Source organism: Streptomyces sp. NBC_01306 (assembly GCF_026340465.1).
Classification (GTDB): Bacteria; Actinomycetota; Actinomycetes; order Streptomycetales; family Streptomycetaceae; genus Streptomyces.
Window position 1 is genome coordinate 2,515,220 of record NZ_JAPEPC010000001.1, and the last position, 230,686, is coordinate 2,745,905.

Genomic DNA, 230,686 nt, shown 5'->3' on the forward strand with positions numbered 1-230,686 from the left:
TCATTCCCTTGAGCTTCACCTTGAAGAGGCCGCCCTTCTCCAGCTGCGTCTTCAGCGTCCGGGCCTCGTCGTCGGTGACGTTCGTGCTGGAGTACGCGTAGGTGAAGGTCACCGGGGTCTGCACACCGGCCTGCTGGAGCAGCTGCCTGGCCGCCGCCACATCGACCTTCGGGTAGGCGTCGAAGAACGCGGTGTTGTGACCGGTGAACCCCTGCGGGATCAGCGAGTAGAGCGGTTCGACCGTGCCGTTGTAGACCTTCTCGGACAGCTGGGCGCGGTCGACCAGATCGGCCGCGGCCCGCCGCACCCTGGTGTCCGCGAGCGCGGAGTTCTTGCGGACGTTGAAGACCAGGTTGCGGACCTCGCTGCCGGTCGACTCGGTGACCTGCGCGTCCGGGTCACTGGGCGAGAGCGTCGCCAGCGTCGCGGGGGTCATCACCCGGTGCGCGACGTCGATGTCCTTGCGCTTCCAGGCGGCGTCGAGCTGGGCGGGCTGCTTGAAGTAGCGGATCTCGATCGGTACGCCGGTCTTCTTGATGACGCCCTTGTACTTCGGGTTCGGTTCCAGGAGGGCGCTGACGCCGCTCCTGTAGGACTTCAGCACGTACGGCCCGGAGCCCACGACCGTACTGCCCTTGCGCCCCTTGTTCGCCGGGTACGCGGTGTGGTCGACGATGGCGCCGCCGCCCGTCGCGATCTTCGAGGCGAAGGTGGCGTCGCGGGACTTGAGGTGGAAGACGACCTTGTTGCCCGACGCGTCGACGTTCTTGAGCGTGGGGTACAGCGGCGCGGGGCCGTTCCCCTTCATGCGCAGGACACGGTTGAAGGAGAACGCCGCGTCCTCCGCCGTGACCTTGTGGCCGTTCGAGAACGTCAGGTCGTCACGCATGGTGCAGCTGAAGGTACGCAGCGCGTCATCGGTGAATTCGCAGCTGCTCGCCGCGTCGGGGACCGGGGTGGAGGAACCGACGTTGAACGACATCAGCGACTGGTAGAGCGAGCTGTAGAGGGCCCACGAACCGGCGTCGTACGCCTGGGCCGGGTCCAGGGAGGAGACGACGTCGGTGGTTCCGATGACGATCGGCTTCTTCTTCCCGCCGTCGTCGGACAGCAGCTGCCAGGCACCGACACCGGCACACACCAGAACGACGCATATGACCAGAATCCGCATGCGGATCGAACGCATTGTGCTGTTCCCCTCAACCCACCCTGTGGACGCGCGGACCGGCGCGCGTCAGACCCAAGTCGGCGCCAACCCAACCACACGACATTCACAAGTGGAAGAGAAAATCTTCACGCGGGCCAAGTTGTTAGGCAACCTTCATAAGAGGCCGCCGCACGCCTCCGGCCTGCATGTCCGCGCTCCGGAAGGGCTCAGGGAAGGGCTCAGGGAAGGCCCGGAAAAGGGCTCCGGAAGGGCTCGGGGAAAGCCCGGGAAAGGGCTCCGGAAAGGGTTACGTGCCGCGGAGCGCACCCCCCTCGGCAGGCCGCACAGCAGGGGTCACATACTGGCAGGAACGCCCCCCACCGGCTTCGAAGGACGACGACCCATGAAACTCAACCGCACCGCCTCCTGGTTCCTGACAGCGTTCGGCGTGTGGTCGTGGGTGGTCTGGGTCACCTTCGCGAAGAACCTCTTCAAGGACGCGAGCGGCCTCGCGTTCGACGGCGGCAAGCCCACGGCCTATCTGTGGATCCACCTGACGCTGGCCATCGTCTCGTTCATCCTGGGCACGGTCATCGGCGCGATCGGCCTCCGGGGCGTCCGCGCCCACCGCCGCGCCGCCCAGTAGGGACGGCCCAGCAGCGACCCAGCAGCGACCCAGCAGGGGCGACTGCGCCCGGGGCCACAGCCGCGGCCCGGCGGCAGCCCGGCGGCAGCCCGGCACCCCGCACTGTCGGTCCACCGTGGCCTGCCTGTACTTTCACCACCGTGCCTGCCGTTGAGAAGACCGCGAAAAGGACCGTACTGACGGTCATAGCCGCCGCGTTGCTGCCCGCCCTCTGCGCCGTGCCCGCGTCGGCCGCGACCGCGACGGGCCCGAAACCCTCCGCCACCGAGTCCGCGAATACCGCCAAGCCGCCGGAGAGCTCCGAAACTTCGAAGACCTCCGAGCACTCGAAGAGCCCGGGGAAGACCCCTGGGCCCTCGAAGCCCGCACGGTCGCAGATCGGCGGTGCACGTCTCGGCCGTACCGGCACCCAGGTGCAACTCGGCCCCGGCGCACCCGTGTTGCCGAAGGACCTCTCCGGGGAGTCCTGGATCGTCGCCGACGCCGAGTCCGGTGATGTCCTCGCCTCGCACGACGCGCACCGGAGACTGGCCCCAGCGTCCACGCTCAAGATGCTGCTCGCGGACACGCTCCTGCCGAAGTTCCCGGCGACCGAGACCCACAAGGTGCTGCCGTCCGACCTCGCGGGCATGGGCGAGGGAAGCAGCCTGGTCGGCATCAAGGAGAACCTCACCTACACGGTCCACGACCTGTGGCTCGGGGTGTTCCTGCGCTCCGGGAACGACGCGGTGCATGTGCTGTCCGCGATGAACGACGGCGTGCCGAAGACCGTCCGCGACATGCAGGCACACGCCGACGACCTCCAGGCGCTCGACACCCATGTGGTGTCGCCCGACGGGTACGACGAGCCGGGCCAGGTCTCCAGCGCGTACGACCTGACGCTCTTCGCCCGCAGCGGCCTGCAGAAGAAGGACTTCCGCACCTACTGCTCGACTGCGACCGCGCAGTTCCCCGGCATGAAGAAGAAGGGCAAGAAGCGCGAGACCTTCGGGATCCAGAACACCAACCGCCTGCTGACCGGCGCCGACGGCGTCACCCAGTACAAGGGCATCGCGGGGGTGAAGAACGGCAACACCACGCACGCCGGCGCCACCTACACGGCGGTGGCCGAGCGCGACGGCCATGTGCTCCTCGTCACCGTGATGAAGCCCAGCTCGACCGAGAGCCAGGCGGTCTACAAGGAGGCGGCGCGGCTGCTCGACTGGGGCTTCGCGTCGGAGGGCAAGGTCACGCCGGTCGGTGAGCTGGTCGCTCCGGCCAGTTCCGCGGCCGGGTCCGGCGGGAAGGCGAAGAGCGGCGGAGCCACGCAGGACGGCAAGGGCGGCGCCGGTGCCACCGGGAAGGACAAGGCCTCCGCGCCGGCCGCCGCGTCGCAGAAGGGCGGCTCCAGCGGGGTGGGCACGGCCCTGGCGATCAGTGCAGGGGCGTTGCTCCTGTTGGCGGCCGCGGTGTTCCTGGTGAACCGGCGCTGGCCGCTGCCGGGTCTGGTACGACGTTCTCCACGTCGCTGATCTCTTCCTCGTCGGCGTGCCCGGTCGCGGTCCAGGCCGCGCAGTAGAGCAGCAGCTTCACGGTGAAGCTGATCCACAGCAGCAGCGCGACGGGCACGCCGAAGGCGCCGTACATGCTCTTCGAAGCGACGCCCCGCATATAGCCGCTGAGCAGCAGCTTGAGCAGTTCGAAGCCGAGGGCGCCGATCAGCCCCGCCGTGATCAGCCTGCGGCGGGGAGGCTCGACGCCGGGCAGCAGCGTCAGTACGTACAGGAGCACCAGGAAGTCCGCGAGGACGGCCAGCGCCAACGCCACGCCCTGGAGGAGCGCGCCGCCCCAGCCGGTGTCCTCGATGCCGAGCTGCCCGGCCGTCCAGCTGACCGCGCTCGAACCGACGGCTGACGCGCCGGCCGAGACGAGCACGGCGCCGCCCGTCCCGAACAGGATCACGCCGTCCTTGAGCTTGCGCACGACGGCGTTGCCCTGGTCCGCGTTGTCGAGTTCCCACACCGCGCGCAGGCAGTCCCGCATCGAGCCGATCCAGCCGATCCCGGTGAAGAGCAGCAGCGCCCCGGCGACGACGCCGACCGTGCCCGCGTTCTGTACCAGCGTGTTGAGGTCCAGCTGATCGGAGATGCCGGGCACCTGGCGGGTGAGCGCGTCCTGCATGGCGTGCAGTTGGGACGGGCTGAGCAGGGCGGCGCCGATCGCGGCGGCGACGGTGATCAGCGGGAAGAGTGCCAGGAAACTGACGAAGGTGATCGCGGCCGCGAGCCTGCTCCAGTGCACCCGGCCGAGGGTCTCGTACGCGCGCCAGGCATGCGTACGCATCAGCCGGGCCACCCAGGGCCCGATAACGGGGAGCTTCGTCAGCCAGTCCATGGCGTACGCCTACCCTCGGAGCGGAATACCAGCCTCCGTGTCCCCCAGAAGCGCAGGCAGGTGCCGAGTGCCATGCCGACGACCGCCCCGGAGACGGTGTCAGCGCGCGCGGACGTCAGCCCGAGGAGGTAGTGCGACACGGCCAGGCAGAGCAGTTGGACGGCCGCACCCGCGACGTTCACCCCGAAGAAGACGGTGTACCCGCGCCAGCCGACCCGCCGCCCCCGGTACGTGCCGAAGGCGTTGCCGAGATAGGCGACCGTGCAGCCGGCCAGGAAGGACACCGACTTGGAGCTGATCGGGCCCCAGCCGGCGCCGCCGCGCAGCCAGACGAAGAGACCGAGGTCGGCGGCGTACGCGCAGATCCCGGCGAGCGCGAAACCCGCGATCTCACGGCGGCTGATGGCCACGGCCGGCCCTCCCGTATCGCCTCTCATCCGTCACTGGTCACCCTTCGCCCGCCGCCGCCCTCACAGTTGGGCGACCGCGAGGCCGTACATGGCGATCCAGACGACGCCGATCACGGCGAGCGCGCGGTCGCCCAGGATGACGTCCTCCGGGGCGCCGGCGGTGCCGCGGTCGGCGAAGACCGCGTACCGGAGGATGGACAGGATGAACGGGACCATCGACAGCTGCCGCCAGGGCAGCAGTCCGGCGCCGGGCGGGCCACTGCTCTCCATGGCCCAGAGGCAGTAGGCGAGCACGGCGACACCGGCCGCCAGCTGCCAGACGAAACGCAGATATCCGGTGGTGTACTCGGAGAGCAGCGCGCGGGTCCGTCCGTCGCCCTCCATCTGGACGGCTTCGGAGTAGCGCTTGGCGCCGACCATGAACAGCGCGCCGAACCCGGCGGTGATCAGGAACCAGCGCGAGAGCGGGATACCGAGCGCCACCCCGCCGATCATCGCGCGCATCAGGAATCCGGTGGTCACCACGGTCAGGTCGATGACCAGGACATGCTTCAGACTGATGCAGTAGGCGAGTTGCATGGCGATGTACGCGGAGAGCAGCGCGGCCGTCATGTCGTTGCAGAGGACGACAGCGGTGGCGGTGGTCGCCACGGCGAGCAGCGCTCCCGCGGCGTACGCGACGGGGACGGGCACCTGCCCCGCCGCCACCGGGCGCCGGCACTTGACCGGGTGGGCCCGGTCGGCCTCGGCGTCCCGGGCGTCGTTGACCAGGTACACGGCGGACGACGCGGCCGTGAACAGCACGAATATGAGCCCCAGTTGGGCGACCGCGCCCCGGGAGAGCGGTTCACCGGCGGCGGCGGGCGCGGCGGCGACCAGGACGTTCTTGACCCATTGACGGGGGCGGGCGGTCCTGAGCAGCCCCAGCGGCAGCGCGAGCACCCCGTGACCACCGCTGTACCCGTCGCCGCGCTCGTCGCCGGGAACAGCGAGCGGCGGGGGTCTCGGCGGCCCCTGGGGGGCGGCACCGCGCTCGGGCAGCGGGGGGAGCTGGGTGATCCGGGAAACGTCGGAGAGAGGGGAAACGTCAGAGAGATCGGACATGGGTGCCTCGCATCCATTTCGCGCCGAGCCCGGCGGTGACCCCGCCGAGCAGGGCGCCGGCGGCGACATCGGTCGGGTAGTGGACGCCTGCGACCAGCCGGGACACACACATCGCGGCGGCGAGGGGCGTGACGAGGAGGCGGCCGGCCGGGCGCAGCGCGCCGAAGGCGACCGCTGCGGCCACCGCCGACGCGGCGTGCGAGCTGGGGAAGGAGTGCCGGCCCGCGGTGCGTACGAGGGGGAGCCGGGCGGCGAGCCGGGGGCGGGGGCGGCGCACCACCCGTTTGATGCCCATGCTCGCGAGATGGGCCGTGCCGATCAGCGCGGTGGCCCGCAGCCAGGCGGCGCGCCGCTCGTGGTCGGCGACCGCGCCGGTGATCCCGGCGGCGAGCCAGAGCGCACCGTGTTCACCGCTGAGGGAGAGGACGCGCGCGGCGCCGCCCACCCGTCGATCCGTACCGAAGTCGCGCATCGCCGACAGAAGCCGGCGATCGGTTCCTATGGACCGCGCTGCCGCTATGGACCGCGCTGTTCCCACGGGCCGCGCCGCATCTATGGACCGCACTGCTTCTATGGACCGCACTGATCCTGTGGATCGCACTCCCTCACTCCTCTCCGCTGCTCTGTGCACGGCTCTGCTGGTCTGTGCTGCTCCGCGCCGCTCTGTGCACGGCCCTCGCCACGGACGGGAAGGCTCTTATATGACATTGCCCGATAATCACGGCCATACTGGTTGACACTCCCTCAATCACCCATTTCCCCGCGTATTCGGGCGATACGGTCTACTCCATGTCTGCCGAAACCACCGCGTCACTGCGCGGCACCACGCCCGTGAGCACGGCGGGCCCCGTGATTCCGGTGCGCTCCGCGAGTCCGGTGCGTTCCCTGCGTGCCATGAGTTCCGTGGGCTCGGTGACGGGCTGGGGCCGCACCGCCCCGTCGACGTCGCTGCTGGTCCGCCCGCGTACGTACGAGGAGGCGGTGGCAGCGGTGCTCGGATGCGGGGCGCGCGGCTCGATCCCCCGCGGCCTGGGCCGGGCGTACGGCGACGCCGCGCAGAACGCGGGCGGCGCGGTGCTCGACATGACCGGCCTCGACCGGATCCGCTCCATCGACGCGGACGCCGGGGTCGTGGTCTGCGACGCGGGGGTGAGCCTGCACCGGCTGATGCAGGTGCTGCTGCCGCTGGGCTGGTTCGTGCCGGTGACCCCGGGCACCAGATACGTCACGGTGGGCGGCGCGATCGGTGCCGACATCCACGGCAAGAACCACCATGTGTCGGGCTCCTTCTCCCGCCATGTGCGCTCGCTGGAGCTGCTGACGGCGGACGGCACGGTGCACACGACCGTCCCCGGCACCGCGCTCTTCGACGCGACGGCCGGCGGGATGGGGCTGACCGGCGCCATCCTCAGCGCCACGGTCCAGCTCCTGCCGGTGCGGACGTCCTTGATGTCGGTGGACACCGAGCGGGCCACGGACCTCGACGACCTGATGGCCCGTCTCACGGCCACCGACCACCGCTACCGCTACTCGGTGGCCTGGATCGACCTGCTGGCACGGGGCGCAGTCACCGGGCGCTCGGTCCTGACCCGGGGCGACCACGCGCCGCTGGACGCGCTCCCCGCACGCCTGCGGCGCGCACCGCTGGCCTTCCGCCCCGCCACACTCCCCGCGCCCCCGCCCTTCATCCCGGAGGGACTGCTGGGCCGCACCTCCGTCTCGCTCTTCAACGAACTCTGGTACCGCAAGGCGCCACGGCTGCGGACCGGGCAGATCCAGCGGCTCGCCACCTTCTTCCACCCGCTCGACGGGGTCCCGCACTGGAACCGGATCTACGGGCGCGGCGGCTTCGTCCAGTACCAGTTCGCCGTCGGGTACGGGCAGGAGGAGACCCTTCGCCGGATCGTCCGGCGCATCTCCCGGCGCGGCTGCCCCTCGTTCCTGGCGGTGCTGAAGCGCTTCGGCGAGGCCGACCCGGGCTGGCTCTCGTTCCCGGTGCCGGGGTGGACGCTCGCTCTGGACATCCCGGCGAACCTCGGCGGACTCGGGGCGTTCCTCGACACCCTGGACGAGGAGGTGGCGGAGGCGGGCGGCCGTGTCTACCTGGCGAAGGACTCCCGGCTCCGCCCGGATCTGCTGGCCGCGATGTACCCCCGGCTTGCGGACTTCCGGGCGCTGCGCGCCGAACTGGACCCGGGCGCGGTCTTCACTTCGGACCTCGCCCGCCGCCTCGGCCTCTGACGCGACGCGCCCGGCCGGGAGGAGACCGCTCCTGGCCAGCACCCCCGCTCCCCACCCCCGTCCCCCTGCCCATCCCCGCCCCCTCCTCCTTCTCCACCCCCTTCTCCATCCCCATTCCCGAACCCCCGACCCCGAGGAAGCAGCCATGAAAGACGCTTTCGGTGCCCCCCAGTCCCTGCTGATCCTCGGAGGTACGTCCGAGATCGCGCTCGCCACGGCCCGCCGCCTGGTGACCCGCCGCACCCGGACGGTCTGGCTGGCCGGACGCCCCTCCCCCGCGCTCGAAGCGGCCGCCGCCCACGTCCGCTCCCTGGGCGCGGAGGTCCGTACGGCCGCCTTCGACGCCCTGGACCCGGACTCCCACGAGGAGACACTGGGCAAGGTGTTCGCGGAGGGCGACATCGACATGGTGCTGCTGGCCTTCGGCCTGCTGGGCGATCAGGCCCGCGACGAGAGCGCCCCGCTGTCGGCGGTCCGGGTCGCGCAGACCAACTACACCGGGGCGGTCTCCGCGGGCCTGATCTGCGCCAAGGCGCTCCAGGGACAGGGCCACGGTTCGCTGGTGGTGCTCTCGTCGGTGGCCGGCGAGCGCGCCCGCAGGGCCAACTTCATCTACGGGTCGAGCAAGGCGGGCCTCGACGCCTTCGCCCAGGGGCTCGGCGACGCGCTGCACGGGACCGGCGTCCATGTGATGGTGGTGCGCCCCGGCTTCGTACGCTCGAAGATGACGGCCGGGCTGGAGGAGGCTCCCCTGGCCACCACGCCGGAGGCGGTGGCACTGGCCATCGAGACGGGGCTGCGCCGCCGGTCGGAGACCGTCTGGGTGCCGGGCACCCTGCGGGTGGTGATGTCGGCCCTCCGGCACGTCCCGCGGCCACTGTTCAGGCGGCTCCCGGTCTGAGCCGGAGGCCCCGTCTGATCCGGGGGCTCCCGGTCCGATCCGGTCCAACCCAATCCGGTCTAATCCAACCCAATCCGGTCCGGTCGAGAGGGTCTAGGGCAGGGACGGCGCCGTGGGTGCTTCGCGGGACACGCTCGGTCCGGGGACGACGCCGCCCCCGCCGCCGAACGCGTACTCGCGCAGCTTCCGCCACACGCCGTCCGCCCCCTGCTCGTACAGCGCGAAGGAGCCGCAGGTCCACGTCGCCTCGAAAGCGGCGAGCGCCTCGTACGCCCGGTCCATCTCCTCGTCGGAGATGGCGTGCGCGACCGTCACATGCGGGTGGTACGGGAACTGGAGCTCGCGCACCAGCGGCCCCGAAGGGTCCCTGATCTGCTGTTGGAGCCAGGAACAGGCCGAACCGCCCGTCACGACCTGGACGAAGACGACCGGCGAGAGCGGCCGGAACGTTCCCGTCCCGAACAGCCGCATGGGGAAGGCCCGGTTCGCTGCCGCGACCGAGGCGAGATGGGCCTCGATCGCCGGCAGGGACGCGGAGTCGGCCTCCGTGGGCGGGACAAGAGTGACGTGGGTCGGGATGCCGTGCGCGGCCGAGTCCCCGAAGCCCGCGCGCTGCTCCTGGAGCAGGCTGCCGTACGGCTCCGGGACCGCGATCGAAACGCCGAGCGTTACGGTCCCCACGTCGTTCTCCTCCGCTGTCGGATGCTTACGGATGCCTGCCCGACCATTATGCGAGCAGTGTGGCGGCCCCCCGTCCGCCTGGCCAGAGTCCAAGGTCACAGACCCCGGGTCAGTGCTTGGCGGGCAGGAACCCCAACCGCTCGTACGCCTGGGCCAGGGTCTCGGCGGCGACCGTACGGGCCTTCTCCGCACCCTTGGCGAGGAGGGAGTCCAGCGTCTCCGGGTCGTCCAGATACTCCTGGGTGCGGGTCCTGAACGGTGTGACGAAGTCGGCGACGATCTCGGCGAGGTCGGTCTTGAGCGCGCCGTACATCTTGCCCTCGTACTGCTGTTCCAGGTCGGCGATGCTCGTGCCGGTGAGCGTCGAGTTGATGGTCAGCAGGTTCGACACACCGGGCTTCGCCACCGGGTCGTAGCGGATCACCGTGTCGGTGTCGGTCACCGCGCTCTTGACCTTCTTCACCGAGACCTTCGGCTCGTCGAGCAGGCTGATCAGGCCCTTGGGCGAGGCGGCCGACTTGCTCATCTTGGCCGAGGGGTCCTGGAGGTCGTAGATCTTTGCCGTCTCCTTGAGGATGTACGGCTCCGGAACCGTGAAGGTCGTACCGAACCGGCTGTTGAACCGGTCGGCGAGGTCGCGGGTCAGCTCGACGTGCTGGCGCTGGTCCTCACCGACGGGTACCTGGTTGGCCTGGTAGAGCAGGATGTCGGCGACCTGGAGGATCGGATACGTGAAGAGGCCGACGGTCGCACGGTCGGCGCCCTGCTTGGCCGACTTGTCCTTGAACTGGGTCATCCGGCTGGCCTCGCCGAACCCGGCCAGGCAGTTCATGACCCAGCCGAGCTGGGCGTGCTCGGGCACATGGCTCTGCACGAAGAGCGTGCAGCGCTCGGGGTCGAGGCCGGACGCGAGGAGCTGAGCGGCCGCGAGCCGGGTGTTGGCCCGCAACTCGGCGGGGTCCTGCGGGACGGTGATCGCGTGCAGGTCAACGACCATGTAGTACGCGTCGTGCGACTCCTGCAGGGCTACCCACTGGCGCACGGCGCCGAGATAGTTGCCGAGGTGGAACGAGCCTGACGTGGGCTGGATCCCGGAGAGCACCCGGGGACGGTCTGAGGCCATGTACAGCATTCTCTCAGGTGCGGAACCGATCTCCGTCGCGCGGTGTATGAAAGATGTGAGAACGCGGGAGGGGAGCCACGTCGCGGTTGCCGACGGGGCCACAGACGGAGACACGACGACAGCCACAGCTACGGCTACGGCTACGGCTACGGCTACGGGGACAGCCTCGGCGAGAGCCACGGGGGCAGCCCCACACACGGACACGGCCATAGCCCCAGGCGGAGCCACGGGCTCGGCGGCGGGTGAGGCCGGCGTGATCGCGCGTGTGCGGGCGGGAGACGCCCAGGCGTACGCCGTGCTGGTGCGTGCGTACACAGGAATCGCACTGCGCGCGGCGGCTGCCTTCGGGGCCGGTCCGGACGCAGAGGACGTGGTGCAGTCGGCCTTCTTCAAGGCTTACCGGGCACTGGACCACTTCAAGCCGGGCGCGTCGTTCCGCCCCTGGCTGCTGCGGATCGTCATGAACGAGACACGGAACACCCTGCGCTCGGCGGTCCGGCAACGGTCCGCGGCAGGACGTGAGGCCGCGCTGGCGGAGGCTGAGCCGCTGATACCGGAGTCGGCGGATCCTGCGGTGGCCGCGCTGCGGAAGGAGCGCAGGGGGCTGTTGCTGGCGGCGCTGGACCGGCTGAGCACCGAGCAGCGGCTGGCTGTGACGTACCGCTATCTGCTGGAGATGGACGAGGCGGAGACAGCGGAGGCGCTGGGCTGGCCACGCGGCACGGTGAAGTCACGGCTGAACCGCGCCTTGAAGAAGCTGAGCAAACTGCTTCCGCCGCCGGACGGCAGCCAGTCGCCGGAGTCGGACGAGGGCGGGACCACGAGGGCTACGAGGGCTACGAGTGCCACGAGTGCCACGAGTGCCACGAGCAGCGTGAAGGGTGAGGCAGGACATGCACGGTAAGGGCGAGTGGGGTAGGCGCGAGCACGCCCGGCGTGATCCGGATCCACGGCTCCCTGCAGAGCTGCGGGCCCTGGGCCGCGCGCTCGACGGCGAGGGCTGGAGCGGAGAGCGGGGCGGGCCGGCCGGGCTGGTCGAGCCGGCTGGGCCGCCAGTCTCGGAGCCGTGGCCGACGTCGGGGTGGCCCGCGTCGGAGTGGGGGCCGGGATCAGGGTCAGGGCCAGAGTCCGGGTCCGGGTCAGGGCCTGGGCCTGGGTCAGGGCCAGAGTCCGGGTCCGGGTCCGGGTCCGGGCAGTCGATGGCCGAACGGGTGCTGGCGCGGATCCTGGCCGAGGGGGTGTCGGCTCCTACCGAGGACCCGGCACGGTCTCCGGAGCCGGGCCGGTTCGAACGGGCCCGCGCCTGGGCGCGCAGCCGGCTCGACTGGTTCGAGGGATGTGGCGGGGCGGACACCGACGGAATCGACGTGCGGTACACCCCTGCGCCGCATGCCCACCCGGCACGCCGGTCCACAAGGTTTCTTCCTGCCCGCCGTGGCCGACGATAGGAATGAGCACACGATGACCCGAACACCGTAGGACCCGCGCCCGTATGGCCCGTACGCCGTAAAAGCCGTACGCCCTAAGAACGGAGAACCCGTGTCAGTTACGGAAACATCGATCTCCTCCGCCGAAGCGCACAGCGCGCACAACTACCATCCGCTGCCCGTTGTAGTCGCATCTGCGGACGGCGCATGGATGACCGATGTCGAGGGGCGCCGCTACCTCGACATGCTCGCCGGTTACTCGGCGCTCAACTTCGGTCATGGGAACCGCCGGTTGATCGACGCCGCCAAGGCCCAGCTGGAGCGGGTCACGCTCACCTCCCGGGCCTTCCACCACGACCGGTTCGCCGACTTCTCCACTCAGCTCGCCGAACTGTGCGGCATGGAGATGGTGCTGCCGATGAACACCGGGGCCGAGGCGGTCGAGACCGCGGTGAAGACCGCCCGCAAGTGGGGATACAAGGTCAAGGGCGTACCGGACGGACAGGCGAAGATCGTCGTCGCGGAGAACAACTTCCACGGCCGGACGACCACGATCGTCAGCTTCTCGACGGACGCCGAGGCCAGAGCGGACTTCGGCCCGTACACCCCCGGTTTCGAGATCGTGCCGTACGGGGATCTGGCCGCCCTGGAAGCAGCGGTCGACGCCAACACCGTGGCCGTGCTGCTCGAACCGATCCAGGGCGAGGCGGGGGTGCTGGTGCCACCGGCCGGCTATCTGCCGGGCGTACGGGAACTGACGCGCGCCAGGAACGTGCTGTTCATCGCCGACGAGATCCAGTCCGGGCTCGGCAGGACCGGGAAGACCTTCGCCTGTGAGCACGAGGGTGTCGTGCCGGACATGTACGTCCTGGGCAAGGCGCTCGGCGGCGGGGTGGTGCCGGTGTCGGCGGTCGTCTCGTCGGCGGAGGTGCTGGGTGTCTTCCGGCCCGGCGAGCACGGATCCACCTTCGGTGGAAACCCGCTGGCGTGCGCCGTCGCCCTGGAGGTCATCGCGATGCTGCGGACCGGCGACTTCCAGCAGCGGGCGACCGAGCTGGGTGATCATCTCCACCGTGAACTGGGGCTGTTGGTGGGGAGCGGGGCGGTGGATGCCGTGCGCGGACGGGGGCTGTGGGCCGGGGTGGACATCGCCCCGGCGCTCGGCACCGGCCGGGAGATCTCGGAGAAGCTGATGGATCTCGGAGTGCTGGTGAAGGACACCCATGGATCCACCATCCGGATCGCCCCGCCGCTGGTGATCAGTAAGGAGGATCTGGACTGGGGGCTCACCCAGCTCCGGAGCGTGCTGAACATCTGAGGCGGCGGCCCGGCTGCTACAGGATGATGTGGGGCAGGAAGCGGGCGTACTCGTCCGTCACCGGCCCCGCTGACTCCCGGATACCGAGCCCCGCCGCTTCGTCCTCGACGACCCAGGCGCCGAGCACCACCCGGTTGCCGTCGAAGTCGGGCAGCGGGGCCAACTCCTGGTAGCAGCAAGCCTCGTCGGCCCGAACGCCGACGGCACCACTGACCCCGGAACCGCCAGCAGCCGCAGAACCACCACGGGCACCACCACCCCCAGCATCGGCACCATGGCCCGGGCCCGGGCCCGGGCCCGCGCTCGGCTCGTGGAGCAGGACCCCCGCGCCCTCGCGGCCGAGCAGGGGCTTGGAGACGTACCCCTTCGACAGGGCGAGTTCGCGCGGTCCGTCCAGGTAGGCGGGCAGCAGATTCGGGTGCCCGGGGTACAGCTCCCAGACCACGGCGAGCAGTGCCTTGTTGGAGAGGAGCATCTTCCAGGCGGGCTCTATCCAGCAGGTGGAGCCGGTGGAACCGCCGTTGTCGAGCGTGTCCAGGACGTGCGGACCGAAACTGTCCGTCGTCAGCCATTCCCAGGGGTAGAGCTTGAAACAACTGCGAATAAAGCGCATCCGCTCGTCGACGAACCGCCCGGACAGCGGGTCCCAGCCGATCCGTTCCACCGAGAGGGCCTCGGTGTCGATCCCTGCCTGCTGGGCGGTCTCCCGCAGATAGGCGGCCGTCATCAGATCCTCGCCGAGTTGGTCGGCTTCGGAGTGCACGAAGTGCAGGGGGCCCGGCGGCAGCAGCGGGGCCTGCCGTTTCCAGGCGGCGACGAGCCGTTCGTGCAGGGAGTTCCACTGGTCGGCGCCCGGGAAGCGGTCCTCCATCCAGAACCACTGGGGGCTGGCGGCCTCCACCAGGGAGGTGGGGGTGTCGGCGTTGTACTCCAGCATTTTCGCCGGACCGCTGCCGTCGTACCGGAGGTCGAATCGTGCGTAGACGGACGGCAGTTCGTCCCGTCGGTGCCAGGATTCGCCGACCAGCCGGGCCAGCCGGGGATCGGTGATGCCGAGCTCCGCGAAGCGGTCGTGGTCGACGATGTGGGCGGCCGCTGCCAGACACATCGTGTGCAGTTCTTCGACCACCTCCTCCAGCGCCTCGACCTCGGAAAGGGAGAACGAGTAGTACGCGCTCTCGTCCCAGTAAGGGCGCAGGGAATCGTCGGGATAGCGGGTCAGTGGATAGACCAGTCCCTGCTCCTCGACGATCTGCTGCCAGCCGGGGCGCGGTTCTGTGGTGTGCCGCTGCATGATGTCCGCCTGTTCCCGTTCCCGTACGTTCCGCGGTTCCGGCGCGTACCCGGCTCAGCCGCCGCTGGAGTGGAATCCGCCGCCGGAGTGGGAGCCACCGCCCGAGTGGGACCCGCCGCCGAAGCCGCCGCGGTGCACCGAGGGCTTGCTGAAGCTGCCGCCCGAGATCTTGCCGTGCTTGGACGAGCCGCCGTAGTAGTACGTTCCGTGGCCGGTGCCGTTGGTGCACTCGTACTTCGGCAACTGCTTGTGCGTAGCCGGATCGACGCACCGCTTGTCCACATCGGAGCCGCAGGCGGTGAGTGTCGCGGCCAGCATCCCCATTCCCCCGAGCACCACAGCACCCGACCTCATCTTGCGCATACGTTGACCTCCCCGTCAGTACAGCCCTGTGCAGCACAGCCCTGTGCAGCCCCGTACAGCCCTCCAGTGGCGCCTGTCGGTGTACAGACTAGATGTCATACCTGCGGGTGGCCGGTGTGGGCCCTTCTCCGCCCAAGTCTCCGGCCGGCCCCCGGCCGACTCACCGCCCAACTCTCTGCCCAACTAGAGTCCTTTCGTGCTCCTTGGAATGATCTGCGCCCTCGGTTCAGCGGTCTGCTTCGGTACGGCCTCCGTGCTCCAGGCCGCCGCGGCCCGGGCCTCCGCACCGGGAACCGGCTCCGGTGTGGACGCCGCGCTGCTCCTGCGCGCCCTGCGCCAGTGGCGCTACATCGCGGGGCTCGGCCTCGACGGGCTCGGCTTCGTACTCCAGATCATCGCCCTGCGCACGCTCCCCATCTACGCGGTCGGCGCCGCACTCGCCGCGAGTCTCGCGGTCACCGCCGTGGTGGCATCCCGCATCCTCGGCGTCCGGCTCTCCGGTACCGAATGGGGCGCGGTGGCCGTCGTCTGTGCGGGCCTCGGGATGCTCGGCCTCGCCTCCGGGGCCGAAGGCCACACGGGCGGGTCGTCGGCGCTGCGCTGGTCGTTGCTCGGGGTCGCGCTCGCGGTCCTCCTGGTCGGCACGCTGGCCGGCCGCCTCAAGGGCAAGGCGCGGGCGCTGGTGCTCGGTCTCGGTTCCGGAGTGGGCTTCGGGGTGGTCGAAGTCGCGGTGCGCCTCATCGACTCCGTCGACTTCACCAACCCGGCGCTGTACGCACTGCTCGTCGGAGGCGGTTCGGCCTTCCTGCTGCTCACCTCGGCGCTGCAGCGCGGTTCGGTGACCACAGCCACAGCGGGCATGGTCATCGGCGAGACGATCGGCCCTGCCCTTGTCGGCGTGGTCTGGCTCGGAGACCGTACGAGGGAAGGTCTGGCCCCGCTGGCGGTGGCAGGCTTCGCGGTGGCCGTCGCGGGCGCGCTCGCACTGGCGCGGTTCGGAGAGGCCCCGGCCACACCGGCCCCGGCCGAGACCTGTGACCCGGGGCCGACCGCCCGGGGCTGACGGGCGCACCCCCACTGCAACACCCACGGCAGCGCCCCCACTGCAACACCCCTACGGCAGCACCCGGCACAGCGCCTCCAGCGCCCCCGCCCACGCGCTGTCCGACGGCGTTGCGTACCCGACGACCAGCATGTCGCGCCCGTCCCGGACGTCCGCGTGCCGGAACTGGGAGCCCCCGTACAGCGCGAGGCCCTGCCAGGCCGCCGCCTGCACGACCGACTGCTCGGTGCCCGGGGGCAGTTCCAGTACGGCGTGCAGCCCGGCCGCGATCCCGGACACCCTGATGCCGGGGGCCCGTTCGGCCAGGGCCTGCACCAACTGGTCGCGCCGCCGCCGGTAGCGCAGCCGCATCGAGCGGACATGCCGGTCGTACGCACCCGAAGCGATGAACTCGGCCAGCGTCAGCTGCTCCAGCGAGCTGGACATCCAGTCGGAGTTCCCCTTCGCCTCCACCACCTCTGCCACCATCGAACCGGGCAGCACCAGCCAGCCGAGCCGCAGCCCGGGAGCGATGGACTTGCTGGCCGTTCCGCAGTAGACGACCCGCTCGGGATCCAGCCCCTGGAGCGCCCCGACGGGCTGCCGGTCGTAGCGGAACTCCCCGTCGTAGTCGTCCTCCAGAATCACCCCGCCCGTGCTTCTGGCCCAGTCGACGGCAGCCGTGCGCCGGTCCGGGTGGAGCGGGACGCCCATCGGGAACTGATGCGCCGGTGTCATCAGCACCGCGCCCTCCCGCCGCAGCTCGTTCGTACGTGAACCGAACCCGTCCAGCGGCAGGGCCCGCGTGCGCAGCCCGGCGTCGACGAGCAGGTTCCAGTGCAGATCGAGCCCGTACGACTCGACGGCCACGTCCCGTACCCGCCTCCCCCGCAGCACCTTCCCCATCAGCATCATCGCGTGGGCGAACCCGGCACAGACCACGATGCGGTCCGGGTCGGCGTGGACACCGCGCGCCCGTGCCAGATAGTCGGCCAGCACGGTGCGCAGCTCGGAACGGCCCCGCGGGTCGCCGTAGCCGAACGCCTCGTGGGGCGCCGCGGTCAGCGCCTTCCGCGCCGCCCTGAGCCACTCCGCACGCGGGAACGACGCGAGGTCGGGCAACCCGGGTCGGAGGTTGTACTCGGGCGCGCTCCGCCGCGACCGCCGGACAGCGGCCGGCTTCGGCTCCCCGCGCGGTACGGTCCGCGGGGCCACCCGCGTCCCCGACCCCTGCCGGGCGGTCAGCCAGCCCTCGGCCACCAGTTCGGCGTAGGCGTCGGCGACCGTGTTACGGGCCACACCCAGATCGACGGCGAGCGTACGCGAGGAGGGCAGCCGGGTCCCCGGCGCCAGCCGCCCCGTGCGAACGGCTTGGCGCAGCGCGTCCGTGAGGCCGACCCGCAGCCCGGGCCCGGTGAGTTCCAGATGCAGGTCTACGCCGAAAGTGGCCCAGGAATCCGTCACAGAAATGGACCATACCTCTGCGCCATGTCCCACGTAGCGTCGTAGTCACACACCGGACAAGGGCATGAAGGGCAGAGAAGACATGACGGACACAGCAGCTTCGGCAGACAGCGCGTACCTCCCCGAGCACACCCCCCGCCTCCATATGGCGAAGCTCGCCCCCGAGGTCTACAAGGCCATGATCAATCTGGATGCGGCGGCCCGGCAGGGAGTCGACCCGGTCCTGCTCGAACTGGTGAAGATCCGGGCCTCCCAGATCAACCACTGCGCGTTCTGCATGGACATGCACTCCAAGGACGCTCTCGCAGCGGGCGAGTCGGTCGAGCGAATCGTGCAGCTGAGCGGCTGGGAGGAGTCGAAGCACTTCTACACCGCGAAGGAGATCGCGGCGATCGAGCTGACCGAGGCCATCACGCTGCTCACCGACGGATTCGTACCGGACGAGGTCTACGCACAGGCCGCCGAGCACTTCGACGAGACCGAGCTGGCCCAGCTGATCGCGTCGATCACCGTGATCAACTCCTGGAACCGCATCTCCGTCACCGCCCGCATGGTGCCGGGCCACTACACACCGGGCTCCGTCGCCCACCGCCACTGACCGACCCGGCGCGACTGACCCGACCCGGCGTCACTGACCGACCCGGCGCGACTGACCCGACCCGGCCCAATCCGCCGCCCGATCCGCCACTGAAGGGCTCCGCCATGACGGACTTCCGCAGTCTCCACCTGGGCCGGTCCCCCGGCGATCCACTGGTGCTCCCCGGCCCGTGGGACGCGGCCAGCGCACGCGTCTTCGCGGAAGCCGGGTTCCCGGCGCTCGCCACCCCGAGTGCCGGAGTATCGGCCGCACTCGGTTACGCGGACGGGGACGCCCCTGCCGACGAGATGTTCGCCGCGATCAGCCGGATCGTCCGGGCGGTCGAGGGCTTCGGCGTGGCCGTTTCGGCGGACATCGAGGCCGGGTACGGCCTGCCTCCGGACGAACTCGCCGGGCGGCTGCTCGACACCGGCGCCGTCGGCTGCAATCTGGAGGACTCCTCCGGCGGAGTCCTCAACGACGCGCAGCAGAACGCGGACCGGCTCGCGGCATTCCGCGCGGCGGCGGGAGACGGCCTGTTCATCAACGCCCGCGTCGATACGTACATCCGGGGCGCACACGATCCGGCGCAGACCATCGACCGCGGCCTCCGCTACCTGGCGGCCGGCGCCGACTGCGTCTACCCGATCACGGCGCCGCCGGACCACCTGCCGGGCCTGGCGTCCGGGATCGGGGCGCCGCTCAACGCGCTCTTCCGGCCGAACGGTCCGTCGCCACAGGAACTGGGCAAACTGGGCGCCACCCGCATCACGTTCGGCGGCGGCCAGCACCGGCAGTCGATGGAACGGCTGCGCCAGGACGCGAACGCCCTGAAGGGCTGAGGAGTTGACGCGCTGACGCGCTGACGGCCGACCGAACCGGCACGCCGCAGCACCAGCCGCACCCGCCGCACCCGCCGCACCCGCCGCACCCGCCCGACGACACAGAACGCCCCCGGCGACCACATGGTCACCGGGGGCGTTCCTGCAAGCAACAGGCCTGCAAGCAGCAGAGCGGCAGCTCCGCAGAGCCACAGAGCGGACAAACGGGGTCCGGCTCAGATCAGGCCGAGCTCGCGGACCGCGTCGCGCTCCTCGGAGAGCTCCTTCACCGACGCGTCGATGCGGGCGCGCGAGAAGTCGTTGATCTCCAGGCCCTGGACGATCTCGTACTTGCCGCCCTTCGTGGTGACCGGGAAGGACGAGATGAGGCCCTCGGGGACACCGTAGGAGCCGTCCGACGGGATACCCATCGAGGTCCAGTCGCCGTCCGCCGTGCCGTTGACCCAGGTGTGGACGTGGTCGATGGCGGCGTTCGCGGCCGAGGCGGCCGAGGACGCCCCGCGCGCCTCGATGATCGCCGCGCCGCGCTTGGCGACGGTCGGGATGAAGGTGTCGGCCAGCCACTTCTCGTCGTTGACGGTCTCGGCGGCGTTCTTGCCCGCGACCTCGGCGTGGAAGATGTCCGGGTACTGCGTGGCGGAGTGGTTGCCCCAGATCGTGAGACGGCGGATCTCGGAGACCGGAACGCCGGTCTTCTGCGAGAGCTGCGAGATCGCGCGGTTGTGGTCGAGGCGGGTCATCGCGGTGAAGCGGTCGGCCGGTACGTCCGGGGCCGAGGCCTGCGCGATGAGCGCGTTGGTGTTGGCCGGGTTGCCGACGACCAGGACCTTGATGTCGTCCGCGGCGTTGTCGTTGATGGCCTTGCCCTGCGGGCCGAAGATGCCGCCGTTGGCCGCGAGCAGGTCACCGCGCTCCATGCCCTTGGTACGCGGGCGGGCGCCGACCAGGAGCGCGACATTGGCACCGGCGAAGGCGACGTTCGGGTCGTCCGTGATCTCGATGCCCTGAAGCAGCGGGAAGGCGCAGTCGTCGAGCTCCATCGCAGTGCCCTCGGCGGCCTTGAGCCCCTGCGGGATCTCCAGGAGACGCAGCTTGACCGGCACATCCGAGCCGAGCAGGTGGCCCGAGGCGATGCGGAAGAGCAGCGCGTAGCCGATCTGGCCGGCCGCGCCGGTGACGGTGACATTCACAGGAGTGCGGGTCATGGCGTTCTCCGTAAGACAGCTGGCGGTGGGGGTCCCTGCCCCTGGTGCGGGAAATCTCGGAGGCTCACACCATGAACTGAATCTTGATGTGAAGAGACTTCCGACGTCAGGCTATCCGACCCCGCACGCCACCAACCCCCGCCCCCGTGTGGCACGCCGCACACCGGCTCCGTACACCCCGTACAGGAGCGCGCGTTGACCCTGGGGACCACCCCTCATTCACGGGCGGAACAGCGCGGCGTACGGGGACCGACGGGCCCGCAAACCTGCAGCGGCGGTGGCCGCCGGCGTCAGGGGGGGGGAGACGCGGGCAGCCACCGCCGGGTGCAAGCACCCGTGGGGGGATAGCCATCGCCTGCCCCGGGAATCACGGGCCACTCCCCCGATTCTTTTTTTATTTTCCGGTGGCCGCACACGGGCGGTCAGCGGCCCGCCGCCGCAACGGAGTTCCGCGTCACCGCACGGTGAACCGCATCAGCCCTTCGAGGAACGGCACCTGCAGCCACGGTTGGGGCTGCACCATCAGCGCGAGCAGGGTGATCAGGAATCCCAGCACGCCGTACGTCAGCATGTCAGTGAAGCGCGAGCGCACCGCGAGCATCCCGACGGACCGCACGCACCAGCGCATCACGGCGCCGCCGAGCAGAGCGAGCCCCACCAGCAGCAGCCCCACCCGTGTCACGTCGAAGGCGACGAGCAGCAGTCCGACGCCGATCGTGACGAGCACCGTGAGCAGCGGCCACTGTCTGGCGGGCGCGGGCGCGTCACCGGGAGCCGCCCGGCCACCGCCCTCGGGACGCGCGGTGTCCCGCGTCACGGAGGGGAAGCGCCGGGTCGTCCGGACCGGCTCACCGTCCGGGCCCGGCGCACTGACGGCGTCCTCCCCATCGGGCGCGCCAGGCTCCTCGGCCTCGGCAGGCGACTCCGGCTCCGGCTCCGGCTCCGGCTCCGGCTGAGACTGGTCCTGGGCCTGGGCCGGGGCCTGCGAATCTGACTCCGCGCCCTCGACCTCCGCCGGCTCCTCCGGTCCGGAAGCCCCCGTCGGCTCCTCGGGTCCGGAACCCGCCGCAGCACGCGCAGCCCGCGCGGACCGTCCGGTCCCCGCGCCCTTGCTCCGCGCTCCGGGCCTTCCCGGCTCCCCGGGCCCCGTCCGTGCGGCCGCGTCAGCCGACACTGCGCTCCGCCGCCTCCACGACGTTCACCAGCAGCTGCGCGCGGGTCATCGGGCCCACACCGCCCGGGTTCGGAGAGACCCAGCCGGCCACCTCCGCGACGCCGGGGTGCACATCTCCGGCGATCTTGCCGTTCTCGTCCCGGCTGACGCCGACATCGAGGACAGCGGCGCCCGGCTTGACGTCCTCGGGGTTGATGATGTGCCGGACACCGGCAGCGGAGACGATGATGTCCGCCTGCTTGAGCATCGCGGGAAGGTCACGGGTGCCGGTGTGGCACTGCGTGACGGTCGCGTTCTCGGACTTACGGGTCAGCAGCAGCGGGATCGAGCGGCCGACGGTGATACCGCGGCCGACGACCACGACATGCGCCCCGTTGATCTCCACACCGTGGTGACGGAGCAGCTGGATGATGCCGTACGGGGTGCAGGGCAGCGGCCCCTCCTCGTTCAGCACCAGCTTGCCGAGGCTCGTCGGGTGCAGCCCGTCGGCGTCCTTGGCCGGGTCCATCAGCCCCAGGACGCGGTTGGTGTCGATGCCCTTGGGGAGCGGCAACTGCACGATGTATCCGGTGCATTCGGGGTTCTCGTTGAGCTCCCGGACGACCGCCTCGATGTCCTCCTGCGTTGCGGTGTCGGGGAGTTCGCGCTGGATGGACCCGATACCGACCTCGGCGCAGTCGCGGTGCTTGCCGTTGACGTACCACCGGCTGCCCGGGTCGTCACCGACGAGCAGGGTGCCGAGACCGGGGGCCACCCCCTTCTCCTTGAGGGCCGCCACGCGGACGGTCAGATCGGACTTGATCGCGGCCGCGGTGGCCTTGCCATCGAGAATCTGGGCTGTCATACGAGCCATTCTTCCAGGGGGCGTCATGATCGCCCAAGTTGCACTTGCACAACACATAGGGACTGCGACTGGACAAACTTACGCGCCATTTAGAAGCATGTGGTCCGCAGTGCCGCGGGCCGGTGTCGGGGGGCAGACCGCTCTGACGTTTCTTTCACCAATCCTCCGCTCGAACCGCGACGTCCCCGCATGAACCAACGGAGGAATTCAGCCATGAGCTTCGGCGACCCGAACCCGAACAACCCCTACGGCCCGCCGCCGGGGCAGCCGCAGGGCCAGCCCCAGCAGCCGCCGCAGCCGGGTTACGGATACCCGCAGCAGGCGCCGCAGGGCGTGCCGCAGCAGCCGGGCTACGGCTACCCGCAGGCCCCGCCGGTCCAGCAGCCCTACGGTGGCGGCTACCCGCAGCAGCCCGGTTACGGCGGCGGCCGGCCCCCGTACGCGGGCTGGTGGAGCCGGTTCGCCGCCCTCCTGATCGACGCGATATGCATCTCCATCCCGTACGGCATCCTCATCGGCATCGGTGGCGCCGTGGGCGGCGGCGTGGGCTCGACCGTCGCGGTGCTCGGCATCCTCGTCGGCATCGGGCTCGGCCTCTTCAAGATCTACAAGGAGGGCACCACGGGCCAGTTCCTCGGCAAGAAGGCCCTCGGTATCAGCCTGCTGCGCGAGGCCGACGGCCAGACCCTGGGCTTCGGCATGGCGTTCGTCCGCTACCTCGCCCACTTCGTGGACAGCATCGCCTGCTACCTGGGCTGGCTGTGGCCGGCGTGGGACTCCAAGAAGCAGACGTTCGCGGACAAGATCTGCTCGACCGTGGTCGTCAAGGTCGGCTGACCCGCACCCTGCTGGACCCGGGGGCCGTAACCCGGCGCGTATCGCGCCGAGTTACGGCCCCCGGCCGTATCCCGTACGGCCGGCCCCGCACGGAGCGCCCCACATGGAGAGCCCCGTACGGACAGCCCTGTACCGGCAGCCCTGTACCGGCGGCTCAGTGGAAGAAGTGCCGCGTACCCGTGAAGTACATCGTCACGCCCGCCTTCTTGGCAGCCTCCACGACCAGCTCGTCACGGACCGAGCCGCCCGGCTGCACCACAGCACTGACCCCCGCGTTCGCCAGGATCTCGAAGCCGTCGGGGAACGGGAAGAAGGCGTCCGAGGCCGCGTACGCCCCCCGCGCCCGCTCCTCGCCCGCGCGCTCGACGGCGAGCTTCGCGGAGTCGACCCGGTTGACCTGCCCCATCCCGACGCCGACGGACGCGCCGTCCTTGGCGAGCAGAATCGCGTTGGACTTCACCGCGCGGCACGCCTTCCAGGCGAACGACAGCTCGGCCAGCCCGGCCGCGTCGAGCGCATCGCCGGACGCGAGCGTCCAGTTGGCGGGGTCGTCACCGTCGGCCTGGAGCCGGTCGGCGACCTGGAGCAGCGCGCCGCCGTCGATCTGCTTGACCTCGGCCGCGGCCGAGGGGGCATCGGGACAGCGCAGCACCCGGATGTTCTTCTTGCGTGCCAGCACGTCGACCGCGCCGTCCTCGTACGCCGGAGCGACGACGACCTCGGTGAAGATGGGGGCGATCTGCTCGGCGAGCGCCACGGTGACCGGGCGGTTGACGGCGATCACACCGCCGTACGCGGACACCGGGTCACAGGCGTGCGCCTTGCGGTGGGCCTCCGCGAGGTCGGCGCCGATCGCGATGCCGCACGGATTGGCGTGCTTGATGATCGCCACGCAGGGCTCGGTGTGGTCGTACGCGGCCCGGCGCGCGGCGTCGGTGTCCGTGTAGTTGTTGTACGACATCTCCTTGCCGTGCAGCTGCTCGGCCTGGGCGAGGCCGCCCGTACCGGAGACGTACAGCGCGGCGCCCTGGTGCGGGTTCTCGCCGTAGCGCAGGACGTTTCCGCGCTCGTACGTGGCGCCGAGGAACTCGGGGAAGCCGCTGTCGTCGGCGGCCGCGTAGTCATCGGCGAACCAGCCGGCGACCGCCACGTCGTACGCGGCGGTGTGCCGGAACGCCTCGGCGGCGAGCCGCTTGCGGGCGGTCAGGTCGAAGCCGCCGCCGCGGACGGCGGTGAGGACGTCCGTGTACCGCTCCGGGCTGGTGACGACGGCCACCGACGGGTGGTTCTTGGCCGCGGCCCGGACCATCGAGGGGCCGCCGATGTCGATCTGCTCGACGCACTCGTCGGGCGTGGCACCGGACGCGACGGTCTCGGTGAAGGGGTAGAGGTTCACCACGACCAGGTCGAAGGGCTCCACCTCCAGCTCGGCGAGCTGCCTGCGGTGGTCCGCCAGGCGCAGATCGGCGAGGATCCCGGCGTGCACACGGGGGTGCAGCGTCTTGACCCGGCCGTCGAGGCACTCCGGGAAACCGGTGAGCTCCTCGACCTTGGTGACCGGCACACCGGCGGCGGCGATCTTCGCCGCGGTGGATCCGGTGGAGACGAGCGTGACGCCCGCCTCGTGCAGCCCGAGGGCCAGCTCCTCCAGACCCGACTTGTCGTAGACGCTGACGAGCGCGCGCCGGATGGGCTTAACGGTGTCCGTGTTCTCGGTGTGCACCGACCTGAACCTTTCGTCCCTCAATGCGGTAGCCGTTACGGGCCAGACGCCCCACGACATCGACGAGCAGCTTCCGCTCGACTTCCTTGATCCGCTCGTGAAGAGCGCTTTCGTCGTCCTGCTCCCGGATCTCGACCACACCTTGCGCGATGATCGGTCCGGTGTCGACGCCGTCGTCGACGAAGTGGACGGTGCAGCCGGTGACCCTGGCCCCGTACGCGAGCGCGTCGCGCACTCCGTGGGCGCCGGGGAAGGCGGGCAGCAGCGCCGGATGCGTATTGACGATCCGGCCGCCGAAGGCCGCGAGGAACTGCTTCCCCACGATCTTCATGAACCCGGCCGACACGACCAGGTCGGGTGCGTAAGCGGCGGTGGCCTCGGTCAGCGCCGCGTCCCACGCGTCGCGGTCCGCGTACTCCTTCACCTTGCAGACGAAGGTCGGCAGCCCCGCGTCGCGTGCGCGGTCGAGTCCGGCGATGCCGTCGCGGTCAGCGCCGACCGCGACGATTTCGGCTCCGTAAGCGGCCGGATCGCCGGCGATTGCGTCGAGCAGGGCCTGCAGATTGGTTCCGGAACCGGAAATCAGCACGACCAGGCGGGCGGGAGAAGGCGGGGAGGCCACAGCGGGGCCCTTTCTGGATACGACTTGTGCGGTCGTACGAATAGATCGCATCCCCCGATACGGGGAACTCTACGAACGCGCCGACCGTCGGCAACGATACCGGCACACCGAACGGCCCCCACGGGACGGGGGCACGGCCGAGAGGTAGCGTCTGGGGACAGGACCTGTCTCCCGGGCAGGAACCGAATGAGGGGAAGACGTTCACCAGATGCAGGACCGACGCCACCGCGCGACTCTCCGCACCCAGCCGTACGGGCAGGGTTCACTTCTGCTGCGGGAACGCCGGCCCTCTTCGACGGAGCCGGACGACGACAACCCGTTCGCACCGCCGCCCGCGGACCGGCCGGAACAGCCCTGGCGGCCCCGGCAGCCGCAGCACCCGGCGGGCAGCGACGGCAACGGTGACGGGAGCGGCGACGGGGACGACTCGTCCTCGTCGCCGTCGTCCCCCGGGGGCAGCCAGTGGAGCCCGGTCCAGCCGGGCCGGCACGACGGCGGGTTCGGTGGTGGTCCCCAGCGGCCGGCGGGCGGCCCCGACGACCCGGGAAGCAGGCGGAACGGCGGCCAGGGCGGCCCCGGTCCGAGCCTGCGCTGGGATCCGAAGGACCCGGCACAGCGCCGGGCGCGCTACGCGCTGCTCGCCGGAATGTGGGCCTTCTTCTTCTCCCTCTTCAACCTGCCGGAGATCGGCCTGCTCCTCGGCGCGCTCGCGCTGTACTGGGGCATCAGCGCCCTGCGCGCGAAGCCGCAGCCGGAGGCCGGCGGCGGCAAGGGCGCCGCGGCCCGGACGGCGCCGCAGCAGCCGGCCGCCCCGACCGACGGGCCGCCGCCGGGCCCGGGTGTTCCCCCGGCACCGACGGCGCCGCCCGCCCCCGGCCCGTACGCGCGTCCGTACGCCGGTGCTTCGGCCTCCGCATCGAAGCAGCAGATCACCGCTGCGGTGAGCGGCCTGGTGACCGCGGGGCTCGCGCTGCTGATCGTGATCCTCACGTTCTCGGCACAGCTGGTGTACCGGGACTACTACACCTGCGTGAACGACGCACTGACGAAGCAGGGCCAGATCGCCTGCAACAAGAAGCTGCCGCACTCGCTGGTTCCGGTTCTCGGCACGCAGAAGTAGAGCTGAAGCAACCACGGGGTGGGCGGGCGGCCTCAGTCCTCGTCGGCGTAGGGCATGGGCGGCCAGATGTCCGGCCCGGCACCGGCCGGCTGCGACGGAAGGCCGCTCTTGCTGTCGGCGGGATCGTGATGGTCAGGGCTGCCGGCGTCCTGGTCCGGCGCCGTATCCACGGCGGGATCCGCGGCGGGCGCGGCAGCCTCGACGGGCACGGCGGGCGCAGCAGGCACGGCAGCCTCGGCGGGCGCAGTGGGAACTGCGGGCGCCGGAAGGTCTCCCTTCTGTTCGGGGCGTTCGGGGTGTACGGGGTGTTCGGCGTGAACGAGGTGTTCGGGGTGTGCGGCGGCGGCGCTCTCAGCAGTCCCAGTGCCCTCCCCGGACGGGAGCGATGACGCGGGAGCCGCCGGATCCGCGGGAGACGCTTGAGCCACGGGAGACGCCGGAGACTCGGTCAGCACGGGGGACGAGCCCCTGTCCTGCTCATCCGTGAGGGGGAACTTCGCCAACAGCCTCCTGGAATAGGCCCGCAGCGCGGCCCACCGCCCCACCTGCGCTGCACTGTCTGCTCCGTCGTCGTCCCCGCTGTCCTCCCTGCTGTCTTCCCTGCTGTCTTCCCTGCGGTCGTCTCCGCTGTTGTCCCCGCTGTCGTGCGTCTCCGGTTCCGCCACGGCCGGAGCTTTCGCCGGTGCCGGAGCTTTCACCGAGGCCGCAGCCGAAGCCTTCACCGGGGCCAGGACCTCCACCGGCACCGCGGCGTCCACGGCGGGCGCCACCGGGTCGGGCCTGCTGCTCCGCAGCGCCCGCCAGCGACGGACCAGTGCCACCAGAAGTCCCGTTCCCACGGTCCAGGCGAGTGTGGCCACGCTCGTCTGCCACCACACCGGGCCGAAGGACGTCAGCCTCCCGGTGCCGAGCGGGCCGCCGGACAGTGCAGCCAGAACGGCCATCGCCGCCGCACAGACGACCGCCCCCGACACCGCCATGAGCGCGGTCACGCCGAGGGTCTCGGCCCGGTCCTCCTCCCGTACCCGCGTCACGAACCAGCCGACGACGGCACCCGCGGCCAGCGGCACACCCGCGACCGCCCAGTTCAGCGGCGAACCGCCCCCCGGCCCCGGCAGAGCGGCCAACAGCGGGAAGTAGGGCAGCGCGGCATTGCCGGTGACCATGAGCGGCGTCACCACCGAACCGGTACCGAGGGTGAAGCCGGGACCGAGCGCGTACGAAGCACCCCACAACGCCGCGTTCGGTACGAGTGCGGCGGCCAGCAGCAGGACCGTGAACCGCCCCGACCAGGCACCGGTCAGCCGCAGGAACGACTCCTGCGCGGCGCCCCCGTGCCACACCAGCGAACCGCCGACCAGCAGCGCACCCCCACCGACCAGCACGGCAGCTCCGGCGGCACCGGCCCTGAGCGCGGTCGGCACCCGGGGGTGGGCGAAGGCACGCCGTACGCCGGCGGGAAGCGCCCTGCCACCGGGAAATCGCATGCGCCCCCAGCCGCTGTGCGGCTCGCGCGGGAAGGCGCGCGCCCGCCACACGCCCACCGCGGCCGCGGCACCGGCGACGAGCGGCAGATGCCACAGCGCGCTCAGCGGTACGACGGACAGCGGCCCGCCCGAGGCGTACGCCGTGACGGCGGCGGCGACCAGCAGATAGCCGCCGGTGACCGCGCACAGAGCACCCGGCACCGATGGTCCCGGGCGGCCGTTCGCGGGGTCGAACGCTTCACGCGCGGCCCGCTGGACCAGCCAGATGGGCAGGACGACCAGCAGCATCGGCACCATGCCCAGCGGGGCGGGCACGCCGGAAGCGGTGTCCTGCCTGGTCAGCTCCGTGCCGTGGGCCAGCAGCCACAGCGCGGCGGCGACATGCAGCGCGCCGCCCGGACCGCTGTCGGGATAGGGCGAGCTGATCCACAGCAGCATCACCAGCACGGTGAGCAAGCCGAGTCCGAGCGCCGCCGCGAGCCCGCCTCGCAGCACGCAGTCGGCCAGCACGGCGGATCGGCTCCGTACGGGGGCGAGCGACGGGCGGCGATCGGTCATCAGGGTCACGCGGGCCATGCTGCCAACGACACGCGCTTTCGCCGCGTAACAGGCGAAGAGCGGTCGGGTCACTCAATATACGTTTTATGTACTTTTCGGACTGGCGTCCCGCGGTGAGCAGCGCTACGACAGCCCCTGGGGGCACCTCATGACGGAACTGCGCTCGCCGAAGAAGCGGCGCCGAGTACGCGAGGCGAAGTCGCCGAGCGCCGGGCAGGCAGCGGAGGACCAGTGCGAAGCGACAGCACCGGCAGAAACGGCACCCGCACCGGACCCGCAGGAAGCACCCGCGGAACAGATCACACAAGAAGTGCGGGAAGTGCGGGAAGTACAGGGCGCGGAGGGCGCGCAGGGGTCTGGAGCCCCGCAGGCTTCACCCGACGCCTCGCCCGACCCCGAACAGCCACCGGGTGTCACCCCCGCCGAGGCCTTCGACACGCTCTACGCGCGAGCCGCGTCCGGTCTCGCCCACCAGACGTATCTGCTCACCGGCCGCCACCGGCTCGCCGGGGAGTCGGTCGAGCGCGCGTTCCACCTGGCGTGGCAGACATGGCCGGAGGTCGCGACGGACCGCGACCCGGAGGGTTGGGTACGCGCGGCGGCGTACGAGTACGCGATGTCGCCCTGGCACCGGCCGAGCCGCAGGCGCAGGCGTCGCGACCGCCGGGGCGTCGATCCGGCACAGCTGCCGCTGCGGGACGCCGTACTCCGTCTGCCGCCCGCCTACCGGCGCACCCTGCTGCTCTACGACGGGCTCGGTCTCGACCTCCCCGAGACCGCGGCCGAGACGGAAGCGAGCACACCGGCGGCTGCGAACAGGCTGCTGTACGCGCGGGCTGCCGTGGCCCGCGCCCTGCCCGATCTGGAGGAACCCGGGCTGCTCCAGGAGCATCTGGGCGCCCTCGCCCTGGCCGGTGCCGAAGCCACCCTCCCGGAGCCCCGCGCCGTCCGGACGAGGAGCGAGCGGCGTACCCGTTTCTGGACCCGGCTCACCATCAGCTGCGCCGTCCTGCTCACGGCCGCGACGACGTTCACCCTGGTCACCGCTCCGACCCACTACGCACGGCCGACCGGCCCGCCACATCACGTGCAGGGCGTCCCGCCGCGCGGGGGCCCGCAGCGGCTGACCGCCGAGGACAAGAAGCTGCACCGGAAACTCCAGGCCATCCCGGCCAACGGCCCGGAACGCCTGGTACCGCAACTGCGCTGACCCCGATCCGATCCGGCCGACCCAGTCCGATCCGGCCCGGCCCGGTCCTGTCTGGAGCGCCCTGCCGCGTAACACGTGAGCGGGCCCGCACCCCCTGAAACCAGGAGGAACGGGCCCGCTCCGCACTGCTCGATCCACCGGCGCTCGGCGCACCGGCGCTCGGAGTACCAGTGCCGGGACTGCCGGAAGAACCGGTCCGCTACGCGCCGACGAGGATCGCCCGGGCCAGCTTGGCCGTCTCGGTCGGCGTCTTGCCGACCTTGACGCCCGCAGCCTCAAGCGCTTCCTTCTTCGCCTGGGCGGTGCCGGAGGAGCCGGAGACGATGGCGCCGGCGTGGCCCATGGTCTTGCCCTCGGGCGCCGTGAAGCCCGCGACGTAGCCGACGACCGGCTTCGTCACGTTCTTCGCGATGTAGTCGGCCGCACGCTCCTCGGCGTCGCCACCGATCTCACCGATCATCACGATGAGGTCGGTCTCGGGGTCCGCCTCGAACGCCGCGAGGGCGTCGATGTGCGTCGTACCGATGACCGGGTCGCCACCGATGCCGACGGCCGACGAGAAGCCGATGTCGCGCAGCTCGTACATCATCTGGTAGGTCAGCGTGCCCGACTTGGAGACGAGACCGATACGGCCGGGCTTGGTGATGTCGCCCGGGATGATGCCGGCGTTGGACTGGCCGGGGGTGATCAGGCCGGGGCAGTTCGGGCCGATGATCCGGGTCTTGTCGCCCTTGGACTTGGCGTACGCGTAGAACGCGGCCGAGTCGTGGACGGCGATGCCCTCGGTGATGACGACGGCGAGCGGGATCTCGGCGTCGATCGCCTCGACGACGGCGGCCTTCGAGAAGGCCGGCGGCACGAAGAGGACCGAGACGTCAGCGCCGGTCTTCTCGATGGCCTCGGCGACCGTGCCGAACACGGGAACGTCGGTGCCGTCGAAGTCGACGGACGTGCCGGCCTTGCGGGGGTTGACGCCGCCGACGATGTTGGTGCCGTCAGCGAGCATGAGCTTGGTGTGCTTCATGCCGGTGGCGCCGGTCATCCCCTGGACGATGACCTTGCTTTCCTTGGTCAGGAAAATAGCCATGGTGTTGGTGACCTGTTCCCTTACTTCGCAGCCGCGAGCTCGGCGGCCTTGTCGGCCGCGCCGTCCATGGTGTCCACACGCTGCACGAGCGGGTGGTTGGCGTCCGACAGGATCTTGCGACCCAGCTCCGCGTTGTTGCCGTCGAGGCGGACGACCAGCGGCTTGGTGACCGCTTCGCCCTTCGACTTGAGGAGCTCAAGCGCCTGGACGATGCCGTTGGCGACCTCGTCGCACGCGGTGATGCCGCCGAAGACGTTGACGAAAACGGACTTGACGTCCGGGTCGCCGAGGATGATCTCCAGGCCGTTCGCCATGACCTCGGCGGAGGCGCCGCCACCGATGTCGAGGAAGTTGGCAGGCTTCACGTTGCTGTGCTTCTCACCGGCGTACGCGACGACGTCGAGGGTGCTCATGACGAGCCCCGCACCGTTGCCGATGATGCCGACCTCGCCGTCGAGCTTGACGTAGTTGAGGTTCTTGGCCTTGGCAGCAGCCTCGAGCGGGTTGGCTGCTGCCTTGTCCTCAAGAGCCTCGTGGTCGGGCTGACGGAAGTCGGCGTTCTCGTCGAGCGAGACCTTGCCGTCCAGGGCCAGGATCCGGCCGTCCTTGGTCTTCACCAGCGGGTTGACCTCGACGAGGAGGGCGTCCTCGGCGACGAAGGTGTCCCACAGGGTCACCATGGCCTCGGCGACACCCTCGGCCACGTCGGCCGGGAACTTCGCCTGGGCCACGATCTCGCGGGCCTTGACGATGTCCACGCCGTCGACGGCGTTGACCGGGACCTTCGCGAGAGCCTCGGGGGTCTTCTCCGCGACCTCCTCGATCTCCATGCCGCCCTGCACCGAGGCCATGGCCAGGAAGGTGCGGTTGGTGCGGTCGAGGAGGTACGAGACGTAGTACTCCGCCTCGATCTCCGGCGACAGCTCGGCGATCATCACCTTGTGGACCGTGTGGCCCTTGATGTCCATGCCGAGGATGTCCGTCGCGCGAGCGACCGCCTCGTCCGGGGTCGCGGCCAGCTTCACGCCGCCGGCCTTGCCACGGCCGCCGACCTTCACCTGAGCCTTGACGACGGACTTGCCGCCCATGCTCTCAGTGGCCTTGCGCGCCGCCTCAGGCGTGTCGATGACTTCACCGGCCAGCACCGGTACACCGTGCTTGGCGAAGAGGTCCCTCGCCTGGTACTCGAACAGGTCCACGCGCGTCCGTCTCCCTTTGCTTTAAATCGTCGTCGCAGTAGTGATCGCGGTTACTTGTCTGCGTGGGCGTGCCGCGAAGGGCAACGTGACTGCGCTGTCACTAGGGAGGCGTAGACGGTGTCCGAGTACGCGGCATGTCCGTCTCGCAGGTTATCCCCGTGGGCGCCGGGTCCCTAAATCGCGGATCACACCTGCGCGGTGATTACGGTCACAAGACCCCTGTACGGGCCGGGCGGCTCCCCTGCACCGGGGAAACGCCCGGTGAGCTGCGCCGACGCGCTCGGAGCGCGGCCAGGAGAGCGGCTGAACGCCGGTGGCCTGCGTGTCCGCCACGTCGCCCGGGGTGACCGATTCCACAACGGCCCAGGCACCGGAAACAGCGTGTCCGACGGCGGGATGCGCGGCGCCGGGCCCCGACGGTGCCGAGGCTCTTGGCCGAGCTCCCGGCCGAGCTCCGGGCCACGCGGTGGGCCATGTACAGGGCCATGTACTGGGCCAGGCTTTGGGCCAAGGGCTTCACCTGCACGTGCGCGGTTGCCACGGGCGGCGGAACGCTGTTTGCACGAGCATCGGGGGGCGGTCAGTCGGGCAAGGCCCCTGGTACTGGCGCACCGCTTACTGGCGCACTGCTTACTGGCGCACCGCCATGTCCGGTATGGGCAGGGGCCTTCTCTCGATCGCCGCCGCCATGACGTCCGGGAAGAGGTCGGGCGTACAGGCGAATGCGGGAGCTCCCAGCGCGGCCAGGGCCTCCGCGTGGGCGTGGTCGTACGCGGGTGCGCCCTCGTCGGACAGGGCGAGCAACGTGACGAACTGGGTGCCCGACGCCTTCATCGCCGCGACGCGCTTCAGCATTTCGTCCCGTATCCCTCCCTCGTAGAGGTCGCTGATCAGGACTACGACCGTGTCGGTCGGCCGGGTGATCTGCGACTGGCAGTACGCCAGTGCCCGGTTGATGTCGGTGCCACCGCCGAGTTGGGTGCCGAAGAGAACATCGACCGGATCATCGAGTTGTTCCGTCAGATCGACAACGGCAGTGTCGAAGACGACAAGACGGGTGGAGATGGACCGCATCGAGGCGAGAACCGCGCCGAACACCGACGCATAGACCACCGAGGCCGCCATCGAGCCCGACTGGTCGACGCAGAGTATGACGTCCTTCTTCACCGACTGCGCGGCGTGACCGTAGCCGATGAGGCGCTCCGGAACGACCGTGCCGTACTCGGGCAGATAGTTCTTCAGGTTGGCGCGGATGGTGCGGTCCCAGTCGATGTCCCGGTGGCGCGGTCTGCTGATCCTCGCGGAACGGTCCAGTGCTCCCGTAACACTGGCCCGTGTCCTCGTCGAGAGCCGTTTCTCCAGCTCCTCGACCACCTTTCGGACCACGGCGCGAGCTGTCTCCCGGGTCGTTTCGGGCATCGCCTTGTTGAGCGAGAGCAACGTCCCGACCAGGTGCACGTCCGCCTCGACGGCTTCCAGCATCTCCGGCTCCAGCAACAGCGCGGACAGACCGATCCGTTCGATGGCATCGCGCTGCATCACCTGGACGACGGAGCTCGGAAAGTACGTACGGATGTCGCCCAGCCAGCGCGCGACGGACGGCGCGGACGCCCCGAGACCCGCCGACCGGTCGCCGCTGCGTCCGCCTCCCTTCTCTCCCTTGCCGTACAGCGCACCGAGCGCCCCGTCCATCGCTGCGTCCCGGCCTCCGAGTGAGACCCCGGTGGTCTCTGCCGCATCGCCCCCGAGGACGAGCCGCCAGCGCCGCAGCCGTTCATCCATCGCGTTCATCCGTCCGCCCCCATCAGATCGTTGACGCCCGGCCTCCCGATGAGCAGCCGCAGCACCGGCAGGACCGCGTCGGCACGCTCCACGTCGAGCCCGGCCCCGAACCCGGGCACCGACTCCTCAACCCTTCCTGGCCCCCCACCAGCCCCAGGAACACCACGAATCCCAGAAGTCCCGCCCACCCCATAGGCCTTGCCGGCCCCGCCGGCCCCAACTCCGCGCCTGACGAGCTCGCCGAGCGTGCGGCGTATCCCCGGCTCGTACGCCGAGAACGTACGGCGCAGCAACGGCAGTACCTCGGTGAACGCCTCCGGCGCCACGCCCGCCAGCCATGCGTCGACCAGCCCGAGCAGCCGCTCGTCGTGCACCAGGAGCGTCCCCGCCCCGGACGCCCCGCCGATGAAGCCTTCGATCCAGGCGGCCGCGTCGGCGGGCAGCGCGCCCGGCGACAGGGCGAGGCCCATGAGCCGTGCTGTCTCCTCCTCCGCAAGCTGTCCGTCGTCGAGCAGGAGCCGGACGGCCCGCCCGCGTATCAGCCCGGCGACGGAGTCCCGTCCGGACAGTCTGCGCAGCACCTCGCTCCACCGCTCACGCAGTCCTGCGGCATTCGGCAGCAGTCCGATCGCGGTGTGGACCCCGTCCACATGGCCCCGCATCTCGTTCGCACCGTCCGCGTCCAGTCCCGTACAGGCCGGCGGCAGGCCGACGCAGATCCGCTCGGCCAGGCCCGCGGCAACCTCGCCGAGCGCCGCCGTACCGGTGGATCGCACATCTCCGTACCGCAGCGAACGGGCCAGCGCGGGCAGCGCACCGGCGAGATGGCCGACGTCGGTGTCGAGCGCGGCGCGGTCGGCCAGGGCCCGCATCACCACGGGGAGCGCATCGGGCAGTTCAGCCAGCAGGCACTGCTCGGCGAGCGCGGTGACGGAGGCGAGCGCGGTCGCGGACACGGCCTGCGACTCGGCTCTGGCGGTGGCGGCGGAGAGCACGGTCGTCCCCCACATCCCGGCCTCCGCGACCCGCAGGGACAGCTCCGGCTCCCAGCGGAGCCGCCAGCCCTCCCGGAAGGTGCCCGTACTCGCCCGGCCGCGGCCCGGCTCACCCCAGCCGACCCCGAGAAGCCGCAACCGGTGCAGCAGCCGGGACCGCGCGGAGTCGGTCTCCTTGCGCAGATCGAGGTCCAGGTCCCGGTCCACTGCTTCCGGCCTGAGCCGCAGCGTGCGCTGAGCCCGGGTCAGATCGCGCTGGAGCGGCACGGCGGGGGCGGCGTCCGGGACCTCGCCGAGCACCTCGCCCACGACAAGCCGGTCGTGGACGAGCATGAGCGGTACGTCGGAGCCTTCGCACATCACCGCTTTCACGGCATCGGTCGTCTCCGTCAGCCCGGGCAGCGGGCGCCCGCGCAGAGCGGCGAGTGTCCCCGCGAGCCGCACCGCTTCGATGACATGGACGGAGGAGACCATCCGGTCCTCATCCCGCAGCAGCCGTGCGACCTTGGTCATCCAGCGCTCGACCGGGCGGTCGTCAGCGCTGAACAGATGCCGGTACCAGCCGGGCGACTCGATACCGGCTCCGTACCCGCTGTGCCGGGCGAGCCTCCGGTGTGTCCAGGGCACCCAGGTCATCTCCGCCTTCACCTTGGGCAGCGCCTTGAGCAGGGCGCGGTCGGCCGCGACGGTGGTCTTCACAGCCAGGGCAGGGACGTGCCAGGCGCCGCAGACCACTGCCACCGGGCCACTGAATTCCTTCCGGGCAGCACGCAGTTGGATCCTCATGAAGGCCTCGCGCACCCGGTCCCGGGGAAACCCCGCGTCACCGTAGGTCTCGCGGAGGGCCGCCATGGCTTCGGCGAGTGCGGCGAACAGCGCGAGCGGGTCCTTTCCCGAGCCGGGAGCGCCGGGGCCACGGTGCTCGACGACGTCCTCCCACCAGCGCTCGGCGTCGTCGTACCCAGCGGTTTCGGCCAGCACGCCGATCGGGTCGATCCGTACCGCAGCCGACGCCCCCGGGGGCTCGCTGTCACCAGGCACACCCGTGCCGGAGCCACTGCCGTCCGGTTCGCTCCCACCGGGCGGCCCGCTGTCTCCGAGGCGTTCAGGCCCGTCCTCCGCCCCCTCCCGCTCCCCGGACTCCTCCGCAAGCAGCTCCGCGGGGTCCTCCTCGGCCATCGCGAGGGAGTGCGCCGCAGGCAGATCGATGAACCGGACCGGCACGCCGTGGCGCTGCGCCCAGCGGATCGCCACCCACTCCGGAGAGAACTCCGCCAGTGGCCAGAAAGCGGCCCGGCCCGGATCGCCCACCACATGGGCAAGCAGTGCGACCGGTGGCGTCATCTCCGCGGCCGCGGCGAGCGGCAGCAAGGCGTCACCCTCGGGTGGCCCCTCGATCAGCACGGCATCGGGCGCTGCTGCGTCCAGCGCGGCCAGCACCGCACGGGCCGAGCCGGGACCGTGGTGCCGCACGCCGAGCAGCAGAGGGTCAGCTGCCGCAGGGCGGGTGGCGGGCGCGGACGGTGTGGCTCGGGACGAAGGAAGGCCCTGGTCGGCGGTAACGGGCTGTCCAGGAGCGGGCTGCCCGGCGGGAGCGGGCTCCCGCACCGAGGGCACATCGGATACGGGACAAGCCGTGGATCCGGTCATACCGAGACCTCCCGGCAGGCCCGGTAGAAGTCCTTCCAGCCGTCCCGTTCCCGCACCACGGTCTCCAGATACTCCTGCCAGACCACCCGGTCGGCCGCTGGATCGCGTACGACCGCGCCCAGCAGGCCGGCGGCGACATCGGCCGACCGGAGCACCCCGTCGCCGAAGTGCGCCGCGAGAGCAAGCCCGTTGGTGACGACGGAGATCGCCTCGGCTGTGGAGAGGGTGCCCGACGGGGACTTGACCTTCGTCCGCCCGTCAGCGGTGACCCCGCCGCGCAACTCACGGAAGACGGTCACCACCCGGCGGATCTCGTCCATCCCTTCGGGCGCGGCGGGAAGATCGAGCGAACGGCCGATCTGATCGACGCGCCGGGAGACGATGTCGACCTCGGCATCGGCGGTGGACGGCAGCGGCAGAACCACCGTATTGAACCGCCGACGCAGCGCGCTGGACAGCTCATTGACCCCGCGGTCGCGGTCGTTGGCCGTGGCGATCAGATTGAATCCGCGGACTGCCTGCGTCTCCTGGCCCAGCTCCGGGATGGGCAGCGTCTTCTCGGACAGGATCGTGATCAGAGTGTCCTGCACATCGGCGGGGATCCGGGTCAGTTCCTCGACGCGTGCCGTCATGCCGTCCGCCATGGCCCGCATGACGGGGCTGGGCACCAGGGCGTCACGGCTGGGTCCATGGGCCAGCAGCTGCGCGTAGTTCCAGCCGTATCTGATCGCTTCCTCGGGCGTCCCGGCCGTGCCCTGGACGAGCAGGGTGGAGTCACCGCTCACGGCCGCAGCGAGGTGCTCGGAGACCCAGGTCTTGGCGGTGCCGGGAACACCGAGCAGCAGCAGTGCACGGTCGGTCGCGAGCGTGGTTACGGCGACTTCGACGATACGGCGCGGTCCGACGTATTTCGGTGTGATCACCGTGCCGTCGGGCAGCGTGCCGCCCTGGAGGTAGGTGGCCACGGCCCACGGCGAGAGCTTCCAGCGCTCGGGGCGCGGCCGGTCGTCCGCAGCGGCAAGTGCCGTGAGCTCGTGGGCGAATGCGTCCTCGGCGTGCGGCCTCAGAACCTCTGCACCGGTGTTTTCGGACGTGGTCATGGATCCCCCTCCAGATCGTTCGACCGGATGTGGTTCCCACCGTGCACCATGGCACTGACAATCGACCGTTTCCGCAGCTCAGGGCCGATTGTCAGTGGTGGCACGTACCTTCGGAGCCATGAATCAGCAGGGGGTTCGGCAGGAGGGTCGGCAGGGCGGTCGGCAGTGGGCACGCTGGTCTGCGGACCAGGTGCTGGCACTGGCTCCTGACGTGGCGTCACGCAAGGCGGGGAGCAGGCTCGGCGGATCGTCCGGGTCGTGGTCGGAAGCGGGGTGCGCGGGCGGCTCGGGCGCCGTGTGGGGGCGGTGCAGCGGAAGCGGTGGCAAGCCGTACCGGACTGTCGTCGATACAACAGGGGTGGCGTACAGGTGCAGTTGTCCCAGCCGGAAGTTTCCGTGCAAGCACGCGCTGGGCCTGCTGCTGCTCTGGGCGGCTGCGGACGAGGCGGTGAAAGACACACCGACGCCGCCGGAGTGGGTCGCCGAGTGGCTCCAAGGACGCAGGGCGGCCCGGTCCGAGGGGAGTTCGGCGGGTGTCCCTGGTTCCGGTTCTGGGAAGGCGGCGGATCCGGAAGCGGCCAGGCGGCGGGCGGAGCGCCGGGCCGAGCGGGTCACCGCCGGCGCCACGGAGCTGGAGCAGCGCCTCGACGACCTGCTGCGTGCCGGTCTGGCCGGGGCGGAGCAGTCGGGGTACGCGCTGTGGGAGGAGACCGCAGCCCGCATGGTCGACGCACAGGCCCCAGGACTCGCTGCCAGGGTGCGGGAGTTGGGCGCCATCCCGTCGTCCGGCCAGGGCTGGCCGGTGCGGCTGCTGGAGGAGTGCGCGATGCTGCATCTGCTGGACAGGGCCTGGCTCGGACGTGAGCTGTTGCCGGACGCACTGGCCACGACGGTCCGTACCCGCGTCGGCCTGCCCGTATCAGCCGAGGGTCCACCCGTCCGCGACCGGTGGCTGGTTCTCTCGCAGCAGGACACCACCGACGGGAAACTCACCACTCGTCGCATCTGGTTGCACGGAAGCCGGTCGGGGCGCACCGCACAGCTGCTGGACTTCGGCGCGGCGGGCAGAGCACCGGGGGTAGCTCTGCCCGTGGGCCTGACCCTGGATGCGGACCTGATGCCGTATCCGGGTTCCGGGCAGCTACGAGCCGCGCTGGGCGAGCGGTTCGGCCCGCCGGAACGGTCGGACGGCCCGCCCGAGGGGATATCCACCGGCGCCGCCCTCAGCGCGTACGGACAGGCCCTGCGCGACGACCCCTGGCTCGGTTCCTGGCCGGCGACCCTGTCTTCCGTCATACCGGTGCCCGGTGCCGGTGGAAGCAGCGGCTGGCAACTGGCCGACGCCGAGGGAGGGTCCGCTCTGCCCATCACCCCGGACGCGTCGGCCAGGACAGGACTGTGGAAGCTCACCGCGCTGTCCGGTGGGAGCCCGGTCACCGTATTCGGCGAGTGCGGCCACCGGGGATTCACCCCGCTGACGGCCTGGACACCAGGCACGGCCGAAGCCGTGCCGCTGACCTGAACTGGCCTGACGTGGCCTGGGTCCTCCGGCCGATCTTCGTGGGCCCGGACCTAGCCGAGGTCTCGCCTGCCCGGTCCGCCCTGGCCTGATATGGCTCGGCCTGGTCCGGTCTGGCCGACACCGTGGCTGACCGCCCGCCCGACCAGGGAATCCACTGCGCTCACGCTCAGTCAGCTTTACGTTCACGTCTGCACGCTCACGGAGGGAACCGATGACCAGCACCCGCACCACCGCCTGGCAAGAGCTCGTCACCTCGGCTCTGCTCGGTACCGACCGCAGGCCGGCGCCGACCGAGGGCGTTCCCCTGCTGGACGCGGCCGCTCTGCACACCGTACGGCGCAGGGCAGGGCTGCTTCCCGCTGCCGCAGCCGCGCTGCCCTCCCCCGCTCCGGACGATCCCCGGCCCGAGCCGCCCGAGCCGGCCGGACGAAGACTGGCTCAACTGCTGGCCGGCCGATCCGGGTCCCCCGGATCGGGCGGACGGCGCGGTGCGGCGCCCGATCTCACCGAGTTGCTGCCCCAGTGGCTCGCGGCAGCTCTCCGGCACGGGTACCGCGCGCCGGCCTCGCAGTTGGACGCGCTGCTCGACGCGGCGCGGGCACGTACGGATCTGCGGCCGCAGGCACTCGCCTTCGCCGGAGCACGTGGATTGTGGCTCGCCCGGATCAACCCTGAGTGGAAATTCGCGCTGCGCAGCACGTCGGGCGCCGCGGCGCTGCCCGCACCCAGCGACACGGAAGCCGTTCAAAGCCTCTGGGAGGAAGGTCTGTTCGCCGAGCGCATGGCACTCCTCACCACCGTACGGACGGAGGCACCGGCAGCCGGGATCGACCTGCTCGCCACGACGTGGTCCACGGAACGGGCCGAGGACCGCCTGCTGTTCCTCGACTCGTTGCGCACCGGACTCACGGATGGGGACGAGCCCTTCCTGGAACGGGCCCTGGCCGACCGGAGCCGTAATGTCCGCTCCACCGCGGCAGAACTGCTCTCCGCACTGCCCACGTCCGCGCTGGCCGGGCGGATGGCCGACCGCGCAATGACGTGCGTCAGCCTGGACCTGTCCGAGGACCAGGTCCGGGTATCGGTCGAAGCACCGCACGAGTGCGATGCGGCGATGCAGCGCGACGGCGTGTCCGCGGTGCCACCGGCGGGACGGGGCGAGCGGTCCTGGTGGCTGGGCCAACTGGTGGAGGCGACCCCGCTCAGCGTCTGGACCACCAGGTTGCGGGACCGCACACCAGACGCAATCGTCACCCTGCCGGTGGCGGACGGCTGGGGCGAGGAACTGCACGCCGCATGGTGCCGGGCCGCAGTGCGGCAGCGGGACACCGAATGGTCACGAGCGCTGCTCGCAGGCCCCGGCACGACGTCCCTCGCCGAGCGCGCGAAACTGCTGGCCGCGCTACCGGACGACGAACGGGCATGCTGGGTAGCCGAGTTCATCGCGGGACACGGGTTGTCGGAAGCGTTCCAACTGCTGGCCGTCTGCGACGTCCCCTGGGCGGGACCGCTGGGCCGGGCCGTGGTGGACGCACTGGAAATCGCGAGGGATGCGGGCAGTTATCCCTGGAGCTTCAGCGGCGTCATGGGACTGGCCGAACGGTGCCTGGACCCCACCGAAGCACCACACCTCGAACTCCTCACCGCGATACCGGACGAAGAAGAGGGGGCGTCGCCGGGGGCAGGCGGGTACTGGTCGGAGGCATTCCAGCGGCTGGTGTCGACGTTGAAGCTGCGGGCTGCGATGGCCGCCGAACTGGCAGGGGAACCGACAGGGGAGGCGCGCTCGGCAGAAGTGATGGAACCGCGGGCGTGATGGCGCGTGGCCGGCTCACACAGCAAGGCTCCGCACGACCCGCCACGAACCCGGACGTGCTACCGCGTTACGCGCTCCCCGAAGCACGCAACGGCGAGGCACGCAACCGCAAAGTTGCGGCCCTGGGCGGTGGGAGTTGGGAGGCGGGAGGTGGTCGCGGCTGCCGACTGCGGGCCGCCGCCAGGCCAGTCGGAGGCAGGCGGGTCCGGCCCCTGGTGCCCGGACCGCCCTGCCTCCTGCTGCCGGGCGGTCCAGGTGGTCCAGACGTCCAGGTGGCCCAGGCGTCCGGGTGTCGGGACCCAGGAATCAGGCCGTCATGAGGGCGGCCGGCCAGAAGATCGGCCAGGCACCGGACCAGGCGTCATGCGGCCAGGCCGTCCCGGGGTCGACCAGGCCGTCATGAGGGCGGCCGACCAGAAGGTGTCACCAGTGAGGAGGTGTCCCCCGCCAGGAGGTGCGGCAACAGCCAGGAGGTGCGGCAACCAAGATGCAGGGCAGCCCGGAGGTGGGTCGGCCGGGGAATCGATCGGTCAGGCGCCCGCGGGCTGGCGTACGTTCGCGTGGACCCAGTCCACGATGGATGTCGTGGTCGCGCCCGGGGTGAAGATCTCGGCGACACCCAGTTGCTTCAGCGGTGCGATGTCCGCTTCCGGGATGATCCCGCCGCCGAAGACCTTGATGTCCTCCGCGTCGCGCTCCTTCAGCAGCTCAAGCACCTTCGCGAAGAGCGTGTTGTGGGCGCCGGACAGGATGGAGAGCCCGATCGCGTCGGCGTCCTCCTGAATGGCGGTGCCCACGATCTGCTCGGGCGTCTGGTGGAGGCCGGTGTAGATGACCTCCATACCGGCGTCCCGCAGCGCACGCGCGATGACCTTCGCCCCTCGATCGTGCCCGTCGAGACCCGGCTTCGCGACCACTACGCGGATCGGACCGACCACACCCATCACTGCCTCCATGCACGATGCGAACGAACGTGAACGAACGTTATCCACAGCATCCCGCAACCAGCCGTTTCACGGTGGTCAGGGAGGGGGAAATCACACATGGGACACATTCACTACGCGTCACACCCCGCGCCGGGCCGGAAATCCGGATGCCAGCTCCGCGCCAGGCATACGGGGGTGCCGCGCGACGGGAGCCGCAGGCGAGAGCGCCGCATCACCCGTACCATCGACTACACGGTGGATGGCACGGATACCGACATGCCAGTTATGTCGGCCAGGGACTCTTCCGTGGCACCCATGAGTGCGTGTGGGGACAAGGTCGCCCCCATACGCCGTTCGGGAGGTCGCCCCATGAAGGTGCTGCCGGATTTCCTCTCCCCCCAATGGCTGCTGCACCAGCTCCAGATTTCCTCCGTGCCACTGCGCGCCACAGCCCTCGACCTCGCGATCCTGGCCGGGCATGTGCTGCTCTACCCGTCCGGCATCGCGGATGAGCGTCGGATCGATCTGCCACTGAGCGCACCGCCCGGCGGACCCGCGGGTGTGCGAAGCGACGACGGACCCACGTCGACCGGACAGCCGACCGAACACACGTCGACCAAACGCTCAGGACCGACTGTCGGCGAAACTCCCGACACCCCCCTCCGTAACCCGCACGGGCGGTCGCTCGGGCACCCACGTGCCGGGGAGTCCACGGTCGAGCACCTCCCCCCTCCCGGCCAGGGGCACCGGCCCGTCGTACTGCTCCACGGTTTCGTGGACAACCGCTCCGTCTTCGTGCTGCTGCGCCGTTCCCTCCTGCGGCACGGGTGGCAGCACCCGGAGTCGCTCAATTACTCGCTGCTGACCTGCGACATCCGTGCAGCGGCCGAACTGCTGGGGCAACACATCGAGGAGATCTGCGCCCGCACGGGACATCAGGACGTCGACATCGTCGGACACAGCCTCGGCGGCCTGATCGGCCGGTACTACGTACAGCGACTCGGTGGCGACAGGCGGGTGCACACCCTCGTCACACTCGGCACGCCGCACGAAGGAACCCAGATCGCTCAATTGATGAGCGCCCATCCACTCGTCCGGCAGATGCTCCCCCACTCGGACGTGATCGAGGAATTGCGCAGGCCCGCACCCGGCTGCCGCACCCGGTTCGTGAGTTTCTGGAGCGAACTCGACCATCTGATGATCCCGGTCGAGGCGGGCTGTATCGACCACCCCGACCTGATCACGACGAATGTGCGGGTCAGCGGCATCGGGCACCTCGCCCTGCCGGTGCACCCGGTCGTCGCCGCCGCCATCAGGGAGGCACTCGACGCATCCGACGAGACGGCCGCCGGCTCCGTGGAAAGCGTCATCTCGGTCGCCTGACGAGTGGCCGGAAAACGCGGGAATGAACGACTGAAAGAAAGGGAAGCGAGAACGGTCAAAGGCATTGATACGTCGAACGCTTCCCGAACGCCGGGCCAAGGCTGCGCCCATAACCCCTCGAAAGACAGCCGAATGCCCGTTTCCCACGCGTCCGATACCTGCCGAAGATTGTCGCCGCCACGTACTGCCGGGTACAGTCGCGCCACTGCTTCCACCGGGGGTGCCCCCGACGCAGGGCCCTGCTGCCGAGGCGAGAGAGACGTTGGTGAACGACCAGCAAACCCACGCCGGGTATGTCGGAAACGACGATTACTCCGCCGGCAGCCCCACCGGTACTTTTGCCGTCGACCCGCTTTTCGGCGATATGCCGGGCGGATACACGACCCAGCCGCACGAAGCCCACCAAGCAGGACACAGCGGAGAGTGCAACGCCACTCAGTGGGACGCGGGCTCCCCGGACACCGGTTCCCACGGAACTCTCGGATACGGCACGCCGTACCAGCCGACCGGCCAGTGGCCAGTCCAGCCACAGGGACAGGCACAGGCACCGGCACCGGCACCGGCACCGGCACCGAGTTACGGCTATGCGACGCAGGTCGTCGACGGTCATGACACGGCCGGGTACGACACCACGGGCCAGTGGGACGCCCGTGCCTGGAACTCCAACGCCGGGAAAATCACCGGCCAGTTCGAGAATGCCGACGCCACCCAGCAGTGGCTCGCACAGCCCGATGGCGCCGCCCCGTACGACACCGGTACGTACGACACACACCTCTACAACACCGGCACATACAGCACCGGCGCGTACGGCACCGACACCGGCGCCCATGACGCCACCGCCTGGAACTCCGCCGGTGAGGCGACTCCCCACGCCACCCAGCAGTTCGCCGCCGTCGATCTCCCGGATGTCACCCAGCCGGAACACACCGCTGAATTCCCGGTGTTCGCCGACCGCGACGGACTGGCCGAGTTCAGTGAGCCCGAGCTGCTGCCGGACGGGTCCGACTACCCAGACGAAACACACGGCACAGGCGACACAGACAACACAGCTGGTTCCTCCTCGGACGGCACCGCTCCCACCGCGTCGCACCCGGCCCCCCACCCGGGATCCCACCCCGCCGCGCGCCGTGCCTCGGGTGGCCGGGGCGGGCGTCGCCGTACACCTGCCAAGCGTTCCGCGCTGCTGACCATTGCCGTCCCCTCCGTCTGTGTGATGGGGGTGGCCGGAGTTGCCGCTGCGAGCGTCGGAGGGATCGGGGAGAGCGGCAAGGACAGCGACACGGCCACGCAGGCCGCCGCCGATCCGTCGTCCGTCAAGCCGGTGGCCGCCAACAGCAAGCTGGACAGCCAGCTCGCCGATCTCAGCCACGAGGCCGACGACTTCGCCGACCGCGCCAGCCGTACGCAGGAGCGCATCGACCTGAAGCAGCGGCAGGCCACAGCGAAGAAGAAGGCCGAGGAGGAAGCCGCGCGCAAGGAAGCGGCCCGGCCGAAGTTCGTCCTGCCGGTGAAACAGAAGGGGCTCAGCGCCTACTTCGGCCAGGCCGGGGCCAACTGGATGTCCGTCCACACCGGTATCGACTTCCCCGTCTCCTACGGAACGCCCGTCATGGCCGCCACCGACGGAACCGTCCGTACGCAGTGGAACAGCGCCTACGGCAACATGGCCATGGTGACGTCGCCCGACGGCACCGAGACCTGGTACTGCCACCTCAGCAGCACCAAGATCCGCTCGGGCTCCGTCAAGGCGGGCCAGGTCATCGCGTACTCCGGGGACTCCGGGAACTCGACCGGGCCGCACATGCACTTCGAAGTACGGCCCCACAGCGGCGCGGCCATCGACCCGCTGCCGTGGCTCCGCAGCCACGGCCTCGACCCGACGTAGACGACGTAACCGACGTAACCGACCGACAGGCGTAGCCGGCGTGAACCGGCGTGAACCGGCGTGAACCGGCGTGAACCGGCGTGAACCGGCGTAGCCGATGTGAACCGGCCGGGGCGCCTACAGCTTCTCGACCGGTGCGTAGCGCAGCAGCAGCTTCTTCGGGCGTTCGTCGCCAAAGTCCACCGTGACCTGGGCATCCGCGCCCGACCCCGTCACCTGCATTACCGTTCCCAGGCCGAACTGGTCGTGCGTGACGCGGTCCCCCACGTTCAGCGTGATCACCGGCTTGTCGCCGGCCCGCCGCGTCGCGAATCCCGAAGCTCCGCCGGAGCCCGCACGTGAACGCGAAGAGGACAGCGAGGACGACAGCGACGAGGTGATCCCCGACGTCGGGCCCGCCGGGGCCGCCATCGCGCCCAGGCGCTTCCACTCCAGGTGCTGGGCGGGAATCTCCTCAAGGAAGCGTGAGGCGGGGTTGTACGAAGGCTGGCCCCATGCGCTGCGCAGCGTCGAGCGCGTCAGATACAGCCGCTCGCGGGCGCGCGTGATCCCCACGTACGCCAGCCGCCGCTCCTCCTCCAGCTCCTTGACCTGCCCGAGCGCACGCATGTGCGGGAAGACGCCGTCCTCCATGCCGGTCAGGAACACCACGGGGAATTCGAGCCCCTTGGCCGTATGGAGCGTCATCAGGGTGATGACACCGGAGCCGTCCTCGTCCTCGTCGGGGATCTGGTCCGAGTCGGCGACCAGGGCGACCTTCTCCAGGAATTCGGCGAGCGTGCCCGTACCCTCCTCGTCGCCGCGCTCCTGCTCGAACTCCAGGGCGACAGCGGCGAGTTCCTGAAGGTTCTCGATACGCGTCTCGTCCTGCGGGTCGGTGGATGCCTGCAACTCCGCCAGATAGCCGGTCCGTTCGAAGACGGCCTCCAGCACCACGGCGGGCCCCGCGCCCGACTCGACGATGGTGCGCAACTCCTCCATCAGGACGTTGAACCGCTTCACCGCGTTGGCCGAGCGGGCCGCCATGCCGTACGCCTCGTCGACCCGGCGCAGCGCCTGCGGGAAACTGACCTTCTCCCGTTGCGCGAGTGCGTCGATCATCGCCTCCGCACGGTCGCCGATACCGCGCTTGGGCACGTTGAGGATCCGGCGGAGCGGGACGGTGTCCTCGGGATTGGCCAGGACCCGCAGATAAGCCAGCACATCGCGGACCTCCTTGCGCTCGTAGAACCGCACCCCGCCGACGACCTTGTACGGCAGGCCGACCCGGATGAAGATCTCCTCGAAGACACGGGACTGGGCGTTCGTCCGGTAGAAGACGGCGACATCGCCGGCCTTCGCGTCGCCCGCGTCGGTCAGCCGGTCGATCTCGTCGGCGACGAACTGCGCCTCGTCGTGCTCGGTGTCCGCGACATAGCCAATGATCTTCGCGCCCTCGCCGGCCTCGGTCCAGAGGTTCTTGGCGCGGCGGTTCTCGTTGCGCTCGATCACCGCGTTGGCGGCGGAGAGGATCGTCTGGGTGGAGCGGTAGTTCTGCTCCAGGAGGATCGTCGTCGCGTCCGGGTAGTCCTCCTCGAACTGGAGGATGTTACGGATCGTGGCCCCGCGGAACGCGTAGATGGACTGGTCCGCGTCACCGACGACGCATAGTTCGCCCGGCGCCCTGCCCTCGCCCGACGGGCCGACCAGTTCGCGTACCAGCGTGTACTGGGCGTGGTTGGTGTCCTGGTACTCGTCGACCAGGACGTGCCGGAAGCGCATCCGGTAGTGCTCCGCGACGTCCGGGAACGCCTGGAGCAGATGGACCGTCGTCATGATGATGTCGTCGAAGTCCAGCGCGTTGGCCTCGCGCAGCCGCGCCTGGTAGAGCGCGTATGCCTCAGCGAGGGTCTTCTCAAAGCCTCCCCCAGACTCCGTCTGGGAGGTGCCCCCAGCCGCCTGCCCGGCGAAGGTCTCCTCGTCGATCAGCTCGTTCTTCAGGTTCGAGATCTTGGCGCTGAAGGACTTCGGCGGGAACTTCTTCGGGTCGAGGTCCAGATCGCGGCAGACCAGCGCCATCAGACGCTTGGAGTCGGCGGCGTCGTAGATCGAGAACGACGAGGTGAAGCCGAGCTTCTTCGACTCGCGGCGCAGGATCCGCACGCACGCGCTGTGGAAGGTCATGACCCACATCGCCTGGGCGCGCGGGCCTACCAGCTCCTCGACGCGCTCCTTCATCTCACCCGCGGCCTTGTTGGTGAAGGTGATCGCGAGGATCTGGCCGGGGTGCACCCCGCGCGAGCCGAGCAGATGCCCGATCCGGTGGGTCAGCACCCGGGTCTTGCCGGACCCGGCACCGGCCACGATGAGCAGCGGGGAACCGGCGTGCACGACGGCGGCGCGCTGCTCGGCGTTCAGCCCTTCGAGCAGCGCCGCGGGGTCCACGGCGGGGCGCGGGGCGCCGTCGCGGTAGTACCCGTCACGCCGGGGCGGCTCCCCTTCCGTGGCGGGCCACGCACCGGCGAAGAGGTCGTGCGGAACCTCCTCCGGGGGGTGGCTCCCTCCGGCGTGGCCGCCGGCGGAGTCCTCGGCGGGCGGCGGGGGCTCTTCCTCCGGGGGCTGGAGGTTCGCCAGGAAGCTGTCATCAAAGAGGCTGCTCATCGTTCACCGAGTCTAGGCCGAGCCAGTGACAGTCCGGGGCCGTACGTCCGACCGCCCTGGTCACCACGTGAGCGACCGGTCGGCCTGTGCATCCGCCCGGCCCCGTGCACCCGCCTGGCCCCGTGCGACCGGCTGCCCACCCGCTGCCCGTCCCGGGTCCGGGTCCGGGTCCGGGTCCGGGTCCGGGTCCGGGTCCGGGTCCGGGTCCGCGACAAGGTCACGAAAATGTATCGGGCATATCGAACATCAGTCTTCCCACCCGTCACAGGAGTTGGCTATCTTGCTCGCTCAGGACCGCACGTACCCCCCTCGGCGAACCGCGCCGGAGCGAGCGGTCCGCGCCGAGTCCGCTCTGCCGTACGACGTGCGATGCGATGCGATGTGTGACGTACGACGCGTGGCAGATGGAGCCGGGACCCACCAAGCACCACCGGGGTGAATCGGTCCGCACCACCCAGCATCCCCCCCATCCACAGACACGGACCGTAGGGCGGCCTTCCGGACGAGCCCGAACCCTCCCCCAGGGCCTGAACTGCCTGGGAGGGGCCCCCACCGCCAACCCGGTAGGCGGTCCACGGAAGGAATTGCCTGTCTTGGCAACGCACAGAAAACCGCGTTCCCGCGTGCGCAATACCGCTCCCGCCGTCGGTATCACCACTGCGGCCCTCGCTTCTGTCTCGCTGTTCGCCCAGGGCGCCGGTGCCGCACCGGCGCCCACCGCGAAGGCGAAGCCGAGCATCGCAGAGGTGCAGAAGAAGGTCGACGGGCTCTACCGCCAGGCCGGCACCGCCACCCAGCAGTACAACCAGGCCCAAGAGGCCACGGCCACCCAGCGCAAGACGGTCGACACCCTCCTCGACCAGGTCGCGGAGCGCACCGCGAAGCTGAACGACTCCCGCCGCACCCTCGGCAACTACGCCGCGGCCCAGTACCGCGAGGGCACCCTCTCCACCACCGCCACCCTGCTCCTCGCCGACAACCCCCAGTCGTACTTCGACCAGGACGAGCTGATGAAGCGGCTCGGCGACCGCCAGGAGAAGGCCGTCTCGGACTACCGGGCTCAGCAGCGGTCGGCGGCCAGGAAGCGCGGCGAGGCGGCGCGCAGCCTGGAGGGTCTGACCGCGTCACAGGCGGCGCTGAAGACGAGCAAGGAGTCCGTCCAGTCGAAACTCGCCGAGGCGCGCGGGCTGCTCTCCGAGCTGACGTCCGAGGAGAAGGCGCGGCTCGCGGCGCTGGAGAAGAAGAAGGAAGCCGAGGCCAAGCGCAAGGCCGAGAAGCTGGCGCAGGAGCAGGCCGCGGCGGAGAAGAAGCGCGAGGCGGCGGAGAAGACGAAGGGCAGCGGGAGCGGGAGCGGCACCGGTACGAGCACCGGCTCCGGCTCCGGCTCCGGCTCCGGCTCCGGTACGTCGTCGAGCAAGGCCGCCGCAGCCCTGGCGTTCGCCCGCGCGCAGATCGGCAAGCCGTACGTCTGGGGCGCCACCGGGCCCAGCTCCTATGACTGCTCGGGTCTCACCCAGGCCGCCTGGAAGGCCGCGGGCGTCAATCTCCCGCGGACCACCTGGGACCAGGTGAAGACCGGCACCCGGGTCGCGACGAAGGATCTGCGCCCCGGTGATCTGGTGTTCTTCTACGACGACATCAGCCACGTCGGGATGTACATAGGCAACGGGATGATGATCCACGCCCCGCACCCCGGCGCGTACGTGCGCGAGGAGTCGATCTACTACATGCCGATCTACGGCAGTGTGCGGCCCGGATAACAACAGGTCTCGGCAGGTCTCAGCACGCCTCAGCAGGTCTCAGCAGGTCAGCGGGGGCGGAGCGGATCAGGTCCGCTCCGTTCCCTGGACCGGACCGCGGCGGACCGCCCGCACGAGCCGCCGCTCAGGTCCGCAGCACCCACGCTCAGATCCAGAGACACCGCGCTCAGCTCCCCAGCACCCGCACTCAGGTCCAGAGCACCGCGATGAAGATATTGACGACCGTCAGGCCGCCGACCGCCCCGAAGAGGCCCTTCTCGATCCGCTCGTCGTCACGCTTCACATAGACGAGGCCCAGGATCACCACCAGGACCGCCAGCTTGATCCCGATCTTGACGGTGTTGATGGTGTTCCCCTGGGCCTGGTTCAGGCCGACCAGCGCCACACCGGTCACCAGCATCGTCAGCGCGCCGTGCAGCATCGCGGGCCCGAACCGGGCGTCGCCGGTGCGCATCGCCTTCATCTGTGTCAGGAAGCCGCCGAGCAGTGCGGCGATACCGATGATGTGCAGACCGACGAAGGCATTGATGAGTACGTCCATGGGATTCGACCTTAGCCACCGCCTCCCGGGCCCCTCCCACCGGTGGTCCCCACCGGCTCCCGCAGCGCACCCCCTCCTTTCCCGCAGCCCACCCCCGCTGCGCGAACCTGGAATCGGGCCCGCGCACCCCAAGAACCAGTCCCATACGGTCATCGGCGGCCACATAGAGCGGACACAAAGCAACGCAGCAGCCAGATTCGACCACTATGTCCCATGAGGTCTCGGTCCCATAACCCCAGGTTTAGCGTTCTTGCTCAGGTGACCGGCTCCCCACCGCCTCCCGTAACCGGGCGGCCGTCGGTCATCACCGCCGAGAGATCCGGCGGCGGCCCGCTCCCCCTGTGCGGGCCGCCGCCGGACACGTATCCGCTCCGCTCCCTCCCCGAATACGGAAAGGGCCTGCGGATACGGCACGGCGGACACGGCCAGTACGTACGGAAGGACGTGAACGCCCTCGTGGCCGCTCACCGAAAGCCCAGGCAGCGCCCGCTCACCGGCCCCGCGGCCCGGACCGCCGCGACGCTCACCCTCGCCGGAGCCGCCTCCGCCACCGCCTTCCAGGGCGTCGGCCACGCGGCACCGCGCCTCACACCCGCACAGGTCAAGACCCAGGTCGACAAGCTGTACCAGGAGGCGGAGACCGCCACCGAGAACTACGACGGGGCCAAGGAGAAGGCCGCGGCGTCGGAGAAGTCACTGCGCTCCCTGCGCGACCAGGCCGCCCGCCGGACGGAGCAGCTCAACACGGCGCGCTCCGCGCTCGGTTCGACGGCTTCGGCCCAGTACCGCGACGGCTCCATCGACCCGTCGCTACAGGTGTTCCTCTCCTCAAGCCCGGCACAGTACCTGGACCGGGCCGCTTACGTGGAGCGCGTCGGCGACCAGCAGGCCGCCGAGGTCACCGGGGTGCGCCGGCAGATCGGGCAACTCTCCCAGCTGCGCTCCGAGGCGGACACCACCCTCAGCGGGCTACGGACCCAGCAGGCGGTCCTGAAGAAGCAGAAGACCACCGTGCAGAGCAAGATCCGCGCGGCCGAGGCACTGCTCTCCCGGCTGTCGGCGCCCGAGCGCTCGCAGTACGAGTCCCAGGGCGCCGGCAGGTCCGCCACCCCGCAGGCCGCCGACCGGTCGGCCGTGCGCGGCCCGGTCACCGCCCCCGATCCCCGGGCGGCGCGGGCGGTCGCCTTCGCCTACAGCGCGCTCGGCAAGCCCTACGTCTGGGGGGCCACGGGACCCTCGTCCTTCGACTGTTCGGGCCTGACCCAGGCCGCGTACCGCTCGGCGGGGGTTTCACTCCCGCGCACCACGTACACCCAGATCAACTCCGGACAACGGGTGAACCGCTCCGAACTGGCCCCCGGCGACCTGGTGTTCTTCTTCTCCGGGATCAGCCACGTCGGCATCTACGTGGGCAACGGCATGATGATCCACGCCCCGCACCCCGGCGCCCCGGTCAGGCTCGCGCCGATCGGTCAGATGCCCTTCGCCGGTGCGACGCGGCCGGTGGCGGGCACCTGACCGATCGGCGCACCTGAGCGGACCCCCGGTCTGAACTGAGCACTCAGCCAGGTGAAGACGTCAGGCACCTGCTTGCTCCAGACCGCCAGACTGTGTCCGCCCGTCACTGGGATGACCTGCACCGATGTCGGCGGCTTGGCGGCGGCGCGCAGGGCCAGACCGTCCCGGTAACCGTCGTGCGGCGCACCGGAGATGAAGAGCGAGACGCGCGGCGGGGTCTTGGCATGGCGCAGGATCCACAGCGGGTTGTTCGTACGCCGCAGCATGGGGTCCTTGGCGGTGATGGAGGCGCGCTCGGCCGCCGGATCGTTGTACCCGGAGAGCCCGGCCGCCGCGCGGTACCGGTCGGGGTGCGCCAGCGCGAGCTTCACCGCGCAGTGCGCCCCCGCCGAGTAGCCCGCGACCGCCCACCCGGCAGCTCCGTGCTTCGCCCGGAAGGTGTCGGTCACCATGCGCGGCACGTCAACGCTCAGCCAGGTGTCCGCGTTGATCACCCCGGTCACATTGGCGCAGCCGGTGTCCTGGCTGCCCAGGAGTGAGGTGCGCGGCGACACCAGGATGAACGGTGCGACCTCACCCCGCTTCATCATCGGCGCCAGCTGCTTCTCGGCACCGAGACTGGAGAACCAGGCCTTCGCCGTGCCGGGGAACCCGGAGAGCAGCTCGACCACCGGGAAGGAGTGGTGGCGGTAGGCGGGTTCGTTGTACTGGGGCGGCAGCCAGACGTACACCTCGCCGCGTACCCCCGACACCTGCCCGGTCAGCACCGTGCTGCGCACGCCGTGCCCCATGCGCGGGTCGGCCACCGGCTTGAACACGGCCCGCTGATGCGGTTCGGAGGCCAACTGCCGCCCGCCCAGGCCGTCGGCGCCGAGATCGGGCGCGGCGACCACGTGATTGCCGGTGCCGAGCAGGTCGGCCCAGTTGTCGTACAGGCCGTTGCTGTTGTTCACCGCCACGAAGACGACCAGCACCGCGGTCGCCTGCGCGAACAGCACCATCACCAGCCGGGCCGCACCGCGTACGGCCGCGGGGCCGGCGACGCGCCCCCACAGCAGCAGGGGCAGCAGCACCGCGACACCCATCATGGCGATCGCGGTGAGGAAGAACGGGGTTCCCGTCAGGCTCATCACGTGGGGAAAGATGCCCTATTGGCGCCGGGGGTTACCTGTTTTGCACCCTTTTTACGTCGTCACGTACGGCAATGGCTCAACACGTACGGTATACGGTCATTCTCTGCCTGGCGCTGGCCGACTCTGCCCGTACCTGCCCATACCCGTACGCACCCACCGCGCCGGTCGACGCGGGCGCGAGAAGGGGCGGGTGGCGTGATTGCCCGCCCTCCGGTGCCGTGCTTAAATTAGATATCACTTTGATTAACCGTAGACATCAGAGTTGAACAGGGGCCAACCCGCCCACGAGGGAGAACGCCATGACTGGAACACCCGGACAGGACCCCGCGCCCACCGGCAGGCCTGCGACAGGCAACGCCATGACCACAGCGGCCGGGCTGGAGGCGGACGCCCCTGACATGCCGGCCCCGCATGTGCACGAGACCCAGGCGCACGGCATCGCGGGCGGTGCCGCGCTGCTGCTGACCCTGTTCGGCGCGGTGGTGGGGCTGGCACTGCTCGTCGGCGGGGGTATTGCCGTCGACGGCCTGGGCGTCACCCTGGTCGTGGTGGGCATCGTCGTACTGCTCGGCTCCCTGTTCTGCATGACCGGCGTGAAGATGGTCGCTCCGGGCGAGGCCCGGGTCATCCAGCTGTTCGGCCGGTACGTGGGCACGATCCGCCAGGACGGGCTGCGCTGGGTGAATCCGCTGACCAGCGCCCGGAAGATCTCCACCCGGGTGCGGAACAACGAGACGCCGGTCATGAAGGTCAACGACGCCTACGGCAACCCGATCGAGCTCGCGGCGGTCGTGGTGTGGAAGGTCGAGGACACCGCGCAGGCGCTGTTCGAGGTGGACGACTACCGCAAGTTCGTCGCGACCCAGACCGAGTCGGCGGTCCGGCACATCGCCATCGAGTACCCGTACGACGCACACGACGACGACGCGCTGTCCCTGCGGGGCAACGCGGACGAGATCACCGAGAAGCTCTCGCTGGAGCTGACCGCACGGGTCCGGGCCGCCGGGGTCCGGATCATCGAGTCCCGGTTCAGCCACCTCGCGTACGCACCGGAGATCGCCTCGGCGATGCTCCAGCGCCAGCAGGCCGGGGCGGTCGTGGCGGCCCGTCAGCAGATCGTCGAGGGGGCGGTCGGTATGGTCGAGCAGGCCCTGGTCCGGATCAGCGAACAGGGCATCGTGGAACTGGACGAGGAGCGGAAGGCCACCATGGTCAGCAACTTGATGGTGGTGCTGTGCGGTGACCGCGCCGTCCAGCCGGTCCTGAACACCGGTTCGCTCTACCAGTGAGCGCGAAGGGGCCCGTGAATGCAGAGGGGCCCTTGAGTGCGAGAGGGCCCGTGAACGCGGAAAGGCCCGTGAGTGAGAGGAGGGGCGGCCGGTGAGCGAGGAGAGCGCCGGCGCCCCTGATCCTTCCGGCCCGGCACCGCGGCGGGCGGCCAGGGCTCGCAAGCAGGTGCTGCTGCGGCTGGACCCGTCCGTGCACGACGCGCTGGCTCGCTGGGCGGCGGACGAACTCCGCAGTACCAACGCCCAGATCGAGTTCCTGCTCCGAAAGGCCCTCTCCGACGCCGGACGGCTGCCGCGCGACGCGGGCGCACTCCCCCGCCGCGGCAGGCCCCCGAATCCGGACCGCGGCGACGGGGCGGGCTGAACCGGTCGAACCGTCAGACAGAGCTGCCGGACCGGGCTGCTGGACAGAGCTGCCGGACCGAGCTGCTGGACACAACCGTTCTGACAGAACCGTCAGACCAGCCGGCGCGCCGTCGCCCACCGGGTCAGTTCATGGCGGTTCGACAGCTGGAGCTTGCGCAGCACCGCCGAGACGTGCGACTCGACCGTCTTCACCGAGATGAAGAGCTGTTTGGCGATCTCCTTGTACGCGTATCCGCGTGCGATGAGGCGCAGCACCTCCCGCTCGCGCTGCGTCAGCCGGTCCATGTCCTCGTCCACGGGCGGTGCGTCCGTGGAGGCGAAGGCGTCGAGGACGAACCCCGCGAGACGGGGCGAGAAGACCGCGTCGCCGTCCTGCACCCGGAAGATCGAGTCGACCAGGTCGGTGCCGGTGATCGTCTTGGTGACGTAACCGCGGGCGCCGCCCCTGATGACACCGATCACGTCCTCCGCGGCATCCGACACGGACAGGGCGAGGAAGCGGACCGGGTTCTCCGTGTCGGACATCAGCGCGGCCGAGCGGCGCAGCACTTCGACGCCGCCGCCGCCCGGCAGATGGACGTCGAGGAGGACGACCTCGGGGCGGGTGGCCTTGATGACGGTGACCGCCTGATCGACGTCGGCCGCTTCGCCGACGACCTCGACACCCGTCGACTCGGTGCGGCCGATCTCCGCCTGCACCCCCGTACGGAACATCCGGTGGTCGTCCACGAGGACGACCCGGACCCTGCGGTCGGTGGGCGCGGTTCGGTCGGTGGGCGCGGTGCGCTCGGTTCGGTCAGTGGGCGCGGTTCGGTCGGTGGGCGCGGTGCGCTCGGTTCGGTCGGTGGGCTCGGTCATGCTCGCTCCATCTCCAGTTCCACTACGGTGCCGCCGTCGGGAGCGGAACGCAGGCTTGCCGTACCGCCGTTGCGCTGCATACGGCCGATGATCGATTCTCTGACGCCCATCCGGTCCCCGGGCACCGCGTCCAGATCGAACCCGGGCCCCCGGTCCCGTACCGACACGAAGACCGTACGGCCTTCGACTTCCGCGTACACCTGTACGGCCCCGCCCTCGCCACCGTACTTGGCCGCGTTGACCATGGCCTCGCGTGCCGCTTGCATCTGCGCCGCCAGCTTCTCGTCCAGCGGGCAGTCCCCGACGACCACCACTTCGAGCGGCACCCCGTGCTGGTCCTCGACCTCGGCTGCGGACTGCTTGACGGCTTCGGCGAGGGTCTCGGGTTCGTCGTCCTTGTCCTTGCCCGTGCCCTCGGGCCGGTAGAGCCAGGCGCGCAGTTCGCGCTCCTGGGCGCGGGCCAGCCTGCGGACCTCGCCCGGTTCTTCGGCGTTGCGCTGAATCAGGGTGAGCGTGTGCAGCACCGAGTCGTGAACGTGGGCCGCGACCTCCGCGCGCTCCTGGGCGCGGATGCGCATCAGCCGCTCCTGGGAGAGGTCCTGGGTCATCCGGATGAGCCAGGGGCCCACCAGCAGGGCGATTCCGGCGACCACGGCGAGTGCGGCGGTCAGGACGTTGCCGAGCTGCGCCGACGAGCCGCGGATCACGATGAACGCGGCGAGCCCGGCGCCGACCAGCACGACACCCGCCAGCGCACGGCCCAGCGGGAGCAGCCTGCTGCTGCGGCCGACCTCCGCCCAGTGCGCGCGCCGTGTGTTGTCCGCCTGGCGCCAGACGAGGACGACACCGGCGCCGATGAGCAGGACGGGCCAGATGTACGGGCTGGCGTCGCCGCCGATGTCCACGTTCCCGATGAAGGCCGCCACGCCGATGATCAGCGCGATGAGGGCGACGATCTGGCCCCGGTCGGGCTTGCGCAGTCTGCGGCGGCCGTCCGGGGACTCCTCGAACGGCGACTGCACGCCGTGCTGCTCGACCCCGCCCGCGCCGAGCGGCACGACGAACCAGAACGCCGCGTACAGCAGTGCCCCCAGTCCCTCCAGGGCGAAGAGCGCGATGAACGCGGCCCGCACCCAGGAGACGGGCACCCCGAGGTGTCCGGCGAGCCCGCGCGCGACGCCGCCCAGCATCCGCCCTTCGGCGCTGCGGTACAGCTTGCGCGGCGCGGGCTCGTCCGGGGTTTCGGATGCGGCACCTGCGGCGCGGGGCGGGGCGACTGGCATGGATCGATCGTCACATGGACGGACCGCCGCGGGCATCAGGGAAAACCCCCTGGTTCCGGGGGCCGAAATCAGGGATCGGCCAGGGTCGTCGCGGTCCCCGGCCGCGGGGGACGACCGTCACCATGGGGGTATGACAACCCCGCCGCCGCAGAACGAGCCGCGACCGCACCTGCGGCGCCACCGGAGCAACAGGTTGGTCGCCGGGGTCTGCGGAGGTCTCGGCAGGCACTTCGACCTGGATCCGGTGATCTTCCGCGTCGTTCTCGGTGTCCTGGCGGTGACCGGTGGTATCGGGCTGATCTTCTACGGGTTCGCCTGGCTGCTGATCCCGCTGGAGGGCGAGGACGAGAACGAGGCGCGCAGACTGCTGACCGGCCGGGTCGAGGGCGCGTCCATGGCCGCGGTGCTCTTCGCGCTGGGCGGCTGCGGGCTGTTCCTGTCGATGCTGCACTACCTGTCGGTGCTGGTCTTCTCCGCGCTGCTCTCGCTGGCCACCGCGGGCTCCGCGGTCTGGTCGGAGCGGCGCCGGCTCGCCACCCCCGAGCCGCCGGAGCCCGCTGCCGGGCAGCGGCAGCCCGCGCAGAAGCCCGCCGGGCAGAAAGTGGCGGACGCGCCACCGGAGACGAAGGCCCCGCCGGCGCCGGGCGGCCCGTCCTGGTGGCGGGACCCGATCATCAAGGACGGCACCACCGGACCGGTCGGCTCCGGCTATCTCTGGGGCCCGTCGGACACCACACCGGATCCGCCGCCGTCCCGCAGGTCGGCACGGTCCGCCCCGGCCGCGAGCCGGGGGCCGCGCGGGATCGGCGGCCGGCTGTTCCTGCTCGCCCTGGTCGCTGCCGCACTCGGTACGGGGCTCTCCCGGCACAGCCAGCCGGTCGCCACGAGCCTGCAGATCGGACTGGCCTGCGCGCTCGCCGTCTTCGGGCTCGGCATCCTGCTCAGCTCGTTCGCCGGGCGTACGGGATCCGGCACGATCTTCCTGGTGGTGCTCACGACGGCACTGCTGGTGGGCGCGAGCGCCCTGCCGAAGACCGTCACCACGCACTGGGTGCGTACGGGGTGGCAGCCCGCTTCGGTGTCGGCGGTGCACCCCCGGTACGAAGTGGGTACGGGGGTCGGCACGCTGAACCTCCGGCGTCTGAGCGTTCCGCCGGGCACGTCCGTCCGTACCCATGTGGAGGTCGGCGCGGGCCGGGTGTCGGTCGTCGTACCGAAGAACGTGACGGTGCGGCTCCATGCCGAGGTGGGGCTCGGCGACATCCAGCTGCCCGGTGAGAACCAGAAGGACATCGATATTTCGCCGGCCCGGGAGAGAACGGTGACGCTCGCCCCGCAGAGCGGCGGCAAGGCCGGAGGCACGGTCGACCTCCACCTGGAGGTCGGCCTGGGACAGGCGGAGGTGACCCGTGCACGGTGACGGAGCAGGGACGGGCGGAACCGGTCCCTGGGAATCACGATGGGACGGGGCACCGGCGGGCGGGGCGCAGCCTGACGGAGCGCGGCCCGATGGACTGTGGCCCGGCGGGGCGCGGCCCGACGGACCGCAGCCCGATGGGGCGCATCCGGCCGGCCCGTCGCGCGGTCGGACGCACCACGCGTTCCTGCACGAGTTCCGGCCGGGAAAGGCGGTCGCGGGTCTGGTGCTGCTGGGCATCGCAGCCGTCTACCTCGGCGACGCGGGTGGCCTCTGGCGGACACCGCCACCGGCCGCGCTGCCGATGCTCGCCGCCGGGCTCGTACTGGCGGGGATCGCCAGCACCATCGGTTACGGCATTCGGCGGCGGTCGGCCCGGAGGGCGTCCACCGAGAGCAGCGGCGACCCGGCGAGCAGGAGCGGCAGCCAGGCCATGAGGTAGGCGAGGTCGTTGCCGTAGTAGTACGGGGTGGACTGCCAGCTCATGGTCAGCCACAGGCTCAGCGAGATCAGGGCGCCGCCGAGCGCCGCGACCCGGCCGTACAGCCCCAGCAAGGTGCCGATACCGACGGCTAGTTCACCGATGGCGATCGCGTAGCCGAAGCCGGCCGGGCTCTTCAGGGCCAGGTCCACGAGCGCCGGGAAAGCGGCGGAGCCGCGTACGGAGTGCATGAGCTCGCCGATGGAACCGGTGCCGGTCGCGTGCAGGAAGGCGGAGTCGGTGAGCTTGTCGATACCGGCGTAGAGGAAGGTGCCGCCGAGGAAGATCCGCAGCGGCAGCAGCGAGTACCGACGGGCGGTGTCCTTCCAGCCACCGTTCCGGCTCCGCACACTGCCGCCGAGTCCGATGGGTGTGCCCGTCCGGTATCCCTGAACCATGGCCTGGTCCTGCCTCTCCGATTGCCCCGTGGCGCGTGCCGGTGTGGCGGACGCAGTCACGATTTTGCGTCCTGCGGCGACGCGCCCTGCGGACGGGGTGCCCCTGCCGGGGGTGCCTCTGCCGGGGGCTCACGTCGCGCGGGCCGGTTCGCGGGGCGGGCAGGGCTCACGTCTCACACGTCAGGTTCGCCGGGCGCAGGACGCGAGGCGGTCGGCGAGCGCCGTGACGAGGTCGCGAAGTTCGTCGGGGCGCTCGATGACGAACGGCCGGTCGAGCGAGGCCAGTACCGGTGGCAACCAGTCCAGCCGCTCCACCCGCAGCTCGACACGCAGCCACCCCTCGGCCGCCGGCCCCGCTCCAGCGCCCGCACCGGGCTCGCCCGCGCCGGACCCGGCCCTGGACGCGGACTCGGCCGCGGACCCGGACGCGGACTCGGCCCCAGCCCCAGCCCCAGCCCCAGCCCCAGCCCCAGGATCAGGATCAGGATCAGGACCGAACTCAGCCTCCGTCACGCTCGCGACGGAGGCGGGAAGGCGGGCGCGGATCTGGTCGACGGTCCCGTGGATCCGCAGGACCACCTCGTACCGGTAATCGGCCGTGGCGAACCCCGACAGCACGCGCTGTGCCGGATCAGGTCCGGCGGGCTCGTCGAACGAACCGGGCAGGGTCCTCGCGTCCGCGATGCGGTCGAGCCGGAAGGTCCGCTCCTCGCCGATCACGGGGTCCGCGCCCGTGACGTACCACCGGCCCGAGTGGGCGACGATCCCGTAGGGATGCAGCGGCCGCTCGCTGCGCCGGCCGTCACGGTCGGTGTACCTGATCGAGACCGGCCGCCGGTGGCGCACCGCATCGGCGACGGTGAGCAGGACATCGGCGTCCGGGGTGGCGAACTCGCCGGGCGACGTCGTGAACGCGAGGGATTCCAGGACCGTGTCGAGCCTGCGGGCCAGGGGCGCGGGAAGCACTCTGCGGATCTTGGCCGCTGCCGTCTCGCTCGCCGTGTCCGCCGTCGTCGTCAGCCCCGCCCGGCGGCCGGCGACCAGGCCGAGCAGCACGGCGAGCGCCTCGTCGTCGCTGAGCATGAGGGGAGGCAGCCGGTACCCGGAGGCGAGACGGTACCCGCCGTACCGGCCTCGTACCGCCTCCACGGGCAGGTCGAGGTCGACCAGCTGGTCCACGTACCGCCGCACGGTGCGCCCGTCGACGCCGAGCCGGTCGGCGAGTTCGGCCACCGTCCGGAGGCCGCCCGACTGCAGCAGTTCCAGGAGCGTCAGCACCCGCGCGGTAGGTCGAGACATGGTGCGGAGCCTAGCCCGCATACCGGACCGATTCTGTCCTCTATTGGTCCTAGCCTTCGGAGCAAGCACACCACCACAGCTCGTCAACCAGGGAGAACACCATGGACTTCGTCTCGGTCCGCATCATCACCGGCGACGTGGCGCGCCTCGTCGAGTTCTACGAGAAGGCCACCGGGTTGCAGGCGGCCTGGGCCACCGAGGACTTCGCCGAGCTGCGCACCGCCCACGCCACCCTTGCGATCGCGAGCACGCGCACCGTTCCGCTGTTCGCCCCGGGTTCGGCCCGCCCGGCGGACAACCACAGCGTGATCACCGAGTTCCTCGTCGACGACGTGGACCGCGTGCACCGGAACCTCGGCGGCCTGGTGGCCGACTTCGTCACCGAGCCCACCACGATGCCCTGGGGCAACCGGTCACTGCTCTTCCGCGACCCCGACGGCAACCTGGTCAACTTCTTCACCCCGGTGACCCCGGCCGCCATCGAGAAGTTCGCCCGCTGACGCGGACACAGCCACACCGGGCCGACCCGGCCAGGCACCAAGCGCTGAGCGCCCTTGGTCCATCAGTCCGTCACGTCGATCTCGCACGCCGCCGTCTCCACTCCGGCCGCCGTCACCACGCGTACCTCCACCCGGCCCGGCTCGACCTCCACCGGTACGGGCACCGTGAGCACCGTGTCCGACGGGTTGGCGAAACCGCCCGGCACCGGGACCAGCGGCACATGGACGTGCACCGTGCCGATCCGCACCACCATCCGGGCCAGCCGGTCCGGGGTCCCCGCCCCCGGCGGTACGAAGCCCGCACCCCGGATCTCGATGTCGTCGCCGGTACGGACCGGGGCATCCAGGTCCCCGGCCTCCCGCGACCGGACCACCGAGAGCACCACCGGCCTGCCGCCCTCCGCGTACTTGCCTGCGAAGTACGTCGCCGCCGAGACCACCACCAGGAGCGCCAGCCCCCACGGGAGGTCGGGCAGCTGGTCGGGGCGGCGGGCCAGACGTACGGCGGCGAACAGCGCCGCGGCCGAGCTGACCAGGACGTACTGCACGTCCGCGAAGCTGCCGCGCCCCGAGTCGTCGGTGAGCAGATCGGCGGCGCGGGGGCGGTCGGCGCGCACCTTCTGGAGCTTCTGCGCCAGGACCCGCAGCGCGACCACGCGCCGCACCACCACCGCCACGGCGCAGACCAGCGCGAGCACGGTCACCACGCCCGCGCCCCGGGCCAGGCCGAGTCCGGCGATCAGGGCGTCGCGCTTGCCGTGGCCGGACGCCCCGGCCAGCTGGAGCGAGAGCACCAGGACGGAGAAGACGACCAGCAGCACCCACGTCCCGGCGACCGCGCGGGAGGTGGAGAGCCGGTTGTCCTCGCCGATCACGGGGGCCAGCAGTCCGCCGCGCGCCCGGTGGGTGCGGGCGGCTCCGGTCAGCAGTGCGGCGGTGAGCACCGCAGCGATCAGCCCGGCGGTACGGGCCGTGCTCCAGCCCGCACCGATCGCGGTCACCGCCTCGACGAGCAGGAGGACCACCGCGCTCCCCCACACCACCAGCAGTGTCCGCACCCACACCTGCTGGAACCAGGCTTCACCGGCCTCCCGGCCGCGTTCGGCCACCGCACGTGCCGACTCCGTCAGTTCGTCGGAGACCCACTGCCGCGACGCACCTGCCGAGTGGGCGACGCCGGCGGGCAGTCCCTCACCGGCCGCCAGCCCGTCCCGCTGGGCGAGGAACGCGGCAACGGCACGCCGGTGCCCCTCACGTGCGCCGTGCGGGCAGTCCTGGCAGGTGCACCCGCCGCCGTGCGCTCCGGCGTGCGGACCGTCGCCCTGTCTTGCTTCCTGTACCGCCACGCAGAACGCCGCCCTTTTCCCGCCCCGTTGACTTCCCTGCACACCCTTGAACTTCCTTGCAGTTCAAGGGGATTGTGTCGCACTCGCGGAGCGGCACGGGCAGCAGGTCAGGTCAGGCAGGGTGATTGACAGCACGTCAGGTTGACGGACGTCGACAGAAGGCACGGGGAAGCGCTCGTACGGGTGCCGTTCACGCCTCCGCGCCGGGTCCGGTTCCGCTGATCTGCCGCCACAGCGGCTGGTAGTTGATCCAGGCCACCAGGTCGCTGCCCAGCTGCTCCCGGGTGGCGACCGCGTTCCTGTGGTCGATCAGTACGGGCTTCCCGGCGGCCCGCGCGGCGAGCTGGACCTGACAGGAGCGCTCCAGGGTGATGAACCACCAGGCCGCCGCGTCGACCGAGTCGCCCACGGTGAGCAGCCCGTGGTTGCGGAGGATGACCGCCTTGCGGTCGCCGAGCGCGGCGGCGATCCTGCGGCCCTCCTCCTCGTCCACGACGACGCCGGTGTAGGAGTCGTAGAGCGCGAGGTCCTCGTAGAAGGCGCAGGCCTCCTGCGTGATGGGGTCCAGGAGTTCGCCCAGCGTGGACAGCGCCCGCCCGTGCAGCGAGTGGCTGTGCGCGACCGCGACGACGGCGGGCCTGGCCCGGTGCACCTGGGCGTGTACGGCGAAGGCGGCCTGGTTGACGTGGTGGCGGCCCTGGACGACCTGCCCGTCGCCGTTGACCAGGATCAGATCGTCCGCCGCCAGTTCCGCCAGCGGCGCCCCGAAGGGGTTCACCCAGTAGCAGTCGGGATATCCGGGGTCGCGGGCGGTGATGTGGCCCGAGACGCCGTCCTCGTACCCGTACCGCGCGAAGAGCCGCAGCGCCCCCGCGAGCCGCGCCTTGCGGTACTGCCGCTCCTCCGCCAGGGTCTCGTGGACCGGCGGCATCGCGAACCGGAGCTGATCGACCGGTACGGGCTCGGGCGCGGCGGCCGGTCCGGCGACGGGAGCGGAGTCGGCGTAGGGAGCAGACATGGGAACAGAGGTGGGAAAAGGGGTGGGAACAGAGCCGGGGGCAGAGGCCGGTATCGGGGCTGGCATCTCAGTCATGGCCGGAAGCTACCGCGCGTTACCGCAGGTGAACAGAGTCATGCGGTGAACGAATCATGCCCGCCGGATGAGTGCCTCCGGCAGGGCTCCCACGACGCTCCGACAGCGGTGCTACAGCGAAGCGCCGCTGCACCGGATGTCCGGTACAGCGGCGCTCGTTCAGCTGCGGAGACGGAGCCGGGGCCCGGCGGCGGCCGGGCCTACTCCCACTCGCCTACTCCCACTCGATGGTGCCCGGGGGCTTGCTCGTCACATCGAGCACCACACGGTTCACATCGGCGACCTCGTTGGTGATGCGGGTCGAGATCTTCCCCAGCACCTCGTACGGCAGACGAGTCCAGTCCGCCGTCATGGCGTCCTCGGACGAGACGGGCCGCAGCACGATCGGGTGGCCGTAGGTGCGGCCGTCGCCCTGGACGCCGACCGACCGGACGTCCGCGAGCAGCACCACGGGGCACTGCCAGATTTCGCGGTCCAGACCGGCCGCCGTGAGTTCCTCACGCGCGATGGCGTCGGCCTCGCGCAGCAGGTCGAGCCGCTCCTTGGTGACCTCTCCGACGATACGGATACCGAGGCCCGGGCCGGGGAAGGGCTGGCGCTGGACGATCTCGTCCGGCAGGCCGAGCTCCTGGCCCACCATCCGGACCTCGTCCTTGAAGAGCTGGCGCAACGGCTCGACCAGCTTGAACTCGATGTCGTCGGGGAGTCCGCCCACATTGTGGTGGGACTTGATGTTGGCGGTGCCGGTGCCGCCGCCGGACTCGACGACGTCCGGGTACAGCGTGCCCTGCACCAGGAACGCGACGTCCTCGCCCGCGTCGGCGATGATCTCGGCCTGGGCCTGCTCGAAGACCCGGATGAACTCACGCCCGATGATCTTCCGCTTCTCCTCGGGGTCGGAGACGCCCTTGAGCGCGGTCAGGAAGCGGTCCTCGGCGTCGACCACCTTGAGCTGGACACCCGTGGCGGCGACGAAGTCCTTCTCGACCTGCTCCGTCTCACCCTTGCGCATCAGCCCGTGGTCGACGTACACGCAGGTCAGCTGGGAGCCGATGGCCTTCTGCACCAGGGCGGCCGCGACGGCGGAGTCGACGCCGCCGGAGAGCCCGCAGATCGCGCGCTTGGTGCCGACCTGCTCGCGGATCAGGGCGACCTGCTCGTCCACGACATTCGTCGTGGTCCAGGACGGTTCGATGCCCGCGCCCCGGTAGAGGAAGTGCTCAAGGACCTGCTGGCCGTACGTGGAGTGCAGCACCTCGGGGTGGTACTGGACGCCGTACAGCTTCTTCTCGTCGTTCTCGAAGGCCGCGACCGGTACGACGTCGGTGGACGCGGTGACCGTGAACCCCTCGGGGGCGGCCGAGCAGGCGTCGCCGTGCGACATCCACACGGACTGCTCGGCCGGGGTGCCCTCGAAGAGCGTGGAAGCCGGCTTGGAGACGCTGAGCGCGGTCCTGCCGTACTCCCGGGCGCCGTTGTCGTCGACCGTGCCGCCGAGGGTGGTCGCCATGAGCTGGAATCCGTAGCACATGCCGAAGACGGGGACCCCGGCCTCGAAGAGCGCCCGGTCGAGGATGGGCGCGCCCGGCGCGTACACGGACGACGGGCCGCCCGAGAGGATGATCGCCTTCGGGTTCTTCGCCAGCATCTCGGCCACCGGCATGGTGGACGGCACGATCTCGCTGTAGACCCGCGCCTCACGGACGCGACGGGCGATGAGCTGGGCGTACTGCGCGCCGAAGTCGACTACGAGGACGACCTCGGGGGCGGCGGGGGGTGCTGCTGGCACGGGGCGGCCTTCCGGCGGGAAAGGAGGGGTCTTGTATGTCGATTCTAACGGGGCTGGGGGAACCGGCTTGTCTCTCCCTCCGAAGGCCGTCCATACTGGCCCCATGCATCAGCAGCTGACCTTCGTCTTTACCTATGGCACCGGCCCGTCCGGCTGCCATGGTCGTGCTGCTTGATCATCCACTGATCAGTACTTCCCCAGGCGCCCCGGACCGGCAAGGTCCGGGGCGCCTGTGCATTCCGGACCGTGCCGCGCCGGGGGACCGCCCCCCCTTCAGGTACAGGAGTTCCGGACACATGAGCACCGACATCAGCACCGAGACACACAGCACCAGCACGCACAGCACCGGTCTGCCCACCACCGGTCTGCCTACCACCGGGACACACAGCACGGGGACACACAGCACCGACCTGCGCATCACCGGCGCGCACAGCAGTGAGGCGGCGGGCGTGATCACGGGCGCGCGTGAGCGCATCGACAGCCTCGACGACCGGATCATCGGCCTGATCCAGGAGCGGATGGCGGTGTCCGCCGTCATCCAGGACGCCCGGATGACATCCGGCGGGCGCCGGGTGAACCTCTCCCGCGAGATGGAGGTCCTCGGCCACTACAGCGAGGCGCTCGGCAAGCCAGGCACGGGTCTCGCGATGACCGTGCTCGAACTGTGCCGGGGGCGCATCTGAGACCGCCGGGGACAGCCCGTATCTGAGTTCGGGCCCGCTCTCACCCGTACGGCGCGTGACCGGTCCCGGCAGCTCTTCGTTGGTCCAGGCGTCCGTGTCAGCCAGGGGCGGCCTGTTGGAAAGAGAAAACCACGCGTGGCTTCGCTGGGGCGTGTGACGTACTGCAGGTGCGTCGTGGGACCACATCTCAGCGCGTGTGACCGGGCGGCAGGGGACAGCGGCCCGGTCACCCACGGCCGTCGGTTCCGGGGACGCCCGGAGCCGGCAGCCCGGAGCCGACAGCCCAGTCCCGAACACCCTTCGCGAGCCGGGCGGCCACCCGGCTCCACCCTCTTCGCGGCGCACACCCCCCGGCGCCGCCGCCCGGCACCGGTGCTGCCCTGACGCCGGTGCCGAAGCCAGGGGCCCGTGGAATCACTTCCACGGGCCCCTGGCTTCGTACTGCGCCCGTGACGCAGGTCACATGAGGAATCCGTGGGTCCGGAAGCAACCATTCAGCGGGCCGGTCGGTCATCCATGCGTACCCACCAGTGGCCCCACACGTGTGCACGAACAACACAGCAGGGCCGGTCGGCACGGACTCGGGAGGGCTGCACTCGGAGGGGGGTGCAGCCCTTCCGCCGCGTGCGAGGACCGGGGTGAGGGGAACAGAGGACCCGGGCAAGGGGAAAAGGGGAAGGGTCCAGAGGGGGCAGGCTATTTCCGCGGTTCCGCCGGTTCCGCCGGTTCCGCGCCGCCCGTCCGCTTCGGCGGGACCTCGGGTATCCCCAGGAACGGCAGCCTGAGCGCACCGAAGGCCGCCGCCGGTACGGCCGGCGCGGTCGGTTCGACGGCGGCGAGACGCTCGTACGCCTGCCCCTGCTCGGGCCGCGGGTCCGCGTCCCCCTTGTTGGGCCAGTACGACATGGCGCGCTCCGCCTGAGCGGTGATGGTCAGCGACGGGTTGACGCCGAGGTTCGCCGACACTGCCGAGCCGTCGACCACCGAGATGCCCGGGTGTCCGTACAGCCGGTGGTACGGGTCGATCACCCCCTCCTCGGCGGACGCGCCGATCGGGCAGCCGCCCAGGAAGTGGGCGGTCAGCGGAGTCCCCATCAGCTCGCCGACGTTCGAGCCGGCGAAGCCGTTGATCTCCTCGGCGATCAGCGTCGCGGCCCGGGTGCCCTCGGCGATCTGCTTCGGGTTGGGCGCGCCGTGGCCCTGCCTGGCCGTGAGCAGACCCCGGCCGATCCCGCCCGGTTTCCGGTACGTGGTCAGGGAGTTGTCCAGCGACTGCATCACCAGACCGATGATGGTCCGCTCGGACCAGCGCCGGTTGGAGAGCGAACGGGCTGTCAGCCAGGGGTGCTTGGCAACATTGCCGAGCCAGCCGAGGACCCGCCGCGAGCCGAACGGCACCTGGATGATGGACATGGCGCCCATCGCGTTCGACCCCTTGCCGTACCGCACGGGCTCGATATGGGTGTCCGCGTCCGGGTGGATCGACGAGGTGATCGCGACGCCCTGGGTGAAGTCGGCCTTCGGCGTGCCGTGTTTCCTGCGGTAACGGCGGTCCGTGGTCTGCGAGCCCACCAGTGCCTCGGAGTTGGTACGGGTCAGCTCCCCGAGCTTCGGTGAGATACGCGGCAGCAGCCCCTGGTCCTTCATGGTGTGCAGCAGGGTCTGCGTCCCGTACGTCCCCGCGGCGACCACCACCTGCCGGGCACGCAGCACACGCGGACCCTTCTTGCGGGCGTCGGTCGCGACCGTGGTGACCCGGTATCCGCCCTCGCCGTGCTCCGCTATCGCGGTCACCGAGGTCAGGGGGTGAATGACCGCGCCCGCCTTCTCCGCGAGGTAGAGGTAGTTCTCGGTGAGGGTGTTCTTCGCGCCGTGGCGGCAGCCCGTCATGCACTCGCCGCACTCGGTGCACGCCTTGCGGGACGGCCCCGCCCCGCCGAAGTAGGGGTCGTCGACGGCCTTGCCGCGCTCCGCCCTCACCGTGCCGTCCGAGTCCTCCCCGTCGCCGAAGAACACCCCGACGGGCGCCATGTGGAAGGAGTCCCCCACGCCCATCGCCTCGGCCGACGCCTTCAGATGGACGTCCGACGGTGTCATCGTCGGGTTGAGCCGCACGCCGAGCATCCGCCGCGCCTGGTCGTAGTACGGCGCCAACTCGGCCTGCCAGTCGGTGATGGACGCCCACTGCCGGTCCTGGAAGAACGGCGCCGGAGGGACGTACAGCGTGTTGGCGTAGTTGAGGGAGCCGCCGCCGACTCCCGCGCCCGCCAGCACCATCACATTGCCGAGGAGGTGGACACGCTGGATCCCGTAGAGGCCGAGCGCCGGGGCCCACAGGTAGTTCTTGATGTCCCAGGAGTTCTTGGGGAGGGTGCCCGGGGTGAAACGGCGGCCCGCCTCCAGGACTCCGACCCGGTACCCCTTCTCGGTGAGCCGCAGCGCGGTGACCGACCCGCCGAAGCCGGACCCGACCACCAGGACGTCGTAGTCGTACGGTGCGTCGGCTCCGTCGGCCTCACTGCGGACAGAGTTCTCCTGTGACATGGACTCTCCTCAGAGAAGGAAGGGGCGGAGGCGGAGGCGCAGGGAATCGGAGGGACGGGGCGGCGGGGGTCAGGCAGGGAGGCGGGGCGGCGGGGGTCAGCGCAGGCGCAGGACCTTCATCGCCTTGAGACTGCGGCTCATGAACGCGGCGTACTTCTCGTCATCCATCCCGAAGGACGGCGCCATCGGCATGACCCGCTGGTGCGCGACGGTCTGCGCCTCCGTGTACTTGAGGATGCCTTCCGAGCCGTGCCTGCGGCCGAGCCCCGAGTCCTTCATGCCGCCCATCGGGGACTGCACGCTGCCGTACGCGGGCGCGTACCCCTCGTTGATGTTGACCGTGCCGGTCCGCAGCCGGGCGGCGACGGCGTGGCCGCGGCTGCCACTCCTGGTCCAGACGCTCGAATTGAGGCCGTAGGGCGTGGCGTTGGCGGTCGCGACGGCCTCGTCCTCGTCCTTGAAGCGGTAGACCGAGACCACCGGGCCGAATGTCTCCTCGGTGCAGACGGCCATCGGGGCCTCGACGCCGTCCAGGATGGTCGGCTCGTAGAAGAGCGGGCCGATGTCCGTACGGTGCACACCGCCCGCGACCAGGGTGGCGCCCTTGGAGACGGCCTCCTCCACGTGTCGCCGTACGGCCTCCAGCTGCCGTTCGCCGGCCAGGGAGCCCATGTCGGCGCCGTATGCGAGGGAGCTGCCGAGGCGCATCGCCTTGGTGCGCGCGGCGAAGCGTTCCAGGAACGCGTCGGCTATCGACTCGTGGACGTACAGCCGCTCGATGGAGATGCAGAGCTGGCCCGCCGACGAGAAGCAGGCACGGACGGCGCCCGCGGCCGCCTTCTCGATGTCCGCGTCCTCCAGGACCAGCATGGCGTTCTTGCCGCCGAGTTCGAGCGAGACGCCGACCAGCCGGTCGGCCGCGCCCCGGGCGACCTCGCGGCCGGTGCGGGTCGAGCCGGTGAAGGAGACGAAGTCAGCGTGCTTGACCAGCTCGGGGCCGATGACCGGGCCCTCCCCCAGGACCACCTGGAAGACCTCGGCGGGCAGTCCGGCCTCGATGATCAGGTCGCGGGCCCACAGCGCGGTCAGGGCGGTCTCGGTGTCGGGCTTCATCACGAGGGCGTTGCCGGAGACCAGGGCGGGCAGCGCGTCGCCGATGGACAGCTCGAAGGGGTAGTTCCAGGGGGCGATCTGACCCACCACACCGCGCGGCTGGCGCAACTCGGTGACCTTGGTGAACGTGGGGATCGCGCCCGTGTGGCCCTTGGGCTTGAGGTACGAGGGCGCCTTGCGGCCGTAGTGGCGCGCGGCGACGGCGACGGCCTGGACCTCTTCGTGGGCGTGCAGCCTGGCCTTGCCGGTCTCCAGCTGGATGAGGTCGAGGACCTCGGCCTGCCGGGAGAGCACCAGGTCGTGGAAGCGCAGCAGGACGGCGGCCCGGGTCCGGGCGGGGGTCGCGGCCCACGCCGCCTGGGCCCTGCGGGCCCGCTCGAAGGCGGTCGCGACGTCCTCGGGGCTCGACTCGGGCAGATCGGCCAGCTTCCCGCCGGTGAAGGGGGTGTGGTTGGCCGTATGTCCGGAACCCACCACGCCGCGTGTCAGGTGAGCGACCACTTCGGGGGTGACCACGTCGGCCGCGGTCCGCACACCGGAGGGAGTGGGCGCTATCGGGTTCGTGCCGTGGGGGGCCGTGGCGGTGGGAGCCTGCGAGTCCGTCATGAGGGGAGGCTATGCCCCGGCGGAGAGTTTCGGTACCCATGAGTAATGCCTTTTCACCGTCCCTACATATACCGCCAGTGATCGCTGGCGACACAACCCCTGATCAGGCGGGTTGGCCGCCCCGGATCCCGCCGGCCCCGCTGTTCCCCCGCCGTTCCCCGCCGTCCGGGTCGTTCCCGCTGTACCGGTCAGCGGTGGTCTCCGGTGCCGCCCGCGGACGGCACTGCCGCAGCCCCCGAGGCCGGCCCCGGCGCTGACCCCGACGCCGACGCCGAGAAGGTGCCGATGGCCGTGGCGAAGTGCCGTTGCGCGGCGTCGAGGCCGCCGACCGGCGCCGACACCCAGACGTCGTAGAGACGCCCGTCCTGCTCCCAGCAGAGGTCGTACGTATGACGGGCGCCCTCGCCCTTGGAGTAGCCGTTCCAGGTGAACTCCCAGAGCGCCGCGTCATGTCCGTCGTGCGTGGTCGCGGTGACCACTCCGTCCCGGTAGCCGGGATTGGTGCGGGGACCTGCCGAATCCGATGCGCGCTGTGTCGCCATCGGGCCGCCGCCGGGGCTGCTGTGGATCCGGACGCCGATACGGAAGACCTGGCCCGGGGTCATGTAGTAGACGCGTTTGTCGTCGGTGGAACGGGTGGCATCGGCCGGGACGGCGAGGGAGAAGCCCCCGGGGTCGTCGACGACCCGGTACCCGGACGGTGCCGGTGACGCCTGATGGGTCAGCGTCACGGTGGGGTTGACGTCCGGGCCGGGTGCAGCAGCGCGGTGGGGCTTCTGCTGCGGTCCGCGGTCCGGGGTGGCCGTGGATGCCGCGGTCGGCGCGGAGGTCATGCTCGCGGACGGCGCGGCGTTGTCCGTACGGCCCGCTCCCGCACCGCCAACCGCGTACAGGACGATCCCCGCACCTGCGGCCGCGGCGGCCAGCACCCCCGCGACGAGGGAGGCCCGCCGCAGCACGGGACGCGGGGACCGGGGCGGGGAATCGGCTGGCGGCGAATCGGCGGGCGAAGTGGCTCCGGCAGGCGGTGCGACCCCGGCGGGGACAGTGGCTGCGACGAGCGGTGTGGCCCCGGCAGGCGGAGTGGCTGCGACGAGCGGTACGGCCCCGGCGAGCGGAGTGGCTCCAGCCGTTGGTGCGGCTCCGGCGGTGGGGACGGGCGGGTGGTCCGGTACCGATACGGAGGCGGGGACACCAGCACCGGCGCCTTCTGCCCCGCTCCCGCGCTCCCCACCGCCACCCCCCGTGGCGCACGCAGCCAGATACGCGCCCAGCAGCCGCTCCGCCTCATCCACCCCCATCCTGCGCACCGCATCCCGTTCGAGCAGGCCCAGGACGACGGGCAGCAGCGGTTCGGCCTCGGCCGGCGGGCGGATCTCGTCGGCGACCACCGCGTGCAGCACCCCGCCCAGCGAATCCCGGTGGAAGGGCGACTCCCCGCTCACCGCGGCACACAGCAGCGCGCCGAGCGACCACAGATCGGACGCGGGCCCGGCCTCTTCGCCCTGCATCCGCTCCGGCGAGGTGTACTCGGGCGAACCGACGAACGCCCCGGTCTCACTGATCGTGGTCGCCCCGGCGAGCCGCGCGATCCCGAAGTCGGTGAGGACCACCCGGCTGTCGTCCTCCAGCAGGACGTTCGCGGGCTTGATGTCCCGGTGCAGTACGCCCCTGGCATGCGCAGCCCGGAGCGCTCCCAGCAGCGCCAACCCGATCCGGGCGGCTTCCCGGCCGTCCACGGGGCCGCGCTCGGAAAGGCGGGCCGCCAGGGAACCGCCGACCACCAGCTCCATGACGATGTAGGGCCGTTCGTCGTCCTCGACGACCACGTCGTGGACGACGATCACCTGCGGATGCTTGATCTGGGCGACCGCGCGCGCCTCACGCAGCGCCGACGCCGTGGCGGCGCCGGTCTCCGGGTTCAGCTCCTTGACGGCGACCTCCCGCCCGAGCAACTGGTCGGTGGCCCGCCAGACCGTACCCATGCCGCCCCGGCCGATCCGGTCTCCGAGCAGATAACGTCCGGCGATCAGACGGCTGTTACGCGGATCCTGTGCCACTGGCGCTCCCCCTGCGTCCCCCTGGGCCCATCATGCCGCACGGCGACCGCAGCCGGAGCGTGTACCGGACGTACGCTGCGTCAGCCGATGGACCGCTACCGCAGTTCCACACGGCAGCCAGGTCCAGACCGAAGTCAGTTCCGGATCGCAGTCAATCCCAGATCGCAGTCAGTTCCCGACGGCAGACGGCGGCTCAGTGCGCGGTCGAGTTCGGCGGCTGCCAGTAGCGCAGGACCGTGTCGAACCGGCTGCGGTCCCAGTCCTTGGCCGGGCCGCCCATGTAGATCGCGTACTCGGCCTGCCCGTGATCCACGTTGTACATCTGGTCTATGGCACGGCGCCGCCCCGGCTGCCCCTTGGTCTCGGTCCAGGTGAACTCCCAGAGCGCGGCGTCCTGGTCCCGGAAGTTGTTCACGTGCAGCGTGATCCGCCGGTAGTCGGGGAGCCGCTTGAGCTGCGGTTCGAGAGCCAGTTCATGCAGATACGGGGTCGCGTAGTCCGGGTCGTTGTCGATACTTATCCGAATGAAGTGGACACCGTCGTCCGGCGTGTAGTCGATTTCGTTGGAACCGTCCATCTGGCGCTTCCAGCCGTTGGGCAGAACCAGGCTGTAACCCTCGGGCTCGTTGACGCGGTGCCAGCCCTTCGGCACGCCGTCGCGCTGCTTGTTGCCGCCGCCACCGCCACCGCTACTGCCCGGTCCGCCGGGACCTGACGCCGAGCCACCACCGGAACCCGTCTGCCGGTTCTCGTACTTCATGACGCCGAAACCGACTCCAGCACCGACGATCACGGCCAGAGCCAGAACCAGTGCGCCGGTCCGCTTACGGCCACGTTTCCGTCCGGCGGGAGCGACGGCGGGCGCCCCGTCCCCGGAAGCCGGTACAGGAGCCGGCACCTGTGCCGGTGCCTGCGCCTGGGCCGGTACGGGAGCCGGTGCCTGCGCCTGGGCCGGTACCTGTGCCTGCGCCTGGGCCGCTACCTGTGCCTGCGCCTGGGCCGCTACCTGTGCCTGCTGCTCGGGTATCTGTTCCGGTCCGGGCGGGGCCGTCGCTGATGTCACGGGCGCACCGGAGGAGCTGATCCGGCTCGTCGGCGTCGCGTCCTGGAGCATCCCCTCGGACACCAGCTGCGTCGGGACGTACGCCTCTGCCTGCCGGGGCTTGCGCCCCTCCATCGCGTCGAGCAGCATGCGCTCCACCTCGGCGGGCCCCGGCCGTTCGGCGGGGTCCTTGCGCAGCAGTCCGGTGATGACCGGAGTGAGCGGCCCCGCCCTGGTGAGCTTCGGCGGCTCGTCGTTCACGACGGCCTGGAGCGTGGAGATCGGCGATGTGCGGCGGAACGGCGAGCGCTCCTCGACGGCGGTGAAGAGCGTGGCGCCCAGCGACCAGAGGTCGGAGGCGGGGCCGGGAGCCTCGCCGTAGACCCGCTCCGGCGCGAGGTAGTCGATGGATCCGACGATCTCGCCGGTCCGGGTGATCTCCGAGTCGCCCTCGATGGCGGCGATACCGAAGTCGGTGATGAGGACGCGGCCGTCGTGGGCGAGCAGGACATTGCCCGGCTTCACATCCCGGTGGAGCACCCCCGCCGCGTGCGCGGCGCGCAGAGCTCCCAGAACGTGCAGTCCCACCCGGGCGGCCTCACGAGGGTCGAGCGCCCCCGATTCCTTGACCGCGTCGGCAAGTGAGGGACCGTCGATGTATTCCATGACGATCCACGGCCGGTCGTCGAACTCGATGACGTCATGAACCGTCACGACCCCGGGATGGTTGATGCGCGCCGCGGCGCGCGCCTCCTTCTGCGTTCTCGCGTGCAGTACGGCCCGGTCGGCCTCCGACACATACAGACCGGCCGTCAGTTCCTTGACGGCGACGGTCCGGTGCAGCACCTCGTCGTGAGCCCGCCAGACCTTGCCCATGCCGCCGCGACCGATGAGTTCGCCCAGCCGATAACGACCGGCGAGCACCAAGTCCGCGCTGTGAGTGTGTTCCACGTGCCCCTGTCCGTTCCCTCGACTGCCAGATTACGGACGGACATTCAGTCGTGGAACCTCGGGGCGCGCCGTGATACCGCACTGTGACGGGAATCGCCCAGTCCGCTCACGTCACCGTTCGGTAGGTGGCAACGGCCTGTTCATAGATTTCGGTGACCTTGTCCCGCTGCGCTTCGGGGCCGATGACCTGCACGATGTGGTAGCGCCCTGCGATAATCATGGCCACATTGCGGACGTACACCTCGCGTCCGCTGCCGTCCTGCCAGGTGAACTGCCCCTCGGCCATGGCCTGCTTGCCGACGTCGATGCGGCGCAGCCCAGAAGCGGACGACCACGTGGAGTCACGGAACGGTTTGAGTTCCCGCTCCTTGTCGCGCTGGTACGCCATGGGATCGGCGCCTTCGTCCTTGACGCTGTCGCGGCCGGGAACGACGACGAGCTCGAAGTCGCCGCCGAGAAAGCGCACCTGGTCGGCGTCATTGACGGGACGGCGCTCCCAGTCCTTGGCCACCGCCACCTGAAACCCCTCGGGATCCTTGCGGATGGCGTAACCGGCCGCCGGTCCACCGCTGTCGGGCTCCGTACCCTGCGGCGACTGGGGCGTCCCGGCCGACCCGGACTGCTGGGACTGTCCGGACCCGCCGGACACCGGCGAGTTCCGCTGCCCGGACGCGGAGGCGGTCGGCACCGAAGCGGGCGCACCGGTGTTGCCGTGCCCGGAGTCGTCGGCCTTCGGCATGAACTTCAGCGCGTACACGAGGGCGGCGACCAGGACGACCAGGATGACGACGAGCAGGGTCCGGCCCAGGGAGCGCGGCTTCGCGTCCGGCCCGGGACGGCGGCCCGCCGGTTCGGACCAGTCGGGCGGTCCCGCCGCCACGGAATGCACCGGCTGCACCGACTGCGCGGACTGCACCGGTCGCGCGGATCCGGCCGGGCCCTGCTCTCTTCGGCGGCCGCCCTTCCGCTGCTGGCGGTGACGGCCGTGGACGCCGTCCCCGCCGGAGGCGCGACGGCGCCGCCGGACGAGCTCGCCCCTGCGCCGTACGATCGGCAGCCGCGTGGCGTCGACCGGCGGGACGGGGACGATCCCCTGCCCGGCGTCGGGCTCCGGCGCCGACCGCACCAGCGAGCGCAGCCAGCCGCGCAGTTCCTCTATGTCCGGCCGCTCTGTGGGGTCCTGACGCAGCAGCGACTCGACCACGGGCCGCAGCGGGCCACACTCCTCCGCGAACGCGGGAGGTTCGGCGCAGACCAGCTGGACGAGTTCGGCGGCGCTCTCCTCCGGGTACGGGGCGTGGCCCTGGACGGCCCGGAAGAGCAGCGCCCCCAGCGCCCACAGATCGGTGGCGGGCCCGACCGGGGCGGCCAGCTGCCAGTTGCCGTGGACGGGGCCCGCCTGCTCGGGCGCCCACCGTTCGGTGACGGCGCCCACGACGGTGATACGCGCCTGCCGGGCCCGCTCGGCGGCGAGCGCCGTCCCGGGCCCCCGGCGTGCGGGCGCCGCGGACCCCGCCGAGTCCTGATCCCACCCGTCCGGCACGGCAACGGCCGCACGGGGGCCGGGGGTGCCGGGGGCGTGGGCGGTCCGGTCGTGGGGCTGCTGGTGAGCGGCCCGGTCGTGGGGGCTGTGCTGGTTGGTGCTCTGCCCGTGAGCGCTCTGCCCGTGGGCACCGTGCTCATGGACACCGTGCTCGGGGGCACTGTGCTCGGGGGCACCGGGCAGGCCGTCGGCCTCCCGGTCCTGGGCGCTCCGGCTCCGTGCTGCCCGTTCCTGAGCCTCCCGTTCCTGAGCCTCCCGGTCGTGGGCACCGCGCAGGTCGTCGGCGCGCATGCCCTCCCCGGCGCCGGAACGCGGCTGTGCTCCGTGCCGGAACCCGGCCGGTTCCTGCCGCCCTGGCTGCGAAGACCCGGACGCCGGTCGCTGGACCGGGAAGGCCCCGGCGTCGGTCCCCTGCTCGTTCCCGCTGACGCGTGCCGCAGCCCGTGCACCCGCACGGTAGGCGGCGATGGCACCGGCCCGGGCGGCACGGACGTCACCCGCCGAAACCCCGCCACCGCTGCTGGCGGCGGGCAGTCCGGACTCCGGACCTGCGGCACCGGGCGCGTCCTGCAGCTGGTCGTACATCTGCCCGCCCGGCTGCCCGCGCCGCTCGTCCTGGGTGTAGCCGGGCGGCAGCGCAGGCCCGGCCGGAAGCGCCTGCTCGTCGTCCGGCCGCAAGTCTCCACTGACCCGGCCCAACTCCCCGCCGGCCGGCCCATCCACAGCCCCCGGCGCATCCACCCCGTACGGCCCCGCAGTCCCGTACGCGTACGCCCCGCCCGCCCCGTGCGAATCCCCCGCCCCGTGCGAATCCCCCGCCCCGTGCGAATCCTCCGCCCCGTACGGCTCCTCTGCCTCGTACGCCCCACCCGCCCCGTACGGCTCCTCCGCTCCATCCACTTCTGGCGCGGCCGGAGAATCGAACCCGAGGTCCCCGCCCGCTTCGACGCCTGGCTGCGATAACTCCGCGGCCGGCACCGGGTCGTAACCGCACAGTGCCTCCTCCGCCGCTCCTGCCGCCAGCCCGGTCAGGACCACCCGGCCGTCGTCGCAGACCAGCACGGTCCGGGCGGTGATGTTGCGGTGGGTCCACCCATGGGCGTGCAGCACGCGCAGAGCGGTGAGCACGTCGGAGGCGATCTCCGCCGCGCGGTACGGGTTCAGGGGGCGCTCGGCGAGCATCGCGGCCAGCGGGGTGGCTTCGACGAGTTCGCTCACCACCCAGAGCGATCCGCCCTCCGCGAAGACATCGAAGACCTGGTCCAGCCGGGGGTGGTCGGGAATCTGCGCCGCGGACTGCGCCGCCTCCATGGCCCGCCGCACAGCGGGCTCGACAGGCCTGCGAGTGGTACGGGCCGACGCGCGCCGCGCCTGGGAAACCCCGGCGCCCGGCCCGCCGTCCGATCCCCCGTGCAATCCCCCGGCCGGCCCGCCGCCGAAGCCCGTCCCCGCGCCGCTCTCATCGAGCATCTCCGCGTCCACGACCTCAGGCAGCGGCACCTGCCGGACGAGGACTTCCTGCCCGCTGTAGGTGTCGAAGGCGCGGATCTCCGCAGGCTCGAACTCGTCGCCGGGCAGCAGCGGAAGGCGGTAGCGGTCGGCAAGGACCCTTCCCGCGTACTCGTCCACGACGCCTCCCCGGAGCGCGCTGTTCCCTGGTCTCAGGGACCACATCAAGCCGTATCGATCAACATCGACCCGTATTAATCCGTGTTAATCCGCATCAATCCGTCAAATACGGTCGATTACAGGCCTATTGCGGCTGCGTACGGTCCGCGTCCTCTCACAATACGTGTCCTGGGTCACTTCTTGGGAGCGAACGTCTTGAACGCCGTATTACGCAGAGTGGTGCACTCGTCGCCGTTCCAGTCGCTCGCCTTGCAGGTGATCATGATGGAGTAGCCGCGCTGGGCGTCCACCTTGAATCCCCGGTTCAGCACCCGGACCCGCTGGCCGTTCTGGTCACGCTCGAACGACCAGTCGGCGACAGTCGGATAGCCGTTGTACTCGACCTTGTGTATGCCGAGGTGCTTGTAACCGCCGACGCTGGCCGACAGCCCACCGACCGCTGCCTGCCAGGCGGCGGCCGCGTCGTCCTTGGGCGAGTCGTTGAAGTCGATCTGGACGCGCGGGAAGCCACCCCTGGACTTGTTGTAGATCCCACCCGAGCTCACACCCGCTATGGCTGTGCGGTGGAACCCGGCGGGCATGGCCATCGTGAAGCGGAACCTACCGTCCGTCACCTTCTTGTACCCGCTGGGCAGTGCGTCGGCGGCAGGCTGTGTGGACGCCTTGCCGTCGGGCGATGGCGACGCGTTCTCGCCGCCCTTCCCCTTGCCCTGATCGCCGTTCTTGCCCTGGTCGCCCGTCTTCCCCTTGTCCGTTCCCTTGCCGTCGTTCTTGCTGTCGCCCCCGGCCGTCGCACCACTCGAAGCGCTCTTGTCACCCTTGGACTTGCTCTGATTGCCCTTGTCCCCGGGCCCGTTGAGAGCGAAGGCAAGGACCGTTCCGAGCACCGCGAGTGCGACAACGGCCGCGATTATCACCAGGGTGCGGCGCGGTACGACATCGGTGAGCGGTGCCCTGACCCGGGCGGGCGGCCCGCCCGGTGCGGTGGCCGGCTTGGCCGGAGCGGACTCGGACCTGGCGTTCCGTACGGAGTTCAGCGCGCTGCGCACCCGGTCGGCCGCAGCGGTGTCCCTGACCTTCTGAGGCCTGGGCGTCTTGGCGGGCCTGGGCTCCTTGGCCGGCTTGGGCGCCCTGGCGGGCTTCGCGGGTCTGGACTCCGGGGCGTCCTCGGGCTCGTCGGGAACCGGCGGCAGCGGCACGACCCGCGTCGCGTCGGCCGCGACCGGCTCGGCAGCGGCTTCCGGCTCCGGAGCGTGGATCACGTCGTTCAGCAGGCGGCGGGCGCCCGCGTCGTCGAGGCGCTGGTCCGGGTCCTTGGCGAGCAGACCGTAGATGACCTCCGACAGGGCTCCCGCGTTCTTCGGCGGGTCCACCGGTTCGGTCATCACCGCGGTCAGAGTCGCGATGGCCGACCCCTTGTCGTACGGCGGCACGCCCTCGGTGCTCGCGTACAGCAGCCCGCCCAGCGACCACAGGTCGGCCGGCGGGCCGGGCTTGTGGCCGCGGGCCCGCTCGGGCGAGATGTACGAGGGCGCGCCGACCAGCATCCCGGTCGAGGTCACCGACGGGTCGCCCTCGACCTGGGCGATCCCGAAGTCCGTCAGCACGACCCGGCCGTCCTCGGCGATCAGCACATTGGACGGCTTCACATCGCGGTGCAGGATGCCCTCACGGTGCGCGAGGCGCAGCACATCGAGAATGGCGAGGCCCACCTCGGCCGCGCGTACCGGCGTGAGGACGCCTTTCTCCCGTACCAACTCGGCCAGCGAGCAGCCCTCGACGAGCTCCATGACGATCCACGGCCGGTCGTCCTCGTCGACCACGTCGTAGACAGTGACCGCTCCGTTGTTACGGATCCGGGCAATCGCCTTGGCCTCGCGCAGCGTACGCGTCACGAGTCTGCGCTTCTCGTCCTCGTCGATGGCCGAGGGGAAACGCAGCTCCTTCACCGCGACGGTGCGGCCGAGCGTCTCGTCCACAGCCCGCCAGACGGTGCCCATGCCACCCTTGCCGAGCACCCCCCCGAGCCGGTACCGCCCAGCCAGGAGGCGCCCCTCGGTGTCCTTCGCCTGCTCCGCCTCCGACATGCGTCCCCTCTGCATTCAACCCGCCCTGGCAGAGCGTCCATTGTCTCTCACTCCGGCACCGATGATGGTGCCGGGTCCGTGGGCGACCATCATGGGCCATACGGGAGGCGTTTCCTGCCACGCCGGTGTCGCACCTGCCGCTCGCCACCGCGGCCGATCCCGGTACCGCTTGCCGGCACCACCCAGTCCCTGCCCGGAGAACCCGAGGTCAAGCAGGCATACGGCGCCCTCCCGCCCCGTACACACCACTGCCCCCGGCCCCCGCCCTGCTCGGTCCAACTCGTCCCGGCTCGGCCTCCTACCTCGAAACGGCCGTCCCCAATGAGCAGTTCCACCTGCGCCGGCCGGGACCTGCTTCGGCCGGGACCCTGCCGAAGCAGGTCCCGACCGGCTGGGCCCCGCATCCCGGCGGCCGACCGCACACCGGCGGCCGACCGCACAACCGTCCCGGCGGGACCACCGTCCCAACCGGACCACCACCCAGGCCGGCCATCCACTGCCGGAGCCCACCCCGGCCCCGACCCCACCCGCTCACCCGCTCACTCCCCCACCTACCGGCTCACCGACTCCCCCACCCACCCCAGTTGCTCATTCCAGCGGCACGATGTCCGGCGCCCCCAGCCGCGCCGCGTCCGCCGTCAGGTCGTCCGGCTGGCGCTGGGACTCCCGTTCTGCCTCGACCCGCTTCTCGTAGTGCTCGATCTCCGCCTCGACGCGGTTCTTGTCCCAGCCCAGCACCTTGGCCATCAGCTCGGCGGCCTCCCGTGCGCTGCGCGTGCCCCGGTCGAACGTCTCGATCGAGATGCGCGTGCGCCGGGTGAGTACATCGTCCAGGTGCCTGGCCCCTTCGTGCGAAGCCGCGTAGACGACCTCCGCCCGCAGGTAGTCGTCGGCGCCCCCGAGCGGTTCACCCAGCGACGGGTCCTCGGTGATGAGGTCGAGGACCTCCTGGGTCATCGCACCGAAGCGGTTCAGCAGGTGTTCCACCCGGGCCACATGCAGACCCGTCCGCTTGGCGATGCGCGCCCGCGCGTTCCACAGGGCGTTGTACCCCTCGGCGCCGATCAGCGGCACATTCTCCGTGACGCACTCGGCAACCCGCTGGTCCAGCCCGTGCACCGCCTCGTCCACCGCGTCCTTCGCCATCACACGGTAGGTCGTGTACTTGCCGCCCGCGACGACCACGAGCCCCGGCACCGGATGCGCCACCGTGTGCTCCCGCGAGAGCTTGCTGGTCGCGTCGGACTCCCCGGCCAGCAGGGGCCGCAGGCCGGCGTACACACCCTGCACGTCGTCGCGCGTCAGCGGCACGGCGAGCACCGAGTTGACGTGTTCGAGCAGGTAGTCGATGTCGGCGCTGGACGCGGCCGGATGCGCCTTGTCGAGGTCCCAGTCGGTGTCCGTGGTTCCCACGATCCAGTGGCGCCCCCACGGGATCACGAACAGCACCGACTTCTCGGTCCGCAGGATGAGCCCGGTCGTCGAGTGGATCCGGTCCTTCGGTACGACCAGATGGATCCCCTTCGACGCCCGCACATGGAACTGCCCGCGCTCGGCGATCAGCCCCTGGGTGTCGTCGGTCCACACCCCTGTGGCGTTGACGACCTGCTTGGCGCGGATCTCGTACTCGCCACCGCCCTCGACGTCCTGCACCCGCGCGCCGACGACCCGCTCGCCCTCCCGGAGGAAGCCGGTCACCTTCGCCCGGTTCGCCACCAGTGCCCCGTAGCTCGCGGCCGTCCGCGCCAGCGTCGCCACATAACGCGCGTCGTCCATCTGCGCGTCGTAGTACTGCAGGGCGCCGACCAGCGCGTCCTTCTTCAGCGCCGGCGCGACCCGCAGCGCGTGCTTACGTGTCAGATGCCGGTGCATCGGGAGCCCGCGGCCGTGCCCCGAGGAGACCGACATGGCGTCGTACAGCGCGACACCGGAGCCCGCGTACCAACGCTCCCAGCCCTTGTGCTGCAGGGGATAGAGGAAAGGCACCGGCTTCACCAAGTGGGGTGCCAGCCGCTCAAGAAGCAGCCCGCGCTCCTTCAGCGCCTCCCGTACGAGTGCGAAGTCGAGCATCTCCAGATAGCGCAGGCCGCCATGGATGAGCTTGCTCGACCGGCTCGACGTGCCCGATGCCCAGTCCCTCGCTTCGACCAGGCCCGTCACCAGCCCGCGCGTCGCGGCATCCAGCGCCGTCCCCGCGCCGACCACACCGCCCCCCACGACCAGTACGTCCAGTTCACGCTCGGCCATCCCGGCGAGCGCCTGTGCGCGCTCCTCGGGCCCCAGTGTCGCTGTCCTCACTGCTGCCTCCCGTTGATCAGGCCGCCGAAGCGGTGTCCGGTGCACCCTCGATTCTGTCCGCGATCTCCCACTTCAGCCACCGCCTGTGGACAACACACGGACACCCAGGCCCGCCCAATACCGCAAATCGGTCATATTTACTCCTAACCTGACATTGCGCCGTCCACAGGACTTGCGCACTCGTCCCCCTCCGGCTATTGGGAAGGACGGATCACCCCATGCCCGCAGATCTCGCCGTGATCGGACTCGGCCACCTCGGCCTGCCGCTCGCCCAGGCCGCCGTCGCCACCGGTCTCGTAACCATCGGTTACGACACCGACCCGCGCCGTCTGCTGCAACTCGCCGCCGGCCACACCCCCGTCGACGGCTCCCTCAGCGCGGCCGACATCCGCCGGATGCTCTCGGGGGGCTTCCGGCCCGTCACCGATCCGGCCGAACTGGGCCGGGTCCGTACCGCCGTCATCTGCGCGCCCACCCCACTGGGCGAGGACCGGGCACTCGACCTGGCACCGGTCACCGACGCGACCCGCGCACTCGCCGCCAGACTCCGCCCGCACACCACGGTCATCATCGAATCGGCCGTCTACCCCGGCACCACGGAGGAAATCCTGCGCCCCCTGCTGGAGGAGGGCTCAGGGCTGCGGGCCGGCCGGGACTTCCACCTCGCGTACTCCCCCAGCCGCCTCGACCCCGGCAACCGGACCCACCCGTACGCGGCGACCCCCAAGGTCATCGGCGGACTGACCCCCGCCTGCACCGAATCCGCTGCCGCGTTCTACGGCCGGTTGAGTGACAAGGTCGTACGGGCACGCGGCCCCCGCGAGGCCGAAATGACCAAACTGCTCGAAACCAACTACCGGCACGTCAACATCGCCCTGGTCAACGAGATGGCCGTGCTCTGCCACGAGCTGGGCGTCGACCTCTGGGACGTCATCCGCTGCGCCGAGACGAAACCCTTCGGCTTCCAGCCCTTCCGGCCCGGTCCCGGTGTCGGCGGCCATGGCGTCCCCGTCGACACCGCGGGTCCCCCGCACACCGTCCGCCCGCTGCGCATGGTCGAACTCGCCCAGCAGGTCAACGACCGGATGCCGCAGTACGTCATCCAGCGCTGCGCCACCCTCCTCAACGAACACGGCAAGTCGGCGCGCGGCGCCCGCGTGCTGCTCCTCGGCGTCACCTACAAGCCCGACCTCGCCGACCAGCAGAACTCCCCGGCAGGCGAGATCGCCCGCCGACTGATGGACCTGGGCGCGTCGGTCAGCTACCACGACCCGTACGTCCCGGACTGGCGCATCCGCGACGTGCCGGTGCCCCGCGCGGACTCCCTCTACGAGGCGGCGGCCGGCGCGGACCTGACGGTGCTGCTCCAGCACCACCGCACGTACGACCTCCAGGGCCTCGCGGTGAAGGCCCAACTCCTGCTGGACACCAGGGGAGCCACCCCGGTGGGAGCCGCCCACCGGCTGTGACGGTCCAGCCGGTGGGCGGACGACTTGGGCAGGCCGACTGGGGCAGGCCGACTGACTGAGCAGGCGAACGGGCCGACTGCTCAAGCCGGTCGGCCGTCCGTGGAGACCATGCGCGGACGTCGCGGGTGGACGTCGCGGGTGGACGTCACGGGTGGACGTCGTGTGTGAATGTCACCGATGGATGTCGGCGCGGACTGCTAGCGTGCGGCGTTCGCTTCTCGCACAGCCGTGCGTATTTGTCCCAGGGGGGACCATCATGACCCAGCCCGTGCCACCGCCCCAGCCACCGGACCCGTCCTCGTACCGGCCGCCGGACTTCGGCTTCCCGATGGCTCCGCAGGCCGCCCCGCCGAAGGTCAACATCGCGGGTGGCATCGTGGTCGCCGTGATCACCGCTCTGGTGGTGGGCGCGGCATACGGGGGCATCCTCGGTGCCACCAAGCACGAGTTCGGTTACGCGGCCGTCGCCGTGGGATTCATCATCGGCTTCGCCGCGGGCAAGGTGGGCGGCGACCATGTCGGACTCGCGGCCGTGGGGGCCGTCCTGTCGCTGGCATCCGTCTACTTCGGGCAACTGCTCGGCGAGGCGATCATCGCGTCCAAGCAGCTCCCGGTCTCCGTCCCTGAGCTGTTCTTCCAGCACTTCGGCCTGCTCAACGACGCCTGGCGAGCCGATGCGGACTTCCTCAGCTACCTCTTCATCGCGATCGCAGCGGGGGCGTCCTTCGCGGGCATGAAACGGGCCCTCTGACGACAACGGCCGGAGGGACACAACCGTCCTCGGCACCCAGCACGAAGCCCGGACCGCAGCTGCGGTCCGGGCCTGTGTTGCGGGTCCTGTGTACGACGCGACGCGTGCGATACCAGCCCGGTACCGCCCGTCCGCTCGGCGTCAGCGCTTGTGCTGAGCGTCAGCGCTTGTGCTGGGCGTCAGCGCTTGTGCTGAGCGTCCGCCACCGTCACCTCGACGCGCTGGAACTCCTTGAGCTCGCTGTACCCCGTCGTCGCCATCGAGCGGCGCAGCGCCCCGAAGAAGTTCATCGAACCGTCCGGGATGTGCGAGGGGCCGGCGAGGACCTCCTCGGTGGTGCCGACGATGCCCAGGTCCACCAGCTTGCCGCGCGGCACGTCCTCGTGGACGGCCTCCATGCCCCAGTGGTGGCCCTTGCCGGGCGCGTCCGACGCGCGGGCGAGCGGCGAGCCGATCATGACCGAGTCCGCGCCGCAGGCGATGGCCTTCGGCAGGTCGCCCGACCAGCCGACGCCACCGTCCGCGATGACGTGCACATAGCGGCCGCCGGACTCGTCCATGTAGTCGCGGCGGGCCGCGGCCACATCGGCGACCGCGGTCGCCATCGGGACCTGGATGCCCAGCACATTGCGCGTGGTGTGCGCGGCGCCGCCGCCGAAGCCGACGAGCACGCCCGCCGCTCCGGTACGCATCAGGTGCAGCGCGGCGGTGTACGTCGCACAGCCGCCGACGATGACCGGCACGTCCAGCTCGTAGATGAACTGCTTCAGGTTCAGCGGCTCGGCGGCACCGGAGACGTGCTCGGCGGAGACCGTCGTACCGCGGATGACGAAGATGTCGACGCCCGCGTCCACGACCGCCTTGGAGAACTGGGCGGTGCGCTGCGGGGACAGCGCGGCGGCGGTGACCACGCCCGAGTCGCGCACCTCCTTGATCCGCAGGCCGATCAGGTCCTCCTGGATCGGGGCCGCGTAGATCTCCTGGAGGCGCCGCGTCGCGGTCTCCTCGTCGAGCCCGGCGATCTCGTCGAGCAGCGGCTGCGGGTCCTCGTACCGCGTCCACAGACCTTCGAGGTTCAGGACTCCGAGGCCGCCCATCTCACCGATGCGGATGGCGGTCTGCGGGGACACGACCGAGTCCATCGGAGCGGCCAGGAACGGCAGCTCGAATCGGTAGGCATCGATCTGCCAGGCGATCGAGACCTCCTTCGGGTCCCGGGTGCGCCGGCTCGGCACGATGGCGATGTCGTCGAACGCGTACGCCCTGCGGCCGCGCTTGCCGCGCCCGATCTCGATCTCAGTCACGATGTGTGGCCTTTCCCTCTACGTCTGCCGTTCCAGTATCCCCGACGCGCGCGCGGAAGCCCGCGGGCCGTCCGGCCCGCGGGCTTCCGCGGTGGTACGTACGCCTCAGCGCCGTGCGTAGTTCGGCGCCTCGACGGTCATCTGGATGTCGTGCGGGTGGCTCTCCTTGAGCCCCGCCGACGTGATCCGGACGAACCGGCCCTTGCTCTCCATCTCGTCGACGCTGGCCGCACCGACATACCCCATCGTCTGGCGCAGACCGCCGACGAGCTGGTGCAGGACGTTGCCCAGCGGGCCCCGGTAAGGCACCTGGCCCTCGATGCCCTCGGGCACGAGCTTGTCGTCGGACGCCACATCGGCCTGGAAGTAGCGGTCCTTCGAGTACGAGCGGGCCTGGCCGCGCGTCTGCATCGCGCCGAGCGAGCCCATGCCTCGGTACGACTTGAACTGCTTGCCGTTGATGAACAGCAGCTCACCGGGCGACTCCTCGCACCCCGCGAGCAGGCTGCCCAGCATCACGCTGTCGGCACCGGCGGCCAGCGCCTTGCCGATGTCGCCGGAGTACTGGAGGCCACCGTCGCCGATCACCGGGACGCCCGCGGCACGCGCGGCGAGCGCGGCCTCGTAGATCGCCGTGACCTGCGGGACCCCGATGCCGGCGACCACGCGGGTGGTGCAGATCGAGCCGGGTCCGACACCGACCTTGACGCCGTCCACACCCGCGTCGACCAGCGCCTGGGCGCCGTCGCGGGTGGCGACGTTCCCGCCGATGACGTCCACGGAGACGCCCGACTTGATCTTCGCCATCCAGTTGAGGGCGTTGCTGTTGTGGCCGTGCGAGGTGTCGACGATCAGGAAGTCGGCTCCGGCCTCGGCCAGGGCCTGGGCGCGGTCCAGCGCCTCCGGGCTCGCCCCGACGGCCGCGCCGACGAGCAGCCTGCCCTCGCCGTCCTTCGCCGCGTTCGGGTACTTCTCGGCCTTGACGAAGTCCTTGACCGTGATCAGGCCCTTGAGGATGCCCGCGTCGTTGACCAGCGGAAGCTTCTCGATCTTGTGCCGGCGCAGCAGCTCCATGGCGTCGGCACCGGAGATGCCGACCTTGCCGGTCACCAGCGGCATCGGGGTCATGACCTCGCGCACCTGGCGGTTCCGGTCGGACTCGAACGCCATGTCACGGTTGGTGACGATGCCGAGCAGCTTGCCCGCGGGGTCGGTCACCGGGACACCGCTGATACGGAACTTGGCGCACAGCTCGTCGGCCTCGCGCAGCGTCGCGTCGGGGTGCACCGTGATCGGGTCGGTGACCATGCCGGACTCGGAACGCTTGACCAGATCGACCTGGTTGGCCTGGTCCTCGATCGAAAGATTGCGGTGCAGAACACCGACGCCGCCCTGCCGGGCCATCGCGATGGCCATCCGGGCCTCGGTGACCTTGTCCATGGCGGCGGACAGCAGCGGGATGTTCACGGTGACGTTCCGCGAGATCCTGGACGAGGTGTCGACGGCGTTCGGGAGCACTTCAGATGCGCCCGGCAGCAGCAGCACGTCGTCGTATGTCAGCCCGAGCGTCGCGAATTTCTCGGGCACTCCGTCGACGTTTGCAGTCATGACACCTTCCCCAAATGGCCTTGATCGGTGCGGATGTCCATGCTAACGGGCCGGAGAGGCGTCTCATTCCACGATCGGCCGGATCGGGCATCCTTGGATGTTCCTACTGCCAGGAGTGGTATCGGGAGCCCGGCCCGCTGGCGGCCGTGTGCGGCTGCCGGTGCTTTGCCGAGGGCTGCCGAGCGACCGGGGAGTGATCGCCCGGTGGCTGCGGGGCTGGGGGCGGCTGTGACGAATGTCCCTGCGCGGGAAGGGCACCCGCGCAGGGACAGGGAGCTTGCGTGTAGCCGTCCCTACTGGCCCGCGCTTACTGGTCCGCCGTGCCTCATGCCGACCCGTGCCTACTGCTCGGCCAGTGCCCGCAGTCTGCTCAGTGCGCGGTGCTGAGCGACCCGTACAGCCCCCGGTGACATCCCCAGCATCTGCCCGGTCTCCTCGGCGGTCAGCCCGACAGCCACCCGCAGCACCAGCAGTTCGCGCTGGTTCTCCGGAAGGTTGGCAAGCAGTTTCCTGGCCCAGGCGGCGTCGCTGCTGAGCAGTGCGCGCTCCTCGGGGCCGAGTGAGTCGTCCGGCCGCTCGGGCATCTCGTCCGACGGCACGGCCGTGGATCCGGGATGGCGCATGGCCGCCCGCTGGAGATCAGCGACCTTGTGGGTGGCGATGGCGAAAACGAAGGCCTCGAACGGCCTGCCCGTGTCCTTGTAGCGCGGCAGCGCCATCAGGACGGCGACACAGACCTCCTGGGCGAGATCCTCCACGAAGTGGCGGGCGTCGCCGGGCAGCCGGTTCAGCCGCGTACGGCAGTAGCGCAGGGCCAGTGGGTGGACGTGCGCCAGCAGGTCGTGCGTGGCCTGCTGGTCTCCGTCGACAGCGAGGTGGACGAGCGCGCCGATGGCCCCATGGGCATTCGCAGCCTCGTCGTCGCGCATCGGTCCATGGTGCCTCGGCACCGAACCATCCGCTTCACCGCGCTCGTAGTTGTGCACTGAAGCGTTATGAGCAGGTGCGCCGGAACTCATCCGCTGCGCCCTCCCCTCCCGCTCGAACGACTCGTCCCCGAGGAACTCCACACCCTCAAGGATGCGGCATCGCGCGGGAAACAGAGTTGGGGCGTCCGCCACCCCGTCCGCCACTGAGCGGACGGGGGTCCTGCCGGTCATTCTCTAACGAACCAGGCCCCAGCGGAAACCGAGTGCCACCGCATGCGCGCGGTCCGAGGCACCGAGCTTCTTGAACAGCCGCCTGGCGTGCGTCTTCACCGTGTCCTCGGAGAGGAAGAGCTCCCTGCCGATCTCCGCGTTCGACCGGCCGTGACTCATCCCTTCGAGTACCTGGATCTCACGCGCGGTGAGCGTCGGAGCCGCGCCCATTTCGGCCGAACGGAGTCGCCGTGGGGCGAGCCGCCAGGTCGGATCGGCGAGCGCCTGCGTGACCGTCGCACGCAGTTCGGCGCGCGAGGCGTCCTTGTGCAGATAGCCGCGGGCACCGGCGGCGACCGCCAGTGCGACACCGTCCAGATCCTCGGCGACCGTCAGCATGATGATCCGGGCACCGGGGTCCGCCGAGAGGAGCCGGCGCACCGTCTCCACACCACCCAGACCGGGCATGCGTACGTCCATCAGAATCAGGTCCGAACGGTCGGCTCCCCAGCGGCGGAGGACTTCCTCGCCGTTGGCCGCCGTCGTCACACGCTCGACGCCGGGCACCGTCGCGACCGCGCGACGGAGCGCTTCTCGGGCAAGCGGGGAATCGTCGCAGACGAGGACGGATGTCATGACCGCCCTCCGCAGCTGATGCGCGTCACCTTGAGCCTCCAGGCTGGGTACGAATCGTCACCTGTGCGGTCGACGCCTCTCGGACATGTGCCCGAGCGCTTCTTGTTTCAACCGCCCACGCACTCTCAACGATGGTCACTCGAAAGAGTTACGGGCCGGACGGCCGCCTTCGACACTCTACGTGAGGGAACAGTCGCGGAGGAGAGTTCCACACCCCATTTGTCTAGTTTGAAAGGTAATGACCCGTTCAGCTGCTTTTCTTCCATTTTGCTGGTGTCTATGACTAGATTCGTAATGAGTCATATTTACATCTACTTACATCGTGGATGTACGGTCGCGGGCGCGGTCGACATCACCGCCCCCGCCTCAGCAACGGCTTTGAGGGGACAAGCAATGGCAGATTTCTCCCGCCTTCCCGGACCCAATGCCGACCTATGGGACTGGCAGCTCCTCGCGGCCTGCCGCGGGGTGGACAGCTCGCTCTTCTTCCATCCCGAGGGCGAACGGGGCGCTGCGCGCAGCGCGCGCGAGACCTCGGCGAAAGAGGTGTGCATGCGCTGCCCGGTCCGCGCCGAGTGCGCGGCGCACGCACTTGCCGTACGCGAGCCCTACGGGGTGTGGGGCGGCCTCACCGAGGACGAACGCGAGGAGCTGATGGGGCGCGCCCGCAACCGGCTGATCACCGCGGCGACCCCGAACGGGTCCGGGCCCGCTTAGCGACTCAGCATCGGAAACCTTGAGAGGAAACGTTCCTGCACGCCCACCTCCTGCACGCTCGCCTCCTGGGGCGCCCGTGCTGTTCTGCACGCCCAGCTCCTGCGCGCCTGCCCCTCCCTTGCACGCCTGCCGCCTGCCTGCGTGCCTGCCCTCTGAACACAGTGGCCGGCAGGGCAGTGGCGAGGCGAGGCGACAGCAAGGCGCTGAGGCGGCCGCGGCCGTGATTCAGCGTTCAGCGTTCAGCGCGCGGCTGCCCAGGCGAGCCGGTCCAGGGTCGCCGCGACGGCGGGGACCTGGGCCAGGTCCGGAAGGGTCAGTGCGACGATCTCGCGCTGGACCGCCGGTTCCACCGATACCGTCCTGGCCCCCATGGGCCGTACGGACTCGATCGCCAGCTCCGGCAGCACAGCGACCCCGAGACCCGCACCGACCAGGCCGATGACCGCCGGGTAGTCATCCGTAGCGAAGTCGATCCGGGGCGTGAAGCCCGCGCTCTCACAGACCTCGACCAGCTGGCGGCGGCAGCGCGGGCAGCCCGCGATCCAGGACTCGTCGGCCAGGTCGCCCACGGTGATGGCATCCGCGTCGGCCAGCCGGTGCCCGTCCGGGACCAGCCCGACCATGCGGTCGGTGAGCAGGGGCCGTACGACCAGGTCGTCCCACTCGTCCGTGGCGGGCCCGTAGCGGAAGGCGAGCGCCACATCGCAATCCCCGTCGCGCACCATCTCGACGGAGCGCGGCGGCTCCCCCTCGACCAGGGAGACCCGGGTGCCGGGGTGGGCGGCCCGCAGCGCGGCCAGGGCCGTGGGCACCAGCGTCGAACTTCCGCTGGGGAACGACACCAGCCGCACCCGGCCCGCCCGCAGCCCGGCGATGGCGGCGACCTCCTCCTCGGCGGCCGTGAGCCCGGCGAGGATCCCGCCCGCGTGGCGGACCAGGGCCTCCCCCGCCTGCGTGAGGCGCATTTCACGGCCCGTACGGATCAGCAGCGTCGTGCCCGATGACGCTTCAAGGGCCTTCATCTGCTGACTGACCGCCGGCTGGGTGCATCCCAGCTCACGGGCGGCAGCGGAGAAGGATCCGGTGGCGGCGACGGCTCGCAGGACGCGGAGATGACGGGCCTCAATCATGATGCGAGCATAAGCGATTCTTGGGGCAGCCGCGGATTATCGCGTACCGACTATGACGAACGACGGGGTGGCGATGCGGTGACGAGGCCCGGCAGAGCAGCGGGCAGAGCATTGGACAGACGCTCGGCAGAGCGTTGGGTAGGACACTGGGCTGAGCACCGACCCCTCGATCCCGGACAGAGACACTGTGTCAACAAGCCTCTAGCCTCTCCTCATGAGACTTCTGTCAGTGAATGTGGGGCGCGCCAGAACCGCCGCGTACACGGACGCCGCGGGTGGGCGCACCGGTGTCGACAAGCGGCCGGTCGACGGGCCCGTACGAGTTTTCCAGCCGGGCCCCAAAGGTGTTGGCGCCAGTGGGGTCGAGGGTGATTCGGTCTGCGACCTGCGCTTCCACGGCGGCAATGACCGTGCGGTGTACGCCTTCGCGCGCGAGGACCTGGACACCTGGGAGCAGGAGCTGGGGCGCCCGCTCGCCGACGGCTCGTTCGCCGAGAACCTCACCACCAGCGGTGTCGATGTGAGCGGCGCACTCATCGGTGAACGGTGGCGTATCGGCCCCGACGTCGTCCTGGAGGTCACCGGCGGTCGCATTCCCTGCCGCACTTTCCAGGGGCACGTGGGCGAGCCGGGATGGGTCAAGCGCTTCACTCTGGCCGGCGCTCCCGGAGCGCTGCTGCGCGTGATCCGGCCAGGCGCTTTCCGTGCGGGCGACCCCGTCGAAGTCGTACGCCGCCCGGAGCACGACATCACGGTGGCGCTGCTCTTCCGCGCGGCGACGATCGAGCGCGAACTGCTGCCCCGGACGCTGGTGGCGGCGGAGTGGATGGAGTCGGAGCTGCTGAGCGTCGCACGTGACTACACGGACAAGCACGGGAGTTCGGACTGACGGGCCGCCGGACGGATGGACGGATGGATGGACGGACCGGCTGACCGGTCGGCGGACGCACGGCCGGCTGGCTGACTGGCTGACTGGCTGACTAGGTGACGGACTGGCTGGCTGGCGGAGAGGCTGACTGACGAACTGTCTGGCTGGCTGACGGCTGGATCTGCGGTCGTCACGGCTGCCGGGCGGGGGCACTAACGTTCCGCCCATGACGACAGCACTGATCACGGGCGCGACCGCGGGAATCGGAGCCGCCTTCGCGCGGCGGCTGGCCACGGACGGCCACAACCTCGTACTGGTGGCACGCAATACCGAGCGGTTGCAGGAGCAGGCGACCGAGTTGCACGACCGGCACGGCATCGAAGCCGAGGTGCTGACCGCCGACCTCGGCACCGAGGACGGCATCGCCCTCGTAGAGAAGCGCCTCGCGGACTCCCGGAACGCGATCGACCTGCTGGTCAACAACGCCGGGTTCGGAAACAAGGGCCAGTTCCTCGACGTTCCGATGGCCGAGGAACTGACCATGCTCAAGGTCCACTGCGAGGCCGTCCTTCGGCTGACCTCCGCCGCAGTGCCGGGGATGCAGGCGCGGGGCCGTGGCGGCGTCGTCAATGTGGCGTCGGTGGCGGCGTTCCTGCCGCGGGGGACGTACGGCGCTTCGAAGGCCTGGGTCGTGCAGTTCACCCAGGGTGCTGCCAGGGATCTGGCGGGCTCGGGGGTGCGGCTGATGGCACTGTGCCCCGGCTTCGTGCGTACGGAGTTCCACGAGCGGGCGGGCATGGGGACGGACAACATCCCCGGGTGGATGTGGCTGGACGCCGACAAGCTGGTGGCGGCGGCGCTCACCGATCTTTCGCGCGGAAAGTCGCTGTCGATTCCCGACCCCCGGTACAAGGCGCTGATGGGCGTCGCGAAGCTGGCGCCGCGCGGCCTGCTCGGAGGCATCACCTCCAAGACAGGCCGCAAGTACGGTCCTCAGTAACGGCTGGCAGCAGTAACGGCCGGGAGTGGTGCAGGAGTGGTGCGGGAGTAGTAACAGCCGGCAGTCACGGCCATCGGCAGCGGGCCTCAGCGTTCGCGGCAGAGGCCCTGGTCAGCGGGCGGTGCCCGGCCCTGCGTAGGCGCCGATGTTGGGAGCGCCCGGCTTCAGCTTGTTGCCGAAGTAGTCCTTGCCGCCGTTGTCGGGGATGGCCGTTCCCGCGCCGATGGCAGGTGAGCCCTCGGACAGCCGGAAGTCGTCACGCAGCAGCGGGTCGGAGGTGATGCCTCCGGGGTTGGGGCGGGACATGTCGATCCCGTAGAACGCGTTGTGGTCGAGCGCCAGGCCGGCCGTCGGGTTGGAGAAGCCGTAGCCGCCGGTCCCTCCGCTCACGAAGATGTTGTTGCGGATGTGCTGCTCGTGCTGGGTGGTGGCAGGGCTGCTGTTGTCGTCCTGGACCAGATACCCGGGGATCGCCTCCTTGTTGGAGAAGGAGTTGTTGTAGATCTGGGTGTTCAGGATGGGGCCCGCGCAGTTCTGGAGCAGCCGGGTGCCGTCGTTGTGGCTGACGTTGTACCGGGCGACCGTGTCGATCGTCTTCGCCCCGCTGTACGGGCAGACCAGCAGGAAGCCGCCTTTGTTGTCGTGGCTGTAGTTGTACTGGAAGACCGTGTGGCTGGAGGCGCCGTCCGCGTCGAAGGACATGCCGTCGTGGCTGTTCCCGCCGCCCGAGACCTCGTTGTGCTGGATCAGGGTGTCATCGGTGTTGAACGTCCAGATGCCGGCGTTGGCGGAGGGCGAACGCAGCTGGAATCCGTCGACCCGGTTGCGTTCCACGACCGCGCCGCTGGTGGTGTCCAGCTTCATCCCGTCGCCGCCGATGGACTTCAGGGTGTTGTCGTGGACGCGTACGCCGGTGGACGGGGTCCAGGCGCCGGGATAGACGTTCGGGTCCTGTTGCTGGCCGACCAGATCGCGCTTGGAGAACGTCGACTTGAAGTAGATGCCCTCGCGGTCGACGTTCTCGATGCGGTTGTGGTGGATGTCCAGGCCGTCGTAGCTGCTGGCCTTCGCCGTGCCCTCGACGTCGATGTGGATGGCGCTGGAACCGGTGAGGGTCTTGGCGTCGCCGCCCCGTACATCGTGGATGTAGAGGTGGTCGATCTCGAAGCCCTGGGCAGTGCCGTAGTCGGTGAGGCGGAGCCGGACGGCGTTGCGCTCGCTGCCGGGCTCCGCGGCGTTGGTGATCTCCAGTCGGGACAGGTGGACGTACTGGGTGTTGGAGAGCAGTACGGCGTCGTGGGCGCCCGCACCATCGATCACGGCGCGGCCGTTGCCCGGACCGTAGTCGGCGATGGTGAAGGGGGCGTGGGACGATCCGGCTCCCTTCGGGGTGAGGGAACCTGTGCACGTCGCGCCTCGTTTGAAGAGGAGACGGTCACCGGGGCCGTAGGTGTGGGCGTTGGCCTGGGCGAGGGTGGTCCAGGGGTGGCGTGCCGAGCCGTCGTTCGTGGCGGGGCCTGCGGGGGCTGGGGCGGCCGCGCAGTCGACGTGGAAGGTGGCTCCGGGGTGGGGAGCCGCCTGGGCGGGGGTGGCCAGTCCGGTCACTGCCAACCCGGTCACAGCCAGACCGGTCGCTGCCAGCCCGGTCACTGCCAGCCCCGTCACAGCCAGTCTGGTCACTGCGAATGCGGTGAGGGACGCGGTGGTCAGAGGGGTGTGCGCAGGGCGAAGTCTCATCGTTCCTCCGGGGGTTGTGGGAGCTGCGGGAGCTGCGGGAGCTGCTGATGTTCCGGGGGGTGTGGGAGCTGCGGGAGGTGCAGGACGGTGGCGGTGCTGTCCTGCCAGGTCACCTTGATCGTGCGGGGGTCGCTGACATGAATGCTCCCGAGCGCTGCGGCGGGCGCGGGGTCCGGCTCGGCAGTGAGCGAGGCGAGGCTGACGAAGAGCGACTCGGGGGCGGTGGTGACGCCGTCGAGCGCGAGGATCCGTGAGGCCGGACCGAACAGGGTCGACCCTGCGCCGAGTTGGCGTGCCATCCCTGTGTAGCCGTGGACGGGGTGGAGCTGGGCGGTGAGGTCGGTAGGCAGCTGGGAGGCGGTCGGTCCGGCTGGGGCGGGAGGGGCGAGCGCGGTCTGTGGGGTGGCCTCGTCCGGCGTGGCGGTGGTTGTAGCTCCTGTTCCGGTGGCGGTTGCCGTCGTGGTGGCAGCGCCGGATGCGCTTGTCGTGGCGATGGCCCAGCCGGTCTGACATACGGGGGTACCGGCGTCCGCTCCGACGACCAGATGCGCACGGAGCTCTGCACGGCCGTGGACCACTGTCGCGGAGACAATCCGTACGCCGGGGAGCGGTTCTGTCACGGACGCCACCCAATCGGGCCCGGAGGCAAGTGGTGCGGCGGGGCCACGAGGGGTGGGTTCACCGTCGATGACCAGTGCGAAGTGGTTGTCGCACGGTGAGGCAGGGGGGCCAGTGGGGAGGGCGGAACTCGCGGGAACGGTAGAACTCGCCGGGGCCGCGGAGCTTACCGAACCGGTAGGACGACCCGTATCCGTGCCGGTACTGACGGCGCTCGTGAATCCGGCGCTTGTGAATCCGCGGCTCGTAAATCCGGTGCGGGTGGAGTACGCATAGCGGGAATACCCCGGGTCGTCGCCCTCGCCGACGTGGTTACTGCCGTGATTGTGGAGACGTACGAGCCCGTCCATCGCGGTGGACTGGATCAGCATGGCGGGCGGATCAAGCACGGTCACGGCATCTGCCGTCTCGGCGGGCAGCGGCTCCTCCGCCGCTGTCCAGACCGGATGGCCGGGTGGCATCAGCAACCCGAGGAACCCCTTGGACGCCCAGTAGGGCGATGCGGGGCCCGAGTACGGCTGGATGATCGGTTCGTACGGGCCGTGCCAGCCCAGAGTGAGCAGTCCGTGTTCGTCGGTCGCGCCGGTCGTGCTGGTCGCGCCGGTCGTGCTGGTCGCACCGGTCGCGCGGCGGCGCGCCAAACGGCTGGGGACGGCCGGGGCCACGGGAGTTACTGCGGCTACCGGAGCCAACGGGCCCACCGGAGCCAACGGGCCCCGGCCAGCTTCCGGGTCCGCATCCCGATCCAGGAAGTACCGCAGAGTTCCGGAGGCCAGGCGGCGGGTGGCCCCGGGTGTCAGCGGGGTGTGGCCGGTCATGGCGCCGAGCCAGGGGGCGGCCGCGGCGGCGAACCGGTAGCTGAGCGAGCGGCCGTACGGCATCGGCGCCCCGTCCGCGCCGAACATCCGCGTGTACGCGTCCAGGTGGGCGTGCAGCCGGGGCCCGTACCGGGCGAGCAGTTCCTTGTCCTCGCCCAGATGGGCGTGCAGGACCGGGTAGAAGTGCATTGCCCAGGCGTTGTAGTGGTCGAAGGAACGGTTGGGGCCGTCGCTGTACCAGCCGTCGCCGAGCCACCATTCCTCGATGCGTTCCAGTGCACGGTCGATCGTCTGCCGCGCCCGGTCGGTCTCGATTCCGGCGTCCTGCAGAAAGCCGGCGACAGTGAGCCCGAAGAGCCACCAGTTGTTGTTCACGGGCGACGGGCCGAGCGCGGGCAGCAGCCAGTCGACGGCCTGCTGCTGTGTGCGGCCGTCGAGGGTCTCCCAGAGCCAGGGCTGTGTGAGGCGCAGACCGAGCGCGACGGATGCGGATTCCACCAGGGCCTGCGGGGTTTCTGTTATCCGGGGCCAGCGGTCCGCGTCGCCCGGGCCCGCCTCCTCCGCACTGGGCGACGTGCCCGCCATGAGGCCCTCGGCGTAACGCGGGAGGAAGCCGTGCGGATCATCGCCCGCCGCACCGGCGACCCGGAAGGCGGCAAGGAGCCAGGTGCGGGCGTACCCTTCAAGGCCGTCGGAGCGCGGGCCCGACCAACTGGGCCGGTGGCCGGGGAGATTGATCAGACCATGACGGGGCGAGGCGTAGGGCCGCACGGCCAGCAGCAGTTCATCGGCCGCACCCTCCCATTCGGCACGGTTCCAGCCGGTGTACGGGCTGAGCCGGCTGGTCGGGACGGGCCGGCCCGGTGGACTGATCCGGCTCGACAGGTTCGGGCTCAGCATGATGCTCCCTGGGGGCGGACTTCGTCGTCGCCCGGCATCTTGAACCCACGAATGATCGAACGTCAATGCATGAGTGACGAATGATCGAAACTCCCATCGTTCGATCAAATTGCACTAGGGTCTGGCCGTGGCGGCCGGCCCTGCCGAGCCGGCCGCCACACATCCATCCATCACGCATCCGCCCACCACACAGCCGTCCACCACACAGCGACCCACCAGACAGCCACCCACCAGACCGCGAGGGGGACCACCGCCGTGCGCGAGAGTGCCGACGAACGCCATGACCGACTGCTTGAGTTCGTACGGGAGCAGGGATCGGCCCGCGTCTCCGATCTCGCGGCGCAGCTCGGCGTCTCCCCCGTCACGGTCCGGCGGGACGTCGAGACACTGGCGGAACGCGGGCTGCTCGACCGGGTGCACGGCTCGGTCTCCTGGCCGCGGTCCGCGGCAGCCACAGCCGGAACAGCGGCACCGCCCGGAGGCAGCGGCCTGGTCCTCGGGCTGCTGGTCCCCTCGGCGACGTACTACTTCGCCGAAGTGATCAGAGGTGCCCACGACGCGGCCGCGCAGGCCGGCGCACGGCTGATCCTGCGGATCTCCGACTACCGCCCCAAGGAGGACAAGGCCCGCGCCGAGGGCCTGCTCGCGGCGGGCGCCGAGGGCCTGCTGATCGCGCCGGGCTGGCAGGCCGCGGGCGACCGGGCGGCGTACGGCGACTGGATGTCGGAGCTGCCCGTACCCGCCGTACTCCTGGAACGGCAGCCCGCATTGGGCAGCCCCCTCGACGACATGGACCGGGTCTGTTCCGACCACCGGCACGGGGTGCTGCTGGCCGTGCGCCATCTGATCCGCCTCGGTCACGGCGCACCGTTGCTCGTCGCTCGCACGGACAGCCCGACCGCGCTCGCGGTACGGACCGGCTACGACGAGGCACTGGGCGCGCTGGGCCTGGAACAGCCGCGCCCCGTGATCGATTCGGTCCCGGCCGAACTGGACCGGAGCCGCTTCGAGGAGGCCGTACGGGCCGTGCAGTCCGCGGTGGCCACCGGGGGCGTGACGGCGGCCCTGGTTCACAACGACGTGGATGCCATCCATCTGGTGCAGCGCCTGGCCGAGTTGGGCGTACGCGTGCCGGAGGACCTGGCCCTGGTCGCCTACGACGACGAGGTGGCCGCCCTGGCGGACACTCCGCTCACCGCGGTGGCTCCGCCGAAACGCCAGGTCGGACTGCACGGGACCCGGATGCTGATCGAGCGGCTGGGCACGGGACCGCGCAGCCGGACACCGGAACGCCAGGAGCAGGAGGAGCCGGGCCGGCATCTGGCGCTGCTGCCCAGGCTGCACGTACGGATTTCCTGCGGGGCCGCCGCACCTCGGTAGAGGCGCCGCCGCACCCCGTGAAGGTGCCGACTCCCGTCCGGTGGAGATGCCCACTCCTGTCCGATGGGGGTGCCGACTCCCGTCCGGATTTCGATAACACTCTGATCTTTTTTCGATCATTCAATCTTTCGCTCTTGACTTCGGTCATTGCGGGGCCAAGGATCACGGCCAACGTCAATGTCGCCGCTAGCTCAGGAGTCTCGCTGTGAGCCGCAGTTGGAGCAGAACGACCCTTTCCATAGCCGGCGCCGCCACTGCCCTGGCCGTCCTCACGGCCTGCGGCAGCAGCGGCGACGACTCCGCGAAGGGCACGAACGGCAAGCCTGTGACCATCACGTTCTGGGGCTGGGCCAAGGGCTCCAAGGAGACCGTGGACGCGTTCAACGCCTCGCACAAGAACATCCACGTGAAGTACGAGGAGATCCCGTCCGGCAATGCCGGCGGCTACGCCAAGATCTCCAACGCGGTCAAGGCGGGCAACGCCCCCGACCTGGTCTCCATCGAGTACCCCCAGCTGCCGGAGTACGTCAGCCAGGGCGCGCTCCAGGACATCAGCAAGTACATGACCGACGACGTCAAGAAGAAGTTCCTGCCGCAGGCCGTTGAGCAGACCACGCTGGGCGGCAAGAACTGGGCTGTCCCGTTCGACGCGTCGCCGCAGGCCTTCTACTACCGGAAGGACCTGTTCAGCAAGTACGGGATCGCGGTACCCAAGACCTGGGACGACTTCCGCAAGGCCGCGGAGAAGGTCAAGAAGGCCGACAAGAAGGCCCGCATCGGCACCTTCTTCCCTGATGACCCGACCACCTTCGAGGCGATGGCCTGGCAGGCCGGCGCCCAGTGGTTCAAGGCGGACGGGGACACCTGGAAGGTCAACACCACGGACTCCGCCACCAACAAGGTCGCCGGCTACTGGCAGGGGCTGATCAAGGACGACCTGATCCGCTCGCAGGCCTCCTTCAGCCCGGAGTGGACCAACTCCCTCAAGAACGGCGGCACCATCGGGTACCTCGGCGCCGCCTGGGGTGCCGGAGTCCTGAAGTCCACGCTGCCCGAGCAGAAGGGCAAGTGGGCCATCGCCCCGATGCCGACCTGGGACGGGCAGGCCGCCAGCGGCATGCTCGGTGGCTCCACCTGGGCCGTGACCAAGGACAGCAAGCACGCCGACGCGGCAGTCGAGTTCGCCAAGTGGATGTCGACCACGCAGGACGGCATCAAGGCCCGTATCTCTTCGGGCACTTCGAGCGCCTACCCGGCCGCGACCGAGCTGCTGCCCGCCGCGAAGAAGGCCTTCGACGCCTCGTACTACGGCGGCCAGGACATCTACCAGCTGTTCGGCACCGCAGCAGCCTCGATCAAGCCGGGCTGGACCTGGGGCCCGGCGACCGGCACCACGAACACCGCGATCAAGGACCAGTTCGGCAAGGTCGCCAGCGGTGGCGCCACGGTCAGCGGGTCGGTCAAGGCCGGCCATGACGCGACCGTCCAGGAGCTGAAGAAGCGCGGCCTGAAGGTCGAGGGCTGACCGGTTATGAAGGCCCGCACCCGCGCCGCCGCGATCCTGCTGACCCCGTTCTACGTCCTGTTCACCGCTGTGATGCTGGTGCCGATCGGATACGCGGTCTGGCTCAGCCTCTTCACCGAGAAGCAGTCGGGACTGGGGTTCGGCGGCTCCGAGTCCGTGTTCTCGGGTCTCGACAACTATGCGGCGGCGCTGGGTGACCGGGCTTTCCGTGAGGGCTTCGGCGTACTGCTCGGATACTGCGTCATCTACATCCCCCTGATGGTCTGCGGCGCCCTCGCACTCGCACTGCTGCTGGACTCCGCGCTGGCCCGCGCCAAACGCTTCTTCCAGCTCGCGCTCTTCCTGCCGCACGCCGTTCCAGGCATCATCGCGGCGCTGATCTGGGTCTACCTCTACACACCCGGGCTGAGTCCGGTGGTCTCCGCGATGCACTCGGGCGGCATCGGCTTCGACTTCTTCTCCTCGTCGGGCGCTCTGCCCTCCGTCGTCAACATCGCGCTGTGGGAGTGGCTCGGCTACAACATGGTGATCTTCTACGCCGCCCTGCAGGCCATCGACCGCTCGGTTCTCGAAGCGGCCACGGTGGACGGCGCCGGGGGCTGGCGCACAGCCGTCAGCATCAAACTCCCGCTGATCCGTGCTTCTGTGGTGATGGTCGCGCTCTTCACCATCATCGGTTCGCTCCAGCTGTTCACCGAGCCGCTGATCCTCAACAGCGGCGCCGGGTCCGCCGTCTCCTCCACCTGGACACCGAACATGTACGCGTACACCGCCGCCTTCTCCCGCAACGACTACGGGCTCGCGGCGTCCGCCTCCGTGCTCCTGGCTCTCACCGCCGCACTGCTGTCGTTCCTCGTCACCCGCTTCACCGGCCGTAAGGGGAAGAACGCATGAGCCCCCGCCCGGCACCGAAGAACCGCTGGCTCTCGAAGACCGCGGTCAACGGCGCGCTGGTCCTCGCCGTCGTCTACATGCTCTTCCCTCTCATCTGGCTGGTCACCGCCTCCACCAAGGACACCGGCGGGCTGCTCTCCGGCAACGCCTTCTCGTTCAAGGGCTTCAACCTCGGCCAGAACATCTCCGACCTGGCCTCCTACGGTGGCGGCGTCTACTTCCGCTGGTACGGGAACAGCCTGCTGTACGCGGGTGTGGGCGCCGTCCTCTGCTCACTGATCTGCGTCGCCGCCGGATACGCCTTCGACAAGTACGAGTTCCGGGGCAAGGAGAAGCTCTTCGGGCTCGTCCTGCTGGGCGTGCTGGTGCCCACCACCGCACTCGCGCTGCCGATGTATCTGCTGGCCAGCAAGATCGGCATCGTCAACACCTACTGGTCGGTGCTGATCCCGGTCCTGGTCAACCCCTTCGGCGTCTACCTCGCCCGGGTCTTCAGCGCCGGCTACATCCCGAATGAGGCGCTGGAGGCAGCCCGTATCGACGGGGCCGGTGAGCTGCGGACCTTCTGGTCCATCGGTATGCCCATGATGATGCCGGGGTTCGTGACGATCTTCCTCTTCCAGTTCACGGCGATCTGGAACAACTTCTTCCTCCCCCTGGTCATGCTCTCGGACCGCGATCTCTTCCCCTTGAGCCTCGGCCTGTACTCGTGGAACACCAACACCCATGGCGAGCCGAGCTTCTATCCGCTCGTGGTCACCGGCTCCCTCCTCGCCGTCATCCCCCTGATCGTCGCCTTCGTCTCGCTCCAGCGGCACTGGAAGGCCGGTCTGACCGCCGGAAGCGTCAAATGACCACCGCCGAACGGCCACCGCCCATCACGGTCCGGTCCCGACCGGTTCGGGCCGACGCGGACGAGGCCAAGCAGGACCAGGCCACCGCACGCCAAGCCGACGCAGACCAGGCCACCCCAGACCAAGCCACCCCAGACCAAGCCATCCCAGACCGAGCCACGTCAAACCAAGCCGACTCCGACCCGGCCGACACAGACCATGCCACCGCACACCAGGCCGGCACAGACCGGGCCGACTCCTACCGGGCTGCGCCCGAAGCAACCGAGAAGGAGCACTGGAACCACCATGCACCACGCCACTGACAATCGGCCGGGCGTCCTGCTTGCGATGGCTCCGGGCATCGTGGAGCGCCTCTTCGCCGAGCGCCATCACGTCCGGCTCACCACCCTGGCGCGTACGGACAGCCGACTCGTCGCTCACGACCTGGCGAGACCCACGGCCGAGGTCGCCGCGGCTCTCGCCGGGGCTGAAGTCCTCTTCACCTGCTGGGGCGCGACCCCGCTCACCCCCCGGATCCTGGACTCCGCACCCCGGTTGCGCGCCGTCGTCCACGCGGCCGGCTCGGTCAAGCACCACATCACCGAGGCATGCTGGGAGCGCGGCATCACCGTCGCTTCGGCCGCCGCGGCCAATGCGCTGCCCGTGGCCGAGTACACCCTGGCCACGATCCTGCTCGCCAACAAGCGTGTCCTGCAGTCCGCCTACCGGTACCGCGCGATGCGCGGCGACCACGACTGGCGGGACGAGCTGGACGGCGCGGGCAACTACCGGCGCACCGTCGGCATCATCGGCGCCTCCCGGATCGGCCGACGGGTGATCGAACTGCTGCGCCCCTTCGATCTGCGGGTCCTGCTGTACGACCCGTACGTCGATGCGGCAGAAGCCGCCGCGCTCGGTGTGGAGCCGGTGCCGCTGGACGAACTGTGCGCCCACAGCGACATCGTCAGCGTGCACGCCCCGCAGCTTCCCGCCACCCGGCACATGATCGGGGCCCGCCAGCTGGCCGCGATGCCGGACGGGGCGACGCTGATCAACACGGCCCGCGGTTCGCTGATCGACGAGGACGCGCTGGTTCCGGAACTGGTGGGCGGGCGGCTGCACGCGGTGCTCGATGTGACGGAGCCTGAGACCCCGTACGCGGAGTCACCGCTCTACGACCTGCCGAACGTTCTGCTGACCCCGCACATCGCCGGGTCGCTCGGCGGCGAGCTGCACCGGATGGCGGACCAGGCTCTGGACGAGCTCGAACGGTACACGTCGGGGCAGGAGTTCGCGGATCCCGTACTTCCGTCGGACCTGACGCACTCGGCCTGACCGGACCCGGTCACGGCCCCCGGCACTGCCCCCGGCTCCCGCCCCCCCCCCCGTAAACACCGAGGCCCGGCACCCCTTCCAAGTGAAGGGGTGCCGGGCCTCAAGCGTGCGTCGTGTCAGCCTCAGTGCGAGTGGCCGTGGCCGTGGCCCGCCTCGGGCTCCTCCTCCGCCGGCTTCTCGACGACCAGGGTCTCGGTCGTGAGCAGCAGCGAAGCGATGGACGCGGCGTTCTCCAGCGCGGAGCGGGTGACCTTGACCGGGTCGATGACGCCGGCCTTCACCAGGTCGCCGTACTCGCCGGTCGCGGCGTTGAAGCCGTTGCCCTTGTCGAGCTCGGCGACCTTCGAGGTGATGACGTAGCCCTCGAGGCCGGCGTTCTCGGCGATCCAGCGCAGCGGCTCGACAGCGGCACGGCGGACGACCGCGACACCCGTGGCCTCGTCGCCGGTCTTGCCCAGGTTGCCTTCGAGCACCTTGACGGCGTGCACCAGAGCGGAGCCACCACCGGAGACGATGCCCTCCTCGACCGCGGCGCGGGTCGCGGAGATGGCGTCCTCCAGACGGTGCTTCTTCTCCTTGAGCTCCACCTCGGTGGCGGCACCGACGCGGATCACGCACACGCCGCCGGCCAGCTTCGCAAGGCGCTCCTGGAGCTTCTCGCGGTCCCAGTCGGAGTCCGTGGACTCGATCTCGGCCTTGATCTGGTTGACGCGGCCCTGGACCTCGTCGGACTTGCCACCGCCGTCGACGATGACCGTGTCGTCCTTGGTGATGGTGACGCGGCGGGCGGTGCCCAGCACGTCGAGACCGGCCTGGTCGAGCTTGAGTCCGACCTCCTCGGCGATGACCGTGGCACCGGTGAGGGTGGCCATGTCGCCGAGCATCGCCTTGCGGCGGTCGCCGAAGCCGGGGGCCTTGACCGCGACCGCGTTGAAGGTGCCGCGGATCTTGTTCACGACCAGGGTCGACAGGGCCTCGCCCTCGACGTCCTCGGCGATGATCAGCAGCGGCTTGGAGCCACCCGCCTGGATGACCTTCTCAAGGAGCGGCAGCAGGTCCTGGATCGAACCGATCTTGCCCTGGTGGATCAGGATGTACGGGTCGTCGAGGACGGCCTCCATACGCTCCTGGTCGGTCACCATGTACGGCGAGAGGTAACCCTTGTCGAAGGCCATGCCCTCGGTGAAGTCCAGGTCCAGACCGAAGGTGTTGGACTCCTCGACGGTGATGACACCGTCCTTGCCGACCTTGTCCATCGCCTCGGCGATGAGCTCGCCGACCTGCTTGTCCTGCGCGGAGAGACCGGCGACAGCGGCGATGTCGGACTTGTCATCGATCGGGCGGGCGGTCGCGAGGAGCTCCTCGGACACAGCCTTGACCGCGGCGTCGATGCCCTTCTTCAGGGAGGCGGGGGAAGCGCCGGCGGCGACGTTGCGCAGACCCTCGCGGACCAGCGCCTGGGCCAGCACGGTGGCGGTGGTGGTGCCGTCACCCGCGATGTCGTTGGTCTTGGTCGCCACCTCCTTCACCAGCTGCGCGCCGAGGTTCTCGTACGGGTCGTCGAGCTCGACCTCGCGGGCGATCGTGACACCGTCGTTGGTGATGGTGGGAGCGCCGAACTTCTTGTCGATGACGACGTTGCGGCCCTTGGGGCCGATCGTCACCTTGACCGTGTCGGCAAGCTTGTTGACGCCGCGCTCAAGGGCGCGACGGGCGTCCTCGTCGAACTTCAGGATCTTCGCCATGGAGCTGATTCAGTCCTCTCAAAAACGAACTGCGCCCCCAGTGCCCGTCACTCATTGTGCGAACACACTTGTGCGAACACAGAAGATGCGGGGCCAGGGGCGCAGATCAAGAAATACGTCGGTGAATTACTTCTCGACGATCGCGAGAACGTCGCGAGCCGAGAGGACGAGGTACTCCTCGCCGTTGTACTTCACCTCGGTGCCGCCGTACTTGCTGTACAGCACGACATCGCCGGCCTTGACGTCAAGCGGAAGACGCTCGCCGTTCTCGAAGCGGCCCGGGCCCACGGCCAGGACGACGCCCTCCTGGGGCTTCTCCTTGGCGGTGTCCGGAATGACCAGGCCGGAGGCCGTGGTCTGCTCGGCGTCGAGCGGCTGGACCACAATGCGGTCCTCGAGCGGCTTAATGGCAACCTTGGAGCTGGTTGTCGACACGATCCGGTCTCCCCCTTCGGAGATCTCACGGGGTGAACTGTCTGAGTGGCGACCGGTTGGATCCGTCGTCGCGGGTGCCGGACCGGCCCGTCGCCATATTTGGCACTCTCCCGTGGGGAGTGCCAGAACTGAGACTAGGACGGCAGTTAGCACTCGGTCAAGCGGAGTGCCAATCTGCCGGGCCATGTCGCCTTCCTCCCGCGCCTCCCCGCGTACCCGCCCCTCCCCGCCGCGTACCCGCCCCTCCCCCTCCAGGACGGACTGACGGACACAGCCGTAACCCGCAAGGGGGAGCGCTCGCAGCCGATCACCCACAATGGACAGGTGACCGATCTCGACGCCTTCACCGCGCTGTTCACCGATGAGGGCGCCGCCCTGCTCGCATCCCTGCGGGAGTACGACCCCGCACAGGAACTGGCCGTCGCCACCCGGTTGCGCCGCTCGTATCCCACCGAACTGGTATCCGCCGCCCTCGCCCAGGCTCGGCTGCGGCAGCGAGCGGTGCCGAAATTCGGCGCGGACGACGCGTACCGGATGTTCTTCACACCCAACGGCGTCGAGCAGTCCACCCGTAAATCCGTCGCTGATCACCGCGCCCGCCGCTTCGCCGAGCTGGGGGTACGCAGCGTCGCCGACCTGTGCTGCGGCGTCGGCGGGGACGCCCTGGCGCTTGCCCGCGCCGGGATCTCCGTACTGGCGGTCGACCGCGATCCGCTGACAGCCGAAGTCGTACGGGCCAACGCCGACGCCCTCGGGCTGAGCAGCCTGATCGAGGTGCGGTGCGCGGATGTGGCGGAGGTCGGCACGGACCCGTACGACGCGGTCTTCGTCGACCCGGCACGACGTGGCGGTCGCGGCCGGATCTTCAACCCCGAGGCGTACTCACCGCCACTGTCCTGGGCTACCGGTGCGGTGGCCGACCGCCCGGAGTCCGGCCCGGCACCCCGGGGAGCAGCGGGAGCAGCGGGAGCCATCAAGATCGCTCCGGGTATCCCGCACGAGATGATCCCCGGCAGCGCCGAGGCCGAGTGGATCTCCGACGGCGGTGACGTCAAGGAAGCGGTGCTCTGGTTCGGCACGGATCCGGGGCTGCGCCGCGCCACACTGCTCCCTTCCGGGGCCACCCTCACGGGCCGCGGACTCCCCGACCCCGCGGTCCGCACACTGGGCCGGTATCTGTACGAACCGGACGGCGCCGTCATCCGCGCCCATCTCGTCGCCGAGGTCGCCGAGGAACTCGGCGGCGGGCTGATCGACGAGACCATCGCCTACGTCACGGCGGACGAGCTGCGCCCCACCCCGTATGCGACGGCCTACGAGATCACGGACGAACTCCCCTTCGGCCTGAAAAAGCTGAAGGCCCTGCTGCGCGAGCGGGAGGTCGGCAACCTCACCGTCAAGAAGCGCGGCTCGGCAGTCGAGCCGGAAGAGGTACGACGCAGGGTCAAGCCGCAGGGGCCGAACGCGGCCACCGTGATCCTCACCCGCGTCGCAGGCACGCCGACGATGCTGATCGGACAGCCCGCGGGCCCCCTTTCGAGCCCGTGACTTCGAGCCCGTGACTTCGAGCAGCCCATGACTTCGAACGCCTGACGAAGCCCGGCCCTGCTGTTGCGTACCTCTTTCCTCGCCCTCTTTCCTCGCCCTCTTCCATCTTCCCTGGCCCCCGCTTCCCTGCTCCCGCCGCTTCCCTGGTCCTGTCCGTCAGGCCAGGTCCGTCAGCTCGTCCGCGTACACCTGGGACAGCGGCTGCGGTCCCACGTACTGCTGGCAGTTGCAGACCCCGGGCTCGAAGCTCAGCGGCTTCTTGTTCTCGTCCCAGGATGTCGGCACCTCGACGGTCTCGTGGCACTTGCCCTGCCGGTCGTGCTTGGCGAGGTGATGCGTGCAGCCGCAGACCGGCTCGGGCGGTTTCTGCGCCGCCTCGATCTCCCTGCGCTCCCGTTCGGCCGTCTCCAGCCGCTCCATCCGGCGCTCATGGCGCGTGCGCAGCGCGGTGCGGCCCGTATCGGCGACCCAGCCGAAGCCGCCGACCATGAAGAAGATGAATACCCACCAGAACCAGCTCACTTGCGGCCCCTTCCCCCTGGCCCGTGCGTCCTGGTTTTCAAGGTTACGCGTACGTACGGACACCGCGTGCCGTATGGCCGGAGGATAATCCTGGCCCGGATTGCTGGGGGGGGGAGGTGTGGGCTGAGGAGGTGTGGGCTGAGCGGGTCGGCGTGGGCTGAGGGAGCCCGGACTGGGTGGCCGGGCTGGGTGATCGGGCTGGGTGATCGGGCTGGGTGATCGGCCTGCCGTCCCCCGTACGGACCTTGCGCCGGGCGGGATCCGACGGACCGTCAGAGACTGATCAACATGACGCCTCGTAAGCCGTCGCGCCCGTCGGCGCGTTTGTCGCTCCGTTCGTCCCGCTCGTCCCTCCCCGTGGCGTTCCGTACGCCGCCCGGTACATCCCCCGGTGAGCCGTCCCGTAAGACATGGGCCGGCGTACCCCGTAAAGCCGTCGGCCGTGCCGTGGGATGCGCCGCTGCCGCTTCTCTGCTGCTCGGCGGGCCCGCGTTCGCCACCGCCCCGGCCCCGCCCGCCGTCACTCCGCCGGCAGCCGCCGGCGCGGGCGCCGGCGCGGGCGCGGGCGCGGCACCACCGGCTCAGGAACGGCCGACGTGGACCAGGTGTCCCGCGCCCTCCCAGGCGCAGGGCGGCGGCAAGGCCCCCGGCACCGGCTGGACCTGCGCCACTCTGAACGTCCCCCTCGACTACACCAAGCCCGGAGGGAAGACGATTCCGCTGGCGCTGATCCGGCATCGCGCGACGGGTCCCGGCAAACGCATCGGCTCGCTGGTCTACAACTTCGGCGGTCCCGGTGGCTCGGGCGTCGACACGCTGCCTGCCTTCACGCCGACGTTCGCGAAGCTCAACACCCGCTATGACCTGGTGAGTTTCGATCCGCGCGGAGTCGGCAACAGTGCACCCGTCAACTGCCTCACCGGCCCGGAGACCGATGCGCTCAACGCCGTCGACTCCACCCCGGACACCCCCACCGAGGTCCGGCGGTGGATGGACGCGACCCATGACTTCGCGGCGCAGTGCGAGAAGAAGTCCGGCCCCCTCCTGCCGTATCTGACGACCACCAATGTGGCCAGGGACCTGGACCGGATCCGCGCGGCGGTGGGCGACAGGAAGCTGAACTACTACGGCTTCTCGTACGGTACGGAGCTCGGCGCGACCTACGCCCACATCTTCCCGCAGAAGGTCGGCCGTGCGGTGCTCGACGGCGTCATGCACCCCGACAAGGACTTCACACAGGGGGCCTTCTACCAGCTGAAGGGCTTTCAGCTGGCCCTGGACCACTTCGCGCGCTCGTGCGTCGCAGCCACGTACCTCTGTCCGCTGCACCGCTCCACTCCCGAAGGGGTCGAGAAGGTGCTGACCAGCCTCGTGGCCGGTCTGGAGAAACACCCCGCGGCGGCAGCGGGGGGCCGCACCCTCAACGACTCGCTCGCCCTGACAGCGATCGAAGGTGCGCTGTACTCGCCGGATTCCGGCTGGCCGCGGATGGCGAACGCGGTCGCCGTGTACCTCCGTACGCACAACCCCGCGGCACTGCTCACGATGGCCGACAGCATGACGGGCCGCGATGCCAAGGGGCACTACTCGAACAGCAACAACGTCTTCTCGGCGACCAGTTGCGCCGACTCCGGCGTACCGGTGCAGAAGGCCGAGATCGAGCGCCGGCTCCCCGCTTACCGCAAGGCGTCGCCGCTGTTCGGCGCGCAGTTCGCGTGGGCACTGAACCAGTGCACGTACTGGCCCGTCAAGGGGGCCATGAAGCATATGGAGGTCAGCGCGAAGGGAGCCCCGCCCATTCTGGTCATCGGCAATACGGGCGACCCCGCCACCCCGTACGGCGGGGCGAAGGCGATGGCGCGGCGGCTCGGGAAGGGGGTCGGGGTACTGGTCACCTGGAATGGCGGCGAGGGGCACTGCTCTTACGGGAACGGCAGCGCGTGCATCGACGGCACGGCGAACGCGTATCTGCTGGACGGGAAGGTACCGGCGTACGGGACCAGCTGTTCCTGACCGGTGATCCCGGGGGGGGGGACAGAGTTGTGGGGCAGCCAGGCACGGGGGGCGGTGCTCGGGGTTCCAGGGATCAGCCGCGCTCCGAACTGCAGCTGCTGTCGCTCCTTGCCGTAGCTGTCACGCCCTCGATGTAACTGTCACCCCTCCAGCAGCTCCGCCGCGAGACGTTTGACCTGGTCGGCGAGGGGGCGCTGAGCGGGCTCGTGCTCGGCGGCGGCGTTTGCGAGCCGTACGACGTCCGCACGCCACCGACCGCTCGCCGACCCGCCGGCGCCGATCCGGCGCAGGCCGCGCTCCAGCAGCCCCACTGCCACCTCCGGCTGCCCGCGCAGCACCGCCTTGACGACAGCCACAGCATTGGCGAGTGCACTGGCCGCGAGAGACCACTCGGGATCCCCCACCGCCTCGGGGCCGCCGTCCTCCTGCGCCCGGCCCCCGCCGAGGCCCGCACCCACCGGACCGGACGGGCCGGCCGACCCGTCGGAAACTGCCAGGATCTCCAGATCCAGCCGCCAAAACAGCGGCATATCCCGGAAGGCGAGGAACAACAGCTTCCGACTGCATGGACGTTGAGAATCTCGTTGAGAATCCGGATCGCTTCGCAGCGAGACAACCGCTCGCACCGCACCCAGGCAGGGCCCGACGGCAGCCACACAGGCCTCGAACTGCGCATCGGGCACAGTCCAGGCAAGATCGATGTCGCTGTACGGATCCGCAGTGCCCCGGGCAAGCGAACCACGCAGCGCGGTTACCGATCCGGGGCACTGCGCCGCGAGCGCGTCCCGCAGTTCCTGAGCGAAGACGGCCCGACGGGCGGGGTCGAGGTCCATGGCGGGCGGGGTGGGGGACATGGCGCCACAGCGTAAGGCAGGCCGGGACAGACCGGACCCTCTCCCGTGGACGCTACGGGAGAACTCGCTACCTCACCGGTCCTGCGAAATCCGTACCGCGCCCGCCCGCATCCGAACCGGTAGCTGCTCCAGCACCCTTGTCTGCTCCAGGTTCCGTGGCACACGTAAGCGCACTGTTCCTGCCGGGCGGTTGACGGTGATCAGGATGAGCGAGATCGAGGCCAAGTCCGCTGCAGGGCAAAGATGTTGAGTTCCATGTTCCGGATCTGCCATTCATACGAGTGAAACTGCATCACGACCTGGCGTTACTACGGAGAGTGAGCAACGATAGGGGTGTGACTCGCCGGGGAGATGGCGAGCAAGAGTTGAGGCCAATCACGGGGGTGTGGGCCATGACGATCCAGACTGATCAGACGAACCGAACGGCAGCGGCCAGCCAGGCAGCGCAGTCCAGCCGGGCAATCCAGTCCATCCAGGCAGCCCGGATCAGCACCGACCGGTCGGCGTACGTAACCCGGACCGCAACCCAGACCGCTGTGCTGGACAGAAATGAGCCTGAGCCACGGGCTTCGTCCAGCCCGTCCGGCCCGCCTGGCGCGCCGGAGGGGGCGGGCGGGCTGGACGGGCTGGACAAAGACTTCCAACACCAGTTGCCCGGTGCATCCGCAGTCCCCGATCCACCAGCTCCTTCGGGCCCCTCAGGCCCCTCAGGCCCCTCAGGCCCCTCAGGTTCTTCAACTCCAGCAGCTCCAGCAGCTCCAGCAGCTCCAGCAGCCCAACCGAACACAGCCGGCCCTCAGACACCGGACGACTGGGCTGCCCACCTACGGGAGGCAGCTCCCTCAGCCCAGACTGCTGCGCTCCTCGGAGCCCTGGAGTCAAAGAAGCTGTCGCCGCGCGGACGTATCGACGCTCTGGCCGTACTGGAGCGCCACGCAGCATGGTTCGCTGCCCGGCAAGTGCATCTACTGGCGGACATCGCCGCACATGCCGAGTCAGCACCGCCCTCCAGCGAACACGATATCGACACCCAGCTCCTGAACAACGGGGACTACGCGACCGAAGAGGTGGCCTGTGCCCTGCGCATCAGCAACGCGACCGCCACCGAGCGGCTTCAGATCGCCAAGGAACTGGCCGGCCACTACGCCAACACGCTCGGCCTGCTCGAAGGCGGAGAGATCTGCTACATGCAGGCCAGGAATCTGGCCAACGCCTGCCGGGTCCTCGAACCGAAGGCAGCCGCCCGAGTCGAGACCGCCATGGCGACGAGGATGCCCACCCAAGCAACTGGCCAGAGCTCCCGAGCGCTGCGCCGCCAGGTAATCAAGGCGGACCCGGAGGGCTACCAGCGTCGGCTGGAACTGCGGACGAAAGAGCGGGAGATCGTCCGTTATCCACAGGACGACGGCATGATCACCTGGGGTGCCACGGTGCCGGCAGACCTCGGCGCCCGTTTCGATCAAGCAGTCGACGCCCATGCCACGACCCTCGTCGTGGACGGCCGCACCCTCAGCCAGCGCCGAGTGGATGCTCTGGCCGATCTCATCCTCAACCGACCTGCCCTGCCGAGCGGTTCCTCCGCTTCTGCGGAATCCGAGGCACCCCAAGGCCTCTCTCGGCGACCCACCACCGCACTCGTGCACGTGACCGTGCCCCTCGACGTACTGATCGGCGTGAGCGAGGATCCGGCAGAGCTGAAGGGTTACGGCCCCATCACCGCCACGCAGGCCCGCACCATCGCCTACGCCGAGGGCACGATCTGGCGTCGCTTGATCACCCACCCCAAAACAGGCCTGCTCATCAAGACCGACCCCGCCACCTACCGCCCCACCGCCGAAGCCGAACGACATGTCATCGCCCGGGACCAGCAGTGCGCCTTCCCTTCCTGCCGCATGCCCGCACAGCGATGCGATCTCGACCACGTCAAGGAGTTCGATCACGACCATCCCGAGTCCGGCGGGAAGACAGTCCCGGAGAATCTCATCCCGATCTGCCGTCGCCACCACCTGATGAAGCACCGCGGTAACTGGACGGTCACGCGTGACGCAGTCACCGGAATCACCACCTGGGTCAGTCCGACCGGCCACATCTACCTCAATACGCCGCGTAACTACGCGGAATAGCAGAGGCGATGGGCACCCTCCACGACTAGCTACCGATCCAGGTTGAGTACAGGCAACGGCGTTGTAGTCAGGCGCGAAGACCAGGAGGCAACGTGTACGTGGACGATCCAGGAAACAAAGCCACAGCCCCAGCCCTCGGCCGGCCTACTCCACGCAGACCGATTCAAAGCGCCACCGGTGTACCGCGCGAGTGATCAAGTCGGCTTCGGGCTCGGGAAGTTCGGGCAGGTCCGCATCATAGGGAGCGTCCCACCAGGTGAGGACCAGCACCCGGTCCTGCGGAGCACGCAGAAACTCACGGCGCAGAGGGCCCCTCGTACCGTCCGCGGCCGCCCTGGAAACCTCTGCCTGTGCCTGCTGCCGCGCCCACTCCAGCAACTCGCAGCCCCGGCCGTCGGCCGCACGGGCCTCCCACATCAGCGCGACGGTCATGAGTAGAGGTTACCCTTGCTGATTTCGTGGACATGGTCGTGATCATGTACGAGCCCGCCACCAAGCCCCTGGCCACCCGCCTGACCATGCCCCGGCCCGTCCACATCAGCATGGCCAGGCCCCTCCCCATGGTCCCGTGCGATACCAGGCACATGCGGGTCCGTGACCGGCAACGACGAGTCCGCAGACAGCTCCCAGTCCGACGCCGCCCTGTTTCGCGCCACCATTTCCGCACCGAGCGCCGCGACCATCGCGCCGTTGTCCGTACACAGTCCGGGACGCGGCACCCGCAGTCGGATACCGGCCCGCTCGCACCGCTCCTGGGCGAGTGCGCGCAGCCTGGAGTTGGCGGCGACACCGCCGCCGATCATCAGGTGGTCGACGCCCTCGTCCTTACACGCACGGACGGCCTTGCGCGTGAGTACGTCGACGACCGCCTCCTGGAAAGACGCCGACACATCGCGCACGGGGACTTCCTCGCCCGCCGCCCGCTTCGCCTCGACCCAGCGGGCCACTGATGTCTTGAGCCCGGAAAACGAGAAGTCGTACGCCGCGTCACGCGACCCCGTCAGTCCGCGCGGGAACGCAATCGCCTTCGGGTCTCCCTCCCGTGCCAGTCGGTCGATGACCGGACCGCCCGGGAAGCCGAGGTTCAATACCCGCGCGATCTTGTCGAAGGCCTCACCGGCCGCGTCGTCGATCGTCGCACCCAGGGGCCGGACGTCCGCCGTGATGTCGGGTGCCAGCAACAGCGACGAGTGTCCGCCCGACACGAGCAACGCCATGGTCGGCTCGGGCAGCGGCCCGTGCTCCAGCTGGTCCACACAGATGTGGGAGGCCAGATGGTTGACGCCGTACAGCGGTTTGCCCAGCGCGTACGCGTACGCCTTGGCCGCCGATACGCCGACCAACAACGCCCCCGCGAGACCGGGCCCCGCCGTCACGGCGATGCCGTCGAGGTCCTTGGCGGCGACCCCGGCTTCCTTCAGCGCACGTTCAATGGTCGGAACCATCGCTTCCAGATGCGCGCGCGAAGCGATCTCCGGCACGACTCCGCCGAAGCGGGCGTGCGTGTCGACGCTCGATGCGACGGCGTCGGCGAGCAGCGTCGTACCGCGGACGATGCCGACCCCCGTCTCGTCGCAGGAGGTCTCGATGCCGAGTACGAGAGGTTCGTCAGCCATGGATCTCTGTTCCTTGTGCGAGGCCCATTTCCGGGCGCAGTTCGAGGCGCATGACGAGCGCGTCCACATTGCCCGGCTGGTAGTAGCCCCGGCGGAAGCCGATGGGCTCGAAGCCGAAGCGTTCGTAGAGTTTCTGGGCGCGGATGTTGTCGACCCGTACTTCGAGGAGGATCTCGCCGCACTCGAAGGCGGTGGCGTGTCGGAGGAGATCGCTCAGGAGTTCGGCGCCGAGGCCTGTGCCCCACTGATCCCGGGCCGAGGCAATCGTCTGTACGTCACCCATGCCGCCGACAGCCGCAAGGCCCGCGTAGCCGACGATCCGCTCGGCGGTCTCCGCGACCACATAGCGCCGGGTCGCGGCCGGCCCGCGCGCGTGGGCGAGCTCGGACCAGAACATGCCCTCGGACCAGGCATCATCAGGGAACAACTCGTGTTCGAGCTCCAGCACGGGCGTGATGTCCCACCAGCGCATCTCCCGTAGTACGGCCGTCACTGCGGGGTGACCACCTTGTAGTTCTTCGGCACCTGGGCGTCGGGGCGCCGCAGATAGAGCGGTGTGACCGGAAGGAACCCTTCAGCGATCGCCACGTCACCCCGCTCATTCCCGGCCCCGTCACCATTGCTGCTGTCGGCACTGGTTCCGGCGGAACTGGTTCCGGCGGCATCGATCCCCCGCGCCAGCTTCTCGGCCGCCAGTGCCGCGAGGGCCCCAGCCGATACGTGTTCGGGAGCTCGCGCGTCGAGGAAGGTATCGGGATAGAGCAGCGCGCCGGCCCCCACCGCAGGCAACCCCGCGACCTCTGCGGCGATGTCCCCGGGCCGGTCCACGGCAGGTTCGCCCAGCCGGGTCCGGAATCCGTCGTACCGCGCCCAGTAGACCTCCTTGCGCCGCGCGTCCGTCGCGACGACGAAGGGGCCGTCGAGCCCGGACGCGTAGGCGAGGCCGTCCAGCGTGCACAGCCCGTACACGGGCACACCCAGAGCGGACCCGAACGTGGCGGCCGTCACCAGCCCCACGCGCAGTCCGGTGTAAGGTCCCGGGCCGACGCCGACGACGATGCCCGTGAGGGCGTCCAGTTTCAGTCCGGCTTCGGCAAGGACATGATCGACGGCGGGCAGCAGCAACTCCCCATGACGGCGGGCATCGGTCCGACTGGACTCGGCGACCACGGATGTTCCGTCGTGGAGGGCGGCAGTGACGGCGGGCGTGGCGGTATCAACGGCGAGCAGGAGCACACAAACAGCCTACGGCTCCTGCGGCGGGGGCACGGCGCCCTGCCCCGTCAGCCCGCTGCTGCTAACGTCACCGAGAATTCGTACGTACGAGAAATGGGGAGCCTCAGGTGTCAAGGAGCAGCTCGGGAATCGTGGCCGGGCTCACCGGGGCAGCGCTCGCCGTGGTCGGCTTCCTCGCCTACCAGGCGTCGGCAAACGCCCCCGCCAACCTCGCGGCCCCCAAGCCCTCGTCCTCGGCGTCCTCCTCGACCAACCCGTCGGGCACCCCGACGAAGCCGGGAAAGCAGAACAGCCACGCGGTGCCGCTGCACTCGGGGGCCGGCTCCCGCGTCGTGTACTCGCTCGGGGCGAAGCGGGTGTGGCTGGTGAGCGACACCGGGGTCGGCGTGCGGACCTTCGAGGTCATGCCGAGCGCGGTGAATCCGCGCCCGGGAACGTACCAGGTGACTTCGCGCACAGGCAGCACGATGGGCTCCGACGGGGTGCCGATCGAGCACGTGGTGCGGTTCGCGAGCGTCAACGGGGTGACGGTCGGGTTCAGCGCCGCTACGGACAACTCGATGTCGAGCCCCGACCCGCAGCAGAAGACCGGCGGAATCCGGATGAAGCGCGCGGACGGCAACGCGATGTGGCCGCTCGCGACGTTCGGCACGAAGATCGTCGTCGTCCCTTAGCCGCCCCGCGGCTCCTGCCTGCTCATGCAGCGCCCGCGGCTGAGGCCCTGGCGCACGCACGATCTCGCATGGCTCGCGCGGGCCTTCCGTCTGGCTCGCAGCGCTTCCGTATGGCCCGCGCAGGTTCCCGTACGACTCAATCTCGGAACCCGGCAGCCCCGCATGCGCTCTGCCGCCAGGCTGTAATCCATACGGATTGCGCGGCAACCCATACGGATTACGCGGCGTCGCGCTCTTCCTCAGGCTCCCCGGTGACGGCGGTGGGCTCAGGCGCGGGGGCGCGCGGTGGTGTGGACACGGCGTTCGCCGCCTCGCAGGAGGCGAGCAGATCGCGCATCGACATGGGGGACGGCGACTGCGCTTCGGTCTCCGATGCGGACATGGCTGCCTCCTCGGTCAGGCATGGTTAGGTAGACCTAACCAGGTCTTGGTATCCATGTCACCACGCCCGGTGGGATCTGTGCAACACCTTACCGACGGCTTGTCGGAAAGTACGGGGTGAATTTCCGGATGCGCATGCGAACTGCTCAGGCGGCCCCGTGGCACCCAGGCCTCCTTCTCCCGGCCTCTCAAGGCATCGCGAAGCCCTCAGGCCTTCCGGGAAACTCCCCCGGGCCCGTCCCGAACCTCCACCGAACCCCCGTCAGGCCCCCTGGCCCTTCCAGACCTGCTGCGATCCCCTCAAGCCCCTGCGGCCTCCCTCAGACCGGAGAGAGCCCCCCTCAGGCCTCCCCGAGCTCCCGGAGACCGTCGAGGTCCGTGCGCTGTTTCTCTGCCGCCCAGCGCGCCCCGAACCCGCTGACCGTCACCACGCGGCGCTCGTCGTCCGTGTCACCCACACCCCGCCCGATGACCACCCGGAGCCGGTCGTCCGACAGTTCCTCGACCTTCCCGTCCCCCCACTCGACCACGATCACCGAGTCGGGCAGCGAGACGTCCAGATCGAGGTCCTCCATCTCGTCGAGCCCACCGCCCAGGCGGTACGCGTCCACGTGCACCAGCGGGGGGCCGTCGCCCAGCGGCGGATGGACACGGGCGATGACGAAGGTCGGGGACGTGACCGCTCCGCGCACGCCGAGGCCCTCGCCCAGGCCCCGGGTGAGGGTGGTCTTGCCCGCGCCGAGTTCACCGGAGAGCATCACGAGATCGCCGGGGCGCAGCAGTACGGCGAGGCGACGGCCCAACTCCTGCATACGGTCGGGGGAGTCGATGGTCAGGCGGGTGGCGAATGCGGCGGCCGTGTCAGCTGCCGGGCTGTGCGGGGCTTCCATACAGGCCAACGTTAGCGTCTACCGGTACCGCGCCCGCCCTCGCCAGCAGTTCGGTCAACCGGCCGGTCACGGTCTCCGGATGTTCGAGCATGACCAGGTGCCCGGCGTCGGGAACGATGACCAGTTCCGCCGTGGGCAGCAGATCGGCGATGATCTGGCTGTGTGCACTTGGTGTCACCAGGTCGTTCTCGCCGGCCAGGATGAGTGCGGGCACCTCGGCGAAGACCTCGGCCAGCGCGTCCGCCTTGTCGTGGTCGGTGAAGGCCGGATAGAACTCCGCGACCACATCGATCGGTGTGCCCTCGATCAGCCGCTCCGCGAACCGGGCCACGCCGGGGTCGACGTCCTTCGAACCGAACGAGTACCGCTTGACCAGCCCGGCGAACAGGTCCGCCGTGGCCCGCCGCCCCCGCTCCACCAGCTCCGTCTGGGACCCGAGAGCCTTCAGTACGCCGGGAAGCACGCGCCGCACCGCGTTCACGCCCGCCACCGGCAGCCCGAAACTGACCTCGCCGAGCTTCCCGCAGGAGGTGCCGACGAACGCGGCACCGACGACCCGGTCTCTGACCAGTTCGGGGAACTGTTCGCCGAGCGCCATCATCGTCATGCCGCCCATCGAATGTCCCACCAGCACCAGAGGTCCCTCCGGTGCTGCCGCGTCGATGACTGCTTTCAGATCGCGGCCGAGCTGGTCGATGGTGAGCGGTACACCGTCGGCCTGCGCCTGACCGCGCTCCGAGCGGCCGTGGCTGCGCTGGTCCCAGTGGACGGTCCGGACGACGCCGCGTAGCGCCGCACGCTGGAAGTGCCAGGAATCCTGGCTGAGGCAGTAACCGTGTGAGAAGACGACCGTGACGGGCTGAACCGTCCGGCGCCCGGACGACCGCCGCTTACGCGCCCCGGCTGTCCCGTCTTTGGCTGTCCCGTCTTTCGCAGCTTCCCCGGCCGCCCGACGGCCGCCGGCCGCTCCAACTTTCCCAGCTGTCCCGGACACACCGGCCGTCCCGACGGTCCCATCCGCTCCCGCAGCACCTGAAGCACCCGAAGCTGCACCAGCCGTCCCAGCTCCACCCGGCTCTGCTCCGGCGCCCCGCGCCCGCGCACCACTGAGCGACCCCGGCGGGTAAGCGCCGACCTCGTCGACCTCGTAGTAGATCCCGGTCCCGTCATCGGCGGCCGCCCGGCCCGGGACACCGCGCAGTGAGCCGTACGGGCCCGATGCGTCGAGGGCGAGCCGCGCCTTCTTGCGCATGCCGCGGCCGACCGTCAGACGCTCGACCGCCACGCCCGCCGCCGCACCGGCCGCGAGCACACCGATCGCGGCGCCGGCGAAACCACCGGCCCTGCGCCAGTTGGCGCCCGCCGCGGCGGCCTGGGCCACATTCGCGCTGGTGCTCTCGCTCACCGTGCCGCTCTCCTACTGGTCGTCGTCCGGCTACTCGTCGTCGTCCGGCTACTCGTCGTCCGGCTGCTGGTTCATCCCATCACCGGCGGTTCGACTGCTGCCTGTCCGGTCGTGACCGTCCGGACTGCTGCCCGTCGGACGGGTTACTGCTCACCCAGTCCCTCATTCACATACACGCGGTCCACTCGCGACCCGATCCGGGTGACGATCTCGTACGCGATCGTGTCCGCGGCCCGGGCCCAGTCCTCGGCGGTCGGTTCGCCCCGGTCACCCGGCCCGAACAGCACCGCCTCCGCACCCGGAAGGAGTTCGTCCCCCTCCAGGTCCACGACGAACTGGTCCATGGCGATCCGTCCCGCGACCCGCCGCAGTCGCCCGCCGATCAGCACAGGCCCCTTACCCGAAGCGTGGCGCGGGACACCGTCCGCGTACCCGAGGGGGACCAGGCCGAGTGTGGTCTCGGCCGGGGTGACGTAGTGATGGCCGTAGCTGACGCCGTGCCCCGCCGGTACGTGTTTGACCAGGCCCAGGCGGGCGCTGAGCGTCATGACGGGACGCAGGCCGAAGTCGGCGGCGGTGCCGAGCTGCGGTACAGGCGAGATGCCGTAGAGCGCGACGCCCGGACGGATCAGGTCGTACTGCGCCTCGGGCAGCGTCAGCACGGCAGGCGAGTTGGAGATGTGCCGGACCTCGGGGCTGACCCCTGCCTTCTCGGCGTACGCGATGGCCTCGTCGAAGCGGTCCCGCTGCGCGGCGATGGACGGATGGCCGGGCTCGTCTGCGCACGCGAAGTGCGACCAGATCCCGGTGACATCGGCCAGCCCCTCGGCCTCAGCGGCGACCGCGGCGCCGACGAGTTCGGGCCAGTCGGCGGGCTGGCAGCCGCCGCGCCCGAGGCCGGTGTCGGCCTTGAGCTGGATACGGGCCGTACGGCCGCTCGCCCGGGCCGCATCCAGTACCTCGTCGAGCGCCCACATACCGCCCACGGACACATCGATATCGGCCTCGATCGCCTCTCGCCACGGCCCGCCGGGCGTCCACAGCCAGCAGAGCAGCCGGGCCCGGATACCCGCGGCGCGCAGTGCGAGCGCCTCCTGCGGGGTCGCGGTACCGAGCCAGTCGGCTCCGGCCTCAAGTGCGGCCCTGGCGCAGGGCAGCATGCCGTGGCCGTACGCATCCGCCTTGACCACTGCCATGAGCTGGGCACGGGGCGCACGGGCGCGCAGCGCGCGCACGTTGGCTCGCAGCGCGCCAAGATCGATCTCCGCACGCGCTCGCATGAGTGCCCCGGCTGTCCCGGTCCTCCGGTCATCGCGTGTCCCGGCTGTCCCGGCTGTCCCGGTCCCTCGGTCACCGCGTGTCCCAGCCGTCCCGGTGCCCCGGTCGCCGCGTGCCCCGGCTGCCCCGGCCGTCCCGGTCCCCCGGTCACCGCGTGTCCCAGCCGCCCCGGTGCCCCGGTCACCGCAAGCCCCGTCCGTCTCGGCGCCCCGCTCACTACGAGTCCCGGTCATCTACGTGCCTCAGTCATCTGTCTGTCCCCGTCATCGCGCCCAGTCTCTCAGAGCGGGCTTCCGCTCCCACTCCCTCGCAGAGCGCGTGCGCCCGCCCCGCCGGCGCCCAGCCCTGTGTCCAGCCCTGTGCCCGGGCCCGGGCACAGGGCTGGACAGCCACCCAGGACAGCCGGGCACCGGGGGTGAGGCAGCCACCCCCGGCCAGGACGGACCGAGACACGAGCGAGGAAGTGGCCAGGACGGACACCTCAGCGCCCCTCACTCCTCGCCCCCTCACCTCATCCCCTCACCCCCCGCAGACGTCCCGCCAGGCCGCCGCGATCCCGTCCGCCACGTCCTGGGCGACCACAGCCGCCCCGCCGGAAGCCCGACGGGCGGCCAGGCCGTGCAGATAGGCCGCGACGGAGCCTGCGTCCCTGGCGTCCAGTCCTGCCGCCAGCAGTGAGCCAGCCAGGCCCGACAGGACGTCGCCGCTGCCCGCCGTGGCCAGCCAGGGGGTGCCGGTCGGGTTCACCCGGACCGGCGTGTCGCCCGAAGGGGCCGCGACGAGGGTGGTCGAGCCCTTGAGCAGGACGGTCGCCCCGTAGCGCGAAGCCAGCGCCCGTACCGACGCGAGCCGCGCCCCCTCGACCTCCTCGCGTGACACGTCGAGCAGGGCAGCCGCCTCGCCCGCGTGCGGGGTGAGCAGAGTCGGCGCCGAACGGTCCTGTACGGCCGACGCGTCCAGCAGCCGCAGCCCGTCCGCGTCCACGAGCACCGGCACGTCGGATGCCAGTACGTCGTCGACCACCGACCTGTCGTCCCCGAGGCCGGGGCCGACGACCCACGCCTGAACACGTCCCGCCTTCGCCGGCGGCCCGGCGTGCACCAGCGTCTCCGGGAACCGTGCGATCACCGCGTCGGCGGCAGGCCCCACATACCGCACTGCCCCTGCCCCGCCCCGCAGCGCGCCCGCCACGGCCAGCACGGCCGCTCCCGGATAGCGTGCGGATCCGGCGACGACGCCGACGACGCCCCGCCGGTACTTGTCGCTCTCCGCCGAGGGCATCGGCAGCAGTTCCGCCACGTCCGCGTACTGGAGCGACTCCAGGTCCGGTACGACGGGCAGGTCGAGCCCGATGTCCACGAGCCGCAGGGCCCCCGCGTACTCGGCGGCCGGATCGATGAGAAGTGCAGGCTTGTACGCGCCGAACGTCACGGTCGCGTCCGCCCGTACGGCCTCACCGACGACCTCGCCCGTGTCGGCGGACACCCCGCTCGGCAGGTCCACGGCGACCACCGGCACCGCGTCGGACACCGCCCAGAGGGCGGCCACCGCATCGGGCCGCAGCCCGCCCCGGCCGCCGATACCGGTGATCCCGTCGACCACCAGGTCGGCCCGGCCGACCACCGATACGTCGTCGACCCGCCCGCCGGCCGCGAGCAGCGCCCGCAGGCCGCCCTGATGGGCCCGGTCGGGGGCCAGCAGCACCGCCGCCACCCCCGCGCCGCGCCGGGCCAGGCGGGCGCCCGCGTACAGGGCGTCGCCCCCGTTGTCCCCGCTCCCGACGAGCAGCACGACCCGGGCGCCGTACACCTTCCCCAGCAGATCCGCGCAGGCCGCGGCGAGGCCGGCGGCGGCCCGCTGCATGAGGGCGCCCTCCGGCAGCCTGGCCATCAGTTCGCGCTCGGCGGTCCGTACGGTCTCCACGCTGTAAGCAGTACGCATGCCTCAACCCTCCACTGTCGCCCCGCCGCTCTCAACCGCCCGCGACCCACGCCACGCCGACCTCACCCGGCCGCTACCAGTCAGGCCGGACCTCAGCCCTCAACCCTCAACCCTCAGCCCGACAGCGACCAGCCGACGACCAGCCACCACTGACCACCCGTCACACCACCCCTAAGCGATCAGCGATCACCCCTCAGATCAGCGATCACCCCTCAGCGATCACGACGGCCGAGGCCACCCCCGCGTCATGGCTGAGTGAGACATGCCACGACTGCACGCCCAGTTCGGCGGCCCGTGCCGCTACCGTGCCGGTCACCCGCAGCCGGGGCCGGCCGCCGTCCTCCACGAACACCTCGGCGTCCGTCCAGCGCAGCCCACCGGGCGCGCCGAGCGCCTTGGCCAGCGCCTCCTTGGCCGCGAACCGGGCGGCCAGTGAGGCGATACCCCGCCGCTCACCGCCCGGAAGCCGCAACTCGTCCGGCAGGAAGAGCCGTTGCGCCATCTCCGGGGTCCGCTCCAGCGCCGCGGCGAACCGTTCGATCTCCGCGACGTCGATCCCCACGCCGACAATCACTCGGCCACCCCCCGCTGCCCGAGACGCCTGCGCGCCCGGCCGGACCCCGCTCCCACGACCATCACTCCACCGTCACCGACTTCGCGAGGTTGCGCGGCTGGTCGACCTCGTTGCCCCGCGCGGTCGCCAGTTCGCAGGCGAACACCTGGAGCGGAACGGCCGCGACCAGGGGCTGCAGCAGGGTGGGCGTGGCCGGGACGCGGATCAGGTGGTCGGCGTACGGTACGACCGCCTCGTCGCCCTCCTCCGCGATGACGATGGTCCGCGCACCGCGTGCCCGGATCTCCTGGATGTTCGACACCATCTTCCCGTGCAGCACTGACCGCCCGCGCGGCGAGGGCACGACGACGACCACCGGCAGATCCTCCTCGATCAGCGCGATGGGACCGTGCTTGAGCTCACCCGCCGCGAATCCCTCCGCGTGCATATAGGCGAGCTCCTTCAGCTTGAGCGCACCTTCCAGCGCGACCGGATACCCGACATGCCTGCCGAGGAACAGCACGGTGTCCTTGCCGGCCAGCGACCGCGCCAACTCCCGTACCGGCTCCATGGTTTCCAGCACCCGCTCGACCTGGCAGGAGATCTCGGACAGTTCCCGGATGACGGCCCGGATCTCGTCCGCCCACTTCGTCCCGCGCACCTGCCCCAGATAGAGCGCGACGAGGTAGCAGGCCACCAGCTGCGTCAGAAAGGCCTTGGTCGACGCGACGGCCACTTCGGGTCCTGCGTGCGTATAGAGCACGGCGTCCGATTCCCGTGGAATGGTCGAACCGTTGGTGTTGCAGATGGCCAGCACCTTCGCGCCCTGCTCGCGGGCATGGCGCAGCGCCATCAGGGTGTCCATGGTCTCGCCGGACTGCGAGATGGCGATCACCAGCGTCTGCTGGTCGAGGATCGGGTCCCGGTAGCGGAACTCACTGGCGAGCTCGGTCTCGCAGGGAATCCTGGTCCAGTGCTCGATGGCGTACTTGGCGATCATCCCCGCGTGGAAAGCGGTCCCGCAGGCCACGATCACGACCTTGTTGACCTCGCGCAGCACCGCGGCGGGAATCCGTACCTCGTCGAGCGTCAGCAGCCCGCCGGTATCGATACGCCCCAGCAGAGTGTCGGCGACAGCCTTCGGCTGCTCGGCGATCTCCTTGAGCATGAAGTAGTCATAACCCCCCTTTTCGGCCGCCGATGCGTCCCAGTCGACGTGGTACGAACGGACGTCGGCCGGTGCCCCGTCGAAGTCGGTGACGAGCACGCCGTCCCGGCGGAGCTCCACCACCTGGTCCTGCCCCAGCTCGATCGCGGACCGCGTGTGGGCGATGAACGCGGCCACGTCCGACGCGAGGAAGGACTCACCCTCTCCAACGCCCACCACCAGCGGTGAGTTCCGCCGCGCGCCGACCACCACGTCTGGTTCGTCGGCGTGCACCGCGACCAGCGTGAACGCCCCGTCCAGCCTTCGGCACACCTGCCGCATCGCCTCCGCCAGGTCCCCGCACGAGGAGTACGCCTCGGCCAGCAGATGCGCCGTGACCTCCGTGTCGGTCTCGGACGCCAAGTCGTGCCCGCGTCCGGCCAGTTCCTCACGCAGGGCGGCGAAGTTCTCGATGATCCCGTTGTGGACGACAGCCACCCGGCCCGCGTTGTCCAGATGCGGGTGCGCGTTCTCGTCATTGGGCGCCCCGTGAGTGGCCCAGCGGGTGTGCCCGATACCTGTCGCTCCGGCCGGCAAAGGCCTCTCGACCAGCTCCTTCTCCAGATTGGCGAGCTTCCCGGCCTTCTTCGCGGCCGCCAGCCCGCCGTCGGCGAGCACCGCCACGCCGGCCGAGTCGTAGCCCCGGTACTCCAGCCTCTTGAGACCCGCGATGACAACATCAAGCGCCGACTGCCCGCCGACGTACCCCACGATTCCGCACATCCCGGCAGCCTACGGCGGAGCCGCCCGCAGAGTCCGCAGCGGTCGGCCCTCCGGGACGCCGCCGCCCCCTAGTGACGCACCCCACCCGCCACCCGGGCCACACAGCCGCCACAATGAACAGGTGATCTCTCCGGTCTCCCCGCCGCCGCGGAGCGCCCACCGGCCCAGGCCGGAGGCGACTCCCTACGTCGACCTCACCCGTACCGAGTGGAGCGCACTGCGGGAGAAGACGCCGCTGCCGCTCACCGCCGAGGAGGTCGAACGGCTCCGCGGACTCGGGGACGTCATAGACCTCGACGAGGTGCGCGACATCTACCTCCCGCTGTCCCGGCTGCTCAACCTCTATGTCCAGGCCTCGGACGGGCTGCGCGGGGCACTCAACACCTTCCTGGGCGACGCGGGCAACGGCCACGGCACCCAGCACGGCACCCCCTTCGTCATAGGGGTCGCCGGGAGCGTCGCGGTGGGCAAGTCCACCGTCGCCCGGCTCCTGAAGGCGCTGCTCGCCCGCTGGCCCGAGCACCCGCGCGTCGAGCTGGTCACCACCGACGGGTTCCTGTACCCGATGGAGGAGTTGAAGCGGCGCGGGCTCATGGGCCGCAAGGGGTTCCCCGAGTCGTACGACCGCCGTGCCCTCACCCGGTTCGTCGCGGACGTGAAGTCCGGCAGGGACGAGGTCACCGCGCCCGTCTACTCGCACCTGATCTACGACATCGTGCCGGGCGAGCGGCTGACCGTGCGCCGCCCTGACATCCTCATCGTGGAGGGGCTGAACGTGCTGCAGCCCGCGCTCCCCGGCAGCGACGGCCGCACCCGGACCGGTCTCGCCGACTACTTCGACTTCTCCGTGTACGTGGACGCGCGCGCCGATGACATCGAGAGCTGGTACCTCAACAGGTTCAGGAAGCTGCGCGCGACCGCGTTCCAGGACCCGTCCTCGTACTTCAGGAAGTACACCCAGGTCTCCGAGGACGAGGCGCTGGAGTACGCACGCACCATGTGGCGGACCATCAACAAGCCGAACCTGGTGGAGAATGTGGCACCGACGCGCAGCCGTGCCACCCTCGTCGTGCGCAAGGGACCGGACCACAAGGTCCAGCGTCTCTCGCTGCGCAAAGTCTGACCTTCCTGGAGTGCCCGCGTGCTGCATCTGCGCCTGATCGTGCCCGCCGACCGTACGGACGAGGTCCTGCACCTCATAGGCCACACCGTGGGCACCACGCACCTGGTGGTGATGCCCGGCGCGGCCCGCGATCCGCAGGGCGATGTGGTGATGTGCGATGTGGCGCGCGAGGCGGGCGACGATCTGATCGGTGCGCTGCGCGGGCTCGGCATCGACCGGTCCGGTTCGATCGCCGTCGAGAACACGGATCTGACACTCTCCGCGTACGCCGACAAGGCGGAGGCCGACGCGCCCGGTGAGGGCTCGGACGCGGTGCTGTGGGAGGAGCTGACACGGGCGACCGACGAGGAGTCCACGTTCAGCGTCACCTATGTGGCGTTCATGGCCGTCGCGACGATGCTGGCCGCCTGCGGTGTGATGCTCGACAACGCGATCCTGATCGTGGGCGCGATGGCGGTGGGACCCGATTTCGGACCGCTGGCGGGGATCTCGACGGCGCTGGTGCAGCGGGCTCCGCGCCTGGTGGGGCGGTCGCTGTGGGCGCTGACCGGAGGGTTCGCCATCGCGATGGTGCTGACGGCCGGGTTCGCCTGGATGATGAACGCCTTCGGGCTCTTCACCATGCACATGGTCGAAGCGGCCCGGCCCAACACGGCGTTCATCTGGCAGCCGGACTGGATGTCGTTCGTGGTGGCGTTCCTCGCGGGCATCGCGGGGACGCTCTCGCTCACTTCGGCGAAGTCCGGGGCGCTGATCGGTGTGGCCATCTCCGTGACGACCGTACCGGCCGCGGCCAATGCGGCGGTGGCGTTCAACTACGGCGATTACAGCCAGACTTGGGGCTCGGTCAGCCAACTGCTTGCGAACCTGGGCGGGATCGTGCTCGCGGGCACGCTGACCCTGCTGGTGCAGAAGGCACTGCTGTCGGTACGCCGCCGCCGCGCACTGGAGCACGCTGGAGCGCACTGAAGCGCACTGGAACGCACTGCACGGAACGCGCTGACTGAAACGGCCGGCCGGCCCTGGCTACCTTGCCCTGAAGCCGACGCCCCGCGGTGTGCGTGCGGCGTCACCCCGGACGCCGCACGCATCACACAACAGCCTCTGACCCGGCGGCGGCCGCTACCCCAGCGCGGACTTCACCACGTCGGCCAGCCGGGCCGCCACCGTCTTCGCCTGGTCGATGTCCGCAGCCTCGACCATGACCCGCACCAGCGGCTCCGTGCCCGAGGGGCGCAGCAGTACGCGGCCGGTCGAGCCCAGTTCACGCTCGGCCTCGGTCACCGCAGCCCTCAGCTCGGCCGATGTGGCGACCCGCGACCTGTCCACGTCCGGCACATTGACCAGGACCTGCGGCAGCCGCACCATCACACCCGCCAGCTCGGCCAGCGTCCGGCCGGTGGCAGCGACCCGGGCGGCCAGCATCAGCCCGGTGAGGGTGCCGTCGCCGGTCGTCGCGTGGTCCAGGACGATGACGTGGCCGGACTGCTCGCCGCCCAGCGCGTAGCCGTGTTCCTTCATCGACTCCAGGACATAGCGGTCACCGACCGCCGTCTGGACCAGCTCGATGCCCTCGCGCTCCATGGCCATCTTGAACCCGAGGTTGGACATCACGGTGCCCACCACGGTGTTTCCGCGCAGCGTGCCCGCCTCGCGCATGGCGAGGGCCAGGACGGCGAGGATCTGGTCGCCGTCGACCTCCTCGCCCGACGCGTCCACGGCGAGGCAGCGGTCGGCGTCGCCGTCGTGCGCGATACCGAAGTCGGCGCCGTGTTCGACCACGGCGGCCTTGATCAGCGCCAGATGGGTCGAGCCGCAGCCGTCGTTGATGTTCAGCCCGTCGGGCTCGGCGCCCAGGGTGACGACCTCGGCCCCGGCCCGGGTGAACGCCTCGGGCGAGACGCGGGACGCCGCGCCGTGCGCCTCGTCGAGGACGACCTTGAGGCCGTCGAGCCGGTTGGGCAGGACGCCGATGAGATGGGCGACGTACTGGTCGAAGCCCTGGTCGTACGTACGGACCCGGCCCACGCCCGCGCCCGTCGGGCGCTCCCACGGCTCGCCGGTGCGGTGCTGGTCGTAGACCGTCTCGACGCGGTCCTCCAGCTCGTCGGCGAGCTTGTGGCCGCCACGCGCGAAGAACTTGATGCCGTTGTCCGGCATGGCGTTGTGGCTGGCGGAGAGCATCACGCCGAAGTCGGCGCCCAGCGCACCGGTGAGATACGCCACCGCCGGGGTGGGCAGCACACCGACGCGCAGGACGTCCACGCCCGCGCTCGCGAGGCCCGCGACGACGGCGGCCTCCAGGAACTCTCCGGACGCACGCGGATCGCGCCCGACCACCGCTTTCGGCCGATGGCCCTCGAATGTGCCCGCTTCCGCGAGTACGTGCGCCGCGGCGACCGAGAGACCGAGCGCGAGCTCCGCCGTCAGGTCCACGTTGGCGACACCGCGCACACCGTCCGTGCCGAAGAGTCGTCCCACTGTTGTCCTCCGAAAGATGCTCCGAGAAATTCCGAATACCCAATACCCAGGTCTCTGAGCGTTGTGAACGTCTTGTGCCGTTATACGCCGGAGGACCTGATAAACGAACGCCCCGGCAGCACAGAAGGTGCCGCCGGGGCGAACGTACAAACAGGGTCGTGCATGCAGCCCTGCAAGCCGTGATTAGCGCTTGCTGTACTGCGGGGCCTTACGGGCCTTCTTGAGACCGGCCTTCTTGCGCTCGACCGCACGGTCGTCGCGGGAGAGGAAGCCGGCCTTCTTCAGCGTGGCGCGGTTGTTGTCCACGTCCGCCTCGTTCAGCGAGCGGGCCACGCCGAGGCGCAGGGCGCCGGCCTGACCGGACACGCCGCCACCCGAGATGCGGGCGATGACGTCGTAGCGGTTGTCGAGCTCAAGCACCTTGAAGGGCTCGTTGACTTCCTGCTGGTGCACCTTGTTGGGGAAGTAGTCCTCAAGGGTACGACCGTTGATCTTCCACTTGCCGGTGCCCGGAACGATCCGGACGCGGGCAATGGCGTTCTTGCGGCGGCCCAGGCCGGCCGCCGGCTGCGGGTCGCCGAAGCGGCCCGCGAGCGACTCGCTGGTGTACTCGCCCTCGACCGGAACCTCGGACTCGAAGGTGGTCACCTCGGCGAAGGTCTCTTCGCCCTCGGTGCCCGCCACGTCGTCGGTGGGGGTCTCTGCAGTGGTCTCGGCCACGATTCTCCTCAGATCTTTCTTTACGTCTTAGGGGGTGGCCGGAACTACTGCGCGACCTGGGTGATCTCGAACGGGACAGGCTGCTGAGCAGCGTGCGGGTGCTGGTCTCCCGCGTAGATCTTCAGCTTCGAGAGCACCTGACGGCCCAGGGTGTTCTTGGGAATCATGCCCTTGATGGCCTTCTCGATGGCCTTCTCGGGGCTCTTCTCAAGCAGCTCGTCGTAGCGGACGGAACGCAGGCCACCCGGGTAACCGGAGTGGCGGTACGCCATCTTCTGGGTCTTCTTGTTGCCGGAGAGGTGAACCTTCTCGGCGTTGATGATGATGACGAAGTCGCCCATGTCCATGTGCGGGGCGTAGATCGCCTTGTGCTTGCCCCGCAGGAGGGTGGCGGCGGTCGTCGCCAGACGGCCCAGGACGATGTCCTGCGCGTCGATGATGTGCCACTGGCGAGTGACATCGCCGGGCTTGGGGCTGTACGTACGCACTTCGTAGCCTTCGCTTCTTCAGTGGATGGGGTCCAGACACACGGCACCCCTGAAGCGATCTGCAGCTGGGGCTCACAATGCCGGGGACGCTGCCCGTATGCGAGCCACTGGTAACTGCTCCAGGGAACCTACGTAAGGGCCCTTCGCGTGAGAACGACGAAGCCAATACGTATAACAAAAGCCGAGACTACCCGCGCCGCCCCGGATGGGTCAAAACAGCTGGTCCGGGCCCGGGATCACGGGCCCGGGATCACGGGCCCGGACGACGGTACAGCCACCGGACCGGCTGCCCCGGCCGCCGCACCCGTCACGCCTGTCATGCCCGTCCCGGCCGTCCCGCCCGTCACGCCTGTCCCGCCCACCGCACCATCCGCCTCGCCTACCGCACCCGCTCCACGCGCCGCTCGTCCCACACCGGCTCGGCCGTCTCCCGTACGACGCCGTCCGAGCCGAAGACCAGATACCGGTCGAAGGACTTCGCGAACCAGCGGTCGTGGGTGACCGCGACCACCGTGCCCTCGTACGCCTCCAGACCCTCCTGGAGCGCCTCGGCCGACTCCAGGTCCAGGTTGTCCGTCGGCTCGTCCAGGAGCAGCGCGGTGGTGCCCGCCAGCTCCAGGAGCAGGATCTGGAAGCGCGCCTGCTGGCCGCCCGAGAGCCGGTCGAAGAGCTGGTCGCCCTGGCGCTCCATCTCGTACCGGCGCAGCACGCCCATGGCCGCCCCCCGGTCCTTCGCGTGCTCCGTCCACAGGATGTCGACGAGCGTGCGGCCCAGCAGCTCCGGGTGCGCGTGGGTCTGGGCGAAGTGGCCGGGCACGACACGGGCGCCGGTCTTCCACTGGCCGGTGTGGGCGACGTCGCCGCCGGCCAGCAGCCGCAGGAAGTGGGACTTGCCTGACCCGTTGGAGCCGAGCACCGCGACCCGTTCGCCGTAGAAGATCTCCAGCGAGAAGGGCTTCATCAGGCCGGTCAGCTCAAGGTTCTCGCAGGTCACGGCCCGTACGCCGGTGCGGCCTCCGCGCAGCCGCATGCTGATCTCCTGCTCGCGCGGCGGCTCGGGCGGCGGCCCGGCCTCCTCGAACTTCTGGAAGCGCGTCTGCATGGCCCGGTAGCGCGATGCCATGTCGGGGCTGCTCGCCGCCTGGTTACGCAGCCGCAGCACCAGCGCCTTCAGCCGGGCGTGCTCCTCGTCCCAGCGCCGCTTGAGCTCCTCGAACCTCGCGAAGCGCTCCTTGCGGGCCGCGTGGTACGTGTCGAACCCGCCGCCGTGCACCCAGACGTCCGAGCCGGCCGGACCGGGCTCCACACTCACGATCTTCTCGGCGGCCCTCGACAGCAGCTCCCTGTCGTGCGAGACGAAGAGCACCGTCTTGCGGGTCTCCTTCAGCCGCTCCTCCAGCCAGCGCTTGCCCGGCACGTCCAGGTAGTTGTCCGGCTCGTCGAGGAGCAGCACCTCGTCGGGCCCCCGCAGCAGCGCCTCCAGGACCAGCCGCTTCTGCTCGCCCCCGGAGAGCGTCCGCACCTCGCGGAACTGCGCCTTGTCGTAGGGGACGCCGAGCGCGGCCATGGTGCACATGTCCCAGACGGTCTCGGCCTCGTACCCCTGCACCTCGGCCCAGTCGCTCAGGGCCTGCGCGTACGTCATCTGCGCGGTCTCGTCGTCCACGGTCATGATCAGGTGCTCGGCGGCGTCCACCGCCCGGGCCGCTTCGCGGATGCGCGGCTGTGCGACCGAGACGAGCAGGTCCCGGACCGTACGGTCGTCACGGACCGACCCGACGAACTGCCGCATCACTCCGAGGCCGCCGCTCACCGAGACCGTCCCGCCGTGCGGCTGGATCTCCCCCGCGATCAGCCGCAGCAGGGTGGTCTTGCCGGCGCCGTTGGCACCGACCAGGGCCACGACCGCGCCGTCACCCACCCGGAACGAGGCATCACCGAGCAGCACCCGCCCGTCCGGCAAGTAGTACTCAAGATGACCCGCTTCAAGATGTCCCATGCACCGGATTGTCGCCCACACGCACCCCCGGGAGGCAACCGGATTCCGGCGCCCCATTCCGGCGCCCCTGGGGGCTCGGGCCCGGCGAAGCCGGATTAGTATGCGCGCCATGAGCTTCGGGCAAGGGGGGCCCTCCTGGGGGCCGGGGGATTCACAGCGGAACAACGCCAACGGCGGGGACGGCCGGTGGCAGGCCCCGGGCGGGCAGACGCCCGGCGGGACGCCCGACTGGGCGGCGCTGGCCGACGAGAGCGCCGCACGCGGCAAACGCAAGAAGCTGCTGCTGGTCGGCGGCGGGGTACTGGCGACCGCCGTGGTGGGGGCTCTCGTCGCGGCCGTGGTCGTGGCGGCGGGCAGCGGATCCGACACGGCCGGCAAGAACCTCCCCTCCCCCGAGGCGCTGCCGAGCAAGAGCAGTGAGGCCCTGCCGTCCTTCACGCCGAAGGCCCCGGCGCCACCGCCCGACCCCAAGGACTTCATCTCCAGCTCGAAGAAGGACACGGCCCCGCTCAGCGCCGCCACCCTCTTCCCCGGTGCGACGATCGCGGTGGGCGACCACACGTACAAGAAGGCCGCCACCCACCGCACCACGGCCTGCTCGTCCGTCACCCAGGGTGCGCTCGGGTCCGTGCTGGTCAACAACGGCTGCGGGCAGGTCATCCGGGCGACGTTCAGCAAGGGAGGCATCGCGGTCACCATCGGTGTCGCCGTCTTCGACACCGAGGCGCAGGCCCAGAAGGCGATGAAGCAGTCGGCCGGAGGCGTCGCCTCGCTCAACGGCGCGGGCGTCCCCACCTTCTGCCGCAACGGTTCGGTCTGCCGCAGGACCGCCAACGCCTATGGCCGCTATGCCTACTTCACGGTCGGCGGTTTCACCAGCGGCAAGAACGTCACACAGTCCGACGCCGACGTCTTCACTGCGGGCGACGACGTGGCGGAGTTCACCTTCCGCCAGATCGTGGCGCGCGGCCAGGCCCAGGCATCGGCGGCGGCCACCGCTCCGGCGAGCTGAGGCCGCCCCGCCCGCCCGGCTCAGCTGCGGCCGCTGCCGCCCCGGTGGCGCAGCCGCAGCCGCAGGGGCAGCAGCGCGGACTCGATCTGCGTCGCCAGGTCCATCTTCGACACGCCTTCGGTGCGCTCCTCGAAGCGAATCGGGATCTCCACACCGCTGTAGCCGCGGCGTACGGCCAGGAACTTCAGCTCCACCTGGAAGCTGTATCCGGCGCTGCCCAGCGTCGTCAGGTCCACCGCGCGCAGCGTCTGCGCGCGCCACAGGTTGAAGCCCGCGGTGATGTCGCGGATCCGGGTGTCCAGGATGGTGCGCGCGTACTGGTTGGCGAAGCGCGACAGCAGCTTCCGGTGCAGGCCCCAGTCCTCGTCCAGCGAGCCGCCGTCGACGTACCGGCTGCCGACGACGAACCCGGCGTCGGTCGCCAGCGCGGTCCCCAGCAGCTGCGGCACGACGTGCGCGGGGTGGCTGCCGTCGGCGTCCATCTGTACGACGTAGTCGGCGCCCTCGTCGAGGGCGGCCAGCATCCCGGCGGCGTAGGCGCGCCCCAGGCCGTCCTTCTCCGTGCGGTGCAGCACGGTCATCCGCGGCCGCGCCCCGACGGCGCCCACCGTGCCGTTCCGGGCCGCGTTGTACTCGGCGGCCAGCTCGTCGGCCAGTCGGCCGGTGCCGTCGGGGCTGGCGTCGTCCACCACCTTCAGCTGGAGGCCGGGCAGCGGCAGGGCCAGCACGGCCTCGGCGGTGCGCGGCAGGCTGGCGGCCTCGTTGTACGTCGGCATCACCACGGTCAGCGGCAGTGCACCCCACTCCTGGGGGAGCTGCCCGGTCGTGGAGGGCTGAGGCATGGGATCTCCGTACGTCGGCGATGTGCGCTTCCCTGCGGGCCACCGGGCCGCGGTGGCGATCGCCCCCCGGCCGGCCTCGGATCCGGCCCTTCGGACTCGGCCTCGGACTCGGCCTCAGCAGCAGCCGGCGGCCCCCGGCAGGGTCCGCATATTACGTGCCTCACGGCTCCTGGCCGCGAGCAACTCGTCGGCGGGGTAGCCCACTTCCTCCAGCGTCAGCCCATGTGGCCGCACCACGCGCACCGAGGAATCGCGCACCGCGACGGCAAGCACCTTCCCCGGCCACTCCACCGGCCGGTGCCCGTCGCCGACGGAGAGCAGCGCGCCCACCAGCGAGCGGACCATGTTGTGGCAGAAGGCGTCGGCCCGCACGGTTCCGGTGACGATCCCGTCGGTGCCGCGCTCCCAGATCAGCTGCTGGAGGGTGCGGATCGTGGTCGCGCCCTCGCGCTTCTTGCAGTACGCGGCGAAGTCGTGCTCCCCGATGAGGGCCTGCGAAGCGGCGTTCATCGCCGGGAGGTCCAGCTCCCGGTCGTGCCAGAGGACGTGCCCGCGCAGCAGCGGATCGACCCCGCCGGGCCGGTCGCTCACGCGGTAGGCGTACCGGCGCCAGATCGCCGAGAACCGGGCGTTGAAGCCCGGCGGCGCCTCGGCCACCCGCCACACCCGTACGTCCTGGGGAAGCCGCCCGGACAGCCGCCGCAGCAGCATCTCCCGGTGCTCCTCCCACACCTCACGGGGGAGGTCGACCTGCGCGACCTGGCCACGGGCGTGCACCCCGGCGTCGGTGCGTCCGGCGACCGTCAGGTCGTACGTCGTGGCCGAGCGGGTCACGGTACGGATGGCCGACTCCAACTCGCCCTGCACCGTGCGCCGTTCGTTCTGCTTCGCCCAGCCGGAGAAGTCCCTGCCGTCGTACGCAAGGTCCAGCCGCACCCGTACCGAACCGGGCTCCACCTCATCACTCACCAGCGCATCCTCTCAGCCTCACGCGCCCCACCGCACCGCACGATTCACCCACCACACAAAGAAGAACGGACCCGCACCGCCCCGGAGGGAGATACGAGCCCGTTCAGCTGTCCTCAGAACGTTGTCCTCAGAACGCTGCCCTCAAAAGGGTCAGGCGTCCTTGGACTCCGCCTCGACCGGCTTCGCGTCCTCGACGACCTCGGCCGGGGCCTCGGTCTTCGGGGCAGCGTCCTTGGCGGCACGCTTGGTCGCGGCCTCGGCCTCACCGGTGGCCTCCTGGGCCACGGTCAGCGCCTCGACCAGCTCGATGACCGCCATCGGGGCGTTGTCGCCACGACGGTTGCCGATCTTGGTGATGCGGGTGTAGCCACCGGGGCGGTTCTCGTACCGGGGGGCGATCTCGGTGAAGAGCGTGTGGACGACGCCCTTGTCCGTGATCGACTTCAGCACGAGGCGACGGTTGTGGATGTCGCCCTTCTTCGCCTTGGTGATGAAACGCTCCGCGACCGGACGCAGGCGGCGAGCCTTGGCCTCGGTCGTGGTGATGCGGCCGTGCTCGAACAGCGACTTCGCGAGGTTCGCGAGAAGCAGACGCTCGTGCGCGGCGCCGCCGCCCAGACGGGCACCCTTGGCAGGCTTCGGCATGGTGTTTCTCCTTGTGATCTGCACCGGCCGTATCAGGTACCGGTGTCAGTAACCGGCGGGCTGCTGCCCGCCGGAAGTCCACGGCCGGGACCCCGGACATTCCCGGGGTCCCGGCCGGAGGCGTATCAGTACTGCTCGGTCTCCACGAAACCGGCGTCCGCGTCGTCGTCCGCACCGAAGGCGTCGGCGGCGGCGGTCGGGTCGAATCCGGGCGGGCTGTCCTTGAGCGCGAGGCCCATGCCGGCCAGCTTCGCCTTGACCTCGTCGATCGACTTCGCACCGAAGTTGCGGATGTCGAGCAGGTCGGCCTCGGACCGCGCCACGAGCTCACCCACGGAGTGGATGCCCTCGCGCTTGAGGCAGTTGTACGAACGGACGGTGAGCTCAAGCTCCTCGATCGGCAGCGCCAGATCGGCGGCGAGCGCGGCGTCCGTCGGCGACGGGCCCATGTCGATGCCCTCGGCGTCGATGTTGAGCTCGCGGGCCAGACCGAACAGCTCGACCAGGGTCTTACCGGCCGACGCCATGGCGTCACGGGGACGCATGGCCTGCTTGGTCTCGACGTCGACGATCAGCTTGTCGAAGTCGGTGCGCTGCTCGACACGGGTCGCCTCGACCTTGTACGTGACCTTCAGCACCGGGGAGTAGATGGAGTCGACCGGGATGCGGCCGATCTCCTGGCCCAGCTGCTTGTTCTGCACGGCGGAGACGTAGCCGCGGCCGCGCTCGACGGTCAGCTCCATCTCCAGCTTGCCCTTGCCGTTCAGCGTGGCGAGGACCAGGTCGGGGTTGTGCACCTCGACACCGGCCGGCGGGGCGATGTCAGCAGCGGTGACCAGGCCGGGGCCCTGCTTGCGCAGGTACATCACGACCGGCTCGTCGTGCTCCGAGGAAACGACCAGCTGCTTGATGTTGAGGATGAGGTCGGTCACGTCCTCCTTGACGCCCGGCACGGTGGTGAACTCGTGCAGGACACCGTCGACGCGGATGCTGGTGACAGCGGCGCCGGGGATCGAGGAGAGGAGCGTGCGGCGGAGCGAGTTGCCGAGGGTGTAGCCGAAGCCCGGCTCCAGCGGCTCGATCACGAACCGCGAGCGGTACTCGTCGACGACCTCTTCGGTCAGCGACGGACGCTGAGCGATAAGCATGTGGTGATCCTTCAGTCGTGGGCGCCCACTATTTGACGCCCCCAAGGTCTTGCTGTGGTGCGGTGCTGCTGCTGTGCGGTTCTGCCGGTGCACAGGCACAGGAATCGCGTGCCGCACACGTACTACAAGAGTACGAGTCCTACAAGGGTACGGGCGGTACGCCGAAAAGAGGCCGTACCGCCCGCATAACCCTGTGGAACAGTCCGACGCCGGAGCGTCAGACGCGACGCCGCTTCGGGGGGCGGCAGCCGTTGTGCGGGGTGGGGGTGACGTCCTGGATCGAGCCGACCTCAAGGCCGGTGGCCTGGAGGGAGCGGATCGCGGTCTCACGGCCGGAGCCGGGACCCTTGACGAAGACGTCGACCTTGCGCATGCCGTGCTCCTGCGCGCGACGGGCGGCCGACTCGGCGGCCATCTGCGCGGCGAAGGGGGTGGACTTGCGCGAGCCCTTGAAGCCGACGTGGCCGGCGGAGGCCCAGGAGATCACGTTGCCCGAGGGGTCCGTGATCGAGACGATCGTGTTGTTGAACGTGCTCTTGATGTGGGCATGCCCGTGAGCGACGTTCTTCTTTTCCTTGCGGCGCACCTTCTTGGTAGCACCCTGACGGCCCTTAGGAGGCATGTCTTACTCCCGGTGGAGTGGAGGTGATCGGTCCTACAGCGAAGACCGCTGAACAGCGTCCCTAGCTGAGGACTACTTCTTGCCCGGCTTCTTCTTACCGGCGATCGCGCGACGCGGGCCCTTGCGGGTACGAGCGTTCGTGCTGGTGCGCTGGCCGTGGACCGGAAGCCCACGACGGTGACGCAGACCCTGGTAGCAGCCGATCTCGACCTTGCGGCGGATGTCGGCCTGGATCTCGCGGCGGAGGTCACCCTCGGTGCGGAGGTTGGCGTCCACGTACTCGCGGATCTTGACCAGGTCCTCTTCGGCCAGATCACGAACGCGGGTGTTGGGGTCAACACCGGTGGCGGCCAGGGCCTCCTTGGACCGGGTGCGCCCGATGCCGAAGACGTAGGTGAGGGCAACCTCCACGCGCTTTTCGCGCGGGATGTCAACACCTGAAACGCGTGCCATTCAATGGCTCCTGTTGATATCGGGGGTCTTCCGCAGAGCCTGTCCCAGACGAAAGTGCCTGCGTTGTGCAGGCACTATTCCGGGTCCCCGGCCCCCGCCGGAGGTGTCGCCCGCTGTGTCAGCTGGGCGGGCCCTGCGTATGTACGTATTTACGTGCGTCGCGCGAAGAACTGCGAGGTGCAGGTCGTGCGTCAGCCCTGGCGCTGCTTGTGGCGCAGGTTGTCGCAGATGACCATGACCCGACCGTGACGGCGGATCACCTTGCACTTGTCGCAGATCTTCTTGACGCTCGGCTTGACCTTCATGGGATGTCAGGTTCTCCGGGTCGGTGCCACCACCACGCCGTGAAGCGGGGTGCGGGCAAGATCTACTTGTAGCGGTAGACGATCCGACCACGCGTCAGGTCGTACGGAGACAGCTCCACGACGACCCGGTCATCCGGGAGGATACGGATGTAGTGCATCCGCATCTTGCCGCTGATGTGCGCTAGGACCTTGTGACCGTTCTGAAGTTCCACCTTGAACATTGCGTTCGGGAGGGACTCGATCACGGTGCCCTCGATTTCGATGGCACCTTGCTTCTTGGCCACGCTTCGCCCTTCGAATCGGCTACCTTGATCGACTCCGTACAGCACGCATGTCGACATGACATGCATGAAGACATACGGGTATACGCGAGCCGACGAGTCAGTCTACGTCAGGGCATCCATAAAGACGAATCCGGGAAGACTGCCCTGCTGTCAAGATCCTTAAGCCACTCGGCCGCACAGTCGGCCGTACACGCGCCCGCGTGCGCGGGCGCGCGGTCAGCCGAGCGGGTCGGGGGCCGTCGTCACGCCGAGCTCCGCCAGTTTCGCCTTGCCGCCGTCCGGCGCCGTCAGCACGATCAGCCCCTCGTCGGTCAGCGCGATCGAGTGCTCCCAGTGCGAGGACCAGGTCCCGTCGGTCGTGATGACCGTCCAGTCGTCCTCCAGCACCTGGGTGCGGGGCGTGCCCAGCGAGACCATCGGCTCGATCGCCAGGCAGAAGCCGGGGACCAGCTTCGGGTTGTGCCGGCCGATGAGGCGGCGTTTGTCGACGTAGTTCAGCAGATGCGGGTCCATGTGCATCTCGGAACCGATGCCGTGGCCGCCGTAGTCCTCGATGATCCCGTACTTGCCGGAGGACGGGCGGGGCTGGCGGCGGATGTAGCCCTCGATCGCCTTCGACACCTCGGCGAGCCTGGCGCCCTTCTTCATCGCGGCGATCCCGGCCCACATCGACTCCTCGGTCACCCGGGAGAGCTCGACCAGCTCCGGGGCGTGCCCGGTGCCGACGAACGCGGTGTAGGCGGCGTCGCCGTGCCAGCCGTCAATGATCGCGCCGCAGTCGATCGAGATGATGTCGCCGTCCTTGAGGACGGTCTTCTCGTCCGGGATGCCGTGGACCACGACCTCGTTCACCGAGGTACAGATGGTGGCCGGGAAACCGCCGTAGCCGAGGAAGTTCGGCTTCGCGTTGTGGTCGGCGAGCACCTTGCGGGCGACCTGGTCCAGGTCGTTCGTGGTGGCCCCGGGTACCGCGGCCTCACGGGTCGCGGCGTGGATCGCGGCGACGACCAGTCCCGCCTCACGCATCTTCGCGATCTGCTCGGGAGTCTTGATCTCCACCATCGAAATTGCCTTCCGCATCGAACCGGATCTGTCTGCTCAACAATGATCTATCTGCTCAACAGTACGGCCGCGGCGTCCTGGGGACACCGCGGCCGTGCGTACACGTACTGCCTGTCAGACCTTGTCGGCCTGCAGGGCCTCCATCGCCCGCTCGGTCACCTCGGTGACCTTGCCGAGCGCGGAGATCGTCGACACCAGGCCCTGGGCCTTGTAGTGGTCGATGATCGGCTCGGTCTGCGTGTGGTAGACCTCCAGCCGGGTGCGCACCGTCGCCTCGGTGTCGTCACCGCGCTGGTAGAGCTCGCCGCCGCAGATGTCGCAGATGCCCTCGTGCTTCGGGCGGCTGTACTCGACGTGGAACACATGACTTGAGTCGTTGCGGCAGATACGCCGGCCGGCGATCCGCTTCACGACCTCGTCCTCGGGGACCTCAAGGTCCAGCACCGCGTCCAGCTTCTGTCCCTCGGAGCTCAACCACTCGTCGAGTGCCTGGGCCTGGGCGACGTTGCGCGGGAAACCGTCGAGGAGGAAACCGCCCTCGGCGTCGGGCTGGGACATCCGGTCCTGCGCCATCCCGATGGTGACCTCGTCCGGAACCAGCTCGCCGGCGTCCATCAGCGCCTTGGCCTGCCTGCCCAGCTCCGTGCCCTGACTGATATTGGCACGGAAGAGGTCGCCCGTGGAGATGTGCGGGATGTCCAGGTCCTTGGCAAGGTACGCGGCCTGCGTTCCCTTGCCCGCCCCGGGCGGTCCGACGAGGACGATACGCATCAGCGGAGGAACCCTTCGTAATTACGCTGCTGGAGCTGGCTCTCAATCTGCTTCACGGTCTCCAGACCCACACCCACGATGATCAGGATGCTCGTCCCGCCGAACGGGAAGTTCTGGTTCGCGCCGAAGCCAACCAACGCCATCGTTGGGACAAGAGCGATCACACCCAGATACAGCGACCCCGGCCAGGTGATCCGGTTGAGTACGTAGCTCAGATACTCAGCGGTCGGTCGGCCAGCCCGGATGCCCGGGATGAAGCCACCATACTTCTTCATGTTGTCGGCGACTTCCTCGGGGTTGAACGAGATCGCCACATAGAAGAAGGCGAAGAACACGATCAACAGGAAGTACGTGATGATGTAGGCCGGGTGATCGCCCTTGACCAGGTTGTCCTTGACCCAGGTCGCCCAGCCGGCGGTCGAACCGCTGAACTGCACGATGAGGCCCGGGATGTAGAGCAGCGACGAAGCGAAGATGACCGGAATCACACCGGCCTGGTTCACCTTGAGCGGGATGTAGGTGGACGTACCACCGTAGGACTTCCGGCCGATCATGCGCTTCGCGTACTGGACGGGGATGCGGCGCTGGGCCTGCTCCACGAAGACGACGAGGCCGACCATGGCCAGACCCACCAGGATCACCGCACCGAACTCGATCCAGCCGCCCGCCAGCTTGCCCTGCTGCTTGACGGCCCACAGCGCGCCGGGGAAACCGGCCGCGATGGAGACGAACATCAGGATCGACATTCCGTTGCCGATGCCGCGGTCGGTGACGAGCTCGCCGAGCCACATGACCATGCAGGTGCCGGCGACCATGCAGACCACCATGGTGACGGTGGTGAAGATCGACTGGTCGGGCACGATCTGGTTGGCCACGGGGCAGCTGCCGAAGAGCGCGCCGGTCCGGGCGGTCGCCACCAGACCGGTGCCCTGGAGGACCGCGAGCGCCACGGTCAGATAACGCGTGTACTGCGTGACCTTCGCCTGACCGGACTGCCCTTCCTTCTTCAGCGCTTCCAGCCGCGGGATCACCACGGTCAGCAGCTGAAGGATGATGCTCGCCGTGATGTACGGCATGATGCCGAGCGCGAAGATGGTGATCTGCAACAGTGCGCCACCACTGAACATGTTGACCAGACCGAAGAGACCCTGGTTGGTCTTCGTCTGGTCAAGACACTGCTGGACGTTCGTGTAGCTGACCCCGGGGATCGGGATGTGCGTTCCGAGCCGGTAGATCACGATGATGGCGAGTGTGAACAGCAGCTTCTTGCGCAGGTCGGGCGTCTTGAACGCTCGGGCGAACGCGGTGAGCACGGTGCCTCCTGCGACCCCCGCGCGTCTGCGTAGAGGTGACGGTCTTGAGAATTCGACGATGGACGGTATGCGTATCGGTCAATAGCCGTACCGATACACCACGCTGAGTACAGACAGTGCAGCGCCACCATACCGGCGACCCTGCCCCCCTTGGAACGACCAACCGGGGATGCCCTTTCAAAAAGGCATCCCCGGTTGGGTGTTCAGGTCATCGAGTCGTCTCAGACGAGCTCGGTGACGGTGCCGCCCGCGGCGGCAATCTTCTCCTTGGCGGAGCCGGAGACGGCGTCAACCGAAACCGTCAGCGCCACCGAGATCTCGCCCTGGCCCAGGACCTTGACGAGGCTGTTCTTACGTACCGCGCCCTTGGCGACCAGGCCGGCCACCGTGACCTCTCCACCCTCGGGGTAGAGCTCGCCGAGCTTGTCCAGGTTGACAACCTGGAACTCGGTGCGGAACGGGTTCTTGAAGCCCTTCAGCTTCGGGAGGCGCATGTGGAGGGGCATCTGCCCGCCCTCGAAGCGCTCCGGAACCTGGTAACGGGCCTTCGTGCCCTTGGTACCACGACCTGCGGTCTTACCCTTGGACGCCTCACCACGACCCACACGGGTCTTGGCGGTCTTGGCGCCCGGGGCGGGCCGGAGGTTGTGGACCTTCAGCGGGTTGTTCTCCGCCATGTCAGTCGACCTCCTCAACCGTCACGAGGTGGCGGACGGTGTTAGCCATTCCGCGGAACTCGGGGCGGTCCTCCTTGACAACCACGTCGTGCAGGCGCTTGAGCCCGAGCGAACGCAGGGTGTCGCGGTGGTTCTGCTTGCTGCCGATGTACGACTTCGTCTGCGTGATCTTGAGGCGAGCCATTACGCACCCGCTCCCGCACGCGCACGGAGCAGAGCCGCGGGGGCGACGTCCTCAAGGGGCAGACCACGGCGAGCCGCGATCTCCTCGGGACGCTGCAGGCCCTGGAGGGCCGCCACGGTCGCGTGCACGATGTTGATCGCGTTGTCGGAGCCGAGCGACTTCGACAGGATGTCGTGGACGCCGGCGCACTCCAGAACGGCGCGCACCGGGCCACCGGCGATAACACCGGTACCGGGGGAAGCAGGCTTGAGCAGAACGACGCCCGCAGCCTTCTCGCCCGTGATCGGGTGAGGGATGGTGCCCTGGATACGCGGGACCTTGAAGAAGCTCTTCTTCGCCTCTTCGACGCCCTTGGCGATGGCCGCGGGAACTTCCTTGGCCTTGCCGTATCCGACACCTACGGTGCCGTCACCGTCTCCGACCACGACGAGCGCGGTGAAGCTGAAGCGACGACCACCCTTGACAACCTTGGCAACGCGGTTGATCGCGACTACGCGCTCAACGTAAGCGGTCTTCTCGGCGGCAGCGCCACCGTCGCGACCCTTCCGGTCCCGCCGCTCGCCGCCACCGGCACCGCTTCCGCGGCGCTGGGGTCCAGCCATTGGATTTACCTCTCTCTGTTACGTCCGTTAGTCCCGGAACCGGGGCTTAGAACTTCAGCCCGGCTTCGCGGGCGGCGTCAGCCAGAGCGGCAATGCGCCCGGCGTACCTGTTGCCACCACGGTCGAACACGACAGCCTCGACACCCGCGGCCTTCGCGCGCTCGGCGACGAGCGCACCGACCTGCTGTGCCTGGGCGCTCTTGTCGCCCTCGCCACCGCGGATCGAGGTGTCCAGGGTCGACGCCGAAGCGAGCGTGTGGCCCGCGATGTCGTCGATGACCTGCGCAACGATGTTGCGGTTGGAGCGCGTCACGACCAGGCGCGGACGCTCCGGCGTGCCGGAGACGTGCTTGCGGACACGGACGTGGCGGCGCTTGATGGCAGCGCGCTTGTACGCGTCACCCTTGGCGATCTTTACACCGTATGCCATGGCTTACTTACCCGCCTTTCCGACCTTGCGGCGGATAACCTCGCCGGCGTACTTGACGCCCTTGGCCTTGTACGGGTCGGGCTTCCGCAGCTTGCGGATCTTCGCCGATACCTCGCCGACCTTCTGCTTGTCGATGCCCTCGACGCTGAACTTCGTGGGCGACTCGACCTTGAAGGTGATGCCCTCAGGGGCCTCGATGGTGATCGAGTGGCTGTAGCCCAGGGCGAACTCCAGGTTGGAGCCCTTCGCCTGGACGCGGTAACCGACACCGCTGATTTCGAGCGCCTTGGTGTATCCCGTGGTCACGCCGGTGATCATGTTCGCCACCAGCGTGCGGGACAGGCCGTGAAGGGCCTTGTTCTGACGCTCGTCGTTAGGACGGACGACGTTGAGCACGCCGTCCTCGCCCTTGGTGACCTCGATCGGCGCGGCAACGGTGTGCGAGAGGGACCCCTTGGGGCCCTTCACCGCGACCGTGCGGCCATCGATGGTGACGTCCACACCGGCGGGAACCTGGATGGGGAGCTTGCCGATTCGCGACATGAGCTTTTCCTCCGTTCCCGACTACCAGACGTAGGCGAGGACTTCCCCACCTACGCCCTTCTTGCTTGCCTGCTGACCGGTCAGGAGGCCGTAGGACGTGGAGATGATCGCCACGCCCAGGCCGCCGAGAACCTTCGGCAGACTTGTGGACTTCGCGTACACACGCAGACCCGGCTTCGAGATCCGCTTGATGCCTGCGATCGAGCGCTCGCGGTTCGGGCCGAACTTCAGCTCCAGAACGAGGTTCTTGCCGACCTCGGCGTCCTCGGTCTTCCAGCCGGTGATGAAGCCCTCCTGCTGGAGGATCTCCGCGATGTGCGACTTGATCTTGCTGTGCGGCATCACGACGGAGTCGTGGTACGCCGAGTTTGCGTTACGCAGACGCGTGAGCATGTCTGCGATGGGATCAGTCATGGTCATGAATTGGCCTTCGGCCTCTCTCGCCGGGGTTTCCTGTATGCGCCATCCCTCTCCCCACTCAGTGGCGGGACGGGTGCGGTGCGGGGACCTACGGCGTAGTAAGCGTTTTGTCAGCGGGCTTGGCCCGCGGGCGGTCGGGCGGCAGAGGCCCAACCCCGCAAGCCTACGGCATGCGGAGGAGGGCTTCTGCCGACCTGATGCTTACCGAGAGCCTCCGATAATTCCCGGAAAGGGAATTACCAGGAGCTCTTGGTCACGCCCGGCAGCTCGCCGCGGTGGGCCATCTCACGAAGGCACACACGGCACAGGCCGAACTTGCGGTAGACGGAGTGGGGCCGGCCGCAGCGCTGGCAGCGGGTGTACCCGCGGACGCCGAACTTCGGCTTGCGGGCGGCCTTAGCGATCAGGGACTTCTTCGCCACGGTCAGTTCTCCTTGAACGGGAAGCCGAGGTGACGAAGGAGGGCACGACCCTCGTCGTCATTGGTCGCCGTGGTGACCACGGTGATGTCCATGCCCCGGACCCGGTCGATCTTGTCCTGGTCGATCTCGTGGAACATGACCTGCTCCGTGAGACCGAAGGTGTAGTTGCCACGGCCGTCGAACTGCTTCGGCGACAGGCCACGGAAGTCACGGATACGCGGAAGCGCGAGCGACAGCGTACGGTCCAGGAACTCCCACATCCGGTCACCGCGGAGGGTGACGTGGCAGCCGATCGGCTGCCCCTCGCGCAGCTTGAACTGCGCGATCGACTTGCGGGCCTTGGTGACGGCCGGCTTCTGACCGGTGATCGTGGTGAGGTCCTTGATGGCACCGTCGATCAGCTTGGAGTCGCGGGCGGCGTCGCCCACACCCATGTTGACCACGATCTTGACGAGACCGGGGATCTGCATGACGTTCTCGTACGAGAACTCCTCACGCAGCTTGCCGGCGATTTCCTCGCGGTAGCGCGTCTTCAGACGCGGCGCAGTGGTGGCAGTCATCAGATGTCCTCACCGGTCCGCTTGGCAACGCGGATCTTGTTGCCCTCGTCGTCAAAGCGGTAGCCGACGCGGGTGACGACCTTCTTGCCGTCCTTCTCCACCACCAGCTGAACGTTGCTGACGTGGACAGGGGCTTCGGTCGTCACGATGCCACCGGTCTGCGAACCACGAGCGGTCTGGCCGGCCTTGGTGTGCTTCTTGACCCGGTTGACACCCTCGACGAGGACACGGTTCTGCGTGGGGTAGGCAACGATGACCTTGCCCTGCTTGCCGCGGTCCTTACCGGTGATGACCTGAACCAGGTCGCCCTTCTTGATCTTCATGCTTACAGCACCTCCGGCGCGAGCGAGATGATCTTCATGAACTTCTTCTCGCGCAGCTCACGGCCCACCGGGCCGAAGATACGGGTGCCGCGGGGGTCGCCGTCGTTCTTCAGAATGACGGCGGCGTTCTCGTCGAAGCGGATGTACGAGCCGTCCTGACGACGACGCTCCTTGACGGTGCGAACGATGACCGCCTTGACGACGTCACCCTTCTTCACGTTGCCACCGGGGATCGCGTCCTTGACGGTGGCGACAATGACGTCACCGATACCCGCGTAGCGGCGACCCGAGCCACCGAGAACACGAATGGTGAGAATTTCCTTCGCACCCGTGTTGTCGGCGACGCGAAGTCGCGACTCCTGCTGGATCACGTCTATCTCCTGATCGTCTGCCGGTTCCCGGCGGGGGACTTACGCAAGTGACTTACGCGAGTCCCCCACCGAGCCTGGCGGAACTGACCTGAGCGATGAGCTCAGGGATTCTTACTTGGCCTTCTCGAGGATCTCGACGATGCGCCAGCGCTTCGACGCCGACAGCGGCCGTGTCTCCATGATGACAACACGGTCGCCGACACCGGCGGCATTGGCCTCGTCGTGCGCCTTGAGCTTGTTGGTACGGCGGATGACCTTGCCGTACAGCGCGTGCTTGACGCGGTCCTCGACAGCGACGACGACGGTCTTGTCCATCTTGTCGCTGACGACGAGACCCTCACGGGTCTTGCGGAAACCGCGCTGCTCAGTCGTCTCAGTCACATTCTTCTCGCTCATCAGGCGCTCTCCACCGTCTCGATGCCCAGCTCGCGCTCACGCATCAGGGTGTAGATCCGGGCGATGTCCTTACGGACGGACTTGAGCCGACCGTGGTTCTCGAGCTGTCCGGTCGCCGCCTGGAAGCGGAGGTTGAACAGCTCTTCCTTGGCCTCACGCAGCTTGGCGACGAGGTCCTCGTCGTTCAGCTCACGCAGCTCGGTCGCCTTGATACCGGCCGCCATCACGACTCACCTGCCTCGCGCCGCACGATGCGGCACTTCATCGGAAGCTTGTGGGCGGCGCGGGTGAGCGCCTCCTTAGCGACCTTCTCGTTCGGGTAGGACAGCTCGAACATCACCCGGCCGGGCTTGACGTTCGCGATCCACCACTCCGGGGAGCCCTTACCCGAACCCATGCGGGTCTCGGCGGGCTTCTTGGTGAGGGGACGGTCCGGGTAGATGTTGATCCAGACCTTGCCGCCACGCTTGATGTGGCGGGTCATCGCGATACGAGCAGCCTCGATCTGGCGGTTCGTCACGTACGCCGGCGTCAGAGCCTGGATGCCGTACTCACCGAATGCGACCTCAGTGCCACCCTTCGCCATACCACTGCGCTTGGGGTGGTGCTGCTTGCGGTGCTTGACCCTACGAGGGATCAGCATGTCGGTCAGGCCTCCGTTCCAGTGCTCTCAGCCGGAGCAGCGGCTGCGGGAGCGTCGGCCTTGGGGGCCTCGGCTGCCGGCGCGGACTGCTGCGGCTTGCGGCCGCGGCCGCCACGCTCGCCGCCACGGCCACCACGGCCGCCGGCTGCCGGACGGTCACTGCCGCCACCACGGGCCGGGCGGTTACCCGCACGGGCCGCGGCGTTCTCGGCACGGACCTCGGCGATGTTCTTGACATTGCCCTTGTAGATCCAGACCTTCACGCCGATACGGCCGAAGGTCGTCTTGGCCTCGAAGAAGCCGTAGTCCACGTTCGCGCGGAGCGTGTGCAGCGGCACACGGCCCTCGCGGTAGAACTCCGAACGGGACATCTCGGCGCCGCCGAGACGGCCACCGCACTGGATCTTGATGCCCTTGGCGCCAGCCTTCATCGTCGACTGCATGCTCTTACGCATGGCGCGACGGAAGGAGACACGCGAGGAGAGCTGCTCGGCGACGGCCTGGGCCACCAGCTGAGCGTCCACCTCGGGGTTCTTGACCTCAAGGATGTTGAGCTGGACCTGCTTGCCGGTCAGCTTCTCCAGCTCGCCGCGGATGCGGTCGGCCTCGGCGCCGCGGCGGCCGATGACGATGCCCGGACGAGCGGTGTGGATGTCGACGCGGACGCGGTCGCGGGTGCGCTCGATCTCAACCTTCGAGATGCCGGCGCGCTCCATGCCCTTCGTCATCATGCGACGAATGGCGACGTCTTCCTTGACGTAGTCCTTGTACAGCTTGTCGGCGTACCAACGGGACTTGAAGTCCGTGGTAATGCCGAGTCGGAACCCGTGCGGGTTAACCTTCTGGCCCATTACCGGGTTCCTTCCTTGCTGCTGACGACCACGGTGATGTGGCTGGTCCGCTTGCGGATCCGGTAGGCACGGCCCTGGGCGCGCGGACGGAACCGCTTCAGGGTCGGGCCCTCGTCGACGTATGCCTCGGAGATGACAAGGCTGCCGGCGTCGGTGTGGTCGTAATTGTGTGCAGCGTTGGCGATGGCGCTGTCAAGCACCTTGCCAACCGGCACGCTCGCGGCCTGCGGGGCGAAACGCAGGACCGCCTGAGCCTCCGTGGCATCCATGCCACGGATAAGGTCCACCACGCGGCGGGCCTTCATGGGCGTGACGCGGATGTACCGCGCCTGGGCCCTGGCTTCCATGGTTGTCCCTTCGGTGTCGTTCATAGTCTTCGCACCCCGCCTTAGCGGCGCTTCGACTTGCGGTCGTCCTTGACGTGGCCGCGGAAGGTGCGGGTCGGCGCAAACTCGCCGAGCTTGTGGCCGACCATCGACTCGGTGACGAACACCGGGACGTGGATCTTGCCGTTGTGCACCGCGATGGTGTGTCCCAGCATGTCCGGGATGATCATCGAGCGCCGGGACCAGGTCTTGATGACGTTCTTGGTGCCTGCTTCGTTCTGTACGTCCACCTTCTTGACAAGGTGTCCGTCGACGAAAGGCCCCTTCTTGAGACTGCGCGGCATCTAAACCCGCTCCTAGCGCTTCTTGTTCGTCTTGCGGCGGCGGACGATGTACTTGCTCGAAGCCTTCTTCGGCGAGCGAGTACGACCCTCCTTCTGACCCCACGGGCTGACCGGGTGGCGACCACCGGAGGTCTTGCCCTCACCACCACCGTGCGGGTGGTCGACCGGGTTCATCGCGACACCGCGGACGGACGGGCGGACGCCCTTCCAGCGCATACGGCCGGCCTTGCCCCAGTTGATGTTCGACTGCTCGGCATTGCCGACCTCGCCGATGGTGGCGCGGCAGCGGATGTCGACCAGACGGACCTCGCCCGACGGCATACGAAGGTGCGCCATGGCGCCTTCCTTCGCGAGCAGCTGGACCGAAGCACCCGCGGAACGGGCGATCTTCGCTCCGCCACCGGGACGCATCTCGATGGCGTGGATGGTCGTACCGACCGGGATGTTGCGCAGCGGCAGGTTGTTGCCCGGCTTGATGTCGGCACCTGCGCCGTTCTCCACCCGGTCGCCCTGGCCCAGCTTGGCCGGGGCAAGGATGTAGCGCTTCTCGCCGTCCGCGTAGTGCAGGAGCGCGATGCGCGCGGTGCGGTTCGGGTCGTACTCGATGTGCGCGACCTTCGCCGGCACACCGTCCTTGTCGTGACGACGGAAGTCGATCACACGGAAGGCACGCTTGTGTCCGCCACCCTGGTGACGAACGGTGATCCGGCCGGTGTTGTTACGGCCGCCCTTGCTGTGCAGAGGGCGAACCAGCGACTTCTCCGGCGTGGACCGCGTGATCTCGACAAAGTCGGCAACGGAGGAGCCACGGCGGCCCGGCGTTGTCGGCTTGTACTTGCGGATTCCCATTTCTCAGTCCTCGTCCGATTCCGGACGATCCAGACCGCCGTCAGGCGGTCGGACCGCCGAAGATGTCGATACGGTCGCCCTCGGCAAGGGTCACGATGGCGCGCTTGGTGTCAGCGCGCTTTCCGAACCCGGTACGGGTGCGCTTGCGCTTGCCCTGGCGGTTGATCGTGTTGACTCCGGTGACCTTGACCGAGAAGACCGCTTCCACGGCCTGCTTGATCTGGGTCTTGTTGGAGCCCGGCGCGACGATGAACGTGTACTTGTTCTCGTCGAGCAGCGCGTAGCTCTTCTCGGAAACAACCGGCTTGACGAGGACGTCGCGCGGGTCCGTGAAGGTCTTGCTGGTAACGGTCGCCTCAGCCATCAGACGTCGCTCCCTTCGGTCTCAGTGGTGGCCTTGGGGCCAGACACGAAGGACTCGAAGGCGGCCTTGGTGAAGACCACGTCATCGGAGACGAGCACGTCGTACGTGTTCAGCTGGCCCGGCTCCAGGAGGTGCACCTGGGGCAGGTTGCGGGCGGAGAGCCACGCGGCCTCGTCCGAACGCTCGGCGACCAGGAGCACGTGCTTGCGCTCGCTGACCTTGCCCAGCAGGGACTTCGCGGCCTTCGTGGAGGCAGCGCCCTCGACCACGCCGGAGACGACGTGGACGCGAGCGTTCTGCGCCCGGTCGGTGAGGGCACCGCGCAGAGCGGCGACCTTCATCTTCTTCGGAGTGCGCTGCGAGTAGTCACGCGGCTGCGGGCCGTGGACGACGCCACCGCCGGCGAACTGCGGCGCACGGGTCGAACCCTGGCGCGCGCGGCCGGTGCCCTTCTGGCGGTAAGGCTTCTTACCGCCACCGCGGACTTCGCCGCGACGCTTGGTCTTGTGCGTGCCCTGACGGGCCGCGGCCAGCTGTGCGACAACGACCTGGTGGATCAGCGGGATGCTGATCTTGGCGTCGAAGATCTCCGAGGGGAGTTCGACGGTCCCGGCCTTGTCGCCTGCCGGCGAAAGGATGTCAATGGTGCTCATCGGTTCCTCAAGCCCCCTTGGCCGCGGTACGGACCAGGACGAGGCCGCCGTTCGGACCGGGGACCGCGCCCTTGATGAGCAGCAGACCCTTCTCCGCGTCAACGGCGTGGACGGTCAGGTTCTGGGTGGTGACCCGCTCGTTGCCCATGCGGCCCGCCATGCGCATGCCCTTGAAGACACGGCCCGGGGTGGCACAGCCACCGATGGAGCCAGGCTTACGGTGCACGCGGTGGGCACCGTGGGAAGCCTTGCCACCCTTGAAGTTGTGGCGCTTCATGACACCGGCGAAGCCCTTGCCCTTGCTCTTGCCCGTGACATCAACCTTGATGCCGGACTCGAACACCTGGGCGGTGATCTCCTGGCCCAGCGTGTACTCGCTGGCGTCAGGGGTGCGGAGCTCCACCAGGTGGCGGCGCGGAGTCACGTCGGCCTTGGCGAAGTGACCCTTGAGGGGCTTGTTCACCTTGCGAGGGTCGATCTCGCCGAAGGCGATCTGGACCGACTCGTAGCCGTCGATGTCGTTCGTACGGACCTGCGTCACGACGCACGGCCCGGCCTTGACGACGGTCACCGGGACAACCCGGTTGTTCTCGTCCCAGACCTGGGTCATGCCGAGCTTCTCGCCCAGGACGCCCTTGATGTTCTTAGTCATCTCGCGCGTCACCTCAGAGCTTGATCTCGATGTCGACGCCTGCCGGCAGGTCGAGACGCATCAGCGAGTCAACCGTCTTCGGCGTGGGGTCGAGAATGTCGATGAGGCGCTTGTGCGTGCGCATCTCGAAGTGCTCGCGCGAGTCCTTGTACTTGTGCGGCGACTTGATGACGCAGTACACGTTCTTCTCAGTGGGCAGCGGCACCGGGCCTGCGACCGACGCACCAGTTCGCGTCACCGTCTCGACGATCTTCTTTGCCGAAGAGTCGATGACCTCGTGGTCGTAGGCCTTGAGCCGGATGCGGATCTTCTGTCCCGCCATGGCTACTCAGTAGTCCTGTCTCTCGTAACGCTCTGGGACCCGGCAGGTCCTGCATCCGCCTCCGACCCACGCGGTCGGGCGTGTCGCATTCCCTCTACGAAGATCTCCCGAAGGATTTCCCAACCAAGGGGTGCGGGCCAGTGACCGCGAGCCGGGGGACGAACACCCACCGGGCGCCTGGTCGGCACCCCGCTGACGCTTCCCGGAAGATTCCCGTACGTCCGCCTCAGCGCTGCCTTACGGCAGTTGGGGCGACGAGTACTGTGGGACTTGCTTCCAGTCCTCCCGACGGGAGGCGCGCAGCATCGGCACTCAACCGAGCAACCCCGATAGTCTGCCATACGGGTCACCACGGACGCCAATCGCGGCCGGAGACTGTACCCCAGCACTCCCCCGGCCGGACGCGGGCCACCTGTGAGGCCGTACGGGGCGGTCGCGGGGCGGGGCTCCTCTTCACCTCAATGGGTGAATACAAACTGGTTCTGCATATGCCATGGGATATGCCCGGTAGCTTGAAACTCATGGCCGCCGACCTCTCCTTCTTCCGTTCGGAGACCTCCCAGCGTCTGCGGGCGGAGGGCCGTGCAGAAGGTGAAGCGAAGGGTGAAGCGAAATCCGTTCTGCGGATCCTTGACCGGCGCGGTATCGCGACCACTCAGGAAGTGATCGACCGGATCACCGCCTGCGCCGACCCGGACACCCTCCTGAGCTGGCTCGACCGGGCGCTCACCGCCACCACGGCGGACGACCTCTTCACCGAGGACTGACCGGCCCGGCTCGCCGCAACGCCGCACAGCAAGCCGGCCCCGCTCCAGCAGGAGCGGGGCCGGCCGTTACCACAGGTGTTTCAGCGGGCCTCTCAGATGACGCCCTGCGCCAGCATCGCGTCCGCGACCCGTTCGAATCCGGCGATGTTGGCGCCGGTCACGTAGTTGCCGGGGGCGCCGTAGCGCTCGGCGGTCTCGTAGCAGGTGTGGTGGATGTCGCGCATGATCCGCAGCAGTTCGTCCTCGACGCGCGCGGGCGTCCAGGTGTCACGGGCCGCGTTCTGCTGCATCTCCAGGGCGCTGACCGCGACCCCGCCCGCGTTGGCCGCCTTGCCGGGGCCGAAGGCGACTCCCGCCTCGTGCAGGACGTCCACGGCCTCCAGGGTGGCCGGCATGTTGGCGCCCTCGGAGACGGCCTTGACCCCGTTGCGTACGAGGGTCGCCGCGGCGTCGGCGTCGAGTTCGTTCTGGGTGGCCGAGGGCAGTGCGATGTCCGCGGGCACGTCCCAGACGCTGCCGCCGCTGATGTACCGGGCGGACCCGCCGCGGCGCTCCGCGTACTCACTGATGCGGGCGCGTTCGACCTCCTTGACCTGCTTCAGGAGTTCGACGTCGATGCCCTTGTCGTCGATGACGTAGCCACCGGAGTCCGAGCAGGTCAGAGCGTTGGCCCCGAGGGCCTTGAGCTTCTCGATGGTGTAGATGGCGACGTTGCCCGACCCGGAGACCACCGCGGTCTGACCCTGCAGGTCCTCGCCGCGGCGGCGCAGCATTTCGGCGGCGAAGTAGACGTTCCCGTATCCGGTCGCCTCGGGCCTGATCGCCGAGCCGCCCCAGGAGGCGCCCTTGCCGGTGAGGACACCGGACTCCCAGCGGTTGGTGATGCGCCGGTACTGGCCGAAGAGATAGCCGATCTCGCGGCCGCCGACGCCGATGTCACCGGCGGGCACGTCGGTGTGCGCGCCGATGTGCCGGTGCAGTTCCGTCATGAAGGACTGGCAGAAGCGCATGACCTCGGAGTCGGAGCGGCCGTGCGGGTCGAAGTCGCTGCCGCCCTTGCCGCCGCCGATGCCAAGACCGGTCAGCGCGTTCTTGAAGACCTGCTCGAAGCCGAGGAACTTCACGATGCCGATGTTCACCGACGAGTGGAAGCGCAGACCGCCCTTGTACGGGCCGAGCGCACTGTTGAACTCCACCCGGAAGCCGCGGTTGACGTGCACCCTCCCCCGGTCGTCCTGCCAGGGCACCCGGAAGATGATCTGCCGCTCCGGCTCGCAGAGACGTTCCACCAGGCTCGCCTGCGCGTAGTCGTCCCGCACGGCCAGCACCGGCGCCAGGCTCTCCAGTACTTCGTGAACTGCCTGGTGGAACTCGGGCTGGGCCGGGTTGCGGTGCTCGATCTCGGTGCGCAGGGCAGCGAGCTTGTCCTTCGAAGAACTCGTGGTTGGCGGTGTCACAGGTGTCCCTTCCGGTCGGGCGCAGACGACGGCCGCCCGTGTGCGGCGGGCGGTCGTCGGCCCCAGTGTCTCCCCTCCACGATCGTCCCGGCGAGAACGCCTGCGCCCAGCCGTCCGGCTATTGAGACGGCCGGCGGGCCGGCGGGCCCAGCGCGGCGGCATGCACGGCGGCGATGACGAACGGTTTTCCCGACCATTTCGCGCAGATTCGTTTTGTCGGGCGTCGAGCGAGTGAACGGGCCCGCAGGCCCGCCGTATCCGGGCCGGCAGCCGACCGGGAAGTGCAGGAAGCCGGACGTCCGCACCACGACCGGCCTCGGAGAACCGCTCGTCGACGAGCGGAAGCTGGGCGTGACACCCAGGGAAGCCCGAGCGGCTCGCGACGTACCCCGGTGTCTACGTACTGCCCAGGGGGGAGCACGGCACCGTCGTGGCGATGGCGGAGTGCAACAGGGGCCGGCTCTACGCGTACGACCCCGCGCCGGGAGCAGCCGGTCCGCTCAAGCTGGGCGGCTATTACCCGATGCTCAACAAGGGCTCACGCTCGTACCCCACTTACGGCTCCCAGGTCCTGCTGCCGCTCACGCCGGGCAGGCCCGGAGCGACGGCCCGGGTGCTGGTGGTCGGCGGGCAGCATCACCGCCAAGGCGCTCGGCAACCCGGCCGCCGCGCCTCCGGGCTACTACCAGCTCATCGTCGTGGACGCCGCGGGCACGCCGTCGCCGGGCCGGATGGTACGGGTCACCGGGTAGCTCCAGGGTTTCGTCAAAGCCTCGTCAGGGTTTCGTCAGCGCATCGTCCGTGACGCCCGCCGCCACGGACGGGCCCGGGGCGGCGGGCGCCACGGAACCCGCTCCACCGCCCCTACCTCCCGTAACAGCGTCCCGCCCGGAGGCAACCTCCGCTCCGGGAACCCCGTCAAGCAGACCGGGAGAGCACGGGAGGGCCCGTGCAGGGGAGCGGACGGAGCACCTTCACATGGGGATATCGCGCATCGGGATATCGCAGAGGGGGATATCTCAGGAGATATCACGCAAGGGGAGATCGCACGGAGGAGTACCGAGCAGGGGGATGCCGGAGGGGCCCGGCCCCGCACACCAGGGTTCCGGTCCCTCCCGCAGGTTCCTGCTCGCCGGGATCGGTACGGCCGCCGCGTCCGCCGCGCTCAGCGCCTGCTCCGTGCCCGCGTCGCCGCGCCGCACCACCAGCACCGCCGACCCGATGCCGGGCAAAGCGATATCCGTAGCCAGGCACGACCGGCTCATGCAGATACTGGCCCACCCCGACGACGACATGTACTTCATGAACCCGGACACCCAGCGGATGCTGGACTCCGGAACGCCCCTGGTCTGCGTGTACGTCACCGCAGGTGAGGCCACCGGCATCAACGTCATCGCGGGCCAGCCACACCCCGTCCCCGACAAGCCCGCCTACTCGTCGGCCCGCCACCAGGGCCTGCGCCAGGCGTACGCGGTGCAGCTGGGCCTCCCCCCGTTCACGGAGTGGCAGAAGGACGTCGTCACCCTCCGCGGTGGCATCCGCGCCGAGGTCGACACGCTGGTGCGGGGCACTCGCCGGGTCGAACTGGTATTCCTCAACACCGCCATGCACACCGCCCACGGGCGGCTCGGCCTGCCGTCGCTCTGGACCGACCGGGGGCTCAGCCTGCGGACCGTGGTCGCCGAAGGCTCCCCGCTCCAGGAGGCGGACGCGTACACGTACGACGCCATGGTCGACGTGCTCACCGGGCTGATGGCGCAGTACCGCCCGACCGTCATCCACACCCTCGACCCCGACCCGGACATCCAGCACAGCCCGACCGCCGTCCGCCGCAAGGACAGCGAGCAGGTCGGCTACTCCGACCACGCGGACCACACCGCCACCGCCTCCTTCAGCTGGGCGGCGATGATCCGCTGGGTCGCGGAGGCTACACAGGGGAAGGGCGAGGTGCCCGCCTTCGTCGCCACGGCCTACCGGGGCTACTACAACCGCCACTGGCCGAAGAACCTGTCGCCGAAGGTGCTCGCCCAGAAGGCCGCGAACCTGCTCCCGTACGGCGGCAACGAGGCCTGGAACTGCGGGAACCCGGGCGGCTGCGGCGACTACAACGTGGGCGTCGGCCGGCCGCTGACCAACAAGAAGGGGTGGGTCCGCTCGACCCACTACCGCTATCCGGGCCCGCGCCCCGTCCTGGCCACCGAGCAGGACGGGCACCTCGTCGGGTACGGGGTCCTCGGCCTGCGCGCGGTGCGCTGGCGGGAGACGGCGCCGGGCAGCGGACAGTGGGGGTCGCCGCACGACCTGGGCGGCGGACCGCTGGCCCCGACGCTCGGTGCGGCCGCGCTCAAGGACGGCCGGCAGCTGCTGTTCGCGCTGCGGTTCGCTTCGATAGCCGGGCACGGCTCGACCAACACGCGGGAGATAGTGCTGCTCCAACAGAGCACGCCCGGTGGGAAGTTCGCGGCCTGGACCGGGCTCGGCAACCCGGAGAGCGACCCGGACCGGGGCCGTCGAATAGGCGTCCCCGTCGCGGTCACCGACCGCGCGGGGCACGTGCACCTCTTCATACGCGACGCCGCCCAGGGCATCAGCACCCGGGTCCGTTCCACCGCGGGGAGCTGGTCCCCCTGGCGGAGCCTGGGTGGCGGCCAGATCCAGGACGGACTCTCCGCCACGGTCGACTCGGCGGGCCTGGTCCATGTCTTCGCCTCGGGCCGGGACACCGTGCACCACTGGGCCCAGACCGTGGCGGGCGGGCCTGTGGAACTGCACCCGGACCCCCTCCTGCCGCTGCCCGGCGACTTCCCCACCGCGACCGCCGCGCCGGACGGCGGCGTGGATGTGTACTACCGCAGGCCCGCGACGGCCGCGACCACCCATGTGCACCTGGGCGGCACCCGGCCCGGCGCCCGCGCCGGAACCCGCGCCGACTCCCGCGCCGCGGAGCCCGCGCTGCTCGGCCAGGACGACCGGGGCCGCATCCAGCTCCTGCTGAACGGGAAGGTGCTGCGGCGCACCGACGGCGTCGTACCGCTCTCGGGGGCCACCTTGCTGGCCGAGGGTGCCACGAGCGCCGGGACCGCCGGGGACTCTTCCGGACCCACCGTGGCGGGTATCGGCCCGGGAGCACTCCCCTGGCTGTGGCGGCCGGTCCGGGACGTGTAGCCGTACCGGCGCACCGCGCTCACCTCATCGCTCACCGGACGGGCAACACAGAAGGGCCCCCGGTCCGCCGCGAACGGCGGGCCGGGGGCCCTCTGCTGTTACCAGGTGCTCTGTGTGAGCGACCAGGTCAGACCATCAAGTGATTACTTGAGGATCTTCGTGACCTGGCCGGCGCCCACGGTCCGGCCACCCTCACGGATGGCGAACTTCAGGCCCTCTTCCATGGCGACGGGCTGGATCAGCGAGACGCTCATGAGGGTGTTGTCGCCCGGCATGACCATCTCGGTGCCCTCGGGAAGGGTCACAACGCCCGTTACGTCCGTGGTACGGAAGTAGAACTGCGGGCGGTAGTTGTTGAAGAACGGGGTGTGACGGCCACCCTCGTCCTTCGACAGGATGTAGGCCTGGGCCTCGAACTCGGTGTGCGGCGTGACCGAACCGGGCTTGATGATGACCTGGCCGCGCTCGACGTCCTCGCGCTTGATGCCACGGAGGAGCAGACCGACGTTCTCACCGGCCTGGCCCTCGTCGAGCAGCTTGCGGAACATCTCGATGCCGGTGACCGTGGTGGTGGTCTTCTCCTGCTTGATGCCCACGATGTCAACGGTCTCGTTGACCTTGAGGACACCACGCTCGATACGACCGGTGACGACGGTGCCACGACCGGTGATCGTGAAGACGTCCTCGATCGGCATCAGGAACGGCTTCTCGACGTCACGCTCGGGCTGCGGGATCGACTCGTCGACGGCCTTCATCAGGTCGAGGACGGTCTGGCCCCACTCCTTGTCGCCCTCAAGGGCCTTGAGCGCCGAGACCTTGACGACCGGAAGGTCGTCGCCCGGGAACTCGTACTCGGAGAGGAGCTCACGGACCTCAAGCTCGACGAGCTCCAGGATCTCCTCGTCGTCCACCATGTCGGCCTTGTTCAGCGCGACAACGATGTACGGAACGCCGACCTGGCGGGCCAGGAGCACGTGCTCCTTGGTCTGCGGCATCGGGCCGTCGGTGGCCGCGACCACGAGGATGGCGCCGTCCATCTGCGCCGCACCCGTGATCATGTTCTTGATGTAGTCAGCGTGACCCGGGCAGTCGACGTGCGCGTAGTGACGCGACTCCGTCTGGTACTCGACGTGCGCGATCGAGATCGTGATACCGCGCTGGCGCTCCTCGGGAGCCTTGTCGATCTGGTCGAAGGCCGAGGCCTCGTTCAGGTCCGGGTACGCGTCATGCAGCACCTTGGTAATGGCGGCCGTGAGGGTCGTCTTACCGTGGTCAATGTGACCGATGGTGCCGATGTTGACGTGCGGCTTAGTCCGCTCGAACTTCGCCTTCGCCACTGGGTCCTCCTGGAGTGGTTCTGTACGCCTTGCTTCATCGGCGCCAGGTGATCTTTGCTGGGATGCCGGGGCCCGGGGCACCCGCCGCATTGCTTGCGCTCTGCGTCGAATGCCCCAGTGGCTCCGGTGATAAGCCTAAAGCGTGGACTCGGAAGAGTTACTCGCCCTTGGCCTTCGCGATGATCTCCTCGGCGACGTTCCGCGGAACCTCGGCGTAGGAGTCGAACTGCATCGAGTAGCTTGCGCGACCCGAGGTCTTGCTGCGGAGGTCTCCGACGTAGCCGAACATCTCCGAGAGGGGCACGAGGCCCTTCACGACGCGAGCGCCGCTGCGCTCCTCCATGGCCTGGATCTGGCCACGGCGGGAGTTGAGGTCGCCGATGACATCGCCCATGTAGTCCTCGGGCGTGGTGACCTCGACGGCCATCATCGGCTCAAGGAGCACGGGGGACGCCTTGCGGGCACCCTCCTTGAACGCCTGCGAACCGGCGATCTTGAAGGCGAGCTCCGAGGAGTCCACCTCGTGGTAGCCACCGTCGAGAAGGGTGATGCGGACACCCACCATCTCGTAACCGGCCAGGATGCCGAACTTCATGGCTTCCTGCGCGCCCGCGTCCACCGAGGGGATGTACTCACGGGGGATGCGGCCACCGGTGACCTTGTTCACGAACTCGTAGGTCGCGTCGCCGCCCTCGATGGGCTCCATCGCGATCTGCACCTTCGCGAACTGGCCGGTACCACCAGTCTGCTTCTTGTGCGTGTAGTCGATACGGTCGACGGTCTTGCGGATCGTCTCGCGGTACGCGACCTGGGGCTTGCCGACGTTCGCCTCGACGCGGAACTCGCGCTTCATGCGGTCGACGAGCACCTCAAGGTGAAGCTCGCCCATACCACCGATGATGGTCTGGCCGGTCTCCTCCTCGGAGTGGACCTGGAAGGAGGGGTCCTCCTCCGAGAGCCGCTGGATGGCGACACCCAGCTTCTCCTGGTCACCCTTGGACTTCGGCTCGATGGCGACCTCGATGACCGGTGCCGGGAAGTCCATGGACTCCAGGATCACCGGCTGCTTGTCGTCGCAGAGCGTCTCACCGGTCGTGGTCTGCTTCAGCCCCATGACGGCGATGATGTCGCCCGCGCCCACCGACGCGATCTCCTCACGCTTGTTCGCGTGCATACGGTAGATCTTGCCGATGCGCTCCTTCTTGCCCTTGACCGAGTTCAGCACCGCGGTGCCGGCCTCAAGGCGGCCCGAATAAATCCGGACGAAGGTGAGCTTGCCGAGGTGCGGGTCGCTCGCGATCTTGAACGCAAGACCGGAGAACGGCTCCTCGTCGGACGGCCGACGCTTGACGACCGTCTCGGGGTCCTTGACGTCGTGGCCCTCGATGGCCTCGACGTCCAGGGGGGACGGCAGGTAGCGGACGACCGCGTCGAGCAGGGGCTGGACGCCCTTGTTCTTGAAGGCCGTGCCACAGAAGACGGGAGTGACGGTGACGGAGTCCGCAGAGCCCTTGGAAGCAAGGGTGATACGGCGGATCGCCGCGTAGAGCTGCTCCTCGGTGGGCTCCTGGCCCTCCAGGTACAGCTCCATCATCTCGTCGTCGTTCTCCGAGACGGCTTCGAGCAGCTTGCCGCGCCACTCGTCGGCCGCCTCGGTGTGGGTCTCCGGGATGTCGACGACGTCGTACATCTCGCCCTTGGTCGCCTCGGCGGACCAGACAAAGGCCTTCATCGTCACGAGGTCGACGACGCCCTTGAAGTCGGCCTCGGCGCCGATCGGGAGCTGCATGACCAGCGGCACCGCACCGAGGCGGTCGACGATCATGTCGACGCAGCGGTGGAACTCGGCACCGGTACGGTCCAGCTTGTTGACGAAGCAGATACGCGGAACGCCGTAGCGGTCCGCCTGACGCCAGACAGTCTCGGACTGCGGCTCGACGCCCGCGACACCGTCGAACACGGTGACAGCGCCGTCGAGGACGCGGAGCGAACGCTCCACCTCGACGGTGAAGTCGACGTGACCCGGGGTGTCGATGATGTTGATCGTGTGATCGACATCGTTGAGCGGCCAGTGGCAGGTCGTCGCGGCCGACGTGATCGTGATGCCGCGCTCCTGCTCCTGCTCCATCCAGTCCATCGTGGCTGCGCCGTCGTGGACTTCACCGATCTTGTAGCTCACACCGGTGTAGAAGAGGATCCGCTCAGTGGTGGTCGTCTTGCCCGCGTCGATGTGGGCCATGATCCCAATGTTGCGGACCTTGGCCAGGTCAAGCGAAGTGGTGGCCATAAGGCTCAATCTTCTCTCGGTCTCGATGTGGGTAGCGACTACCAGCGGTAGTGCGCGAAGGCCTTGTTGGACTCGGCCATCTTGTGGGTGTCCTCACGCTTCTTGACGGCAGCGCCAAGACCGTTCGAGGCGTCGAGCAGCTCGTTGGTGAGCCGCTCGGTCATCGTCTTCTCGCGACGGGCGCGGGAGTAGCCGACGACCCAGCGCAGCGCGAGGGTGGCGGCGCGACCGGGCTTGACCTCGATCGGCACCTGGTAGGTGGCGCCACCGACACGGCGGGACTTGACCTCAAGAGACGGCTTGACGTTCTCAAGCGCGCGCTTCAGCGTGATGACCGGGTCGGCGCCGGTCTTCTCGCGAAGGCCCTCCATGGCGCCGTACACGATCCGCTCGGCGGTGGAACGCTTGCCGTTCAGCAGGATCTTGTTGATCAGCGAGGTGACAAGAGGAGAACCATAGACCGGATCAATGATGACCGGGCGCTTCGGGGCGGGGCCCTTACGAGGCATTCTTACTTCTCCTTCTTGGCGCCGTAGCGGCTGCGGGCCTGCTTGCGGTTCTTGACACCCTGGGTGTCGAGCGAACCGCGGATGATCTTGTAGCGAACACCGGGCAGGTCCTTCACACGGCCACCACGCACGAGCACGATCGAGTGCTCCTGCAGGTTGTGTCCCTCACCCGGGATGTAGGCCGTGACCTCAATGCCGGAGGTCAGACGAACACGCGCGACCTTGCGGAGCGCCGAGTTGGGCTTCTTCGGGGTGGTCGTGAAGACACGGGTGCAGACACCACGACGCTGGGGCGAGCCCTCAAGCGCGGGAGTCTTGTTCTTCTCGACCTTGTCCTGCCGGCCCTTCCGGACCAGCTGCTGGATCGTAGGCACTACTTCTCCGGTTTCTGTGTGCCGTGTAGAACTAACCTGGAACCACTCCGACCCACGCGGTCGGGTGTGTCGAATACTGCAGACCCCCGCCGAAGTGGCGGGAAGGGCACAGATTGCGGTGGTCACTTACAGCTCGTCATGCGGTTGAAGACACGCACAGGAGCCAGGGCACACCCCAGGCACAAGGTCAGAGCGTACCTACCGCATCGACTGCGGTCAAAACAAATGCCCCGGGCCGTGACGCACCGGAGATGTCACCCCTCCGCCGCGGCCCCTCCCGCGGCCCGGACCTGCCGGTTCGGAGATCATCCCGGCACTCCCGGACCCGGAGCACCGCTCCGTCGGCTACGTTGATCGATCCGCTGTGCTGATTCGGGGGCCGATATGACAGCAGCGTACTTACCCGCCGACGGAGGACTGGACGACCGCGTTCCGTTTCTGGCCCGGCTGGAGAGCGAGGACCGGGCGGCGCTGCTCGCGCTTGGTCATGAACTGGCCTTCGCGCCCAGGGTCACCCTGCTCCACCAGCGCGAGCCGTCCTCCCATGTGCTGTTCGTCCTGACCGGCTGGACGAAGGTCACCGCCTCGGCTGCCAACGGGTACGAGGCCCTGCTCGCCCTGCGCGGCCCCGGCGACGTCATCGGCGAGTCCGCCGCGCTGACCGGCCGCCCGCGCTCGGCGACGGTGACCGCGCTGGAGCCGGTCCGCGCCGTGGCCGTCGAGCACGAGCGCTTCACCGGGCTCCTCGGCCGCTCCCCCGCCATCTCCTTCGCCCTCCTCGGGCTGGCGTCGGACCGGACCCGCGCCGCGGACCGGCGCCGGCTCGAATTCGCCTCCATGGCCGTGCGGGAACGCTTCGCCGTGCTGCTGCTCGACCTCGCACGTACGCACGGCCGGCGCACCGAAGAGGGAATCGAGCTGACCGTCCCGCTGAGCAAACAGGAGCTCGCGGGCTCCGTGGGCGCCTCACGGGAGATGGTCCAGCGGCTGCTCAAGGAGTTGCGGGAGCGCGGAGCCGTGGTCACCGGGCGACGGACTCTGCTGATCACCCGGCCGGATGTGCTGCGCCTGATCGCGCGCGCCGGACAGCCCGCCGTGGACGGTCGGCGCACGGGAACCGCTGACTGAGAGTGAGCGTCCGTTCATCCGGAGCGACTCTGTGCACACGGTCACACTCCCAGTGCGTCAGGCGCCCTCACCACCGCGGCCTCGCAGAGCCCAAGCTGCTGCCCACGCCGGAAAACCACCCGAGAGGTGACCATGAACGATCCCGTGAGCCGGACGATCCTGCTGCTGGACATCGAGAAGTACAGCGACCGGGACGACATCGAGCAGGCGTACCTGCGGCGCATGCTGTACGGCATCGCCGACCGTGCCCTGGAGAGCGCCGGCATCGACGAGACGTACCGGCTGCGTGCCGACCGCGGTGACTCCGTGATGGAACTGATCGATGCCAACGCCTCGGTGACCGCGCTGCTGCGGGCGCTGCTGACCGAGGTGCCGGCCCAGTTGCGCGCGGTGAACCGGATGGCGTCCCGCTCGGCGCAGATCCGGCTGCGTGCCGTGGTCTCCACCGGGTACGTCGCGATCGACCAGCACGGCTGGGTGGGCACCGACCTCAACCACGCCTGCCGGCTGCTCGACGCGGAGGTGCTGCGAGCCGCCCTGCGGGAGCGCTCCGACGACTTCGCGCTCTGTGTCGCGCAGAGCGTGCACGACGGGATCGTCCGGCACGACCACCCCGGCATTCCCAGGAACGCCTTCCACGCCATCACCGCGGCCAGCAAGAACGGGCCGCTGGCGGCCTGGCTGCACGGGCCGGTGCCAAGCACCGGGCTTGGCGGGACGGCAGGGCCCGGCACGGCAGAGACTCCGGCGCCGGACGGATCGGGGGACCGCCCGGCGCCGGACCAGGACCCCGCGTCCCGGCCCGGCGAGACCACTCAGGGCACAGCCAGCACAGCGAGCCCGGGAAGCCCAGTGAGCGCCGGGAGCGCGAGGAGCGCCGGCGCCGTCTTCAACTTCGGTGCGGGCGCTCCCCGGTTCGGCGGCAGCCTGGTCGGCGGTGACCAGCACGGGGTCTCCGGCGGCACGGTGACCGGCGACGTACACCTCGGTGGCAGGGGCGAGCCGGAGGGGACCGGGCGACCGTGAGCACAACAGCACCGCCGCCGCCCGTCCCCGGCCGGCAGCGCGCGGCCGCACCGGACGCACCGCAGCCACCGCCCGGCGACAGCCGCCCCGCCGGGCCCGCGCAGCCCACCGAACCCGGCGAGCCGGAGGAACGGTCCCAGGAGGCACGCGCGGCACAACGCGAACTCTTCGCCCACGCACCGGAGTTCATCCTCGGATCGGCGGCTTCCTTCGGCGGCTCCCTGGTCGGCGGGGCGCAGCACGGTGTATCCGGTGGCCAGGTCGCGGGCGACGTCTTCCTGGGCGGCAAGACCGAGATCCACCACCACACCTCAGCGGCCGGCGGTTCCGTCCACTCCGCCGGGGAGATCCCCCGCACGGAACTGGACCGCCTGTCCGGCGACTTCGTCGAGGGCCCGTCCTTCGCGGCCGCCCTGGAGCGCCTGCGCACCGAGCGGGTCCTCGTACTGTCGGGTCAGCACGCGACCGGCCGCCGGACAGCGGCGCTGATGCTGCTGGACCGGCTGGGCGTGCCCACCGTCCGGGCGCTGCAACCGGAGACCGGCCCTTCGGCGCTGCCCGCCCAGCTGACCGGTTCCGGCGGGCATGTGCTGTGCGACATGCCGCTGAGCCGCAACAGGCCGCTGCGGGACGCCCATCTGTACGCGGCGGCGGACCGGCTCAAGCAGTTCGACGACGGCTATCTGGTGATCACCGTCGAAGCGTCCCCGTACCTGCCGGGTGTCACTCCCTTCTGCTGGGAGCCGCCGCCCGCCGAGGAGGTGCTGCGGGCCTTCCTCGCCGCGCGGAAGACCGGCGGCGCGGAGACCGAGCGGCTGCTGACGCTCGACCCGGTGCGGGAGTTCCTGGCGCACGGCCACCACCGGTGCGCTGAAGCCGCCGAATTCGCCGGAAGGCTGGCCGAGTACGACGGCACCGCGGCGGCGCTCGCAGGGCTCGCGGGTTTCAGTCTCAGCGCGGTGGAGAAGCAGTGCCGCGACTGGCTGAGTGCCCCGGACAGCGAACTGGGGCTGCGGGACAAGGCGTTCCTGATCTCACTCTCCGTGTTCGACGGCGCTCCGTACGTCCTGGCCGCCGAGCTCGGCGACCGGCTCTTCGTCAACCTCCAGCGGCTCCAGCATCCCGAGCAGGAGCCCGCGATCCCCGTCTTCGGACCGTCGGCGTCCGACCGGCTCGCCCTGGCCCGCGCCGAGGGCGTGACCCGTAACGAATCGACCGACTGGGGGCCCGTCCCGCAGTATCTGGCGCACTTCCGGGAGCCGCGGACCGCGCACACCCTGCTCACCGAGGTGTGGACCGGTCACCCCTCGGCGCGCCCCGCCCTGGTGGACTGGCTGAAACAGCTCGCCAGGGACGGCCGTCCGATGGTCCGCACCCGGGCAGCAGCCGCGGCCGCGATGCTGGCGGCCGCCGATCTGCCGTCGGCGATGGCGGCCCTGGTCGACGGGTGGGCGCTCTCCCGCTCCTTCGGCCCCCGGGTGACAGCGGCGAACGCCCTGACCCTGGCCCAGCTGTTGGAGGCGCCGGCGATCCTGCGGCTGCTGACGCAGTGGTGCGGCGACGCGCACTGGGCCCGCCGCTGGACCGCCATCCGGGCGTTCGCGCTGCTCGCTCCGGTGCGCCCGGACCTGGCGGCGTCGGCGCTCCAGGCGCTCGCGGCCCGCGCCAGAGCCGAGGACAGCAGCCCGGCGGAGAGCCGCAATCTCACGGAGTCCACCGCGCTCCTGCTCTCCGGCGGAAACCGCGGCGAGATGCTCGCCGAGCTCGTCAGGCTGCTCCAGGACACCGCTCCGGTCCGCGGGCTCGCCCTCGCCGCCTTCGTGCGCGCCTGCGAAAGCGACGAAGAGGGCAGCCTGGTCGACTGGTACGCCGAGTCCGGCAGCTACGACGCGGGCCCGGCCCGCGACCTGGCCATGCTGTGGCGCACCGCCCTGGGGGACCGCGCACACACCAAGGCGGCGCTGGACGCCCTGCGGACCTGGCTGTACGCGGGTGAGCGCCGGCCCGACGCCGGACAGGCGCTGACCCTGCTGCTTCCGGAGCTGGTCACCACGGCCGCCGACCACGGCAGGCTGGACCATCTGCTGCGCACGCTGCGGTCCGCGGACGGCTCACCGGAGCGTCCCCGGATCGCCGACCGGTTGCTGTCGGTCCTCAATCCGCGGAGTGCCTGAGCCGGGATGTCCGTCTTTCCATCAGATCCATCGAGGAGTTGACCCGCATGGCGGACTTCCGCCGTCAGCCGGAGTGGCAGCAGAACGCCGACCGGCACAGCCATCTGATCGACCCCGTGCTCACGTACCGGCCCATCTCGCGGTTCGACTACACGGCCCGCAGGACGATGACCGCGATCGACCACGCGCTGGTCTTCACCACGGCCAAGGGTGAGTACGACGCCTTCCTGCCGCCGCACCGGCCCACCCGCTCGGAGGCCGCGAGCCGCCGCTACACCTCCGTGTACGAAGTGGACACGGGCAGCCACAGCGTCCAGCTGGAGGTGCAACTGCCCAGCGATGACGACGCGTTCTCCTTCGGTGTGAGCGCCGATCTGACCTGGCGGGTCGCTGATCCGGTCCGCTTCGTGACCTCCGGCGAACGCGATGTGCCGGCCCGGCTCACCAGGGAGCTGCAGCAGCTCACCCGGCCGGTCGGCCGCCGGTACCCGATCGAGGACAGTGCGGGGGCCGAGGCCGCCGTGCAGAAGGAACTGCAGACGGTCGACTTCGCCGCCGGTATCGGCATCCAGGTCACCTGCACGGTGAGGTTGCGCCAGGACGACGAGGCGATCGCCCACCGCCGCCGCAAGCGGGATCTGCGGTACGAGAACGAGATGCTCGCCCCGGAGCACGAGTACCGGATGCGGCTGGCGCAGCAGGAACACGAGTTGCAGGCGACGCAGCTGCGCAATGAGCACGAACTGATGGCCAAGAAGATCGAGTTCTACCAGTTCCATCTTCAGCACGGCGGGGTGGCCGCCTGGGCTCTGCACCTCGCCCAGCATCCGGAGGACACCCAGGCTGCCACCAGCGGGATCCGCCACGACCAGCTCTCTCTCATCCAGAGCCAGCTCGAACTGATCGGCGGGGACGCCCTGGAGGACTACCAGAAGGCGGAGTCGGCCAAGTACGCGCTGCGCGTGGTGAACAATCTCATCCGCCAGCAGGTGGGGCCGGGCATGGCCCCACCGCCCATGCCCGGCGAGGCACAGGCGCTGCCGACCGGGGAGGATTCCAGGCCGACCTACGGCACGCCGGAACCGGACAGCCCCCAGGACGCACCGCCGGCCCCCGGCGCTCCCGGCACGTACGGGCGCGAGACACCCCCGGCACCTCCCATGCCCCCGCACCCCCCTTCGGGAAGTGCCCCGGTATGAGGTCACCCGAGACCCGTCCGGCTCCGCGGGGCCCCCGGGACGGCGACGGCACCAGGCCTGCCACAGCGCCTGGCTCCTTGCCCTTACCCGAGCCCGGTCTCTTACCCTCACCCTCACCCGAGCCCCAGCCTGTCCCGTCACCCGAGCCTGTCCCCGCACACGCACCCTCACCAGAGCCCGAGCCCGAGCCCATACCCGGACCGGGCCCTGGCCCGTCCCCCGGTCCCCTGCCGGACACGCCCGTCCCCGCCTCCGGCGCCCCGTCCGCAGAGCAACTGCCGGCGGAGCGGCTCCTCGTGGAGCTGCGGGCGGAGATATCACGCGCCGACAACAAGGCAGCCGTGCTGGTAGCAGCGCTGGGCATGACCGCGGGTGTTTTCAGCGCGCTGCTCGCCGGGCGCGGCTGGACGCCGAACGCGCTGTCGGCGCCGGCAGCCTTCTTCTGGTGGTCGGGCGCAGCGGCGCTCGCCCTTTCGCTGTTCGCCCTGCTGCTGGCCGTGCTGCCGCGCTACCGCACCCGCGACTGGGCCCCGGGGCAGCCGCTCTGCTACTTCGGTGACATCCAACAGGCTGTCCGGGCCGGCCAGTTGGAACCCGCGCTCGCGGACACCGCCCGGAATCCGGCTGCCGTGTTCACGGCGGCCCTCACCGAGACCAGCCGGATCGCCGCCCGGAAGCACCACTGGATCCGTACCGGCCTCATCGCGTTCTGCGTCGGCACCGCGCTCCTGCCCGCTTCACTGCTCATCGGCTGACGTCACGCCACTCCGAAGGAACATCGCCATGGTCCAGCCGCCCGATCCTGCCCAGCCCCCGGCACCGCCCACCGGGAACACCCCGGCCCCACCGGCGTACCCCCGAGCACCCGACACCCCCGTACCACCGCAATACCCCGGCACAACCGAAACTCCCGCACCACCGCCACCCCAGTACCCCCAAACACCCGACACCCCCGCACCACCGGCGTACCCCGGCACAACCGAAACTCCCGCACCACCGCCACCCCAGTACCCCCAAGCACCCGGCACCCCCGCACCACCCCGGTACCCGGCCGATACGGCGTTCCGGGCCTCCGTACCACCGCAGTACGGCGGCCCGCCTCCGGCGGCGCCCGCCCCGGCTCCCGTTCCGCCTCCGCCTCCGGCTCCGCAGCCACCTGTCCATCCGCACCACATCAGCACCGCCCAGCGCCGCGTGCACATCGCCGCCCACCAGCGTGGGGCCGACGCCGCGGCTGTCGGAAATCTGCTGCTGCACCTCCCGAACCTGCTGTGCAGCCTGCTCGTCATGGTGCTGCTCTCCGCGTTCTTCGGCGGGATCGGCCTGATTCTCGTACTGATCTGGCTGGTCAGCGGAGTTCTGATCTTCCATCGCCCGACCGAGAGCGCTCTGGCCCGTCACGTCCTGCGGCTGCGCTACCCCACTCCGGACGAACGGGCCCGGCTGGAGCCCGTCTGGCGCGAGGTCATCGCACGCGCGGGCGTCGAGGACCGCACGTACGAACTGTGGATCGAGGACAGCACCAGTCTCAACGCGGTGGGGGCGGCCGGCCACATCGTCGGCGTCACCCGGTTCGCCCTGGACAACCTGCCCAACGGTGAACTTGCCGCGGTCCTGGCTCACGAACTCGGCCACCACGTCGGAGGCCACACCTGGTCGTCGCTGCTCGGCTACTGGTACGCACTGCCCGGCAGGCTCGTGTGGCGGGCGTTGCGCGGCGTTGCCTCGGGCGTCTTCCGTGCCTCACGGGCCTGCTCGTGCTTCCTCGGCGGAATCCTCGCCCTGGTATTCGGAGGCTTTGCCATCGCCACGCTGAGCAGCCTGTACGGAATCCCGCTGCTGCTCCTGGCCGTGCCGTACGCCCTGGCCGCCGTCAACCGGCGCGCCGAAATCCGCGCCGACCAGCACGCCGCGGCCCTGGGATTCGCCCCCATGCTCGCGGCCGTACTGAGCAAGCTGCACTACGCACAGGAGCAGCAGAAAGCGGCCGCCGCCCAGGCGGCCCAGTACGCGCAGTACGCGCAGTACGCCCAGTACGGACCGTACGGACCGTACGCCCAGCAAGGGGCTGTGCCGCCCCCGAAGGAAGAAGGCCGGCTCGGCAAGCTGCTCTCCTCCCACCCCGACTACCACACCCGGCTGCACCATCTCCAGCCGTACCTCCAGCAGCACCCCTGAGAAGGACGGGCGCGGAGGACAGCACCGAGAAGGACAGCACGCCGGTACGCCGAAGGGCGGCCACCCCACAGGGGTGACCGCCCTTCGTCAGACATGCGCCTTACTGGTTGTACGGACCGTAGTCGTAGTCCTCCAGCGGGACGGCCTGGCCGGAGCCGGTGCCGAACGGCGAGTAGTCGATGTCGTCGTAGCCGACGGCCGAGTACATCGCGGCCTTGGCCTCCTCGGTGGGCTCCACCCGGATGTTGCGGTAGCGGGCGAGGCCCGTACCGGCCGGGATGAGCTTACCGATGATGACGTTCTCCTTGAGGCCGATCAGGGAGTCCGACTTGGCGTTGATCGCCGCGTCGGTGAGGACCCTGGTCGTCTCCTGGAAGGACGCCGCCGACAGCCACGACTCGGTGGCCAGCGAGGCCTTGGTGATACCCATCAGCTGCGGACGGCCGGAGGCCGGGTGGCCGCCTTCCGTGACCACACGACGGTTCTCGGTCTCGAACTTCGAGCGCTCGACGAGCTCGCCCGGCAGCAGTTCCGCGTCGCCGGACTCGATGATCGTCACGCGGCGCAGCATCTGCCGGATGATGATCTCGATGTGCTTGTCGTGGATCGACACGCCCTGCGAGTTGTAGACCTTCTGGACTTCGCCGACCAGGTGGACCTGGACCGCACGCTGGCCGAGGATACGCAGCACGTCGTGCGGGTTGGTGGCACCCACGGTGAGCTTCTGGCCCACCTCGACGCGGTCGCCCTCGCCCACGAGCAGACGGGCCCGCTTGGAGATCGGGAAGGGCGTCTCCTCGCTGCCGTCGTCCGGGGTGACGACGAGCTTCTTCGTCTTCTCGGTCTCCTCGATGCGGACGGTGCCCGCGGCCTCGGAGATCGGCGCGACACCCTTGGGTGTACGGGCCTCGAAGAGCTCGACGACACGCGGCAGACCCTGCGTGATGTCGTCACCGGCCACACCACCGGTGTGGAAGGTACGCATCGTCAGCTGGGTACCGGGCTCACCGATGGACTGGGCGGCGATGATGCCGACCGCCTCACCGATGTCGACCAGCTTGCCGGTGGCCAGCGAACGTCCGTAGCAGAAGGCACAGGTGCCGACCGCGGACTCACAGGTCAGGACCGAGCGGGTCTTGACCTCCTCGACACCGGCGCCCACCAGGGCGTCGATCAGGACGTCACCCAGGTCGACATTGGCCGGCGCGATGACCTTGCCGTCGATGACGACGTCCTCGGCGAGCATCCGGGCGTAGACCGAGGTCTCGACGTCCTCCGTCTTGCGGAGCACACCGTCCTCGCCCTTGACCGCGATCTTGAGCTTCAGACCGCGCTCGGTGCCGCAGTCCTCCTCGCGGATGATCACGTCCTGCGAGACGTCCACCAGACGACGGGTCAGGTAACCCGAGTCGGCGGTACGCAGGGCGGTGTCCGCGAGGCCCTTACGGGCACCGTGCGTGGAGATGAAGTACTCCAGTACGGAGAGACCCTCACGGAACGACGCCTTGATGGGACGCGGGATGGTCTCGTTCTTCGCGTTCGACACCAGACCACGCATACCGGCGATCTGCCGCATCTGCATCATGTTTCCTCGGGCACCCGAGTCAACCATCATGAAGATGGGGTTCGTCTTGGGGAAGTTCGCGTTCATCGCCTCGGCAACCTCGTTGGTCGCCTTGGTCCAGATCGCGATGAGCTCCTGCGTGCGCTCGTCCTTGGTGATCAGACCACGCTCGTACTGCTTCTGGACCTTCTCGTCCTGAGCCTCGTAGCCCTGGACGATGGCCTTCTTGGCCTCCGGGACGACGATGTCCGAAACGGCGACGGTGACGCCGGAACGGGTCGCCCAGTGGAAGCCCGCAGCCTTCAGGTTGTCGAGCGTCGCCGCCACGATGACCTTGGGGTAGCGCTCGGCCAGGTCGTTGACGATCTCGGAGAGCTGCTTCTTGCCCACCGAGTAGTCGACGAACGGGTAGTCCTCGGGCAGCAGCTCGTTGAAGAGCGCGCGGCCCAGGGTCGTACGCAGCCGGAAGGTGTCGCCCGGCTGGTACTCGGGCTCGCCCGGCTCGGCGACCGGCGGCACCCAGCCACGCGGCGGGATGGTGCCCACCGGGAAGCGGATGTCGACCTTCGCCTGCAGCGACAGCTCGCGGTTGTCGAAGGCCATGATCGCCTCGGCCGCGGAACCGAAGTTCCGGCCCTCGCCGATGACCTTGCGCTCCGCCTCGTCGGTCGTGAGGAAGAACAGTCCGAGCACCATGTCCTGGGTCGGCATGGTGACGGGACGACCGTCGGCCGGCTTCAGGATGTTGTTCGAGGACAGCATCAGGATGCGGGCCTCGGCCTGCGCCTCTGCCGACAGCGGCAGGTGGACGGCCATCTGGTCACCGTCGAAGTCCGCGTTGAACGCGGTGCAGACGAGCGGGTGGATCTGGATGGCCTTGCCCTCGACCAGCTGCGGCTCGAAGGCCTGGATGCCCAGGCGGTGCAGGGTCGGCGCACGGTTCAGCAGCACCGGGTGCTCGGCGATGACCTCTTCGAGGACGTCGTACACCACGGTGCGGCCGCGCTCGACCATGCGCTTGGCCGACTTGATGTTCTGCGCGTGGTTCAGGTCCACCAGGCGCTTCATCACGAACGGCTTGAAGAGCTCCAGCGCCATGGCCTTCGGCAGACCGCACTGGTGCAGCTTGAGCTGCGGGCCGACGACGATCACGGAACGCGCGGAGTAGTCCACGCGCTTGCCGAGGAGGTTCTGACGGAAACGGCCCTGCTTGCCCTTGAGCATGTCGCTCAGGGACTTCAGGGGACGGTTGCCGGGACCGGTGACCGGGCGACCGCGGCGGCCGTTGTCGAACAGCGCGTCGACGGCCTCCTGCAGCATCCGCTTCTCGTTGTTCACGATGATCTCGGGGGCACCGAGGTCAAGGAGACGCTTGAGGCGGTTGTTGCGGTTGATCACACGGCGGTACAGGTCGTTCAGGTCGGAGGTCGCGAAGCGGCCACCGTCCAGCTGCACCATCGGACGCAGGTCCGGCGGGATGACCGGTACGCAGTCGAGCACCATGCCCTTGGGCTTGTTGCTGGTCTGCAGGAACGCGGAGACGACCTTGAGGCGCTTGAGCGCACGGGTCTTCTTCTGGCCCTTGCCGGTACGGATGATCTCGCGGAGGCGCTCGGCCTCCTCGTCGAGGTCGAAGGACTCCAGGCGCTTCTGCAGGGCGGCAGCGCCCATGCAGCCGTCGAAGTACGTGCCGAAGCGGTCACGCAGCTCGCGGTAGAGCAGCTCATCGCCCTCCAGGTCCTGGACCTTGAGGCTCTTGAAGCGGCTCCACACCTCGTCGAGACGGTCGATCTCGCGCTGCGCACGGTCACGCAGCTGCTTCATCTCGCGTTCGGCGCCTTCGCGCACCTTGCGGCGGACGTCGGCCTTGGCGCCCTCGGCCTCCAGCTCGGCCAGGTCGGTCTCAAGCTTCTTGGCGCGGGCCTCCAGGTCGGAGTCGCGGCGGTTCTCGACCTGCTGGCGCTCGACGGAGACGTGTGCCTCCAGCGAGGGCAGGTCGCGCGTCCGGCGCTCCTCGTCCACAAAGGTGATCATGTACGCGGCGAAGTAGATGACCTTTTCGAGGTCCTTCGGCGCGAGGTCGAGCAGGTAGCCCAGACGGGACGGGACACCCTTGAAGTACCAGATGTGGGTGACGGGAGCGGCCAGCTCAATGTGGCCCATCCGCTCACGACGCACCTTGGCGCGAGTGACCTCGACGCCGCAGCGCTCGCAGATGATGCCCTTGAAGCGGACACGCTTGTACTTGCCGCAGTAGCACTCCCAGTCCCGGGTGGGACCGAAGATCTTCTCGCAGAAGAGTCCGTCCTTCTCGGGCTTGAGGGTGCGGTAGTTGATGGTCTCCGGCTTCTTCACTTCGCCGTGGGACCAGGTCCGGATGTCGTCCGCGGTGGCGAGGCCAATCCGCAGCTCGTCGAAGAAGTTGACGTCGAGCACTTGTCGTCAATCCCTCTTTCGGGGGTTCGAGCCCCTCGCGTCAGCGAGAAAAATGGGCACTTCAGCAATGGTCTGAACGGGTCCGGGGAGAGCCGGCCGCCTCAGAGCGAGGCGGCCGGCCAACCCGTCAGACCTCTTCGACGCTGCTCGGCTCTCGCCGGGACAGGTCGATACCGAGCTCCTCCGCTGCACGGAAGACGTCCTCGTCCGTGTCGCGCATCTCGATGGACATACCGTCCGAGGACAGCACCTCCACGTTGAGGCAGAGCGACTGCATCTCCTTGATGAGCACCTTGAAGGACTCGGGAATGCCGGGCTCGGGGATGTTCTCGCCCTTGACGATGGCCTCGTAGACCTTCACGCGGCCGGTCACGTCGTCGGACTTGATCGTCAGCAGCTCCTGGAGGGCGTACGCGGCGCCATAAGCCTCCAGCGCCCACACCTCCATCTCACCGAAGCGCTGTCCACCGAACTGAGCCTTACCACCCAGCGGCTGCTGGGTGATCATCGAGTACGGACCGGTCGAACGCGCGTGCAGCTTGTCGTCGACCAGGTGGTGGAGCTTGAGGATGTACATGTACCCGACCGAGACCGGGTCCGGGAAAGGCTCGCCGGAGCGGCCGTCGAACATCCGGGCCTTGCCGGACGGGAGGACCATGCGGTCACCGTCGCGGTTCGGGATGGTGGACTCGAAGAGACCGGAGATCTCGTCCTCGCGCGCACCGTCGAAGACCGGGGTGGCGACGTTGGTGCCGGGGGCGACATCGTCGGCGCCGATGGACTTGAGGCGCTCCATCCACTCCTCGTTGCCCTCGACCTTCCAGCCCTGGCTGGCGAGCCAGCCGAGGTGGATCTCCAGGACCTGGCCCGGGTTCATTCGGGACGGGACACCCAGCGGGTTGAGGATGATGTCGACCGGGGTGCCGTCCTCCAGGAACGGCATGTCCTCGATCGGCAGGATCTTCGAGATGACGCCCTTGTTGCCGTGACGGCCGGCGAGCTTGTCACCGTCGGTGATCTTGCGCTTCTGCGCGACGTAGACGCGGACCAGCTGGTTCACGCCCGGCGGCAGCTCGTCGCCCTCTTCGCGGTCGAAGACGCGGACGCCGATGACCTTGCCGATCTCACCGTGCGGCACCTTCAGCGAGGTGTCGCGCACTTCGCGCGCCTTCTCACCGAAGATCGCACGGAGCAGGCGCTCTTCCGGGGTGAGCTCGGTCTCGCCCTTGGGCGTGACCTTGCCGACCAGGATGTCACCGGCGACGACATCGGCACCGATACGGATGATGCCGCGCTCGTCGAGGTCGGCGAGGACCTCTTCGGAGACGTTCGGGATGTCCCGGGTGATCTCCTCCGGGCCGAGCTTGGTGTCACGGGCGTCGACCTCGTGCTCCTCGATGTGGATCGAGGAGAGGACGTCGTCCTGCACGAGGCGCTGCGACAGGATGATCGCGTCCTCGTAGTTGTGACCCTCCCACGGCATGAAGGCGACAAGAAGGTTCTTGCCGAGCGCCATCTCGCCGTTCTCGGTCGCGGGACCGTCGGCCAGCACCTGGCTCTCGATCACCCGGTCGCCCTCGTTGACGACGACCTTCTGGTTGACCGATGTGCCCTGGTTCGAGCGGGAGAACTTGGCGATGCGGTACGTCGAGTACGTGCCGTCGTCGTTGGCGATGGTGATGTAGTCCGCGGATACCTCCTGGACCACACCGTCCTTCTCCGCCTTGAGGACGTCACCGGCGTCGACCGCGCAGCGGTACTCCATGCCGGTGCCGACCAGCGGCGCCTCGGACTGGATCAGCGGCACGGCCTGACGCATCATGTTCGCGCCCATGAGGGCACGGTTGGCGTCGTCGTGCTCAAGGAACGGGATCATGGCGGTCGCGACCGACACCATCTGGCGCGGCGAGACATCCATGTAGTCGACGTCGTCGCCGGGGATGTAGTCGACCTCGCCACCACGGCGGCGGACCAGGACGCGCGGCTCGGTGAACCGCATGTCCTCGGAGAGCGTCGCGTTGGCCTGGGCGATGACGAAGCGGTCTTCCTCGTCGGCCGTCAGGTAGTCGACGTCGTCGGTGACGACACCTTCGACGACCTTGCGGTACGGCGTCTCGACGAAGCCGAACGCGTTGACCCGGCCGTAGGAGGCGAGCGAACCGATCAGACCGATGTTCGGGCCTTCGGGCGTCTCGATCGGGCACATGCGTCCGTAGTGGGACGGGTGCACGTCACGGACCTCGAAGCCGGCCCGCTCACGGGAGAGACCACCCGGGCCAAGAGCCGACAGACGGCGCTTGTGGGTGAGACCCGACAGCGGGTTGTTCTGGTCCATGAACTGGGACAGCTGGCTGGTGCCGAAGAACTCCTTGATGGAGGCGACGACGGGCCGGATGTTGATCAGGGTCTGCGGCGTGATCGCCTCGACGTCCTGGGTCGTCATGCGCTCACGCACGACGCGCTCCATCCGGGCCAGGCCGGTACGGACCTGGTTCTGGATGAGCTCGCCGACGTTGCGCAGACGGCGGTTGCCGAAGTGGTCGATGTCGTCGGTCTCGACGACGATCTGACGGCCGGACTCGCCCACCGTCTCGGTCTCGCCGGCGTGCAGCTTGACCAGGTACTTGATGGTGGCGATGACGTCGTCGCTGGTGAGGACACCGGCGTCGAGCGGCTCGTCGGCGCCGAGCTTCTTGTTCACCTTGTAGCGGCCGACCTTCGCGAGGTCGTAGCGCTTCGGGTTGAAGTAGAGGTTCTCAAGCAGCGTCTGAGCAGCCTCGCGTGTGGGCGGCTCGCCCGGACGCAGCTTGCGGTAGATGTCGAGCAGTGCGTCGTCCTGGCCCTGGGTGTGGTCCTTCTCCAGGGTGGCGCGCATCGACTCGTACTCGCCGAACTCTTCAAGGATCTGCTCAGTGGTCCAGCCGAGAGCCTTGAGGAGGACGGTGACGGACTGCTTGCGCTTGCGGTCGATGCGGACACCGACCATGTCGCGCTTGTCGATCTCCATCTCCAGCCAGGCACCCCGGGACGGGATGATCTTGGCCGAGAAGATGTCCTTGTCGGACGTCTTGTCGATGGAGGAGTCGAAGTAGACACCGGGCGAACGGACCAGCTGCGACACCACGACACGCTCGGTGCCGTTGATGACGAACGTGCCCTTGTTGGTCATGAGCGGGAAATCGCCCATGAAGACCGTCTGAGACTTGATCTCACCGGTCTCGTTGTTGGTGAACTCGGCCGTGACGAAGAGCGGCGCAGCGAACGTGAAGTCGCGGTCCTTGCACTCGTCGATCGAGTTCTTCGGGGGCTCGAAACGGTGGTCGCGGAACGTCAGCGACATCGACCCCGAGAAGTCCTCGATCGGCGAGATCTCTTCGAAGATCTCTTCCAGACCGGACTTGGTGGGAACGTCCTGTCCGCTCTCGAGAGCGGCCTCGACGCGACCCTTCCAAGCGGCATTCCCGAGCAGCCAGTCAAAGCTCTCGGTCTGCAGCGCAAGGAGGTTCGGAACCTCAAGGGGCTCCCTGATCTTTGCAAAGGAGATGCGCAGCGGGGCGGTGCTGGCGCCGTTGTTCGTATTGGAGGTCGAGGCGTTGCGCGAGGCGGCCAAGAGGGGGTCCTTCCGAGGGCTCGGACTCACTACGCGCGTACCGGTCCCAAGCGGGGCACAGAGGCAGACATCCCTGGTCAGGGAGGGCAGTCATCGATGCTCAAGCGTGGGCATGCCCCTGGTGACGGGCAGGAGGCAGCTAACAGGCAGCGCAAAGGGTCAGTGTAGCCATAAGGCTCACTGATGTCCAGAGCGGGTTCTGGGAGACCCTCATTCTTCTTCTCAACACCTGCGTCAAAGCTTCCCTCTTCGTCGCCGATCCATGCCTCGGATACGGATCGATGTGACGACGCGTCCTGAGAATTGCGCGCTCCGTGCGGTTCGTCAAGGCCCCCCACCCCTCGGGGGTCACCGCCGTCCGCGCTGCGAGAGCGGCAGAGGCCGCCCGGCCCGGCGCACAACGAAGATCACCATACTCGTCACGGCGGGAAGAGCAAGGCAGGCAGGAGGGGCGTCAGGCACGCAGAAGGGCGACCACCCGGATGGGTGATCGCCCTTCGCTGTGCAGGTGTACGCCGAGGGCGTACGAGGGAGTCCGGAGACTCCCGGAATTACTTGACCTCGACCGAGGCGCCGGCGCCCTTGAGGGACTCGGCGGCCTTCTCAGCGGCCTCCTTGGCGACCTTCTCAAGGACGGGCTTCGGGGCGCCGTCCACGAGGTCCTTGGCCTCCTTGAGACCCAGCGAGGTCAGCTCACGCACGACCTTGATGACCTGGATCTTCTTGTCGCCGGCACCCGTGAGGATGACGTCGAACTCGTCCTGCTCCTCAGCGGCCTCAGCGGCACCGGCAGCGGCACCACCGGCGGCGGCAACGGCGACCGGGGCGGCAGCCTTGACGTCGAACTTCTCCTCGAAGGCCTTGACGAACTCGGAGAGCTCGATGAGGGTCAGGGTCTCGAACTGCTCGAGCAGCTCGTCCTGGGACAGCTTCGCCATGATGGCGTCCTTCCACTTTTCGGCAGGTGCCGGATGTATATGACGGCGGGCGTACGGGGCCCGCTGCGACGCGAAGCCGAATTACTCGGCGTCGGCCTCGGCGGGAGCCGGCGTACCGGCACCGCCCTGCTCGACCTTGGCGCGAAGGGCGTCCGCGGTACGGACGAACTCCGACAGCGGGGCCTGGAAAGTCGCCGCGGCCTTGGCCATCGACGCCTTGATTCCACCGGCCACCTTGGCGAGCAGAACCTCGCGGGACTCAAGGTCCGCGAGCTTCTTGATCTCATCCGCGGACAGCGCCTTACCATCAAGGACACCGCCCTTGATGACGAGGTTGGGGTTCTCCTTGGCGAAGTCACGAAGACCCTTCGCCGACTCCACCGGGTCACCGGTGACGAAGGCAACCGCCGTCGGACCTGCGAACAGGTCGTCCAGCGTGTTGATCCCGGCCTCGTTGGCCGCGATCTTGGTCAGCGTGTTCTTCACCACGGCGTACTGGGCGTTCTCACCGAGCGAACGGCGCAGCTGCTTGAGCTGGGCCACGGTGAGACCCCGGTACTCGGTCAGCACAGCGGCGTTCGAGCTGCGGAACTTGTCCGCCAGCTCGGCTACCGCGGCAGCCTTGTCGGGCCTTGCCATAGAGCGTCGGCCTCCTTCCGGGTGATGAGGACCGCTCAGAAGGGGCTGGACAGACGAAACGCCCCGGCACAGGTGCACGGGGCGCGAGCTCGACCGGACGGATCCGGGAGCACTTCCACGATCACCTGCGCGAGTCGCCCGCTTCCAGCGGATCCTTCGGCCACCGCGTCCTCTTACGAGCACACAGCAACGACCAGCGGTCTTTGGCTTCGTCGGAAGAGTACGCGAACGGGGGCGCGCCGAGCAAATCCGTTCCCGGGCAGCTGATTGATCCTCCGGTTCGGGGGTAGAGGGCGGCGTCGGCCCGCCGCGGCGGCCCGTCCCTCCACGCCGTAGCCGGAGCAGCGCAGGATGACGCCGTACGTGGTCCCGTCGCGCCGCCGGAGGCCCCAGAGGCCGGAGGTACGGGCGTACGGAGGCGCGGGGGCCTGGACGCGCGGAGCGGCGCGGGAAACGCGAAGGAGCCGGGCCCCGCACCTCCGGAGAGGTGCGGGGCCCGGCTCACAGCACGCGTGTCCCGCGGCTGCCTGCCGATCCGGAGGATCAGACGGCGGCCGGGTCCTCCTCGACGAGGAGGTTGCGGGTGCGGTTGGCGTCCAGCGGGATGCCGGGGCCCATCGTGGTGGCCAGCGTGGCCTTCTTGATGTAGCGGCCCTTGGCGGCCGACGGCTTCAGACGGAGGACTTCCTCCAGCGCGGCGGCGTAGTTCTCGACCAGCTTCGTCTCGTCGAAGGAGACCTTGCCGATGATGAAGTGCAGGTTCGAGTGCTTGTCGACGCGGAACTCGATCTTGCCGCCCTTGATGTCCGTGACAGCCTTCGTCACGTCCGGGGTGACCGTTCCGGTCTTCGGGTTCGGCATGAGCCCACGCGGACCGAGCACGCGGCCGAGGCGGCCGACCTTGCCCATGAGGTCCGGGGTGGCGACGACGGCGTCGAAGTCCAGACGGCCCTTCGCCACCTCGTCGATGAGCTCGTCGGCGCCGACGATGTCGGCTCCGGCGGCCTCCGCGGCCGCAGCACGGTCACCGGTCGCGAAGACCAGGACCCGGGCGGTCTTGCCGGTGCCGTGCGGCAGGTTCACGGTGCCGCGGACCATCTGGTCGGCCTTGCGCGGGTCAACGCCCAGACGCATGGCGACCTCGACGGTGCCGTCGAACTTGGTCGCGGAGGTGTCCTTGGCGAGGCGGACGGCTTCGAGCGGGGCGTACAGCTTGTCCGCGTCGACCTTGGCGTCCGCAGCGCGGAGAGTCTTGCTGCGCTTCACTTCTGCTCCTAGATGGGGAGTGGGAGTCGTGGTGCGGGCCGGCGCTGGCCCTACCACTGTGGTGCGGAGGGGGGCTTGATCAGCCCTCGACCGTGACGCCCATGGAACGGGCGGTGCCGGCGATGATCTTGGCCGCGGCCTCGATGTCGTTGGCGTTCAGGTCGGGCATCTTGGTCGTGGCGATCTCGCGGACCTGCTCGCCGGTGAGCTTGGCGACCTTGGTCTTGTGCGGCTCGCCGGAGCCCTTCTCCACGCCCGCGGCCTTGAGGATCAGCTTCGCGGCCGGCGGGGTCTTGGTGATGAAGGTGAAGGAGCGGTCCTCGTAGACCGTGATCTCCACCGGCACGACCATGCCACGCTGCGACTCGGTCGCGGCGTTGTAGGCCTTGCAGAACTCCATGATGTTGACGCCGTGCTGGCCCAGCGCGGGGCCGACCGGCGGAGCCGGGTTGGCCGCGCCGGCCTTGATCTGGAGCTTGATAAGCCCCGTGACCTTCTTCTTCTTGGGAGGCATTGCTCTCTCCGGGTCCTAGTGAGAGTGTTTCGCCGCCATCCGGTCATCCGGACGGAGGCATACCGCGCAACGATAACGGGTATAGCTGCGCGACCAAAAACCAAGCAGGTCAGACGGCTACGGGAGCCGGTCTGACCTGCTTGGAAGGCGTGTGCGCCAGAAGCCCTGAGAGGTACTAGTTCTTCTGGATCTGGTCGAAGCTGAGCTCGACCGGGGTCTCGCGGCCGAAGATCTCGACGAGGCCCTTGACCTTCTTCGAGTCGGCGTTGATCTCGTTGATCGTCGCCTGGAGCGTCGCGAACGGTCCGTCGGTGACGGTGACCGAGTCGCCAACCTCGAAGTCGAGCACCTGGACCTCGACCTTGCGGGCCGGAGCCGGCTTGCCCTCGGCCTCGGCGGCCTCACGGGCGGCCTTCTCCTCGGCCTCGGGGGCGAGCATCTTGACGATCTCGTCCAGGGTCAGCGGGTACGGGTCGTAGGCGTTGCCGACGAAGCCGGTGACTCCGGGGGTGTTGCGGACGACGCCCCAGGACTCGTTGGTGAGGTCCATGCGGACCAGGACGTAACCGGGAAGCTTGTTCTGGCGGACGTTCTTGCGCTCGCCGTTCTTGATCTGGACGATCTCTTCCTCGGGCACTTCGGCCTGGTAGATGAACTCCTCGACGTTCAGCGAGACGGCGCGCTGCTCCAGGTTGGCCTTCACACGCTTCTCGTAACCGGCGTACGTGTGGATGACGTACCACTCGCCGGGCAGACCGCGGAGCTCCTGGCGCAGGGCCTCGACCGGGTCGACCGGGGGAACGTCGGCGGCCTCTTCGGCAGCCTCCTCGTCCTCGGCCTCTTCGGCGGCGTCCTCGACCTCGTCCACGGCCTCGGCGTCCTCGTCGGTCTCCGCGACGGCCACCGCTTCGTCCTCGGTGTGCACAGCTGCCTCTTCGGCGGGCTCACCGGCGACGGCGTCGGCAGCTTCGGCCTGGTCCGGCTTCCCAGCGTCCGCCGCCTCGACGATGTCGAGCTCGTCCTCTGCGGACTCGAAGCTCTCGCCCGGCTCGACGGCCTCGTTCAGGTTCGGGTCAGACACTGTGGCTGCTTCTTCCTGGATACAAATCGGGTGGAACATGCGAAAAAGACGCCGCTCCCGGCGCCTTTCGCGGATCAGCCAAAGACGTACTTGGCGGCCTGGTTGAACCCATAGTCAATCACGGTCACGATGCCGATCATGATGACGACGAAAACGATCACCACGGAGGTGTAGGTCGAGAGCTGGCTACGAGTCGGCCAGACAACCTTGCGCAGTTCCGCGACGATCTGGCGGTAGAAGAGTGCGAGGCGGCCGAAGGGGCCCTTCTTGCCGCGCTTCCCGCCCTTGCGTGCCTTCTTCGACTCCGGCGCTTCATCCTGCGCATCAGGCACGTCGATGGAGCCGACGGCGTCCGTCACGATCTCTCACCTGATTCCGGGTCGTGGCCGTGCCGCGCCCGGTGGAGCCGCACGGCGGTGCATAGATGTACGTACATGCGCACACAGCCTGGCGAAGGTGTGTGTAGCAGGGCCGGAGGGACTTGAACCCCCAACCGCTGGTTTTGGAGACCAGTGCTCTACCAATTGAGCTACGACCCTTTGTGGTTCCCCCAACCTACCGCATCCGACCGGGTGCACGGAGTGCGCTCGGCGGGACGGTTGGTGGAGGCCAACGACGAGTGAGTGTACGTGGTCGGGGGCCTGACGTCGAACAGCTTCGGCCGGGACGGTGCACGGCCGGCCCGTGTCTTCCGGTTCCGGCCCGGTTCCCGCTCGGTGTACGGCCGTTGCCCAGCTCGGTGTACGGCCGTTGCCCGGCCCGGTGTCCGGCCGGTGTCCGCCCATCGAAACCTGTGTGCCGAGTCCGTTTGCGGTCTGGGACCATGGGCCCCATGAGCGCCGCAACTCCTCCGACCGAGCGCAGGGTCTCCGCCCGCATCGGTGCCATCTCCGAGTCCGCCACCCTGGCAGTCGACGCCAAGGCGAAGGCCCTGAAGGCCGCCGGGCGTCCGGTGATCGGCTTCGGTGCCGGTGAGCCCGACTTCCCCACGCCCGGCTACATCGTCGAGGCCGCGATCGAGGCCTGCCGCAACCCGAAGTACCACCGCTACACGCCGGCCGGCGGGCTCCCCGAGCTCAAGGCCGCCATCGCCGCGAAGACCCTGCGCGACTCCGGTTACGAGGTCGAGGCTTCCCAGGTACTCGTCACCAACGGCGGCAAGCAGGCCATCTACCAGGCGTTCGCCGCGATCCTCGACCCGGGCGACGAGGTCATCGTCCCGGCTCCGTACTGGACCACGTACCCCGAGTCGATCCGGCTCGCGGGCGGTGTCCCGGTCGAGGTCGTCGCCGACGAGACCACCGGCTACCGGGTCTCCGTCGAGCAGTTGGAAGCCGCCCGTACGGAGCGGACCAAGGTCGTCCTCTTCGTCTCGCCGTCCAACCCGACGGGCGCCGTCTACAGCCCCGCCGACACCGAGGCCATCGGCCGCTGGGCCGTCGAGCACGGTCTGTGGGTGCTGACGGACGAGATCTACGAGCACCTGATCTACGGCGACGCGAAGTTCACCTCGCTGCCCGCCGTCGTGCCCGAGCTGCGCGACAAGTGCATCGTGGTCAACGGCGTGGCCAAGACGTACGCCATGACCGGCTGGCGCGTGGGGTGGATCGTCGGCCCGAAGGACGTCGTGAAGGCCGCGACCAACCTCCAGTCGCACGCCACCTCCAACGTCTCCAACGTCTCACAGATGGCCGCGCTCGCCGCGGTGTCGGGGAACCTGGACGCGGTCGACGAGATGCGCACCGCCTTCGACCGGCGCCGCAGGACCATCGTCCGGATGCTCAACGAGATCGACGGCGTGCTCTGCCCGGAGCCGGAGGGCGCGTTCTACGCGTACCCCTCGGTCAAGGCACTCATCGGCAAGCAGATCCGCGGCAAGCGCCCGCAGAGCTCGGTGGAGCTGGCCGCGCTGATCCTGGACGAGGTCGAGGTCGCCGTGGTGCCCGGTGAGGCGTTCGGCACCCCCGGATACCTGCGTCTGTCGTACGCGCTCGGCGACGAGGACCTGGTCGAGGGCGTCTCCCGGATCCAGAAGCTGCTGGCCGAGGCGACGGACTGACCGACTGGTCCGGACGGCTCGGCGCCGTCCGCACGCCCCGTACAGACAGGAACGGGCCTCCGGTTCTCCACCGGGGGCCCGTTTCTTCGTTCGGACGCCTCCTCGTTGGGGGAAAGTGGCTACCGGTGCGGCGGGTCCGTACGGCAGGATCCTTGGATGGAGCGAGTACGTGACATCCGGCTGCTGCCCAAGGCCCATCTGCACCTGCATTTCACCGGGTCGATGCGGCCCTCGACCCTGCTGGAGCTGGCCGGCAGATACGGCGTGCACCTGCCTGAGGCGCTGACCGGCGGTGAGCCGCCGAAGCTGCGGGCCACCGACGAGCGCGGCTGGTTCCGCTTCCAGCGGCTGTACGACATCGCGCGTTCCTGTCTGCGCACGCCGGAGGACATCCAGCGGCTGGTGCGCGAGGCCGCCCAGGAGGATGTCGCGGACGGCTCGCAGTGGCTGGAGATCCAGGTCGACCCGACCTCGTACGCCCCGTTCCTCGGCGGGCTGATCCCGGCGCTCGAAGTCATCCTGGACGCGGTGGACTCCGCCTCGCGCGACACCGGGCTCGGCATACGCGTGGTGGTCGCGGCGAACCGGATGAAGCACCCGCTGGACGCGCGGACCCTCGCGCGCCTCGCGGTGCGCTACGCGGACCGCGGTGTGATCGGTTTCGGGCTCTCCAACGACGAGCGCCGGGGCATGGCGCGGGACTTCGACCGCGCGTTCGCCATCGCCCGGGAGGGCGGTCTGCTGGCCGCGCCGCACGGCGGGGAGCTCAGCGGGCCCTCGTCGGTGCGGGACTGCCTGGATGATCTGCACGCAGCGCGGATCGGGCACGGGGTGCGGGCCGCCGAGGACCCGCTGCTGCTGGAGCGGCTGGCCGAGCGCGGGGTGACCTGTGAGGTCTGCCCGGCGTCGAATGTGGCGCTCGGCGTCTACGAGAAGGCCGAGGACGTACCCCTGCGAAAGCTGTTCGAAGCCGGGGTGCCGATGGCGCTCGGCGCGGACGACCCGCTGCTGTTCGGGTCGCGGCTGGCGGCGCAGTACGAGCTGGCGCGGGCCCAGGGGTTCAGCGACGCCGAACTGGCCGAGCTGGCACGGCAGTCGGTGCGTGGCTCGGCGGCGCCCGCGGACGTACGGCGGAAGCTGCTCTCCGGCGTCGACGACTGGCTCACCGGCTGACTCCTCGTACGACCCCCCGCAGGAGCGTGCGGGCGAGCCCGGCGGCGAACTCGTCGAGCGGCTGCGGGGGCCTGCCGTCCTCGGTCATGTCGTACGCGAAGGCCCGCTGGGCGCAGGCGCCCAGCAGCAGGGATGCGGCGGAGTAGGTGTCGGCGGCGCCGTCGATCCGGCCCGCGTCCCGCTCGGCGCGCAGATAGGTGTCGACGCCGCGGATGGGCATGTGCGGGCCGGTGCCGAGTTCACGCATGGCCGCTTCGTGGCGCCGCTTGAGCGGTGGGTCGGCGTAGAGCGAGGCGGCGATCGGGAAGCTCTGCTCGTAGAAGAGGGCGGCCCTGCGGGCGATCTCGGTGAGGTTCTCCTCGACGCTGTGCCGCTGCGGTTCGGCGGCCAGTTCGTCGAGGAGCGGGGTCAGCCTGGGCAGCCGTTCCCTGAGAACGGTCACGAACAGCTCTTCCTTGCTCGCGAAGTGCTTGTAGAGCGCCGCTTCCGAACAGCCGGCCGCCCTGGCGATCTCCTTGGTGGTGGTCCGGGCCAGGCCGATGGTCAGCATGAGACGGTGCGCGGCGTCGACGATCCGGCCGCGGGCGGGCTTCTGCTGCGCGGGTGGCTGCACGGGCGCTCCTACCAGGCTTGACGGAGGGGTGAGTGACTGCCCACTCTAGAGGTGAGTGAATACTCACCCACTACTGCTTACCCACCACTGCTTACCCACCTCGGGAGGGTGCGCGATGAGGCTCACAGTGTTCGGTGCGACCGGCGGTATCGGCGGACAGATCGTCCGGCAGGCGCTGGCCGCGGGCCACCAGGTCACGGCCGTGGTCCGTGATCCGGCACGGCTCACGGCGACCGGGGCGGGTCTCGATGTGGTCCGCTCGGATCTCGGCGACCCGGAACCGCTGCGCGCGGCGGTGGCCGGGCGGGACGCGGTGCTCTCCGGTCTGGGCGCGCGCGGCCGCAAGGACGCGGGCATCACCCAGGTGCTGACCCGGCCGGTGCTCGCGGCGATGGAGGCGGAGGGCGTACGGCGGCTGCTTGTGGTGAGCGCGGCGCCGCTGGCACCGCCCGGGGACCAGTCGTTCGCGGACCGCGCCGCGCTCGGTGTGATCGGCGTGATCCTGAAAGCGGTCTACGAGGACCTGCGGGTGATGGAGGCCGAGGTCGCACGCAGCGCCACGGACTGGACGTCGGTCCGGCCGCCGAAGCTGACGGACAAGCCGGTGACCGGCAGGTACCGGACCGTCGTCGGGGGCAATCCGCGCGGCGGCCGGAGCATCTCGCGCGCCGATGTGGCGCACGCGATGCTGGCGATGATCGACGACCCCGCGTCGGTGAAGCAGGGGGTCGGGGTCGCGTACTGAGTCGCGAATTGGGGAGGGGTGGGGACAACTGCGCGATCGGTGACCGGCCTTGTGAACCAGGGCCGGTCACAGCGCGATCGGCCCTGGTTACGAGGCGGGTCACAGCGCGATCGGCGCCGGTTGCGGAGCCGGTTACAGGCTGACGCCGACCGTCACCGGCTCATTGACCAGCGTCACACCGAACGCCTCGTGCACACCGGCGACGACCTCGCGGGCGAGCGCGAGCAGGTCGTCGGTGGTGGCCCGGCCCCGGTTGGTCAGGGCCAGCGTGTGCTTGGTGGAGATGCGGGCCGGCCCCGTTCCGTAGCCCTTGGTGAAGCCCGCACGGTCGATCAGCCAGGCCGCCGACGTCTTGGTCAGCCCCTCCCCCGCCGGGAACGCGGGCGGCGCGGTCTCCGCTCCGAGCCGCTCCCGCACCCGGGCCAGGAACGCGGCGAACTGAGCGTCGTCGAGGATCGGGTTGGTGAAGAAGGAGCCGGCCGACCAGGTGTCGTGGTCTTCGGCGTCCAGCACCATGCCCTTGCCGGCGCGCAGCTTCAGCACGGTCTCGCGGACCGTCGCCGCCGGCACCCGGTCGCCCGCCTCGACACCGAGGACCCGGGCCGTCTCCGGGTACTTGACCGGTGCCGAGAGGCCGCCCGCGTCTTCGAGCTGGAAACGCACCCGCAGCACCACGTAGCGGTCGGGTTCGGCCTTGAAACGACTGTGCCGGTACGAGAACCGGCACTCGGCGTTCGAGAGGGTGACCGTCTGCCCCGTGGTCCGGTCGTATGCGACGACCTCGGTGAGGGTCGACGAGACCTCCTGGCCGTACGCCCCCACGTTCTGGATCGGGGTGGCGCCGGCAGAGCCGGGGATCCCGGCCAGGCATTCGATGCCCGCGAGCCCGGCCTCGACGGTACGGGTCACCGCGTCGCTCCACACCTCTCCGGCCGCGAGTTCGAGCGCGGTACCGGAGAGCGAGAACCCGCGTGTCGCGATCCGCAGGGCGGTGCCGGCGAACCCCTTGTCGCCGATGACCAGATTGGAGCCGCCGCCGATGATGAGCAGCGGGGTGTCGCTCTCGTCGGCCTCCCGGACGGCCGCGGTCACTTCGGCGTCGGTCTCCGCCGTGACCAGCCGGGTCGCGGGGCCGCCGAGGCGGAAGGTGGTCAGGGGGGCGAGTGGGGCTTCAAGGAGTTCCTGCACGGGCCCAGCGTACGAGAACGGCCCCGCCGGTCGGGCGGGGCCGTTCTCGTACGGAAGATCATTCGCGTACGGGAGACCGTTCGCGTACGGAGGACCGTTCGCGTACGGGTCACTCAGGCGGAGACCATCTCGCGGTCGGTCTCGGCCTCCGGTGCCGGGTCCGCGGGTCCCGGTGTGCCGCGCCGCGGGATCAGCAGCGCGACGAGCGCCGCGACCGCGACCACGGCGGCGCCGATCCACAGCGCGGGGACGGTGCCGTCGGTGAAGGAGTCGGGCGACTCGTACCCGCCGCGGGCGGCGAAGACCGCGCCCAGCACCGCGATACCGAGCGCGCCGCCCACCTCGCGCAGCGCGTTGTTCGCGCCGGAGGCGATGCCCTGTTCGGCGGGGCGGACGCTGGACATGACCACGCTGGAGGCGGGGGCGAAGTACAGCGCCATCCCGGCCCCGCCGAGGATCAGGGCCGGAAGAATCGTGGGGTACGACACGTCCGGACCGATGAGCAGCGCGAAGAGCGCGAGCCCGGCCGCCTGGAGGGCGAGACCGGCGGCGACGACGGGCCGGCCGCCTATCCGGTCCGAGAGGATGCCCGCGAACGGCGCGATGATCAGCGGCATCCCGGTCCAGGGCAGCATCCGCAGTCCGGCCTGGGTGGGCGAGTAACCCAGGACGCCCTGGAAGAACTGGCTCAGCAGGAATATCGAGCCGAACATCCCCAGGAACATCAGCAGCGACGCCCCGTTGATCCCGGCGAAGGCGCGGTTACGGAAGAGCCGCATGGGGAGCATGGGGTGGGCGCTGTGGACGCCGTGGAGAACGAACCCGGCCAGGAGGGCGACACCGGCGAAGAGGCTCGTGAGGATTCGCGCGCTGGACCAGCCGTCCGCCTGCCCGTTGACGAGGGCGTAGACGACGCCGAAGAGTCCGCCGCTGACCAGGAGCGTGCCGGGGATGTCCAGGCGGGCGCCGGGCCCACGCGACTCGGCGAGGCGCAGCCCGGCGAGCGGGAGCAGGACGAGGCCGATCGGCACGTTCAGCCAGAAGATCCACTGCCAGGACAGGTGCTCGGTGAGGGCGCCGCCGATGAGCGGCCCGCTGGCTACGGCAAGGCCGGTGACGGCGCTGAAGATCCCGAGGGCCGCGCCCCGGCGGGCGGCGGGTACGGCCGCGGTGAGCAGGGTCAGGGTGAGCGGCATCATGATCGCGGCGCCGACGCCCTGCACCGCGCGGGCCGCGATGAGCGGGGCGATCCCCGAGGCGAGGGCCGCCGCGGCGGATGCACCGGTGAATACCGTGAGGCCGGCGATGAAGAGCTTGCGCCGGCCGAACCGGTCGCCGAGGGCCGCACCGAACATGAGCAGGACGGCGAAGGTGAGCGTGTATGCGTTCACCGTCCACTGAAGGTCTTCCAGCGCGCCGCCGAGATCCGCGCGGATCGAGGGCAGCGCCGTGGTGACGACGAGGTTGTCGAGAGCCGCCATGAAACCGGCGACGCTGGTGATGATCAGAGCCCAGGTGGCGCCTCCGCGCCGGGCCGTCCGCTCGTTCACTGCTTCCCCCTGCTGGTTGTAACGCTGCTGGTTGTACCGCTGCCGGTTGCACAACGTTGATTAGTTATTGATGACTAACTTCTGTGGGCAACAGACTGGCGCTCCCCGGAGGCGAATCCGCCCGCGGGCCGTCCACTCATCGGGCGCCCGCCCGCTCACTTCTTCGGCTGTGCCGACTCGTAGAAGCCGGTCCACACCCGGTGCTCCGGGGCGAAGCCCAGCGACACCAGCGTGTTGATCAGCATCCCGTACGCCAGGAACGACGTCGTCTCGTCGGCGTCCGCACCCAGGGCCAGGTGGGCCGCGTCGTACAGCCTCATCCACGCGGCGCGCACGGCCCGCCCGAACTCGCGGTCCCCCGACGCCGCGGCGGAGGCCACCGCGACATAGACCTGCATCTGCATCAGGAGCTTGTCCGGGTCCTCGGCGATGAGCGACTGGTAGGCCTGCCCCATGGCTTGGTGGGCCTCTTCGCCCTGCAGACCGTCGGCCGCCGTCACGAGCACGGTCGACGTCTCCTCGACGCAGCGCTCGGCGGCCGCGAGGAAGATGGCCCCCTTGTTCGGGAAAAGCCGGAAGAGATACGGCTGGGAGACACCCACCCGCTTGGCGATCACCTCGGTGGAGGTGCCGTGATAGCCACCGCGGGCGAATTCGACCATCGCCGCACGGATGACGCTCTCGCGCCGCTCCTCTGCGCTCATCCTGACCATACGAGAAAGTTAGTGGCTGATTACTAACCAAGTCAAGTCCAAGCACACACGGCTCCAAGCACATACACGCAAGGGGCGCCCGCCTGCGCGAACGCCCCTTGCCACCAAGTCCTGCCGCTACCGCCCTGCCGACGCGCAGCAGACCCACGCAGCCGAGACCGACGCGGCAAAACCGCACGGCCACGACGCCCTCAGGCGAGGCGGACCACCGCGCGGGACATGCCCAGCACCTTCTTGCCGTCGCTCATCGCCGTGAGATCCACCCGCACCGTCTTGTCCTCGGGCTCGCCGACGACAGCTGCGACCTTGGCGCTGACCTCGATCAGCGCCCCGTCGGCGTCGTTCGGAACGACCACCGGCTTGGTGAAGCGGACGCCGTACTCCACGATCGCGCCCGGGTCCCCGACCCAGTCGGTCACCACCCGGATCGCCTCGGCCATGGTGAACATCCCGTGCGCGATGACGTCGGGCAGCCCGACCTCCAGCGCGAACTTCTCGTTCCAGTGGATCGGATTGAAGTCGCCGGACGCGCCCGCGTACTGCACCAGCGTCGCCCGCGACACGGGGAAGGACCGCGCCGGCAGCTCCGTGCCGATCTCGACGCTCCCGTAGGAGATCTTCGCTGTCACCGTCACGCCTCCCCGGCCGCGCGCGCGACCAGCTTCGTCCACGCCGTCACGACGTGCTCGCCGGACTCGTCGTGGACCTCACCGCGAATATCAATGATGTCGTTCCCGGCCAGGGACTTGATCGCCTCGATGGTCGAGGTGACCGTCAGCCGGTCCCCCGCCCGGACCGGGCGCCGGTAGGCGAACTTCTGATCACCGTGCACCACTCGCGTGTAGTCGAGACCCAGCTGCGGATCCTGGACGACGACGCCGGCTGCCTTGAAAGTGATCGAGAAAACGAACGTCGGCGGAGCGATGACATCGGCATGGCCGAGAGCCTTCGCCGTATCCACATCGGTGTACGCGGGATTCGCGTCACCCACCGCGTCGGCGAACTCGCGGATCTTCTCCCGGCCCACCTCGTACGGCGCGGAGGGCGGATAGGTCCGCCCCACGAAGGACTGGTCGAGCGCCATGGCTCACTACCTCCTGGTGGAGTGCCGGGAATCGGAAAGAATCACAATAACTGCGAGTAACCGCAGAAATGACGCGAGGCCGCCCCCCGGTAAGGGGACGACCTCGTGCCTGTGCCTGTGGAGAGTTGCGCTGGTGCAGAACTGTTCTTGTGGAAAGAACGGCCTGGGTCAGCGCGTTTCGCGGTGCGCGGTGTGCGAGTTGCAGCGCGGGCAGTGCTTCTTCATCTCAAGACGGTCCGGGTCGTTACGCCGGTTCTTCTTGGTGATGTAGTTCCGCTCCTTGCACTCCACGCAGGCCAGCGTGATCTTCGGGCGGACGTCGGTGGCAGCCACGTGAGTGCTCCTTGGACGGATGGACGGATGAACGCATAAAAGAGTAGCCGATCGAAGGACCGAGCCCACCATCGGCTACCGTGTGTAGCGGTGACCGGACTTGAACCGGTGACACAGCGATTATGAGCCGCTTGCTCTACCGACTGAGCTACACCGCTTTGCTACGGAATCCCTCACCCGAAGGTGAGGGCTCCCGCACCAGAGCCCCAATACGGAATCGAACCGTAGACCTTCTCCTTACCATGGAGACGCTCTACCGACTGAGCTATTGGGGCGAGCGATGAAGACATTACACGGTCCTTCGCCGTCACCCAAATCCTTATGAACGCCCCTCCCCGCCCCTCCCGGCCCCCCTCTCCGCACCCCCTTCTCCGCCGCGTCGCCCCGCCTCCCGCTCGGCTCCCACCAGCCTCTCCTGCCGCCGTTCGGCCCACGGGACCCATCGGCCACAGGAGTCACTCCCAGTACGACTAATCCGCCCCTCCTCGAAGCAGGACCGGCTTTCCCCATAGGCTCGCTTCACGCTGTGTGACCTCGTACGTCATGCCCGGCCCAGCACCCAGGAGCGCGATGCCCGACAGCCAGCCGCGGCCTCCCGAAGGAGCCACCGCAGACACCACCGCGCTCCTCCTCCGCGGGGCCCGCCTGGCCGACGGCCGCACCGTGGACGTCAGCATCAGCGACGGGCTCATCGAAGCCGTCGGCACCGCAGGCAGCCTCACCGCCCCCGGCGCCCGCGCCTCCGTCTCCCGTATCGAACTCGACGGCTATCTGCTGCTCCCCGCGCCCGCCGAACCCCACGCCCACAGCGACACCGCGCTGACCGCCGGTGCCGGACCGGGACCGGGCCCCGCCACCACCGGCTCCGTCCCCGACATCCAGCGCCGCGCCACCGAAGCCGCCCTCCTCCAGCTCGGACACGGTGCCACCGCCCTGCGCTCGCACATCCGCATCGGCGACGTCCAGGGCCTCGGCGCCATGGAGGCCGTACTCCAGGCCCGGCGATCGCTGCGCGGACTCACCGACCTCACCACCGTCGCCGTGCCCCGGCTGCTCACCGGCGTCGCCGGCGCCGACGGCCTCGCCATGCTGCGCGACGCCGTGAAGATGGGCGCCACCGTCGTCGGAGGCTGCCCCGACCTCGACCCGGATCCGACCGGATACACCCAGGCCGTCCTCGAAGTCGCCGCAGAACACGGCTGCGCCGTCGATCTGCACACCGAGGGTGACGACCCCGCCCGGCTCGCCCGGCTCGCCGCCATGTCCGGCGGGCTGCGCCCCGGCGTCGCCATCGGCCCCTGCGGCGGACTCTCCCGGCTCCCGCACGACACGGCGGTCCGCGCCGCCGGGCGGCTCGCCGCCGCGGGCGTCACCGTGATCTGCCAGCCCCAGGGCGGTTGCGGCGGGGTGGAGAGCCGCGGGACCGCGCCCGTACGGCTGCTCCGCACAGCCGGCGTACGCGTCGCCGCGGGCAGCGGCGCACTGCGCGACCTGGCCAACCCGGTCGGCCGCGGCGACCCCCTGGAGGCCGCGTACCTGCTCGCGTCGCAGAGCGGCCTGCGGCCCGACGCCGCGTACAGCGCGGTCAGTTCGGCGCCGCGCGAGGCCATGGGGCTCCCCGAGGTACGGGTGGAGGCGGGCTTCCCCGCCGAGCTGCTCGCCGTACGCGGGGAGCAGCTCTCCGCGGTGCTCTCCCTCGCGTACAGCAGGATCGTGATCCACCGCGGACGGGTCGTCGCACGGACCAACGCGGTTCGCGAGTACTGCGACTCGACCGCCCCCAGCGCACTCGAACTGCCGCGGCAGGGACGGGCCGGCGCCGGGCCCTGAGGGTTGGCGGCACCGCCCCGGGCCGGTGGCCCCGGAGCGCCCCGGAGGCCATCGCGTCAGCTCCGCGCGCCCACCCCCGCCGGCGGCAGGGCTGCCGGGTCCGGCGAAGAACAACGGGACCGCGCAGTGATCGCGCCGACAGAACGGAGCCGGTGACGTGCCCTTCGCCCAGTCGATCGGTGGTGACGGACCCGGGCGCCCCCGACCGGGCCCGACGGCCCCAGGACGCTCTGTGGCACCGCTGCTGGCCGTGTGTGCGGGCTACTTCATGGTCATCCTGGACGTCACCATCATCAACGTCGCTGTGCCCGTGGTGGGCCGGGACCTGTCGGCCTCACTGACCGGCATCCAGTGGATCACGGACGGGTACACCCTGGTCTTCGCCGGGTTCCTGATGACCGGTGGCGCGCTGGGCGACCGGCTGGGCAACCGCCGCATCTTCTGTTCGGGCGTGGTGGTGTTCACGGCGTCCTCTGCCGCGTGCGCCTTCGCGCCGAGTGACTCCTTCCTCGTCGTGGCGCGCCTCGCGGAAGGACTCGGCGCGGCGCTGATCGTCCCCGGCTCCCTCGCTCTGCTCCAGGAGTCCTACCAGGTGCAGGCGGCACGCTCACGTGCCTTCGGGCTGTGGGGGGCGATGGCGGGCGTCGCCGCCTCCGCCGGGCCGCTGCTGGGCGGGCTGCTGGTGTCCACGGTGGGCTGGCGGTGGGTCTTCCTCATCAATCTCCCCGTCGGAGCGGCCTGCCTGCTGCTGACGCTGCGTCACGTCGCACCCTCGCCGCGGCACCCCGGCCGCCCCCTGGACTGGCCTGCCCAGTGCGCCGTGGTGGCGGCGGTGGCCCTGCTGATCGCCGGGCTGAACGAGGCCGGACGGCGTGGCTGGTCCGATCCTGCTGTCCTCGCCGGCCTGGGCCTGGCCGTAACGGCGGTCGCAGCGTTCGTGATCCGAGAGCGGCTCGCCCGGTCCCCCGTCCTTCCCCTGTGGCTGCTGCGTTCACCCGCGATGAGCGGCGGGGCCGCCATCGGCCTGCTGTTCAACTTCGCTTTCTACGGCATGGTGTTCACCGCCAGCCTCGACTTCCAGCACCAGCGCGGCTTCACCGCCCTTGAAACCGGGTTGGCGTTGTTCCCGGCGGTGGCGATGACGATGTTCGCCTCCGTCCTGTCCGGGCGACTGAGCCGCCGCACCGGTGACCGCCCTCTGGTGGTCTGCGGCATGCTCCTGGGCGCCATCGGGCTGGCCGGCTGGGCCGCGGCGGGCTCGGATCCCGCCTACCCCCTGCTGGTGGCCCCGATGATGGCCACCGGATTCGGTACGTCCTTCGCGCTCACCGGTTCGACCACCACGGTGATGGGTGCGGCGCCCCCGGCGTACGCGGGAGCCGCCTCCGCCCTGTTCAACACCACCCGCCAGATCGGCAGCGCCACGGGGGTGGCACTCGGAGGCAGCCTGCTGGCCACCAGTACCGGCTACGGGGCCGGGCTGCGCGGCAGCATGGCCATCGGGGCCCTCGCCTACCTGACCGCAGCGGCTCTCGCGTGGCTGTGCGTGCCGGCCGGGGCGCACAGGGACGGCGAGTGACAGTGACCACGGGCCGCCCTCCGGTCGTCCGGCTGTCTGTCCGGCTGTCCGGCTGTCCGGCTGTCAAGCAGGCGGAAGGCGGGGCCGGTTGCTGCCGTACGCCATCCTGACCGGCGCCTCGCGGGGCTGCTGGAGCCCTTCCCGTGCCGGGCCGCACATCCGGCGTTCTCCAGCCGCTTTCTTCATCTTCTTCATCGGGCGCCTTGATCGGGCACCTTCATCGCGCTTCTTCATCGCGGCCCCGGCACCCGGGACGCTCAGCGGGCAACTACAGGACCGAGTCACACGAACACCTTCAGCAACGGGCATTCCTGAGCGCGCGGGCCGCCGGAGCGTACCGTCAGAAACATGCGCATTGTCATCGCAGGTGGACACGGTCAGATCGCGCTGCGGCTGGAGCGGCTGCTCGCCGCGCGCGGCGACGAGGTCGCGGGCATCATCCGCGCCGCAGGACAGGCCGACGACCTGAGATCCGCAGGCGCCGAACCGGTCGTCCTCGACCTGGAGTCGGCCACCGTGGACCAGGTTGCCCAGGCCCTTTCGGGCGCCGACGCAGTGGTCTTCGCGGCAGGTGCGGGCCCCGGCAGCACCGTCGAACGCAAGGACAGCGTGGACCGCGACGCGGCGGTCAAACTCGCGGACGCCGCCGAGCAGGCAGGCGTACGCCGCTATCTCATCGTCTCGTCCATGGGCGCCGACAGCACCCACCGGGGCGACGAGGTCTTCGACGCCTATCTGCGGGCCAAGGGTGCGGCGGACGACGCCGTACGGGCCCGGCGCACCCTGGACTGGACGGTGCTGCGCCCGGGCGCGCTGACCGACGACGCGGGCACCGGACACGTACGCCTGGAGGCCCGGACCGGCCGGGGCCAGATCCCGCGCGACGACGTAGCGGCGGTGCTCGCCGAGCTGGTCGAGACCCCGGCGACCGCGGGTCTGACCCTGGAGCTGATCGGCGGATCGGTGCCGGTGTCTGTCGCCGTGAAGGACGTGGCGGGCAACTGATGCAGAACCCACCAGTGGCCGTCGAGCGGGCGGCGCAGCCGTACGCGGCGATCCGGGAGACCGTCACCATGGACACGTTCCCGGTGATCGCCGACCGGCTGGCGGAGGTGTTCGGCCGGCTCACCGAACGCGGGATCGAACCGGCTGGGCCGCCCTTCTTCCGGTACGACGTCATCGACATCGAACGCGGCATGGAGGTCGAGGCGGGTGTGCCGGTGGCTGAGCCGCTGGGGGCCGCGTTCGACGCCGATGTCAACGAGGCCGACGCCGACGCGGGTGAGGTCTTCACCGGCACTCTGCCGGCGGGCCGGTATCTGACGGTCACCCACATCGGGCACCCGGACGAGCTGTTGGGGGTCACCGCGGGCCTGCTGGAGTACGCGGCGGCCCGTGGCATGGAGTGGGACATGGAGAAGGCCGACGTCGTCGAGGAGTGGGGCTGCCGGCTGGAGATCTACAAGACGGATCCACGGGAGGAGCCGGACATGTCCAAGTGGGAGATGGAGCTGGCCTTCCGGCTCGCGGACCCCGGCTCGCAGCCATAGCCGGAGCGGCAGCGGCAGCCGCAGCCGCAGCCATCGGACAGAAGGCCGGTCGCACAGGGCCGGAGAACCAGAAAGCCTCTGACCAGAAATGCTGGTCAGAGGCTGATTCCAGTGGCGGCGCCAGGGTTCGAACCTGGGTAGGCTGAGCCGGCAGATTTACAGTCTGCTCCCTTTGGCCACTCGGGCACACCGCCGGGGTTTTGTCGCTGCGGATCCGCGTGCTGCGGGAGTCCGTGGCAACGACGTAAACGATACCTGATGACAAGGGGTGCTTCGCCACCCGATTGATCAGGGACGGGCGGGGGCGGCCGTGGCGCAGCCCTTAGGCTTGCGCGCAACAGGCCGGGACACCGGTCGTACCCCACACCACACCCGATACAAGGAGCCACAGGACATGGCCGACTCCAGTTTCGACATCGTCTCGAAGGTCGAGCGGCAAGAGGTCGACAACGCCCTCAACCAGGCCGCCAAGGAGATCTCGCAGCGTTACGACTTCAAGAACGTCGGCGCCTCCATCGACTGGTCGGGCGAGAAGATCCTGATGCAGGCGAACACCGAGGAGCGGGTCACCGCGATCCTCGACGTCTTCCAGACCAAGCTGATCAAGCGCGGGATCTCGCTCAAGGCGCTGGACGCGGGCGAGCCGCAGCTGTCCGGCAAGGAGTACAAGATCTTCGCCTCCATCGAGGAGGGCATCTCGCAGGACAACGCCAAGAAGGTCGCGAAGGTCATCCGCGACGAGGGCCCCAAGGGCGTCAAGGCGCAGGTCCAGGGCGAGGAACTGCGGGTCAGCTCCAAGAGCCGGGACGATCTGCAGGCCGTGCAGGCGCTGGTGAAGGGCAAGGACTTCGACTTCGCGCTGCAGTTTGTGAACTACCGCTAAGCAGCTGGCCTGACCTGCACGGACGCCGGACGCCGGACGCCGGCAGGCAGACTTCGCAGACTTCACGGGCACGACGGGGGCACATCGCCGGGGCCGCTTCGACGGCGGCCCGCGTTGTGCCCTCACCGTTGGGCCACGAGGCGCGACAGGCAGCGCGGCGTGTGACGTGGCATCGGTATGGAATGTGGCGCGATACATGGCGTGGCACATGGCGTGACATGTGACGTCCGAAATCCGCCGGTCCGGATGGTCCGGGTATCGCAGACTCGTAGGTGTCCCGGTGGAACAGCCGCCGGAACGCTGCGAGGAAGGGAGCGACCGATGACGGTCTGGACAACGGCTGGCAGTCCGCTCGGTGAGCTGCTGCTGGTGGGCGAGGAATCGGCGGACGCGCGGGGCGGTGTGGCGCTGGTCTCGCTGTCGGTGCCGGGCCAGAAGGGCGGTGTGTCCGCCCAGGACGCCGCCGGCGCGGGGTGGCGCCGGGATCCGGCTGCGTTCACCTGGATCACCGACCAGCTGCGGGCCTATTTCGCCGGTGAGTCGACCCGGTTCGAGATCGACTACGCGGGTGGTGGAACCGACTTCCAGCAGCGGGTGTGGGCCGCGCTGGACGGTCTCGCGTACGGCACCACGGTGTCGTACGGGGAGCTCGCGGGGCGCATCGGGCTCTCGGGCGCCGGAGTGCGGGCCGTGGGCACCGCGATCGGGCGCAATCCCCTGCTGGTCGTACGGCCGTGCCACCGGGTGATCGGCGCCGACGGAGCGCTGCGCGGGTACGCGGGCGGGCTGGAGCGCAAGCAGTGGCTGCTGGGGCTCGAAGGGACGCGCGCGTCGTGACGGGGCGGTGCGCCGGCCGGGGCCGCGGGGCGGGTCCAGCCGTATGACCGGGCTGTTCCCGCGGGACCGGGTGGAGGTCGCGCCCGGTGCGGTGCATGTTCCGGAGTGGCTGTCGGTGGAACGCCAGCAGGAGCTGGTCGCCGCGTGCCGCGAGTGGGCGCGAGGTCCTGTGCCACTGCGGCACACGCAACTGCCGGGCGGGGGCGTGATGTCCGTACGGACGGTGTGTCTCGGGTGGCACTGGCAGCCGTACCGCTATGCGCGTACCGCCGACGATGTGAACGGTGCGCGGGTGGCTGAATTCCCGGGCTGGCTGGCGGAGTTGGGGCGGTCCGCGGTGACTGAGGCGTACGGGGGCGCCGGAGCTGCTGGATGGGCCCGAGATGCGGGCGGTGCGGGAGACGCCGGAGGCACCGGTGCCGTGTATGCGCCGGATGCGGCGCTCGTGAACTTCTACGACGGTGACGCGCGGATGGGCATGCACCAGGACAAGGAGGAGCGGTGCGCAGCTCCTGTGGTGTCACTGAGCCTGGGCGACACCTGCGTCTTCCGTTTCGGGAACCCGGAGGGGCGGGGGCGGCCCTATACGGATGTGAGGTTGGCGTCCGGGGATCTGTTTGTCTTCGGAGGACCTTCGCGGTTCGCGTACCACGGTGTCCCGAAGGTCCTTCCGGAGACGGCTGATCCTGCGGTGGGGCTGCGGGGCGGGCGGTTGAACATCACGCTGCGGGAGACGGGGCTCGGCGGCCCTGACCGCCGCGGGTGATCAGGGCGATCGCGGGTGATCGCGGGTGATCAGCGGCGGCCGCGGGCGAGTGGTGGTGGCCCGGGCCGCCCGGACACCGCCCGGACATACGGGTGGGTGTGCGATCAGCGCGAGTGCGCGGTCAGCGGTGTGAGCGGGAGTTGCCGAAGAGCAGCCGGTAGAGAACCAGCAGGACAAGTGCGCCCACGATGGCGGAGATCCAGGTCGCGCCGTCGTAGAAGTGCTTCGCCACCGGGTGGTTGAAGAAATGCGAGGCGCCCCATCCTCCGACGAAGGCGCCCACGATGCCTATGAGGGTGGTGCCGACGAGCCCTCCCGGGTCACGGCCGGGGAGCAGGAACTTGGCGATGGCCCCTGCGAGCAGTCCGAGGATGATCCAGCTGATGATTCCCATGAGCAGAGCCTGCCTTACGTTCGGTGTCTTAAACAGAGACGTTGAGGCGGCACTGCTTGGTTGCGTCGCTGGTCGCGGAGGCGTGGTGGCAGGGATCAGTGATGCGGGTGTGGTGGGATTCGCCGTCCGGGCCGGTTCAGCGGGCGGCGAAGGGCTGGTCCGTGGGGACGATCTCCTTGCCCAGCGGCATCAGCGAGACGGGGATCAGCTTGAAGTTCGCGATGCCCAGGGGGATGCCGATGATGGTGATGCACAGGGCGACGCCGGTGAAGATGTGGCCGAGTGCGAGCCACCAGCCGGCGAGGACCAGCCACAGGACGTTGCCCACGCAGGACGGGGATCCGGCGTCGGAGCGGTCCACCGCCATGTAGCCGAAGGGCCAGAGGGCGTAGACACCGATACGGAACGCGGCGATTCCGAACGGGATGCCGATGATGGTGATGCAGAGCAGCGCGCCCGCGAGAAGGTAGCTGAGGAACATCCAGAAGCCGCACAGGACGAGCCAGATGATGTTGAGGATGGTCTTCATGTCCGGGGACCTGCCATCTGTTCGAGTCGGGAGATGCGCTCCGCCATGGGCGGGTGTGTGGAGAACATCTTGGACAGTCCCTGACCGGGACGGAAAGGGTTCGCGATCATCATGTGGCTCGCGGTCTCGATCCGGGGCTCGGGGGGCAGTGGCAACTGTTTCGTACCGGCCTCCAGCTTGCGCAGCGCGCCTGCGAGGGCGAGCGGGTCGCCGGTGAGCTGGGCACCCGACGCGTCGGCCTCGTACTCGCGTGAGCGGCTGACGGCCAGTTGGATGAGGGATGCGGCCAGCGGGCCCAGGATCATGATCAACAGCATACCGATGAGGCCGGGTCCCTCGTCGTCGTCGGAGCGGCCGACCGGGATGAGCCAGGCGAAGTTCACCAGGAACATCACGACGGAGGCCAGGGCGCCGGCGACCGAGGAGATCAGGATGTCGCGGTTGTAGACATGGCTGAGTTCGTGGCCCAGGACTCCGCGCAGCTCGCGTTCGTCCAGGATCTGGAGGATGCCCTCGGTGCAGCAGACGGCGGCGTTGCGCGGGTTCCGCCCGGTGGCGAAGGCGTTGGGCGCCTGGGTCGGCGAGATGTAGAGCCGGGGCATGGGCTGGCGGGCCGCGGTGGAGAGCTCGCGGACGATGCGGTAGAGCGCCGGGGCCTCGAATTCGCTGACGGGCCGGGCCCGCATGGCGCGCAGGGCGAGCTTGTCGCTGTTCCAGTAGGCGTACGCGTTGGTGCCGAGCGCGACGACGAGCGCGACGATCAGGCCCGTACGGCCGAAGAAGCTGCCGATGACGATGAGGAGGGCTGACAGCCCCCCGAGGAGGACAGCTGTCCTCAGCCCGTTGTGCCGGCGGTGCACGGTACGCCCTCCAAGTCGTGCGGCAGGGGAACCTTCGCTCAGTGGCTCAGTCCACTGGTCACTGTCCAGTGGACCCTCCCTCACTGGTCAACGCCAGGCGAGGGAGGCTAGTTCCCTTGTGCGCGCGGCCCGTGGTGTGCGCCGTACGGGTGGGTCAGCCCTGAGCGGGGACCTTCACCAGCGCCAGGGCCTCGGGCACGGGCTCGACCTGGCTGGTGCAGTGGGCGCAGCGGGAGGCGACGGCCGGGATCTCGGTGTAGCAGTACGGGCAGTCGCGGAGGGCCGCCTTGATGTCGACGGGCTTGTCGGCGGTGAAGCGGGACTGGATCTTGGCCAGCGGGACGACGACGCAGAAGTAGAGGACCGCGGCGGTCACGAGGAAGGCGACTCCGGCGTTGATGAGCAGGCCGTAGCGGAAGTGGGCGCCGTCGACGGTGAACTCGGCCTTGCTGAAGTCGCCCATGGCGGAGCTGGTGGCGAGGCCGATGAGGGGTGTGATGAAGGCGGTGCTGAGTGCGGTGACGACTGCCGTGAAGGCGGATCCCACGGCGAGGCCGATGGCCAGTGAGATGACGTTCCCGCGGAGGATGAAGTCTTTGAACCCGCTCAGCACTGGTTGCTCCTTGATTCGGTGGTTTCGGTGGCTTCGGTAGTCCTGCGCGCTGCTCCGGCGCGCCTTCGGTGCCGCTCTCCGGCGTCGTACTGCCTCTGCCCCGGGGCGTGCGCCGGAGCGCCGTCCGTGGTGTGCGCCCGGCCGAAGACCGTAGCAAAACTCAGAAGAGGCTGCCGGACGCGAAGTGCAGGACCAGCTGGGGGTCGACGGAGAGTACGGCTCCGGCAGCGGCCGCGAGTGCGACGGTGAGGGTGAGCGGGACGGGGATGCGCAGGCCGGGGCGGGTGTCGCCGGCCGCGGGCCCGGCCGGGGCCGTGTCGGTCCGGGGTGTGCGGAACAGCACAGCCGTCCAGCGGAGGTAGTAGTACAAGGCGATGACGACGTTGACGGCCATGATGACGGCGAGCCAGCCAAGGCCCGCGTCGACCGCGCTCTGGAAGACGGTGACCTTGGCGAAGAGGCCGATGATGCCGGGGGGCAGTCCGGCCAGGCAGAGCAGGAAGAAGGCGAGCGCCAGGGCGGTGAAGGGCCGCGTGGCGCAGAGGCCGCGGTAGTCGCTCAGGCGTTTGCCGGGGCGGGAGCGGGCGACGAGGGCCACCGTGGCGAATGCGCCGAGGTTCACTACCGCGTACATGAGGGCGTACGCGACGGTGGAGCCGATTTCGCGGTCCGAGGTGTAGCCGGCGGCGGCGATCGGTACGAGGAGGTATCCGGCCTGGCCGATGGAGGACCAGGCGAGGAGCCGGACGGCGCTGTGGGCGCGGGTGGCCTGCTGGCGCAGGGCGGCGGCGTTGCCGACGGTCATGGTGAGGGCGGCCAGCACGGCGATGGCCGGGCCCCAGATGTTGGCGTACCCGGGGAACGCGACGACGGTCACGAGGATGAGCCCGGAGAAGCCGACGGCCTTCCCGATGACGGAGAGGTACGCGGCGATGGGCAGGGGTGCGCCGACGTAGGTGTCGGGGACCCAGAAGTGGAAGGGCGCGACGGCCGTCTTGAAGGCGAAGCCGACGAGGGTGAGGACGACTCCTGCCTCGGCGAGGGTGTTGAGCTGCGGGTAGACCTGGGCGGTGGCGATGCCGGTGAGGTGCAGGGTGCCGGTGGCCGCGTAGACGAAGCTGACGCCGAGCAGCGTGACGGCGGTCGCGGTGACCGAGGACAGGAAGAACTTGAGGGCCGCCTCGGAGGAGAGGCGGTTGCCGCGCTTGAGGCCGACGAGGGCGAAGGCGGGCAGCGAGGCCACTTCGAGGGCGACGACGAGCGTGGCGAGGTCCCGCGATGCGGGCAGCAGCGCGGCGCCGGAGGCGGAGGCGAGCAGCAGGAACCAGAATTCGCCGGCCGGGAGGCGGTCGCCGCCGGTCTCGCTCATCGAGAGCAGTGCGGTGAGCAGGGCGCCGCCCAGTACGAGCAGCTGGATGGCGAGGGTGAAGTGGTCCGCGGTGTAGCTGCAGGCTCCGTGGCCGGTGGTGAGGCAGAAGGTGGAGCGGCTGCCGTGGCGCAGGGGCAGGAGCATGAGGACGGCGGCGGCGAGTCCGGCGACCGCGGTCCAGCCGAGGAGCGGCTTGCGGTGGTCGGGGACGAAGAGGTCGGCGACAAGGATGATCAGCGCGGTCGCGGCGACGATGACGGGCGGGGCGATCGCGAGCCAGTCGACGGACTGGACGAGGGAGCTCATGCCTTGCCTCCTGCGAGGAGCTTCTGCACGGCCGGGTCGGTCAGGCCGAGGAGGGCCGCGGGCCACAGACCGGCGAGGACGGTGAGGGCGACGAGCGGGCTCCAGGTGGCGAGCTCGTAGCCCTGGACGTCCTGGATCTCCTGGCTGCCCTTGATCTCCTGGACGTCCTGGATGCCCTTGGTCCCGTGGCCATCGGCGTGCCGGTTCTCGTGGCCCTCGGCGTGCCGGCTGCTGCCGGGTGCGGGGGCTGCGGGTGGCTCGGCGGGGGCGGGCTGGGGTTGCCGGGGTTCTCGGGATTCCCGTGCGTCGCCTGCGTCGGGTGCGTCGGGTGTGGTCTGCGGGGCGCTGCCCATGCAGACGCGGCGTACGACGAGGAGGAGGTACGCGGCCGTGAGCAGGGTGCCGAGGGCCGCGAGCGACATGAAGGTGAGGAAGGCGGGGCGGCTGAGCCCCCTGGCCGGGTCGAAGGCGCCGAACATGGTGAGCATCTCGCCCCAGAACCCGGCGAGTCCCGGCAGGCCGAGCGAGGCGACGGCGGCGAAGGCGACGAGGCCGCCGAGCCGGGGTGCCCGGCCGTAGAGGGCGGCGCCGGTGGCGCCGGCGAGCGTGTCGAGGTCGGCGGTGCCGTACCGGTCCTTGAGCGCGCCGACGAGGAAGAAGAGCAGCCCGGTGATGAGGCCGTGGGCGATGTTGGCGAAGAGCGCGCCGTTGACGCCGGTGGGGGTCATCGACGCGATGCCGAGGAGTACGAAGCCCATGTGGCCGACGGAGGAGTAGGCGATGAGGCGCTTGAGGTCGCCCTTGTTGCCTCGCCGGGCGAGCGAGAGGCAGGCGAGCGATCCGTAGATGATGCCGACGACGCCGAAGGCCGCGAGGTAGGGGGCGAAGGCGTGCATGCCTTCGGGTGCGATGGGCAGGGCGATGCGGACGAATCCGTAGGTGCCCATCTTGAGCATGACGCCGGCGAGGAGGACCGAGCCGGCGGTGGGCGCCGCGGTGTGGGCGTCGGGGAGCCAGCTGTGCAGCGGCCACATCGGGGTCTTCACGGCGAGGCCGATGGCGATGGCGAGGACCGCGATGACCTGGGTGGTGTGGGTGAGGTCGCGGCCGTTGTCAGTGGCGAGTGCCACCATGTCGAGTGTGCCGCTCTTCACGCCGATGAGGAGGATGCCGAGCAGCATGACGACGGAGCCGAGCACGGTGTAGAGGATGAACTTCCAGGCGGCGGCGGTGCGTTCGGCGCCGCCCCAGCGGGCGATGAGGAAGTACATCGGGATGAGGACCATCTCGAAGGCCAGGAAGAAGAGCACCAGGTCGAGGGCGGCGAAGGTGGCGAGCGTCCCCGATTCGAGGAGGAGGACGAGAGCGACGAACGCCTTGGGGGACGGGCCCGCGGGGGGCTTGAAGCAGGAGTAGAGCGCGCAGAGGAAGGTCAGCAGCGCGGTCAGTACGAGAAGGGGGAGCGAGATGCCGTCTGTGCCCAGATGGATCCGGACGTGGAGTGCCGGGATCCAGCTGATGTCGGTGGTGGCCTGCATCTTCGACGGGTGGTCGCGGTCGAAGCCGAGCGCGAGGACGATCGCGGCGATGAGCACGGTGCCGGTGACGATCACACCGTGGCGGAGCACGGCCTGCTGGGGTGTCCTGCCCCGCAGCCCGGGTGGTGCGGGCAGCAGTGCGGCGACGGCGCCGATGACCGGGGCGGCGACGATGAACGCCAGAAGGAACTGCATCACGGATGCGCTGATATCGATCACGGCTCACGATCCGGCGTAGGCGTTGGCAAGGGCGACGGCGGCGATCACCAGGACGACGGATCCGGCGAGCAGGGCGCTGAGGTAGGTCTGCAGGTTGCCGGTCTGGGCCCGGCGGAAGGCGGCCCCCAGCCAGCGGGGTGCTGCGCTCGCACCGCGTACGTAGGTGTCGATGACCTCGCGGTCCAGGAAGCGGACCAGTTGGGCTGCGGCGAGTACGGGGCGTACGAAGGCTGCGGTGTAGAGGGCGTCGAGGTGGAAGCCGGTCGCCGCGTGGCGGTGGAGCGGGCCGAGGAGCAGCCTGCCGGGGTCGAGGGGGTCGGGGGCCGAGGCGATGCTGCCGTAGACGGAGCGGTGGGTGGCGATGGCTTCGGCTTCGACGGTGCCGGGGTCTGCGTCCGGGTGGGCGGTGACGGCGCCGATGGGGGGCTGCTGTGCCATGGCCGTGGTGTGGCGCCAGGTGCCGTAGGTGACGAGGCCGCCGACGAGGGCGACGCCGGTCCCGAGGACGGAGGTGGTGAGGGTCGGGGCGAGGCTGTGGCCGTCGAACCAGTCGCTGAGGCGGCCGGCGGTGAGGCCGAAACCGATGGTGGGGATGGCGAGGAGCCAGAGCACACCGTTCATGGCGAGGGGCTGCTTGCCCTGGTCGGGGGCTTCACTGCCCTTGCCGCGGAAGGCGAGGAGCCAGAGGCGGGTGGCGTAGGCAGCGGTCAGCAGGGCGGTGACGAGGCCTGCGATCAGCACGGTCCAGCCGGCGCCCGCGGGGGCGATGGCGCTGTCGCCGAGCGCGGTGTTCTCGGCGGCGCTGAGGACGGACTCCTTGGAGAAGAATCCGGCGAAGGGCGGGATGGCGGCGAGTGCGAGCAGGGCGATGGTCATCGTCCAGAAGGCGTCGGGGATGCGCTTGGGCAGGTTGTCCATACGGCTCATGGCGGCCAGGGAGTTGGTGCCCGCGGCGTGGATGACCACGCCGGCGCCGAGGAAGAGGAGTGCCTTGAACGCGCCGTGCGAGAGGAGGTGGAAGACGGCGGCGCCGCGGTCGCCGACGGCCAGGGCGCCCGACATGTAGCCGAGTTGCCCGATGGTCGAGTAGGCGAGGACGCGTTTGATGTCGTCCTGGGCGAGGGCGGCGAGTGCCGATCCGATCATGGTGATCGCGGACATGACAGCGAGGACGGTCATGGCGGCCCCGGATGCCGCGAAGACGGGCAGCAGCCTGGCGACGAAGTAGATACCGGCGGCGACCATGGTGGCTGCGTGGATCAGGGCAGATACGGGGGTGGGGCCCGCCATGGCGTCGGGCAGCCAGGTGTGCAGCGGGAACTGCGCGGACTTTCCGGCGACGCCGGCGAGCAGCAGCAGGGCGATCAGCGTGGGGTGGTGGAGCCCGCCGTCGGAGACGGTCCGCAGGATGCCGGTGATGCGGAACGTTCCGGCGTCGGTGGCGAGCGCGAACAGGCCGATCAGGAAGGGGACATCACCGAGTTTGGTGACCAGGAAGGCTTTGAGGGAGGCGGATCGGGCTTCGGCGGTCTCCCAGTAGTGGCCGACGAGGAAGTACGAGCAGATGCCCATGACTTCCCAGCCGACGAGCAGCACCATCAGGTCGCCCGAGTAGACGACGAGCAGCATCGCGGAGGTGAAGAGCGAGACGATCGCCGCGTACGAGGGGTAGCGCGGGTCGTCGCGCAGATAGGCGGTCGAGTAGATCTGCACGCATCCGGCGACGGTCACGACCAGGACGGCGACGAGAGCGGCGAAGCCGTCGACGTACAGGGACAGGTCAATGGGTACGGAGCCGGTCGGGGTGAGCCGGGTGGCAGCTTCGATGGCCTGGCCGCCGCCCTGCCGGACGGCCACGGTGATCGCGAGTGCGGCTGCGGCGAGCGTCGGGAGGATGGCCAGCGGGCGGACGAATCCGGGCGCGATACGGCCGAGCAGGAGTCCGGCCACTGCTCCCAGGAAGGGAAGGAGCGGAACGAGGACGGCGAGGGTCGTCGTGGTCACGCGGCAGCCTCTGCCTTCTCCTCGCGGTCTTCGGGTCCGTCGGGGTCGTCCGGGTCGTGGGGTCCGTGCGGGTCATCGGGACCGTGCGGGTCGTCCGGGTCTTCCGGGTCGTGCGGGTCGTCGGGGTTCGGTGATTCGGCGGGGTCCGGTGATTCGGCGGTGTCGCGGAGCTTGTCGATGTCCGTCGTACCCCGGTTCCGGTGGACCGCCAGGACGATCGCGAGGCCGATGCCGATCTCGGCGGCGGCGATGGCGATCGTGAAGAGGGTGAGTGCCTGCCCGGAGTGGAGCTTGTCGCGCAGCCATACGTCGAAGGCAACGAGGTTGAGGTTGACGGCGTTGAGCATCAGCTCGACGGACATCAGGATCAGGATGACGTTGCGGCGGGCGAGGACTCCGTACAGCCCGGTGCAGAAGAGGAGGGCTGCGAGCACGGCGGGATAGACGAGATGCATCAGCGCTGCTCCCTGTTGTTCCGGGCTGCGCCGTTCTCGGTTGCGCTGGTCCCGGCTGCGCTGTTCTGGGCTGCGCCGGCCTTGGCCGCGCTGTTCTTCCGGGACAGGACGATCGCCCCCACCAGGGCAGCCAGCAGGAGCACGGAGAGCGCTTCGAAGGGCAGGACCCAGTTGCGGAAGAGGCTCTCGCCGGATGCCTTGGTGGAGCCCTGGACCGGTCCGTGGAGGTTGATCCAGGTCGTACGGAACGCGTCGACGACCACCCAGACGAGTGCGGCGGCCGCGGCGACGGCGACCGCGAGTGCCACCCAGCGGTTCTCCGAATCGGCGTCCGGAGAGCGGCCGATGGGGGCCTTGGTGAGCATCAGTCCGAAGAGCAGGAGGACGACGACGGAGCCGACATAGATCAGAACCTGCACCCAGGCGATGAACTCGGCCGTCAGCAGCAGGTATTCGATGGCGAGACCGCCGAGGGCCACGATCAGCCACAGTGCGGCATGTACCAGCTGCCGGGTCGTGACAGTGACGACCGCCGCGCCGAAGGTGGCGATGCCGACGAGGAGGAACGCGATCTCGACGCCCGTCGGGGACAGGAACCCGGGGTGGGCTGCGGCTGCGAAGGCGACCGCGTCTGCTGCGCGACTCACGCCTCCCCCTCCTGCTCCTGCTGGTTGTGCGGGTGGCTCTGCTCGCCCGGTGCGGCTTGCCCGGTCTGCGCTGCCTGCTCGGCCTGTGCGGCTTGCGCTGCCTGCCCGGTCTGCGCTGCCTGCTCGGCCTGTGCGGCTTGCGCTGCCTGCTCGGCGGCTTCGAGTTTGTCCGCCGCCTTGCGTGCGGCGGCGATCTCCTTGGGCTCTTCGGCGGCCGGGTCGAGCGCGGGGGGCGCCGGCACGGTCCACATCCACTCGCGGAGCTTGTCGCGCTCGTGGGTGAGTTCGTGGATGTCGGTCTCCGCGTACTCGAACTCCGGGGACCAGAACAGCGCGTCGAAGGGGCACACCTCGATGCAGATACCGCAGTACATACAGAGCGCGAAGTCGATCGCGAAGCGGTCGAGGACGTTGCGGCTGCGCTCGCGTCCGCCCGGCGCGGCCGCCGGCAGCGTCTCCTTGTGGGAGTCGATGTAGATGCACCAGTCGGGGCACTCGCGGGCGCAGAGCATGCAGACGGTGCAGTTCTCCTCGAACAGCCCGATGACACCGCGGGAGCGGGGCGGGAGTTCGGGCTGGACGTCCGGGTACTGCGCGGTGACCGTCTTCTTGGTCATGGTGCGGAGCGTCACGGCCAGGCCCTTGGCCAGACCGGAACCGGGAACGGGAGGCATCAGCTGATCGCCACCTTCACAATGCCGGTGAGCGCGATCTGCGCGAGGGCCAGCGGGATGAGTACGGTCCAGGCCAGCTTCTGGAGCTGGTCCTCACGGAGCCGCGGATAGGTCACACGGAGCCAGATCACGCCGAAGGCCAGGACGGCCGTCTTGAGGAGCATCCAGACCCAGCCGAGTCCGTCGCTGCCCCAGGGGCCGTGCCAGCCGCCGAGGAAGAGCACAGCGGTGAGACCGCAGAGGATGACGATGCCCGCGTACTCGGAGAGCAGGAAGAGCGCGAAGCGCAGCCCCGTGTACTCGGTGTAGGCGCCGAAGATGATCTCCGAGTCGGCGACGGGCATGTCGAAGGGCGGGCGCTGGAGTTCGGCGAGCCCCGCCGTGAAGAACACCAGGCCACCGACGATCTGCCACGGGATCCACCACCAGGCGAACGCGTCCAGGATGCCGGGCAGGGAGACCGTTCCGGCCGCCATCGCTACGGAGGCCGCGGCGAGCAGCATCGGCAGTTCGTACGCGAGGAGCTGCGCGGCGGTACGGATTCCACCGAGGAGCGAGAACTTGTTGGCCGACGCCCAGCCCGCCATGAGCGAGCCGAGTACACCGACGCCCATCACGGCCAGCACGAAGAAGATCCCCGCGTCGACGACCTGCCCCACCGCGCCCTCGCCCGGCCCGACCGGAATGACCAGCAGGACGAGCAGGTACGGGAGCAGGGCGACGGCGGGGGCGAGTTGGAAGATCCGCCGGTCGGCATCCGCCGGGACGATGTCCTCCTTCTGCGCGAACTTCACCCCGTCCGCGACGAGCTGGGCCCAGCCGTGGAATCCGCCCGCGTACATGGGGCCGAGGCGGCCCTGCATATGGGCCATGACCTTGTGCTCGGCCTGCCCCACGAGCAGCGGGAGGACGAGGAAGGCGACAAAGACGATGACCAGCCGGATGGCGACGTCGAGTACGTCGTTCACGCGGCATCGCCTCCGGCGGGGGTATCGGGACGAGGGGTGTCGGGACGGGGGGTGTCGGGACGGGGGGCGGGACGGGTGTTGGGGTCGGTCTCGGGTGCGGTTTCGGACTTGGGCGCGGTTTCGGGCTCTGCCTCGGGCTCAGGCCCGGTTTCGCGTTCGGGCTCGGGCTCTGTCTCGCGCTCGGGCTCGGGCTCGGGCTCTGTCTCGGGCTCGCGCTCTGTCCCGGGCTCGCGCTCAGGTGCCTTCTCGGTGGTCGACCGGTCCTCCGTCGACCCGTCCTCCGTCGCCGGGGTCTCGGTGGGTTCCTCCCCCGTGGCCGGCCCCTGCGGCGGCTCGAAGGCCGGGCGGGCGTTGCGCCAGGGCGCGTCGTCGCTGCCCGCCGGGGCGGGTGGGGCCGCCGGGGGCGTGGGCTCGGCCGCCCGCTGGGATGTGGACCCCTCGGACACGCTCCGGCTCCGCCGAGGACCCGCCGGTGTGCGCCCGGCGGGCGTCCTCCCAGCAGGTGTCCCGGGGGACGAAGCGGGAGTCTCCGCCGCAGTCGCCGGTGCCGTTCCCCCGTCCTGGACCTGACCGGGAGTCGCGCTCCCGGCCGGGCCTTGGGCAGTTGAGGCCTGGGCCTGGGGCTCCCCGTTCCCCGCCGTGGCCGGTGACTGGCTTGTGGAGCCTTCGTTCACGCTGCGGGCGCGCCGGGCCGGGCGGTCGCCCGCCGCGCGTGCGGCGCGTGCCGGGCGGGCCGGGGCCGGGGGGAGCTGGCCCTTCTGCGGGCCCCACTCGTTGGGGTCGGGGACGCCGGGCGGCAGCATCTGGCGGCGCTTCGCACCACCGGCTCCCGCGCCGTGCCCGGCCGTGGACTCCCCCGGCTCCTTCGCGCCCGGCCAGGCCTTCACGACGCGGGCCGCGAGGACGAAGTCCTTGCGCAGCGGGTGGCCTTCGAAGCCCTCGGGCAGCAGGAGCGGCACCAGGTGCGGGTGGTCGGTGAAGGTGACGCCGAACATCTCGTGCGTCTCGCGTTCGTGCCAGCTCGCCCCCGCGTAGACCGCGACGGCGGACGGCAGGACCGGTGCGGTGTGCGGGACCGTGGTGCGTACGAGCAGACGGCGCACCGTACGGCCTTCGAGTGCTACGACGTGGGCGCAGACCCGGAAGCCGGTGTCCGGTTCGTCGACGGCGGACAGCCAGTCGAAGTACGTGCAGCCGAGCCGGTCCCTGGCGGTCTCCAGGGCGGCGAGCCAGGAGGCGGCCGGTACGTCGACGGTGAGCAGGTCGTAACTGTGCCCGGCGGTGGCTTCCTCGCCGAAGAGTTCGGTGGCGGCTTCGGGGAGCCGGTCGTACGGGTGCGTCACCTGCATCACCGTCCCGCCCCCGGTACCGGCGGCGGGCTGATGAGGCCGCTGGTCAACTGGGCGGTGGAGGGCGCGGAGTAGCGCTCGCCGAGCGACTCCCTGGCGATCTTCTCCTGGAGCTTCAGGATGCCCTGAAGGAGCGCTTCGGGGCGGGGCGGGCAGCCGGGTACGTACACGTCGACGGGGATGATCTGGTCGACGCCCTTGGTCACGGAGTACGAGTCCCAGTACGGGCCGCCGCAGTTGGAGCAGGCGCCGAAGGAGATGACGTACTTCGGCTCGGGCATCTGCTCGTACAGCCGCTTGACCGCGGGTGCCATCTTGTCCGTGACCGTGCCGGAGACGATCATCAGGTCGGCCTGGCGGGGGCCCGGCGCGAACGGGATCACGCCGAGCCGGATGAAGTCGTGCCGGGCCATGGAGGCCGCGATGAATTCGATGGCGCAGCAGGCGAGGCCGAAGTTGAAGACCCACAGGCTGTACCGGCGGCCCCAGTTGAGGACCACCTTCATGGGTTCGGGGGCCAGCCGGGAGAGCACGCCCAGCCGCTGCGGGCGGGCGGCTTCCGGCAGCTGGCCGGTCTGCGCCTGGCTGCTGGGCAGCTGCGGATCCGGCAGATCGACGGGGTTCGTCACGTCCATTCGAGGACGCCCTTCTTCCATGCGTAGAGCAGTCCCACGGCCAGGAAACCGAGGAAGATGAACATCTCCACCAGCGTCGCCGACCCGTATCCGTCGGCCGCGAAGACCGTCGCCCACGGGAAGAGGAAGATCGAGTCCACCGCGAAGATCACGTAGAGGAAGCCGTAGACGTAGTAGCGGACCTGGGTGTGCGCCCAGCCCTCGCCGACGGGGTCGACGCCGCACTCGTACGTCAGCAGCTTCTCGGGGGTCGGCACCACGGGCCGCAGCAGCCGTCCGGCGCCGAAGGCCACGGCGACGAAGAGCACGCCGACGACCGCGATGACACCGACGACCGAGTACATGTGGAAGTAGTCCGAGTACCCGGAGCTCTCAGCGTGGCCCGCGTAATCTGCATACCTTGCGTGCCCCGCGTGCCCCGCGTGACTCGCATGGCTTGCGTGGCCCGTCTGGCTCGCGGCGAGAACCGCTCGGCCCGCCGCGGCAACGGTCGGTCCCGGCACGTCCGGCCCTCGCTCCCTGCGCCCTTTTCGTCGCCTCGTCCGTCACATTCGCCACGTTCGACGATCCGTACGCACGGGAGTCTAGGCCCTGATAAACACTTGGTAAGCAGCCGGATCCGGCACAGCGTCCGGCACCGGGCCCGCCGCATGGTGGGGTTATCCCTACTTCATCCCACCCAGCCGCCCCATGGCATCCGCCCCGGGGGCCCGGCACTCTTGGCGCATGACCGCGATCAACTCCCGTCGGCTCGACTCCGACCGGCCACCGCCCGCGCGCTTCGCGTTCGACCGGTTCACCTGGAAGGAGATCGCCCATCTCCTGACGAACCTGCCGGCTGCGATCGTCGGCTTTGTTTACGTCCTGTTCATGATTGCCCTGGGCGGCGGTCTGGCCGTCACCGTGGTGGGTCTGCCGCTGCTCGCGCTCGGGCTGCTCGGGGCGCGGCAGCTCGGCCGGTGGGAGCGGTCCCGGGCGCGGGGGCTGCTGGGCGTCCGGGTGGAGGAGCCGAGCCCGCTGTTCGTCAAGCGCGGTGGCAGCTTCTTCACCAGGCTGTGGATGAGCCTCAAGGACCCGGTGGGCTGGCGCGCGATGCTGTACGGGTTCATCCGTCTGCCGTGGGGCGTGCTGACGTTCTCCCTGGTCCTGCCCAGCCTGTTCGTGCTCTGGCCGGTGCTGCCGTTCATCGCGCGGGGTCTGACCAACGTCGACCGGGCCATGGTCCGCGGGCTCCTCTCCCCCTCCGACGAGCTGGAGCGCCGGATCGCCGAGCTGGAGTCGGACCGCGGGGTGGTCGTGGACACGGCCGCGGCGGATCTGCGCCGCATCGAACGGGATCTCCACGACGGGGCGCAGGCCCGGCTGGTGGCGCTCGCCATGGGGCTCGGCCTGGCCAAGGAGAAGCTCCTGGAGGATCCGGACGCGGCGGCCGTGATGGTCGGCGAGGCGCACGGTGAGGTCAAACTGGCCTTGCAGGAACTGCGTGACCTGGCCCGCGGTATCCACCCGGCGGTCCTGACGGACCGCGGGCTCGACGCGGCGCTCTCCTCGATCGCGTCACGGTGCACGGCCCCGGTGAAGGTCCGTGTCGATCTGGCGGAGCGGCCGGCCGAGGCGATCGAGGGCATCGCGTACTTCACGGTCTCGGAGCTCCTGCAGAACGTCAGCAAGCACGCCCAGGCGCGCTCCGCTTCGGTGGAGGTGTGGCGCTCGGCCGACCGGCTGCTGATCCGCGTCGAGGACAACGGGCGCGGCGGGGCGCGGCTCGACGGCGGTACGGGCATGGCGGGGCTCGCCGACCGGCTGGGCGCGGTCGACGGTCTCTTCGTACTGGACTCCCCGGTCGGCGGACCCACCACGGTGACGGCGGAGCTGCCCTGGCGCGACCGCGGCTGACGCCGGGGCGGGCCCTGCCGGAACGGACGCTTCCGGCAGGGACGCTGTCCTGCGGGGCACTGTCTTCACTCCGGGGGTAGGGAAAACCCCCGGTCGAAGACGGTGCCCCTCCTCATGGTCGACGGCGGTCCGCGGCGGGAGCATGGATACAGGCAGGCAGGGACTCAGACAGGCAGGGACACAGGCAGGCAGCCGGGCGGACAGCCCGCCCGCAGCCAACCAACCCCGCGGCCGATCAACCCCGCAGCCAGTCAACTGACCAACCCGCACACCGAGAAGACGAAGAGAAACGGACACCGCCATGGCCACGGATCACGGCATCACCACCCGGGACCACCGCGTGCCAGCGGTGCTGCGTGCGCCGTTCGAGGGGCGTACCTGGCGCGAGTTCGGATATCTGCTGCTCTCGCTGCCCATCAGCATCGTGCTCTTCACCTTCGGGATCACGATGTTCTCGCTGAGTGCGGGCCTGCTGGTGACCTTCATCGGCATCCCGCTGCTCGCTGTGGGCCTGAGCGTGTGCCGGGGCTTCGGGGCGATGGAGCGGGCCAGGGCGCGGGCGCTGCTCCGGGTCGACATCGCGGACCCGGCGCCGGCACGGGGCAGGACCGGCGGCATGATGTCGTGGGCGGGTGCCGTCCTGAAGAGCGGGGCGTCCTGGCGCCACCTGCTCTACTCGCTGGTGCACTTCCCGTGGGCCGTCTTCGCCTTCTCGGTGTCGGTGGTGCTGTGGACGTTCGCCTGGTCGATGCTGACGTACCCGCTGTGGCAGTGGGTCTTCCCGGCCTACTCGAACACGAGCGGCATCCAGCTGTACGGCGACGCGACGCACAGCGTCTACCTCGACAGTCCCTTCGAGATCACCCTGACCAGTCTGAGCGGTCTGGCCTTCGTCCTCGCCACCCCCTGGGTGATCCGGGGGCTGGCCGGAGTCGACCGGATGATGGTGCTCGGGCTGCTCGGTCCGTCGCGGCTGGACACCCGGGTCACCGAGCTGGAGTCGGACCGCGGAGTGGTCGTGGACACGGCGGCGGCGGATCTGCGCCGCATCGAACGGGATCTGCACGACGGGGCACAGGCCCGGCTGGTCTCCCTCGCCATGGACCTCGGTCTGGCGAAGGAGAAGCTGACGGCGGACCCGGAGGCGGCGGCCCGCATGGTCGACGAGGCACACGGCGAGGTCAAGATCGCGCTTCAGGAGCTGCGCGATCTGGCCCGCGGTATCCACCCGGCCGTTCTGACGGACCGCGGGCTCGACGCGGCACTGTCCTCGATCGCCTCGCGCTGCACGGTGCCGGTGCAGGTGGAGGTGGATCTGCCGGCCAGGCCGGCCGCCGCCATCGAGGGCATCGCGTACTTCACCGTCTCGGAGCTCCTCCAGAACGTCAGCAAGCACTCCCGGGCCACTCGCGCGTCTGTGGACGTCTGGCGGGTGGAGAACCGCATCATGCTCCAGGTGGCCGACAACGGCCTGGGCGGCGCCACGGGGCCCGGCGGCGACCTCGCCGCGGGTACGGGCGGCGGCGGTCTTGCGGGGCTCGCGGAGCGGCTCGACGCTGTCGACGGGCTGCTGGTCGTGGACTCGCCGGCCGGAGGCCCGACGACCGTCACCGCCGAACTGCCCTGGCGCGACTGAACGCACCCCGGCTTGCGCGCAACTCCCGACCGGCAGCCCGAACTCCCGCCCGGCAGCCCGAACTCCCGCCCCGGTGTGACCCGAGCTCCCGCCCGATAGTCCGGCTCCCGCCCGTTCGGCCTCCGATGCTGGGATGCTGGTGTGCGCAGGCAGGAATATCACCAAGTGGGGGGCTTCAGCGTCGTGGAGGACAGAGTGCGAGTGGTCATCGCCGAGGATTCAGTGCTGCTGCGGGAGGGCCTGACCCGGTTGTTGACCGACCTCGGTCACGACGTCGTCGCCGGTGTCGGTGACGCGGAGGCGCTGATCAAGACGATCGGGGACCTGGCGGGGCAGGAGGCGCTGCCGGATGTGGTGGTCGCGGACGTACGGATGCCGCCCACCCACACCGACGAGGGGGTCCGGGCTGCCGTACGGCTCCGCAAGGACTACCCGGGGATCGGCGTGCTGGTCCTGTCGCAGTACGTGGAGGAGCAGTACGCCACCGAACTGCTGGCCGGATCGAGCCGGGGCGTCGGCTATCTGCTGAAGGACCGGGTCGCCGAGGTCAGGGAGTTCGTGGACGCCGTGGTCCGGGTGGCGCAGGGCGGGACCGCCCTCGACCCCGAGGTCGTGGCGCAGCTGCTGGGCCGCAGCCGCAAGCAGGACGTGCTGGCCGGGCTGACTCCGCGCGAGCGCGAGGTGCTGGGGCTGATGGCGGAGGGGCGTACGAACTCGGCGGTGGCCAGGCAGTTGGTGGTCAGCGACGGGGCGGTGGAGAAGCACGTCAGCAATATCTTCCTGAAGCTCGGTCTCTCTCCGAGTGACGGGGATCACCGTCGGGTGCTCGCCGTGCTGACCTATCTGAACTCGTAATTACCTGACACCCTGTCAGATAGCGAGGTCGGAGCCGTCTCGCGGGAGCGGCCCCGAGCAGGACCTAGATCCAAAGGATGAGCACCCAGCGCAAGCGTCTGATGGCACCGAAGGGCCGGGAGGGGCGGTTTTAATGGCACTAAATCCGGGCAATTCGATGTCTCAAAAAGGCGTCCACCATATGAGCCTTCCAGGGAAGGCCACCCTTACCGTCGTAGGGTGGGTTCCGGTGTGCCCGGGCAGCCGGGCGCATCCGAGCAGCCGCCCGAGGGAGGTCCAGTTCAGTGACCAGCCAGGTCAGTAGCCCAGCCGAGCAGGCCGACGGATCCGATGAGGCCGTTGTCGGGGAACAACGAGCCCTTCTGATCGACAACGAAGCCCCCGGCCTGATCGACAAAGAGGGCAGGGTCGAAGAGGGCAGGGTCGAAGAGGGCAGCGCTCAGAAGAGCACCGGCGCCAAGGAAGTACGCCGGCTGAGCCGGGTGATCATCCGGTTCGCGGGGGATTCGGGTGACGGGATGCAGCTCACCGGGGACCGGTTCACTTCGGAGACCGCGTCGTTCGGGAACGACCTCTCGACGCTGCCGAACTTCCCCGCCGAGATCCGCGCGCCCGCAGGCACCCTGCCCGGGGTCTCCTCGTTCCAGCTGCACTTCGCCGACCACGACATCCTCACCCCCGGCGACGCGCCCAACGTCCTCGTCGCGATGAACCCGGCCGCCCTCAAGGCGAACATCGCCGACGTACCACGCGGCGCGGACATCATCGTGAACACCGACGAGTTCACGAAGCGCCCGATGGCGAAGGTCGGCTACCTGACCTCGCCCCTGGACGACGGGTCCCTGGACGCCTATCAGGTCCACCCCGTACCCCTGACGACGCTGACCATCGAGGCGCTCAAGGAGTTCGGGCTCTCCCGCAAGGAGGCCGAGCGCAGCAAGAACATGTTCGCGCTCGGGCTGCTGTCGTGGATGTACCACCGGCCGACGGAGAACACGGAACAGTTCCTGCGGACGAAGTTCGCGAAGAAGCCGGAGATCGCGGAGGCGAACGTCGCCGCGTTCCGGGCCGGGTGGAACTTCGGTGAGACGACGGAGGATTTCGCCGTCTCGTACGAGGTCGAGCCGGCCGCCGCCGCGTTCCCGGCCGGGACCTACCGCAACATCAGCGGAAACCTGGCGCTGTCCTACGGGCTGGTCGCCGCAGGCCAGCAGGCGGACCTGCCCCTCTACCTCGGCTCCTACCCGATCACTCCGGCTTCCGACATCCTGCACGAGCTGTCGAAGCACAAGAACTTCGGCGTGCGGACCTTCCAGGCCGAGGACGAGATCGCCGCGATCGGCGCGGCCCTGGGCGCCTCCTTCGGCGGGTCCCTCGCGGTGACCACCACATCGGGCCCCGGCGTGGCGCTCAAGTCCGAGACCATCGGTCTGGCCGTCTCACTGGAACTGCCCCTGCTGGTCATCGCGATCCAGCGCGGCGGCCCCTCCACCGGCCTGCCCACCAAGACCGAACAGGCCGACCTTCTCCAAGCCATGTTCGGCCGCAACGGTGAGGCCCCCGTCCCCGTCGTCGCACCCCGGACCCCCGCGGACTGCTTCGACGCCGCCCTGGACGCCGCCCGCATCGCTCTGACGTACCGGACGCCGGTCTTCCTGCTCTCCGACGGCTATCTCGCCAACGGATCCGAGCCCTGGCGCATCCCGGAGACCAGCGAACTCCCCGACCTGAACGTCCGGTTCGCGACCGTGCCCAACCACGAACTGGCCGACGGCACCGATGTGTTCTGGCCGTACAAACGCGACCCGCAGACCCTGGCCCGCCCCTGGGCGGTGCCCGGCACACCCGGGCTCGAACACCGCATCGGCGGGATCGAGAAGCAGGACGGCACCGGGAACATCTCCTACGATCCCGCCAACCACGACTTCATGGTCCGCACCCGCCAGGCCAAGATCGATGGGATCGAGGTCCCCGACCTGCACGTCGACGACCCGGACGGCGCACGCGCCCTGGTCCTCGGCTGGGGATCGACCTACGGACCGATCACCGCGGCGGTGCGCCGGCTGCGCCGGGACGGTGTCCCGATCGCCCAGGCCCATCTGCGCCACCTCAACCCCTTCCCCGCCAACCTCGGCGAGATCCTGAAGGGTTACGACAAGATCGTGATCCCGGAGATGAACCTCGGCCAGCTCGCCCTCCTCATCCGGGCGAAGTACCTCGTGGACGCCGTCTCCTACAACCAGGTCAACGGGATGCCGTTCAAGGCGGAACAGCTCGCGACGGCACTCAAGGAGGCCATCGATGCCTGAGACCAACGAACTCCTGAACCTGGTGCCCAAGGCCGAGGCGAAGCAGTCCATGAAGGACTTCAAGTCCGACCAGGAAGTCCGCTGGTGCCCCGGCTGCGGTGACTACGCCGTCCTCGCCGCCGTACAGGGCTTCATGCCCGAACTCGGCCTCGCCAAAGAGAACATCGTCTTCATCTCCGGCATCGGCTGCTCCTCCCGCTTCCCGTACTACATGAACACGTACGGGATGCACTCCATCCACGGCCGCGCCCCCGCCATCGCCACCGGCCTCGCCACCTCCCGCCGCGACCTGTCCGTCTGGGTCGTCACGGGCGACGGCGACGCCCTTTCCATCGGCGGCAACCACCTCATCCACGCCCTGCGCCGCAACGTCAACCTCAAGATCCTCCTCTTCAACAACCGGATCTACGGGCTGACCAAGGGCCAGTACTCGCCGACGTCCGAGATCGGGAAGATCACCAAGTCGACGCCGATGGGCTCCCTCGACTCACCGTTCAACCCCGTCTCGCTGGCCATCGGCGCGGAAGCCTCCTTCGTCGCACGCACCATCGACTCCGACCGCAAACACCTCACGAGCGTGCTGCGCGCGGCGGCCGACCACCCCGGAACGGCGCTGGTCGAGATCTACCAGAACTGCAACATCTTCAACGACGGCGCCTTCGACGCCCTCAAGGACCGCGAACAGGCCCAAGAGGCCGTCATCCGCCTGGAACACGGGCAGCCCATCCGCTTCGGCACCCCCGAAGCCCCCAAGGGCGTCGTCCGCGACCACACCACCGGCGACCTCGAAGTCGTGGATGTCACCCCGGAGAACGCATCACGGATCCTGGTCCACGACGCGCACGCCACGTCACCGACCACCGCCTTCGCCCTCTCCCGCCTCGCCGACCCGGACACCCTTCACCACACCCCCATCGGCGTCCTCCGCGACACCCAACGCCCCGTCTACGACACCCTCATGAGCACCCAGCTCGAAGCGGCAGTCGAACAGCACGGCAAGGGCGACCTCGCGGCGCTCCTCGCCGGCAAGGACACCTGGACCGTCGCGGGCTGAGTGCGATCGAGCACGCGGTGAGCACGCATTGAATACGGATCGCGTACGGATGTGCGTACGGGTTCTGCGTACGGGTTCTGCGTACGGATCAGGCGTCAACAGGCGCCGCCCGGGGCCCGGTTCTACTGTGTCAGGACCGGGCCCTGTCGTATGCCTCGCGGGCCGTGGCCACCTCGTCGATCCGCTGCTCGGTCCACCGGGCGAGCCCCCACACCTGCTCGGCGGCCTCCCTGCCGAGCGGCGTGAGCGAGTAGTCCACGCGCGGCGGGATGACCGGTTTGGCGTCGCGGTCCACGAAGCCGTCCCGCTCCAGTGTCTGCAGCGTCTGGGCGAGCATCTTCTCGCTGACCCCGCCCACCTGCCGGCGCAGCTCGCTGAAGCGGTACGACCGCTCCAGGAGCGCGGCGAGGACGAGCACACCCCAGCGGCTGGTGACGTGCTCCAGGATCAGGCGCGAGGGACACATCGCCCGGTTGACGTCGGCCGCAGGTCGGGCCGTCACCTGATCTCCCACCACTTCACTTACGTCCATACCAGTACCTTACTTCAAAGTGGGTACTTTCCCATAGTTAGTACCAACCGTAGGGTGAGCTTCAGAACAGAGCAGGGAACCACACAAACCACACAGACCACCCGAACCCCAGGGAGCATCACCTCATGAGCATCGTCGTCACCGGAGCCACCGGGGCCCTCGGCCGCCTCGTCATCGACGAGCTGCTCGCCAAGGTCCCGGCGGACCAGATCGCCGCCGTCGTCCGCAGCAAGGAGAAGGCCGCCGGCCTGGCGGCACGCGGTGTCGAGCTGCGCATCGCCGACTACAACGACCCGGCGAGCCTCGACGGGGTGTTCCGCCCGGGCGAGCGCGTGCTCCTCATCTCCGGAAGCGAGGTCGGACGGCGCGTGCCGCAGCACACCGCGGTCATCGACGCGGCGAAGGCGGCGGGCGTCTCCCAGCTCGCGTACACGGGCATCCTGGGCGGCCCCGACGCCGACTTCCAGCTGGCCGCGGAGCACAAGGTGACCGAGCAGCTGATCCTGGACTCCGGGCTCCCGTACACCTTCCTGCGCAACGGCTGGTACAGCGAGAACTACACCCAGAACCTCGCGGCGGTCCTGGAACACGGCGCGGTCGTCGCCAGCGCGGGCGACGGCCGGGTCTCGTCGGCCGCCCGCGCGGACTACGCGGCGGCCGCCGCTGCCGTCCTCGTGTCGGACGGCCACCTGAACCGGGTCTACGAGCTGAGCGGCGACACCGCCTGGTCGTTCGCCGAGTACGCGGCCGAGGTCGCGAAGGCCTCCGGCAAGGAGATCGCGTACCGCAACGTCCCGGCGGCCACACACCAGGAGATCCTGATCGGCGCGGGCCTCCCGGAGGCGTTCGCGGCGATCCTGGTGGACGTGGACGCGGCCATCGAGCGCGGCCTGCTGGCCGCCACGAGCGGCGACCTGGCCCGGCTGACAGGGCGCCCCACCACCCCGGTCGCCACCTCCATCGCGGCCGCGCTGGCATGACCGTACGGCTGTCATGACCGCAGAGCCGGCATGACCGTCCGGCTGTCATGACCGTTTGCCGGAACGGGCATGACAGCCGGGCCCTCCTCCCGTTACCTTCGACTCCGTACGCCTCATGCCTTCGACGGGTGTCGGACGAATTCAGGGGAGGGCCCGTGAAGGGCACCAGTGAGCAGCGGACAGGGGTCCTGAACGGCGCTGCGGCGTATGTGCTGTGGGGGCTCGTCCCGATGTTCTGGCCGCTGCTCAAGCCGTCCGGCGCCATGGAGATCCTGGCCCACCGCATGGTGTGGTCCCTGGGCGTCGTCCTGATCGCGCTGCTGGTGATGCGGCGCTGGGCCTGGCTCGGCGAGCTGCTCCGTACGCCCCGCAAGCTGGGGCTCGTGGCCATCGCCGCGTCGGTCATCAGCGTCAACTGGGGCGGCTACATCTGGGCCGTGAACAACGGTCAGGTCGTCGAGGCCTCGCTCGGCTACTTCATCAACCCGCTGGTCACCATCGCGATGGGTGTCCTGCTGCTCGGTGAACGGCTGCGGCCCGCCCAGTGGGCCGCCGTCGGCACCGGCGCGGTGGCCGTGCTGGTCCTGGCCATCGGATACGGCAAGCCGCCGTGGATCTCGCTGATGCTGGCCTTCTCCTTCGCGACGTACGGACTGGTCAAGAAGAAGGTGAATCTCGGCGGTCTGGAATCGCTCGCGGCTGAGACAGCGGTGCAGTTCCTGCCGGCGCTGGCGTACCTGGTATTCCTCGCCGCACGTGGCGAGTCCACTTTCGGCTCCCCCGCCCACGGAGTGCTCCTCGCGTCGACGGGTCTGATCACCGCGATACCGCTGATCCTCTTCGGTGCGGCGGCGATCCGCGTACCGCTCTCGACACTGGGACTGCTCCAGTACCTGGCGCCGGTCTTCCAGTTCGGTCTGGGCATCCTGTACTTCCACGAGGCGATGCCGCCGGAGCGGTGGGCGGGTTTCGCCCTGGTGTGGCTGGCGCTGACGCTACTGACCTGGGACGCCCTGCGGAACGCGCACCGCACCCGGGCACGCGCGGTACAGCTGACGGCCGAGGCGCTGGAGCGGGAGCAGGCACGGGCTCAGGTGCGCGGACACCGGCCCGGACAGGCCGCCGGGCCGGACACCGCAGGACCGGCAGCCAGTGAGCCGACGGCCACCGGGCCCACCATCTGACCGGCCCCGGTCCGACCCTGCGTTTCCGTTTCCCGCTCTCAGCCGCCCAGCGCCTTCAGGACATGGGCGATCAGCCGGGTGATCTCCTCCGCGTCGTACGGAGGTCTGCGCAGGCAGTGCCGGTAGTAGAGCGGCCCGTAGAGCAGCTCCACCCCCAGGTTGAGATCGGCGTCCATGGGGAGCACGCCCTGCTCCTGGGCGCTGCGCAGCCGGCCCGTGGCGCCCTTGACCCGCGGATCGATGAACTCCTCCTGCACGGTCCTGGCGAGGTCGTCGTCGTACTGGATCTCGGTGAGGATCCCGGCGTACGCGGGGCCGAGCGGCGGATGTGCGAGGAGCCGCACCACTCCGGTCATCTGGGAGTGGAGATCGGCGGCGAGGTCGCCGGTATCGGGGAAGGGGCGGGTCCGGATGACCGCGTGGTCCAGTGCTTCGAGCACCAGGGCGCCCTTGGACGGCCACCAGCGGTAGATCGTCTTCTTGCTCACACCGGCACGGGCGGCGATCGCCTCGATCGTGACGCGGGCGTACCCCCGCTCGATACAGAGCGCGAGAGCGGCCGCGAGAATCGCCTGCTGTGATTTCTCACTGCGGCGCGCTGGATTGGGCGTGAGGTTCACCGCTTGAGTGTATTCACCGGTCACAGCCGGGGACGATACGTAGCGTCTTGACAGCGGATGGTGGACGTCCGAGAATATCGGCGGGGAAACGGTACGTGTCGTGTCGAGCCGCGTCGGGGGACGGCTTCTCGGTACGGCACGTGCCCTCCCTTGTTACTTTCCGCCGGGGGCTCTCTTTCCGCCGGGGCTTGCTCCGTGCTCCTGCCCTGTTCCGCTCAGGCCGCTGTTCTGCTCAATCCGCTGTCCTGCTCAGGCCGCGATGTCCTTGGTGGAGAACCGCGCCCAGGCCGCCGAGCCGAACACCACGGCGTACAGGCCCTGCAGGCCCAGGTTCTTGACGATCTCGTCCCAGTAGACCGGCGCGCGCAGCAGGTCCGCGAAGGACAGCCAGTAGTGCGGGAACAGATACGGCTGGATCGCGTGCAGCTGCGGGATGCCGTCCAGGATCTGCACGGTGATCACCAGGCCGACCGTCGTCGCCATCGCGGCGATTCCGCTGCTGGTGAGGGTGGAGACGAACAGGCCGACGGCCGCGACTCCGACGAGCGAGGCAGCGACGACGGCCGAGATCAGCGCCGCCCGGCCGAGACCGTCACCGAAGGAGACCTGGGTCCCCGAGATGGTCGTGACATCGCCGAGCGGGAAGAGCAGCGCCCCCACCGCCAGCGCGGAGGCCGCCACGACCAGGGTCGCTGCCAGGCAGAAGGCCACGGCGCAGACGAACTTGGCGAGCAGCAGCCGGGTCCGGCCGGCCGGGGCGACCAGCAGATAGCGGAGTGTCCCCGCACCGGCCTCGCCCGCCACGGAATCGCCCGCGATGACACCGATCGCCATGGGGAGGAAGACCGGGAGGGTCGCGGCGAGCGCCGCGAAGACCAGGAACAGGCCGTTGTTGGTGATGTCCGTGAGGAAGGCGGGGCCGTTGCCGCTGGGGTCGCGGGCCGTCGAACCGTGGTCCGTCTCCAGCTTGACGGCGATACCGATGAGGACCGGGACCGCGGCCAGTACGCCGAGCAGAGCGAGGGTGCGCCAGCGGCGGAAGGTGACGGTCAGCTCGGAACGGAAGAGGCCGAGCTGACGGCGCGGATACAGCGCGACGCGCGGCGCCCCTGCCGGTCCCTGTGCCGCGGGGCCCTGTGCTGATCCCTGTGCCGCGGGCCCCTGTGCTGCCGATCCCTGTGCTGCCGGTCCCTGCGGTGAGCCGTCCGCGGTCCGGTCCGGCGCCTCCGCCTGTCCGTGCGGCAGTTCCTGCCGGTCCGTCTCAGCCTGCGACATCGAAACCCTCTCCGGTGAGTGCGACGAAGGCGTCCTCCAGGGAGGCCCGTTCGACGCCGAAGGACCTGACCCGGACGCCTTCCCGTACGAGAGCGGTGTTGAGGTCCGCCACGTCGGTTTCGGCCGACGGGACGTCACCGGTGACCCGGTCCCCCGTCACGTCCACGCCGGTGATCCCCAGCTCCTTGAGCACGCGGGCGGCCACGGCCGGGTCCGGTGTGCCCACGGCGAGACGGCCGCGGGTCGCGAGATCCGCGACCCGGCCCTGGGCGAGCAGCGTGCCCCGGGCCATCACGGCCGCGTGGGTGCAGACCTGTTCGATCTCGTCCAGGAGATGGGAGGAGAGGAAGACCGTGGTGCCCTCGTCCGCCAGTTCCCTGACCAGGGTTCTGATCTCCCGCATCCCCTGCGGGTCGAGCCCGTTCGTCGGCTCGTCCAGTACGAGCAGTCCGCGCGGCTGGAGCAGGGCCGAGGCGAGGCCGAGCCGCTGCTTCATGCCGAGCGAGTACGCCTTGGCCTTCTTGGTGGAGGCGTGCGCGAGCCCGACCCGTTCGAGGGCGGCGTCGACGCGGGCGCGCCGGGTGCGGGGGTCGGCCTGCGGGTCGGCGGAGTCGTAGCGCAGCAGATTGTCGCGGCCGGAGAGGAACCCGTACAGCGCGGGGCCCTCGATGAGCGCGCCGACGCCCGGCAGCACGCTGTGGGCGGCGCGCGGCATCGGCTGTCCGAGCAGGCTCGCGGTGCCGGAGGTCGGGGCGATGAGGCCGAGGAGCATCCGGATGGTGGTGGTCTTGCCGGAGCCGTTGGGCCCGAGGAAGCCGAAGACGCTGCCGCGCGGGACGGTGAGGTCCAGGCGGTTCACCGCGAGTTGGCCGCCGCGGAAGCGTTTGGTCAGGGCATGGGTTTCGATGACGGCTTCAGGCATGGCGATGGTCCCGTCGTTCGGCGCACCGTGCGGTCCAGGCTAACGGGGCGCGGAGAGAGCGGAGCGCTACGCCCCGGGGCCATGGCCACCCCTGACAGCCGGACGGGTCCGGACGGGCTCCTGGGAGCCGTCCGGACCCGCCACCGTTCCTACTTGGCCGCGTCGGCCGCCTTGACCAGCGCGCCCTTGTCGACCGTGCCGACGAAGACCTTTCCGTCGTCCGTCATCAGCGCGTTCACCAGCCGGGTGTGGAACACGGTGCCCGAGCCGAACGAGCCCGTCACCCTGTCGCCCAGCGAGCTGAGGAACTTCTGCGCGTCCACCGGGGCACCGCTCTTCTGCGCGGAGCCGCCCATCGCGCCGATGCCCTTGCCGCTGCCGGTGTCGATCCTGGCCACCGAGGTCCAGCCCTTGCCGATGATGTTCAGGCCCTTGAAGTCCTCGGGCGATGCGGACTTCAGGTCCTTCGGGCTGCCCTGCGGAGCCAGGTGCCCACCGGCCTTGGGAGCCAGGTGCCCACCGGCCTTCGGGGCGGCGCCCTCCGTCACCTTCGCGCCCTTGGGCGGAGTGAAGGAGAAGGTGGAGGCCGCGGGCCTGCCGAAGTCGACCTTGGTGAATCCCACGTCGATGGCGGCCTTGCCACCGCTGCTCGGCGTGAGCGTGAACTTCAGCGGGGTGCCGGTCTTCGAGTCCACCGCGACCCGGATGGCACCGATCGTGGAACCGGACTGCTTCGGCTTGATGAGCAGCTGGTACGCATCGCGGCCCGCCACCTGCGCCGTGCCGTCGACACTGACCGAGGTCGTCGGGCCGACGGCCTTCAGCGCCTGCTGGGCGAAGTCCTTCGGGGTGGCGGGCAGCTTGTCGGTGCGGTCCTTACGGGCGTCGGCGGAGGCGCCGGTCTTCGCGTGGTAGACCTCGTTCGACTTGCTGTCGTACGCCCAGACCTGGCGGTCGTTGTGGATCAGGCTGTACTCGGCGGCGTTGTCCAGGATGGACACCCGCTGCTTGTCGGGGCCGTCGGCAGCCACCCGCAGGGTGTGCGTACCCGAGGCCAGTTCCATCAGCTTGGAGTCGGGCGCCGCGCTCGACCCGTCCTTGCCACCGCTGCCGCTGCCACCGCCGAGCGCGCCGCCGCCCAAGGAGCCTGCCAGACCGCCCAGTGACGGGATGCCCAGGTCCGAGCTGACCTTCACCGTGCCGGACAGCTGCTGGGTGTCCGATGCGGCCATCTTCTCGATGAGCTGTTGCGCCGAGATCTTCGGCAGGCTGGGGTCCCCCGAGCTGGCGAGCGCCGGCACGAGACCGATCGTCACCGCCGCCACCCCCGCCACTCCGACCGGGAGGAGATAACGTGCCGCCTTCCGGCGGCCCGCGGCGGAAGGCCCGGCCTCTCCGGTGCCCTGTGCACTGTCGTTCGGTGCCATGTGTGCCCTACCTCCGTGATCGGCGGCGATCCGTACGGTTGCGCTCGTCCACCCCGCGCCGCCATTCTCACCCGAATTGGTGGGGTGTGGTGCAGTCCATCTCACCAAATTCCCGGGACGTACGCGTCAGCCCCCGGGAGCAACTCCGCCTAGTACTGCGGTATGACAGGCCGCACCGGCAGCCCGTCCGGCCCCGTAGGGGAAGCAGCCGTCCGGGGAGGGCCACCCGTCCGAAGGACCCGGCCCGCGCGAGCGGCCCAACGAGCGGGCCGGGGCGGCTCAACGAGAAGAAGGACCCGTCCGCAGAGGTACGCGGCACGGGTCCCAACAAACAGCTCGGCAGGTTCAGCAGGCCAGAAGCTCAGCGGTCGGCAGGCACCGGGCCTGCCCGGCCCGCCTCACCCCACGCGGTGCACCACCGCGCCGCACAGCTCCTCCAGGGCGGTCTTCGCGAAGCACTCCGGCAGCGGCGCCAGCGAGGCGCGGGCCTCCTCCGCGTACCGCACGGTGTCCTGACGGACCTGCTCCAGGGCCGGGTGCGCCCGCATCAGCCGCAGCGCCTCGGCGTGCCGGGCGTCGTCCGTCAGATCGCCCGACAGCAGCTCGACCAGGGCGAGATCGTCCGGGCGGCCGTGCTCGGCGGCCTGGGCGCGCAGCCGCAGGACCGGCAGCGTCGGAATGCCCTCACGCAGGTCCGTACCCGGGGTCTTGCCGGACTCGTGGCTGTCGCTCGCGATGTCCAGTACGTCGTCGGCCAGCTGGAACGCGGTGCCGAGCCGCTCGCCGTACTGCGTGAGGATGTTCACGACGGTCTCGTCGGCGCCGGACATCATCGCGCCGAACCGTCCGGAGACGGCGATCAGGGAGCCCGTCTTGCCCGCGATGACGTCGAGGTAGTGGCTGACCGGGTCGCGCCCGTCGCGCGGGCCCGCGGTCTCCAGGATCTGGCCGGTGACGAGGCGTTCGAACGCCTCCGCCTGGATACGTACGGCCTCCGGGCCCAGGTCGGCCAGGATGTGCGAAGCGCGCGCGAAGAGGAAGTCGCCGGTCAGGACCGCGACCGAGTTGTCCCAGCGCGCGTTGGCGCTGGCCACCCCTCGGCGTACGTCCGCCTCGTCCATCACGTCGTCGTGATAAAGCGTCGCCAGGTGGGTCAATTCGACCACTACGGCAGAAGGTACGACTCCGGGCGCATAAGGGTCACCGAACTGGGCAGCGAGCATCACAAGAAGCGGACGAAAGCGCTTACCCCCGGCCCGTACGAGATGCTGCGCGGCCTCCGTGATGAAAGGGACCTCGCTCTTGGTGGCATCGAGCAGCCCGGCCTCGACAGCCGCCAATCCGGCCTGGACATCGGCCTCAAGTGCCTGGTCCCGCACGTTCAGCCCGAATGGCTCGACGACGGTCACGAGGGGATCTCCTGTCTGCTGACGATCACACGGATTGTCGATGTGTCGCTGTCCGCACTCAAGTCAGCGTATCCGGTCCTCTTTCGATCACCATGAGCGCCTGCCCGCCCACCCCGAGCACATACCGAGCGTGACCGGTATGTTCAAAACAAGTCGATTTGAATTGGAGCAGTACCTTTGTCCGGAACAGAGCCGCAGCCGGGACAGGCACCACCGTCCCAGCCCCCGCCGCAGCCGGGCGACGACCATTCATTCTTCGGCCAGCCACGCGGTCTGGCGACCCTGTCGGGCCTGGAGATCTGGGAGCGGTTCTCGTTCCTCGGGATGCAGGCCATCCTCGTCCTCTACTTCACGGCTGCGGTCAACCAGGACGGCCTCGGCATGTCGCCGGGAGCGGCGGCGTCCATCTCCGCCGCGTACGGCACGCTGGTCTATCTGGTCTCGGTGGCGGGCGGCTGGCTGGCCGACCGCATCCTCGGTTCGTACCGCGCGGTCCTCGGCGGCGGCATCCTCATCGCACTCGGCCACTACTCGATGGCGGTCCCGACGGCCTCCATGACCTGGGTCGGCCTGGGGCTGATCTCGCTCGGTACGGGGCTGCTGAAGCCGAACGTCGCCACGCTGGTCGGCAAGTTGTACCGCACCGAGGACGAACGCCGCGACGCCGGTTTCGCCCTGTACTACATGTGCATCAACATCGGCGCCTTCCTCGGTCCGCTGATCACCGGCTGGCTCGGTGACCACAAGGGCTGGCACTGGGGCTTCTCGGCCGCCGCCGTCGGTATGACGCTGGGTCTGATCCAGTACGTCCTGGGGCGCCGCACCATCGCGGGCCGCACCGACGCCGCCGAGCAGGCGCTGCCGCCCGCCGCGATGCGCCGCGCGGTGAAGATGATCGTCGGCGGGGCGCTGGCCGTCGCCGTGATCGCCGTGATCCTCGGGCTCTCCGGCTGGCTGACGCTGGACCGCACCGTCGACGCGCTGACCATCATCTCGGTGCTCGCGCCGATCGTCTTCTTCGCCGTGATGTTCCGCAGCCCACGGGTGACCAAGGCCGAACGGGGGCATCTGCGCCCCTACATCGTGCTGTTCCTCGCCTCGGTGGTCTTCAACTTCATCCTCTTCCAGGCGTACTCGACGATGATCCTGCTCGCGTCGACCAACGCCAGGACGGAGATCTTCGGCTACCACTTCCCCGCCAGCTGGTACGCGTCGGCGCTCGGCGCCTTCGAAGTGGCGCTGGCCCCCGTGGTCGCGGCCGTCTGGGTCCGGATGGGCAAGCACCAGCCGCACGCCTCCAACAAGATCGCCATCGGCACCATCCTCGGCGGCCTCTCCTTCCTGATCATGGTTCCGGCCACGTCCGGCCGTACCGGCAGCGACTGGCTGATGTCCGTCTGGTGGATCGTCGGCTCCTACGCGCTGCTGGGCCTCGGCGACATCCTGGTCGAGACCTCCGGCATGTCCGCCACCACCAAGCTCGCGCCCGCCGCCTTCGCCAGCCAGACGATGGCGCTCTGGTTCCTTTCCCTTGCCCTCGCCAACGGCATCCAGGCGCAGATCGTGAAGTTGTACGGCCAGGTCTCCGACCCGGCGTACTTCGGTGTCAACGGCGCCATCGCCGTCGTCGCCGGACTCGCGGTCGTCGCCGCCGCCCCCTGGCTCAAACGCACCATGCACCCCGTCCACTGAGGAGCGCCTGCCGTGGCTCGAATCCGCACCGAATTCCCGTACGAGACCCGCCGCGAGGACGTCTGGATCCCGCTCCCGGACGGCACGCAGCTGTACGCCAGGATCTGGCGTCCGGTCAACGCCGCCGAACCGGTCCCCGCCCTGCTCGAATACCTCCCGTACCGCCTGAGCGACTGGACGGCGCCGCGGGACTCGCAGCGGCACCCCTGGTACGCGGGCCACGGATACGCCTCCGTCCGCGTCGATGTGCGCGGGCACGGCAACTCGACCGGGATGCCCGGTGACGAGTACGACGCCCAGGAGCTGGCCGACGGCGTGGAGGTGGTGAACTGGCTGGCCCGGCAGGACTGGTGCACCGGCAGGGTCGGGATGTTCGGCATCTCCTGGGGCGGCTTCAACTCGCTCCAGATCGCGGCCCTCGCCCCCGAGCCGCTCAAGGCGATCGTCACGGTCTGCTCCGCCGACGACCGCTACGACAACGACGTCCACTACATGGGCGGCTCGGTGCTCGCCGTCGACATGCACGCCTGGGCGGCCACGATGCTCGCCTTCGTGTCGCGGCCGCCGGACCCGGCCCAGGTCGGTTCGGTCTGGCGGGACATGTGGCTGAGCCGGCTGGAGGCCGTGGAGCCGTTCATCCACACCTGGCTCGCCCATCAGACACGCGACGACTACTGGAAGCACGGCAGCGTCTGCGAGGACTACGCGGCCATCGAGGCGGCCGTCCTGACCGTCGGCGGCTGGCACGACCCGTACCGGGACACCGCCCTGCGGCTGGTCGGGAATCTGGACCCGTCGCGGGTGCGGGGGCTGATCGGCCCGTGGTCGCACCAGTACCCGGACCGGGGCCTGCCGCCCGGCCCCGGCATCGGCTTCCTCCAGGAGACCCTGCGCTGGTGGGACCACCATCTGAAGGGTGAGGACAACGGGGTGATGGACGAGCCGCTGCTGCGCTCGTGGATCAGCGAGTCGCACCCGCCGGCCACCGTCTACCCGGAGCTGCCGGGCCGCTGGGTCGGTGACACGGCCTGGCCGTCGCCGCACGTCACACCGGTGTCGTACGCACTCCAGGGCGACCCGATGGAGGTCAGGTCGCCGATGCAGACCGGTCTGGACGCCGGGCGGTTCTTCCCGTTCGGCAACGACTCCGATCTGCCGCCCGACCAGCGCGACGAGGACGCGAAGTCCGTCTGCTTCGAATTCCCGGTCCGCCAGGCCGCCATCGAGATCCTGGGCCGCGCGAAGGTGCACCTCTCGGTGCGCTCCGACGTCCCCACGGGACAGGTCGTCGCCCGGCTCTGCGACGTCGCACCGGACGGCTCCTCCACCCTGGTCACCCGGGGCGCGCTCAACTTCTCGGCGCGCCACGGCCGGGACCGGTCGGACCCCTGGAAACCGGGCACCACCGAGTCGCTCACCTTCGAGCTGAACGGCATCGGCCACACCTTCCCGCCCGGCCACCGCATCCGCCTCTCGGTCTCGTCGGCGTACTGGCCGTGGATCTGGCCGCAGCCCGACTCGGCGCACGGCTGGATCCTGGACCCGGCGGCCTCGACCATGGAACTCCCGGTCCGCGCGCACACCGAGGACGACATCACCTTCGAGGAGCCGGAGCAGTCCGAGCCGCTCGCGGTGGAGTATCCGGATAATCCGGACGAGCGTCCGGAGCGGCTGGTCGTACGCGATGTGGCCAAGGGCGACTGGCGTCTGGAGGTGGACCCCAGGTACGGGGGCACCCGGATCTACCCCGACGGCCTGGAGTTCAGCGAGGACGCGTTGGAGACGTACACGATCAACGAGGCGGACGCGCTGTCGGCGCACACCCGCTCGGACTGGTCGATCCGCCTGCACCGCCCCGAGACGGGCTGGGACGCCCGGGTGCGGACCCGCTCGGAGATCACCTGCGACGCCCAGGACTTCATCACGACGAGCGAAGTGGTGTGCCAGGAGGGCGAAGAGGTGGTGTTCCGGCGGAGCTGGGAGAAGCGCATTCCGCGCACGGCGGGGTAGTGCGGGGGTAGTGCGCCGGGTACGGCGGGGGCGGGTTCGAGGACCCGCCCCCCGGGCAGGACACCGCGAACGTTTCACCAGCTGACGCGGCCCGCCCCGCCCCCGTACCGTGGGTCTGTCCACAGACCTGAAAGCGAGGCAGCACCCCATGCCTGAGCAGAGCCCGCTCGACCTCCCCGAAGGCGATCCCTTCGGCCCGCACAACCTGCCGTACGGAGTCTTCTCCACCCCTGAGGATCCCGACCGGCGCCGGGTGGGCGTGCGGATCGGCGGCCATGTACTCGACGCGGGGGCGGCGGCGCTCGCGCTCGGCTCCCCGTACAGCAAGCTGCTCGCCCACCCCACGCTCAACCCGCTGCTCGCGGCGGGCCGTACGGCGTGGCGCGATGTGCGGCGCGCGCTGACCGCCTGGGTCACCGTCCCCGCGCACCGCCCGGTCATAGAGCCGCTGCTGCGTCCGGTGGCGGACGTCACGATGCATCTTCCGTACGAGGTCGCCGACTACGTCGACTTCTACGCCAGCGAGCACCACGCGACGAACGTCGGCAGCATCTTCCGGCCCGACTCCGCGGCGCTGACCCCCAACTGGAAGCATCTGCCGATCGGTTACCACGGCCGTTCCGGCACGGTCGTCGTGTCGGGCACCGATGTCGTACGTCCTTCGGGGCAGCGCAAGGCGCCGTCGGACCCGGCGCCGGTCTTCGGACCCTCGGTCAAGCTCGACATCGAGGCGGAGGTCGGCTTCGTCGTCGGCGTCCCGTCCGCGCAGGGCGACTCCGTTCCGCTGTCCGGCTACCGGGACCACGTCTTCGGCCTCCAGCTGCTCAACGACTGGTCGGCGCGCGACATCCAGGCCTGGGAGTACGTCCCGCTGGGTCCCTTCCTCGGCAAGTCCTTCGCCACCTCGGTCTCGGCCTGGGTGACACCGCTGGAGGCTCTCGACGCGGCGCGGACCGCCCCGCCCGCCCGCGAACTGCCCCTGCTCCCCTACCTCGACGACGCGTCGGCCGAGGAACCTGGCGGCCTCGACCTGCGGATCGCGGTGTCCATCAACGGGCAGCCGGTCTCCGAGCCGCCCTTCGCCGGGATGTACTGGACGGCCGCCCAGATGCTGGCCCACACGACCGTCAACGGCGCCTCGCTCCGTACCGGGGACCTCTTCGGCTCGGGCACGGTCAGCGGACCGTCGCCCGGGCAGTACGGCTCACTGCTCGAAATCACCTGGAACGGGACCCGGCCCCTCGAACTCGACGGCGGCAAGCGGACGTTCCTGGAGGACGGCGACGAGGTGACACTCACCGCCTGGGCACCGGGGCCCGACGGGACCCGGGTCGGCCTCGGCGAAGTGACCGGAAGGATCGTGCCCGCACGATGAGCCAGGAAGCGCCGACGCTCCCGGAGGAACTGCTGCTGCTCGCGCTGGACCCGCGCCGGGGCAAACCGTTCTGCCGGAACCGCTATCTGGAGTTCGGCATGGCCGGTGCGGCCCTGGCCGAACTGGAGTTGCAGGGCCGGATCTCCGAGTCGCGCGGGAAGGTGACGGTGGATCAGCCGCTGCTGCCGCACGACCCGGTGCTCGCGCAGGTGCTGGAGCTGCTGCCGGCCCCGGACAAGCGGAAGTCCGCCGGGGGCGTCGGGGCGCGGTACTGGATCCGCCGGACCGGCCGCACGGTGGAGGGGCTGTACCTGGACCAGCTGGTGGACGGGGACGTACTGACCCGTGAGACGCGGCGGTTCGCGGGGCTGCTGCCCTACTACCGCCACCCGGCGGGCCCGCGGAACTGGTCCGCTCAGGCCCGCGACCGCTTCCTGACAGCGGAGGCGGCCGGCTTCCCGGACCCGCGGAGCCGCGCACTCGGGGCGCTCGTCGCGGCGGTGGGCCTGTCCCGGATCGTCGCCCGGGACGGCGGGACGTCCCGCGCCTCGATGCGTCAGCTGATGCACGAGGAGTGGACCGCCCACGCGGTGCACCGCAACGTCCAGATCGACCGGGCGAACCGGAGCGGCGGAGGCTGAGCTCCGGGGGGGGCTGCCTGCCTCATGGCGGGGCGCGGGGGCCTGCCTGCCCCATGGTGCGGCGCGGGGTGAGCGCGGGGCCTGCTGGTCTTTTGCTGCGGGTCCCGCCGGTCTTACGCTGCGGGTCCCAGCGCGGGTCCCGCCGGTCATGCGCTGCGGCTCCCCGCCGTACGCTCCCCCGTACCGCCCGGGTCAGTCGGGCCCCAGCCCTACGCCTCCGGGTCCTCGGGGTAGTCCGAGAAGTCCGGCTCGTCCCAGGCTCCCGGGTCGTCCGGCTCGCCCTGCGCGGGCACCCGGGCCGGGGCCGACGAGGCGGGCCGGCCAGCCCGGGCAGTCTTGGCGGTCTGCGCGCCCGGCTGGGCGGTCCGGCCGCCGGACTGGGCCGGCTGGCCGCCGTCCCGGTCCGCTGTGCCGGCCTGCTGGTCCGGTGCGGTCCC

Annotated in this window: 207 protein-coding genes, 4 tRNA genes and 1 pseudogene (2 of these 212 cut by a window edge); 70 read left to right on the forward strand and 142 right to left on the reverse strand. The window is 69.7% G+C overall.

Features of this window, described 5'->3' with window-relative positions; translation table 11 throughout:
* On the reverse strand, positions 1 to 1,186 hold the 5' portion of the coding sequence (locus OG385_RS10830) for an ABC transporter substrate-binding protein (RefSeq protein ID WP_266854078.1). The gene continues 368 nt to the left of window position 1, outside the view; 1,186 of the gene's 1,554 nt are visible here — the first part of the coding sequence; it begins with the start codon at positions 1,184 to 1,186; its stop codon lies off the left edge, out of view.
* Between the two features lie 364 nt (positions 1,187 to 1,550).
* Between OG385_RS10830 and OG385_RS10835 the strand changes: the two genes are divergently transcribed.
* Both OG385_RS10835 and OG385_RS10840 read left to right on the forward strand, forming a co-directional pair.
* The gene (locus OG385_RS10835) at positions 1,551 to 1,793 is read left to right on the forward strand and encodes an SCO4848 family membrane protein (protein WP_266854080.1); all 243 of its coding nucleotides are present in this window, start codon (positions 1,551 to 1,553) and stop codon (positions 1,791 to 1,793) included.
* Between the two features lie 140 nt (positions 1,794 to 1,933).
* Entirely contained in the window at positions 1,934 to 3,304 is a 1,371-nt protein-coding gene (locus OG385_RS10840; RefSeq protein ID WP_266854082.1) for a D-alanyl-D-alanine carboxypeptidase family protein, read from the forward strand.
* On the opposite strand, the gene OG385_RS10845 is transcribed toward OG385_RS10840, so the two are convergent.
* The 4 genes from OG385_RS10845 to OG385_RS10860 are packed head-to-tail and all read right to left on the reverse strand — an operon-like array spanning position 3,207 to position 6,152.
* Positions 3,207 to 4,166: a YihY/virulence factor BrkB family protein gene (locus OG385_RS10845; RefSeq protein WP_266854084.1), complete on the reverse strand. Its 960-nt coding sequence runs from the start codon at positions 4,164 to 4,166 to the stop codon at positions 3,207 to 3,209. The genes OG385_RS10840 and OG385_RS10845 overlap by 98 nt on opposite strands.
* Entirely contained in the window at positions 4,154 to 4,603 is a 450-nt protein-coding gene (locus OG385_RS10850; protein ID WP_266854086.1) for a GtrA family protein, read from the reverse strand. The genes OG385_RS10845 and OG385_RS10850 overlap by 13 nt, the downstream gene beginning before the upstream one ends.
* A gap of 33 nt (positions 4,604 to 4,636) precedes the next feature.
* Positions 4,637 to 5,680, reverse strand: coding sequence for a decaprenyl-phosphate phosphoribosyltransferase (locus tag OG385_RS10855; protein ID WP_266854088.1), 1,044 nt, complete (start codon positions 5,678 to 5,680; stop codon positions 4,637 to 4,639).
* The gene (locus OG385_RS10860; RefSeq protein WP_266854090.1) at positions 5,664 to 6,152 is read right to left on the reverse strand and encodes a phosphatase PAP2 family protein; all 489 of its coding nucleotides are present in this window, start codon (positions 6,150 to 6,152) and stop codon (positions 5,664 to 5,666) included. Before OG385_RS10860 ends, OG385_RS10855 begins: the two co-directional genes overlap by 17 nt.
* Before the next feature lie 422 nt (positions 6,153 to 6,574).
* Between OG385_RS10860 and OG385_RS10865 the strand changes: the two genes are divergently transcribed.
* Together OG385_RS10865 and OG385_RS10870 are read left to right on the forward strand one after the other, a co-directional pair.
* Positions 6,575 to 7,921 (forward strand): FAD-binding oxidoreductase, encoded by a 1,347-nt coding sequence (locus tag OG385_RS10865; RefSeq protein ID WP_266860755.1) that lies wholly within the window; start codon positions 6,575 to 6,577, stop codon positions 7,919 to 7,921.
* A 145-nt stretch (positions 7,922 to 8,066) separates the two neighbouring features.
* Complete coding sequence (locus tag OG385_RS10870) at positions 8,067 to 8,822, forward strand: decaprenylphospho-beta-D-erythro-pentofuranosid-2-ulose 2-reductase (protein WP_266854092.1); 756 nt, start codon at positions 8,067 to 8,069, stop codon at positions 8,820 to 8,822.
* Between the two features lie 93 nt (positions 8,823 to 8,915).
* On the opposite strand, the gene OG385_RS10875 is transcribed toward OG385_RS10870, so the two are convergent.
* A complete protein-coding gene (locus OG385_RS10875; protein ID WP_266854094.1) occupies positions 8,916 to 9,503 on the reverse strand; it encodes a 2'-5' RNA ligase family protein in 588 nt (195 codons plus the stop codon).
* Between the two features lie 109 nt (positions 9,504 to 9,612).
* On the reverse strand, positions 9,613 to 10,626 hold the full coding sequence (trpS, locus tag OG385_RS10880) for a tryptophan--tRNA ligase (protein WP_266854096.1): 1,014 nt from the start codon (positions 10,624 to 10,626) through the stop codon (positions 9,613 to 9,615).
* A gap of 253 nt (positions 10,627 to 10,879) precedes the next feature.
* Here trpS and OG385_RS10885 point away from each other — a divergent pair, with 253 nt between their 5' ends.
* Positions 10,880 to 11,530 carry an RNA polymerase sigma factor gene (locus tag OG385_RS10885; protein ID WP_266854098.1) on the forward strand — a complete coding sequence of 217 codons (651 nt, stop codon included), beginning with the start codon at positions 10,880 to 10,882 and terminating at the stop codon, positions 11,528 to 11,530.
* A gap of 635 nt (positions 11,531 to 12,165) precedes the next feature.
* Positions 12,166 to 13,371 carry an ornithine--oxo-acid transaminase gene (gene rocD / locus OG385_RS10890; RefSeq protein WP_266854100.1) on the forward strand — a complete coding sequence of 402 codons (1,206 nt, stop codon included), beginning with the start codon at positions 12,166 to 12,168 and terminating at the stop codon, positions 13,369 to 13,371.
* A gap of 16 nt (positions 13,372 to 13,387) precedes the next feature.
* Here rocD and OG385_RS10895 read toward each other — a convergent pair whose 3' ends face one another.
* On the reverse strand, positions 13,388 to 14,665 hold the full coding sequence (locus OG385_RS10895; RefSeq protein WP_266854102.1) for a glutathionylspermidine synthase family protein: 1,278 nt from the start codon (positions 14,663 to 14,665) through the stop codon (positions 13,388 to 13,390).
* Between the two features lie 54 nt (positions 14,666 to 14,719).
* The gene (locus OG385_RS10900) at positions 14,720 to 15,028 is read right to left on the reverse strand and encodes a hypothetical protein (protein ID WP_266854104.1); all 309 of its coding nucleotides are present in this window, start codon (positions 15,026 to 15,028) and stop codon (positions 14,720 to 14,722) included.
* A gap of 208 nt (positions 15,029 to 15,236) precedes the next feature.
* On the opposite strand from OG385_RS10900, the gene OG385_RS10905 reads away from it, so the two are divergent.
* On the forward strand, positions 15,237 to 16,091 hold the full coding sequence (locus OG385_RS10905; protein WP_266860757.1) for a hypothetical protein: 855 nt from the start codon (positions 15,237 to 15,239) through the stop codon (positions 16,089 to 16,091).
* Between the two features lie 51 nt (positions 16,092 to 16,142).
* On the opposite strand, the gene OG385_RS10910 is transcribed toward OG385_RS10905, so the two are convergent.
* Positions 16,143 to 17,534 (reverse strand): PLP-dependent aminotransferase family protein, encoded by a 1,392-nt coding sequence (locus OG385_RS10910; RefSeq protein ID WP_266854106.1) that lies wholly within the window; start codon positions 17,532 to 17,534, stop codon positions 16,143 to 16,145.
* Positions 17,535 to 17,616: 82 nt separating this feature from the next.
* Between OG385_RS10910 and OG385_RS10915 the strand changes: the two genes are divergently transcribed.
* Together OG385_RS10915 and OG385_RS10920 are read left to right on the forward strand one after the other, a co-directional pair.
* Positions 17,617 to 18,132 carry a carboxymuconolactone decarboxylase family protein gene (locus OG385_RS10915; protein WP_266854108.1) on the forward strand — a complete coding sequence of 172 codons (516 nt, stop codon included), beginning with the start codon at positions 17,617 to 17,619 and terminating at the stop codon, positions 18,130 to 18,132.
* A gap of 104 nt (positions 18,133 to 18,236) precedes the next feature.
* On the forward strand, positions 18,237 to 18,953 hold the full coding sequence (locus OG385_RS10920) for an isocitrate lyase/phosphoenolpyruvate mutase family protein (protein ID WP_266854110.1): 717 nt from the start codon (positions 18,237 to 18,239) through the stop codon (positions 18,951 to 18,953).
* 215 nt (positions 18,954 to 19,168) lie between these two features.
* On the opposite strand, the gene OG385_RS10925 is transcribed toward OG385_RS10920, so the two are convergent.
* The 3 genes and pseudogenes from OG385_RS10925 to OG385_RS10935 form a co-directional block, all read right to left on the reverse strand.
* Positions 19,169 to 20,158 carry a malate dehydrogenase gene (locus tag OG385_RS10925; RefSeq protein ID WP_266854112.1) on the reverse strand — a complete coding sequence of 330 codons (990 nt, stop codon included), beginning with the start codon at positions 20,156 to 20,158 and terminating at the stop codon, positions 19,169 to 19,171.
* Between the two features lie 454 nt (positions 20,159 to 20,612).
* Positions 20,613 to 21,038: pseudogene (locus OG385_RS10930) on the reverse strand (DUF3017 domain-containing protein); the annotation flags it as partial.
* 283 nt (positions 21,039 to 21,321) lie between these two features.
* Entirely contained in the window at positions 21,322 to 22,176 is an 855-nt protein-coding gene (locus tag OG385_RS10935) for a bifunctional methylenetetrahydrofolate dehydrogenase/methenyltetrahydrofolate cyclohydrolase (RefSeq protein WP_266854114.1), read from the reverse strand.
* Positions 22,177 to 22,389: 213 nt separating this feature from the next.
* Here OG385_RS10935 and OG385_RS10940 point away from each other — a divergent pair, with 213 nt between their 5' ends.
* Positions 22,390 to 23,013 carry an RDD family protein gene (locus tag OG385_RS10940; protein ID WP_266854116.1) on the forward strand — a complete coding sequence of 208 codons (624 nt, stop codon included), beginning with the start codon at positions 22,390 to 22,392 and terminating at the stop codon, positions 23,011 to 23,013.
* A gap of 154 nt (positions 23,014 to 23,167) precedes the next feature.
* Here the strand turns inward: OG385_RS10940 and purH are convergent, their stop codons facing one another.
* Positions 23,168 to 24,796, reverse strand: coding sequence for a bifunctional phosphoribosylaminoimidazolecarboxamide formyltransferase/IMP cyclohydrolase (gene purH / locus OG385_RS10945; protein ID WP_266854118.1), 1,629 nt, complete (start codon positions 24,794 to 24,796; stop codon positions 23,168 to 23,170).
* Positions 24,708 to 25,358, reverse strand: coding sequence for a phosphoribosylglycinamide formyltransferase (gene purN, locus OG385_RS10950; RefSeq protein WP_266854120.1), 651 nt, complete (start codon positions 25,356 to 25,358; stop codon positions 24,708 to 24,710). The genes purH and purN overlap by 89 nt, the downstream gene beginning before the upstream one ends.
* A 208-nt stretch (positions 25,359 to 25,566) precedes the next feature.
* Between purN and OG385_RS10955 the strand changes: the two genes are divergently transcribed.
* On the forward strand, positions 25,567 to 26,478 hold the full coding sequence (locus OG385_RS10955) for a hypothetical protein (RefSeq protein WP_266854122.1): 912 nt from the start codon (positions 25,567 to 25,569) through the stop codon (positions 26,476 to 26,478).
* Positions 26,479 to 26,510: 32 nt separating this feature from the next.
* Here the strand turns inward: OG385_RS10955 and OG385_RS10960 are convergent, their stop codons facing one another.
* Positions 26,511 to 28,523, reverse strand: coding sequence for a DUF6350 family protein (locus tag OG385_RS10960; protein WP_266860759.1), 2,013 nt, complete (start codon positions 28,521 to 28,523; stop codon positions 26,511 to 26,513).
* A 148-nt stretch (positions 28,524 to 28,671) separates the two neighbouring features.
* Between OG385_RS10960 and OG385_RS10965 the strand changes: the two genes are divergently transcribed.
* Entirely contained in the window at positions 28,672 to 29,733 is a 1,062-nt protein-coding gene (locus tag OG385_RS10965) for a DNA-directed RNA polymerase sigma-70 factor (protein ID WP_266854124.1), read from the forward strand.
* A 199-nt stretch (positions 29,734 to 29,932) separates the two neighbouring features.
* Here OG385_RS10965 and sucD read toward each other — a convergent pair whose 3' ends face one another.
* From sucD to OG385_RS10990, 5 genes are all read right to left on the reverse strand, one after another.
* A complete protein-coding gene (sucD, locus tag OG385_RS10970; protein WP_266854126.1) occupies positions 29,933 to 30,820 on the reverse strand; it encodes a succinate--CoA ligase subunit alpha in 888 nt (295 codons plus the stop codon).
* A 20-nt stretch (positions 30,821 to 30,840) separates the two neighbouring features.
* A complete protein-coding gene (gene sucC, locus OG385_RS10975; RefSeq protein ID WP_266854128.1) occupies positions 30,841 to 32,019 on the reverse strand; it encodes an ADP-forming succinate--CoA ligase subunit beta in 1,179 nt (392 codons plus the stop codon).
* Between the two features lie 630 nt (positions 32,020 to 32,649).
* Positions 32,650 to 33,810: a VWA domain-containing protein gene (locus tag OG385_RS10980; protein WP_266854130.1), complete on the reverse strand. Its 1,161-nt coding sequence runs from the start codon at positions 33,808 to 33,810 to the stop codon at positions 32,650 to 32,652.
* On the reverse strand, positions 33,807 to 36,281 hold the full coding sequence (locus OG385_RS10985) for a DUF5682 family protein (RefSeq protein WP_266860761.1): 2,475 nt from the start codon (positions 36,279 to 36,281) through the stop codon (positions 33,807 to 33,809). The genes OG385_RS10980 and OG385_RS10985 overlap by 4 nt, the downstream gene beginning before the upstream one ends.
* A 161-nt stretch (positions 36,282 to 36,442) precedes the next feature.
* A complete protein-coding gene (locus OG385_RS10990) occupies positions 36,443 to 37,546 on the reverse strand; it encodes an AAA family ATPase (protein WP_266854132.1) in 1,104 nt (367 codons plus the stop codon).
* Positions 37,547 to 37,664: 118 nt separating this feature from the next.
* On the opposite strand from OG385_RS10990, the gene OG385_RS10995 reads away from it, so the two are divergent.
* Positions 37,665 to 39,068, forward strand: a complete 1,404-nt coding sequence (locus OG385_RS10995) for an SWIM zinc finger family protein (protein WP_266854134.1) — start codon at positions 37,665 to 37,667, stop codon at positions 39,066 to 39,068.
* 211 nt (positions 39,069 to 39,279) lie between these two features.
* Entirely contained in the window at positions 39,280 to 40,884 is a 1,605-nt protein-coding gene (locus OG385_RS11000) for a DUF5691 domain-containing protein (RefSeq protein WP_266854136.1), read from the forward strand.
* A 530-nt stretch (positions 40,885 to 41,414) separates the two neighbouring features.
* Here the strand turns inward: OG385_RS11000 and OG385_RS11005 are convergent.
* The gene (locus OG385_RS11005) at positions 41,415 to 41,828 is read right to left on the reverse strand and encodes a cobalamin B12-binding domain-containing protein (protein ID WP_266854138.1); all 414 of its coding nucleotides are present in this window, start codon (positions 41,826 to 41,828) and stop codon (positions 41,415 to 41,417) included.
* A gap of 351 nt (positions 41,829 to 42,179) precedes the next feature.
* Here OG385_RS11005 and OG385_RS11010 point away from each other — a divergent pair, with 351 nt between their 5' ends.
* Entirely contained in the window at positions 42,180 to 43,193 is a 1,014-nt protein-coding gene (locus OG385_RS11010) for an alpha/beta fold hydrolase (protein WP_266854140.1), read from the forward strand.
* Between the two features lie 265 nt (positions 43,194 to 43,458).
* On the forward strand, positions 43,459 to 45,078 hold the full coding sequence (locus OG385_RS11015) for a M23 family metallopeptidase (protein ID WP_266854142.1): 1,620 nt from the start codon (positions 43,459 to 43,461) through the stop codon (positions 45,076 to 45,078).
* A gap of 117 nt (positions 45,079 to 45,195) precedes the next feature.
* Here OG385_RS11015 and pcrA read toward each other — a convergent pair whose 3' ends face one another.
* Complete coding sequence (pcrA, locus tag OG385_RS11020) at positions 45,196 to 47,718, reverse strand: DNA helicase PcrA (RefSeq protein ID WP_266854144.1); 2,523 nt, start codon at positions 47,716 to 47,718, stop codon at positions 45,196 to 45,198.
* A 584-nt stretch (positions 47,719 to 48,302) separates the two neighbouring features.
* Here pcrA and OG385_RS11025 point away from each other — a divergent pair.
* Complete coding sequence (locus tag OG385_RS11025) at positions 48,303 to 49,478, forward strand: NlpC/P60 family protein (protein WP_266854146.1); 1,176 nt, start codon at positions 48,303 to 48,305, stop codon at positions 49,476 to 49,478.
* Positions 49,479 to 49,665: 187 nt separating this feature from the next.
* Here OG385_RS11025 and OG385_RS11030 read toward each other — a convergent pair whose 3' ends face one another.
* The gene (locus OG385_RS11030) at positions 49,666 to 50,019 is read right to left on the reverse strand and encodes a hypothetical protein (RefSeq protein ID WP_266854148.1); all 354 of its coding nucleotides are present in this window, start codon (positions 50,017 to 50,019) and stop codon (positions 49,666 to 49,668) included.
* Between the two features lie 456 nt (positions 50,020 to 50,475).
* Between OG385_RS11030 and OG385_RS11035 the strand changes: the two genes are divergently transcribed.
* Positions 50,476 to 51,537 (forward strand): C40 family peptidase, encoded by a 1,062-nt coding sequence (locus OG385_RS11035; RefSeq protein WP_266854150.1) that lies wholly within the window; start codon positions 50,476 to 50,478, stop codon positions 51,535 to 51,537.
* Here the strand turns inward: OG385_RS11035 and OG385_RS11040 are convergent.
* On the reverse strand, positions 51,492 to 52,667 hold the full coding sequence (locus tag OG385_RS11040) for an esterase family protein (RefSeq protein WP_266854152.1): 1,176 nt from the start codon (positions 52,665 to 52,667) through the stop codon (positions 51,492 to 51,494). The genes OG385_RS11035 and OG385_RS11040 overlap by 46 nt on opposite strands.
* A 362-nt stretch (positions 52,668 to 53,029) precedes the next feature.
* Between OG385_RS11040 and OG385_RS11045 the strand changes: the two genes are divergently transcribed.
* Both OG385_RS11045 and OG385_RS11050 read left to right on the forward strand, forming a co-directional pair.
* Entirely contained in the window at positions 53,030 to 53,959 is a 930-nt protein-coding gene (locus OG385_RS11045) for an SPFH domain-containing protein (protein WP_266860763.1), read from the forward strand.
* A 91-nt stretch (positions 53,960 to 54,050) separates the two neighbouring features.
* Positions 54,051 to 54,323: a hypothetical protein gene (locus OG385_RS11050; protein WP_266854154.1), complete on the forward strand. Its 273-nt coding sequence runs from the start codon at positions 54,051 to 54,053 to the stop codon at positions 54,321 to 54,323.
* A 92-nt stretch (positions 54,324 to 54,415) separates the two neighbouring features.
* Here OG385_RS11050 and OG385_RS11055 read toward each other — a convergent pair whose 3' ends face one another.
* The gene (locus OG385_RS11055) at positions 54,416 to 55,183 is read right to left on the reverse strand and encodes a response regulator transcription factor (protein WP_266854156.1); all 768 of its coding nucleotides are present in this window, start codon (positions 55,181 to 55,183) and stop codon (positions 54,416 to 54,418) included.
* A complete protein-coding gene (locus tag OG385_RS11060) occupies positions 55,180 to 56,466 on the reverse strand; it encodes an ATP-binding protein (protein ID WP_266854158.1) in 1,287 nt (428 codons plus the stop codon). Before OG385_RS11060 ends, OG385_RS11055 begins: the two co-directional genes overlap by 4 nt.
* A gap of 130 nt (positions 56,467 to 56,596) precedes the next feature.
* Between OG385_RS11060 and OG385_RS11065 the strand changes: the two genes are divergently transcribed.
* Positions 56,597 to 57,886 (forward strand): PspC domain-containing protein, encoded by a 1,290-nt coding sequence (locus OG385_RS11065; protein WP_266854160.1) that lies wholly within the window; start codon positions 56,597 to 56,599, stop codon positions 57,884 to 57,886.
* 348 nt (positions 57,887 to 58,234) lie between these two features.
* Here OG385_RS11065 and OG385_RS11075 read toward each other — a convergent pair whose 3' ends face one another.
* Positions 58,235 to 58,762, reverse strand: a complete 528-nt coding sequence (locus OG385_RS11075) for a DoxX family protein (RefSeq protein ID WP_266854162.1) — start codon at positions 58,760 to 58,762, stop codon at positions 58,235 to 58,237.
* A 180-nt stretch (positions 58,763 to 58,942) separates the two neighbouring features.
* Positions 58,943 to 60,061 (reverse strand): YafY family protein, encoded by a 1,119-nt coding sequence (locus tag OG385_RS11080; protein WP_266854164.1) that lies wholly within the window; start codon positions 60,059 to 60,061, stop codon positions 58,943 to 58,945.
* Positions 60,062 to 60,162: 101 nt separating this feature from the next.
* Between OG385_RS11080 and OG385_RS11085 the strand changes: the two genes are divergently transcribed.
* On the forward strand, positions 60,163 to 60,561 hold the full coding sequence (locus tag OG385_RS11085; RefSeq protein ID WP_266854166.1) for a VOC family protein: 399 nt from the start codon (positions 60,163 to 60,165) through the stop codon (positions 60,559 to 60,561).
* 62 nt (positions 60,562 to 60,623) lie between these two features.
* Here OG385_RS11085 and OG385_RS11090 read toward each other — a convergent pair whose 3' ends face one another.
* The 3 genes from OG385_RS11090 to guaA form a co-directional block, all read right to left on the reverse strand.
* On the reverse strand, positions 60,624 to 61,907 hold the full coding sequence (locus tag OG385_RS11090) for a hypothetical protein (RefSeq protein WP_266854168.1): 1,284 nt from the start codon (positions 61,905 to 61,907) through the stop codon (positions 60,624 to 60,626).
* A 190-nt stretch (positions 61,908 to 62,097) separates the two neighbouring features.
* Complete coding sequence (locus tag OG385_RS11095; RefSeq protein ID WP_266854170.1) at positions 62,098 to 62,925, reverse strand: class II aldolase/adducin family protein; 828 nt, start codon at positions 62,923 to 62,925, stop codon at positions 62,098 to 62,100.
* Positions 62,926 to 63,214: 289 nt separating this feature from the next.
* Positions 63,215 to 64,789 carry a glutamine-hydrolyzing GMP synthase gene (guaA, locus tag OG385_RS11100; RefSeq protein ID WP_266854172.1) on the reverse strand — a complete coding sequence of 525 codons (1,575 nt, stop codon included), beginning with the start codon at positions 64,787 to 64,789 and terminating at the stop codon, positions 63,215 to 63,217.
* Between the two features lie 365 nt (positions 64,790 to 65,154).
* On the opposite strand from guaA, the gene OG385_RS11105 reads away from it, so the two are divergent.
* Positions 65,155 to 65,472 carry a chorismate mutase gene (locus OG385_RS11105; RefSeq protein ID WP_266860767.1) on the forward strand — a complete coding sequence of 106 codons (318 nt, stop codon included), beginning with the start codon at positions 65,155 to 65,157 and terminating at the stop codon, positions 65,470 to 65,472.
* 696 nt (positions 65,473 to 66,168) lie between these two features.
* Here the strand turns inward: OG385_RS11105 and OG385_RS11110 are convergent.
* The 7 genes from OG385_RS11110 to OG385_RS11140 form a co-directional block, all read right to left on the reverse strand.
* Positions 66,169 to 68,016, reverse strand: a complete 1,848-nt coding sequence (locus OG385_RS11110; RefSeq protein ID WP_266854174.1) for a GMC oxidoreductase — start codon at positions 68,014 to 68,016, stop codon at positions 66,169 to 66,171.
* Between the two features lie 96 nt (positions 68,017 to 68,112).
* Positions 68,113 to 69,735: a succinic semialdehyde dehydrogenase gene (locus OG385_RS11115; RefSeq protein WP_266854175.1), complete on the reverse strand. Its 1,623-nt coding sequence runs from the start codon at positions 69,733 to 69,735 to the stop codon at positions 68,113 to 68,115.
* A 188-nt stretch (positions 69,736 to 69,923) separates the two neighbouring features.
* A complete protein-coding gene (locus tag OG385_RS11120; RefSeq protein ID WP_266854177.1) occupies positions 69,924 to 71,795 on the reverse strand; it encodes a serine/threonine-protein kinase in 1,872 nt (623 codons plus the stop codon).
* A 193-nt stretch (positions 71,796 to 71,988) separates the two neighbouring features.
* Complete coding sequence (locus OG385_RS11125; protein WP_266854178.1) at positions 71,989 to 73,788, reverse strand: serine/threonine-protein kinase; 1,800 nt, start codon at positions 73,786 to 73,788, stop codon at positions 71,989 to 71,991.
* Between the two features lie 106 nt (positions 73,789 to 73,894).
* The gene (locus OG385_RS11130; RefSeq protein WP_323183730.1) at positions 73,895 to 76,960 is read right to left on the reverse strand and encodes a protein kinase; all 3,066 of its coding nucleotides are present in this window, start codon (positions 76,958 to 76,960) and stop codon (positions 73,895 to 73,897) included.
* 173 nt (positions 76,961 to 77,133) lie between these two features.
* Positions 77,134 to 79,047, reverse strand: a complete 1,914-nt coding sequence (locus OG385_RS11135) for a serine/threonine-protein kinase (RefSeq protein WP_266854181.1) — start codon at positions 79,045 to 79,047, stop codon at positions 77,134 to 77,136.
* 588 nt (positions 79,048 to 79,635) lie between these two features.
* A complete protein-coding gene (locus tag OG385_RS11140; protein WP_266854182.1) occupies positions 79,636 to 81,345 on the reverse strand; it encodes a glycerol-3-phosphate dehydrogenase/oxidase in 1,710 nt (569 codons plus the stop codon).
* A gap of 218 nt (positions 81,346 to 81,563) precedes the next feature.
* On the opposite strand from OG385_RS11140, the gene OG385_RS11145 reads away from it, so the two are divergent.
* Positions 81,564 to 82,814, forward strand: coding sequence for a nucleotide sugar dehydrogenase (locus tag OG385_RS11145; RefSeq protein WP_266854183.1), 1,251 nt, complete (start codon positions 81,564 to 81,566; stop codon positions 82,812 to 82,814).
* 256 nt (positions 82,815 to 83,070) lie between these two features.
* The gene (locus OG385_RS11150) at positions 83,071 to 83,565 is read left to right on the forward strand and encodes a hypothetical protein (protein ID WP_266854184.1); all 495 of its coding nucleotides are present in this window, start codon (positions 83,071 to 83,073) and stop codon (positions 83,563 to 83,565) included.
* Positions 83,566 to 83,744: 179 nt separating this feature from the next.
* Here OG385_RS11150 and OG385_RS11155 read toward each other — a convergent pair whose 3' ends face one another.
* The 4 genes from OG385_RS11155 to OG385_RS11170 form a co-directional block, all read right to left on the reverse strand.
* Positions 83,745 to 84,869, reverse strand: coding sequence for a GuaB3 family IMP dehydrogenase-related protein (locus OG385_RS11155; RefSeq protein ID WP_266854185.1), 1,125 nt, complete (start codon positions 84,867 to 84,869; stop codon positions 83,745 to 83,747).
* Positions 84,870 to 84,974: 105 nt separating this feature from the next.
* Positions 84,975 to 86,477, reverse strand: a complete 1,503-nt coding sequence (guaB, locus tag OG385_RS11160; protein WP_266854186.1) for an IMP dehydrogenase — start codon at positions 86,475 to 86,477, stop codon at positions 84,975 to 84,977.
* A 341-nt stretch (positions 86,478 to 86,818) separates the two neighbouring features.
* Complete coding sequence (locus OG385_RS11165) at positions 86,819 to 87,406, reverse strand: sigma-70 family RNA polymerase sigma factor (RefSeq protein ID WP_266854188.1); 588 nt, start codon at positions 87,404 to 87,406, stop codon at positions 86,819 to 86,821.
* Positions 87,407 to 87,640: 234 nt separating this feature from the next.
* On the reverse strand, positions 87,641 to 88,252 hold the full coding sequence (locus OG385_RS11170; protein ID WP_003948568.1) for a response regulator transcription factor: 612 nt from the start codon (positions 88,250 to 88,252) through the stop codon (positions 87,641 to 87,643).
* A 393-nt stretch (positions 88,253 to 88,645) separates the two neighbouring features.
* Here OG385_RS11170 and OG385_RS11175 point away from each other — a divergent pair, with 393 nt between their 5' ends.
* Positions 88,646 to 88,969: a WhiB family transcriptional regulator gene (locus tag OG385_RS11175; RefSeq protein ID WP_164262592.1), complete on the forward strand. Its 324-nt coding sequence runs from the start codon at positions 88,646 to 88,648 to the stop codon at positions 88,967 to 88,969.
* 239 nt (positions 88,970 to 89,208) lie between these two features.
* Here the strand turns inward: OG385_RS11175 and OG385_RS11180 are convergent, their stop codons facing one another.
* A complete protein-coding gene (locus OG385_RS11180) occupies positions 89,209 to 90,099 on the reverse strand; it encodes a LysR family transcriptional regulator (protein ID WP_266854190.1) in 891 nt (296 codons plus the stop codon).
* A 214-nt stretch (positions 90,100 to 90,313) separates the two neighbouring features.
* Between OG385_RS11180 and OG385_RS11185 the strand changes: the two genes are divergently transcribed.
* Together OG385_RS11185 and OG385_RS11190 are read left to right on the forward strand one after the other, a co-directional pair.
* Positions 90,314 to 90,988 carry an MOSC domain-containing protein gene (locus OG385_RS11185; RefSeq protein WP_266854191.1) on the forward strand — a complete coding sequence of 225 codons (675 nt, stop codon included), beginning with the start codon at positions 90,314 to 90,316 and terminating at the stop codon, positions 90,986 to 90,988.
* Positions 90,989 to 91,193: 205 nt separating this feature from the next.
* Positions 91,194 to 91,967 (forward strand): SDR family oxidoreductase, encoded by a 774-nt coding sequence (locus OG385_RS11190; RefSeq protein ID WP_266854193.1) that lies wholly within the window; start codon positions 91,194 to 91,196, stop codon positions 91,965 to 91,967.
* Positions 91,968 to 92,078: 111 nt separating this feature from the next.
* On the opposite strand, the gene OG385_RS11195 is transcribed toward OG385_RS11190, so the two are convergent.
* Positions 92,079 to 93,704, reverse strand: a complete 1,626-nt coding sequence (locus OG385_RS11195; protein ID WP_266854195.1) for a right-handed parallel beta-helix repeat-containing protein — start codon at positions 93,702 to 93,704, stop codon at positions 92,079 to 92,081.
* A complete protein-coding gene (locus tag OG385_RS11200; RefSeq protein ID WP_266854197.1) occupies positions 93,701 to 96,040 on the reverse strand; it encodes a DUF2264 domain-containing protein in 2,340 nt (779 codons plus the stop codon). The genes OG385_RS11195 and OG385_RS11200 overlap by 4 nt, the downstream gene beginning before the upstream one ends.
* Before the next feature lie 255 nt (positions 96,041 to 96,295).
* Between OG385_RS11200 and OG385_RS11205 the strand changes: the two genes are divergently transcribed.
* From OG385_RS11205 to OG385_RS11225, 5 genes are all read left to right on the forward strand, one after another.
* Complete coding sequence (locus OG385_RS11205; RefSeq protein WP_266854198.1) at positions 96,296 to 97,420, forward strand: substrate-binding domain-containing protein; 1,125 nt, start codon at positions 96,296 to 96,298, stop codon at positions 97,418 to 97,420.
* Between the two features lie 205 nt (positions 97,421 to 97,625).
* Positions 97,626 to 98,945: a sugar ABC transporter substrate-binding protein gene (locus OG385_RS11210; RefSeq protein ID WP_266854199.1), complete on the forward strand. Its 1,320-nt coding sequence runs from the start codon at positions 97,626 to 97,628 to the stop codon at positions 98,943 to 98,945.
* Between the two features lie 6 nt (positions 98,946 to 98,951).
* A complete protein-coding gene (locus tag OG385_RS11215) occupies positions 98,952 to 99,839 on the forward strand; it encodes a carbohydrate ABC transporter permease (protein WP_266854201.1) in 888 nt (295 codons plus the stop codon).
* Positions 99,836 to 100,693 carry a carbohydrate ABC transporter permease gene (locus tag OG385_RS11220; protein WP_266854202.1) on the forward strand — a complete coding sequence of 286 codons (858 nt, stop codon included), beginning with the start codon at positions 99,836 to 99,838 and terminating at the stop codon, positions 100,691 to 100,693. Before OG385_RS11215 ends, OG385_RS11220 begins: the two co-directional genes overlap by 4 nt.
* Positions 100,694 to 100,978: 285 nt before the next feature.
* Complete coding sequence (locus OG385_RS11225) at positions 100,979 to 102,007, forward strand: hydroxyacid dehydrogenase (RefSeq protein ID WP_266854204.1); 1,029 nt, start codon at positions 100,979 to 100,981, stop codon at positions 102,005 to 102,007.
* A gap of 122 nt (positions 102,008 to 102,129) precedes the next feature.
* On the opposite strand, the gene groL is transcribed toward OG385_RS11225, so the two are convergent.
* Together groL and groES are read right to left on the reverse strand one after the other, a co-directional pair.
* A complete protein-coding gene (groL, locus tag OG385_RS11230; protein ID WP_266854206.1) occupies positions 102,130 to 103,752 on the reverse strand; it encodes a chaperonin GroEL in 1,623 nt (540 codons plus the stop codon).
* A gap of 126 nt (positions 103,753 to 103,878) precedes the next feature.
* Positions 103,879 to 104,187 (reverse strand): co-chaperone GroES, encoded by a 309-nt coding sequence (gene groES, locus OG385_RS11235; protein WP_164262571.1) that lies wholly within the window; start codon positions 104,185 to 104,187, stop codon positions 103,879 to 103,881.
* A gap of 324 nt (positions 104,188 to 104,511) precedes the next feature.
* Between groES and OG385_RS11240 the strand changes: the two genes are divergently transcribed.
* On the forward strand, positions 104,512 to 105,735 hold the full coding sequence (locus OG385_RS11240) for a methyltransferase domain-containing protein (RefSeq protein ID WP_266854208.1): 1,224 nt from the start codon (positions 104,512 to 104,514) through the stop codon (positions 105,733 to 105,735).
* Between the two features lie 156 nt (positions 105,736 to 105,891).
* Here OG385_RS11240 and OG385_RS11245 read toward each other — a convergent pair whose 3' ends face one another.
* A complete protein-coding gene (locus OG385_RS11245) occupies positions 105,892 to 106,257 on the reverse strand; it encodes a hypothetical protein (RefSeq protein ID WP_266854210.1) in 366 nt (121 codons plus the stop codon).
* Positions 106,258 to 106,545: 288 nt separating this feature from the next.
* Here OG385_RS11245 and OG385_RS11250 point away from each other — a divergent pair, with 288 nt between their 5' ends.
* Positions 106,546 to 108,270: an alpha/beta hydrolase gene (locus tag OG385_RS11250; protein ID WP_266854212.1), complete on the forward strand. Its 1,725-nt coding sequence runs from the start codon at positions 106,546 to 106,548 to the stop codon at positions 108,268 to 108,270.
* A gap of 140 nt (positions 108,271 to 108,410) precedes the next feature.
* Here OG385_RS11250 and OG385_RS11255 read toward each other — a convergent pair whose 3' ends face one another.
* Entirely contained in the window at positions 108,411 to 109,103 is a 693-nt protein-coding gene (locus OG385_RS11255) for a nucleotidyltransferase domain-containing protein (protein WP_266854214.1), read from the reverse strand.
* A gap of 980 nt (positions 109,104 to 110,083) precedes the next feature.
* Between OG385_RS11255 and OG385_RS11260 the strand changes: the two genes are divergently transcribed.
* Positions 110,084 to 111,247: a DUF222 domain-containing protein gene (locus tag OG385_RS11260; RefSeq protein WP_323183745.1), complete on the forward strand. Its 1,164-nt coding sequence runs from the start codon at positions 110,084 to 110,086 to the stop codon at positions 111,245 to 111,247.
* A 144-nt stretch (positions 111,248 to 111,391) separates the two neighbouring features.
* Here OG385_RS11260 and OG385_RS11265 read toward each other — a convergent pair whose 3' ends face one another.
* From OG385_RS11265 to tsaB, 4 genes are read right to left on the reverse strand one after another with little or no spacing between them, the layout of a single operon-like run.
* A complete protein-coding gene (locus tag OG385_RS11265; protein ID WP_266854216.1) occupies positions 111,392 to 111,679 on the reverse strand; it encodes a hypothetical protein in 288 nt (95 codons plus the stop codon).
* Complete coding sequence (tsaD, locus tag OG385_RS11270) at positions 111,676 to 112,863, reverse strand: tRNA (adenosine(37)-N6)-threonylcarbamoyltransferase complex transferase subunit TsaD (RefSeq protein ID WP_266854218.1); 1,188 nt, start codon at positions 112,861 to 112,863, stop codon at positions 111,676 to 111,678. The genes OG385_RS11265 and tsaD overlap by 4 nt, the downstream gene beginning before the upstream one ends.
* Entirely contained in the window at positions 112,856 to 113,335 is a 480-nt protein-coding gene (gene rimI, locus OG385_RS11275; protein ID WP_266860771.1) for a ribosomal protein S18-alanine N-acetyltransferase, read from the reverse strand. Before rimI ends, tsaD begins: the two co-directional genes overlap by 8 nt.
* Before the next feature lie 17 nt (positions 113,336 to 113,352).
* A complete protein-coding gene (gene tsaB / locus OG385_RS11280; RefSeq protein ID WP_266854220.1) occupies positions 113,353 to 114,099 on the reverse strand; it encodes a tRNA (adenosine(37)-N6)-threonylcarbamoyltransferase complex dimerization subunit type 1 TsaB in 747 nt (248 codons plus the stop codon).
* A 107-nt stretch (positions 114,100 to 114,206) separates the two neighbouring features.
* Between tsaB and OG385_RS11285 the strand changes: the two genes are divergently transcribed.
* A complete protein-coding gene (locus tag OG385_RS11285; RefSeq protein WP_266854222.1) occupies positions 114,207 to 114,773 on the forward strand; it encodes a hypothetical protein in 567 nt (188 codons plus the stop codon).
* 217 nt (positions 114,774 to 114,990) lie between these two features.
* On the opposite strand, the gene OG385_RS11290 is transcribed toward OG385_RS11285, so the two are convergent.
* The 7 genes from OG385_RS11290 to glmS all read right to left on the reverse strand — a co-directional run bounded on the left by OG385_RS11290 (position 114,991) and on the right by glmS (position 123,151).
* Positions 114,991 to 115,155 (reverse strand): hypothetical protein, encoded by a 165-nt coding sequence (locus tag OG385_RS11290; protein WP_266854223.1) that lies wholly within the window; start codon positions 115,153 to 115,155, stop codon positions 114,991 to 114,993.
* Between the two features lie 340 nt (positions 115,156 to 115,495).
* Positions 115,496 to 116,044, reverse strand: coding sequence for a tRNA (adenosine(37)-N6)-threonylcarbamoyltransferase complex ATPase subunit type 1 TsaE (tsaE, locus tag OG385_RS11295; protein WP_266854225.1), 549 nt, complete (start codon positions 116,042 to 116,044; stop codon positions 115,496 to 115,498).
* Positions 116,016 to 117,296 (reverse strand): alpha/beta fold hydrolase, encoded by a 1,281-nt coding sequence (locus OG385_RS11300; protein WP_266860773.1) that lies wholly within the window; start codon positions 117,294 to 117,296, stop codon positions 116,016 to 116,018. The genes tsaE and OG385_RS11300 overlap by 29 nt, the downstream gene beginning before the upstream one ends.
* A gap of 296 nt (positions 117,297 to 117,592) precedes the next feature.
* Positions 117,593 to 118,729, reverse strand: a complete 1,137-nt coding sequence (gene alr, locus OG385_RS11305) for an alanine racemase (protein WP_266854227.1) — start codon at positions 118,727 to 118,729, stop codon at positions 117,593 to 117,595.
* Positions 118,730 to 119,246: 517 nt separating this feature from the next.
* Entirely contained in the window at positions 119,247 to 120,668 is a 1,422-nt protein-coding gene (locus OG385_RS11310; protein ID WP_266854229.1) for an NAD(P)H-hydrate dehydratase, read from the reverse strand.
* A gap of 205 nt (positions 120,669 to 120,873) precedes the next feature.
* Positions 120,874 to 121,242, reverse strand: coding sequence for a holo-ACP synthase (locus OG385_RS11315; RefSeq protein ID WP_266854231.1), 369 nt, complete (start codon positions 121,240 to 121,242; stop codon positions 120,874 to 120,876).
* 61 nt (positions 121,243 to 121,303) lie between these two features.
* A complete protein-coding gene (gene glmS / locus OG385_RS11320) occupies positions 121,304 to 123,151 on the reverse strand; it encodes a glutamine--fructose-6-phosphate transaminase (isomerizing) (RefSeq protein WP_266854233.1) in 1,848 nt (615 codons plus the stop codon).
* A 121-nt stretch (positions 123,152 to 123,272) separates the two neighbouring features.
* On the opposite strand from glmS, the gene coaA reads away from it, so the two are divergent.
* Positions 123,273 to 124,274: a type I pantothenate kinase gene (gene coaA, locus OG385_RS11325; protein ID WP_266854235.1), complete on the forward strand. Its 1,002-nt coding sequence runs from the start codon at positions 123,273 to 123,275 to the stop codon at positions 124,272 to 124,274.
* 18 nt (positions 124,275 to 124,292) lie between these two features.
* Positions 124,293 to 125,243, forward strand: a complete 951-nt coding sequence (locus tag OG385_RS11330; RefSeq protein ID WP_266854236.1) for a DUF389 domain-containing protein — start codon at positions 124,293 to 124,295, stop codon at positions 125,241 to 125,243.
* 153 nt (positions 125,244 to 125,396) lie between these two features.
* Here OG385_RS11330 and glmM read toward each other — a convergent pair whose 3' ends face one another.
* The 4 genes from glmM to OG385_RS11350 all read right to left on the reverse strand — a co-directional run bounded on the left by glmM (position 125,397) and on the right by OG385_RS11350 (position 129,962).
* Positions 125,397 to 126,755: a phosphoglucosamine mutase gene (gene glmM, locus OG385_RS11335; RefSeq protein WP_266854238.1), complete on the reverse strand. Its 1,359-nt coding sequence runs from the start codon at positions 126,753 to 126,755 to the stop codon at positions 125,397 to 125,399.
* A gap of 183 nt (positions 126,756 to 126,938) precedes the next feature.
* Positions 126,939 to 127,439: a 30S ribosomal protein S9 gene (gene rpsI / locus OG385_RS11340; RefSeq protein WP_164266875.1), complete on the reverse strand. Its 501-nt coding sequence runs from the start codon at positions 127,437 to 127,439 to the stop codon at positions 126,939 to 126,941.
* Between the two features lie 80 nt (positions 127,440 to 127,519).
* Entirely contained in the window at positions 127,520 to 127,963 is a 444-nt protein-coding gene (gene rplM, locus OG385_RS11345; RefSeq protein ID WP_250299329.1) for a 50S ribosomal protein L13, read from the reverse strand.
* Between the two features lie 379 nt (positions 127,964 to 128,342).
* Positions 128,343 to 129,962, reverse strand: a complete 1,620-nt coding sequence (locus OG385_RS11350) for an ABC-F family ATP-binding cassette domain-containing protein (protein ID WP_266854240.1) — start codon at positions 129,960 to 129,962, stop codon at positions 128,343 to 128,345.
* A 109-nt stretch (positions 129,963 to 130,071) separates the two neighbouring features.
* On the opposite strand from OG385_RS11350, the gene OG385_RS11355 reads away from it, so the two are divergent.
* Positions 130,072 to 130,974 carry a hypothetical protein gene (locus OG385_RS11355; RefSeq protein ID WP_266854242.1) on the forward strand — a complete coding sequence of 301 codons (903 nt, stop codon included), beginning with the start codon at positions 130,072 to 130,074 and terminating at the stop codon, positions 130,972 to 130,974.
* Positions 130,975 to 130,994: 20 nt separating this feature from the next.
* Here OG385_RS11355 and OG385_RS11360 read toward each other — a convergent pair whose 3' ends face one another.
* From OG385_RS11360 to rpsJ, 32 genes are all read right to left on the reverse strand, one after another.
* The gene (locus tag OG385_RS11360) at positions 130,995 to 131,816 is read right to left on the reverse strand and encodes a polyprenol monophosphomannose synthase (RefSeq protein ID WP_266854244.1); all 822 of its coding nucleotides are present in this window, start codon (positions 131,814 to 131,816) and stop codon (positions 130,995 to 130,997) included.
* Between the two features lie 114 nt (positions 131,817 to 131,930).
* On the reverse strand, positions 131,931 to 132,785 hold the full coding sequence (gene truA / locus OG385_RS11365) for a tRNA pseudouridine(38-40) synthase TruA (RefSeq protein ID WP_266854245.1): 855 nt from the start codon (positions 132,783 to 132,785) through the stop codon (positions 131,931 to 131,933).
* Positions 132,786 to 132,935: 150 nt separating this feature from the next.
* On the reverse strand, positions 132,936 to 133,430 hold the full coding sequence (gene rplQ, locus OG385_RS11370) for a 50S ribosomal protein L17 (RefSeq protein WP_164264461.1): 495 nt from the start codon (positions 133,428 to 133,430) through the stop codon (positions 132,936 to 132,938).
* 125 nt (positions 133,431 to 133,555) lie between these two features.
* Complete coding sequence (locus OG385_RS11375; protein WP_164264460.1) at positions 133,556 to 134,578, reverse strand: DNA-directed RNA polymerase subunit alpha; 1,023 nt, start codon at positions 134,576 to 134,578, stop codon at positions 133,556 to 133,558.
* Between the two features lie 217 nt (positions 134,579 to 134,795).
* The gene (rpsK, locus tag OG385_RS11380; RefSeq protein ID WP_125496499.1) at positions 134,796 to 135,200 is read right to left on the reverse strand and encodes a 30S ribosomal protein S11; all 405 of its coding nucleotides are present in this window, start codon (positions 135,198 to 135,200) and stop codon (positions 134,796 to 134,798) included.
* Between the two features lie 72 nt (positions 135,201 to 135,272).
* The gene (gene rpsM, locus OG385_RS11385; protein ID WP_164264459.1) at positions 135,273 to 135,653 is read right to left on the reverse strand and encodes a 30S ribosomal protein S13; all 381 of its coding nucleotides are present in this window, start codon (positions 135,651 to 135,653) and stop codon (positions 135,273 to 135,275) included.
* Between the two features lie 191 nt (positions 135,654 to 135,844).
* Positions 135,845 to 135,958: a 50S ribosomal protein L36 gene (rpmJ, locus tag OG385_RS11390; RefSeq protein WP_003956441.1), complete on the reverse strand. Its 114-nt coding sequence runs from the start codon at positions 135,956 to 135,958 to the stop codon at positions 135,845 to 135,847.
* Between the two features lie 62 nt (positions 135,959 to 136,020).
* Complete coding sequence (gene infA, locus OG385_RS11395) at positions 136,021 to 136,242, reverse strand: translation initiation factor IF-1 (RefSeq protein WP_003956442.1); 222 nt, start codon at positions 136,240 to 136,242, stop codon at positions 136,021 to 136,023.
* Between the two features lie 216 nt (positions 136,243 to 136,458).
* Positions 136,459 to 137,304, reverse strand: coding sequence for a type I methionyl aminopeptidase (gene map, locus OG385_RS11400; RefSeq protein WP_266860776.1), 846 nt, complete (start codon positions 137,302 to 137,304; stop codon positions 136,459 to 136,461).
* A gap of 114 nt (positions 137,305 to 137,418) precedes the next feature.
* Positions 137,419 to 138,075, reverse strand: coding sequence for an adenylate kinase (locus tag OG385_RS11405; protein ID WP_266854249.1), 657 nt, complete (start codon positions 138,073 to 138,075; stop codon positions 137,419 to 137,421).
* Positions 138,075 to 139,388 (reverse strand): preprotein translocase subunit SecY, encoded by a 1,314-nt coding sequence (secY, locus tag OG385_RS11410; protein WP_266854250.1) that lies wholly within the window; start codon positions 139,386 to 139,388, stop codon positions 138,075 to 138,077. Before secY ends, OG385_RS11405 begins: the two co-directional genes overlap by 1 nt.
* 221 nt (positions 139,389 to 139,609) lie before the next feature.
* Positions 139,610 to 140,065, reverse strand: a complete 456-nt coding sequence (gene rplO / locus OG385_RS11415) for a 50S ribosomal protein L15 (protein WP_266854252.1) — start codon at positions 140,063 to 140,065, stop codon at positions 139,610 to 139,612.
* Position 140,066: 1 nt separating this feature from the next.
* The gene (gene rpmD, locus OG385_RS11420) at positions 140,067 to 140,249 is read right to left on the reverse strand and encodes a 50S ribosomal protein L30 (RefSeq protein WP_024491595.1); all 183 of its coding nucleotides are present in this window, start codon (positions 140,247 to 140,249) and stop codon (positions 140,067 to 140,069) included.
* A complete protein-coding gene (gene rpsE / locus OG385_RS11425; protein WP_164264455.1) occupies positions 140,249 to 140,851 on the reverse strand; it encodes a 30S ribosomal protein S5 in 603 nt (200 codons plus the stop codon). Before rpsE ends, rpmD begins: the two co-directional genes overlap by 1 nt.
* Positions 140,852 to 140,897: 46 nt before the next feature.
* On the reverse strand, positions 140,898 to 141,281 hold the full coding sequence (gene rplR, locus OG385_RS11430) for a 50S ribosomal protein L18 (protein ID WP_164264454.1): 384 nt from the start codon (positions 141,279 to 141,281) through the stop codon (positions 140,898 to 140,900).
* Positions 141,282 to 141,284: 3 nt separating this feature from the next.
* Complete coding sequence (rplF, locus tag OG385_RS11435; protein ID WP_266854255.1) at positions 141,285 to 141,824, reverse strand: 50S ribosomal protein L6; 540 nt, start codon at positions 141,822 to 141,824, stop codon at positions 141,285 to 141,287.
* A gap of 21 nt (positions 141,825 to 141,845) precedes the next feature.
* Entirely contained in the window at positions 141,846 to 142,244 is a 399-nt protein-coding gene (gene rpsH, locus OG385_RS11440; RefSeq protein WP_266854257.1) for a 30S ribosomal protein S8, read from the reverse strand.
* Positions 142,245 to 142,480: 236 nt separating this feature from the next.
* Complete coding sequence (locus OG385_RS11445) at positions 142,481 to 142,666, reverse strand: type Z 30S ribosomal protein S14 (RefSeq protein WP_024491590.1); 186 nt, start codon at positions 142,664 to 142,666, stop codon at positions 142,481 to 142,483.
* Between the two features lie 2 nt (positions 142,667 to 142,668).
* Entirely contained in the window at positions 142,669 to 143,226 is a 558-nt protein-coding gene (gene rplE, locus OG385_RS11450; protein WP_164264451.1) for a 50S ribosomal protein L5, read from the reverse strand.
* On the reverse strand, positions 143,226 to 143,549 hold the full coding sequence (rplX, locus tag OG385_RS11455) for a 50S ribosomal protein L24 (RefSeq protein ID WP_164264450.1): 324 nt from the start codon (positions 143,547 to 143,549) through the stop codon (positions 143,226 to 143,228). The genes rplE and rplX overlap by 1 nt, the downstream gene beginning before the upstream one ends.
* Positions 143,550 to 143,551: 2 nt before the next feature.
* Positions 143,552 to 143,920: a 50S ribosomal protein L14 gene (rplN, locus tag OG385_RS11460; RefSeq protein WP_003966950.1), complete on the reverse strand. Its 369-nt coding sequence runs from the start codon at positions 143,918 to 143,920 to the stop codon at positions 143,552 to 143,554.
* 111 nt (positions 143,921 to 144,031) lie between these two features.
* Positions 144,032 to 144,316, reverse strand: coding sequence for a 30S ribosomal protein S17 (gene rpsQ, locus OG385_RS11465; protein ID WP_266854259.1), 285 nt, complete (start codon positions 144,314 to 144,316; stop codon positions 144,032 to 144,034).
* Positions 144,316 to 144,540 (reverse strand): 50S ribosomal protein L29, encoded by a 225-nt coding sequence (gene rpmC, locus OG385_RS11470; RefSeq protein WP_030368408.1) that lies wholly within the window; start codon positions 144,538 to 144,540, stop codon positions 144,316 to 144,318. Before rpmC ends, rpsQ begins: the two co-directional genes overlap by 1 nt.
* Entirely contained in the window at positions 144,540 to 144,959 is a 420-nt protein-coding gene (gene rplP / locus OG385_RS11475; protein ID WP_164264448.1) for a 50S ribosomal protein L16, read from the reverse strand. Before rplP ends, rpmC begins: the two co-directional genes overlap by 1 nt.
* Before the next feature lie 5 nt (positions 144,960 to 144,964).
* Positions 144,965 to 145,810: a 30S ribosomal protein S3 gene (rpsC, locus tag OG385_RS11480; RefSeq protein WP_266854264.1), complete on the reverse strand. Its 846-nt coding sequence runs from the start codon at positions 145,808 to 145,810 to the stop codon at positions 144,965 to 144,967.
* A complete protein-coding gene (rplV, locus tag OG385_RS11485; protein WP_006604878.1) occupies positions 145,810 to 146,157 on the reverse strand; it encodes a 50S ribosomal protein L22 in 348 nt (115 codons plus the stop codon). Before rplV ends, rpsC begins: the two co-directional genes overlap by 1 nt.
* A gap of 41 nt (positions 146,158 to 146,198) precedes the next feature.
* Positions 146,199 to 146,480, reverse strand: a complete 282-nt coding sequence (gene rpsS / locus OG385_RS11490) for a 30S ribosomal protein S19 (protein WP_164264446.1) — start codon at positions 146,478 to 146,480, stop codon at positions 146,199 to 146,201.
* Between the two features lie 12 nt (positions 146,481 to 146,492).
* Positions 146,493 to 147,329 (reverse strand): 50S ribosomal protein L2, encoded by an 837-nt coding sequence (gene rplB / locus OG385_RS11495; RefSeq protein ID WP_164264445.1) that lies wholly within the window; start codon positions 147,327 to 147,329, stop codon positions 146,493 to 146,495.
* A gap of 40 nt (positions 147,330 to 147,369) precedes the next feature.
* On the reverse strand, positions 147,370 to 147,693 hold the full coding sequence (gene rplW / locus OG385_RS11500) for a 50S ribosomal protein L23 (RefSeq protein WP_266854266.1): 324 nt from the start codon (positions 147,691 to 147,693) through the stop codon (positions 147,370 to 147,372).
* Complete coding sequence (gene rplD / locus OG385_RS11505) at positions 147,693 to 148,346, reverse strand: 50S ribosomal protein L4 (protein ID WP_164264443.1); 654 nt, start codon at positions 148,344 to 148,346, stop codon at positions 147,693 to 147,695. Before rplD ends, rplW begins: the two co-directional genes overlap by 1 nt.
* Positions 148,347 to 148,353: 7 nt before the next feature.
* A complete protein-coding gene (gene rplC / locus OG385_RS11510; RefSeq protein ID WP_250299280.1) occupies positions 148,354 to 148,998 on the reverse strand; it encodes a 50S ribosomal protein L3 in 645 nt (214 codons plus the stop codon).
* A 13-nt stretch (positions 148,999 to 149,011) separates the two neighbouring features.
* Positions 149,012 to 149,320 (reverse strand): 30S ribosomal protein S10, encoded by a 309-nt coding sequence (rpsJ, locus tag OG385_RS11515; RefSeq protein WP_003948644.1) that lies wholly within the window; start codon positions 149,318 to 149,320, stop codon positions 149,012 to 149,014.
* A 521-nt stretch (positions 149,321 to 149,841) separates the two neighbouring features.
* Between rpsJ and OG385_RS11520 the strand changes: the two genes are divergently transcribed.
* Positions 149,842 to 150,087, forward strand: a complete 246-nt coding sequence (locus OG385_RS11520; protein ID WP_266854270.1) for a hypothetical protein — start codon at positions 149,842 to 149,844, stop codon at positions 150,085 to 150,087.
* Between the two features lie 92 nt (positions 150,088 to 150,179).
* On the opposite strand, the gene gdhA is transcribed toward OG385_RS11520, so the two are convergent.
* The gene (gene gdhA / locus OG385_RS11525; protein ID WP_266854271.1) at positions 150,180 to 151,544 is read right to left on the reverse strand and encodes an NADP-specific glutamate dehydrogenase; all 1,365 of its coding nucleotides are present in this window, start codon (positions 151,542 to 151,544) and stop codon (positions 150,180 to 150,182) included.
* Between the two features lie 173 nt (positions 151,545 to 151,717).
* Between gdhA and OG385_RS37460 the strand changes: the two genes are divergently transcribed.
* Together OG385_RS37460 and OG385_RS11530 are read left to right on the forward strand one after the other, a co-directional pair.
* The gene (locus OG385_RS37460) at positions 151,718 to 152,296 is read left to right on the forward strand and encodes a galactose oxidase-like domain-containing protein (RefSeq protein WP_353963165.1); all 579 of its coding nucleotides are present in this window, start codon (positions 151,718 to 151,720) and stop codon (positions 152,294 to 152,296) included.
* A gap of 319 nt (positions 152,297 to 152,615) precedes the next feature.
* On the forward strand, positions 152,616 to 154,709 hold the full coding sequence (locus OG385_RS11530) for a PIG-L family deacetylase (protein WP_266854273.1): 2,094 nt from the start codon (positions 152,616 to 152,618) through the stop codon (positions 154,707 to 154,709).
* A 143-nt stretch (positions 154,710 to 154,852) separates the two neighbouring features.
* Here OG385_RS11530 and tuf read toward each other — a convergent pair whose 3' ends face one another.
* The 4 genes from tuf to rpsL all read right to left on the reverse strand — a co-directional run bounded on the left by tuf (position 154,853) and on the right by rpsL (position 159,216).
* Positions 154,853 to 156,046 carry an elongation factor Tu gene (tuf, locus tag OG385_RS11535; RefSeq protein ID WP_266854275.1) on the reverse strand — a complete coding sequence of 398 codons (1,194 nt, stop codon included), beginning with the start codon at positions 156,044 to 156,046 and terminating at the stop codon, positions 154,853 to 154,855.
* 157 nt (positions 156,047 to 156,203) lie between these two features.
* A complete protein-coding gene (gene fusA, locus OG385_RS11540; protein ID WP_266854277.1) occupies positions 156,204 to 158,333 on the reverse strand; it encodes an elongation factor G in 2,130 nt (709 codons plus the stop codon).
* Positions 158,334 to 158,371: 38 nt separating this feature from the next.
* Positions 158,372 to 158,842 carry a 30S ribosomal protein S7 gene (gene rpsG / locus OG385_RS11545; protein ID WP_164264073.1) on the reverse strand — a complete coding sequence of 157 codons (471 nt, stop codon included), beginning with the start codon at positions 158,840 to 158,842 and terminating at the stop codon, positions 158,372 to 158,374.
* A 2-nt stretch (positions 158,843 to 158,844) separates the two neighbouring features.
* On the reverse strand, positions 158,845 to 159,216 hold the full coding sequence (rpsL, locus tag OG385_RS11550) for a 30S ribosomal protein S12 (RefSeq protein ID WP_003948652.1): 372 nt from the start codon (positions 159,214 to 159,216) through the stop codon (positions 158,845 to 158,847).
* A gap of 384 nt (positions 159,217 to 159,600) precedes the next feature.
* Between rpsL and OG385_RS11555 the strand changes: the two genes are divergently transcribed.
* The 6 genes from OG385_RS11555 (at position 159,601) to OG385_RS11580 (ending at position 166,921) form a co-directional block, all read left to right on the forward strand.
* The gene (locus OG385_RS11555; RefSeq protein WP_266854278.1) at positions 159,601 to 160,344 is read left to right on the forward strand and encodes a Crp/Fnr family transcriptional regulator; all 744 of its coding nucleotides are present in this window, start codon (positions 159,601 to 159,603) and stop codon (positions 160,342 to 160,344) included.
* 132 nt (positions 160,345 to 160,476) lie between these two features.
* A complete protein-coding gene (locus tag OG385_RS11560) occupies positions 160,477 to 161,370 on the forward strand; it encodes a hypothetical protein (RefSeq protein ID WP_266854279.1) in 894 nt (297 codons plus the stop codon).
* The gene (locus OG385_RS11565) at positions 161,367 to 163,544 is read left to right on the forward strand and encodes a hypothetical protein (RefSeq protein ID WP_266854281.1); all 2,178 of its coding nucleotides are present in this window, start codon (positions 161,367 to 161,369) and stop codon (positions 163,542 to 163,544) included. The genes OG385_RS11560 and OG385_RS11565 overlap by 4 nt, the downstream gene beginning before the upstream one ends.
* Before the next feature lie 47 nt (positions 163,545 to 163,591).
* On the forward strand, positions 163,592 to 164,743 hold the full coding sequence (locus OG385_RS11570; RefSeq protein ID WP_266854283.1) for an SPFH domain-containing protein: 1,152 nt from the start codon (positions 163,592 to 163,594) through the stop codon (positions 164,741 to 164,743).
* Positions 164,744 to 164,970: 227 nt separating this feature from the next.
* A complete protein-coding gene (locus tag OG385_RS11575) occupies positions 164,971 to 165,498 on the forward strand; it encodes a Pycsar system effector family protein (RefSeq protein WP_266860778.1) in 528 nt (175 codons plus the stop codon).
* Positions 165,499 to 165,937: 439 nt separating this feature from the next.
* Positions 165,938 to 166,921 (forward strand): M48 family metalloprotease, encoded by a 984-nt coding sequence (locus tag OG385_RS11580; protein ID WP_266854284.1) that lies wholly within the window; start codon positions 165,938 to 165,940, stop codon positions 166,919 to 166,921.
* 100 nt (positions 166,922 to 167,021) lie between these two features.
* Here OG385_RS11580 and OG385_RS11585 read toward each other — a convergent pair whose 3' ends face one another.
* From OG385_RS11585 to OG385_RS11625, 9 genes are all read right to left on the reverse strand, one after another.
* Entirely contained in the window at positions 167,022 to 170,921 is a 3,900-nt protein-coding gene (locus OG385_RS11585; protein ID WP_164264067.1) for a DNA-directed RNA polymerase subunit beta', read from the reverse strand.
* A 127-nt stretch (positions 170,922 to 171,048) separates the two neighbouring features.
* Complete coding sequence (rpoB, locus tag OG385_RS11590; RefSeq protein WP_266854288.1) at positions 171,049 to 174,531, reverse strand: DNA-directed RNA polymerase subunit beta; 3,483 nt, start codon at positions 174,529 to 174,531, stop codon at positions 171,049 to 171,051.
* A 551-nt stretch (positions 174,532 to 175,082) separates the two neighbouring features.
* Positions 175,083 to 175,469, reverse strand: a complete 387-nt coding sequence (rplL, locus tag OG385_RS11595; protein WP_266854290.1) for a 50S ribosomal protein L7/L12 — start codon at positions 175,467 to 175,469, stop codon at positions 175,083 to 175,085.
* 81 nt (positions 175,470 to 175,550) lie between these two features.
* Positions 175,551 to 176,108, reverse strand: coding sequence for a 50S ribosomal protein L10 (gene rplJ, locus OG385_RS11600; protein ID WP_266854292.1), 558 nt, complete (start codon positions 176,106 to 176,108; stop codon positions 175,551 to 175,553).
* A 543-nt stretch (positions 176,109 to 176,651) separates the two neighbouring features.
* Complete coding sequence (gene rplA, locus OG385_RS11605; protein WP_164264063.1) at positions 176,652 to 177,374, reverse strand: 50S ribosomal protein L1; 723 nt, start codon at positions 177,372 to 177,374, stop codon at positions 176,652 to 176,654.
* Positions 177,375 to 177,453: 79 nt separating this feature from the next.
* Positions 177,454 to 177,888: a 50S ribosomal protein L11 gene (gene rplK, locus OG385_RS11610; RefSeq protein WP_164264062.1), complete on the reverse strand. Its 435-nt coding sequence runs from the start codon at positions 177,886 to 177,888 to the stop codon at positions 177,454 to 177,456.
* A 175-nt stretch (positions 177,889 to 178,063) separates the two neighbouring features.
* Positions 178,064 to 178,969 (reverse strand): transcription termination/antitermination protein NusG, encoded by a 906-nt coding sequence (nusG, locus tag OG385_RS11615; protein WP_266854298.1) that lies wholly within the window; start codon positions 178,967 to 178,969, stop codon positions 178,064 to 178,066.
* A 74-nt stretch (positions 178,970 to 179,043) separates the two neighbouring features.
* Complete coding sequence (gene secE / locus OG385_RS11620) at positions 179,044 to 179,328, reverse strand: preprotein translocase subunit SecE (RefSeq protein ID WP_266854299.1); 285 nt, start codon at positions 179,326 to 179,328, stop codon at positions 179,044 to 179,046.
* Between the two features lie 107 nt (positions 179,329 to 179,435).
* Positions 179,436 to 179,508: transfer RNA gene (locus tag OG385_RS11625), tRNA-Trp, on the reverse strand.
* 293 nt (positions 179,509 to 179,801) lie between these two features.
* On the opposite strand from OG385_RS11625, the gene OG385_RS11630 reads away from it, so the two are divergent.
* The gene (locus tag OG385_RS11630) at positions 179,802 to 181,028 is read left to right on the forward strand and encodes a pyridoxal phosphate-dependent aminotransferase (protein ID WP_266854301.1); all 1,227 of its coding nucleotides are present in this window, start codon (positions 179,802 to 179,804) and stop codon (positions 181,026 to 181,028) included.
* Between the two features lie 156 nt (positions 181,029 to 181,184).
* Positions 181,185 to 182,201, forward strand: a complete 1,017-nt coding sequence (locus tag OG385_RS11635; protein ID WP_266854302.1) for an adenosine deaminase — start codon at positions 181,185 to 181,187, stop codon at positions 182,199 to 182,201.
* Here OG385_RS11635 and OG385_RS11640 read toward each other — a convergent pair.
* Positions 182,191 to 182,814: a TetR/AcrR family transcriptional regulator gene (locus tag OG385_RS11640; protein ID WP_266854303.1), complete on the reverse strand. Its 624-nt coding sequence runs from the start codon at positions 182,812 to 182,814 to the stop codon at positions 182,191 to 182,193. The two genes, OG385_RS11635 and OG385_RS11640, sit on opposite strands and share 11 nt — an antisense overlap.
* A gap of 115 nt (positions 182,815 to 182,929) precedes the next feature.
* Between OG385_RS11640 and OG385_RS11645 the strand changes: the two genes are divergently transcribed.
* Positions 182,930 to 183,559: an NAD(P)-dependent oxidoreductase gene (locus OG385_RS11645; protein WP_266854305.1), complete on the forward strand. Its 630-nt coding sequence runs from the start codon at positions 182,930 to 182,932 to the stop codon at positions 183,557 to 183,559.
* A 132-nt stretch (positions 183,560 to 183,691) separates the two neighbouring features.
* On the opposite strand, the gene OG385_RS11650 is transcribed toward OG385_RS11645, so the two are convergent.
* From OG385_RS11650 to OG385_RS11685, 8 genes are all read right to left on the reverse strand, one after another.
* Positions 183,692 to 184,747: a UDP-N-acetylmuramate dehydrogenase gene (locus OG385_RS11650; RefSeq protein ID WP_266854306.1), complete on the reverse strand. Its 1,056-nt coding sequence runs from the start codon at positions 184,745 to 184,747 to the stop codon at positions 183,692 to 183,694.
* A 113-nt stretch (positions 184,748 to 184,860) separates the two neighbouring features.
* Positions 184,861 to 186,297, reverse strand: coding sequence for an MFS transporter (locus tag OG385_RS11655; protein ID WP_266854308.1), 1,437 nt, complete (start codon positions 186,295 to 186,297; stop codon positions 184,861 to 184,863).
* A 155-nt stretch (positions 186,298 to 186,452) separates the two neighbouring features.
* Positions 186,453 to 187,001, reverse strand: a complete 549-nt coding sequence (locus OG385_RS11660) for a TetR/AcrR family transcriptional regulator (protein ID WP_266854309.1) — start codon at positions 186,999 to 187,001, stop codon at positions 186,453 to 186,455.
* A 200-nt stretch (positions 187,002 to 187,201) separates the two neighbouring features.
* Entirely contained in the window at positions 187,202 to 187,639 is a 438-nt protein-coding gene (locus tag OG385_RS11665; protein ID WP_266854311.1) for a MaoC family dehydratase, read from the reverse strand.
* Between the two features lie 2 nt (positions 187,640 to 187,641).
* Entirely contained in the window at positions 187,642 to 188,094 is a 453-nt protein-coding gene (locus OG385_RS11670; protein ID WP_266854313.1) for a MaoC family dehydratase N-terminal domain-containing protein, read from the reverse strand.
* A gap of 168 nt (positions 188,095 to 188,262) precedes the next feature.
* Positions 188,263 to 188,427 carry a 50S ribosomal protein L33 gene (gene rpmG, locus OG385_RS11675; RefSeq protein WP_006604855.1) on the reverse strand — a complete coding sequence of 55 codons (165 nt, stop codon included), beginning with the start codon at positions 188,425 to 188,427 and terminating at the stop codon, positions 188,263 to 188,265.
* A gap of 85 nt (positions 188,428 to 188,512) precedes the next feature.
* Positions 188,513 to 188,585 (reverse strand) — tRNA-Met (locus OG385_RS11680).
* Positions 188,586 to 188,629: 44 nt separating this feature from the next.
* Positions 188,630 to 188,702 (reverse strand) — tRNA-Thr (locus OG385_RS11685).
* Between the two features lie 295 nt (positions 188,703 to 188,997).
* Between OG385_RS11685 and OG385_RS11690 the strand changes: the two genes are divergently transcribed.
* The 4 genes from OG385_RS11690 to OG385_RS11705 all read left to right on the forward strand — a co-directional run bounded on the left by OG385_RS11690 (position 188,998) and on the right by OG385_RS11705 (position 193,386).
* Positions 188,998 to 190,257 carry an amidohydrolase family protein gene (locus OG385_RS11690; protein WP_266854315.1) on the forward strand — a complete coding sequence of 420 codons (1,260 nt, stop codon included), beginning with the start codon at positions 188,998 to 189,000 and terminating at the stop codon, positions 190,255 to 190,257.
* Between the two features lie 232 nt (positions 190,258 to 190,489).
* Entirely contained in the window at positions 190,490 to 191,836 is a 1,347-nt protein-coding gene (locus OG385_RS11695; protein WP_266854316.1) for an MFS transporter, read from the forward strand.
* Between the two features lie 348 nt (positions 191,837 to 192,184).
* Complete coding sequence (locus tag OG385_RS11700) at positions 192,185 to 192,841, forward strand: SDR family oxidoreductase (protein WP_266854318.1); 657 nt, start codon at positions 192,185 to 192,187, stop codon at positions 192,839 to 192,841.
* Positions 192,841 to 193,386: a GyrI-like domain-containing protein gene (locus OG385_RS11705; RefSeq protein WP_266854320.1), complete on the forward strand. Its 546-nt coding sequence runs from the start codon at positions 192,841 to 192,843 to the stop codon at positions 193,384 to 193,386. Before OG385_RS11700 ends, OG385_RS11705 begins: the two co-directional genes overlap by 1 nt.
* A 112-nt stretch (positions 193,387 to 193,498) precedes the next feature.
* Here the strand turns inward: OG385_RS11705 and OG385_RS11710 are convergent.
* Positions 193,499 to 193,580 (reverse strand) — tRNA-Tyr (locus OG385_RS11710).
* A gap of 200 nt (positions 193,581 to 193,780) precedes the next feature.
* On the opposite strand from OG385_RS11710, the gene OG385_RS11715 reads away from it, so the two are divergent.
* The 3 genes from OG385_RS11715 (at position 193,781) to OG385_RS11725 (ending at position 195,872) form a co-directional block, all read left to right on the forward strand.
* A complete protein-coding gene (locus OG385_RS11715; RefSeq protein ID WP_266854321.1) occupies positions 193,781 to 194,269 on the forward strand; it encodes a YajQ family cyclic di-GMP-binding protein in 489 nt (162 codons plus the stop codon).
* Between the two features lie 321 nt (positions 194,270 to 194,590).
* A complete protein-coding gene (locus OG385_RS11720; protein ID WP_266854323.1) occupies positions 194,591 to 195,106 on the forward strand; it encodes a methylated-DNA--[protein]-cysteine S-methyltransferase in 516 nt (171 codons plus the stop codon).
* Positions 195,107 to 195,149: 43 nt separating this feature from the next.
* Positions 195,150 to 195,872, forward strand: coding sequence for an alpha-ketoglutarate-dependent dioxygenase AlkB (locus OG385_RS11725; protein WP_266854325.1), 723 nt, complete (start codon positions 195,150 to 195,152; stop codon positions 195,870 to 195,872).
* Positions 195,873 to 195,993: 121 nt separating this feature from the next.
* Here the strand turns inward: OG385_RS11725 and OG385_RS11730 are convergent, their stop codons facing one another.
* The 14 genes from OG385_RS11730 to OG385_RS11795 all read right to left on the reverse strand — a co-directional run bounded on the left by OG385_RS11730 (position 195,994) and on the right by OG385_RS11795 (position 208,776).
* Entirely contained in the window at positions 195,994 to 196,266 is a 273-nt protein-coding gene (locus OG385_RS11730; RefSeq protein ID WP_266854326.1) for a GlsB/YeaQ/YmgE family stress response membrane protein, read from the reverse strand.
* Between the two features lie 136 nt (positions 196,267 to 196,402).
* The gene (locus OG385_RS11735) at positions 196,403 to 196,795 is read right to left on the reverse strand and encodes a YccF domain-containing protein (protein WP_266854328.1); all 393 of its coding nucleotides are present in this window, start codon (positions 196,793 to 196,795) and stop codon (positions 196,403 to 196,405) included.
* Complete coding sequence (htpX, locus tag OG385_RS11740) at positions 196,792 to 197,655, reverse strand: zinc metalloprotease HtpX (protein ID WP_266854330.1); 864 nt, start codon at positions 197,653 to 197,655, stop codon at positions 196,792 to 196,794. The genes OG385_RS11735 and htpX overlap by 4 nt, the downstream gene beginning before the upstream one ends.
* A gap of 154 nt (positions 197,656 to 197,809) precedes the next feature.
* Positions 197,810 to 198,268 (reverse strand): MscL family protein, encoded by a 459-nt coding sequence (locus OG385_RS11745; RefSeq protein ID WP_266854331.1) that lies wholly within the window; start codon positions 198,266 to 198,268, stop codon positions 197,810 to 197,812.
* 160 nt (positions 198,269 to 198,428) lie between these two features.
* A complete protein-coding gene (locus OG385_RS11750; protein WP_266854333.1) occupies positions 198,429 to 199,943 on the reverse strand; it encodes an NADH-quinone oxidoreductase subunit N in 1,515 nt (504 codons plus the stop codon).
* Positions 199,940 to 201,676 (reverse strand): NuoM family protein, encoded by a 1,737-nt coding sequence (locus tag OG385_RS11755; protein WP_266860780.1) that lies wholly within the window; start codon positions 201,674 to 201,676, stop codon positions 199,940 to 199,942. The genes OG385_RS11750 and OG385_RS11755 overlap by 4 nt, the downstream gene beginning before the upstream one ends.
* 27 nt (positions 201,677 to 201,703) lie before the next feature.
* Complete coding sequence (locus tag OG385_RS11760) at positions 201,704 to 203,704, reverse strand: NADH-quinone oxidoreductase subunit L (RefSeq protein WP_266854335.1); 2,001 nt, start codon at positions 203,702 to 203,704, stop codon at positions 201,704 to 201,706.
* On the reverse strand, positions 203,701 to 204,159 hold the full coding sequence (gene nuoK / locus OG385_RS11765; RefSeq protein ID WP_266854337.1) for an NADH-quinone oxidoreductase subunit NuoK: 459 nt from the start codon (positions 204,157 to 204,159) through the stop codon (positions 203,701 to 203,703). The genes OG385_RS11760 and nuoK overlap by 4 nt, the downstream gene beginning before the upstream one ends.
* Complete coding sequence (locus OG385_RS11770; protein ID WP_266854338.1) at positions 204,159 to 204,806, reverse strand: NADH-quinone oxidoreductase subunit J; 648 nt, start codon at positions 204,804 to 204,806, stop codon at positions 204,159 to 204,161. The genes nuoK and OG385_RS11770 overlap by 1 nt, the downstream gene beginning before the upstream one ends.
* Complete coding sequence (locus OG385_RS11775) at positions 204,803 to 205,480, reverse strand: NADH-quinone oxidoreductase subunit I (RefSeq protein WP_266854340.1); 678 nt, start codon at positions 205,478 to 205,480, stop codon at positions 204,803 to 204,805. The genes OG385_RS11770 and OG385_RS11775 overlap by 4 nt, the downstream gene beginning before the upstream one ends.
* Complete coding sequence (locus OG385_RS11780; protein ID WP_266854342.1) at positions 205,480 to 206,448, reverse strand: complex I subunit 1 family protein; 969 nt, start codon at positions 206,446 to 206,448, stop codon at positions 205,480 to 205,482. The genes OG385_RS11775 and OG385_RS11780 overlap by 1 nt, the downstream gene beginning before the upstream one ends.
* Positions 206,445 to 207,797: an NADH-quinone oxidoreductase subunit C gene (locus tag OG385_RS11785; RefSeq protein WP_266854344.1), complete on the reverse strand. Its 1,353-nt coding sequence runs from the start codon at positions 207,795 to 207,797 to the stop codon at positions 206,445 to 206,447. Before OG385_RS11785 ends, OG385_RS11780 begins: the two co-directional genes overlap by 4 nt.
* Positions 207,797 to 208,432: an NADH-quinone oxidoreductase subunit B gene (locus tag OG385_RS11790; protein WP_266854346.1), complete on the reverse strand. Its 636-nt coding sequence runs from the start codon at positions 208,430 to 208,432 to the stop codon at positions 207,797 to 207,799. Before OG385_RS11790 ends, OG385_RS11785 begins: the two co-directional genes overlap by 1 nt.
* Entirely contained in the window at positions 208,423 to 208,776 is a 354-nt protein-coding gene (locus tag OG385_RS11795; protein WP_266854348.1) for an NADH-quinone oxidoreductase subunit A, read from the reverse strand. Before OG385_RS11795 ends, OG385_RS11790 begins: the two co-directional genes overlap by 10 nt.
* A gap of 382 nt (positions 208,777 to 209,158) precedes the next feature.
* Here OG385_RS11795 and OG385_RS11800 point away from each other — a divergent pair, with 382 nt between their 5' ends.
* The 5 genes from OG385_RS11800 to OG385_RS11820 all read left to right on the forward strand — a co-directional run bounded on the left by OG385_RS11800 (position 209,159) and on the right by OG385_RS11820 (position 216,182).
* The gene (locus OG385_RS11800; RefSeq protein WP_266854349.1) at positions 209,159 to 210,328 is read left to right on the forward strand and encodes a sensor histidine kinase; all 1,170 of its coding nucleotides are present in this window, start codon (positions 209,159 to 209,161) and stop codon (positions 210,326 to 210,328) included.
* A gap of 301 nt (positions 210,329 to 210,629) precedes the next feature.
* Positions 210,630 to 211,964: a sensor histidine kinase gene (locus OG385_RS11805; protein WP_266854351.1), complete on the forward strand. Its 1,335-nt coding sequence runs from the start codon at positions 210,630 to 210,632 to the stop codon at positions 211,962 to 211,964.
* Positions 211,965 to 212,159: 195 nt separating this feature from the next.
* The gene (locus OG385_RS11810) at positions 212,160 to 212,819 is read left to right on the forward strand and encodes a response regulator transcription factor (RefSeq protein ID WP_266860782.1); all 660 of its coding nucleotides are present in this window, start codon (positions 212,160 to 212,162) and stop codon (positions 212,817 to 212,819) included.
* 284 nt (positions 212,820 to 213,103) lie between these two features.
* Positions 213,104 to 215,128, forward strand: coding sequence for a 2-oxoacid:acceptor oxidoreductase subunit alpha (locus tag OG385_RS11815; protein WP_266854353.1), 2,025 nt, complete (start codon positions 213,104 to 213,106; stop codon positions 215,126 to 215,128).
* A complete protein-coding gene (locus OG385_RS11820) occupies positions 215,121 to 216,182 on the forward strand; it encodes a 2-oxoacid:ferredoxin oxidoreductase subunit beta (RefSeq protein WP_266854355.1) in 1,062 nt (353 codons plus the stop codon). Before OG385_RS11815 ends, OG385_RS11820 begins: the two co-directional genes overlap by 8 nt.
* 130 nt (positions 216,183 to 216,312) lie before the next feature.
* Here the strand turns inward: OG385_RS11820 and OG385_RS11825 are convergent, their stop codons facing one another.
* The gene (locus OG385_RS11825) at positions 216,313 to 216,714 is read right to left on the reverse strand and encodes a helix-turn-helix domain-containing protein (protein ID WP_266854357.1); all 402 of its coding nucleotides are present in this window, start codon (positions 216,712 to 216,714) and stop codon (positions 216,313 to 216,315) included.
* 125 nt (positions 216,715 to 216,839) lie between these two features.
* Here OG385_RS11825 and OG385_RS11830 point away from each other — a divergent pair, with 125 nt between their 5' ends.
* Positions 216,840 to 217,694, forward strand: coding sequence for an SDR family oxidoreductase (locus tag OG385_RS11830; protein WP_266854358.1), 855 nt, complete (start codon positions 216,840 to 216,842; stop codon positions 217,692 to 217,694).
* A 155-nt stretch (positions 217,695 to 217,849) separates the two neighbouring features.
* Positions 217,850 to 218,878, forward strand: a complete 1,029-nt coding sequence (gene rarD, locus OG385_RS11835; RefSeq protein WP_266854359.1) for an EamA family transporter RarD — start codon at positions 217,850 to 217,852, stop codon at positions 218,876 to 218,878.
* Positions 218,879 to 218,916: 38 nt separating this feature from the next.
* Here the strand turns inward: rarD and OG385_RS11840 are convergent, their stop codons facing one another.
* The 5 genes from OG385_RS11840 to OG385_RS11860 all read right to left on the reverse strand — a co-directional run bounded on the left by OG385_RS11840 (position 218,917) and on the right by OG385_RS11860 (position 224,531).
* Positions 218,917 to 219,498, reverse strand: a complete 582-nt coding sequence (locus tag OG385_RS11840) for a TetR/AcrR family transcriptional regulator (protein ID WP_266854361.1) — start codon at positions 219,496 to 219,498, stop codon at positions 218,917 to 218,919.
* A 249-nt stretch (positions 219,499 to 219,747) separates the two neighbouring features.
* Positions 219,748 to 220,773: an ABC transporter permease gene (locus tag OG385_RS11845; RefSeq protein ID WP_266854362.1), complete on the reverse strand. Its 1,026-nt coding sequence runs from the start codon at positions 220,771 to 220,773 to the stop codon at positions 219,748 to 219,750.
* Positions 220,760 to 221,695 carry an ABC transporter ATP-binding protein gene (locus OG385_RS11850; protein ID WP_266854363.1) on the reverse strand — a complete coding sequence of 312 codons (936 nt, stop codon included), beginning with the start codon at positions 221,693 to 221,695 and terminating at the stop codon, positions 220,760 to 220,762. The genes OG385_RS11845 and OG385_RS11850 overlap by 14 nt, the downstream gene beginning before the upstream one ends.
* A gap of 149 nt (positions 221,696 to 221,844) precedes the next feature.
* Entirely contained in the window at positions 221,845 to 223,122 is a 1,278-nt protein-coding gene (locus OG385_RS11855) for a DUF2092 domain-containing protein (protein WP_266854364.1), read from the reverse strand.
* 398 nt (positions 223,123 to 223,520) lie between these two features.
* Positions 223,521 to 224,531 (reverse strand): polyprenyl synthetase family protein, encoded by a 1,011-nt coding sequence (locus OG385_RS11860; RefSeq protein WP_266854366.1) that lies wholly within the window; start codon positions 224,529 to 224,531, stop codon positions 223,521 to 223,523.
* A gap of 177 nt (positions 224,532 to 224,708) precedes the next feature.
* Between OG385_RS11860 and OG385_RS11865 the strand changes: the two genes are divergently transcribed.
* From OG385_RS11865 to OG385_RS11880, 4 genes are all read left to right on the forward strand, one after another.
* The gene (locus OG385_RS11865; protein ID WP_266854367.1) at positions 224,709 to 226,223 is read left to right on the forward strand and encodes a peptide MFS transporter; all 1,515 of its coding nucleotides are present in this window, start codon (positions 224,709 to 224,711) and stop codon (positions 226,221 to 226,223) included.
* 12 nt (positions 226,224 to 226,235) lie between these two features.
* On the forward strand, positions 226,236 to 228,233 hold the full coding sequence (locus OG385_RS11870; RefSeq protein WP_266854368.1) for a CocE/NonD family hydrolase: 1,998 nt from the start codon (positions 226,236 to 226,238) through the stop codon (positions 228,231 to 228,233).
* Positions 228,234 to 228,381: 148 nt separating this feature from the next.
* Positions 228,382 to 229,608 (forward strand): fumarylacetoacetase, encoded by a 1,227-nt coding sequence (gene fahA, locus OG385_RS11875; protein WP_266854369.1) that lies wholly within the window; start codon positions 228,382 to 228,384, stop codon positions 229,606 to 229,608.
* On the forward strand, positions 229,605 to 230,249 hold the full coding sequence (locus OG385_RS11880) for a GPP34 family phosphoprotein (protein ID WP_266854370.1): 645 nt from the start codon (positions 229,605 to 229,607) through the stop codon (positions 230,247 to 230,249). Before fahA ends, OG385_RS11880 begins: the two co-directional genes overlap by 4 nt.
* A 209-nt stretch (positions 230,250 to 230,458) precedes the next feature.
* Here the strand turns inward: OG385_RS11880 and recQ are convergent, their stop codons facing one another.
* Positions 230,459 to 230,686, reverse strand: the final stretch of a protein-coding gene (gene recQ, locus OG385_RS11885) for a DNA helicase RecQ (RefSeq protein ID WP_266854372.1). It continues 1,911 nt past the right edge of the window; the window shows 228 of its 2,139 coding nt (coding positions 1,912-2,139); its start codon lies off the right edge, out of view — the gene reads right to left on this strand; it ends in the stop codon at positions 230,459 to 230,461.

Coding starts and splice junctions, on each gene's coding strand:
- OG385_RS10835 (WP_266854080.1), top strand. CDS start 1,551: ATGAAACTCAACCGCACCGCCTCCTGGTTCCTGACAGCGTTCGGCGTG.
- OG385_RS10845 (WP_266854084.1), bottom strand. CDS start 4,166: ATGGACTGGCTGACGAAGCTCCCCGTTATCGGGCCCTGGGTGGCCCGG.
- OG385_RS10850 (WP_266854086.1), bottom strand. CDS start 4,603: ATGAGAGGCGATACGGGAGGGCCGGCCGTGGCCATCAGCCGCCGTGAG.
- OG385_RS10855 (WP_266854088.1), bottom strand. CDS start 5,680: ATGTCCGATCTCTCTGACGTTTCCCCTCTCTCCGACGTTTCCCGGATC.
- OG385_RS10860 (WP_266854090.1), bottom strand. CDS start 6,152: ATGCGCGACTTCGGTACGGATCGACGGGTGGGCGGCGCCGCGCGCGTC.
- OG385_RS10865 (WP_266860755.1), top strand. CDS start 6,575: ATGAGTTCCGTGGGCTCGGTGACGGGCTGGGGCCGCACCGCCCCGTCG.
- OG385_RS10870 (WP_266854092.1), top strand. CDS start 8,067: ATGAAAGACGCTTTCGGTGCCCCCCAGTCCCTGCTGATCCTCGGAGGT.
- trpS (WP_266854096.1), bottom strand. CDS start 10,626: ATGGCCTCAGACCGTCCCCGGGTGCTCTCCGGGATCCAGCCCACGTCA.
- OG385_RS10895 (WP_266854102.1), bottom strand. CDS start 14,665: ATGCAGCGGCACACCACAGAACCGCGCCCCGGCTGGCAGCAGATCGTC.
- OG385_RS10900 (WP_266854104.1), bottom strand. CDS start 15,028: ATGCGCAAGATGAGGTCGGGTGCTGTGGTGCTCGGGGGAATGGGGATG.
- OG385_RS10905 (WP_266860757.1), top strand. CDS start 15,237: ATGATCTGCGCCCTCGGTTCAGCGGTCTGCTTCGGTACGGCCTCCGTG.
- OG385_RS10915 (WP_266854108.1), top strand. CDS start 17,617: ATGACGGACACAGCAGCTTCGGCAGACAGCGCGTACCTCCCCGAGCAC.
- OG385_RS10920 (WP_266854110.1), top strand. CDS start 18,237: ATGACGGACTTCCGCAGTCTCCACCTGGGCCGGTCCCCCGGCGATCCA.
- OG385_RS10925 (WP_266854112.1), bottom strand. CDS start 20,158: ATGACCCGCACTCCTGTGAATGTCACCGTCACCGGCGCGGCCGGCCAG.
- OG385_RS10935 (WP_266854114.1), bottom strand. CDS start 22,176: ATGACAGCCCAGATTCTCGATGGCAAGGCCACCGCGGCCGCGATCAAG.
- OG385_RS10940 (WP_266854116.1), top strand. CDS start 22,390: ATGAGCTTCGGCGACCCGAACCCGAACAACCCCTACGGCCCGCCGCCG.
- purH (WP_266854118.1), bottom strand. CDS start 24,796: ATGTCGTGGGGCGTCTGGCCCGTAACGGCTACCGCATTGAGGGACGAA.
- OG385_RS10955 (WP_266854122.1), top strand. CDS start 25,567: ATGCAGGACCGACGCCACCGCGCGACTCTCCGCACCCAGCCGTACGGG.
- OG385_RS10960 (WP_266860759.1), bottom strand. CDS start 28,523: ATGACCGATCGCCGCCCGTCGCTCGCCCCCGTACGGAGCCGATCCGCC.
- OG385_RS10965 (WP_266854124.1), top strand. CDS start 28,672: ATGACGGAACTGCGCTCGCCGAAGAAGCGGCGCCGAGTACGCGAGGCG.
- sucD (WP_266854126.1), bottom strand. CDS start 30,820: ATGGCTATTTTCCTGACCAAGGAAAGCAAGGTCATCGTCCAGGGGATG.
- OG385_RS10980 (WP_266854130.1), bottom strand. CDS start 33,810: ATGAACGCGATGGATGAACGGCTGCGGCGCTGGCGGCTCGTCCTCGGG.
- OG385_RS10990 (WP_266854132.1), bottom strand. CDS start 37,546: ATGACCACGTCCGAAAACACCGGTGCAGAGGTTCTGAGGCCGCACGCC.
- OG385_RS10995 (WP_266854134.1), top strand. CDS start 37,665: ATGAATCAGCAGGGGGTTCGGCAGGAGGGTCGGCAGGGCGGTCGGCAG.
- OG385_RS11000 (WP_266854136.1), top strand. CDS start 39,280: ATGACCAGCACCCGCACCACCGCCTGGCAAGAGCTCGTCACCTCGGCT.
- OG385_RS11005 (WP_266854138.1), bottom strand. CDS start 41,828: ATGGGTGTGGTCGGTCCGATCCGCGTAGTGGTCGCGAAGCCGGGTCTC.
- OG385_RS11010 (WP_266854140.1), top strand. CDS start 42,180: ATGAAGGTGCTGCCGGATTTCCTCTCCCCCCAATGGCTGCTGCACCAG.
- pcrA (WP_266854144.1), bottom strand. CDS start 47,718: ATGAGCAGCCTCTTTGATGACAGCTTCCTGGCGAACCTCCAGCCCCCG.
- OG385_RS11030 (WP_266854148.1), bottom strand. CDS start 50,019: ATGGACGTACTCATCAATGCCTTCGTCGGTCTGCACATCATCGGTATC.
- OG385_RS11040 (WP_266854152.1), bottom strand. CDS start 52,667: ATGAGCCTGACGGGAACCCCGTTCTTCCTCACCGCGATCGCCATGATG.
- OG385_RS11045 (WP_266860763.1), top strand. CDS start 53,030: ATGACCACAGCGGCCGGGCTGGAGGCGGACGCCCCTGACATGCCGGCC.
- OG385_RS11055 (WP_266854156.1), bottom strand. CDS start 55,183: ATGACCGAGCCCACCGACCGAACCGAGCGCACCGCGCCCACCGACCGA.
- OG385_RS11060 (WP_266854158.1), bottom strand. CDS start 56,466: ATGCCAGTCGCCCCGCCCCGCGCCGCAGGTGCCGCATCCGAAACCCCG.
- OG385_RS11065 (WP_266854160.1), top strand. CDS start 56,597: ATGACAACCCCGCCGCCGCAGAACGAGCCGCGACCGCACCTGCGGCGC.
- OG385_RS11075 (WP_266854162.1), bottom strand. CDS start 58,762: ATGGTTCAGGGATACCGGACGGGCACACCCATCGGACTCGGCGGCAGT.
- OG385_RS11080 (WP_266854164.1), bottom strand. CDS start 60,061: ATGTCTCGACCTACCGCGCGGGTGCTGACGCTCCTGGAACTGCTGCAG.
- OG385_RS11085 (WP_266854166.1), top strand. CDS start 60,163: ATGGACTTCGTCTCGGTCCGCATCATCACCGGCGACGTGGCGCGCCTC.
- OG385_RS11095 (WP_266854170.1), bottom strand. CDS start 62,925: ATGTCTGCTCCCTACGCCGACTCCGCTCCCGTCGCCGGACCGGCCGCC.
- OG385_RS11110 (WP_266854174.1), bottom strand. CDS start 68,016: ATGTCACAGGAGAACTCTGTCCGCAGTGAGGCCGACGGAGCCGACGCA.
- OG385_RS11115 (WP_266854175.1), bottom strand. CDS start 69,735: ATGACGGACTCGCAGGCTCCCACCGCCACGGCCCCCCACGGCACGAAC.
- OG385_RS11135 (WP_266854181.1), bottom strand. CDS start 79,047: ATGTCGGAGGCGGAGCAGGCGAAGGACACCGAGGGGCGCCTCCTGGCT.
- OG385_RS11145 (WP_266854183.1), top strand. CDS start 81,564: ATGCCCGCAGATCTCGCCGTGATCGGACTCGGCCACCTCGGCCTGCCG.
- OG385_RS11150 (WP_266854184.1), top strand. CDS start 83,071: ATGACCCAGCCCGTGCCACCGCCCCAGCCACCGGACCCGTCCTCGTAC.
- guaB (WP_266854186.1), bottom strand. CDS start 86,477: ATGACTGCAAACGTCGACGGAGTGCCCGAGAAATTCGCGACGCTCGGG.
- OG385_RS11165 (WP_266854188.1), bottom strand. CDS start 87,406: ATGCGCGACGACGAGGCTGCGAATGCCCATGGGGCCATCGGCGCGCTC.
- OG385_RS11170 (WP_003948568.1), bottom strand. CDS start 88,252: ATGACATCCGTCCTCGTCTGCGACGATTCCCCGCTTGCCCGAGAAGCG.
- OG385_RS11175 (WP_164262592.1), top strand. CDS start 88,646: ATGGCAGATTTCTCCCGCCTTCCCGGACCCAATGCCGACCTATGGGAC.
- OG385_RS11180 (WP_266854190.1), bottom strand. CDS start 90,099: ATGATTGAGGCCCGTCATCTCCGCGTCCTGCGAGCCGTCGCCGCCACC.
- OG385_RS11185 (WP_266854191.1), top strand. CDS start 90,314: ATGAGACTTCTGTCAGTGAATGTGGGGCGCGCCAGAACCGCCGCGTAC.
- OG385_RS11190 (WP_266854193.1), top strand. CDS start 91,194: ATGACGACAGCACTGATCACGGGCGCGACCGCGGGAATCGGAGCCGCC.
- OG385_RS11195 (WP_266854195.1), bottom strand. CDS start 93,704: ATGAGACTTCGCCCTGCGCACACCCCTCTGACCACCGCGTCCCTCACC.
- OG385_RS11200 (WP_266854197.1), bottom strand. CDS start 96,040: ATGCTGAGCCCGAACCTGTCGAGCCGGATCAGTCCACCGGGCCGGCCC.
- OG385_RS11215 (WP_266854201.1), top strand. CDS start 98,952: ATGAAGGCCCGCACCCGCGCCGCCGCGATCCTGCTGACCCCGTTCTAC.
- OG385_RS11220 (WP_266854202.1), top strand. CDS start 99,836: ATGAGCCCCCGCCCGGCACCGAAGAACCGCTGGCTCTCGAAGACCGCG.
- OG385_RS11225 (WP_266854204.1), top strand. CDS start 100,979: ATGCACCACGCCACTGACAATCGGCCGGGCGTCCTGCTTGCGATGGCT.
- groL (WP_266854206.1), bottom strand. CDS start 103,752: ATGGCGAAGATCCTGAAGTTCGACGAGGACGCCCGTCGCGCCCTTGAG.
- OG385_RS11250 (WP_266854212.1), top strand. CDS start 106,546: ATGACGCCTCGTAAGCCGTCGCGCCCGTCGGCGCGTTTGTCGCTCCGT.
- OG385_RS11255 (WP_266854214.1), bottom strand. CDS start 109,103: ATGGACCTCGACCCCGCCCGTCGGGCCGTCTTCGCTCAGGAACTGCGG.
- OG385_RS11265 (WP_266854216.1), bottom strand. CDS start 111,679: ATGACCGTCGCGCTGATGTGGGAGGCCCGTGCGGCCGACGGCCGGGGC.
- tsaD (WP_266854218.1), bottom strand. CDS start 112,863: ATGGCTGACGAACCTCTCGTACTCGGCATCGAGACCTCCTGCGACGAG.
- rimI (WP_266860771.1), bottom strand. CDS start 113,335: ATGCGCTGGTGGGACATCACGCCCGTGCTGGAGCTCGAACACGAGTTG.
- OG385_RS11290 (WP_266854223.1), bottom strand. CDS start 115,155: ATGTCCGCATCGGAGACCGAAGCGCAGTCGCCGTCCCCCATGTCGATG.
- tsaE (WP_266854225.1), bottom strand. CDS start 116,044: ATGGAAGCCCCGCACAGCCCGGCAGCTGACACGGCCGCCGCATTCGCC.
- OG385_RS11300 (WP_266860773.1), bottom strand. CDS start 117,296: ATGCGCAAGAAGGCGCGGCTCGCCCTCGACGCATCGGGCCCGTACGGC.
- alr (WP_266854227.1), bottom strand. CDS start 118,729: ATGCGAGCGCGTGCGGAGATCGATCTTGGCGCGCTGCGAGCCAACGTG.
- OG385_RS11310 (WP_266854229.1), bottom strand. CDS start 120,668: ATGCGTACTGCTTACAGCGTGGAGACCGTACGGACCGCCGAGCGCGAA.
- glmS (WP_266854233.1), bottom strand. CDS start 123,151: ATGTGCGGAATCGTGGGGTACGTCGGCGGGCAGTCGGCGCTTGATGTT.
- OG385_RS11350 (WP_266854240.1), bottom strand. CDS start 129,962: ATGGGACATCTTGAAGCGGGTCATCTTGAGTACTACTTGCCGGACGGG.
- OG385_RS11355 (WP_266854242.1), top strand. CDS start 130,072: ATGAGCTTCGGGCAAGGGGGGCCCTCCTGGGGGCCGGGGGATTCACAG.
- OG385_RS11360 (WP_266854244.1), bottom strand. CDS start 131,816: ATGCCTCAGCCCTCCACGACCGGGCAGCTCCCCCAGGAGTGGGGTGCA.
- rplQ (WP_164264461.1), bottom strand. CDS start 133,430: ATGCCGAAGCCTGCCAAGGGTGCCCGTCTGGGCGGCGGCGCCGCGCAC.
- OG385_RS11375 (WP_164264460.1), bottom strand. CDS start 134,578: ATGCTTATCGCTCAGCGTCCGTCGCTGACCGAAGAGGTCGTCGACGAG.
- rpsK (WP_125496499.1), bottom strand. CDS start 135,200: ATGCCTCCTAAGGGCCGTCAGGGTGCTACCAAGAAGGTGCGCCGCAAG.
- rpsM (WP_164264459.1), bottom strand. CDS start 135,653: ATGGCACGCGTTTCAGGTGTTGACATCCCGCGCGAAAAGCGCGTGGAG.
- rpmJ (WP_003956441.1), bottom strand. CDS start 135,958: ATGAAGGTCAAGCCGAGCGTCAAGAAGATCTGCGACAAGTGCAAGGTG.
- map (WP_266860776.1), bottom strand. CDS start 137,304: ATGGTGGAGATCAAGACTCCCGAGCAGATCGCGAAGATGCGTGAGGCG.
- OG385_RS11405 (WP_266854249.1), bottom strand. CDS start 138,075: ATGCGTATCGTCCTCGTCGGACCGCCCGGGGCGGGCAAGGGAACGCAG.
- rplO (WP_266854252.1), bottom strand. CDS start 140,065: ATGGCGGAGAACAACCCGCTGAAGGTCCACAACCTCCGGCCCGCCCCG.
- rpmD (WP_024491595.1), bottom strand. CDS start 140,249: ATGGCTCGCCTCAAGATCACGCAGACGAAGTCGTACATCGGCAGCAAG.
- rpsE (WP_164264455.1), bottom strand. CDS start 140,851: ATGGCTGGACCCCAGCGCCGCGGAAGCGGTGCCGGTGGCGGCGAGCGG.
- rplR (WP_164264454.1), bottom strand. CDS start 141,281: ATGGCATACGGTGTAAAGATCGCCAAGGGTGACGCGTACAAGCGCGCT.
- rplF (WP_266854255.1), bottom strand. CDS start 141,824: ATGTCGCGAATCGGCAAGCTCCCCATCCAGGTTCCCGCCGGTGTGGAC.
- rpsH (WP_266854257.1), bottom strand. CDS start 142,244: ATGACCATGACTGATCCCATCGCAGACATGCTCACGCGTCTGCGTAAC.
- rplE (WP_164264451.1), bottom strand. CDS start 143,226: ATGACTGCCACCACTGCGCCGCGTCTGAAGACGCGCTACCGCGAGGAA.
- rplX (WP_164264450.1), bottom strand. CDS start 143,549: ATGAAGATCAAGAAGGGCGACCTGGTTCAGGTCATCACCGGTAAGGAC.
- rpsQ (WP_266854259.1), bottom strand. CDS start 144,316: ATGAGCGAGAAGAATGTGACTGAGACGACTGAGCAGCGCGGTTTCCGC.
- rpmC (WP_030368408.1), bottom strand. CDS start 144,540: ATGGCGGCCGGTATCAAGGCGACCGAGCTGCGTGAGCTGAACGACGAG.
- rplP (WP_164264448.1), bottom strand. CDS start 144,959: ATGCTGATCCCTCGTAGGGTCAAGCACCGCAAGCAGCACCACCCCAAG.
- rpsC (WP_266854264.1), bottom strand. CDS start 145,810: ATGGGCCAGAAGGTTAACCCGCACGGGTTCCGACTCGGCATTACCACG.
- rplV (WP_006604878.1), bottom strand. CDS start 146,157: ATGGAAGCCAGGGCCCAGGCGCGGTACATCCGCGTCACGCCCATGAAG.
- rpsS (WP_164264446.1), bottom strand. CDS start 146,480: ATGCCGCGCAGTCTCAAGAAGGGGCCTTTCGTCGACGGACACCTTGTC.
- rplB (WP_164264445.1), bottom strand. CDS start 147,329: ATGGGAATCCGCAAGTACAAGCCGACAACGCCGGGCCGCCGTGGCTCC.
- rplW (WP_266854266.1), bottom strand. CDS start 147,693: ATGGCTGAGGCGACCGTTACCAGCAAGACCTTCACGGACCCGCGCGAC.
- rplD (WP_164264443.1), bottom strand. CDS start 148,346: ATGAGCACCATTGACATCCTTTCGCCGGCAGGCGACAAGGCCGGGACC.
- rplC (WP_250299280.1), bottom strand. CDS start 148,998: ATGACTAAGAACATCAAGGGCGTCCTGGGCGAGAAGCTCGGCATGACC.
- rpsJ (WP_003948644.1), bottom strand. CDS start 149,320: ATGGCGGGACAGAAGATCCGCATCCGGCTCAAGGCCTACGACCACGAG.
- OG385_RS11520 (WP_266854270.1), top strand. CDS start 149,842: ATGGCCGCCGACCTCTCCTTCTTCCGTTCGGAGACCTCCCAGCGTCTG.
- OG385_RS37460 (WP_353963165.1), top strand. CDS start 151,718: ATGACGAACGGTTTTCCCGACCATTTCGCGCAGATTCGTTTTGTCGGG.
- OG385_RS11530 (WP_266854273.1), top strand. CDS start 152,616: ATGCCGGAGGGGCCCGGCCCCGCACACCAGGGTTCCGGTCCCTCCCGC.
- fusA (WP_266854277.1), bottom strand. CDS start 158,333: ATGGCCACCACTTCGCTTGACCTGGCCAAGGTCCGCAACATTGGGATC.
- rpsG (WP_164264073.1), bottom strand. CDS start 158,842: ATGCCTCGTAAGGGCCCCGCCCCGAAGCGCCCGGTCATCATTGATCCG.
- OG385_RS11555 (WP_266854278.1), top strand. CDS start 159,601: ATGACAGCAGCGTACTTACCCGCCGACGGAGGACTGGACGACCGCGTT.
- OG385_RS11560 (WP_266854279.1), top strand. CDS start 160,477: ATGAACGATCCCGTGAGCCGGACGATCCTGCTGCTGGACATCGAGAAG.
- OG385_RS11570 (WP_266854283.1), top strand. CDS start 163,592: ATGGCGGACTTCCGCCGTCAGCCGGAGTGGCAGCAGAACGCCGACCGG.
- rplL (WP_266854290.1), bottom strand. CDS start 175,469: ATGGCGAAGCTGTCCCAGGACGAGCTGCTCGAGCAGTTCGAGACCCTG.
- rplJ (WP_266854292.1), bottom strand. CDS start 176,108: ATGGCAAGGCCCGACAAGGCTGCCGCGGTAGCCGAGCTGGCGGACAAG.
- rplK (WP_164264062.1), bottom strand. CDS start 177,888: ATGCCTCCCAAGAAGAAGAAGGTCACGGGGCTTATCAAGCTCCAGATC.
- OG385_RS11630 (WP_266854301.1), top strand. CDS start 179,802: ATGAGCGCCGCAACTCCTCCGACCGAGCGCAGGGTCTCCGCCCGCATC.
- OG385_RS11635 (WP_266854302.1), top strand. CDS start 181,185: ATGGAGCGAGTACGTGACATCCGGCTGCTGCCCAAGGCCCATCTGCAC.
- OG385_RS11645 (WP_266854305.1), top strand. CDS start 182,930: ATGAGGCTCACAGTGTTCGGTGCGACCGGCGGTATCGGCGGACAGATC.
- OG385_RS11660 (WP_266854309.1), bottom strand. CDS start 187,001: ATGAGCGCAGAGGAGCGGCGCGAGAGCGTCATCCGTGCGGCGATGGTC.
- OG385_RS11670 (WP_266854313.1), bottom strand. CDS start 188,094: ATGGCGCTCGACCAGTCCTTCGTGGGGCGGACCTATCCGCCCTCCGCG.
- OG385_RS11690 (WP_266854315.1), top strand. CDS start 188,998: ATGCCCGACAGCCAGCCGCGGCCTCCCGAAGGAGCCACCGCAGACACC.
- OG385_RS11700 (WP_266854318.1), top strand. CDS start 192,185: ATGCGCATTGTCATCGCAGGTGGACACGGTCAGATCGCGCTGCGGCTG.
- OG385_RS11705 (WP_266854320.1), top strand. CDS start 192,841: ATGCAGAACCCACCAGTGGCCGTCGAGCGGGCGGCGCAGCCGTACGCG.
- OG385_RS11715 (WP_266854321.1), top strand. CDS start 193,781: ATGGCCGACTCCAGTTTCGACATCGTCTCGAAGGTCGAGCGGCAAGAG.
- OG385_RS11720 (WP_266854323.1), top strand. CDS start 194,591: ATGACGGTCTGGACAACGGCTGGCAGTCCGCTCGGTGAGCTGCTGCTG.
- OG385_RS11725 (WP_266854325.1), top strand. CDS start 195,150: ATGACCGGGCTGTTCCCGCGGGACCGGGTGGAGGTCGCGCCCGGTGCG.
- OG385_RS11730 (WP_266854326.1), bottom strand. CDS start 196,266: ATGGGAATCATCAGCTGGATCATCCTCGGACTGCTCGCAGGGGCCATC.
- OG385_RS11735 (WP_266854328.1), bottom strand. CDS start 196,795: ATGAAGACCATCCTCAACATCATCTGGCTCGTCCTGTGCGGCTTCTGG.
- OG385_RS11750 (WP_266854333.1), bottom strand. CDS start 199,943: ATGAGCTCCCTCGTCCAGTCCGTCGACTGGCTCGCGATCGCCCCGCCC.
- OG385_RS11755 (WP_266860780.1), bottom strand. CDS start 201,676: ATGCAGTTCCTTCTGGCGTTCATCGTCGCCGCCCCGGTCATCGGCGCC.
- nuoK (WP_266854337.1), bottom strand. CDS start 204,159: ATGCATCTCGTCTATCCCGCCGTGCTCGCAGCCCTCCTCTTCTGCACC.
- OG385_RS11775 (WP_266854340.1), bottom strand. CDS start 205,480: ATGCCTCCCGTTCCCGGTTCCGGTCTGGCCAAGGGCCTGGCCGTGACG.
- OG385_RS11785 (WP_266854344.1), bottom strand. CDS start 207,797: ATGCAGGTGACGCACCCGTACGACCGGCTCCCCGAAGCCGCCACCGAA.
- OG385_RS11790 (WP_266854346.1), bottom strand. CDS start 208,432: ATGGACGTGACGAACCCCGTCGATCTGCCGGATCCGCAGCTGCCCAGC.
- OG385_RS11795 (WP_266854348.1), bottom strand. CDS start 208,776: ATGTACTCGGTCGTCGGTGTCATCGCGGTCGTCGGCGTGCTCTTCGTC.
- OG385_RS11800 (WP_266854349.1), top strand. CDS start 209,159: ATGACCGCGATCAACTCCCGTCGGCTCGACTCCGACCGGCCACCGCCC.
- OG385_RS11805 (WP_266854351.1), top strand. CDS start 210,630: ATGGCCACGGATCACGGCATCACCACCCGGGACCACCGCGTGCCAGCG.
- OG385_RS11820 (WP_266854355.1), top strand. CDS start 215,121: ATGCCTGAGACCAACGAACTCCTGAACCTGGTGCCCAAGGCCGAGGCG.
- OG385_RS11825 (WP_266854357.1), bottom strand. CDS start 216,714: ATGGACGTAAGTGAAGTGGTGGGAGATCAGGTGACGGCCCGACCTGCG.
- OG385_RS11830 (WP_266854358.1), top strand. CDS start 216,840: ATGAGCATCGTCGTCACCGGAGCCACCGGGGCCCTCGGCCGCCTCGTC.
- OG385_RS11845 (WP_266854362.1), bottom strand. CDS start 220,773: ATGTCGCAGGCTGAGACGGACCGGCAGGAACTGCCGCACGGACAGGCG.
- OG385_RS11850 (WP_266854363.1), bottom strand. CDS start 221,695: ATGCCTGAAGCCGTCATCGAAACCCATGCCCTGACCAAACGCTTCCGC.
- OG385_RS11855 (WP_266854364.1), bottom strand. CDS start 223,122: ATGGCACCGAACGACAGTGCACAGGGCACCGGAGAGGCCGGGCCTTCC.
- fahA (WP_266854369.1), top strand. CDS start 228,382: ATGCCTGAGCAGAGCCCGCTCGACCTCCCCGAAGGCGATCCCTTCGGC.
- OG385_RS11880 (WP_266854370.1), top strand. CDS start 229,605: ATGAGCCAGGAAGCGCCGACGCTCCCGGAGGAACTGCTGCTGCTCGCG.